General features: G+C 42.3%; 169 protein-coding genes and 3 tRNA genes (1 of these 172 cut by a window edge). 74 read left to right on the forward strand and 98 right to left on the reverse strand.

Going from position 1 to position 193,069, the window contains the following annotated elements:
* Together EPB74_RS06330 and EPB74_RS06335 are read left to right on the forward strand one after the other, a co-directional pair.
* A protein-coding gene (locus EPB74_RS06330) for a TIGR03364 family FAD-dependent oxidoreductase (protein WP_274903394.1) crosses the window boundary here: on the forward strand, positions 1–978 show its 3' portion. Its footprint begins 165 nt before the window's first position; only the last 978 of its 1,143 coding nucleotides appear in the window; its start codon lies beyond the left edge, outside the window; its stop codon occupies positions 976–978.
* Positions 978–1,724 carry an HAD family hydrolase gene (locus EPB74_RS06335; RefSeq protein ID WP_274903396.1) on the forward strand — a complete coding sequence of 249 codons (747 nt, stop codon included), beginning with the start codon at positions 978–980 and terminating at the stop codon, positions 1,722–1,724. Before EPB74_RS06330 ends, EPB74_RS06335 begins: the two co-directional genes overlap by 1 nt.
* A gap of 398 nt (positions 1,725–2,122) precedes the next feature.
* Here EPB74_RS06335 and EPB74_RS06340 read toward each other — a convergent pair whose 3' ends face one another.
* Positions 2,123–2,929, reverse strand: coding sequence for a siderophore-interacting protein (locus EPB74_RS06340; RefSeq protein ID WP_274903397.1), 807 nt, complete (start codon positions 2,927–2,929; stop codon positions 2,123–2,125).
* On the reverse strand, positions 2,926–3,375 hold the full coding sequence (locus EPB74_RS06345) for a MarR family winged helix-turn-helix transcriptional regulator (RefSeq protein ID WP_274903398.1): 450 nt from the start codon (positions 3,373–3,375) through the stop codon (positions 2,926–2,928). Before EPB74_RS06345 ends, EPB74_RS06340 begins: the two co-directional genes overlap by 4 nt.
* A 290-nt stretch (positions 3,376–3,665) precedes the next feature.
* Between EPB74_RS06345 and EPB74_RS06350 the strand changes: the two genes are divergently transcribed.
* Positions 3,666–4,028: a DUF3817 domain-containing protein gene (locus tag EPB74_RS06350; RefSeq protein WP_274903399.1), complete on the forward strand. Its 363-nt coding sequence runs from the start codon at positions 3,666–3,668 to the stop codon at positions 4,026–4,028.
* Positions 4,029–4,494: 466 nt separating this feature from the next.
* Here the strand turns inward: EPB74_RS06350 and EPB74_RS06355 are convergent, their stop codons facing one another.
* The 3 genes from EPB74_RS06355 to EPB74_RS06365 form a co-directional block, all read right to left on the reverse strand.
* The gene (locus tag EPB74_RS06355) at positions 4,495–4,989 is read right to left on the reverse strand and encodes a hypothetical protein (protein ID WP_079692323.1); all 495 of its coding nucleotides are present in this window, start codon (positions 4,987–4,989) and stop codon (positions 4,495–4,497) included.
* A gap of 306 nt (positions 4,990–5,295) precedes the next feature.
* Positions 5,296–6,240 (reverse strand): DMT family transporter, encoded by a 945-nt coding sequence (locus EPB74_RS06360; protein ID WP_274903400.1) that lies wholly within the window; start codon positions 6,238–6,240, stop codon positions 5,296–5,298.
* A gap of 47 nt (positions 6,241–6,287) precedes the next feature.
* Complete coding sequence (locus EPB74_RS06365) at positions 6,288–6,776, reverse strand: M48 metallopeptidase family protein (protein ID WP_274903402.1); 489 nt, start codon at positions 6,774–6,776, stop codon at positions 6,288–6,290.
* A gap of 412 nt (positions 6,777–7,188) precedes the next feature.
* Here EPB74_RS06365 and EPB74_RS06370 point away from each other — a divergent pair.
* The 3 genes from EPB74_RS06370 to EPB74_RS06380 all read left to right on the forward strand — a co-directional run bounded on the left by EPB74_RS06370 (position 7,189) and on the right by EPB74_RS06380 (position 8,851).
* Positions 7,189–7,264 (forward strand) — tRNA-Asn (locus EPB74_RS06370).
* A gap of 202 nt (positions 7,265–7,466) precedes the next feature.
* Complete coding sequence (locus EPB74_RS06375; protein WP_079692326.1) at positions 7,467–7,796, forward strand: CopG family transcriptional regulator; 330 nt, start codon at positions 7,467–7,469, stop codon at positions 7,794–7,796.
* A gap of 320 nt (positions 7,797–8,116) precedes the next feature.
* On the forward strand, positions 8,117–8,851 hold the full coding sequence (locus EPB74_RS06380) for a hypothetical protein (RefSeq protein WP_274903403.1): 735 nt from the start codon (positions 8,117–8,119) through the stop codon (positions 8,849–8,851).
* 76 nt (positions 8,852–8,927) lie between these two features.
* Here the strand turns inward: EPB74_RS06380 and EPB74_RS06385 are convergent.
* The 3 genes from EPB74_RS06385 to EPB74_RS06395 form a co-directional block, all read right to left on the reverse strand.
* A tRNA-Ser gene (locus EPB74_RS06385) sits at positions 8,928–9,018 on the reverse strand.
* Between the two features lie 92 nt (positions 9,019–9,110).
* Positions 9,111–10,286, reverse strand: a complete 1,176-nt coding sequence (locus EPB74_RS06390; RefSeq protein ID WP_274903405.1) for a type I glyceraldehyde-3-phosphate dehydrogenase — start codon at positions 10,284–10,286, stop codon at positions 9,111–9,113.
* A gap of 123 nt (positions 10,287–10,409) precedes the next feature.
* On the reverse strand, positions 10,410–12,335 hold the full coding sequence (locus EPB74_RS06395) for an AAA family ATPase (RefSeq protein ID WP_274903407.1): 1,926 nt from the start codon (positions 12,333–12,335) through the stop codon (positions 10,410–10,412).
* Between the two features lie 299 nt (positions 12,336–12,634).
* Between EPB74_RS06395 and exaC the strand changes: the two genes are divergently transcribed.
* The 4 genes from exaC (at position 12,635) to EPB74_RS06415 (ending at position 17,655) form a co-directional block, all read left to right on the forward strand.
* Complete coding sequence (exaC, locus tag EPB74_RS06400) at positions 12,635–14,161, forward strand: acetaldehyde dehydrogenase ExaC (protein WP_274903408.1); 1,527 nt, start codon at positions 12,635–12,637, stop codon at positions 14,159–14,161.
* A gap of 98 nt (positions 14,162–14,259) precedes the next feature.
* Complete coding sequence (adhP, locus tag EPB74_RS06405; RefSeq protein ID WP_274903409.1) at positions 14,260–15,288, forward strand: alcohol dehydrogenase AdhP; 1,029 nt, start codon at positions 14,260–14,262, stop codon at positions 15,286–15,288.
* A 211-nt stretch (positions 15,289–15,499) separates the two neighbouring features.
* Positions 15,500–15,826, forward strand: a complete 327-nt coding sequence (locus EPB74_RS06410; protein ID WP_079692331.1) for a DUF779 domain-containing protein — start codon at positions 15,500–15,502, stop codon at positions 15,824–15,826.
* Positions 15,827–16,011: 185 nt separating this feature from the next.
* Entirely contained in the window at positions 16,012–17,655 is a 1,644-nt protein-coding gene (locus EPB74_RS06415) for a GMC family oxidoreductase (protein ID WP_274903410.1), read from the forward strand.
* A 97-nt stretch (positions 17,656–17,752) separates the two neighbouring features.
* Here EPB74_RS06415 and EPB74_RS06420 read toward each other — a convergent pair whose 3' ends face one another.
* The gene (locus EPB74_RS06420; protein ID WP_274903412.1) at positions 17,753–18,775 is read right to left on the reverse strand and encodes an NERD domain-containing protein; all 1,023 of its coding nucleotides are present in this window, start codon (positions 18,773–18,775) and stop codon (positions 17,753–17,755) included.
* 265 nt (positions 18,776–19,040) lie between these two features.
* Here EPB74_RS06420 and EPB74_RS06425 point away from each other — a divergent pair, with 265 nt between their 5' ends.
* On the forward strand, positions 19,041–19,643 hold the full coding sequence (locus tag EPB74_RS06425) for a YceI family protein (protein ID WP_274903413.1): 603 nt from the start codon (positions 19,041–19,043) through the stop codon (positions 19,641–19,643).
* Between the two features lie 215 nt (positions 19,644–19,858).
* Positions 19,859–20,902: a Shedu anti-phage system protein SduA domain-containing protein gene (locus tag EPB74_RS06430; protein ID WP_274903414.1), complete on the forward strand. Its 1,044-nt coding sequence runs from the start codon at positions 19,859–19,861 to the stop codon at positions 20,900–20,902.
* 176 nt (positions 20,903–21,078) lie between these two features.
* Here EPB74_RS06430 and tkt read toward each other — a convergent pair whose 3' ends face one another.
* The gene (gene tkt, locus EPB74_RS06435) at positions 21,079–23,076 is read right to left on the reverse strand and encodes a transketolase (protein WP_274903415.1); all 1,998 of its coding nucleotides are present in this window, start codon (positions 23,074–23,076) and stop codon (positions 21,079–21,081) included.
* A gap of 275 nt (positions 23,077–23,351) precedes the next feature.
* Positions 23,352–24,641: a serine--tRNA ligase gene (serS, locus tag EPB74_RS06440; protein WP_274903416.1), complete on the reverse strand. Its 1,290-nt coding sequence runs from the start codon at positions 24,639–24,641 to the stop codon at positions 23,352–23,354.
* Between the two features lie 436 nt (positions 24,642–25,077).
* Here serS and EPB74_RS06445 point away from each other — a divergent pair, with 436 nt between their 5' ends.
* Positions 25,078–25,737 (forward strand): YcxB family protein, encoded by a 660-nt coding sequence (locus tag EPB74_RS06445; RefSeq protein WP_079692339.1) that lies wholly within the window; start codon positions 25,078–25,080, stop codon positions 25,735–25,737.
* Between the two features lie 352 nt (positions 25,738–26,089).
* Entirely contained in the window at positions 26,090–26,575 is a 486-nt protein-coding gene (locus EPB74_RS06450; protein WP_079692340.1) for a Dps family protein, read from the forward strand.
* Between the two features lie 98 nt (positions 26,576–26,673).
* Here EPB74_RS06450 and EPB74_RS06455 read toward each other — a convergent pair whose 3' ends face one another.
* From EPB74_RS06455 to EPB74_RS06465, 3 genes are all read right to left on the reverse strand, one after another.
* A complete protein-coding gene (locus EPB74_RS06455; RefSeq protein WP_274903418.1) occupies positions 26,674–27,381 on the reverse strand; it encodes a DUF2057 family protein in 708 nt (235 codons plus the stop codon).
* Positions 27,382–27,436: 55 nt separating this feature from the next.
* Positions 27,437–28,249 (reverse strand): DnaA regulatory inactivator Hda, encoded by an 813-nt coding sequence (gene hda, locus EPB74_RS06460; RefSeq protein WP_089554098.1) that lies wholly within the window; start codon positions 28,247–28,249, stop codon positions 27,437–27,439.
* A gap of 293 nt (positions 28,250–28,542) precedes the next feature.
* Complete coding sequence (locus EPB74_RS06465; RefSeq protein WP_274903419.1) at positions 28,543–29,649, reverse strand: AI-2E family transporter; 1,107 nt, start codon at positions 29,647–29,649, stop codon at positions 28,543–28,545.
* A gap of 383 nt (positions 29,650–30,032) precedes the next feature.
* Here EPB74_RS06465 and purM point away from each other — a divergent pair, with 383 nt between their 5' ends.
* Positions 30,033–31,082 carry a phosphoribosylformylglycinamidine cyclo-ligase gene (purM, locus tag EPB74_RS06470; RefSeq protein WP_274903420.1) on the forward strand — a complete coding sequence of 350 codons (1,050 nt, stop codon included), beginning with the start codon at positions 30,033–30,035 and terminating at the stop codon, positions 31,080–31,082.
* Positions 31,082–31,783, forward strand: a complete 702-nt coding sequence (purN, locus tag EPB74_RS06475) for a phosphoribosylglycinamide formyltransferase (RefSeq protein ID WP_274903422.1) — start codon at positions 31,082–31,084, stop codon at positions 31,781–31,783. Before purM ends, purN begins: the two co-directional genes overlap by 1 nt.
* Before the next feature lie 156 nt (positions 31,784–31,939).
* Here purN and EPB74_RS06480 read toward each other — a convergent pair whose 3' ends face one another.
* Both EPB74_RS06480 and EPB74_RS06485 read right to left on the reverse strand, forming a co-directional pair.
* Positions 31,940–33,328: an NAD-dependent succinate-semialdehyde dehydrogenase gene (locus tag EPB74_RS06480; RefSeq protein ID WP_274903423.1), complete on the reverse strand. Its 1,389-nt coding sequence runs from the start codon at positions 33,326–33,328 to the stop codon at positions 31,940–31,942.
* A 371-nt stretch (positions 33,329–33,699) separates the two neighbouring features.
* Entirely contained in the window at positions 33,700–34,689 is a 990-nt protein-coding gene (locus tag EPB74_RS06485) for a LysR family transcriptional regulator (protein ID WP_079692346.1), read from the reverse strand.
* Positions 34,690–35,392: 703 nt separating this feature from the next.
* On the opposite strand from EPB74_RS06485, the gene EPB74_RS06490 reads away from it, so the two are divergent.
* On the forward strand, positions 35,393–36,982 hold the full coding sequence (locus EPB74_RS06490) for an isocitrate lyase (RefSeq protein WP_079692347.1): 1,590 nt from the start codon (positions 35,393–35,395) through the stop codon (positions 36,980–36,982).
* A 109-nt stretch (positions 36,983–37,091) separates the two neighbouring features.
* Here EPB74_RS06490 and EPB74_RS06495 read toward each other — a convergent pair whose 3' ends face one another.
* Complete coding sequence (locus EPB74_RS06495) at positions 37,092–38,435, reverse strand: DUF4349 domain-containing protein (RefSeq protein ID WP_274903424.1); 1,344 nt, start codon at positions 38,433–38,435, stop codon at positions 37,092–37,094.
* Between the two features lie 182 nt (positions 38,436–38,617).
* On the opposite strand from EPB74_RS06495, the gene EPB74_RS06500 reads away from it, so the two are divergent.
* Positions 38,618–40,240: a CYTH and CHAD domain-containing protein gene (locus EPB74_RS06500; protein ID WP_274903429.1), complete on the forward strand. Its 1,623-nt coding sequence runs from the start codon at positions 38,618–38,620 to the stop codon at positions 40,238–40,240.
* A 129-nt stretch (positions 40,241–40,369) separates the two neighbouring features.
* Here EPB74_RS06500 and EPB74_RS06505 read toward each other — a convergent pair whose 3' ends face one another.
* Together EPB74_RS06505 and EPB74_RS06510 are read right to left on the reverse strand one after the other, a co-directional pair.
* On the reverse strand, positions 40,370–40,990 hold the full coding sequence (locus tag EPB74_RS06505) for a nitroreductase family protein (protein WP_089554105.1): 621 nt from the start codon (positions 40,988–40,990) through the stop codon (positions 40,370–40,372).
* A 260-nt stretch (positions 40,991–41,250) separates the two neighbouring features.
* Complete coding sequence (locus tag EPB74_RS06510) at positions 41,251–41,820, reverse strand: L,D-transpeptidase (RefSeq protein ID WP_274903431.1); 570 nt, start codon at positions 41,818–41,820, stop codon at positions 41,251–41,253.
* A 144-nt stretch (positions 41,821–41,964) separates the two neighbouring features.
* On the opposite strand from EPB74_RS06510, the gene EPB74_RS06515 reads away from it, so the two are divergent.
* On the forward strand, positions 41,965–43,236 hold the full coding sequence (locus tag EPB74_RS06515) for a hypothetical protein (RefSeq protein WP_274903432.1): 1,272 nt from the start codon (positions 41,965–41,967) through the stop codon (positions 43,234–43,236).
* Positions 43,237–43,374: 138 nt separating this feature from the next.
* On the opposite strand, the gene EPB74_RS06520 is transcribed toward EPB74_RS06515, so the two are convergent.
* Positions 43,375–44,613, reverse strand: coding sequence for an argininosuccinate synthase (locus tag EPB74_RS06520; protein ID WP_079692353.1), 1,239 nt, complete (start codon positions 44,611–44,613; stop codon positions 43,375–43,377).
* 366 nt (positions 44,614–44,979) lie between these two features.
* Here EPB74_RS06520 and pyrC point away from each other — a divergent pair, with 366 nt between their 5' ends.
* The 3 genes from pyrC (at position 44,980) to EPB74_RS06535 (ending at position 47,658) form a co-directional block, all read left to right on the forward strand.
* Positions 44,980–46,050: a dihydroorotase gene (gene pyrC / locus EPB74_RS06525; protein ID WP_079692354.1), complete on the forward strand. Its 1,071-nt coding sequence runs from the start codon at positions 44,980–44,982 to the stop codon at positions 46,048–46,050.
* 183 nt (positions 46,051–46,233) lie between these two features.
* Positions 46,234–47,019, forward strand: coding sequence for a ribonuclease T (gene rnt / locus EPB74_RS06530; RefSeq protein ID WP_274903434.1), 786 nt, complete (start codon positions 46,234–46,236; stop codon positions 47,017–47,019).
* Between the two features lie 563 nt (positions 47,020–47,582).
* Positions 47,583–47,658 (forward strand) — tRNA-Glu (locus tag EPB74_RS06535).
* Positions 47,659–48,098: 440 nt separating this feature from the next.
* Here EPB74_RS06535 and EPB74_RS06540 read toward each other — a convergent pair.
* The 11 genes from EPB74_RS06540 to EPB74_RS06590 all read right to left on the reverse strand — a co-directional run bounded on the left by EPB74_RS06540 (position 48,099) and on the right by EPB74_RS06590 (position 62,383).
* Positions 48,099–48,731 (reverse strand): BLUF domain-containing protein, encoded by a 633-nt coding sequence (locus tag EPB74_RS06540; protein ID WP_079692356.1) that lies wholly within the window; start codon positions 48,729–48,731, stop codon positions 48,099–48,101.
* A 507-nt stretch (positions 48,732–49,238) separates the two neighbouring features.
* A complete protein-coding gene (locus EPB74_RS06545; protein WP_274903435.1) occupies positions 49,239–50,063 on the reverse strand; it encodes an IspD/TarI family cytidylyltransferase in 825 nt (274 codons plus the stop codon).
* 114 nt (positions 50,064–50,177) lie between these two features.
* The gene (locus EPB74_RS06550; protein ID WP_079692357.1) at positions 50,178–50,486 is read right to left on the reverse strand and encodes an FtsB family cell division protein; all 309 of its coding nucleotides are present in this window, start codon (positions 50,484–50,486) and stop codon (positions 50,178–50,180) included.
* Positions 50,487–50,597: 111 nt separating this feature from the next.
* Positions 50,598–51,914, reverse strand: a complete 1,317-nt coding sequence (eno, locus tag EPB74_RS06555; protein ID WP_079692358.1) for a phosphopyruvate hydratase — start codon at positions 51,912–51,914, stop codon at positions 50,598–50,600.
* Between the two features lie 388 nt (positions 51,915–52,302).
* Positions 52,303–54,663, reverse strand: a complete 2,361-nt coding sequence (locus EPB74_RS06560; RefSeq protein WP_274903438.1) for a heavy metal translocating P-type ATPase — start codon at positions 54,661–54,663, stop codon at positions 52,303–52,305.
* A 334-nt stretch (positions 54,664–54,997) separates the two neighbouring features.
* Positions 54,998–55,222, reverse strand: a complete 225-nt coding sequence (locus tag EPB74_RS06565) for a heavy-metal-associated domain-containing protein (RefSeq protein ID WP_011280902.1) — start codon at positions 55,220–55,222, stop codon at positions 54,998–55,000.
* A gap of 140 nt (positions 55,223–55,362) precedes the next feature.
* Positions 55,363–55,617 carry a cation transporter gene (locus tag EPB74_RS06570; RefSeq protein ID WP_089554112.1) on the reverse strand — a complete coding sequence of 85 codons (255 nt, stop codon included), beginning with the start codon at positions 55,615–55,617 and terminating at the stop codon, positions 55,363–55,365.
* Between the two features lie 27 nt (positions 55,618–55,644).
* A complete protein-coding gene (gene kdsA / locus EPB74_RS06575; protein WP_274903443.1) occupies positions 55,645–56,520 on the reverse strand; it encodes a 3-deoxy-8-phosphooctulonate synthase in 876 nt (291 codons plus the stop codon).
* A 222-nt stretch (positions 56,521–56,742) separates the two neighbouring features.
* Positions 56,743–58,377, reverse strand: a complete 1,635-nt coding sequence (locus EPB74_RS06580) for a CTP synthase (protein ID WP_274903445.1) — start codon at positions 58,375–58,377, stop codon at positions 56,743–56,745.
* Positions 58,378–58,571: 194 nt separating this feature from the next.
* Positions 58,572–59,636: a porin gene (locus tag EPB74_RS06585; protein WP_274903446.1), complete on the reverse strand. Its 1,065-nt coding sequence runs from the start codon at positions 59,634–59,636 to the stop codon at positions 58,572–58,574.
* 542 nt (positions 59,637–60,178) lie between these two features.
* On the reverse strand, positions 60,179–62,383 hold the full coding sequence (locus EPB74_RS06590) for a malate synthase G (protein ID WP_274903447.1): 2,205 nt from the start codon (positions 62,381–62,383) through the stop codon (positions 60,179–60,181).
* Positions 62,384–63,185: 802 nt separating this feature from the next.
* Here EPB74_RS06590 and miaE point away from each other — a divergent pair.
* A complete protein-coding gene (gene miaE / locus EPB74_RS06595) occupies positions 63,186–63,938 on the forward strand; it encodes a tRNA-(ms[2]io[6]A)-hydroxylase (RefSeq protein ID WP_274903448.1) in 753 nt (250 codons plus the stop codon).
* Between the two features lie 121 nt (positions 63,939–64,059).
* Here the strand turns inward: miaE and EPB74_RS06600 are convergent, their stop codons facing one another.
* The 6 genes from EPB74_RS06600 to mtgA form a co-directional block, all read right to left on the reverse strand.
* Positions 64,060–64,266, reverse strand: a complete 207-nt coding sequence (locus EPB74_RS06600) for a hypothetical protein (protein WP_274903449.1) — start codon at positions 64,264–64,266, stop codon at positions 64,060–64,062.
* Positions 64,267–64,359: 93 nt separating this feature from the next.
* On the reverse strand, positions 64,360–64,908 hold the full coding sequence (locus tag EPB74_RS06605) for a hypothetical protein (protein ID WP_254423043.1): 549 nt from the start codon (positions 64,906–64,908) through the stop codon (positions 64,360–64,362).
* A gap of 113 nt (positions 64,909–65,021) precedes the next feature.
* On the reverse strand, positions 65,022–65,303 hold the full coding sequence (locus tag EPB74_RS06610) for a hypothetical protein (protein WP_274903451.1): 282 nt from the start codon (positions 65,301–65,303) through the stop codon (positions 65,022–65,024).
* Positions 65,304–65,387: 84 nt separating this feature from the next.
* On the reverse strand, positions 65,388–65,555 hold the full coding sequence (locus EPB74_RS06615) for a hypothetical protein (protein WP_274903453.1): 168 nt from the start codon (positions 65,553–65,555) through the stop codon (positions 65,388–65,390).
* Between the two features lie 328 nt (positions 65,556–65,883).
* A complete protein-coding gene (gene ppk1 / locus EPB74_RS06620; RefSeq protein WP_446740025.1) occupies positions 65,884–68,139 on the reverse strand; it encodes a polyphosphate kinase 1 in 2,256 nt (751 codons plus the stop codon).
* Positions 68,140–68,298: 159 nt separating this feature from the next.
* Positions 68,299–68,985, reverse strand: a complete 687-nt coding sequence (gene mtgA, locus EPB74_RS06625; protein WP_274903457.1) for a monofunctional biosynthetic peptidoglycan transglycosylase — start codon at positions 68,983–68,985, stop codon at positions 68,299–68,301.
* Between the two features lie 269 nt (positions 68,986–69,254).
* Between mtgA and EPB74_RS06630 the strand changes: the two genes are divergently transcribed.
* From EPB74_RS06630 to EPB74_RS06645, 4 genes are all read left to right on the forward strand, one after another.
* Positions 69,255–69,566, forward strand: a complete 312-nt coding sequence (locus EPB74_RS06630; RefSeq protein ID WP_274903459.1) for a glutaredoxin family protein — start codon at positions 69,255–69,257, stop codon at positions 69,564–69,566.
* Positions 69,567–69,669: 103 nt separating this feature from the next.
* Entirely contained in the window at positions 69,670–70,878 is a 1,209-nt protein-coding gene (locus tag EPB74_RS06635; protein WP_274903460.1) for an alpha-hydroxy acid oxidase, read from the forward strand.
* Between the two features lie 98 nt (positions 70,879–70,976).
* Complete coding sequence (locus EPB74_RS06640; RefSeq protein ID WP_274903461.1) at positions 70,977–71,990, forward strand: rhomboid family intramembrane serine protease; 1,014 nt, start codon at positions 70,977–70,979, stop codon at positions 71,988–71,990.
* Positions 71,991–72,118: 128 nt separating this feature from the next.
* Positions 72,119–72,931, forward strand: coding sequence for a MipA/OmpV family protein (locus EPB74_RS06645; protein ID WP_274903462.1), 813 nt, complete (start codon positions 72,119–72,121; stop codon positions 72,929–72,931).
* 112 nt (positions 72,932–73,043) lie between these two features.
* On the opposite strand, the gene EPB74_RS06650 is transcribed toward EPB74_RS06645, so the two are convergent.
* The 3 genes from EPB74_RS06650 to fumC form a co-directional block, all read right to left on the reverse strand.
* On the reverse strand, positions 73,044–73,517 hold the full coding sequence (locus EPB74_RS06650) for a hypothetical protein (RefSeq protein ID WP_274903463.1): 474 nt from the start codon (positions 73,515–73,517) through the stop codon (positions 73,044–73,046).
* Complete coding sequence (locus EPB74_RS06655) at positions 73,514–73,747, reverse strand: ECs_2282 family putative zinc-binding protein (protein WP_274903464.1); 234 nt, start codon at positions 73,745–73,747, stop codon at positions 73,514–73,516. The genes EPB74_RS06650 and EPB74_RS06655 overlap by 4 nt, the downstream gene beginning before the upstream one ends.
* 242 nt (positions 73,748–73,989) lie before the next feature.
* Complete coding sequence (gene fumC / locus EPB74_RS06660) at positions 73,990–75,393, reverse strand: class II fumarate hydratase (protein WP_274903465.1); 1,404 nt, start codon at positions 75,391–75,393, stop codon at positions 73,990–73,992.
* A 197-nt stretch (positions 75,394–75,590) separates the two neighbouring features.
* Between fumC and EPB74_RS06665 the strand changes: the two genes are divergently transcribed.
* On the forward strand, positions 75,591–76,229 hold the full coding sequence (locus EPB74_RS06665; protein ID WP_274903467.1) for a 5-formyltetrahydrofolate cyclo-ligase: 639 nt from the start codon (positions 75,591–75,593) through the stop codon (positions 76,227–76,229).
* On the forward strand, positions 76,226–76,459 hold the full coding sequence (locus EPB74_RS06670) for a hypothetical protein (protein ID WP_274903468.1): 234 nt from the start codon (positions 76,226–76,228) through the stop codon (positions 76,457–76,459). Before EPB74_RS06665 ends, EPB74_RS06670 begins: the two co-directional genes overlap by 4 nt.
* A gap of 1 nt (position 76,460) precedes the next feature.
* Here EPB74_RS06670 and EPB74_RS06675 read toward each other — a convergent pair whose 3' ends face one another.
* Both EPB74_RS06675 and EPB74_RS06680 read right to left on the reverse strand, forming a co-directional pair.
* The gene (locus tag EPB74_RS06675; RefSeq protein WP_274903469.1) at positions 76,461–76,757 is read right to left on the reverse strand and encodes a hypothetical protein; all 297 of its coding nucleotides are present in this window, start codon (positions 76,755–76,757) and stop codon (positions 76,461–76,463) included.
* Positions 76,758–76,863: 106 nt separating this feature from the next.
* The gene (locus EPB74_RS06680; protein ID WP_079692380.1) at positions 76,864–78,225 is read right to left on the reverse strand and encodes a Na+/H+ antiporter family protein; all 1,362 of its coding nucleotides are present in this window, start codon (positions 78,223–78,225) and stop codon (positions 76,864–76,866) included.
* A 535-nt stretch (positions 78,226–78,760) separates the two neighbouring features.
* Between EPB74_RS06680 and lon the strand changes: the two genes are divergently transcribed.
* The 3 genes from lon to EPB74_RS06695 all read left to right on the forward strand — a co-directional run bounded on the left by lon (position 78,761) and on the right by EPB74_RS06695 (position 83,653).
* Positions 78,761–81,157, forward strand: coding sequence for an endopeptidase La (gene lon / locus EPB74_RS06685; protein WP_446740026.1), 2,397 nt, complete (start codon positions 78,761–78,763; stop codon positions 81,155–81,157).
* A gap of 137 nt (positions 81,158–81,294) precedes the next feature.
* The gene (locus EPB74_RS06690) at positions 81,295–82,431 is read left to right on the forward strand and encodes a hypothetical protein (RefSeq protein WP_274903471.1); all 1,137 of its coding nucleotides are present in this window, start codon (positions 81,295–81,297) and stop codon (positions 82,429–82,431) included.
* Between the two features lie 55 nt (positions 82,432–82,486).
* Positions 82,487–83,653, forward strand: coding sequence for an META domain-containing protein (locus tag EPB74_RS06695; RefSeq protein ID WP_274903472.1), 1,167 nt, complete (start codon positions 82,487–82,489; stop codon positions 83,651–83,653).
* Positions 83,654–83,737: 84 nt separating this feature from the next.
* On the opposite strand, the gene EPB74_RS06700 is transcribed toward EPB74_RS06695, so the two are convergent.
* Positions 83,738–84,160 carry a hypothetical protein gene (locus tag EPB74_RS06700; RefSeq protein ID WP_274903473.1) on the reverse strand — a complete coding sequence of 141 codons (423 nt, stop codon included), beginning with the start codon at positions 84,158–84,160 and terminating at the stop codon, positions 83,738–83,740.
* Positions 84,161–84,456: 296 nt separating this feature from the next.
* Here EPB74_RS06700 and EPB74_RS06705 point away from each other — a divergent pair, with 296 nt between their 5' ends.
* Positions 84,457–85,014 (forward strand): superoxide dismutase family protein, encoded by a 558-nt coding sequence (locus EPB74_RS06705; protein ID WP_274903474.1) that lies wholly within the window; start codon positions 84,457–84,459, stop codon positions 85,012–85,014.
* Between the two features lie 102 nt (positions 85,015–85,116).
* Here EPB74_RS06705 and topA read toward each other — a convergent pair whose 3' ends face one another.
* Together topA and EPB74_RS06715 are read right to left on the reverse strand one after the other, a co-directional pair.
* Complete coding sequence (topA, locus tag EPB74_RS06710) at positions 85,117–87,795, reverse strand: type I DNA topoisomerase (protein ID WP_274903475.1); 2,679 nt, start codon at positions 87,793–87,795, stop codon at positions 85,117–85,119.
* Positions 87,796–88,074: 279 nt separating this feature from the next.
* Positions 88,075–88,671 carry a hypothetical protein gene (locus EPB74_RS06715; RefSeq protein WP_274903476.1) on the reverse strand — a complete coding sequence of 199 codons (597 nt, stop codon included), beginning with the start codon at positions 88,669–88,671 and terminating at the stop codon, positions 88,075–88,077.
* A gap of 314 nt (positions 88,672–88,985) precedes the next feature.
* On the opposite strand from EPB74_RS06715, the gene EPB74_RS06720 reads away from it, so the two are divergent.
* A complete protein-coding gene (locus tag EPB74_RS06720; RefSeq protein WP_274903477.1) occupies positions 88,986–89,525 on the forward strand; it encodes a DUF2799 domain-containing protein in 540 nt (179 codons plus the stop codon).
* 240 nt (positions 89,526–89,765) lie between these two features.
* Here EPB74_RS06720 and EPB74_RS06725 read toward each other — a convergent pair whose 3' ends face one another.
* The 3 genes from EPB74_RS06725 to EPB74_RS06735 all read right to left on the reverse strand — a co-directional run bounded on the left by EPB74_RS06725 (position 89,766) and on the right by EPB74_RS06735 (position 91,928).
* Positions 89,766–90,167: an ExbD/TolR family protein gene (locus EPB74_RS06725; protein WP_274903478.1), complete on the reverse strand. Its 402-nt coding sequence runs from the start codon at positions 90,165–90,167 to the stop codon at positions 89,766–89,768.
* Positions 90,168–90,275: 108 nt separating this feature from the next.
* On the reverse strand, positions 90,276–90,965 hold the full coding sequence (locus EPB74_RS06730; protein ID WP_274903479.1) for a MotA/TolQ/ExbB proton channel family protein: 690 nt from the start codon (positions 90,963–90,965) through the stop codon (positions 90,276–90,278).
* An 84-nt stretch (positions 90,966–91,049) separates the two neighbouring features.
* Complete coding sequence (locus EPB74_RS06735) at positions 91,050–91,928, reverse strand: energy transducer TonB (protein ID WP_274903481.1); 879 nt, start codon at positions 91,926–91,928, stop codon at positions 91,050–91,052.
* 444 nt (positions 91,929–92,372) lie between these two features.
* On the opposite strand from EPB74_RS06735, the gene EPB74_RS06740 reads away from it, so the two are divergent.
* The 4 genes from EPB74_RS06740 (at position 92,373) to EPB74_RS06755 (ending at position 96,588) form a co-directional block, all read left to right on the forward strand.
* The gene (locus EPB74_RS06740) at positions 92,373–93,425 is read left to right on the forward strand and encodes a siderophore ABC transporter substrate-binding protein (RefSeq protein ID WP_274903482.1); all 1,053 of its coding nucleotides are present in this window, start codon (positions 92,373–92,375) and stop codon (positions 93,423–93,425) included.
* Between the two features lie 70 nt (positions 93,426–93,495).
* On the forward strand, positions 93,496–94,581 hold the full coding sequence (locus EPB74_RS06745) for an ABC transporter permease (protein ID WP_274903483.1): 1,086 nt from the start codon (positions 93,496–93,498) through the stop codon (positions 94,579–94,581).
* Between the two features lie 97 nt (positions 94,582–94,678).
* Positions 94,679–95,734: an iron chelate uptake ABC transporter family permease subunit gene (locus tag EPB74_RS06750; RefSeq protein ID WP_274903484.1), complete on the forward strand. Its 1,056-nt coding sequence runs from the start codon at positions 94,679–94,681 to the stop codon at positions 95,732–95,734.
* A 95-nt stretch (positions 95,735–95,829) separates the two neighbouring features.
* Complete coding sequence (locus EPB74_RS06755) at positions 95,830–96,588, forward strand: iron ABC transporter ATP-binding protein (RefSeq protein ID WP_274903485.1); 759 nt, start codon at positions 95,830–95,832, stop codon at positions 96,586–96,588.
* A 24-nt stretch (positions 96,589–96,612) separates the two neighbouring features.
* Here the strand turns inward: EPB74_RS06755 and EPB74_RS06760 are convergent, their stop codons facing one another.
* On the reverse strand, positions 96,613–97,983 hold the full coding sequence (locus tag EPB74_RS06760; protein ID WP_274903486.1) for a PepSY-associated TM helix domain-containing protein: 1,371 nt from the start codon (positions 97,981–97,983) through the stop codon (positions 96,613–96,615).
* A 154-nt stretch (positions 97,984–98,137) separates the two neighbouring features.
* A complete protein-coding gene (locus tag EPB74_RS06765; RefSeq protein WP_274903487.1) occupies positions 98,138–100,204 on the reverse strand; it encodes a TonB-dependent receptor domain-containing protein in 2,067 nt (688 codons plus the stop codon).
* Positions 100,205–100,883: 679 nt separating this feature from the next.
* On the opposite strand from EPB74_RS06765, the gene EPB74_RS06770 reads away from it, so the two are divergent.
* Entirely contained in the window at positions 100,884–102,296 is a 1,413-nt protein-coding gene (locus tag EPB74_RS06770) for a uracil-xanthine permease family protein (RefSeq protein WP_274903489.1), read from the forward strand.
* 145 nt (positions 102,297–102,441) lie between these two features.
* Here EPB74_RS06770 and EPB74_RS06775 read toward each other — a convergent pair whose 3' ends face one another.
* On the reverse strand, positions 102,442–103,107 hold the full coding sequence (locus EPB74_RS06775; protein WP_274903491.1) for a TetR/AcrR family transcriptional regulator: 666 nt from the start codon (positions 103,105–103,107) through the stop codon (positions 102,442–102,444).
* A 313-nt stretch (positions 103,108–103,420) separates the two neighbouring features.
* Between EPB74_RS06775 and uraD the strand changes: the two genes are divergently transcribed.
* From uraD to EPB74_RS06825, 10 genes are all read left to right on the forward strand, one after another.
* Entirely contained in the window at positions 103,421–103,942 is a 522-nt protein-coding gene (gene uraD / locus EPB74_RS06780; protein ID WP_089554151.1) for a 2-oxo-4-hydroxy-4-carboxy-5-ureidoimidazoline decarboxylase, read from the forward strand.
* Between the two features lie 40 nt (positions 103,943–103,982).
* The gene (uraH, locus tag EPB74_RS06785) at positions 103,983–104,351 is read left to right on the forward strand and encodes a hydroxyisourate hydrolase (protein WP_079692398.1); all 369 of its coding nucleotides are present in this window, start codon (positions 103,983–103,985) and stop codon (positions 104,349–104,351) included.
* A gap of 206 nt (positions 104,352–104,557) precedes the next feature.
* Positions 104,558–105,892, forward strand: a complete 1,335-nt coding sequence (locus EPB74_RS06790; RefSeq protein ID WP_274903492.1) for a urate hydroxylase PuuD — start codon at positions 104,558–104,560, stop codon at positions 105,890–105,892.
* A gap of 218 nt (positions 105,893–106,110) precedes the next feature.
* Positions 106,111–107,091, forward strand: a complete 981-nt coding sequence (gene puuE / locus EPB74_RS06795) for an allantoinase PuuE (RefSeq protein ID WP_274903493.1) — start codon at positions 106,111–106,113, stop codon at positions 107,089–107,091.
* Positions 107,092–107,509: 418 nt separating this feature from the next.
* Positions 107,510–108,070: an ureidoglycolate lyase gene (locus EPB74_RS06800; protein ID WP_274903494.1), complete on the forward strand. Its 561-nt coding sequence runs from the start codon at positions 107,510–107,512 to the stop codon at positions 108,068–108,070.
* Between the two features lie 280 nt (positions 108,071–108,350).
* Positions 108,351–109,187, forward strand: coding sequence for a bifunctional allantoicase/(S)-ureidoglycine aminohydrolase (locus EPB74_RS06805; protein ID WP_274903495.1), 837 nt, complete (start codon positions 108,351–108,353; stop codon positions 109,185–109,187).
* Between the two features lie 272 nt (positions 109,188–109,459).
* Complete coding sequence (locus tag EPB74_RS06810) at positions 109,460–109,738, forward strand: Trp family transcriptional regulator (protein WP_274903496.1); 279 nt, start codon at positions 109,460–109,462, stop codon at positions 109,736–109,738.
* Between the two features lie 54 nt (positions 109,739–109,792).
* Positions 109,793–110,704: an NADP-dependent oxidoreductase gene (locus tag EPB74_RS06815; RefSeq protein WP_274903497.1), complete on the forward strand. Its 912-nt coding sequence runs from the start codon at positions 109,793–109,795 to the stop codon at positions 110,702–110,704.
* Between the two features lie 96 nt (positions 110,705–110,800).
* The gene (locus EPB74_RS06820; RefSeq protein WP_274903499.1) at positions 110,801–112,219 is read left to right on the forward strand and encodes an anthranilate synthase component I family protein; all 1,419 of its coding nucleotides are present in this window, start codon (positions 110,801–110,803) and stop codon (positions 112,217–112,219) included.
* 32 nt (positions 112,220–112,251) lie between these two features.
* Positions 112,252–112,899 (forward strand): anthranilate synthase component II, encoded by a 648-nt coding sequence (locus tag EPB74_RS06825; protein WP_274903501.1) that lies wholly within the window; start codon positions 112,252–112,254, stop codon positions 112,897–112,899.
* Positions 112,900–112,975: 76 nt separating this feature from the next.
* On the opposite strand, the gene EPB74_RS06830 is transcribed toward EPB74_RS06825, so the two are convergent.
* The 4 genes from EPB74_RS06830 to EPB74_RS06845 form a co-directional block, all read right to left on the reverse strand.
* Positions 112,976–113,719, reverse strand: a complete 744-nt coding sequence (locus tag EPB74_RS06830) for an amino acid ABC transporter ATP-binding protein (RefSeq protein ID WP_089554160.1) — start codon at positions 113,717–113,719, stop codon at positions 112,976–112,978.
* A 73-nt stretch (positions 113,720–113,792) separates the two neighbouring features.
* On the reverse strand, positions 113,793–114,530 hold the full coding sequence (locus EPB74_RS06835; RefSeq protein ID WP_274903502.1) for an amino acid ABC transporter permease: 738 nt from the start codon (positions 114,528–114,530) through the stop codon (positions 113,793–113,795).
* The gene (locus EPB74_RS06840; RefSeq protein WP_274903503.1) at positions 114,530–115,366 is read right to left on the reverse strand and encodes an amino acid ABC transporter substrate-binding protein; all 837 of its coding nucleotides are present in this window, start codon (positions 115,364–115,366) and stop codon (positions 114,530–114,532) included. Before EPB74_RS06840 ends, EPB74_RS06835 begins: the two co-directional genes overlap by 1 nt.
* A gap of 357 nt (positions 115,367–115,723) precedes the next feature.
* Positions 115,724–116,470 carry a UTRA domain-containing protein gene (locus EPB74_RS06845; RefSeq protein ID WP_274903504.1) on the reverse strand — a complete coding sequence of 249 codons (747 nt, stop codon included), beginning with the start codon at positions 116,468–116,470 and terminating at the stop codon, positions 115,724–115,726.
* 363 nt (positions 116,471–116,833) lie between these two features.
* Between EPB74_RS06845 and hutU the strand changes: the two genes are divergently transcribed.
* The 5 genes from hutU to hutI all read left to right on the forward strand — a co-directional run bounded on the left by hutU (position 116,834) and on the right by hutI (position 124,324).
* The gene (gene hutU / locus EPB74_RS06850) at positions 116,834–118,552 is read left to right on the forward strand and encodes a urocanate hydratase (protein ID WP_274903505.1); all 1,719 of its coding nucleotides are present in this window, start codon (positions 116,834–116,836) and stop codon (positions 118,550–118,552) included.
* Positions 118,553–118,836: 284 nt separating this feature from the next.
* The gene (locus EPB74_RS06855) at positions 118,837–120,189 is read left to right on the forward strand and encodes a YjiH family protein (RefSeq protein WP_274903506.1); all 1,353 of its coding nucleotides are present in this window, start codon (positions 118,837–118,839) and stop codon (positions 120,187–120,189) included.
* Positions 120,190–120,261: 72 nt separating this feature from the next.
* Positions 120,262–121,824: a histidine ammonia-lyase gene (gene hutH, locus EPB74_RS06860; protein WP_274903508.1), complete on the forward strand. Its 1,563-nt coding sequence runs from the start codon at positions 120,262–120,264 to the stop codon at positions 121,822–121,824.
* Between the two features lie 70 nt (positions 121,825–121,894).
* Positions 121,895–122,947: a formimidoylglutamase gene (gene hutG / locus EPB74_RS06865; RefSeq protein WP_274903509.1), complete on the forward strand. Its 1,053-nt coding sequence runs from the start codon at positions 121,895–121,897 to the stop codon at positions 122,945–122,947.
* Between the two features lie 120 nt (positions 122,948–123,067).
* Complete coding sequence (gene hutI / locus EPB74_RS06870) at positions 123,068–124,324, forward strand: imidazolonepropionase (protein WP_274903573.1); 1,257 nt, start codon at positions 123,068–123,070, stop codon at positions 124,322–124,324.
* Between the two features lie 127 nt (positions 124,325–124,451).
* On the opposite strand, the gene metE is transcribed toward hutI, so the two are convergent.
* Both metE and gdhA read right to left on the reverse strand, forming a co-directional pair.
* Complete coding sequence (gene metE, locus EPB74_RS06875; protein WP_274903510.1) at positions 124,452–126,866, reverse strand: 5-methyltetrahydropteroyltriglutamate--homocysteine S-methyltransferase; 2,415 nt, start codon at positions 126,864–126,866, stop codon at positions 124,452–124,454.
* Positions 126,867–127,162: 296 nt separating this feature from the next.
* On the reverse strand, positions 127,163–128,509 hold the full coding sequence (gene gdhA / locus EPB74_RS06880; RefSeq protein WP_274903511.1) for an NADP-specific glutamate dehydrogenase: 1,347 nt from the start codon (positions 128,507–128,509) through the stop codon (positions 127,163–127,165).
* A 717-nt stretch (positions 128,510–129,226) separates the two neighbouring features.
* Between gdhA and EPB74_RS06885 the strand changes: the two genes are divergently transcribed.
* The 5 genes from EPB74_RS06885 (at position 129,227) to EPB74_RS06905 (ending at position 132,503) form a co-directional block, all read left to right on the forward strand.
* Positions 129,227–129,589 (forward strand): roadblock/LC7 domain-containing protein, encoded by a 363-nt coding sequence (locus tag EPB74_RS06885; protein WP_079692420.1) that lies wholly within the window; start codon positions 129,227–129,229, stop codon positions 129,587–129,589.
* Positions 129,590–129,895: 306 nt separating this feature from the next.
* Positions 129,896–130,390 carry a PAS domain-containing protein gene (locus EPB74_RS06890; protein ID WP_274903512.1) on the forward strand — a complete coding sequence of 165 codons (495 nt, stop codon included), beginning with the start codon at positions 129,896–129,898 and terminating at the stop codon, positions 130,388–130,390.
* Between the two features lie 3 nt (positions 130,391–130,393).
* Positions 130,394–131,143, forward strand: a complete 750-nt coding sequence (locus EPB74_RS06895) for a PhnD/SsuA/transferrin family substrate-binding protein (RefSeq protein ID WP_274903513.1) — start codon at positions 130,394–130,396, stop codon at positions 131,141–131,143.
* A gap of 74 nt (positions 131,144–131,217) precedes the next feature.
* Positions 131,218–131,835: a hypothetical protein gene (locus tag EPB74_RS06900; protein ID WP_274903514.1), complete on the forward strand. Its 618-nt coding sequence runs from the start codon at positions 131,218–131,220 to the stop codon at positions 131,833–131,835.
* Between the two features lie 53 nt (positions 131,836–131,888).
* Entirely contained in the window at positions 131,889–132,503 is a 615-nt protein-coding gene (locus EPB74_RS06905) for a hypothetical protein (RefSeq protein ID WP_089554172.1), read from the forward strand.
* Positions 132,504–132,862: 359 nt separating this feature from the next.
* Here EPB74_RS06905 and EPB74_RS06910 read toward each other — a convergent pair whose 3' ends face one another.
* The 7 genes from EPB74_RS06910 to EPB74_RS06940 all read right to left on the reverse strand — a co-directional run bounded on the left by EPB74_RS06910 (position 132,863) and on the right by EPB74_RS06940 (position 140,396).
* Complete coding sequence (locus EPB74_RS06910) at positions 132,863–133,384, reverse strand: HdeD family acid-resistance protein (protein ID WP_274903515.1); 522 nt, start codon at positions 133,382–133,384, stop codon at positions 132,863–132,865.
* A 268-nt stretch (positions 133,385–133,652) separates the two neighbouring features.
* Positions 133,653–134,225: a GNAT family N-acetyltransferase gene (locus EPB74_RS06915; RefSeq protein ID WP_274903516.1), complete on the reverse strand. Its 573-nt coding sequence runs from the start codon at positions 134,223–134,225 to the stop codon at positions 133,653–133,655.
* Positions 134,226–134,263: 38 nt separating this feature from the next.
* Positions 134,264–135,022 (reverse strand): nucleotidyltransferase family protein, encoded by a 759-nt coding sequence (locus EPB74_RS06920; RefSeq protein WP_274903517.1) that lies wholly within the window; start codon positions 135,020–135,022, stop codon positions 134,264–134,266.
* Entirely contained in the window at positions 135,019–136,278 is a 1,260-nt protein-coding gene (locus EPB74_RS06925; protein ID WP_274903518.1) for an XdhC family protein, read from the reverse strand. Before EPB74_RS06925 ends, EPB74_RS06920 begins: the two co-directional genes overlap by 4 nt.
* Positions 136,279–136,333: 55 nt before the next feature.
* The gene (locus tag EPB74_RS06930) at positions 136,334–138,754 is read right to left on the reverse strand and encodes a xanthine dehydrogenase family protein molybdopterin-binding subunit (protein ID WP_274903519.1); all 2,421 of its coding nucleotides are present in this window, start codon (positions 138,752–138,754) and stop codon (positions 136,334–136,336) included.
* Between the two features lie 2 nt (positions 138,755–138,756).
* Complete coding sequence (locus tag EPB74_RS06935; RefSeq protein ID WP_274903520.1) at positions 138,757–139,749, reverse strand: FAD binding domain-containing protein; 993 nt, start codon at positions 139,747–139,749, stop codon at positions 138,757–138,759.
* On the reverse strand, positions 139,746–140,396 hold the full coding sequence (locus tag EPB74_RS06940; protein ID WP_274903521.1) for a 2Fe-2S iron-sulfur cluster-binding protein: 651 nt from the start codon (positions 140,394–140,396) through the stop codon (positions 139,746–139,748). Before EPB74_RS06940 ends, EPB74_RS06935 begins: the two co-directional genes overlap by 4 nt.
* A gap of 343 nt (positions 140,397–140,739) precedes the next feature.
* Here EPB74_RS06940 and EPB74_RS06945 point away from each other — a divergent pair, with 343 nt between their 5' ends.
* Positions 140,740–141,408, forward strand: a complete 669-nt coding sequence (locus EPB74_RS06945) for a DsbA family oxidoreductase (protein WP_274903522.1) — start codon at positions 140,740–140,742, stop codon at positions 141,406–141,408.
* Between the two features lie 129 nt (positions 141,409–141,537).
* Positions 141,538–141,786 (forward strand): DUF2164 domain-containing protein, encoded by a 249-nt coding sequence (locus tag EPB74_RS06950; RefSeq protein ID WP_274903523.1) that lies wholly within the window; start codon positions 141,538–141,540, stop codon positions 141,784–141,786.
* 164 nt (positions 141,787–141,950) lie between these two features.
* On the opposite strand, the gene EPB74_RS06955 is transcribed toward EPB74_RS06950, so the two are convergent.
* The gene (locus EPB74_RS06955; protein ID WP_446740027.1) at positions 141,951–143,066 is read right to left on the reverse strand and encodes an S-(hydroxymethyl)glutathione dehydrogenase/class III alcohol dehydrogenase; all 1,116 of its coding nucleotides are present in this window, start codon (positions 143,064–143,066) and stop codon (positions 141,951–141,953) included.
* Positions 143,067–143,278: 212 nt separating this feature from the next.
* Here EPB74_RS06955 and EPB74_RS06960 point away from each other — a divergent pair, with 212 nt between their 5' ends.
* Positions 143,279–144,193, forward strand: a complete 915-nt coding sequence (locus EPB74_RS06960; protein WP_089554183.1) for a LysR family transcriptional regulator — start codon at positions 143,279–143,281, stop codon at positions 144,191–144,193.
* Positions 144,194–144,234: 41 nt separating this feature from the next.
* Here the strand turns inward: EPB74_RS06960 and EPB74_RS06965 are convergent, their stop codons facing one another.
* The 9 genes from EPB74_RS06965 to epmB form a co-directional block, all read right to left on the reverse strand.
* Positions 144,235–144,525: a DUF4031 domain-containing protein gene (locus EPB74_RS06965; RefSeq protein ID WP_089554184.1), complete on the reverse strand. Its 291-nt coding sequence runs from the start codon at positions 144,523–144,525 to the stop codon at positions 144,235–144,237.
* Positions 144,526–144,692: 167 nt separating this feature from the next.
* A complete protein-coding gene (locus EPB74_RS06970) occupies positions 144,693–145,112 on the reverse strand; it encodes a PACE efflux transporter (RefSeq protein WP_079692437.1) in 420 nt (139 codons plus the stop codon).
* A 120-nt stretch (positions 145,113–145,232) separates the two neighbouring features.
* Positions 145,233–147,413: a transglutaminase family protein gene (locus tag EPB74_RS06975; RefSeq protein ID WP_274903525.1), complete on the reverse strand. Its 2,181-nt coding sequence runs from the start codon at positions 147,411–147,413 to the stop codon at positions 145,233–145,235.
* Positions 147,410–148,459, reverse strand: a complete 1,050-nt coding sequence (locus EPB74_RS06980) for a hypothetical protein (RefSeq protein ID WP_274903527.1) — start codon at positions 148,457–148,459, stop codon at positions 147,410–147,412. Before EPB74_RS06980 ends, EPB74_RS06975 begins: the two co-directional genes overlap by 4 nt.
* Before the next feature lie 33 nt (positions 148,460–148,492).
* Positions 148,493–149,452 carry an AAA family ATPase gene (locus EPB74_RS06985; RefSeq protein WP_274903528.1) on the reverse strand — a complete coding sequence of 320 codons (960 nt, stop codon included), beginning with the start codon at positions 149,450–149,452 and terminating at the stop codon, positions 148,493–148,495.
* Between the two features lie 44 nt (positions 149,453–149,496).
* Entirely contained in the window at positions 149,497–149,955 is a 459-nt protein-coding gene (locus EPB74_RS06990; protein WP_274903530.1) for a c-type cytochrome, read from the reverse strand.
* A gap of 223 nt (positions 149,956–150,178) precedes the next feature.
* On the reverse strand, positions 150,179–152,272 hold the full coding sequence (locus tag EPB74_RS06995) for an EAL domain-containing protein (protein WP_274903531.1): 2,094 nt from the start codon (positions 152,270–152,272) through the stop codon (positions 150,179–150,181).
* Positions 152,273–152,509: 237 nt separating this feature from the next.
* Positions 152,510–154,312, reverse strand: a complete 1,803-nt coding sequence (locus EPB74_RS07000) for a hypothetical protein (protein WP_274903532.1) — start codon at positions 154,310–154,312, stop codon at positions 152,510–152,512.
* Between the two features lie 184 nt (positions 154,313–154,496).
* Complete coding sequence (gene epmB, locus EPB74_RS07005) at positions 154,497–155,504, reverse strand: EF-P beta-lysylation protein EpmB (RefSeq protein WP_274903533.1); 1,008 nt, start codon at positions 155,502–155,504, stop codon at positions 154,497–154,499.
* A gap of 206 nt (positions 155,505–155,710) precedes the next feature.
* Here epmB and efp point away from each other — a divergent pair, with 206 nt between their 5' ends.
* Positions 155,711–156,283: an elongation factor P gene (efp, locus tag EPB74_RS07010; RefSeq protein ID WP_079692445.1), complete on the forward strand. Its 573-nt coding sequence runs from the start codon at positions 155,711–155,713 to the stop codon at positions 156,281–156,283.
* 98 nt (positions 156,284–156,381) lie between these two features.
* Here the strand turns inward: efp and EPB74_RS07015 are convergent, their stop codons facing one another.
* The 10 genes from EPB74_RS07015 to EPB74_RS07060 all read right to left on the reverse strand — a co-directional run bounded on the left by EPB74_RS07015 (position 156,382) and on the right by EPB74_RS07060 (position 168,147).
* Positions 156,382–158,205 carry a GAF domain-containing hybrid sensor histidine kinase/response regulator gene (locus EPB74_RS07015; protein WP_274903534.1) on the reverse strand — a complete coding sequence of 608 codons (1,824 nt, stop codon included), beginning with the start codon at positions 158,203–158,205 and terminating at the stop codon, positions 156,382–156,384.
* Positions 158,206–158,226: 21 nt separating this feature from the next.
* Positions 158,227–159,117, reverse strand: coding sequence for a tRNA threonylcarbamoyladenosine dehydratase (locus EPB74_RS07020; RefSeq protein ID WP_274903535.1), 891 nt, complete (start codon positions 159,115–159,117; stop codon positions 158,227–158,229).
* 73 nt (positions 159,118–159,190) lie between these two features.
* Positions 159,191–160,219, reverse strand: coding sequence for a TatD family hydrolase (locus tag EPB74_RS07025; RefSeq protein ID WP_274903536.1), 1,029 nt, complete (start codon positions 160,217–160,219; stop codon positions 159,191–159,193).
* A 172-nt stretch (positions 160,220–160,391) separates the two neighbouring features.
* The gene (locus EPB74_RS07030) at positions 160,392–160,529 is read right to left on the reverse strand and encodes a hypothetical protein (RefSeq protein ID WP_171996352.1); all 138 of its coding nucleotides are present in this window, start codon (positions 160,527–160,529) and stop codon (positions 160,392–160,394) included.
* Positions 160,530–160,810: 281 nt separating this feature from the next.
* Positions 160,811–163,066, reverse strand: a complete 2,256-nt coding sequence (gene gspD, locus EPB74_RS07035) for a type II secretion system secretin GspD (protein WP_274903537.1) — start codon at positions 163,064–163,066, stop codon at positions 160,811–160,813.
* Between the two features lie 139 nt (positions 163,067–163,205).
* Positions 163,206–164,108 (reverse strand): type II secretion system protein N, encoded by a 903-nt coding sequence (locus EPB74_RS07040; RefSeq protein WP_274903538.1) that lies wholly within the window; start codon positions 164,106–164,108, stop codon positions 163,206–163,208.
* Positions 164,109–164,933 (reverse strand): type II secretion system protein N, encoded by an 825-nt coding sequence (gspN, locus tag EPB74_RS07045; protein WP_274903539.1) that lies wholly within the window; start codon positions 164,931–164,933, stop codon positions 164,109–164,111.
* A 253-nt stretch (positions 164,934–165,186) separates the two neighbouring features.
* Positions 165,187–165,510 carry an H-NS histone family protein gene (locus EPB74_RS07050; protein ID WP_089554199.1) on the reverse strand — a complete coding sequence of 108 codons (324 nt, stop codon included), beginning with the start codon at positions 165,508–165,510 and terminating at the stop codon, positions 165,187–165,189.
* A 495-nt stretch (positions 165,511–166,005) separates the two neighbouring features.
* Positions 166,006–166,674: a single-stranded DNA-binding protein gene (gene ssb / locus EPB74_RS07055; RefSeq protein WP_274903542.1), complete on the reverse strand. Its 669-nt coding sequence runs from the start codon at positions 166,672–166,674 to the stop codon at positions 166,006–166,008.
* A 108-nt stretch (positions 166,675–166,782) separates the two neighbouring features.
* The gene (locus tag EPB74_RS07060) at positions 166,783–168,147 is read right to left on the reverse strand and encodes an MFS transporter (RefSeq protein WP_274903543.1); all 1,365 of its coding nucleotides are present in this window, start codon (positions 168,145–168,147) and stop codon (positions 166,783–166,785) included.
* A gap of 597 nt (positions 168,148–168,744) precedes the next feature.
* Here EPB74_RS07060 and uvrA point away from each other — a divergent pair.
* From uvrA to EPB74_RS07075, 3 genes are all read left to right on the forward strand, one after another.
* A complete protein-coding gene (gene uvrA / locus EPB74_RS07065; protein ID WP_274903545.1) occupies positions 168,745–171,651 on the forward strand; it encodes an excinuclease ABC subunit UvrA in 2,907 nt (968 codons plus the stop codon).
* Between the two features lie 123 nt (positions 171,652–171,774).
* Positions 171,775–173,652 (forward strand): P-loop NTPase fold protein, encoded by a 1,878-nt coding sequence (locus EPB74_RS07070; RefSeq protein WP_274903546.1) that lies wholly within the window; start codon positions 171,775–171,777, stop codon positions 173,650–173,652.
* A gap of 75 nt (positions 173,653–173,727) precedes the next feature.
* Positions 173,728–174,090, forward strand: coding sequence for a hypothetical protein (locus EPB74_RS07075; RefSeq protein ID WP_274903547.1), 363 nt, complete (start codon positions 173,728–173,730; stop codon positions 174,088–174,090).
* 91 nt (positions 174,091–174,181) lie between these two features.
* On the opposite strand, the gene EPB74_RS07080 is transcribed toward EPB74_RS07075, so the two are convergent.
* A complete protein-coding gene (locus EPB74_RS07080) occupies positions 174,182–174,463 on the reverse strand; it encodes a DUF503 domain-containing protein (protein WP_274903549.1) in 282 nt (93 codons plus the stop codon).
* A gap of 94 nt (positions 174,464–174,557) precedes the next feature.
* Positions 174,558–174,926, reverse strand: coding sequence for a hypothetical protein (locus EPB74_RS07085; protein WP_274903551.1), 369 nt, complete (start codon positions 174,924–174,926; stop codon positions 174,558–174,560).
* A 252-nt stretch (positions 174,927–175,178) separates the two neighbouring features.
* Here EPB74_RS07085 and EPB74_RS07090 point away from each other — a divergent pair, with 252 nt between their 5' ends.
* Entirely contained in the window at positions 175,179–175,388 is a 210-nt protein-coding gene (locus EPB74_RS07090; RefSeq protein WP_165767596.1) for a hypothetical protein, read from the forward strand.
* 9 nt (positions 175,389–175,397) lie between these two features.
* On the opposite strand, the gene EPB74_RS07095 is transcribed toward EPB74_RS07090, so the two are convergent.
* The gene (locus tag EPB74_RS07095) at positions 175,398–176,024 is read right to left on the reverse strand and encodes a GNAT family N-acetyltransferase (RefSeq protein ID WP_274903553.1); all 627 of its coding nucleotides are present in this window, start codon (positions 176,022–176,024) and stop codon (positions 175,398–175,400) included.
* A gap of 92 nt (positions 176,025–176,116) precedes the next feature.
* Positions 176,117–177,805, reverse strand: a complete 1,689-nt coding sequence (locus tag EPB74_RS07100) for an FAD-dependent oxidoreductase (RefSeq protein ID WP_274903554.1) — start codon at positions 177,803–177,805, stop codon at positions 176,117–176,119.
* A 398-nt stretch (positions 177,806–178,203) separates the two neighbouring features.
* Here EPB74_RS07100 and truD point away from each other — a divergent pair, with 398 nt between their 5' ends.
* Complete coding sequence (gene truD, locus EPB74_RS07105) at positions 178,204–179,340, forward strand: tRNA pseudouridine(13) synthase TruD (RefSeq protein ID WP_446740028.1); 1,137 nt, start codon at positions 178,204–178,206, stop codon at positions 179,338–179,340.
* A gap of 48 nt (positions 179,341–179,388) precedes the next feature.
* On the opposite strand, the gene EPB74_RS07110 is transcribed toward truD, so the two are convergent.
* Together EPB74_RS07110 and EPB74_RS07115 are read right to left on the reverse strand one after the other, a co-directional pair.
* On the reverse strand, positions 179,389–180,921 hold the full coding sequence (locus tag EPB74_RS07110; RefSeq protein ID WP_274903556.1) for a GGDEF domain-containing protein: 1,533 nt from the start codon (positions 180,919–180,921) through the stop codon (positions 179,389–179,391).
* Positions 180,922–181,173: 252 nt separating this feature from the next.
* Positions 181,174–182,055: a PHP domain-containing protein gene (locus EPB74_RS07115; protein WP_079692466.1), complete on the reverse strand. Its 882-nt coding sequence runs from the start codon at positions 182,053–182,055 to the stop codon at positions 181,174–181,176.
* Between the two features lie 190 nt (positions 182,056–182,245).
* On the opposite strand from EPB74_RS07115, the gene ispZ reads away from it, so the two are divergent.
* The 4 genes from ispZ to mnmD all read left to right on the forward strand — a co-directional run bounded on the left by ispZ (position 182,246) and on the right by mnmD (position 185,921).
* Positions 182,246–182,797: a septation protein IspZ gene (gene ispZ, locus EPB74_RS07120; protein ID WP_079692467.1), complete on the forward strand. Its 552-nt coding sequence runs from the start codon at positions 182,246–182,248 to the stop codon at positions 182,795–182,797.
* 175 nt (positions 182,798–182,972) lie between these two features.
* Positions 182,973–183,314 (forward strand): YciI family protein, encoded by a 342-nt coding sequence (locus EPB74_RS07125; RefSeq protein ID WP_274903557.1) that lies wholly within the window; start codon positions 182,973–182,975, stop codon positions 183,312–183,314.
* Entirely contained in the window at positions 183,311–183,775 is a 465-nt protein-coding gene (locus EPB74_RS07130; protein ID WP_274903558.1) for a hypothetical protein, read from the forward strand. The genes EPB74_RS07125 and EPB74_RS07130 overlap by 4 nt, the downstream gene beginning before the upstream one ends.
* Positions 183,776–183,845: 70 nt before the next feature.
* Positions 183,846–185,921, forward strand: coding sequence for a tRNA (5-methylaminomethyl-2-thiouridine)(34)-methyltransferase MnmD (mnmD, locus tag EPB74_RS07135; protein ID WP_274903559.1), 2,076 nt, complete (start codon positions 183,846–183,848; stop codon positions 185,919–185,921).
* A 16-nt stretch (positions 185,922–185,937) separates the two neighbouring features.
* Here mnmD and yiaA read toward each other — a convergent pair whose 3' ends face one another.
* Positions 185,938–186,498 (reverse strand): inner membrane protein YiaA, encoded by a 561-nt coding sequence (gene yiaA, locus EPB74_RS07140; RefSeq protein ID WP_274903560.1) that lies wholly within the window; start codon positions 186,496–186,498, stop codon positions 185,938–185,940.
* Between the two features lie 149 nt (positions 186,499–186,647).
* Here yiaA and EPB74_RS07145 point away from each other — a divergent pair, with 149 nt between their 5' ends.
* Both EPB74_RS07145 and EPB74_RS07150 read left to right on the forward strand, forming a co-directional pair.
* Positions 186,648–187,280 (forward strand): hypothetical protein, encoded by a 633-nt coding sequence (locus EPB74_RS07145; RefSeq protein ID WP_274903561.1) that lies wholly within the window; start codon positions 186,648–186,650, stop codon positions 187,278–187,280.
* A 165-nt stretch (positions 187,281–187,445) separates the two neighbouring features.
* Entirely contained in the window at positions 187,446–188,069 is a 624-nt protein-coding gene (locus EPB74_RS07150) for a hypothetical protein (RefSeq protein ID WP_274903562.1), read from the forward strand.
* Between the two features lie 117 nt (positions 188,070–188,186).
* On the opposite strand, the gene EPB74_RS07155 is transcribed toward EPB74_RS07150, so the two are convergent.
* The 7 genes from EPB74_RS07155 to EPB74_RS07185 form a co-directional block, all read right to left on the reverse strand.
* Complete coding sequence (locus EPB74_RS07155; protein ID WP_274903563.1) at positions 188,187–188,858, reverse strand: DUF4112 domain-containing protein; 672 nt, start codon at positions 188,856–188,858, stop codon at positions 188,187–188,189.
* Positions 188,851–189,768, reverse strand: a complete 918-nt coding sequence (gene ubiA, locus EPB74_RS07160; RefSeq protein WP_274903564.1) for a 4-hydroxybenzoate octaprenyltransferase — start codon at positions 189,766–189,768, stop codon at positions 188,851–188,853. The genes EPB74_RS07155 and ubiA overlap by 8 nt, the downstream gene beginning before the upstream one ends.
* A 104-nt stretch (positions 189,769–189,872) precedes the next feature.
* Positions 189,873–190,112 (reverse strand): hypothetical protein, encoded by a 240-nt coding sequence (locus EPB74_RS07165; RefSeq protein ID WP_089554219.1) that lies wholly within the window; start codon positions 190,110–190,112, stop codon positions 189,873–189,875.
* A gap of 40 nt (positions 190,113–190,152) precedes the next feature.
* Positions 190,153–191,043, reverse strand: a complete 891-nt coding sequence (locus tag EPB74_RS07170) for a class I SAM-dependent methyltransferase (RefSeq protein WP_274903565.1) — start codon at positions 191,041–191,043, stop codon at positions 190,153–190,155.
* 67 nt (positions 191,044–191,110) lie between these two features.
* Positions 191,111–191,953, reverse strand: a complete 843-nt coding sequence (locus tag EPB74_RS07175) for an undecaprenyl-diphosphate phosphatase (protein ID WP_274903566.1) — start codon at positions 191,951–191,953, stop codon at positions 191,111–191,113.
* Between the two features lie 117 nt (positions 191,954–192,070).
* Positions 192,071–192,754 (reverse strand): tRNA (adenosine(37)-N6)-threonylcarbamoyltransferase complex dimerization subunit type 1 TsaB, encoded by a 684-nt coding sequence (gene tsaB / locus EPB74_RS07180; RefSeq protein ID WP_274903574.1) that lies wholly within the window; start codon positions 192,752–192,754, stop codon positions 192,071–192,073.
* Positions 192,755–192,974: 220 nt separating this feature from the next.
* On the reverse strand, positions 192,975–193,069 hold a 95-nt coding region (locus EPB74_RS07185), incomplete at its 5' end, for an IS3 family transposase (RefSeq protein WP_274903576.1).

Consider the following 193,069-nt stretch of genomic DNA (forward strand, 5'->3'; position numbering starts at 1 on the left):
TTTGTCACCGTCAGTGGTCAACGCCGTGGCGAGCATTGGCAACGGGCAATGCACTCACGTAATATCTGGGCAGAGATTGCCCCACAAGCAGGTATCGAGGTTGAGCATAGCGGTCTGCATATGCTTATCCAGCGCCCTGAAGCAATGAGCGTCGCTGAAGCATTTTTAAAGACGGAAATGGGCGAATCGTGTCACCTATTGAGTCAAGCTGAAATAAATGAGCAAGCCCCTTATCTCAAAGAGGGTTTGGGTGTTCTGTATAGTCCTCACGAGCTTAGAGTCGAGTCAAATACTGCTATTGGTAAATTAGCCCACTGGTTAAATCAATCGCAGGGTGTTGATTTTTACAATAAAACAGCGGTTCATTCTATTGAGTTACCCGTGGTTCATACCAGTCGCGGTACGCTGCATGCTAGGTATTGCGTCGTTTGCCCTGGATCTGATTTACATAGCTTATATCCGGATACCTTAGCGCAGGCCAACGCCACACTCTGTACCCTAAATATGCTGCGCGTCATGCCTAAGACCTCCTTTAAATTAAACGCTGCAGTCATGTCAGATTTAAGTTTTGCTCGTTATGATGGCTTTGCACAATTACTTGAAGCCAAAGGATTGATTCATTTGTTAGATGATATCCAGCCAGCTGAACGCAAAGCTGGCGTGCACTTAATCGTCGTCCAATCACTGGATGGATCACTTATCATTGGTGACAGCCATGACTATAGCGACAAAGAATTGCCGTTTAGAGATAGTTATCAGGACGATTTGATTCTCAAAGAATTTCATCAAATAATGAATGTTGGTGAGGTAGACATTATTCAACATTGGTCAGGGGTTTACCCTAGTGCAGAAAATGTGGTATTTAAAGCCTCTCCGGAAAAAGGCGTCGTCGTCGGTAGCATCACTAGCGGCACAGGTGCATCGACAGGATTCGCCTTTGGTGAAGAGTTAATCAACTTAGTATTGGAGTCAAAATAATGGGTACAAATATCAATAATATTAAAGCGCAATTCGACACTATTAAGCTATGTGTCTTTGATATGGCAGGCACTACCGTTAATGAAGATAATTTAGTCTATAAAACCGTACGTGATGCCATTAATCACACCTTACAAGAGGCTGGGCAGACTGATACGCAAGTCAATTTGGCTATGTGTCTAGAGTTCGGGGCAGGCAAAGAAAAGCGTCAAGCGATTAGCGATATACTTAACGAGCGGTTAAAAAATGATAATACGCTTGCTGTTGATATAGAAAAATGGACAGATGTGGCTTTTAATACATTTAAAGCAGCCTTAGCACCAGCCTATACTCAAGAGACGGTGAAGACCTTCGATGGTATGCTTGATTTGTTTGACAGTTTAAAAAATTCAGGCAGAAAAGTCGTTCTTAATACCGGCTATGATTCTACAACCGCCAATAAGATTTTGACTATCTTAGGATGGTCAGTAGGTCACGAGATCGATGCTTTAATTACAGCAGATGATGTGGAGAATGGCCGTCCTGCGCCAGATATGATTACCCTTGCAATGGACAAGTGTGGCATTGCAGATCCACAGCAAGTTTTGAAAGCTGGTGATAGCGGTATTGATATTGAAGAAGGAAAGAATGCTAACTGTGGTCTATGTATCGGGGTGTTAACCGGCGCGCAAACTAAAGGGCAGCTTGAGAAATATGCACCTGATATTGTGTTGAATAAACTTACAGATTTGGCTGAATTAATATAAAAGTAGCAAGTTTTCTTTTATTTAACTCACTATATCCTGCTTTAGAAAACTCTAATTAAAGAGAACGCCCCAGTGAGACTGGTTATCAAGATTTAGGCGCTTGAAGACTCATGACAATTACAGTAATTATAACAATTTCATTGTTTCGCAATCGGTGTATAGTCGATTCACTTTAAAAATAATACAGTATTGCTGGTATGAATTTTTTGAAGCCTCTGTCTGGCGCAGTGCACAGCAAGCGAGAAAAACTTATACCAGCACAGTGTTGTGACAATCGTAGGTATTTTATTTTGAACTGACTATGTTAGATAGCGCATCACTATAAATAAGCTGATATTGGACATTCAATAATCTTAAAAGATTATTTTATTATTTACAGAACAGTAAAGCAGTACTCTTTATTCTGCCTCTTTTTCTGCGAGTCTATCACTCGCAGATTTGTCTTCAGCAACGCCCGCTTTCCAATAGGAAAAAGCATATAACTCATCTTTCGACCACTTTTTCTCGCCTTTCAGATAGTGGCGGATGGCTTTAACTGACGAAAATTCGCCAGCGACATAAGCAAATCGGCTTAGCTCAGCACTTGGTAGGGTGAGAGACTTGAGCGTATCAGCTAATTGACTGCCTTGCATAGGATGTGAATTGTGTAGCCATGTCATCTCAATATTGGCCGAGGTTGGCAAATCCTGTTCATCTTCTTTACTGTGAACCTCGATGACGCATTGCCCTGTCGCAGTGTCAGGCAGACTTTCCAGTATTGACCCAAGTACCGGTATAGCGGTAGCATCACCAACGAGTAGAAAGTGATCTGCTGCCGGATAAAGTGATTTCTTTTTCGGGTTCATAAGCACACCGAGCTCATCGCCAACTTGAGCATGTGTTACCCATCCTGAGGCAGGCGCCTCATCACCATGGGCAACAAAGTCAATCCAGATGTGTTGTTTTTCGATGTCCACACCACGGTGCGTATAAGTACGTTTAGTAAAATTAGCTTGGTCATCTAGATCAAGTGCTTGGGTTTTATCTACAGGTATGAGTAGTTTGTTATTTGCGCCAACGGTCATGGTGGCAATGTTGGTAATAGTATCTGGCTGCCCTGTGAGATAGACGCGAATGTAATGCGGGGTAAGCACTTGCTTATCTGTAACCGTCATTACTTCTCGTACTGGTTTTTGATTTATTATATTAATTGAAGTGTTATTCATATATTTTTTCCACTAGTTTGACTATTCTTAACATTGTCGATCATGTTACGGCTGACACGAAAAAATAATGTCAGCTCGGCGGTCGTTAAATTTTGAGTAAGTTGCTTTCTAGCCCAATCTTCTGCTGCATCAAGCTTTACCATCACACCTTTACCTTTAGCGGTCGGCTGTAGCAACTGGCTACGACCATCTAATGGATTATCTGTCTTAAAGATTAAATCAGCTGCCAAAAGATCATTCAGCGCACGGGTAATTTGGGCTTTATCACGCTCTATTCGTTTAGCAATAGACTGTGTGGTACTTTGTAAATCATGACAGACGCATTTCAAGGTTCTAATGTGGGTGACTGATAATTCAAGTTCTTGACGCCTGATACCTTCACGCAGTAGATTGGTATAGATGTGCATCAATTGGTGTAATGTTTCACTTAATAAATTATCCGGCATAGAAATCTCTTTATTTAGTTGACACCAGCAACTATATAAAAGATGATTGACTGTGTCAACTAGGTAGTTGAATTGTTGGTAAGTAGCGACCTACGATTACTGCTAAATAAAAAAATATAAGAGGATTGAGGCGGTTTTTCATCGTCTTCAAGAACTTAAATACGATAGACTGGCTTTTTTAAGAATAGCAGCTGACACAAACTAACGCTTCAAAGCACTGAGCAGAGCCAGTATCATAGCGACATTAAATGACCCTAAATTATTTATTGATACCATAAAAGGAAAATACAGTGTCTCAAGCTCAGCCAAATATCAAGCAAGTGCTCAACCTTAGAAAAGAACAAAACACCACGTTAAAAAACCTCACGATCATGGGTTACCTAGAAGGCACTTCTTTTTTATTATTGATCGGCATCGCTATGCCTCTAAAATACATGATGGGCATCCCAGAAGGGGTGAAATACCTCGGTATGGCACACGGTATATTATTCATCGCCTACATCGTAGTACTTATTGGCGCTGCTATGAGAATAAAAATGCCTCTTTGGGCCATACCAGCGGGCGTACTTGGCTCATTCTTACCGTTTGGCCCGTTTATATTTGACCATTTTTTGAAAAAAAGCTTAAAGAAAAGCGTGAAGAAAGAAGCCTAAAACAAGCTCTGCTGCCGATGATATAAGCACACCTAATATAGGTGTGCTTACCTTGTTTAAAAAGCCGTGTCCATTAATCTGCTTGGTCAGTTTCATGCATATAAAAGCCTAACGTATTCATCAGGTTGGTTTTTTAAGATAAAATACCCCCACTACTTTTTTATTGTCATAATTTTAAATGATAGGAACAATCGAAGTTTTTTAGAGCATACCCCAAAAATGACAATAAAAAATCCAACTCTAAACGCTTAATTTTAACGTCTAGAATTGGATCGATAACACAATGATATTTACTGGTTAAGCTAATAATCAGATTTCTGATTGGTCTATCATGCGTTGGTAACTCTTCTTTATTGTCAGCGGTATTATTGCCGTTTTCTTTTACATTAGCTTCCAGCTCTTTAGGGTTTTATCATCCAAGAACCTAATAAACATTACAATAATAGCTTTTTCACAGACTTCAGACTCATTTTTCATTCTTCTTTTTAGCTTGTTTTTTCTTATCAGACTTATCTTTCTTATCAGACTTATCTTTCTTATCAGACTTATCTTTCTTATCAGACTTATCTTTCTTATCAGACTTGTCCTTCTTATCAGACTTGTCCTTCTTATCAGACTTGTCCTTCTTATCAGACTTGTCCTTCTTATCAGACTTGTCCTTCTTATCAGACTTGTCCTTCTTATCAGACTTGTCCTTCTTGTCAGACTTATCCTTCTTGTCAGACTTATCCTTCTTGTCAGACTTATCCTTCTTGTCAGACTTATCCTTCTTGTCAGACTTATCCTTCTTGTCAGACTTATCCTTCTTGTCAGACTTATCCTTCTTGTCAGACTTGTCCTTCTTGTCAGACTTGTCCTTCTTGTCAGACTTGTCCTTCTTGTCAGAATCTAGAGTATTTTTCTTAGAAGATTCTAATAGATCACTATCCATATCTTTGTTATTTAAAGAATTATTTGACATAATTTTCACCCTTATTTATAACACTATGTAGAATATCTTGATACTCGATACTATGTCAGTGCTCTTATCTAGTCAATGTATCGATACAAATATACATCTTAAAGCGCTACTCTATTAACGTGATTTTTTATCTAACAAATAGACTTATGGTCAATCGACTGCTGTTAAATAGCTTATTTCAAAGTAGTTTTTTCAACCAGATCCCATTAAAAAGATTAACGATATTTAATTACCAAATATTCAACAATATATGACATCGTCCATATTTTGCCGAGTAGATTATTATTAAGCGTCTCTATCATTATCTTATATTTCCTCTGTCGGTGATTCCGTCATTTTCACTCCACCATAGGTGACCAATATCACACCGAGCGCTATCAATGAAGCACCTAAAAACAGCCCTTCTGGTGGGGTTTCGCCTTGTAAGAAAATAGCGACAGGTACACCGACAACTGCTCCTACCGAGCCTAATAAGCTCAACAACACTGGACCACCCGTTTTTTGTAGTAAGAACAGTAGTAAAAACTGACCAGCAAAGACGAACGCTTGCACGATGATTAAACAAAGCGGTAAAAGCTCGGCTATCGGAACAGTAAGTGAGTAACTAGGAATGATACTGACTAGGCCAAGTAACCCTGAAGCGGCTATCAGCATACCGGGAGCGAGCGCGGGGGCAGAGAGGTTGTTTGGCCAATACAACGTTCGATAGATATTGCCAATGGCCAATAAAACAGGACCACAAAGAGTTAAAACAATCCAAAACACACTCGCATCTGGTGCAGAAAACTTACGGGCCGCCAATACCCCTGCCCCAGCAAGAGCCGCGACCACGCCAAGCGCGCGAAGCTTGGTAAATTGCTCTATCCGAAGTACGATTGCTGCAAGATAAGTAAGGAGCGGCGGCAAGGAGATAATTAAAGCAACAAAACCTGCACCGACATGCGGAATCGCTGAGAAAAATATTAAGTTGGAAGCTGCAATACTTACCAATGCTGCAATCGAATAATACCTGAGAATAGGCTTATTTAAAGGTGGTAACTCGTGACGTAGAAGCGCATAAGTGAACAAAATGAATGCAGCACCCGTGATCGACCAAAAGAGAAATGCCAGTGGCGTCAAACCAATCTCGCCTGCATATTTTGCTAAATTGGTAGAAATGCCGATTAAGGCGCCGCCTGCCAATAAACAAAGCAAAGGAATAATCCATGCTTTCTTACTGCCAAAAACCTCTTGCTGTGCTGACGCACTCATAGCTTATCCTACTTTTAAAACCGTCTTATTATGATAAATAAGCTAAATTACTGCTCACGCCAATGTAACCACAAACGCGTATCCAGCTCCAACTGATGATAGTCCGGTTCCATATGACAGCACAGCTGATAAAAAGCCTTGTTATGCTCTTGCTCTTTAAAATGTGCCAACTCATGCACGACAATCATACGCAAAAACTCAGGCGGCGCTTCTTTGAACAAGCTTGCCACCGTGATGCTATTATGCGATTTGAGTTTACTGCCTTGCACGCGAGACTGATAAGTATGAATACCCAGTGCATGTTTGAGCACGGTAAGCTTACTATTATAAGTCACTTGGGTCAGCGAGTTACTTTTACGCATATACTGACTTTTTATATCATTGATATACTGGTATAGCGCTTTGTCGCTTTGTATCTGGTGTTTATCTGGATAATTTTTATTCAAATAATCGCCTAATCTGCCACTACTAATGAGCATGGCGGCTTGGCTTTGAATTTGCTCAGAATAATGAGCAATATATTTTAATGTGGTCACTTTTTTATCCTTAATATCTTACCTTTTACATTGTACGTTATTAATATTTTTTTGCTCTGATAGATAATGCCCGTTCTATTATGCAGCGATGGTTTTTATTTTCAAATAAACGATATAGTCGATACACTCTCAAAAGGATAGCAGTAGCAGGTGATTATCGGCATATTAATTTTATTTTGTATTGTCTGTCTCTGGCATTGCTGGCGCATTTCATAAAACCATGCAATAGGATACCGACTTTCAACGCCATAACCGCTGATTTTGGATGGATTACGACTATATTTATAATTAATCTCATAATAAGGTTGACAGCCTGTAGCTACTTGGCTAAAATGTGCCCCACATAACGCAAACAAGACAAGCAATTGTGCTTATTAAAGCCTTTGTAAAACTTGTCGTTATGACCATCTATTCTCCAATAGCTCAGTTGGTAGAGCAACGGACTGTTAATCCGTGTGTCCCTGGTTCGAGCCCAGGTTGGAGAGCCATATACTAAAAACCTTCATCATTCATTTGATGGAGGTTTTTTTATGGTTGACGTTTTTGGCTTTTACTGTTGCACGATTAATATGGTTATTAATGCGGCTACGGTGTCCTTTTAGCTACTTTTGTTGTATGGTAAAGGCAGATGTAACCAAGTCGGCTTTGCTTGAGTGCTTTATCCCTACTCACTAATAGTAATGGTTTATTATGATACCTGTACGTATAAAAAATAAGTTTTCTGATCATCCGCAAAAAATCATGCGCCCTGTCAGCATTCGCCTATCTGAAGAGATGATTGAGCTTTTAACAGCAACTGCATCAGAGCTCGGCTTTAAGCGTATTCAAGGTTTGATTCGACTGTATATTCGTCAAGGTCTCGATCGCGATCATCAAGATTATACGCTCGCACATGATGAGGTTTTTATTGAGACATTGCGCAAAAAAGGTGTGAGCCAACGCATTATTGATGAGGCGATTGTCGTCACCCATAATAACAATATCACCCATCCATTGTCTGAGCTACAAGACAATAAGTAGCTTTTAAACGTTTAAGCAATCAATGCTGTCAATATTAATAAAGACTAAGTTAGCCTAACGGCGCTTGGTCTTTTTTTTGCAACCTGCAATAATATCTTGGACTTGATTCACTTGCGAAACCCGCTGCTCTTTTTTAAAGTAAGCTCCTTTATTGCTATCTTAAAAAATCCAACTTCAAAACCACTTACTCTTACCTCACAAAGCCTCATCTCAAAAACCTAATATTGTATTTATCGATAAATAAACATACACAACCCTTAGACGCGATAGATTAAGATAGCAGACATTACTATCTATACAGGTTTACAAGGAGGTATCAGATGATTGGTTTATATAAACGTTTAAATAAAGCTATATTCTTGACGCTAACTTTAGCGATGCTGCCTGTCATCAATGGCTGCTCACAGCCGCAAACTGACCCCACTAAGCAGACCATACCGACCAACTCTGATCAATGGCAACAGAAACTGGGAAATACTTTTGAGCGTTTACCTGAAGGTGATAGGCAGCTTTTAAGCCGCTATATGCTGCGTATGAAACTCAGCGGTGCTTATGAATCAGGTGCTATGCCGCGTATCACCATTAAGCAAGCCTTGGTACAACAGCGCGAATATGAGCGCCGACATCCAAACAATCCAACGGGTAAAAAAAGTTCGATTGTGACCAGTCAACATGCTGAAAGTGCTAATGTCCAAAATTATCCGATCGCCCTACTGCCGGTCAAAACTAGCGATAGCGATAGCTTAAACCAAGTGAAGCTCCACTTTATGCTTTCAAATCATGGCAAAGTGGCTATCGAAAGCTTCAAAGGCACACTGACTATGAAAGAAGAGCGGCTGACCAAAAGTAAAAGTTTTAATGTGCCATTGACGCAGTTCGAGCCACCTATTGAGCCTGAACAATCGGGCAAAATAATAATCGACAGCAGTATTGAAGATATCAATGTCATGCGTGCCATTAAAAACAACACAGGGATAAGTATTGATATTAGTGAAGGTAAACTGGTTTTAGTAGATGGACAGGAAATTGAGTTTGATGAGTCGTTAATAAAATAAGAGGTATGATTCAGATAATTTATAAAAAGCATCATAAAAAAAGCCCCAATCATTGCTGATTGGGGCTTTTCGAATTTGGCGGAGACGGAGAGATTCGAACTCTCGAAGGGCTATGAACCCTTGTCGGTTTTCAAGACCGGTGCATTCAACCGCTCTGCCACGTCTCCATTTGTGCATCATTATAGCGATCTGAAATGAGAATGCAAGCAGTAATCTTAAAAAAGTTAAATTAATTTATTAATAGCTTTTAATTTCTTGTCTAAGACTTGCTTGAGGCAAGATGCAAGCACATATCTAGCATGCGATTAGCGTAGCCCCATTCATTGTCATACCAAGCAAAAACCTTATGCTGCTCACCTACTTGCATCAGCTGTTGACCATCAATGATGAGCGATTCAGTCTGATGAATAAAGTCACTTGAAACCAATGGCTCATCGGTATAAGCCATAATATTTATCAAACTACCCTCACTGGCAGTTTTCAGTGCGTCTCGAATAGCCTCAATACTAACGTTTGGCGTATCGAACACGAAAGTCACATCAATGGCCGCCACATCAATGGTTGGCACGCGGATAGAGTGACCATTTATCTTACCTACCATATTAGGCAGCACGCGCTCCGTAGCAGCGATACTGCTTGAAGTCGTCGGAATAATATTATAACCAGAAGCTCGCGCACGCCTTAAGTCACGATGCGCTTGATCAAGTACGGTTTGATCGGCAGTCACTGCATGAATCTCGGTCATCATAGCCGATTCAACACCAAATGCCTTATCAAGGGTATCAATCAGCGGTACCAATGCTTGCGTGGTACAAGAGACGCTCGATATAATCGGCAAATCACGCGTTAAGGTGTCGCTATTGACGCCCATCACGATACAAGCATCGACATGGTCAAAGGGAGCAGCACCGATAATTACTTGTTTAGCACCCGCCTCTATATGCAAGCTTGCCTGCTCGTATGAGCGATAATTTCCAGTACACTCAAGCACCACATCGACCTGCAAATCTTTCCATGGCAGTGTTGTCGGGTTTTCTCTTGATAATAAACGGATGCAGTAAGTGAGACTGTTTTTGGTTAAGCACAGCTGAATGTCGTTTTCTGCCGCTGCACAAGGTTTTTGCTGACGATCGGTGATGCCATCTTGTACGATATCAGCAGTAACGCCCAATCGACTCAAGCGTCCATGCGTGCTATCGAACCTGAGTAGATGCAATAACGTCTCAGCCGGTGCTAAATCATTAATCGCCACCACATGAATGGCGCGTCCTAGTACCTCAAAGCGTTCTAGTAGCGCGCGCAGCACATTGCGACCAATGCGACCAAAACCATTGATAGCCACTCGTAAAGGCTGAGTCTGGTCACTGGTCGTATGAAACCCTGCTGTAGCAGGGTTAGATGTCAAACGGTAAGTAGCACTAGAAAAATCAGGCATAACAAATTATCGCTATAAGATATAAAAAAGAATTGAGCGCTGCAAGTTCAACGCTAAAATGGAGTACAACCAATAGAATACTAACGGAACTTAAGACTTCTTATACAAATGATTTGTTAAATGCTATGGCGTAATAAAAATCAGTGCCAAGCGAATCGTATTATAGTCAATACTCTGCTTTAGATGATCATATATCGGACGTAGCTTAATACTGCCATCATCATTAAAATCGTTTGGATTATTAGCGACTTTAATCGCTACATAGGCATTGCCAACCGCCGTCATCACCTCGTCCTCTGGACGCAGATGATCACAAGCCAAGCTTGGATCTTGAGATTTTAAGTCACCAATATGGCGCATAATCGTTGATTGTGAAAGCTGCCGTGCTTGAGAAATTTCCGCAATAGACAAGCTTTCCTCTAATAACAGCCGCGTCGCTAATAATGTACTGTCCGACTTATCAGAAACTTGATTGCCCAATTTCTGTTTTTTATCTATTTGAGCTTGCTGCTGTTCGCGGCGCTTTTTTTGTAGGTTAGCGTAGGCATCAATTATTGACTTGCTTAATGTACCGCCTGATTTAAGAATGAATTTCTCATGCGCCTGCGTCATACTCTCTTCATCAAGCATAGCATAGTTGGCATCTGCTTCATCAGACAACACTAAAAACCGCTTATCTGCACCGCGTGCTAGTGGATCAAGCTGCAAGCTCATGTCATTCATACCTAGCAGCTGCAAACCTGCTAGCGACTTAAGTCGTGATAGTGCCACATAACCCTGCCCAAGCTCAAAGGTACGTGACAAGTCAATTTCAGCGGCATCAAGCGTCATACCTTGCGACTTATGTATGGTAATTGCCCAAGCCAGACATAATGGCACTTGCTCATAGCTCGCCAGCACATCACCCGTTTCATCTTCGATGATCCACTCTTCAGGCTCAGCAATGACCTCGCGTCCTGAATTGAGCCTAACCACTGGCATTTTTTGTGTCGTTGGCTGTTTAGCTTTTGGCTTCTCTTTACCTTTTTTGGCTTTTTCTTTTGCGCTTTTATTATCTTTAACTGTATCAGTACTGTCATCATCCTCTGCTATCAAGGCATCACTATTGTCTTTACTATCATCAACTTTGACAGCTGCAAAGCCAATCAGCTCGCCCATGGTGCCATTGGACACACCAAGTTCGGTATTGTTTTTAATAAACATCACCTTTGAGCCAACTTTGAGAGTCAAGTCATCTTGAGTACGTACGGTCTTTTTTAGTGTCTCAACCAGCTTACTGTCACCAACAGACGTGGCTTCAAAGCGCATCATCTCACCAGATAACGCAGTCAACTCTTTATCATTAATTTTATTAACGTTGAGATTATGCGTATATAGCCGTGTGCGTTTGATATCAACATCTTGATCGTAAGTAGCTTCTAGAGCAGCTATCGCCTCAAAAGTCACTTCTTGACGACGGATTTGATTCAGAATATCGTCCAAATCAAGCCCGCCATTGGCCGCTTCGCTCACTTGACGATGTTGCTCCGATAAATAGCAAATATGAAACTTAGCATCGAGCCAAGCTTCCGACATAAAGGCAAACTTCTCACGATTGCTCTCGCCCTTACTACCAATCGGTGGTAACTGAAAAAAGTCCCCTGCCACCACCACTTGAATCCCACCAAAGGCTTTGTCATTCTTACGCACATGCTTAAGCACTTGGCTGACCAGATTAATCTGCTTGGCATGCAGCATTGATATCTCATCGATGATAAGTACTGCCGTATCTTTTAATCGGTCTGCCAAAAACTGCTTACGTGATAAATTGCTCAAATCACGATCAGACAGCTCATCTTTGATACCGATACCCGACCAGCTATGAATGGTGGTGCCGTTCATATGCGTCGCGGCGATTCCAGTACTGGCGGTGACGGCAACAGGCACACGGCGTGCGCGCAGGTAATCAATATATTGGTTGAGAGTATAAGTCTTACCTGAACCTGCTGAGCCAGTCAAAAATACATTTTGACCTGTTTTTAAGATATCAAGAGCAGAAGATTGACGCATATATCCAAACCAACCAATAGTATAAGAAAAGAAAGCTGCCATGATTAAAGGGTTAACCATAACGAGCTAAAAGTATTTGACCACAATTATAGCAGCTACATCCGTTTTGCAAACCACTTTAACCACAACAGCTCACATAACTTTAAGTTATGTGATACAAAATATATCATTATAAAAAGTCATTATCACTCTGCCTTAAAGCTCAGTACGATAGAGTGGTAGCTTGGTCAGGACGACCAGACATTTATTCTTAAGTCATTTATTCTTAAATAGCCATAATACACAACAAGGAGTCGTTAATGTTATACGCCTATCCCAATACTGAAAACAGTCCCGTCCAATTCCGCAAAAAATATGATAACTTTATCAATGGTGAGTGGGTTGCGCCAATCGATGGTGAGTACTTTGATAACTCGAGTCCAATCGACGGTAAAGTATTCTGTCAAGTTGCGCGCTCTAAAGCTGCTGATATCGAAGCAGCGCTAGATGCCGCTCATGCCGCCAAAGACGCTTGGGGCAAAACCAGTGTCGCCGAACGCTCCAAGATGTTGCTCAAGCTTGCCGATGGTATCGAAGCCAACCTTGAAAAAATCGCTATCGCCGAGAGCTATGAAAACGGTAAACCCGTACGTGAAACCCTCGCCGCTGACATTCCAATCGCCATTGACCATTTACGTTACTTCGCTGGCGTTATCCGCGCGCAAGAAGGCGGTATCAGCCAAATTGATGAAGATACGGTTGCCTATCATTTTCATGAACCTCTAGGTGTCGTCGGTCAAATCATTCCTTGGAACTTCCCTATTTTAATGGCAATTTGGAAAATTGCTCCTGCCCTTGCAGCTGGTAACTGTGTCGTCCTCAAGCCAGCCGAGCAAACCCCTGCTTCTATTTTGTACATGCTTGACTTAATAGGCACCGCGGACATTCTACCGAAAGGCGTACTTAACGTCGTTAACGGCTTCGGTGTTGAAGCCGGCAAGCCAATTGCTTCCAACCCGCGTATCGACAAAGTTTCCTTTACTGGTGAGACCACCACTGGTCGCTTAATCATGCAATACGCCAGTGAAAATATCATTCCAGTAACGCTAGAGCTGGGTGGCAAAAGTCCAAACATTTTCTTTGCCGACATCATGGATGAAGACGATGACTTCTTAGATAAAGCGGTTGAAGGCTTGGTTATGTTTGCGCTGAACCAAGGTGAAGTCTGTACTTGCCCATCACGCGCGCTCGTGCACGAAAGCATCTATGATGAATTTATGAAACGCTGTATCGCCCGCGTTAAAGCCATCAAAATGGGTAATCCGCTCGACACAGAAACCATGATCGGCGCCCAAGCCAGCTCAGATCAGTTAGAAAAAATTCTTTCTTATCTTGATATTGGTAAAAAAGAAGGTGCAAAAGTCCTAGTAGGTGGTGAGCTCGCCAAACATGATGGCGACATGGCAAACGGTTACTATGTACAGCCAACCATCTTTGAAGGCACCAATGATATGCGCGTGTTTCAAGAAGAAATCTTTGGACCTGTGCTTGCCGTCACTACTTTTAAAGACGATGAAGAAGCAATGGCTATCGCCAATGACACCTTGTATGGTCTTGGTGCTGGCGTATGGACACGTAACGGCACTCGCGCTTATCGTTTCGGTCGTGGCATTAAAGCCGGTCGTGTTTGGACCAACTGCTATCACCTCTATCCTGCCCATTCGGCATTTGGCGGTTATAAGCAGTCTGGTATTGGTCGCGAGAACCATCTAATGATGCTCGATCATTATCAGCAAACCAAAAACATGCTGGTCTCTTATAGTCCTAAAGCGATGGGGTTCTTTTAAACCTCTCTTTCAAAGCACTTTATGGCAAGACTATAAAGTGCTCAATTGGTGTTTGCATAGCATTATAACTTAAGCAACAGTAATGAGGAAAAAGTAAAATGAGTGATAAAATGAAAGCGGCCGTTTTACATGAGTTCGGACAACCATTACAGATTGAAGAAGTAGATATTCCGACACCAGGTGCTGGTGAAATTGTGGTCAAGATGCAAGCATCAGGCGTTTGTCATACTGACTTACATGCCATTGAAGGAGACTGGCCAGTAAAACCTAGCCCACCATTTATTCCTGGACATGAAGGCGTAGGCTTGATAACAGCTGTTGGCGAAGGCGTTACCCACGTCAAAGAAGGCGACCGCGTCGGGGTTCCTTGGTTGTACTCTGCCTGTGGCCACTGTACGCATTGTCTAGGCGGCTGGGAAACCTTATGCGAGAAGCAGCAAAATTCTGGCTATTCGATTAACGGTAGTTTTGCAGAATATGTTCTAGCCAATGCAAACTATGTCGGCATTATCCCTGAAAGCGTTGACTCTGTTGAGATTGCACCCGTTTTATGTGCAGGTGTCACTGTCTATAAAGGTCTTAAAATGACCGACACCAAGCCAGGCGATTGGGTCGTCATTTCCGGTATCGGCGGACTAGGTCATATGGCAGTTCAATATGCCATCGCGATGGGTCTCAATGTGGCTGCGGTCGATATTGATGATGATAAACTTGCATTTGCTAAAAAGCTGGGCGCAAAAGTCACTGTTAATGCAAAAAATACTGACCCTGCTGAGTATATACAACAAGAAATCGGCGGTGCTCATGGTGCACTAGTGACAGCAGTATCGGCAAAAGCTTTTGATCAAGCGCTTGGTATGTTACGACGCGGCGGTACTTTGGTTTGTAATGGTCTACCAACCGGTGAGTTCCCAGTATCAATTTTTGATACTGTTTTGAACGGTATTACCATTCGTGGCTCAATCGTTGGTACTCGTCTCGACTTACAAGAGTCGCTAGATATGGCGGCGGCAGGCAAGGTAAAAGCCACCGTTGCCGCTGAACCACTTGAGAATATCAATGATATCTTTGAACGTATGCGTAATGGTAAAATCGAAGGTCGCATCGTCATTGACTATAGCATGTAGTTTTTTCTTATGACCTTGGCTTAAGCCAACATTGTCTTAGACCACACTAAGTACAAACCATAAGTCGTATCGTTTTCACTCACATGTTATAAATGATGTGAATGAAAATTATACGGCTTTTTCTATTCTTATTTAGTGTAGTCGTAAGCTATGCTAATTATTTTAAGTGAAAAACCTTCTACAGCTATATTTTAATGATAAGGAAATCATTATGAAAGTCACGGCGACAGAATCTTGTAAAGAACTGATCGAACTATTGAAATCTAAGCATGGCGAGTTGATGTTTCATCTATCAGGTGGCTGTTGTGATGGCAGCTCGCCGATGTGTTATCCATTAGGCGAGTTTAAAGTGGGCGGTCAAGACGTGCTCATTGGTGAGCTCGCTGGCTGTCCGTTTTATATGGGCAAGCCGCAGTATAAGCTATGGCAACATACTGATTTAACCATCGATGTAGTCAACGGACGCGGTGCAAGCTTTTCGCTAGAAATACCCGAAGGTAAACGCTTTATAGTACGCTCAGAAGTTTGTGCGGTATAACGTCATATTAAATAACGACAAACGTAAACCTAGCTTCGCCGCACTGTTCTGCTATATTATGTTTTGATAAAGACACGCTCTAGTCATTTTTATTTTGTTATTTCAGCAAAATAATAGATACTGTAGAGCGTAACCTATTTTAACAAGCGCCTTTTAATAAGCATGGATGCTACAAGGAATATAAAATGGAATTTGAAGCAAGTTTTGATTACGTCATCGTTGGCGGTGGTTCTGCAGGTTGTGTACTTGCCAGCCGCCTTACAGAAAACCCAGATATCAGCGTTTGTTTATTAGAATACGGTGGCGACGGTAAAGATCTTGCTATACGTGTACCTGCCGGACTGATTTTGATGGTACCGGGAAAACCGCTTAAATTAAACAATTGGTGTTTTCATACCACGCCGCAAACGCATCTTAATAACCGCCGCGGCTTTCAACCACGTGGGCAATGCTTGGGCGGCTCATCCGCCATTAACGCGATGATTTATACGCGCGGCAGTGCGCTAGACTATGAACACTGGGTTGAACAAGGCTGTAGCGGTTGGGGTTTTGATGATGTGCTACCCTATTTTATCAAATCAGAAAACAATATTCATGGTGGCGATGATCTGCATGGTGATAGCGGACCCCTACATGTCAGTGATTTACTCAGTCCACGCGACATCTCAAAAGCATTTGTAGAAGCGGCCGTTGCCAATGGTCTTGACCGTAATGAGGATTTTAATGGCAAAAAGCAAGACGGTGCAGGACTGTATCAAGTCACGCACTTTCATGGTGAAAAACAAGGTCAACGCTGCTCTGCCGCTGCCGCTTACCTGCATCCGGTACAAAGCCGACCAAATCTAACCGTTATTACCCATGCGCAAGCTAACCGCGTTATCATTGAAGACAAACAAGCGACTGGTGTCGTCTATGAAAAAGATGGCGTTGAACATACCATTATGGCGCGTCATGAAGTAATATTATCAGGCGGTGCTTTTGGCTCGCCTAAAGTCCTAATGTTATCAGGTATTGGACCTGCTGAGCATTTGCAGTCTCACGGCATCGATGTGGTGGTAGATGCGCCCGAAGTTGGGGGTAATCTACAAGATCATCTGGACGTCGTATTTGATTACGAGGTGAATACCACCGATGTCATCGGGGTCGGCATGGCGACTATTCCAACCCTAACCAAAAGTATTCGACAGTGGAGAAAGGATGGTACAGGCCTCTTGTCTACTAACTATGCGGAAGCGGGCGCATTCTATAGCGTCGGTGATGATCCAAAAGAATGGCCAAATACTCAGCTACACTTTGTCATCTCTCGTGTCATTAATCATGGTCGTGATATCAAACGCGGCTTCGCTGTTTCTTGTCACACCTGTTACCTACGCCCTGAAAGTCGCGGCACGGTCAGGCTTGACTCTGCCAATCCCTCTGACGCCGTATTGATAGATCCAAACTATCTCTCTGACCCCAAAGATGTAGAGTATATGGTAGCAGGCGCGGAGCGTGCGCGAGCAATCATGCAAGAATCGCCAATGGCCAAATATATTACCGAAGACTACCCTGCTCCTTATATCGAAAAAGACGGCATGCTGGGTTATATTCGTAATAGATCAGATACTATCTATCATCCTGTCGGAACTTGCCGTATGGGTTCAGATAACGATTCAGTGGTCGATTTAGAATTAAAGGTGCGAGGCGTCAGTGGATTACGAGTGATTGATGCGTCAATAATGCCGACATTAATCAGTGCCAATACCAATGCACCAACGATTATGATTGCCGAAAAAATAGCAGACCTTATCAAGGCAAACCACATGAATAAAGAGCCAGTGTTTGCTTAGAACCCGTTGCTTCCAAGATTAAGGTTGCTTACATTGTTAAAATGCGCGGTTAATGAAAAAAAACTCAGCTAATATAGCTGAACATGATGATTTAGTGTTAATCGATGCTCATCACACCGCGACATTTTGGAAATTGACGACAACCATAAAAGCGCTGACCGTGGCGCTGACCTTTTTTCGTGACGCGTTTTACCATCTCACCGCTACATTTTGGGCAAGCAGGTGTCTCAGGCGATACAGCGGGATTATCAACCTGCTTAATGACAGAGTGTTCAGTAATTTTAGGCTCAGGTTCTAAAACAGCGAACGGTGTGAGAAAAATCATATCCTCATTGGTCAGCTGAATGTTGGCAAGATTAGTAGAATTAATAGGCTGATCATGGCTAGCCGAAACAATCGCTGCATCAACGTGCTCAACCGCCGTTTGACCAGACCATCGAAATACTCCTCTACTTTTAACAATTTCTGTGTTTGTTGGCTCAGGTGTAGGCTTAGTAACTGACTTATTACTTGAATTAGTATTTGGGTTCTTACTTGAAGTCTTATTTGAATGGCTATGCTTGTCTTTTAGATAGGCCTTATGCTGCCTATTGGTTTTCCAAGATTTGTTAAATCTATTGCTTTCAATCTGCTCAACGATAGCCTCGACTGCTTCGTCGGTTAATAACTTATCTTGTTTTTTCTTCACATAAGATGCTATGCCGCTCGTCAATACGTGCTCAGGTAACTCATCACGAGTCTTAAGCTCACACTCACCAATGAAAGCAATCATCGAATGGAAGTAGTTTAACTCCAGCTCTAGCAAATCTGCTAGCGTCTTAATATGTAAATAATTCTGGTGTAATGGGTTTTGGAATTTATACTTACGACCCATAATAACTTGAGTCCACTGCCTCTGCTTCTCATTGCCAAATATCCAGCCTTTATAGTTTTTGGTTTCAATCACAAAAATACCATACACGGAGACGATGACATGATCAATCTGGGTACTACCGCCATTAGCTAATGGTAAGGTAATATTGTTTAGGCGATGATAGACGTCTTTTTCAAGCTTTAGCCACATGGCAACATTGATAACTGTTTCGCCTAAAACGCCTTTAAAGCTGGACATAAGGGACATGATTTTTTCCAATTTACAGGGGATAAAAACACCTATTCTAAGCGGTAAATAACTATTGATGCTTACTTATTTAATGACTTATAACTTTAATAATACATTGCAACAGCCTAGTTGTAGTACGCTATCGAATTATTACTAATCACATAAACCACCAAGAATTACATACATTAGCGCAAAGCTTCATAAAGTATCTTAATTAAAAAGTATCTTTAGCAAAATTATCTTAAGTAACGATAATTTTTATATTACCCTCTGGATTATATCTATGAATATACGTGTCACTTCTTTGCTGAAAATCACACTAAGCACCTGTCTATTAGTATCATTACCAGCAATGGCGCTGGCCGCGACCATTCCACAAAAATGGAAACTGGATGTACCAAAAACCAATGTGGACTTTGAGGTTAAGTATTTGGGTAAGGCAACCACCGATGGTAAGTTTAATAAAGTGAATGGCGCTATTAATTATGATGTAAAAAACCCAACAAGTACGACTATTAATTTTACCGTTTATACCGACAGTATTGACACGGATCGCGGTTTTAGAGATTCATTTTTACGTCGAAAAGAGCTTCTTAATACTCAGAAATACCCTACGATGACTTTTGTTTCAAAAAAAGTGAGTATGATTAATCCTAAAGAAGCGAATGTGACCGGTGACTTTACTGTTTTGGGTCAAACCAAACCTTTGACTGTAAGAGTGACCTTGTCAGATATTGAAAACGATCCTATTACCTCTAAACCTACCTTAAAATTTTGCGCTACGGGTTTGGTAGATCGTTATAGCTACGGGGTCACCGCTTTTCCAAAAATGATTAGTAATATCATCCCGCTTGAGATATCAGGAAAATTGATTGCTGCTAATTAATGTTAAAAAAAGGCGTAAGAAAGAGTGACTAGGATTTTTTTCTAGTCACTCTTTTTTTGGTTCGATGTTTGGTTATGTCGTAAGGTTAGCCACAAAATACAATGTACTACGTAGACTTTTATATCAAACAAAACATACTCCAGTAAATATATGCTTTTCTAAAAAATTGTCTGCTATTATGCTTTTTAACTTAAGAGACTTTAGACGGACTTAATATGCTACCTATAAATAACACTACTGAAGAAAAGGTAATTTTAAATTCCCTTCCTAACAAACTATATCAGCATAAACTTAGCCACGGAAGTTTCTTTTATATCGTGCATGAAGATCTACAAGAAAATAGTACTGGTTATACAATTCAACTAGCCCCAAAGACCCAAATAAAAGTTTTCTATAGTCATAATAGTGGTGAAGCTAGAAAGCTTGATATAACCAAGACTACAAATGGCAAAGTAAAGGATAAGATTAGTTTAAGCATTAGTTGCCTTGAACAGCTTAAAGCTTTTCTAACATTGATGTGTGAAATTGATATAAACCATTATCCAGAAAATAAATCTAGACACCCTTTTAACATTGTTTTTGCAAATAATGCAGAAAGATTAGAAACGATTAAAAGTATTCTTGATATTGAAGAAGGCGAAGATGTTTTAAAGGAAATATTAGCATCTGAAAATATTACCTCTCATGATATTGTCAGTACTGGCTACAGGAAATCTCAGCTAGAAATATTTAGAATGCTATTAGACGAAGATTATATAGCTGACTATAAGACAAATATTCTAAATAAACATTTAACAAAAGATGAAACAGCTTGGCAAGAGTTTTTCACTTTAAACCAATGGATATTTGGTTACGGATTAGACTACCGATTTCAAGGTATATTACAGAAAGAATTTCATGCTTCTGATACGGATGCCGCGGGTAAAGACGGGGTAATATCAGATTTTTTACTTGGTGATAAAAGATTTACATCCTTCGTAGAAATCAAACTTCCTACTACTCCTTTGTTCAAGAACTCTCAAAATCGAGCAGGCTGCTGGAAGTTATCTCCTGAGTTACTTGACTCTTACTCACAAATTCTTGAGCAAAAAGCTTGTGGTGAGATAAAAGTAGAACAAAAAGAACTGTTTGACGAAGATGGAAAAACAATCACACAACGTGCCTGCGACTCTAAAACTTTCTTAATAATTGGTTCGTTGACAGATTTAGAAGAGAGTAAAGGCTCTGACAAAGAAAAAAAGATAAAACTTAAAACTTAAAACTTTTGAGTTATTTCGTAGAGACTCTCGAAACGTTGAAATTATTACCTATGACGAGTTATACGAAAGAGCCAAGTTTATTGTTGAACACAAATCGTAATCCTTAATGTAAAATATAAAAAGCCCCAAACTAATTAAATTAGCTTGGGGCTTTTACATAGTTCTAAAAAGACTGATTAAACCAAACTATTCACCGCATCAACCACAGCATCAGCAGTAATACCGAACTCTTTATATAGCTCTTCAGCAGGAGCGGATTCGCCATAAGTGGTCATGCCGATGACTTTGCCATCAAGGCCAACGAACTTAAACCAGTAGTCTACATGCGCCGCTTCTACCGCCACACGAGCACGGATATTGGCAGGTAATACCGCTTCACGGTAGTTGGCATCTTGCTCACTAAAGATTTCAGCACATGGCATAGAGACTACACGAACGCCAACGCCATTTGTGCTCAATGTTTCGTACGCTTGCATCGCAAGACCAACTTCTGAACCAGTAGCAATGATAATTGCTTGTAGCTCGCTCTGCTCTTTCGCCAGCACATAACCGCCTTTGGTAATATTAACCACTTGCTCGCTGTCACGTTCTTGATGTGGCAAACTTTGACGGCTAAAGATAAGTGCAGATGGATTGTGTTCAGATTTGATTGCTTCAACCCAAGCGCTGGCAGATTCCGTCGCATCACAAGGACGCCATGTACGTAGATTAGGTGTGGTACGTAAGCTAGTCAATTGCTCAACGGGCTGATGGGTTGGACCATCCTCACCAAGACCAATCGAGTCATGGGTATAAACGTGGATGACACGTTGCTTCATCAATGCGCCCATACGGACGGCGTTACGCGCGTATTCCATAAACATCAGGAAGGTTGCGACGTAAGGGATAAAGCCGCCATGTAGTGCGATACCATTGGCAATCGCGGTCATACCAAACTCACGTACACCATAATAAATATAGTTGCCAGCAGCGTCTTCTTGGATACCTTTGGCATCTTTAAATAACGTGAGGTTTGAGCCAGCAAGGTCCGCTGAACCGCCCATGAGTTCTGGTAATAATGGTTGCAAGGTATTAATTGCGTTTTGACTGGCTTTACGGCTAGCAACATCACCGCCCTGCTCTTGAGTTTGCTGAATATAGGCTTGCGCTTGCTTGTCAAAATCAGCTGGTAATTCGCCATTTAAACGACGTAATAACTCAGTAGCAAGCTCTGGATAAGCTCTTTTATAAGCTGCAAAATTCGCATCCCAGTTCTTTTGCAACACATCACCTTTGACTTTACCATCCCATGCTTCGTAGATTTCGTCATCTAACTCAAACGGTGCATGTTTCCAAGATAGCGCATCACGGGTTAAAGCGATTTCATCATCACCAAGCGGTGCACCATGACTAGACGCTAAGCCTTGTTTGTTCGGGCTACCTGCACCAATAGTGGTTTTACAAATGATTAGACTTGGTTTTGCAGTTTCTTTAATCGCTTGATCAGTCGCTTTAGTAATCGCATCGGTATCATGACCGTCGACCTTGATAACGTGCCAGCCATACGCTTCAAAGCGCGCTTGCGTATCATCCGTAAACCAGCCGTCGACATTGCCATCGATTGAGATACCGTTGTCATCATAGAAAAATACTAGCTTGCCTAATGCTAACGTGCCAGCCAGTGAACAAACTTCATGGCTAATACCTTCCATCAAGCAACCATCACCCAAGAAAGCATAAGTATGATGATCGACGACGTTATGTCCGTCACGGTTAAACTGTGCCGCTAGTGTCTTTTCTGCAATTGCAAAACCAACGGCATTAGCAATACCTTGTCCTAGTGGACCAGTCGTGGTTTCAATACCAGGGGTATAACCTAGCTCAGGGTGGCCAGGGGTTTTTGAATGTAGTTGGCGGAAGCCTTTTAGGTCATCAACGCTAACGTCATAACCTGATAAATGTAGGAGCGAGTAAATCAACATTGAGCCATGACCGTTTGACAATACAAAACGATCACGGTTGTGCCAGCTTGGGTCAGCAGGATTGTGCTTTAAAAATTTGCGCCACAAAACTTCGGCAATATCAGCCATGCCCATTGGCGCGCCCGGATGTCCGGAGTTGGCTTTTTGAACTGCATCAAACGACAGTACACGGATGGCATTGGCTAATTTACGTTCGCTAATTGGAGCTGGCATAGAGTGTCCTAATATTCGGATAAGAAGTATGGAGGATAAGAGGAAAACCAATTGAACAATAGAATAAGAGCGCGATAAACGCTCTTGGAAATAAGGTATTTAATTAAACGGCAATATTAACATATTTGCTATCAGCCAAGCCAAAAATGCGTTGGTAGGATGGTTTGTATTTAACAATCACTGATATCAGTTTTGTTAAATAATCAACAATAATAGATTGCTAATAATAAGCTGCGAGCCAGCATAGTGACTTACAGCTCATGCGGTAAATTTTGTTATTGAGCTAAAATCAACTCAGCACCGCCCATAAAGGGACGCAATACTTCTGGAATAGTAATGCTACCATCCGCATTTTGGTGATTTTCCATGACTGCAAGTAGGGTGCGGCCTACCGCTAATCCAGAACCATTTAACGTATGCGCCAAACTAGTTTGCTTACCATCTTTTACCCGCGTGCCCATACGGCGTGCTTGGAAGTCGCCGCAGTTTGAGCAGCTTGAGATTTCACGATAAGTATCTTGGCTTGGTAACCATACTTCGATATCGTAAGTTTTTTGTGCGGCAAAACCCATATCGCCGGTGCATAATTGCACCACACGATACGGTAGACTTAACTGCTGCAATATATATTCGGCTTGCCCAGTCATAGCTTCTAGCAAATCATCTGACTGCTCAGCGCTGGCAATATTGACCATCTCAACTTTTTCAAACTGGTGCTGACGAATCAGACCGCGAGTATCACGACCGTGCGAACCGGCTTCACTACGGAAACATGGGGTATGGGCAGTGAACTTCAATGGCAGCTCTTTGATATCTAAGCGCTCGCCGCGTACCAAGTTAGTCATCGGTACTTCAGCTGTCGGAATCAGATAAAAATCTGTGCCATCATTATTGGTATGATTGGTTAATTTAAACAAATCATCTTCAAACTTTGGCAATTGACCCGTACCTTTTAAACTTTCAGAATTAACGATATAAGGAACATAGGTTTCTGTATAGCCATATTTGATGGTATGGGTATTCAGCATAAATTGAATCAAGGCGCGGTGCATCTGCGCGAGTTGCCCTTTTAAGACATTAAATCGACTACCCGTCAGCTTGGCAGCGGCTTCAAAGTCAAGCATCCCCAGCGTTTCACCAATATGAGTATGATCTTGAATCTCAAAGTCAAACTCACGTGGCGTACCCCATTTGCGCATCTCTACATTATCGTCTTCTGAAGTGCCGACTGGCGTGTCTGCTGCGGGGATATTTGGTATCTGTAATGCCGCTTGAGTAATATGCCCTTGTAAACTGCGCAGCTCGTCTTCGGCTGTTTTAATCTCACCGCTGACACTTTGCATTTCAGTAAGCAGCTCACTGGCATCTTCACCAGATTTTTTTAGTGCGCCCACTTGTTTAGCACCTGCGTTACGGCGCGACTGTAATTCTTCGGTTTTGACCTGCAGAGACTTACGGTCGGATTCAATACTTTGCCAGAACTCAATATCAAGCGCATAACCACGGCTGGCCAATTGCTGCTGTAAATCTGTCAAATCACCGCGTAAGAGTTTTGGGTCAATCATAATAGGTGCCTGTAGCGCTAAAAGTGGATAAAAGGTTTAAAAAGAAAACAATAAATTGGCTATGACGCCGTGTTGTTCGTAAAAATATAGGATAGCCACTATGATACCAAGACCCAGCAGATTTAACCATGTTTTGGCTGTTTTTTAGTTGTTTTTTGGATGGGTTTTCACCCATTAATCATGATTTATAATCGGTTAGTTTTAGCTTAATGATAGGCTTTAAGGTTCATAAACCCTCATAAGCGGCACCTATCTTTATTAATACCCTTAATATGGCGTCTATTAGTGAACAGACAGCCATATATGTTTCATTTAAGAGCAGTTTTCGGTAAGATAAGCGCATATCTTTATTCTATTTCCAGCCAAGTATTGCATCGCTGTTTACATTTGGCGCTTTTAATCCAACGCTTTTAATATAAGTATTTGAGAAACCTTTATGGCCCTGTACCCCTACACGCTACAACCTGTCGCCTTAAATATAACCGAGGCTGAATTTCACCAAGCACAGTATGAGCTATTTGCCAGTGCCAGTCCCTCATTTGGTCTGTCGAGTATTAAGACTAAAGAATGGGTTATTATGGCAGTTGTTGTGGTATTAGCCATTGCTGGTCTGGTTTTTTTGACCGGTTATTCGACCATTATTTTTTGGCTTATGCTAGCGTCTGTCGTTATTTATCTATTGGTTCGCACCCTTGGTTTCAAGTGGTATGTCAAAAGAGAATTTGAAAAACAAGTCGCTGACCAAGAAATGCCAGATGAGATGCGCCAGATGAAACTGGGGGTGCAAAAGCACGGTCTAGTGATGGCAATGCCGGTCAACCAGCCAGATATGTTTAAAAGCAATCAGATGCGTGGCATGCAAATGCGTGCAGGTAACATGCAACAAGCCGTGATTCCTTGGAGCGCCGTTAAAAGTTGGGATGAAACAGATGACTATATCTTTATGATGTTTGAGATGAAGGGTCAGCAAGGTAGCCAAATCATCCCTAAGCGCCTACAAGCTCAAAAATTTCCCATCGATACCGTACGTCAGCATTTACAAGAAGTCGTTCCAGCGAAAGGTTTGAACCCTGAAAGCCTACAACCACCAGCATAAATTTGATAGCTTAGATATGAGTAGTTTTGATAAATAAATCATAGAATTAAATTTATCGAATTTAACTTATTAATAATACTTTGCTATTATAATGAGCATCAACAGATAAAGTATTGAGTACTGAAGATACAAGGCAATTAAAACAAAAAGCACTGAAATAAAAGCAGAGTGTGTAGAAATTAAGCCTATTTTAAGCATCATCAATTTATTTATAATTTTATAATGCTTAAAGACCCCTTTATACCAATTTACATAGTAATGAAGGATATGACTTGCTACACTCATAATCTTCTATATTTAGTCTTCCGTACTTATTTTATTAAATCAACACTCACATTATAAGGATAATATTATGAGTAATACTAATAATACTACTAACCAAATCGGTCTAGAAAAAGCAGATATGAGCGAAGTTATTGCCAAGCTCAATAGCTTATTATCAAGCTACCATATGTTCTATATTAACGTCCGTGGTTATCATTGGAACGTAAAAGGCGAGCATTTTTTTACCTTACATCCAAAGTTTGAAGAGCTATATACAGCCCTGCAATTACAAATTGATGAAATTGCTGAACGTATCCTAACTTTAGGCGGCACGCCATTGCATGCCTATAGCGACTTTGCTCAGCATACGAGCATTAGCGAAGACAAAAACGTTAAAGACGGCACGACTTGCGTCAACGGTGTGGTTAGTGGTCTGCAAGCGCTGATCGCAGAGCAGCGTCAAGTATCAGCGCTCGCGGTAGAAAGCGACGACCAAGGTACCGCTGATTTGGTTGATGCCTATGTGCAAGAGCAAGAAAAGCTTATTTGGATGTATAATGCCTTTTTGGGCTAATGATTCTATTGAAATCCAATAAGAATAATGATATTTAAAGCAATAAAAAAGCACCTAATATAGGTGCTTTTTTATTGGGCTTTTATAAAAAAAAGCCTCTATTTTTGCATCCATTGACGCATTTTTTCACGCTCAGCAGGCGTTGCTTGTAGCCAAATTTGCATAAATTGATCCAGCGTATTGGTCGACGAACTAACGCTTGTGGTTTGAGTAGTTGTGGATACTACCCCAGTATTGACATTGCTTTGAGTAGTGACAGTCGGTTGATCTAGTGCTGCAATCGCACGCTGGTTTTGTAGTTCAGCATCACCGCTACCGCCAAATACTCCGCCCAGTGCTTTACCCAACCCTGAGAATAAGCTACCGTTATTGCCGCTGACACTTTGTTGACTGGCAACAACAGTATTGTTCTGTTGTATTGCCAACGTTGGACGCTCAGCATATTTCTTGGCCGCTGCATAGTCTTCTGGTTGGTTTGGCATGGTTAAGCGATAGGTTTGATTGTCTGCCATTTCGGCTGCGACACTGATATTCCCTGAGCGCAAATAGTCATGCTCATCGCGGCGCAAGTTATATAGTCGATCATACTTAGCCGTAATCACGTGTTTACCAGGCTGCAATGTGAATGATTTAGTTAAAGGCTGAAAGACGCTCTGTGTGAGTTCTTGGCCGTTAATCGCAGTCACTTTGATATTGTCATCAACCAGCAAAGTCACTTCTGCTTGTGACAACATCGAGACAGAGCCAGCCCCAATAAGTAAAGCGCTGATAGACAGTTTTTTGAGCAAAGACGCATTTGATTTCATAAGTTTTCCAGTAATAGTAAAAGCGTTTTGGATAGAAAGATTTGTATTCTTCGTGCTAGAAATCAAGTGGCATTGTATGCTGGGTATGCTGATCTTGATCGGCGGCATCGTTATCTACTTGCGTCTCCTGCGCGATATCGGCAAGCTCTGCGGCTAGCGTCTGCTCATCAATAGTACGTAGTGCATCACTGATGACCGCTTTGGATATATTACTACGGCCAAGATTAGAGAACATGGGCTGAATGTAGTTTAGCACCTCCATCATTGCTCCGATACGATGCGGTCCTTCGGTAAGCAGATGATGGATAATACGCTCATCAAACTGCCAACCACGCCGACGTAAGATAGACTGCAATAATGCTTGACGGTCTGCCAAGTCATGACCAGTAGGTACTTTAAAAGCAGGCGCTTGTGCTAAACGGGTGAGCAGATCTCTCAACTGAAAAGGCAATTCAGTCGCCGGTTTATTGGAGGCAAATAGTAGCTGACGCTGTCCTTCACGGCTGCGATTGATCAGATGAAATAAGGCTTCTTGCCATTGGCTACTTTGTTCAAGCACTTCTAAATCATCAATAGCAATCAGTGAAAAGTTCTCTAGTGATGACAACACATTGACATCGGTATGAATCAATTCATTCAATGACAAACAAATCGCTGACTTGTCCATCTCGATAAATGACTCACAAATAGCGGATAATAAGTGCGATTTGCCAGTAGCAGGACTGCCAAATAGGTACAGCTGACCAATCAGGCCAACATGTAGCTGCCGCACTGCATCGATAATAGACATCCAACCCGGACCGGCAAAGTCGCTAAGACTTGCATCGTGCTTAATGTCCAGATTGAGACTTAGCTGCGCTTCTGCCATGAATCATCAACTCGGTTTGCGTAGCACAATCAATAAAAAGGCTAAACGACTAATATTTTTTAAACTGGCTTTAGTAAAATTCACTTTAACCAAAGCCAACCTAGTAACGGCTAATACCGTTAACACTGCGCCTATATATAACATATTTGCAAAATGACTGACAAGTCTTTTACTCATTAAGCACAATCAATCGTCATTTATCAAATTTACAACTGCCTTTGACAGGTTATGCAACCTATTGGCTTTGGATCGATTTTAAATTAACTGTAAACTAACTTTAAATATAGCGTCGCTCATTTTCTGTCAAATAAAGCCAATTGCTTGCGTCCTTTATAAAAATCAGTCGATTGATAATAACCATATAAATGACGGAATAAAACATTAAGAACAGCAGACACAGGCAGTGCTATCAGCATACCGACGAAGCCTAATAAACTTGCGCCCGCCAATACGGCAAAGATAACCCATAATGGTGATAGACCAATTTTGTCACCTAATAGCAGAGGCTGCAAGATGTAGCCCTCCGCAGCTTGCCCGACCAAAAATGCACCAACAATCAATGATAGATACGTCCAATTTAAGCCAAACTGGAACAGACAGGCGATAATCGCCGCAATAAAGCCGATACCAAAGCCCAAATACGGCACAAAGCTGGCAACACCGGCAACCATACCAATAATCAGTCCAAGCTCAAGCCCGATAAGCTGCAGCTGCACGGCATAAATGGCGCCTAGTAACACCATCACCAACAGCTGACCTTTAATAAAAGCCATCAGCGCACGATCACACTCTTGCGCAATCTGAATGACTGCTTTGCTATAATTAGCGGGGATTGCCATCTTCCACGTCTGTAAGCGCTGATCCCAATTAAATAAGAAATAAAAGGTCAAAATCGGTACCAATACTATGAGTCCCGCATTATTAATAAAGTTCATACTTGAGGCGAGTATTTGACTCATCATGGTACTGGCATCTTCAAACTTATAATTGGTTTGCATGTATTCAACCAATGTCTCAGAGAAACCTTTGGATTCCAACTCTGGCAAGCGTATGCGACCATGGCTAGCGAACCATTCACGTACCACTTCATTATACCAAGTTAAAACCTTGGGCAAATACTCCCATGCTGCTTGCAGCTGATGCCACAATGTCGGTATCAACCACCAAAGCAGCAGCACCATTCCCAAAGTAATCGTAGAATAAACAATAATAATCGCAATCCAGCGTTTGATATATTTTGATAAACGCTTTACCAGCGGATTAAATAAGTAAGCCAGCACAAAAGCAAAGATAAACGGTACGATGACCGGCATCATCAAATACAATAAAACCACCGCCACAACAATAGCTACGACAATAAATAAGCGTCGAAAAAAAGGGTCTATTGGTTGGTTTATCATGAAAGGTAATCCTAAGATTGGCTGATTTAAGTTAGTGGCTTGATTAAGATTGATTAAGATTGATTATATCTCTTATTAAACAATAACACCCTAATAGCAAACAGTTATTGACAATAAATTTAGCGTTCTATTATCGCAGAGTACAGTAAAAAAGCAGTCTTTTTTTGTTTCTTAGTTTTTATGTTAGTTTTTATGCCAGCCTTATTATCAGTCTTTATTAAATAATAGCCAAATTCAGTCAAATATAGGTCAAATAAAAGCAAGTTGCTTTGCGAGTAAGGGTCATTTTTGGGTATAATGCGCGCATTATCTACAAAATTCACACGATCGACTCGCTTTGCTACTGACTGACCTTCATTCCCTATAAAATTTGTGAGATGACCATGAGTAATAAGCCTTCTTTAAGCTACAAAGATGCTGGCGTTGATATTGATGCTGGCGATGCGTTGGTTCAACGTATTAAATCCGTGGCAAAAGCCACCTCACGCCCTGAAGTTGTGGGCGGACTTGGCGGTTTTGGAGCGCTTTGTCGTATTCCGACTGGTTATACCTCACCTTTATTGGTCTCAGGTACTGACGGCGTGGGTACCAAGCTCAAACTGGCATTACAGCTTAATCGTCATGACACGATCGGTATCGACTTGGTCGCCATGTGTGTCAATGACTTATTGGTTTGTGGTGCTGAGCCGTTATTCTTTTTAGATTACTATGCAACGGGCAAGCTTGATGTCGATGTCGCGGCTACTGTCGTCACTGGTATTGGCGAAGGCTGTAAGCTGTCAAATTGCGCGCTTATCGGTGGTGAGACCGCTGAGATGCCAGGCATGTATCAAGATGATGACTATGACTTGGCTGGATTCTGTGTGGGCGTGGTTGAAGAAGCAGAAGTTATCACTGGTAAAAATGTCGCCGAAGGTGATGTGCTAATCGCCCTTGCTTCAAGTGGTGCGCATTCGAACGGTTATTCATTGGTACGTAAAGTTATCGAAGTCAGCGGTATTGACGTGACGAGCAGCGACGAGCAGCTAGATGGTCAGTCTATCCAAGACGCGCTGATGGCCCCTACTCGCATCTATGTTAAAGCGATTAAAGCCTTACAAGATACCCTTGGTAGCTCAGCTCTACATGCAATGTCACATATCACTGGTGGCGGCTTAACGGATAACTTACCACGTGTATTGCCGGATGATTTAGCGGCTAGCATTGATACCAATAGCTGGCAGTTCTCAGAGCTGTTTACTTGGTTACAAACCCAAGGCAATATCGCGCAAAGTGAGATGTACCGTACCTTTAACTGCGGCGTTGGTTTCGTCATCGTGGTTCCTAAAGACAAAGCTGAAGCGGCTATCAAAACTTTAAACGATGCTGGTGAAAATGCTTGGCAAATCGGTGAAATGGTTAGCCGTGAAGCGGATGCCGTGGTGTACCGTTAATGTCAGATAGTCATGCAACTAGTCACGTAATAGTTAATAACAAGCCTTTGCGCATTGCCGTTTTGTTGTCTGGTAGTGGTAGCAACCTGCAAGTATTAATCAATGCGATGCAAGCAGCTGAATTACCGATTGAGATTGTTGGCGTCATCAGCAATCGTGAAGATGCTTATGCTATCACACGCGCTAAAGATGCCTCTATTCCTGTGGCGGTGCTATCTCACGTGGCAAGTGGCAAACGCATGGGGATCAAAACCTTTGAAAGTCATGCTAGTGAACAACTAAACGCTTGGCAGCCTGATTTGATTGTCTTAGCGGGGTTTATGCGCGTATTAAGTGGTTCATTTATCGATAGCGCGCCAGCGCCGATGATCAATTTGCACCCTGCTCTGCTACCTGCTTATAAAGGTCTTGATACGCACCAGCGTGCTATACAAGCTGGTGAACGTCATCATGGTTGTAGTATTCATGTGGTCACTGCTGAGCTCGATGCTGGCGCTGTTTTAACCCAAGCTCTGCTAGAAGTAAACCAGAAAGATAGTGCCGATAGTTTACAAGCACGTGTGCAAAAGCTTGAGCATCAATTGTTACCGTGGACGATATTGCTTATCGCTAAAGATGTCATCAATTTAAGCAATCAAGGTAATGAGAATAAGGCCACTTATTTACCAGCCTTACCTTTAAAACTATGGTTAGATAAGTAGACATTAAATACGGTTAATCGATTTATTAAAAAAGCAGAACAATGATTAATTGTTCTGCTTTTTTATGTCTGCTTTAATCGCTATTTTTTATAGAAAAAAACACCCCGCTACTCAGTAACGGGGTATTTAAAATGCCATAGCTAAAGAGATTTAAAATTAAGCAGGTTTTTTACCAACCACATGGACTGCTTTGATATTTACAAACTCTTTTATACCAAAGCCACCATGTTCACGACCATAACCTGAGTCCTTAACACCGCCAAATGGCAGTCCTGGATTGACCAAATCGTAGCCATTGATATAAACCATACCGGTATCGAAGTGTTTCTTAGCCAATTCAATCGCTTTTTCTTCATCTTTAGAGAAAATAGCGCCACCTAACCCATAACGGCTATCGTTAGCAATTCGGAACGCATCGTCTTGATCTTTAGCACGAATCAGCGCCGCAACGGGACCAAATAGCTCATCTTTATAAGCGGGCTGTTCTGGGGTGATGTTCTCCAGAATAGTTGGTGGATAAAAAGCACCTGCCTTATCAGAGACTTCCCCACCTAGAGTAATGGTTGCGCCTCTTTTTACACTCTCTTGAACTTGTTTATGCAAGTTATCACGCTGCTTACTACTTGACATTGGACCCACATCAGTAGAGTCCTCCATTGGGTCGCCTACCTTGTAGCTATTGAATTTTTCAATAACAAGGTCGCGGAACTTATCATAAACACTATCGACGACGACAAAACGTTTGGCGGCGATACAAGTTTCACCATTATTGTATAAGCGTGCATGAGCACAGGTTGCCGCGGCTAAATCTAAATCGGCATCTTCTAATACAATAAATGCATCATTAGAACCAAGCTCCATGACGGTCTTTTTCAGTACTTTAGCCGCTTGTTGTGCCACAACACGACCCGCTACGTCACTACCCGTTAATGTGACACCGCGTACTTTCTCATGTTCAATCACTTTTCCAGATTGATCATGACTGATAATTAATGCTCGGAACAAATCATTTGGTAGATCAGATTCATGCATGATTTTTTCAATTAATAAGCCTGAACCTGTGACGTTAGAGGCATGTTTAAGTAAAATACTGTTACCTGCCATTAGATTGGCAATGGTATAGCGGAATACTTGGTAGGCTGGAAAGTTCCAGGGCTGGATACCATAGATAATACCGATAGGATCATAGCTAATTAAACCCTGCTTAAGGCCTTCGATATCACGCTCATCATCGGCTAGAGCGGCTGCACCTTCACTGGCGGTAAAATCACAAATACCTTTACATAAATCAACTTCGCCTAAGCTGGCTGCTAATGTTTTGCCACGCTCTTCGGTCATCAGTTTCGCTAATTCTTCTTTATACTTCATCAACGTATCGCCAATGGAATTAATCACTTTGGCACGCTCTTCATGGCTAACCAAACGCCATTGTGTAAATGCCTTATGAGACGCATCGATGATTTTATTTACTTCATCATCGCTCATATAAGTATAGTCTTTAATGTCTTTACCCGTCGTCGGGTTCACAGTGGTAATATCTGCCATGATAATTATCCTTATTTATTTGTTTGTTCTAACATAGTTAAAATCATATTAACTAAGCACTGTTTATTAAGGTTAATAAAAATCTCGATATTGTTGCTTACCTTAATAATGACTGCTCTGCTTATCTTTTTTCTTAATAGACAATTATCATAACAAAGCATAGGGGTTGAAATTTTACAATTTATGAAGAAGTGTGCGTAAGATGTTAAGAATGTGACTGTACTAGTATTCATCACGATGAGATGTCGAGCAAAAAATCAGACAAATAAAAAACCAGCACAATGGCTGGTTTAAGAAATAACGTGGATAGATTATGGATAAAAGCTACTTAAGCTTGTGCTAAGTTATTTAATAACTTAGCAGCAGCACCACTAAAATAAGTGGTTAATAATAGGGATTTCTTGTGGTGGATTCTCTTCATCATCGACGATTTGACGTGCTACATGCATGATAAGCTGGCGCAACCAGCGATGCGCCGGATGATGCTGTAATAACGGTGACCACGCCATGGTCAGCTCAAATTCAGGGATAAAAAATGGTGGCTCGACCATCATAATGCTGTCGTTATTGGCCTGCATTTTTGCCACTCGAGTGGGTAAGGTTGCAACCAAATCTTTATTTGCCGCGAGCATTGCTGGCATTTGATAGTGACGGGTAAAAACGCTAATTTGACGCTTTTGTCCCAAACGCTGCAGCGCTTGGTCGATAGACCCTAAGCCACCAGATTTCTCTGGATTGACACCGAATCCCACGCCCATACCAGTTTTAGAGACCCAAACGTGCTGCGCTTTAAGATAGTTTTTAAGATTAAAGCGATGAGCATAAGGACTGTCAGAGGACAGTAGGCAGCTAAAGGTATCGCGCCATACCAACACTTGATGAAAACTTTGCGGGATTTCATTAAAACGGTTAATGGCCAAATCGACTCGCCCCTGCTCCATATCACGATATGAGACGTCCGATGGTGTCAAGAAATCCAAAATGACATTGGGTGCCTCTGAGCGTAGCGCTTTCACCAATTTTGGCACCAAGGTCGCCTCAGCATAATCTGAGGTCATGATACGGAAAACGCGTGAGGTGCTATAAGGACGGAATTCGGTGCGCGGCTCTAACACTTGTGTCAAATCAGCCAATATCTCACGGATACGTGGCTGCAGCTCAAGGGCGCGTTCGGTCGGCGTCATACCTTCAGATGAGCGTACCAACAATGGATCATTAAACAGTTTTCGCAGACGCCGCAAAATATTACTCATAGCAGGCTGGGTAATACCAAGCTGCTCAGCGGCGCGCGTTACGTTTTTTTCTCGCAATAACACATCCAAATGTACCAGTAAATTTAAATCAACCCGCTGCAAATTCATATATTTGTCTCTTTACCTTAGAATAGATACCATTATAAACGCGGCAGATTTTGCCCTGTTATGTGGCAAAAAATTCTCTATAACAGTATGATTTAAGGATATTTTTATGTTAATTATTTTGGAATATGCTTATTATAACTGAATTTACCCATCACAAGCCATTGTTTTACCTATACTATAACTAAATAAAATACCCAAGATAATAATCATAAACTAGATAAATCAAGGTAACCTAGCTATAGTGGCTAGCAAGCGCTTAGGGGGCAGTTGCTAAAAGTTAGACAGTTAGCCTGCGTTTTAATGAATAAGCTACCAACTATATTTTATCGTATTTTTATGCAGAAATACGGATATAAAATTTACTATATAACCTTACGCAAACTTAATTTTGTGCTCTGATTTGTCTTTAAGCTTGAATCAACACCTTATATCGTTTAGGGTAATAAGCACTTTGGTAGACGAATAAGTCTTATAAAATAACCATTTACGTCTGAAATAACAGTCCAAACAATACGCCAAATAATAAAAGCTGACCAGAGCGACAGGTTTTTATTGCTTTTATGACGATTTTCTTATAGTTTAGTAGAGATTGCTAACGTAAGAGGTTTAAATTCTTACCTCTGCCAGCATCTTTATATATATACGGAAGTTATTTAAATTATTTTAATTTACTAATTTATACACCACCAATGGAGAAGTTTAGATGTCAACTGCATATAAATCAGCGATCGATTTAGTACGTGAACTAAAACAAAAGCACGGTAACTGGCAGAATATCAGTGAAGTCGATGCGGCACGTATGATGTCACAAAACCGTTTCAAAACGGGCTTAGATATCGCAAAATATACTGCAAAAATCATGCGTCAAGACATGGAAGAGTATGATAACGATAGCTCACAGTACACCCAGTCTTTAGGTGCTTGGCATGGTTTTGTTGCACAGCAAACGATGTACGCTAAGAAAAAATACTTCGGTACGACGTCTAAAACTTACATCTACCTATCAGGTTGGATGGTTGCAGCACTTCGCTCTGAGTTTGGTCCATTACCTGACCAATCTATGCATGAGAAAACTTCAGTTGCTAAGCTAGTTGAAGAAATCTACACTTTCTTACGTCAAGCTGATGCAAAAGTATTGAACGATTACTTCCGTGAGCTAAACGCTGCTGAAGAAGCGGGTCAAGATACTGCTGCTATTTTAGAAAAAATCGAGAACTTTGATTCACACGTTGTGCCAATCATTGCTGATATCGATGCCGGTTTTGGTAACGAAGAAGCGACTTATTTACTAGCTAAACAGATCATCGAAGCGGGTGCTTGTGCACTACAAATCGAAAACCAAGTATCTGACGCTAAGCAATGTGGTCACCAAGCGGGTAAAGTTACTGTACCGCATGAAGACTATATCGCGAAAATCAACGCACTTCGTTATGCATTCCTAGAGCTTGGTGTTGAAGACGGCGTGATCGTTGCCCGTACTGACTCTGAAGGCGCATCACTAACACAAAAAATCCCAGTATCAAATGAACCAGGTGATTTGGCTTCTAAATACATCGATTTTATCGAAATGGAAGAAGTAACACTAGAAAATGCAAAAGAGAACGACAGCTTGCTTAAGCATAACGGCAAACTAGTACGTCCAGTGCGCCTACCTAACGGTCTTTACTCTTTCCGTGAAGAAACCAATATCGACCGTGTTGTACTTGACTGCGTAACTGCTCTAGAGAACGGTGCTGATCTACTATGGATCGAGACACCAACGCCAAACGTTGAACACATCAAAATGATGGTTGATCGTATTAAAGAGCAACAGCCAAAAGCCAAGCTTGTTTATAACAACAGCCCATCATTCAACTGGACGCTTAACTTCCGTAAGCAAATCATCGCTGAGTGGGAAAAAGCAGGTAAAGATATCTCTGCCTACAACAAAGATGACTTGATGAGTGCGGATTACGACGGTACTGAGCTTGATACCGCAGCTGACGAAGCAGCTAGAAACTTCCAACGTGATGCGTCACGTGAAGCTGGTGTATTCCATCACTTAATCACCCTACCGACTTATCACACTACTGCACTTAGCGTGCATGAGCTTGCTAAAGGCTACTTCGGTGAAGACGGTATGCTTGCTTATGCTGCTGGCGTACAACGTAAAGAAATCCGTGAAGGCATCGCTTGTGTCAAGCACCAAGCAATGGCTGGTTCTGACATCGGTGATGATCACAAAGAAATCTTCTCTGGTGACAACGCGCTAAAAGCTGGCGGCGGTAAAAACACAATGGATCAGTTCAAATAAGAACTAATCTATAAGCACTTTATAGCAGTAACATAAAAAGCCGCTCTACATTATGTAGGTCGGCTTTTTTATTTGTGTTCATTAGGAATTTAAATTAGGGATTTAGGTTTTAGTTAGAAGGCTTATCATCGCTACTGTCGGTGCTATCAATATTGTTAATGTTATCGGCATCATCTACCCGATTTTCCTTTAACTCTGCTGAGTATTTACGTACATGGTTTTTATCCATCAACTCACGCTTCAGATTTGTTAGGTGTGCATCATTTTTGAATAATTTACGATAGAGGGCTTTTACCATTCTATAAATTAAATACAGAACACCAGCAAGTACGACTAACCACCACAATTGTATTAAGCCCAGTACAAAAGATCTCAGCATCTCCCAGCCATGTTTAAATGCTTGCTTCACTTGTGCGCCAAAACTTGGACGCTCAGCATCTAATAGCACATCTAGATTTTGCGTGATTTCTTTATAACTGATATCCGGCTGCATAAAGGTCAAGCGGATGGTGCTGTATTTAACTTTGTCAATGATATCCATCTGCTCAAGCTTAGCCAGATCTTGCTGACGACGCGCGGCATAAGTGGCAGTGATAGCATCGACATTACTGCTTTGATCTTTATTATTCTTACTATCTAGTCGCTCTTGGCTGAGCTCACTTGCCATATCACTACCCAGCTGACTTGCCAGCTTTTCGCGATAAATATCTAAGGTGACGTCCTCAGCAGTAAATTCCTGTCCATTTAAAAAAGCCACTTGCGGTTGTAGTTGTGCTAAAAACTTATTGATGTTGACACGCGGAACCCGAACCGTCATTTCAGCTTGACGAGTATAAGTGGTGATCGTAATGTTTTTATCATCTTGTACAAAGGTACGGCTATCATTTGGATGGTTGCTAATATTACTGAGCGCCACATAGCCACCCTGTTGCCGCGTCAAGTTCTCAATGGCAGCGCTACTCTTGACGACGTCTTTGACCTTAAAATTTGCACTTGCCGTTATCAGTAGCTCTTTGCCAGCGATTTGAATATCCGCCACTTGGCTGCCAAGTGTTTGTTCACTGTCACCTGATAGATTATCAATACTTAAATCGTTAGAAGTAGGCTTAGCATTTGATGTATTATCAGCTGAATCAGATGAATCAGATGAATCAGATGAATCAGCTGCCACATCGGACATAATGCCATTTATCTCACTATTATCAGTAGCCTCCTCCGTTGCAGACTGAACCGATTCCATATCAGCACTGCTCTCTGCATATTCAGAAGAGTCACTACAACCGCCTATGAATATCAGTGAGCCTAATATTGTCGGCAGCACTATTGGTAATACCAAGGTTTTAAAACTCACTACTTTGTAAGAGTCACTGGCGTCACACTTATTTTGTTCACATGGCTTTATTGTTTTAACATCCAAACCAGTTTTGGATATATCAGCTGTAGGTTTTATCATTTGATCAATCGCCTATAATCTACTTTTGTTTAATAATTAACTTTGATTATAATGATTACTTATTAAAAGTATATCTTTAATGTTTGGACTTTCTACTTATACAAAAATCTTTACTTGTCATTAATGGATAGCTTTCATACGATGGTAGTTACTTAAACTTATTAGAGTCATTAGGAGCCGTCATGCAAGAGATAGAGCTGAAGTTTTTGGTGCCAGAGTTGCGATTAAAAGGTTTGATGCGTCAAGCGAAAGTCAAATCTTCACAGGTGACGCAAATGGCTGCTCATTATTATGATACACCTGATCAGCAACTTGCACAGGCCGGTATTGGCTTGCGTATTCGTCTTGAGGGTAACACTTGGGTACAGACCATCAAAGCTGGCGGTGACGGTATTGCGGCGCGTTTAGAGCACAATTCGACGTTGGACAATGAGCAGGTACAAGCGATGCTCGACAATAACGACCTAATGCCTGATTTAAGCATTTATAAAGACACCGCTATTGCCCCAGCGTTGGCAGATTTTAAGCTCAAAAAACTGGCTAAAAAATTGACACGGCTTTATGTAACTGATGTAGAGCGCACCACTAGATTACTCATAGAAGCTGGCAGCAATGAAATTGATGTTAGCGATAATAGCATTGAAGTGGCATATGACCATGGAGAAATCATCCATGGTGGTGACGATACTCAGCGAGACGCCATTCAAGAGATAGAGTTTGAGTTCGTATCAGGAGATTTGGATTTTTTATTTGCGACAGCTAAAACTTGGTGTAAGCGCTATAAATTATGCTTATCCACTGTGACCAAAGCCGAACGTGGGGGCTTACTTATCAAAGGACAACACCACAGCCCTGCTATTAGCGCTAACCTTAGTGAGCTTAATATAAATAAAGACAGTAGTATGCCCGCTTTTTTACGCGCAGTCGTCCATAACTGTCTATTACAAATACTACCGAACAGCAGTGCTATCGTGGGTGGCAGCACTTACCATGAACACGTTTTGCAACTGTACATCGGTATTTGCCGCTTACGTACTGCGCTAAGCGCATTTGCCAGCTTCTCTGATGAAGTCAATCCTGATTGGTTGCTCATAATCAAACAAACAGCGACTTTACTCAGCGACTATTACGATCTTAGCTATCTTGCTACCCATATTGAGCCAATGCTACAGGAACATGGCGCACCAATGGTAGATTGGACCGCAGATGTTGAAGCTATAAAAATAACACCTATCGATGCGGTCAGCGCCAATGACTTTCAGCTGACTTTACTGGAGCTGATTGCTTTTACCATGAGCGACCCTAGCCTTGAACCACAAGCAGATAAGATTGCTTTAGATCATCTCACAAAAATACTGTCTAAACAGCAGGCAAAGTTTCTTAAAACCGAGGAAAGACTGAATGATGTAATCAATGCTAAGCCTGACAGTGACAGCCTTGATTCAACTAGATCTGATTCAACCAGTGCTGATTCAAAAAATATTGGCTTGAAAAACAATGATAAATATCAAGCGCAGCAGCAATTACACTATCAGCTTAACAACCTACGTTATATTGGTGAGCTTGCCGCACCTTTATATGGCAAAAAGAAAACCAAACGCTGGCTGAAACGCGTGGTAAAAGCACAAAAATCACTCGGTAAACAAGTCGATATGACTTATTATCAGCAGTGCTATCAACATAAAGCACTCACTGATCTTAATGCCTTATACGGCGTGGGATGGTTTGCTGCTATTTTAAAAGATGACTCCAAACGCTTACAAAAGCAGTTAGACCGTATTGAAGGTTGTGCAACGTTTTGGTAAAAATGAATAGTATAACTTTGGCTTGCTCGTATTAACCTTATGAGCTATTAAATTGGTATAAACATAAAAAAGACAGCATCATGAATATGAGCTGTCTTTTTTATGTTTTTTTACTTTATTAATAACTGATCAATCATTTAATCCAAATACTTTCATACGCTCATTAAGCGGCTGATAAGTTTTTTTACCAGCAGGTTCAAGGATATTGCCAAATGGCATTTGCGCGATTAGATCCCAATTTTTAGGAACTGAAAATGCCACTGCGACATCCTCATCAATCAGCGGATTGTAGTGCTGGAGACTCGCACCAACATCTAGCGTACGTAATTCTGTCCACATAGCATACTGATGCATTGCTGAGGTCTGATGCGCCCACAGAGGGAACTTATCAGCATATAAGGCAAAATTATCTTGCAACGATTTTGTGACTTCTTTGTCTTCATAAAACAGAACCGTGCCTGCCCCTGCTCGAAAGCTGTCCATCTTTTGTTTGCTACTTACAAAATCACCATCGCCTATTTCTTGACGCAACTTACCTTCGGCAATATCCCACACCTGTTTATGTTGCTCGCCAAATAACACGATTAGCCTAGATGACTGAGAGTTAAAGGCAGATGGTGTATGTAGCAGCACGCGCTCGGCAATATTAACAATCGCTCTTGGATCTACTGGTAAATCGTTACCTAAAGCATAGATAGTACGACGTTCATCAAAAGCTTGTTGTAGACTTACTAGACTGGATGTAGTCATTATTATTTTCCTCGTAATTATTATTAATATACTTAAGAGAGTAGGATTATATATTCTTGATAGTTAGCAACTATTTTCAAAGATTCACCATCTAGGTAAATATTGTAGCAAATAACTTAATATCGGTACGTTATTGTTAATTTTATTTTATAAATAACCTTGTAAGTGACTGTTGTAAACTCGTCTGCTATAAAGTCATCTTCTATAGCGGTAAGAATATTAGTAAATTTTATGACGCCGCATATGATTACTGTTTTAGACTATTCATAAATATTAGTGATGTGAGCAATGCCACTAACGTCATCGATATCATAAACATCATTAATAATAGAAACGGGCGTGCCTTCATCTACCTGCGCGAACAATTCAATAATATCCTGATTGCGCATACGTATACAGCCATGTGAAAGCGGTACACCCATAGGCTCACTGTCTGGTGTGCCATGAATATAAATATAGCGCTGATAAGTATCGCAACTGCCTTCGCTATTGCTACCTTTATTAAATCCTTCCTCAATACCGCTTAACCATAAAATGCGGCTCAATATCCAATCGCGTTCAGGATATAACGCACCAAAAGCTTCATCATATATCTCGCCAGTAGCTACACGACCAATAAATACGGCATTACTAGGCGCGCTTAAACCTATTTTTTCTGCGATCACATGTTTGCCGAGTGGCGTACAGCCACTGTCTTGTTGGCTGCCTATGCCGTTTTTAGCGGTAGATACGGTGTATTGAGCAACAACTTTTTGCTGTTTGTATAGCGTCAAAGTTTGCTGAGCAATGTTAATGACTAGCTGCGTCAAAAGGTTTTCGTTATTTATCATAGCTGTATTCCATCTGTCATGCAGTTCATATATATCATTACTGACAGCGTTATAAAAAATGAATGAAGTTTTCTATTATTAAGGGATTGTATCAAGACATTTGGCACCGTAATATAGGGGCACACTTTTTGATGCTAGCAGATTATGACGACTATTTCACCGGCACGTGTGTCGATGTATGATTTTCTATATCAAGATACCAAGCCTATGGTGTCATTATTGGCAGATGCCGCTCAGCTTTCACTACCGCAAGCGCGTTTAGCCATGGACGCCAGTTTACAAGCGATTGTCAGTGCCCTTCTCGCTTATCAGCAGCGGCACACAGGACAAATTGTTAGCAAAAAACTGTTTGGGCGTCATGCGGTCAAAGAGCTACGGCAGTATAACTCTATGAACTTTGCGACCCTCAATGCAACGTTATATCATCGTCATGATGCAGCCGATGCGATATTCAATGATAATGCGCGTGTGATCAAAGCCAGCGCTCATATTGCCGCACAGATTGACGCGACAACGCCACAAGTGCAAATTTTACTTACCTCTCTATGCGTTATCGTGCTGCGTGAGCTGGCTATTTTAGTGGAATATAGCCAACTTGATAATGATGAAATTAATAAATGGTTTGCTTTACAACCACAGTTTTTATCCGCAGCACGTTTTGCGGCCAGCCAGCCAAAGCCAGCATCTGTCGCATTAGCTGATACTAACGATGACAAAGCACTTATTTTACCAGCAAAAAACTCTTTAGAAGTAGAGTCAGAAGGTAGCTCAGAGCGGCGTTTATTAAACGCTGAGCAGCTGTCAGGTAAACCGCCACCTTTTGATCCTTACTGGTACGAGCTGACAGCATTCCAACCCGAGCATTATGAGCCTGTGCAAGACATGCAACTGGCCACAGGGAATTATTTAAAAGTGATTGGCCGCTCATCTGAAAACATCCAGCAAGGCAAGCATAATGATTTATTGGTGTTTGCAAAGATGACTGCTATCACCTTGCCACACCAGCGCTGGTTGCTACAATTGGCCAAGATTTCAGAAATATACTTGCAGCGCAATCGTTTAAGGATAACATCTGAACCTGCCAACCCACCAAAGCCGCCGCTGGTCAGCTTAGGATTAATCGGTGGCAATAATGACAATACGCCGACAACAACCAGCGAAAAGCCGATTGAGTACGAGGCATCAATACCCCTCTGGAAAAACCCTGTTATTTTGATTATCATTCTTGTTATCGGTTTGCTTAGTGGACTAGCAACCCTCAAATACTACAAGCAAAAATCTGACAGTATCAGGCTTGCCAAAGAACAGCTGTTAGAGCAGAAGCCTAGTGCGGAAGAGCGTCAGCAGCAAGATGTGGCTATCGTAATGGTAGACGAAGATGAGCCTAATGATGAAAAAGTAGAAAAAACTAAGTAGAAAAACCGCTATCAAAAACTAGTATTTAAAAAGTGTATTAATAAAAACATATCAGCAATAAAAAAACAGAGGCGCTATATAAATAGCGCCTCTGTTTTTTATGTGTGATTTAACTGAAAAGCTTTCAGCTAAAAAAAATTATTTAGATAAATCGCGACCACGGCTGGCTTCAATCGCCAAACGTAGACCATTTAAACGAATGAAGCCTTCTGCGTCTTTTTGATCATAAGCGCCTGCATCATCTTCGAAAGTCGCAATTTTTTCATCAAATAATGAATCATCTGATTTACGACCCACGACGCTAACAGCACCTTTATATAACTTTAAGCGTACCGTACCATTGACATATTCTTGTGATTTATCAATCAAGGCCTGTAGCATCATACGCTCAGGGCTGAACCAATAGCCGTTATAGATAATCTTAGCGTAACGTGGCATCAGCTCATCTTTTAGATGCGCCGCTTCACGGTCAAGCGTCAATGATTCAATACCGCGATGCGCTTTTAGCATAATAGTACCAGCTGGCGTTTCGTAACAGCCACGTGACTTCATACCAACATAACGGTTTTCAACGATATCTAAGCGTCCAATACCATGCTTACCACCAATATCATTAAGCTTAATCATAATCTCGTATGGCTTAAGCTTTTCGCCATCGATAGCAACGATGTCGCCTTTTTCATACTCTAACTCTAGATATTGCGGCACGTCCGGTGCTTCTTCAGGGCTGACTGACCAGCGCCACATATCGTCTTCTGCTTCAGCATACGGATCTTCTAAGATGCCGCCTTCATAAGAGATATGTAATAAGTTAGCGTCCATTGAGTAAGGAGATTTGGTCTTATTACCGGCATAATCAATGGCAATATTATGCTCTTTCGCATATTCCATCAAGCTTTCACGGCTAGACAAATCCCATTCACGCCACGGCGCAATGGTGACCACATCAGGAGACAAAGCAACAGCACCGAGCTCAAACCGGACTTGGTCATTACCTTTACCGGTCGCACCATGACTGATCGCATCAGCGTTATGTTCTTTTGCAATTTCAACCAAACGCTTGGCGATTAGTGGACGCGCAATAGAAGTACCGAGTAAATACTCACCTTCATAGATAGCATTGGCACGGAACATTGGGAACACATAATCACGGGCAAACTCTTCGCGCAAGTCTTCAATATGGATATGTTTGATACCCATTGCTTCAGCTTTGGCACGTGCAGGCTCAACTTCTTCACCTTGACCAATGTCAGCGGTGAAAGTAATCACTTCCGCATCATAGGTTTCTTGTAGCCATCTGGCGATGATTGAGGTGTCAAGACCACCTGAATATGCCAACACGATTTTATTAATAGTTTTCGGATCAAGCTGAGCCATGAATAACTCCTAATATAAGAATTTATTGTCGAATAAATTTAATGGGAAGTAAAAATACTAATGATAAGTCGAAATTAAAGAAAAATAGGTTGCCTGCTCAGTGTACATCATATTTACTATCGGCAAAAGTGGCACTGCCATTAGCTACGAGGTTTTCGCTTATATTTAGAAGCTACTTAATCAATAATTACACTTTTTACAGTAGACTTAACACACTATCAAACCCTGATATATTAAAAAATCGCCGATAATTTATGTATAGATATCTAGCCACATATTTAGTCAAGTAGGCAAATCTGTTATGATAGCAGCACAGCAAGACTCCCTTTTACTCCCATATATGACGATATAGAGCGCGATGTTACTATGACTGATTCGATTAGAGAATTAACCATCCTTCAGCCAGATGATTGGCATATTCATTTGCGTGACGATAAAGCGTTGGCAACCACAGTCCCTCATGCAGCAGAGAGCTTTAACCGCGTTATCTGTATGCCAAATCTGGTGCCGCCTGTTAAGAATGTCGATGATGCTCATGCCTACCGTGCGCGTATCATGCAACATCTAGAAGCCAGTGATTTGACTGCTGAGCGTAAGGCTGCTTTTGACCCGCGCATGACTTTGTATCTCACCGATACAACCACCGCGCAAGATATCGAGATGGCCGCAAAATCAGGTATTGTACAAGCGGTCAAACTTTATCCTGCTGGTGCCACCACCAACTCTGCTGATGGCGTCACCGACATCAACGCCTGCGTGGATATATTTGAGGCATTAGAAAAATATAATCTTCCACTGCTGCTACATGGTGAAGTGACTCACGATCATGTCGATATTTTTGACCGTGAAAAGCGCTTTTTAGACGAGGTGTTGGCACAAATTATCACAAAATTCCCCACCATGAAAATTGTGATGGAGCATATCACCACCAGTGATGCAGCTGACTTTGTCTTGTCACAAGGTAACCAAATTGCCGCCACTATTACGCCGCAGCATTTGATGTTTAACCGCAATCATTTATTGCTTGGTGGTATCAAACCACACTTTTATTGCTTGCCTATTTTAAAGCGTGAAAGCCATCAAAAAGTATTATTAGATGTGGCGACCAGTGGCAATCCAAAATTCTTTTTAGGCACTGACTCTGCTCCCCATGCGACCGATAAAAAAGAAGCTGCTTGTGGCTGTGCTGGCTGTTATAGCTCAGCGACTGCGCTACCGCTATACGCTACAGCGTTCGATAGCGTTGGTAAAATCGACAAATTAGAAGGGTTTACTAGCCGATTTGGCGCGCAATTCTACGGTCTACCCATCAATGAGAGCACTATTACTCTCATCAACGTACCTATGCAAGTGCCGACAGCCTACCCTTATTTTGATGGTAGCTCATTAACACCGCTGATGGCAGGCGAAACCTTACCTTGGTCTATTAAAGGCTAACGTTTACTAAGTATGGCCTAGCGCACTCTATTTTTATAGATTAGAGTTACCTCTATTTTATCCTACAATATCAATGCCGCCCTTATATTAAAAGGGTACATTTATATCGTAGGATGTTTGTTTTTTAACTCAACTCTTTCATTAAATACCACAGCTCGACTGATAAAAGCGATTTAACCTGATATGACCACTCAAAATGATGCCGCCTTACCTAAAAATAATTTATCCAACAATGTAGAAGACCACCTCGATGTTGCGCCAAGTATTTCTACTGAAAACACCGCAACAAAAGAACCAGCGCCCATGAGCTTAAAAGATCGTTTTCGTAAGTTTCTACCTGTCGTCGTTGATGTTGAAACCGCAGGCTTTAACGCGCAAACCGATGCGTTATTAGAAATTGCTTGTATTCCTGTGCTACTTAATGAGCAAGGCGTATTTTATCCAGGTGAGGCTTTCAATGCGCATATCGAACCTTTTGAAGGCGCAAATCTTGAGCCAAGCGCGCTGGCTTTTACCGGTATAGATCCAAACAATCCGCTACGTAAAGCGATTGCTGAAGATGAGAAAACAGCTCTACGCCGTATTTTTAAAGGTTTAAAAGAAGTACGCCGTGCTGAAGACTGCCGTCAATGTGTTTTAATTGGACATAATGCGCACTTCGATTTGGCGTTCTTAAATGCCGCGGTCTTACGTACCAATAATAAAAGCCACAATCCTTTTCATAACTTCTCAGTCTTTGATACCGTGACCTTATCAGCACTCGCATTTGGACAGACGGTGCTTGCACGCGCCTGTAAAGCGGCAGGGCTTGATTTTGATGGCAATGACGCTCACTCAGCGCTATATGACACACAAAAGACTGCTGAGCTGTTTTGCCACATCCTTAACTCTTATCCTATGCTAAGCAATGCTTTACACGCACCGGCCGTTGAAGAAGCATCGAATGAAGACACATCAAACAATAACTAAACAATAGGGAGCTATTTTTAAATTATACTTATTATTAAGTATTAGAAAAAAATAATACTTACTTGTTAACTTTATGACTTATTAAATTTATAACTTTGTTATCTAGATTTTTTAATTAATATGGATATGGTTAATGCAATAATAAGTAGGTCAACTGTCAGCCCAGCTGGTCATTGTGTATTATCTAAGTGGAATTGATAGCTCACTTATTGTTTTTGTCTTTGAGGACACCCTAATATCCTATAAATGGTTTAAGTAGTTCACACTAACTTGATAGCAATTGTTATCAGGGCTTAATAGGAGGGACTTTATTATGGATCCACAACTCAAGTTATGGGGCACCATTATCGGTTATATGCTGCTTGCTTTAACCATTAGCGCATGTACCTCCTTATGGATTCGCTATCATTTAAAGCGTAATGACCTACATCCGCGCCGAGCCCTCAAAAAAAGATATTTAATTTTAAAAAGACGAAGAAAAAGGCTTGACAGAAAACGCAGAGGCTATTAGAATACGCACCACTTCAACATAAATGGTGAAAGCAGTTGAAGCGTTGTTACTAGTCCCCATCGTCTAGAGGCCTAGGACACCGCCCTTTCACGGCGGTAACGGGGGTTCGAATCCCCCTGGGGACGCCACTAACTGGCGTCACTTGTTAGCAAGTTTGCTGCAAAGCATTCAATAAGACTGATAAGCGTACCACCGAAAAGCCCCCTCATAATTTATTATGAGGGGGCTTTTTTTATGTCTATTGCTTTCTTTAAAGCTGATGCAGCTATCGTTAATTCACTTTAAAAACGAGAACGTGTTGCTGAGATTGGTTTTTCACAGTCTCTGCCACGCTTGTAAGTAGCAAGATAAAATAATTTATAGCAGTAATACATGGTTATCAAAGCACCGATTCATAGTATCGATTTTACCTTGATAGCTATGCTATTCCACTTCTCAACTACTCGTAATTATCTATGCGCTGTGATTTTACTTCTAACCGTTAATTTAGCTTTCATATTTTTAGGAAAATAAAAAGCCAGCAATTTATGCTGGCTTATTACTTAATGAGCGAATGAACGCTGTATATCTAGAAACCCCACCAAATTTTATCTGCTAATATCAACCATAATAGTGCCAATACAATTAGCCCACCCAATACGGTCTGAATTAAGAAGAAGGCTTGGTGCTGCCCCACTACTTTTCCTAACGTCAAACCTAAGGTACTATACTTTATAGGATGGGTATCAATATCGACGTTTTCTTGCTGCTCTTCGTAGTGCTGTTGCAAAATATTTAAAAACTGCTGCCATTCATTAGGCTGCCAGCTATCGGGCTTAAATGGCATAAAGGCTTTAAGCTTGGGCTCATTAACCATCCAGCGCTCAAGCGTAATAGAGCGTAATGACCAATTAGAAAAATGGCGCTCAGAGAGTACTGAAAAATCCAATATTTTTAGGTCTTTGTGGCGATCATCTACCAATAAGCGATTTTTGAGATTGGTCAATGCTTGCTCAGAACCTTCTACATATTGGAAAAAGTAGCCGTTGCCGTAGCAAAGAATACCTGTAATATTATCGACTTTGTTGTGCTTAATCGCGATTTCTGCAATGTCGTTAAGCGTGCTGGCATTTGAAAGCCCAGTTGCAGTAATATGGCTCAGATATACAAGCTGGCAGAGATCTGGCGTTACTGGATTGGTCGAATCATTGACCGTTGACAATCAGCTTCTCCCTATTATTAGGTAAATATAGCTAAGACAACCATACTCATTTTAGAAAAAACATAGAGACAAGACCTTAAAAAACAATCATTCGGCTTGGTATATTATTGATTTTATAAATGTTTATATTAATTGTATTAAGTTGGTTACATCATAGGTTAGTTTAGTCATCAAAGCAATATATCTTTATCTTGGGTAACAACTTATTAACTTCCAACAATGTTTTAGAAATATTCTTATTAGGGTTTTTAAATATGTTTTTAGAGAAGTTATAGAATAAAGGACTAATACTTTATCGTAGGAAGGAAAAATTTGTAGGGTTACTTAGACAATATCGAACTGACTTTGGTTAGCTATAATCGATAAATTTTAAAAGAATAGAGTGGTGATGAGATGAATTTCTCAAGACCTCTAAGATGCAAAGAGCACAGCACGCGAAAGAGCCTCATGTTAGCAAAAGGCTATTGGGGGTGTATTTCTTATGTACTAAGTTGACTATAGTGATGATTATTGTGATTGAGCAGTAAGAATCGCTGCGAGCAATATCGCATCGTCAGGATAAGTTAGCTTAATATTTTGGCGACTGCCTGTGACTAGACGAATCGGCAATTTCAAGTATTCAAAAGCACTGGCTTCATCGGTGATAGCAAGCTTATGCTCAGAGACATAGGCTAATACTTGTTTCAATTGACCGAGTCGAAATACTTGCGGCGTTTGTGCTTGCCACATATTACTGCGATCAATCGTTTTTTGGGCATAAGCGTGCGGGATATGATGGTCGCTACAGCCATTGATAAGCTCAGCTTTAGCGCTAAGCTCCTTGCAGAGTAATGCTGTGTCAGACGATGAGTACGCCTGCTTTAGAGTGTCAGTAACCGGTGTCGCTAAGATAGCACCGTAAGGCTCTAGCATCGCCGCCTTAATGACTTGATCGATATCATGGCTGGGCACAGCGGGACGCGCCGCATCATGGATTACAACTAAATCCGTTGTAGCAGCGCCTGCATTGATAACCGCCTCTACTCCTGCCTGTACCGATTGCCAACGTTCAGCACCGCCAATAGCATAATAAATAGGAAGCGCAAAATTTAGTGTCTGTGCAGTGCTGTCATCTGCTGCCACGACCAATAAGCAGCTATCGATATAAGCACTATCAGCAAGTCGCGCCACACTGTGCTGTAGCAATGTTTGCCCTTGAAGCATCGTATATTGCTTGGCAATAGAGGCGCCAAAACGACTACCACGACCAGCAGCGACAATCATAGCGTGTATATTAGGGGTGGTATTCATAAGACGGGGTTCATAAGGCGGGGTTCGTAAAATAGTATTCATGGGTTGATTCCATGACTATATGATTGGAGCTGAATAAATACTGATAAGAACAGAGGCTTAAAGTTGCGCGAAACCATCATTATTAATAACGGCTCATTGCGATGGGTGCAAAAATTAATAACGACTGTGTGTGGTTGGTGCCGTTGATACTTGTACAAAGGTTTCATTTGGCTTAATCAAGCCTAAATCTAAACGAGCATGTTCTTCTACAGCCTCAAGACCTGTCTTTAAATCATTTACGTCCGTACGTAATAAGTTATTTGCTAATACTTGGTTGTCATTTAAGCGTTGCTGCTCTTCAACCTGAGTCAGGAGCTTATTATGCTCAAATCGACCATTTTCACCCAGCCAATATTGATATTGCAGTCCTAACAGCACGGCAACGGCTAAAGCAAGTAGTATAAATTGGCTAAAGTATTTCATAAGCTGATAACGCCAAACGATATAGAGATAATAGAATAAAAACTGGCTAATCTTGCTAAGCGATATATAAACAATTATATATCGCCCAGCGTTAGCTATAAGTTCAGCTCATTAGCCACGTAGACCGATAAACTCTTCACGGCCACGATAGCTGGCACGTACTTGCTGCTCGATACGTAGCAGCTGATTGTATTTTGCGACACGGTCTGAGCGGCATAATGAACCAGTTTTGATCTGACCAGCAGCAGTACCAACCGCTAAATCAGCAATGGTGCTGTCTTCGGTTTCACCTGAACGATGTGAAATGATGGTTGCATAGCCATTTTTCTTCGCCAGATAAATAGCATCTAGGGTTTCTGATAACGTACCGATTTGGTTAAATTTAATCAAAATGGCATTGGCAATATGTTTATCAATACCTTCTTGCAAAATAGCGGGATTGGTCACAAATAAATCATCACCGACCAATTGAACTTTATCGCCAATCTGCTCAGTCAAATATTTCCAGCCATCCCAATCTGACTCATCAAGACCATCTTCGATGGAAATAATAGGATATTGACGTGCTAATCCTACTAGATAGTCTGAGAATCCTTGGCTATCAAAGGCTTTATTACCTTCGCCTGCCAAGATATATTTACCATCTTTGTAGAACTCAGTAGCTGCGCAATCTAAGGCTAGATGAATGTCTTCACCTGCTTTATAACCGACTTGCTCAATCGCTTGCATGATAACCGTAATAGCTTCTTCATTGCTACGAAGATTTGGTGCAAAGCCGCCTTCGTCACCCACTGAAGTACTTAAACCTTGTGATTTTAGAACAGACTTTAAGCTGTGAAAAATCTCAGTACCAGCACGTAGCGCTTCTGAAAAGCTGGTAAAACCAACTGGCTCAATCATAAACTCTTGAATATCAACCGTGTTATCCGCATGCTCGCCACCGTTTAAAATGTTCATCATTGGCACAGGCATCGTCAACGAAGTCTGATTACGCAAATTGGCAATATATTGATGCAGCGGTAAGCTTTGCGACTGCGCGGCAGCTTTTGCGGCAGCAAGTGAGACCGCAAGTATAGCATTGGCGCCAAGGTTGTCTTTGTTGTCTGTACCATCCAACGCAATCATAGTGTCATCGATGTTCTGCTGCTCACTAACGTCCTTATCCATTAAAGCGCTACGGATTTGGCTATTGACATTGGCAACCGCTTTTCTGACGCCTTTACCCATATAGCGATCTTTGTCACCATCGCGTATCTCAACGGCTTCACGTGAGCCAGTTGATGCGCCACTTGGTACTGCGGCGCGTCCGATAGTGCCATCCGCTAAGATAACATCGGCTTCAATCGTTGGGTTACCGCGCGAGTCTAAAATCTCACGAGCGCGAATGTCTTTAATTGCGGTGACGTTGTTGGTTTCTTCAGCGTACATAATGTCTGTTAATTCCTTTGGTCATGCCAAGTTTGTGGGATAAATAACGGCAACTAGAATACAAAAAAGATAAAGCAAAATATCGTATAGCATATGCGCCCAAAACAGCTTTGCATATTGTTACAATCGGCTGATTTTAAGCACTATTTTTTAGCTATATTAAAGGTCTATTTAGTGTATTAATAGCCGACTATAATGTTTGGCATCATAGCATATATTTTGCCAAACTTCCTTTATCTTACCCCAACTTGCGGTCATAAAATAAAACATAAATAGCAAGATTGGCAATTATCGATTTGCTCAAGCCAGGGTGATATCGCAAATACTAGATCTTTATAATCATCAAATTTTTGTAATCATCAAACAAAAACTCGTTATCAAAAAAAACCTAAACTTTCACTGGACGTTTTATATTCTTATTAGAAACAGATACCGTATTGTCTAGCTCAACCTCGGTTTTAAACCGCGTTAAGCGTAGCGCATTCATCAATACCGAAATGGAGCTGAGCGCCATAGCAGCAGCCGCAATCATAGGATTTAAAAAACCAAAAGCGGCAAGTGGAATACCAATGCAATTATAGATAAAGGCAAAAAACAGGTTTTGCTTGATATTGCGTAGCGTTGCTTGGGCAATTTTTTGTGCCGCATCGATATGCATGAGCGACTCACCCATCAAGCGTGCAGAGGCGCTATGCTGTGCGACATCGGTACCTTCAAACATCGCAAAGCTAGCATCAGCGGTCGCCATCGCTGGCGCATCGTTAACACCATCCCCTGCCATAGCAACCTTATGTCCAGCCGTTTGCAATAAAGCAATTTGGCTGGCTTTGTCACGCGGGCTCATCTTACCATAAGCTTGTTCTATACCCAGTTGTCCTGCCACATGGTCGACGACAGATTGTTTATCACCGCTCATCAAAATCACATTGATGCCAGCATCTTGTAGCGCAGTAATTGCTCGTGGCGTATCCGCTTTTAAATCATCAGCTAAGGCAAAAGCACCCAGCGGTTCATCGTTAATACTAATCGCAACGGTACTAGCAATTTGCCATACTTTTGGCATCAGTTTTGGCAATACAAGATTTGCAAACTCTGCGGTACCGACCTTTATAACCCCAAGCCCTTCAATTTGTGCCTGTATACCCGCACCCTTTACTACGCTAATGTCATTAACAGTTAATAGTGGCAAATGACGCTCTGCGGCAGCATTGATCAGCGCAGTAGCGAGCGGATGACTGGCATGCGCTTCAACGCTCGCTGCTATTTGTAATACATCATCAACAGCAAGTGACTTATCAACCATCACTTCATCAACGATAGTAGGCTTACCAATGGTCAATGTACCTGTCTTATCCAAGACAACGGTATCAATACTACCTGCAGCCTCAAGACTTTGCGCATCTTTAAACCAAACACCATGCCGAGCAGCGACACCCATTCCAGCCATGATAGCCGCTGGCGTGGCCAAACCAAGCGCACACGGACAGGCAATCACCAATACTGATACTGCATGCATCAAGGCGGTATCGACCATACCTGTCAGCCACCACGTCACCCCAAAGGTAACCAAGGCAATGGTCACAACAACTGGCACAAAAACTGCCGTTACTCTATCGGCAAGACGAGCCAAATTGGCTTTTGAGCCTTGTGCGTCGCTGAGCGCTTGTACCATATCACCGAGCTTAGTATCGCTACCTTTGGCACGTACGCGGTATAGCAAGCTGCCATTCTCAACCAAGGCACCTGCCAGCAGCTCGCTACCAGCTTCTTTTTTAAGGGGTACGGACTCTCCCGTTAAATGACTCTCCACACACCAACCACTACCATCGATGACCGTACCATCGGTTGCGACTCGGCTGCCTTGCTTAGCGCGCAAGATATCACCCACTTGTACCTCTTTAAGAGCCACATTATGGAAATCGCCATTTGGCTGTTGCTGCTCGACTTCGTCTGGTGTCAGCGATAATAGTAAATCAATGCTGTTTAAACTGTGCTTTTTGGTACGCTCTTCGAGATATTTACCTGTCCGTACAAAAGCGATGACCATCACGCCTGCTTCAAAATAAACGGCAGGGCCATTATGAACGCCATGACCGCCAGCGTGACTACTCTGCAATAGGCTGTTCAAAGTGCCATCGCCATGCGTCAGCCATAGATAAGTCGAATACGCCCAAATAGTCACCGTGCCGATGACGACTAGGACGTCCATATTGGCAAGACCGCCTTTGATTGACGCCCAAGCACTCTTATAAAACGGTAATGCGAAACCAAATTGCACAATCGTCGCTAGTATGAACTGAATCCAAACCGGTGGCATCCATGCCATACCTTGACCAACAAGCATGCCTGCCATACCCACCAAAAATGGCAGCAAACAAACCCACAATCCAATCAAGCGCCACGGATACTGAGTTGCTGTATCCTCATCCGTCTGTGAAAACAAACTATCGGCTGCCTGCAAATTAGCGACAAAACCCGTTTTGTTCACCCACTCCGTCACCTGCTCTGGCGTTGTCTGCGTCGGATCATAATCTACATTGGCGGTCTCGCCTGCAAAGTTCACACTGACTTCATATACCGAAGGCTTTTTATTAAGTGCCTTCTCGATTCGTGAGGCACAGGCCTGACACGTCATTCCCTCAATTGCCAGTTGCAAATGCGCACGATGCGGCGCAAGCGTCGTATTGGACTGAATATCAGTCTCAACATCGTAAGAACTATGGGTATCGGTACGGGTATAATCATTCATAAATAGAACTCGTCATGGCGTTTATAAATTTGTATAAGCTATAAAAGTATATCAATGGAAGAATAAAAATCTAAATCAAACAAGCAGTGCTCTCTAAAGGCAAATATCAGACTGCCTTTCAGAGCATTTGAATAGCAACCTTCTTACTATCGCAACATATATATTAAATGGTCATGACTAGCACCAATTCAACTATTTCAGCTGAACAACTATCTCAGCTTAAGCACACGTGTTACAGAAATAGGAAAGCTTATAGCTCTACTTTAATATTAATAGTTTTTAACCATTAAAAAACCAGCCATGATAGCTGGTTCGTTTATAACAACGAATAAAATTAAGCGTTGGCAACGGTGGCATCGAAGCCCGCATCATCAATAGCAGCTGCAATCGTCTCTACACTGGTCTTGCTATCATCAAAGGTTACTGTTGCTTGATTATCAGCAAGCTCGATACTGATATCGTCTAAACCATCGATATCTGCGGTTGCGTTATGGACACTTGCCACACAGCCGCCACAAGTCATGCCGTCAATTTTAATAATACGTGTTTGGTTTGCCATGTTAGGCTCCTTATTTTTATCTGTGAATGAATGGTTTTTATACTTTAATTGTATAAGGCTTTATGAAAATACCCAAGACCAGCATAAGAGGTATTGGCGTTGACCACAAGTCAGTTTGGTTATCCTCTTATAAACCAAACCTAATCATGATAACGCGGATTTTGCGGGGCATCGATAGGAAATGGCTGTGTGACATAATCGACCATGCTGATTGCCGCTGTAAACGCATGGATACTGGTTTCTGTATCATCGTAACGCACAAACGCAGTATGGCTATCAGTATCCAGCTCAATCGCCGTTACGCCGGTGATGTTCTTTAACGCCGTCATCACGCTATCTAAGCCTTCGGCGTCATCGATATTTTCGATACTTACCTGTGCAACTTTAATCGCCATTGTCTTGTCCTCTTATGATCTACTTTATTAATGAGTATCTAATACCTCAAAGCCTTTGACCAAATCATCAATCTGTTTAAGCTGACGTAAAAACGGCTCTAGTTGGCTCATACGTAGCGCACAAGGACCATCACATTTTGCCGTTTCTGGAGTGGGATGTGCTTCTAAAAATAGCCCTGCCAATCCTGTTGCCATACCTGCGCGGGCAAGCGTTGTGATCTGCTCACGGCGTCCGCCAGCACTGTCGCTACGTGCGCCCGGCTGCTGCAAGCTGTGCGTCACATCAAAAAATACCGGAATATCCATTTGCTTCATGGTATCAAAACCCAGCATATCGACCACCAGATTATTATAACCAAAGGCGCTACCACGCTCACAGAGGATAAGCTTATCGTTACCGCCCTCAAGACACTTATTAACGATATGACGCATCTCGTGCGGTGCTAAAAACTGGGCTTTTTTGATATTAATAATCGCATCTGTCTTCGCCATCGCGTGTACCAAATCAGTCTGACGCGATAAAAACGCAGGCAGCTGAATAATATCAGCAACTTCAGCGACTGGTGCCGCTTGATAAGGTTCATGCACATCGGTAATAATAGGCACTTGGTATTTTTCTTTGATTTGCCCAAGCCAGTCGATACCCTTCTCTAGTCCAGGGCCACGATACGAATGCAGGCTAGAGCGATTAGCCTTATCAAAGCTGGCTTTAAAGACATAGCCAATCCCTAAGCGCTGGCATATCTCAACATACTGCTCAGCAATCTCAAATGCCAATTCTTTAGACTCTAAGACATTCATACCACCAAATAAGACAAACGGCTGATCATTACCGATGTTGATAGTATTGTTATTAGGGGTATTAAGTTGAATATGTGATTGTGCGGTTAATAAATTTTCCATAAATTATTGTCCTCTTTATTATTATCAGAATTTCTATTCCATATTGTAACCGATAGACCAATTAAAAAAAGTGTACAAGCGTAATTACATGCAATAGATCATAAGAAACATAAAATTCGGGGAGATATAAATCATAACCGCTATCATTAAAATCAGGCTCAAAAAAAAGACCGATCCGAAGACCAGTCTTTTAAGTTATTTTATAATGGTAATGCCTGAAGCTTATTTATTATCGCTATAAGTTCTTGCTGCTTTGACAAAGCTATTGAACAATGGATGACCACCACGCGGCGAGCTGGTAAATTCAGGATGGAACTGTACCGCGATAAACCAAGGATGATCCGCCAATTCGACCGACTCTACCAGGTGCTGTTTAGCAGAATAACCCGATACCGTCATACCTGCTTGTTCTAATGGTTCGATGTAGCGGTTATTCATCTCATAACGATGGCGATGACGCTCAGTGATGTTGGTTGAGCCATAGATCTGGGCAAGCTTACTACCAGCAACCAACTCGGCTTGCTGAGCGCCTAAACGCATCGTACCGCCAAGGTCGGAGTCATCACTACGAATCTGCAATTCGCCACGCTCATCTAACCATTCAGTAATCAAGCCAATGATAGGCTCAGCCGCCGTGCGATGGAACTCAGAAGAGTTGGCATCGATATGTAGCACATTACGGGCGTATTCAATCACTGCCAGCTGCATACCAAGACAGATGCCTAGATATGGCACTTTATTTTCGCGCGCATAAGTAATGGCTTTCATTTTGCCCAGCGTACCGCGCTCACCGAAACCGCCTGGCACCAAAATAGCATCGGCATCATTAAGACGGGCAAATAAATTATCATCAGTTTCTAAAAGTTCAGCATCGATATAGTCTATTTTAACATCGGCTTTATGTGTAATACCGGCATGTAGCAAGGCTTCGTTGATAGACTTATACGCATCAGGTAGCTCGACGTATTTACCTACCATCGCAACCGTCACGGTCGCTTCAGGATTCAACTGCGCTTCAACGACTTTATCCCAATCGCTTAAATCAGCTTCTGGCAAATCAAGACCAAAACGCTCACAGATTAAATCATCAAGATCTTGCTCATGCAAGGTACGCGGTATCTGATAGATGCTTTGAGCATCTTCACACATAATGACTGCACGCTCTTCGACGTTGGTAAATAGCGCAATCTTACGACGGTTGTCTTGTGAGATATGATGATCAGAGCGGCAAATTAAGATATCAGGCTGCAAGCCGATAGAACGCAGCTCTTTCACTGAGTGCTGGGTAGGCTTAGTTTTTGTTTCACCCGCACTAGCGATATAAGGCACTAGCGTTAAATGCATCAGCATCGCTCTATTACGACCTAGCTCCACTTGCATTTGACGTACCGCTTCCATAAATGGTAACGACTCGATATCACCTACCGTACCACCAATCTCGATAATGGCAACATCATAGCCTTCGCCACTGGCAAGAATTTTGCTTTTAATTTCATCAGTGATATGCGGAATTACCTGCACCGTACCACCAAGATATTCGCCGCGACGCTCTTTATTCAAGACGTTCTGATAGATACGACCACTGGTGAAATTGTTACTCTTACTCATCTTTGAATGGCGTAAAAAACGCTCATAATAACCCAAATCTAAATCGGTCTCCGCCCCATCTTCGGTCACGAATACTTCACCATGTTGAAATGGGCTCATCGTACCTGGATCGACGTTGATATACGGATCCATTTTGGTCATCGTCACGTTTACGCCACGTGCTTCTAAAACGGCAGCAAGAGAAGCAGCGGTGATACCTTTTCCTAGTGAGGACACTACCCCACCGGTCACAAATATAAACTTGGTCATAGTACTCTGTCGGTAATTGGTAAAGAAGGATTTTACTAAAAATACGCCACAAAATATAGGGCAAAAGCATAAACTTGCTTAAACTCTTAGTTTTTAGCGTTTTCAATAACAAATTTTCAGAAATTAAAAATCTTCACAACAAAAAAACTCACCCCGAAGGATGAGTTTTTTATAATCAAATTCTAATATTTAAATTAGAATTTGTATTCGATACCACCACCAAGACCAAAGCCATCAAACTCGTTCTCAACTTTTACACGAGTTGCAGTTACTGTAGACTCTGAGCTTAAATAGGCACCGTATAGATGACCAGTCGTTGCTTTGTTGATAGCGTATTTGCCACCTACAACAGCACGGAAAGCTTCAGCGTCGTCAGCACCACCAACGTTGTTTACGAAATCACCTTGGGCATAAGCAGTCCAAGGAGTAGCAGTTGCCATTTCACCGCTGATAGTAAATGCATTTTCGTTATCATCACTATCAAAGTCAGTGTTTTGATACAAAGCACCTAATGTGATAGCTGGGTTAATTGCATAGTTACCACTTACACGAGCCACTTTAAAGTCACCAGCTTGGATATATGTAGCACCAACATTCATTGGACCTGTTTCGTATTTACCACCAAGACCGAATGCATCACGACCTAGTGTATCAGTACCGTTATCTTCGTCCATTGCGTACATTGCCATGAACTGCATGCCATTGATGCTAGGAGTAAAGTAGTTGAAAGTATTGTTAGTACGTGGGCCGTCAAAGCTAGCAAGTACAGCATCGCCACCTAGTACGCCACCTTGGGTAACGTTAGCAAAGTTAACGTAGTCATCAATCGCAGTCAAACGACCAGCAAGTAAAGTACCATATTGTGCATTTTTCACACCAAGGTAAGTATCACGAGAATAAAACTGATCTGATTTTTCCATACGGCCGCCACCGGCTGCATCTACAAAACGATCGCCAGCATCTATATCGATACCATATTCAAGTTGATAAAGAAGATCGGTATTAGCGGTTAAAGCTTCTGAGCCTTTTAAGCCAATACGTGAAGCATTTGAGTTTAACTGGCTACGACCGTCTGCGTCTTCTGAACTTTTGACAACAGTATCAACACTTCCATCAATGTTATAAGTCGTTGTCGTTGTATCAACGTCGCCAGTATTCAAATCTAAAGTTAAAAAACCTTTACCATAAATAGTAGGAGCTGCGTTGGCTGCAGATACAGATAGAGCAGCAATTGCTGTAGCTAGAAGTAGTTTTTTCATGGGTATATCTCCACTTTACAATTTTAGTAATGAACGAGCTATGATTAGCTGGTGCTCACAATGGTATCGTCACAAATCCTCAAAGATATAATGTGTAACTGGCTACCGATATTAGTCAGAAACAAGTGTGGCGATTTTTTGTTACCGTAAGATGAAAAAGCTATGGCTTACATAATTAGGATTAAAAAGTAACTGCCATGTAAACTTAGGTCTTTTGCACTCTCTTGTGTAACATCCGTTACCAAACTCATACTTCAGCTACAAGCATAACAACTTTGACATAATTTGCAACATATTTTTCTATTTTTAATTACAATGATTGCTGAAGACCTTAGCTAATATAAGATTCAACCTGACTTTAAGTATAGACAAAAAAACACCCCTACTTACCATAGGCAAATAAGGGTGAGCTTATAAATATAAGTAATGGAATTTCAAATATTCCGTCATAAGGCGCGCTAAGCTTATAGATAATGCGTTGCTGATCAATCAGCAACGCCAATCACCGTCAACGCTCGATTAGCACCGAATATAAGCATTATTTAGCAAGTAGTACTGGCTTTAAGATCTAAGCGTGCTTGATGTAGTAATGGCTCAGTGTAACCATTTGGTTGTTCGCGACCTTTAAACACCAAGTCACAAGCCGCTTTGAAGGCATAGGAGTTATCGAAGTCATTAGCCATTGGCTGATAGCTAGCATCACCCGCATTTTGCTCATCGACGACTTTTGCCATACGTTTCATAGTATCCATCACTTGCTGTTCGCTCACTACATCATGATGTAACCAGTTAGCGATATGTTGACTTGAGATACGTAAAGTTGCACGGTCTTCCATCAAGCCAACATCATTGATGTCAGGTACTTTAGAACAACCAACGCCTTGGTTTACCCAGCGTACGACATAACCTAAGATGCCCTGAGCATTATTATCAAGCTCTTGCTGCTTCTCTTCATCTGTCCAATTGGTATCTTTTGCCAATGGAATGGTCAAAATATCGTCTAAGCTTGCACGCTCACGTGATTTTAGGCTGTTTTGAACCTCAACGACATTCACTTGATGATAGTGCATGCTGTGCAAGGTCGCGCCAGTCGGTGATGGAACCCATGCGGTGTTGGCGCCTGCTTGTGGATGGGCAGCCTTGGTATCCATCATCTCTTTCATCTCGTCAGGCTTCGCCCACATGCCTTTACCAATCTGAGCGTGACCTTGTAGACCAGTCTCAAGACCGATATCAACGTTCCATTGCTCGTAAGCTGGCTGCCACACTTGTGATTTCATATCACCTTTACGCACAAATGGTCCGGCGTTCATGCTGGTGTGCATCTCATCGCCTGTACGATCCAAGAAGCCAGTATTAATAAAGATAACGCGCTCTTTGGCTTGGCGAATCGCTTCTTTTAGATTGACCGTCATGCGACGCTCTTCATCCATAATACCGATTTTTAGGGTATTACGCTCTAAGCCCAATAAATCTTCTGAGGCATTAAACAAGTCATTCGCCATTTTGACTTCTTCAGGACTGTGCATTTTTGGCTTAACGATATACATCGAACCTTTACGTGAGTTCGATAGCTCAGTTTTACCGTTAAGGTCATTTAAAGATAATAGCGGCGTAATCAAACCATCCATTAAACCTTCGAATATTTCTTCTTGACCGTTACCCAAATCGACTAAGATTGCAGGGTTTTGCATCAGATGACCGACGTTACGAATTAGTAATAGCGAACGACCTGGTAAGATTAGCGTACCGCCATCTGGGGTAGTGTATTCACGGTCTGGGTTTTGTTTACGCGTACGGGTTTTACCCCCTTTTTCAAAGGTCTCTTGCAAGTCGCCATTCATCAAACCAAACCAGTTACGATAGACTTCGACTTTTTCTTCCGCATCGACAGCAGCAATCGAATCTTCACAATCTTGAATAGCAGTAATCGCTGATTCTAATAAAACGTCTTTAATATTTGCTGGGTCATCTTTACCAACGGGATGATTGCCATCGATTTGAATCTCAGCATGCAAGTTATTGTTCTTTAACAGTATACCCGTTGGGCTTTCTGCGTCACCAACGAAACCTGCAAACTGAGCAGAATCTTTTAGTTGTGTGCTGTTATCGCCTTGAGCAACTTCAAGCTTACCATCGACCACTTTAAAGCCAGTCGCATCATTGTACGAGCCTGATGCTAGCGCAAAGTTTTCATCTAAGAATTTTTTGGCGTAAGCGACGACAGCTGCGCCACGCGTTGGGTTATAGCCACCTTTTGCTTCTTGACCATTTTCATCACTGATCACGTCTGTGCCATATAAAGCGTCGTACAAGCTGCCCCAGCGAGCGTTGGTCGCGTTTAATGCATAGCGAGCGTTACGTACAGGTACGACCAACTGCGGTCCGGCAATCTTTGCAATTTCATCATCGACATTTTCTGTACTTACTTTGAAATCATCACCTTCTGGTAATAAATAGCCAATTTCTTGCAAAAATGCTTTATAAGCTGGGTAATCAATATCGCCATTGTTGGCAGGGTGGTCCAAATGCCACTGGTCAATTTGCGCTTGGAGTTTGTCACGGGTCGCAAGCAGCGCTTTATTACGCGGGGTAAATTCTTTGACGATCTTTTCAAAACCTGACCAATAACTGTCTGAATCAACACCGACTTTCGGCAGCACTTCGTTTTCAATAAAATCGAACATCTGCTGATCGATAGCAAGAATGCCTTTCTGAATACGATTGGCGTTAGAAGACTGGCTCATATTGTTATCCTTATCTATTGGTGAGGTTTGTTGATGCTGGGCTGCCAAAAAACATAGTAGCCATGTAAACGGGTATGTAAAGCAGGCATGCAAAGTAATAAATACTGGATCTTAAAAGACAATTCAAGTGAATCTATTAGTACATTACATTGGCTGTTATGCCTTTAGCTGTTATTAGTCATTTATTGAACATTTTACTATCAGATAGTATCTAGACTGGTTTTAAGCAAAGATTACTTATAAACCTTAAATTTTGAGACGGCATTGATAGTTGATATAATGCTAGCCATCCACTATTAACTGACCATCAATAGTAAGACAAAATATCCCAAAAGCAAAATATCATCCTACTATCAAATAATGAAATAAACAAGAAAAGCTCATTCAGCAAGTAAATACTTAGGCTGTATATAAATGATACCCTATAAGCCATATGATCTAGAAGCTTTAAAACCTCAGTTTAAGTGTGCTGACCTAAAGGTAAGTATAAACTGTAAGTAATCATTACAGTACTAATTTATACGTAATGGTTATCTATCACACCAAGATGTGTAAGAAGGTTTGAATATATTCAGCTTATGATATGTCATTTAGTTAATATCGCTAAAAGCTCAAAATAGAGGCGTAATATGACAGCGTCGCACGCTTATTTACTCTTATTGTAGAGTCAGCTCAATCTAAAGAAGATAGACTCGTAGCACGTGTAGCTAATATTGTTTTTACATTGAAGCGCTTATATGTCTTATTCTTTAGTTTAAATATCACTCTAAACATTCACTCGCAAATAAAGCCTAACTAAACTATGACCATAAATTCGAAAAACACTTCAATAATGCAGTCGCCAATAGCTAGTATCAAAGAGGACATCTTTGAAGAAAACGAAACGCAAGAAGACAATACCAAAGAAGACAGTATTGATATCGCACAGTTACGATCGCCTCTAAAGGTAGACCTATCCCCTATTTATAATTTTTTGGGTGCGCGAACCACGCAAGCTTGGGTTAATGCAGCCATTGTTGACTTGCCATTAATTATTCAAGATCATGCCAATTGCGAAAAAAAGGCCGCTGGTACGGCGATGAACTTAATATTTCGCTATGAATTTTCTTATGATTTGCAGCGTAAATTGGCACAGTTAATACGTGAGGAAATGCTGCATTATGAGCAAGTGCTCGGCATTATGCATGAGCGTGGGCAAGAGTGGAAATACCTAAGTGCGGGGCGTTATGCTAAAGGTATGCTCAAACATAAGCGTACCTATGAGCCAGCAGCGATGGTAGATGTGTTGATAATAGGCGCATTTATTGAGGCTCGCTCTTGCGAACGCTTTGCTGCGCTTGCTGAAGTCATCGACGATGAGCGTTTGGCAAAATACTATCGCTACTTACTAAAGTCAGAAAGTCGCCATTTCCAAGACTATTTGGCATTGGCACAATCTTTATCGGATGAAAACATCGATGAGCGGGTCGCATTATTTAAAGAGGTGGAAGCAGAGTTGATAGTTAGCCCAGATCCTGAGCTACGCTTCCATAGTGGCACCCCCTGCTTCACATAATCTATTAGATTTTGTCTTAGATAAAATAAAAAAGTGCTGCAAACAATCTATTTAGCATAGCTGTTTACAGCACTTTTTTTGTCCAAGCCTAGTCATTCAAAATTCGTTTTTATGACAGTGGTTATTTATCATCTACCATTAATGCACTATCATACTGTTTATGATCTTTTGCTACGTGATTCGGATCATGGTCAGGTGTTAATTCTTCTGCGGCGGCTGGATTGACTTTCTGCAGTGCATCATCGGGAACAATACCATCGTTATCATCTGCGTCTTTGAGCTTATAATTTTTCTTGTCGTCTACTGCTTCATCATCTGGCGTATTCATAGCGATTCCTTATGCTCGATACTTAATGCTTAGAACTTATTATTTCTTAAGTATTTAGTAAATGACTTTTATCAACTGACCATTCAAAAACTATTAATCTTTTTCATCAGGATTTAATACACGTGTTTGAGCATTATCGACGTTTGCATAGCGGTTCAAATCGTTTATAGCTGCGCTTTTAGAAGCGTCGCTAACAGTAGTATGCTCATTGATACCTTCATCAAACGCACTTCCTTCTTGGTCACGGCGATCTGGCTGACGCGCGGCGTTATCACCAGTATTAACATGCTCTGAATTTACCACTCTCTCTTGATTTACAATGCTCTCTTGAAAGGTATCAGTGCCTTTATTGGTAGTGGTGTGATTTTCAATGTCATCATCAGTAGACATCACGTTATAATTATTGTGATGAATGTCTTCATGCGTATGTTTACCATGGTCTACATCATCACTGACATATCTTGTGCCAATCACTGTTTCTTGAAACGTCTCTGTACCTTTAGGTATATCGTCAGGATCTGCAATATTGTTGGCAATCGTATCATGACTGCTAGCATGAGTATCGTCATTATCAATGCCAGTACCATCAATACGAGATTTAGTTAATTGAGGATCTTTGGTTTGCATGTCTTTGTTTTGCATAGTGATATCCTTATTTTTTTAACTTGTTATATTTTTAACTTATCTTTCTTTTTTTTGTTAGCCATCAGATGGCTATCGACTATCTAAGATAGAACGTTCACTCATATTGAAAGCTATTCATTACCTTTTTGGCTGAGGTCATAAGCATTCAGATCGCCGACATTTTTGCCACCATCGGGTAAATTCTCTTCCTTGCGCGGATCAGAGTAAATTTCATCGGTTTCCTGCGATTCTTGCTGCGGTCCATCGATTTCTGGATCGTGCTTGCGTCCCTCATAACTGTCTCTGGTATTATCCGGCTCTAATGCTGCTGGATCATCAATAAATACGGGTTCTTCATTATTTGGATGGGTATTGTTTGGGTGGGTACTGTTTGGATGAGTATTATTTGACATGGCCTTTTCCTCACGTTTGGTAGTCTTGTATTTATTTAAATAGTAAGTAACTCAAATGATTATGGCCGTTAGCCAAAACAATTACTATTTATCTGTACGCAAGTCATCATCAATAAAAGAAGTTTGTTCTGCTTCGCTCAATTTTACTGGCGCATCGACTTGTTTTTTATTTTCTAAGTTTTGCTCAATTTGCTGACTATCCGCTTGCTCTGCTGCTTTTTTAATATCTGAGGTATCGTTATTATTACTCATGATGACGTTCCTGTTTTTATCATTTATTAATGGTTGCTTAGTACTTATATGTTCAGTACTTATCAGCCGTCCCTAACTTATTGAGCTTATATTTACCCAACAACGATAAGACTGACTTTGATTATAAGTAGAAGTTTCGGTATCTCACCAGTGTACTGCGGTATCAATATGTGAATAAGTGTGAGGTTACAAGCCGGTTTGTAACTTATTGGCTGCATTTATCAGCATAAAAAAACCAAGCGTAGAGTGACATCTACGCTTGGCTTTTATTTTAACTGGACATTTTGATGCGATTAATAGGTCTCTGAGAGAGTATTAACCAAGTTAACTAGACAGGCTCACCCACTCCATTAATCATTTTTAACAAATGCTCTTGGGCAATATGTGGCAGCTTACCTGCTGCTGGCGCATTCTGTTTCCAAACACCATCACCGCTGAGCGTCCACGCTTGCGTGTTGTCTTGAAGATAATTTAATAAGCCATCTTGATAAATCTGCTTAGACAGTTTTTTATCTTCAATCGGAAACGCAACCTCTACGCGATGGAATAAGTTACGATCCATCCAGTCGGCACTGCCGCAATACAGACGCTCATCACCATCATTATGAAAATAGTAAATGCGGGTGTGCTCCAAAAAGCGACCGATGACCGAGCGCACCGTGATGTTTTCAGACAGACCTTTTACTTGCGGACGTAGACAGCACATCGAGCGTAAAATCAGCTCGATTTTGACCCCCGCTTGTGAGGCGTCATATAGCTTATCAATCAAACGACGTTCGGTTAAGGCGTTCACTTTTATAATAATATGGGCGCGCTTGCCAGCTTTGGCATGAGCAATTTCATCATCAATAAAGCCCATCAATTTATCATGCAAAGTAAATGGCGCATGTAAGAGCTTCTTGAGGTTAGCAGGTTTACCCATACCGGTAAGCTCATTAAAAATCTTATGAACGTCTTCAGAGATATCAGGATCAGCGCTGAATAACCCATAGTCAGTATAAACCTTGGCATTGGCTGCATGATAGTTACCGGTACCTAGGTGTACGTAACGGCGGATTTTATCATTCTCACGACGCACGATGAGCATGAGCTTGGCATGGGTCTTATAACCGACAATACCGTATACCACGACCGCGCCCGCTTCTTGCAGATAATTGGCCACTGCGATGTTTGAGGCCTCATCAAAGCGCGCACGTAACTCGATGACGGCAGTGACTTCTTTGCCATTCCGAGCTGCTGCTGCAAGCGCTTGAACAATCTCTGAATTTGTCCCTGAGCGATATAGTGTTTGCTTGATAGCCAAAACTTTTGGGTCGTTGGCAGCTTGCCATAGTAGATTTACTACTGGTGAAAAGGCATGAAAAGGATGATGAACTAGGACATCGCCTTTACGCATGGCGGCGAACATACTGGTGGTTTTATCAAGCTTATCAAAATCACGGCGAAAGGGCTTAGGAACGATATGAGTAAACGGCTTATAGCGCAGCGCTGGAATATTAAAATCAAATAGCAGTCGCGTTAAGTTCACGGGTCCATTAACACGGTAGAGCTGGTTATCATGTAGATCAAACTCATCGAGTAGATAATCACTAATAGGCGTCGGACATTCTGTAGTGACCTCAAGGCGTACCTTGTCACCAAAGCGGCGGTTTTCAAGCTCGCCTTCCAGTGCCTTGGCGATATCTTCAACATCATCTGCCAAGTCTAAATCAGCATTACGTGTGAGCCTAAATTGATGACAGCCGGTAACATTGACTCCCGGGAACAGCTCACCAACGTGCTCATGAATCACTGCCGACAGCATAATATGATGCTCTTTGCCACCAGTCAGCTCATCAGGTAGGCGAATCACACGCGGCAAACTACGCGGTGCAGGGACGATAGCCAGATTGATATCACGACCAAAGGCATCTTTACCGTCTAAAGTGGCGATAAAGTTTAAGCTTTTATTCACCAGACGCGGAAAGGGATGCGCCGGATCGATGCTAATTGGGGTCAATACTGGGGATACTTGCTCAATAAAATAACGCTTCATCCATGCTGATTGCTTGGCATTAAGCTCATCACGTTTTAAATAACGAATGTCTTCAAGCGCCAGCGCTGGCAAAATATCTTCATTTAGAATACGGTATTGCTCATCAATGGCATCATGGGTCACCGCTGAAATTTCATTAAGAATTTCACTGGGGCGCATACCGTGAACACTGGTCGATACATCGCCCAGATTTAGTTTTTGCATGATGCCTGCAACGCGAATCTCAAAAAACTCATCTAGATTCGATGAAAAAATCATCAAAAAGAATAGACGTTCAAGTAAAGGATGGCGGGGATCTGCCGCTTGTGCTAAAACGCGCAGATGAAACTGCAATAAAGACAAGTCGCGATTGATATAACTGCTAGGTGAATAGCTACCATCCTCCGAGCGTTGCCACTCAACCTCAGTTAAGTTAGGGCTACTATCGATAAGAAGATTGTTTATTTTCCCAGCACTGTTGGTGCGGCTCTCTGTATTGATATCATGGACGTCAGGATTGGTCTCAATAATGTCATCAATCTTATGACTCGTATTGTGCTTATTATTCATCTCTGCCACGTTATTACTCCTTTATCATTATCGATATGCCATCATCTTTTATATTTGTCTTTATACTAAACGTCTCTTCTACCTTATCATTGTTATTTTTTATAAAACTGACTGCTACGCCTCAAACCTACTGCCATTTGATTGCATTCAATTAGCGCTCTAAGCAGATTGTGGCAATACGGCATTTTTCATGCGTTTTTTAATGATACGTTGTTTATTACGCAGGCGTTTGTCGCCTTGATTGTCTTCATAATATTTTGGATTGGTCAGCATTGCGATCAGTAAGGCTGATTCATCACGGTTCAGGTTGGCAGCTGATTTATCAAAATAATGCTGCGCTGCTGCCTCGACACCATAAACACCATTACCAAACTCTGCCACATTTAAATAAGCGGTCAAGATACGCTGCTTATCCCACAAGGTTTCAATCATCAATGTGATAATAGCTTCTTCGGCTTTACGCGTATAAGAGCGATGCGAGGTTAAAAACAGGTTTTTAGCCAATTGTTGGGTGATGGTTGAGCCACCTGCTGACATTTTACCAGTCGCTTCATTCTTCTTTTGCGCCGCTTTAATGCCCTTAAAATCAAACCCATCATGTTGGCTAAACGTTGAGTCTTCACTCACAATCGCCGCTTGCTTGGCAGACTTGGCAATCTGATCATATTTAACCCAAGTCTGGCTAACATCACCACCCGTCAAACGATGGGTCAGCATAAACATGCTGTTATTAATCGGCTGGGTTTTCCAAATTAACAGTAGCCCGGCGACTAACACATGGAATGCGATGACCAATACCATGAATGCCAAAATCAGTCGTTTGATAAATTTGCCAAAACTTGCCATGCGTGATATCCAAGTGATTGAAAAGATAATAAGATGAAGTAAGGAGCTGTCAGTAAAAAGCTATCAGCCAGTAGTTATGAACCGATAGTTATAAATCGATAATTTTGAATCAGCAATGATAAATAGCAGCTCATCTTACCTAATCTCACAATCGCTGTCATTATTTACCCCACTTCTTTATCATGTCATAAAGGTTGAGCGATATTGACGTTTTTGATTGAAGTCTGAAAACAGGCACTTTGCAACAAGTATTAAATAAGAGAATCAATATGCAGGATGATAATAATATAACATTACGGGCACGTATGATTGAAGCACAGCCTCAGCTCGGCACTGCTATAAATCTTGATAAATGGTGGTTACTTGGGACTTCTGGCTGCCACTTATGTGACATCGCTGAGCAACTCATCATACAGTTTCAAGCGGTACAGCCTATTATTTATCAACATGTCGATATCGCCGATTTTGATGAGCTTCTCATGATGGAATTTGCGACTACTATCCCCGTGATACTGACGCCGTCCAAACGTTTAAATTATCCATTTTCTGTTCTGGATTTGCAGCAACTGCTAACGACCTAATATGGATAATAACCCCATAGTAGCAATAACCGCTGCTGGCATGCCCATCGTAAACATTTAGCTGCTGGCATGCCCATCGTAAACATTTAATAGCGAGAAACTCATGAAAAATTTGAGCAAAATTACTGAAATTGAAGATTTACGCCGTGTCGCCGAGCGAAAGATACCACGCATGTTTTATGATTATGTCGACTCAGGCTCATGGACCGAGACCACCTATCGTAATAATGAAACTGACTTTGACCGTATCAAACTGCGTCAGCGGGTATTGGTCAATATGGAAGGACGCTCGCTTGCCACCGAGATGCTGGGCACGCCAGTAAAAATGCCGGTTGCGATTGCGCCAACAGGCTTTACTGGCATGATGTGGGCAGACGGAGAAATCCTCGCGGCACAGGCAGCAGAAAAATTTGGCGTACCGTTTTCACTATCGACTATGAGTATTTGCTCTATTGAAGATGTAGCAGAACATACTAGCCAGCCGTTTTGGTTTCAGCTATATATGATGCGCGATATGGACTTTATAGCCAATTTGATTCACCGTGCAAAAGAAGCCAATTGCTCAGCGTTAATCCTGACCGCCGACTTACAAGTACTCGGCCAACGTCATAAAGACATCAAAAACGGTCTATCTGCGCCACCAAAACCAACGCTTGCCAATATCTTAAATTTGATGACCAAGCCGGAATGGTGTATGAATATGCTGGGTACCAAGCGTCGCACCTTTGGTAATATCGTTGGTCATGCCAAGAATGTCGAAGATATCTCATCGCTATCAGCATGGACAGCTGAGCAGTTCGATCCTGCGCTGAGCTGGGATGATGTCGCTCGTATTAAAGACATGTGGGGTGGCAAGCTAATTATCAAAGGTATTATGGAGCCAGAAGACGCCGTACTGGCAGCTCGTAGCGGTGCCGATGCGCTAGTGGTCTCCAATCATGGTGGACGCCAATTAGATGGTGCGCCCTCTTCCATTTCATCCCTAGCCGATATCGTACAAGCCGTGCGTGCTGAGGACAGTCAGATTGAGATTTGGCTCGATAGTGGTATTCGCTCCGGTCAGGATGTACTTAAAGCGATGGCGCTTGGGGCAAATGGCACGATGATTGGCCGCGCCTTTTTATATGGTCTTGGCGCGTATGGCGAAGATGGTGTCCGCCGAGCGCTTGAGCTGATTTATAACGAATGTGATATCAGCATGGCGTTTTGTGGTCATACCGATATCAATGAAGTGCGCGATGATATCTTAGTCAAAGGTACCTACGAGCATCTTAAAACTGCCTTGCCTTACGTAGCGCCGATGCGCTGGTAAGTGTAGACAAGATAGGCGCTTAGACTGGTTGATAGCTTTCTTTATACTATCCATACCCTTTATACTCTACCTATACTCTTTGATTGATATCTCGTTTTATGACTATCCAGCAGCTGTTTAAAACCGCACCGGTCACTACTTTACTATTAATCAGCTTTATCGGACTGTATATCGTACAAGTACTGACTGGCGTCGATGCCAATAATCCATCGACTGAGGCGCTGATAAAGTGGGGTGCCAATGCGCTGCCCTACACCATGGACAGTGAGCCGTGGCGCTTGGTCAGTAGCGCGTTTTTGCACATTGGTTTGATGCACTTATTGTTCAATGGTTTTGCCATGTATTTCTTTGGCCAGATTGCCGAGCCCATGTTTGGTTCTGCTAAGTTTTTAGCATTATTTTTACTGGCGGCAATCGGTGGCAGCTTACTTAATAACTACGTCACGTGGCAGGGTATTTTGGATGGTACTGGACAACCCGGTATATCGGCGGGTGCGTCTGGCGGCATCATGGGTATTGGTGCGGCACTATTGATCGCCGCGCTGTTTAAGATATCGGTCAATGGCATGGTGCTCAATTTAAAAAGCCTGATATTGATCATGGGCATCAACCTTGTGTATGGTTTTGCCGTACCGGGTATCGATAATGCTGGACATATTGGTGGCGCGATTACCGGACTCATCATTGCACTGGCTTTCGCAATTGCTTACCGTCAGCGCATGGCAGCTGTTATACAGAATACTGCCATTAATCAAAGTAATTATTTACCGCATTATCAAAGTGAGCAACAAGACGAATACCACACCACTTATATTAATATGCCAGTGAATAACGAGACTGGTTTTAATAACGATTCTAATTTGAATGATGCGCGTTTAAATAATGCCAGTTTGTATAATGAGAGTCATGTTGATAATAATATTGGTGTAAACTCAAACATCAATATCATCCCTAATTATCCGATTCTAAGCGCAGAAAAAGCCCCGCCTAAATCTATGCTTATTTGGCAATTGCTGCCATGGCTAGTGATGCTACTTCTTAGTATCGGCTTTATTTGGTGGTGGCAAGATATTCATCAGCAGATATTACAAGTACTAGCAGCCATTGAGTAAGGTGGCTGAGTAAAGCATCACCGTTATTTATTATGGTTAAAAGGTTCGATCGCTCACACAAATTAATTTTGGCTTTCCTTACTCGACTATTTTTACCTATCTATTCTACCCACTTATGAGAGCAAATCATGTTTAAATCATCAGCGCTATCCAATTCCGCTACGCGCACTTTGCTTGGCGCACTAACGGCTACTGCCTTATTTAGTGTCTCCAGCCTATCGAATGCTGCTCTATTTAATAAAAACCTGCCGACTGATCCAGACGCTCAGCTAAGCGTCGGCGTCAACGTCCTAGCAGTAAATTCAGCCTATGACTTGGAAGATAGTACTGATGTGCTGGTATTACCGGGTGTGTTTTATGATAATAATAGAATATATGCGCGCGGTGCCCAAGCTGGTGCTTATATCATTAATGATGGCACCAATCAGTTAGCTGCTTACGCTCAGCTGGCTGGTAGCGAGTTTGACCCTGATGATGCCAATGGTGCACTTCAAGGTCTTGATAAGCGTAAAGCATCTGCTGCAGCAGGTTTAAGTTATCAGCGCCGTACTCCGATTGGTGCCTTTCGCGTCCAATATGCGACTGATATTTTAGATAATAGTGGTGGAAATACTGCTCGCTTGTCTTATCTTGCCAAAATCACCAAAAACAAGCTAACGGTCTATCCAAGCGTTGGATTTGAGTATCATGATAACGACTACAATCAATATTATTACGGCGTGAGCGATACAGAATCAACGAAAACAGGCGTTGCAGCTTATACTGCCAATTCAAGCCTAAATCCATATATCAATATTAGTGCCAACTATGACTTTAATGAGCGCTTTGCAGGATTCTTTAATCAAAGCTTAAGCTACCTGCCAAACGAGCAATATGACAGTCCAATGGTTGACTCACGTACTGACTCAACGACGACGCTTGGTTTGTTGTATAAGTTTTAGAGTTTGAGATGATTAATATGATGTGAAAAAGCTGAGCATTTTGCTTGGCTTTTTATTGCGTAAAACTGAGATGCAAAAAAAATAATTTTAAAGAAATACCTGACTATATTTATTACAAGGACGTCCAAAATACCTCTTCATGCTTATTGCCACTTTCATCCTCCCAAGTTATCCTAGATTGGTATTTGCTAGGGCTATTCATATGTAGGGATGCTAAGAGCTTGATTCTTGAGCTCGGTTTCATCTCTTGATAAGGAAATATATCTATTAACTCAGAAGTAAATAGAGGACTGTCCTCGCAATCAATCAACTCAAAATTAACATTGTATGCACTACCTTGTCCTGTGTTAGATATATAAAAATTATACGCCTTTCCTAATTTTGTCAGACTCACATTGAATTTAGGCTTAGTTTTATCCGTTTTTTGCTCAGTGATATTTTCTATTTGAAGCTTAGATAGCTCTGCTGTGACCTTTTCAAGCTCTAGTTGCTCCTTAGCTAACTCTCTTGTGCGAACTAAGGAAATAGTAGAAACCACTACTGCTAGAATAGAGATACCTAGGCTTAAGACTTCAAATTTGCTCATTTGAAGCCTTTGAATAAATTTTTAAATATTTTCTCAGCTTCTGCTTTCGCTTCAGGAATGATTACATCTTTCGCTTGCTCCATACCTACTTCTTTTAAATCAGCTAACATGATTTCAAAATGACAATTATTGCACTTAATAAAGTCATTATCTTTTAATTTCTCTGGATGCTCAAATTCATTATGCCCACATTGAGGGCATTGAATTTCTATGCGATCAGTTTTAATCATACTTTTACCTTTTTAGTGTAATGAATCTTATTTTTTAACACTAGCATTCAAATTATAGTTTTAAAAACAAGCACACCCATTAAATACATTCGAGAAACCCTGCAAAAGTTTATTGTATCATAAGCTATTCTTTGTACATTGATATCAGAGCTAAATTCAAAAACTGATAAAAACATAACCAAAAAAAAGACCTTGCCACATTACATGACAAGATCTTTTAGTTATCTAGAACAAAATCTAAATTAAGAAGGATGCACCATATCAGCAGGTGTTACCCACTCATCAAACTGAGCTTCAGTTAATAGCTCCAATTCAACCGCAACTTGCTTTAACGTTTTGTTTTCTTTATAAGCAGTCTTAGCAATTTTGGCTGCGTTTTCATAACCAACATGACGGTTCAATGCGGTTACTAGCATCAATGAGTTGTGCAAGAAATCATCGATTTTGTCTTTGACTGGCTCGATACCAACGGCACAGTTTTCGTTGAAGCTATTGCACGCATCACCAAGTAGCTTGATAGATTGCAATAAGTTAAAGGCGATTACTGGCTTATAAACGTTTAGCTCAAAGTTACCTGACGCGCCTGCCATGCTGATAGTGACATCGTTACCCATGACTTGCGCCACAACCATCGTCATTGCTTCTGACTGGGTTGGGTTTACTTTACCCGGCATGATAGAAGAGCCTGGCTCATTTTCAGGAATCGTCAATTCGCCCAAACCACAACGAGGACCTGATGCTAACCAGCGTACGTCGTTAGCGATTTTATTTAAGCTGCCTGCTAAGGTCTTTAACGCGCCTGAAGCAAATACTTCGGCATCACGAGCGGCTAGTGCTTCAAATTTATTCGGTGACGTCACAAATGGTAGACCAGACAATGTCGCCAATTGCTCAGCTGATTTTACCGCATAATCAGGATGGGCGTTTAGACCTGTACCTACCGCAGTACCGCCTAGTGGCAATTCATACAAACCTTGTAGCGCATTATCAATACGTACCAGTGAGTGATCAAGTTGGCTAACATAGCCGCTAAACTCTTGACCTAATGTCAAAGGCGTGGCGTCTTGCAAATGCGTACGACCGATTTTAACGATGCTATCAAATTCTTTCGCTTTAGCATCCAAGGTATCACGTAGCGCTTTTACCGCTGGAATCAATAAGCCATTGATTTCACGCGCTGCTGCCACACGAATAGCTGTTGGGAAGCTGTCGTTAGTAGACTGTGCATGGTTGACATGGTCATTTGGGTGAATCGGCGTGTAGCTACCGCGCTCATTACCAGCGATTTCGTTGGCACGATTGGCCAGTACTTCGTTCATATTCATGTTTGACTGGGTGCCAGAACCGGTCTGCCATACGACTAATGGAAACTGATCGGTTAGCCCACCGTTGATAACTTCATCAGCAGCTTGAACGATTAAGTCGCGCTTGTCCGCATCGATACGCTCAAGGCTGGCATTGGTAATCGCAGCAGCTTTTTTGACCAGTGCCATCGCTTCAATCATTGGACGTGGCAAGGTCTCGCCACCGATTTTGAAGTTTTCGCGGCTACGCTGGGTTTGCGCGCCCCAATAAGCATCAGCTGGGACTTCCACATTGCCCATGGTGTCTTTTTCGGTACGAGTTGCCTGATTCTGTGTCGACATAACTACCCTCTTCGATGGTTTGTTGGTAAATGCTTTATCATAAAAAGTGCAACGCCTGCTGCACATAAAGAAAAATACGATATAAAGTGGCGTTATGATAGCATGACTAGGGCGTGTTGAATATTGACAAATAGACATTACTGACGCCTAAAAGTGCCAGCCATCATCAATTTGCTACATTATCGGATAGTCTATCTATGCATCCTGAGCTAAAAAACATTGAGACAATTGAACTTAAAATTAGCAATCCGCCTAGACGCCATTTTACTCACCAGCGTCGCCAATTAAGTGCGGGCGCACGCCGGCAATTTGCGCGTCAAGCAAGCTTGCATTTGTTTAAGCTGCAGCAGCGTTTGCCGCCGCGTGCGCGTATTGGCTTATATTATGATGGCTTTGGCGAGCTACCCACTCAGCCAATTTTAGACTGGTGCCAACGCTTAGGCTATCTGCCGTATTTACCTGTGGTCGGCTCATTGGGAAATGATGATAAACGTCTGCGCTTTGTACCTATTTACCATGCAAAATTATTAAATATACCGACGCGCATTCACAGTTTAGGGATGAAACAAAATCATCATCGCAGATTATTGTGGGCGCGCGAGTTGGATATGATTATCTGTCCATTAACGGCAGTTGATAAAAATGGTAACCGTATGGGTATGGGTGGCGGATTTTATGATACGACGCTTGCCAAAAGCTATCAATCAGGGGCAAAAAAACCGCTAAAAATTGGCTGGTGCTATGATTTTCAAGTGATTGAGCAACTAGAGCGTCAGCCTTGGGATGTGCCGTTAGATGGTTTGATTACGCCAAGTGGTGTGAGGTGGTTTCGATGAAAGGTAATAAAAAATCTATGGATACTAACTCTAGCGCAGAGCATGTCGAACGACATTTGCAAGAGTTAGAAAAAGCGGATTATGAGCTGCTATATTATAGTCAAGAGCAGATTTTTAGCGCTGATGAGTTGGCACGGCTTATTAATGAGCGACACTTAAATGAGCTGATGGCGCAAAGTAATGAGTTTTTAAAAAGCTTGAATAGTGAGATTGAGGATTTTGATAAATAATTTAGTATTTAAAGATTTTTTTGCCAAACCTCTCAAAATCATGCATTGAATCTAAACAAGGTTTTCCCCAGTCGCTATCTGTCTCTAAAAAAGCTCGTGATAAAGATGACAACCTATGAAATCTCAGTTTTAACTTTTCTACATCATTATTATTAAAGTTATCCAAAAAACTTTCATACAATAAAGCATACTCTTTTAAAACATCTGACTGTTGATAATTTGGCTCGCTTTTTATGGACTTAACTGCCATAGAAGCTAGATCTATTAAGTGCTGTAACTCGTTATTATTAACATTCATAGATGTAGCCTCGCGTTAAAAGTATGATTTAAACTTCAAAAAGGCGAGCATACTTTATAACTATACTCGCCTTTTCTATATTAACTTTAAGAGTCTATATGACTAATTAAAGCACCATCGCTGCAATCCAACCAAATATCAATAACGGAATGTTGTAATGAATAAAGGTTGGTACTACGCTGTCTTTGATATGGTCATGCTGTCCATCAACGTTGAGACCAGAAGTGGGTCCAAGCGTCGAATCTGACGCTGGAGAACCGGCATCACCAAGTGCGCCAGCCGTTCCGATAATCGCCACCGTAGCGAGTGGCGAAAAGCCTAGCGAAATACATAACGGCACATAAATAGCGGCAATAATTGGGATGGTTGAGAATGATGAACCAATGCCCATCGTAACTACTAGACCTATGCTTAACATGACTAAAGCAGCAATGGCTTTATTACCAGCAAACAAGTTCGTCGCCCCGTCGATAAGTGGTGCAATCTCACCAGTCGCTTTCATTACCTCGGCAAAGCCCTGCGCCGTAATCATAATAAAGCCAATCATCGCCATCAGCTTGATACCATCGTTAAACACCGTATCAGCTTCACGCCACTTAACCACACCCGTCGCCATAAAAACGCCAAAGCCAAACATCGAGCCAAGCAATAGCGAGTCAGTATAAAGCTGCACTACAAAGGCTGTCACAATCGCAGCAATCGCCACCAGTGTTTTGAGCTTACTTTGCGTTTGTGCATCAGCCGCGGTTTTGCTCAAGGCATCACCTTCTACAACCACATCATGCGCTTCTCTATCGATTGCAAGCTGCTGATATTGACGAGGTTTACGATAGCTGATAAATACTGCGATCAGTAAGCCCACGAACATACCCAAGGCTGGAATCGCCATCGCTTTGGTGACCGAAATATTGCTAATATCAATGCCCGCTTCACCAACGTTTTTGAGCATAATTTGATTGAGATAAATATCGCCAAAGCCATAGGGAATAAACATATAAGTGGTGACCAGTCCAAAAGTAATCAGACAAGCAATCAGGCGTCTATCAATCTGCATGCGGTTAAAGGCGAGTAATAATGGTGGTACCAGCAAGGGAATAAAGGCGATATGAATAGGGATTAAGTTTTGGCTAAAGCAGCTCATGGCGACCAAGCCTGCAAACAGCATATACTTAATCATGCCACTGGTGCCACCAGCATCGATACGTTTGATGACTGCACCTGCTAAAGACTGTGGCAATCCAGAATGTGCAATCGCGACCGCAAACGCACCTAGCAGCGCATAAGATAACGCAATTTGTGCACCGTTTTTAATCCCTTCTTGAAAGGCGTTCAAGGTATCGGTCATACCGAGACCAGCGATGAGTCCACCTGCCAGCGCACCGATTAATAAGCTGAGCACCACGTGTACTCGCGCTAGTGACAACCCCAGCATGATGACAACTGCCAGTAGCACCGCATTGATAGCCATATTCTTGCCCCTTACCCTATATTTTGTAGCCCGTTATCGACCCATTTTGACCTGCTGCCAATCTACTTATTTCACCCTAGCCTCTTAATTCACGCAGCCGTTATTTAGACCGAGTGGTTAAGACGCGCGTCAGTTTACCTGATTTTGCACATAAAACCCACGCGCAGAACCGAGTAGATATGAGAGAAAGCGCAAATAAACCCGCAATATTCTCTCTCCTGCTAGTGAGTAAGCCTTGCAATTTTATATAGCAGCACCATTTATCTAAACATGAACCACGAACTTGACTTTACAAGTCTGGTGAACGAGGAAAGAATATATGAGTGAACATAAAATTGACCAAGACAATATCGACATCGATGTCGACGTTTCATCTACCGTTGCTGATGATAGTACGTTAGATAATAGTGCTGTAGATAATGTTGCTTTAGATAATGTCGCTTTAGATAATGCCAGTGCTCAAAATGATGAGCATTCAGCAGACAATAAAAAAGAGCAGGCAAAAGATAATGCTGCTGAAAACTATCTACCGTTATTGGCACTGCGTGACGTTGTCGTTTATCCGCATATGCAAATTGCCTTGTTTGTCGGGCGTGAACCTTCAGTCAAAGCTGTCGAATTGGCACAAGCCGAGTACGGCAACAAAGTACTGGTTCTTGCCCAAAAAGACTCGCTCACCGAAGATATTGATCACGACAACTTGTATCAATACGGCACGGTATGTCGCATCGTCAGTACCATGCCGCATGATAGCGATGAGAATTGCATCAAAGTATTGATTGAAGGGCAATATCGAGCGCGCGTAGATTCAATAGAGAGTCATGACGAGCTATTGATGGCAAGCTTTGAGCGTGCTGATCTTGACGTCAGTATGGATGAGAGCCAGCAGAAAAACACCATTCAAGCTTTGACCACGCTGTTTGAAAGCTATGCGGATGCGCGTCTGCGCAATGCGCGTGAGCTAACGCGCGTCGCAAAGCGTATCGATGACTTGCTTGAGTTGGTCTATTTTATCTCAACTCGTGTGTCGATGGATCTTGATATCAAACAGTCATTTTTAGAAAAAAATGATATCAAAACCCATATCAATACTTTGACCGAATATTTGGTCAAGCAAAGTGCTGAGCAAAACATCGAGCAAGATATCCAAGAAGCTGTCCGTCAGCAAATGGAAGACAATCAGCGCGAATACTTCTTAAACGAGAAGATGAAAGCCATTAAAAATGAGCTGTCAGATATGAATGACGGCGCGTTCGATGGTGATGATGATGTGGCTGAGCTTGAACAACGTTTAGATGAAGCTGACCTGCCGGAAGATGTGCGCAAAAAAGCCGAGCAAGAGATGAAAAAGCTCAAAATGATGCCGCCAGCGTCCTCTGAGTCTTCAGTAGTCCGTAACTATATTGAATGGATTTTGGATACGCCGTGGAATGCGACGACCAAAGTTTCTATCAATTTAGATAAAGCTAAAACGGTTTTAGACGAAGACCATTATGGCTTGCAAGATGTGAAAGATCGCATCTTAGAGTACCTCGCCGTGCAATCACGGGTGAAAAAACTTCGTGGTCCGATTCTATGTCTTGTCGGTCCTCCTGGTGTTGGTAAAACCTCATTAGGCGAATCGATTGCTCGTGCCACCGGTCGTAAGTTCGTACGTATGGCACTTGGCGGCGTCCGTGATGAAGCGGAGATTCGTGGTCATCGCCGTACTTATATCGGTGCGATGCCGGGTAAAATTGTTCAGTCATTGGCAAAAGTCGAAGTCAAGAACCCACTATTCTTATTAGATGAAATCGATAAGATGGCACAAGACTTCCGCGGTGATCCAGCATCAGCGTTGCTTGAAGTATTAGATCCATCACAGAACGATACTTTTAACGACCATTATTTAGATATAGATTTAGACTTATCGCAAGTGATGTTTATCTGTACCGCTAACAGCATGGATATTCCAGCAGCGCTGCTTGACCGTATGGAAGTCATTCGTCTACCGGGTTATACCGAAGCAGAAAAGGTTAATATCGCGCAGAAGTATCTCGTGCCAAAAGCCATTAAGAATAATGGTCTCAAAGAAGGTGAGATTGAGATTGTTGAGGCGGCATTGCATAGCATCGTCCGTAGCTATACCCGTGAAGCAGGTGTACGTAACCTTGAGCGTGAAGTCAATAAGATCTGCCGCAAAGTGGTGCGCGGTTCGGTTGAAACGCATGGCGCTCGCGCTCCGAAAAAAGCAGAACGTCAGCTGGTTGTAGTCGATGACAAAAATATCGATGACTATCTGGGCGTCCATCAATATGACTATGGTCTCGCGGAAGAAGAGCCTGAGATAGGTCGTATTACTGGTCTAGCATGGACACAAGTCGGTGGCGAGCTACTCACTATCGAAGCAGTAGCCATGAAAGGCAAAGGTGAGCTTATCTTTACCGGCTCATTGGGCGATGTGATGAAAGAGTCTATTCGCGCTGCCATGAGTGTGGTACGTGCTCGCGGCGATAGCTTAGGGATTGACTACGAGACCTTTAAAACGACTGACGTCCACGTACATATGCCAGAAGGTGCGACACCAAAAGATGGTCCCTCTGCTGGTGGTGCACTGACCACAGCACTGGTCTCTGCTTTAACGGGTATTGCTATTCGTCCCGATATTGCCATGACAGGTGAGATTACGTTACGCGGTAAAATCCTACGTATCGGTGGTCTTAAAGAGAAGCTGCTAGCTGCTCATCGTGGCGGTATCAAGCATGTCTTGATTCCAGATACCAACGAGCGAGACTTGGCGGATATTCCTGATAACGTCAAAGAAGGCTTAACCATTCAGCCAGTCGCGACGATTGATGAGATATTAAAAGTAGCATTGGTCAGAATGCCAGTGCCACTAAAACCCGCTAAAGTGACGGTTGATAAGACCAAAGGTAAAGCGCTACATAACTAAGTGTAACCGCTGACAGTCATTATTAAATAAAAAAGCCGCTTACAGCAATGTAGGCGGCTTTTTTTTGGCAATAATAAGCAACAATCTAAATAAAACCTTGTGCTATATTTTAGACAAATGTTTATTTAGTGATTATCATGATTTTAAACCGCTTAACTTTATCCTTATTGCTCGCTATCTCGCTTCCGGCAGCGTTAGTAGGCTGTCATTCTAGTCTTGCAAAAGATAATTCTATACCTACTAACTCAATGGTGAACAGCTCTAGCACTTCTGCCCCAATAACATCTCAGCTCATCATAAAAACTGAAAAGCTAGAAGAAGAAATTGTAGTGGTAGCTAATGAAACAGCTACTGAAGCTACGACGTTGCAATGGGCAAGTAATTATCATTGGCAGTTAACACAAGTTAAAGACAAGAAAAATAACGCCATTAATATCGATACTGATACACCGATTACTTTAGAAATCGCACCCAGTTCATTGAGTTTATCTCAAGGCTGTCAGCATTTTTCAATCGACTTTGGATGGATGGATGCGCCACCTTTTGAGTATGGTAGCGATCTTAGGAAAAAACCCTCTGACTGTAAAAACATCCCTAACGATAAAATGGGTAAAGGCGATATAGAAGCGCTATTTCCTAAAAACGGCATATTAAAATTAGGCATTACGCTGTCAGCAGTAGCAAAAAATGAACCCGATAATACTCAAATGGCACCGAAAAATTTGATGGTCAAAATCGAGAATGGCAATACATTAATATTCACGGGCAAGCCTATAGCCTTTAGAAAACCAACGGGATTACCAATTGATAATGCATTACTAGAGCGTTATGACTGGCAGCTAAAGAGCGCTGTTCGTAATACTTTTGATGAGAATGGAAAAATCATATCGCGGCAGTCTATTGGTCATTTTTACCATCCAGAGTTTCCAGCATCGTTGATATTTAGAGGATATGACGACAGTCAATATGCGTCATTTAACTCAAACTGTAATGGCGTCGGTGGTCCATATATCTTGATGACCGACCATATATTGTTAGTTGGCTCAGGAATGCAAACCGTCATGGGCTGCGGCGTTACTGGTAATAGGATTGAAAACGAGCTTTCTAAGCTGGTTAGTAACAGTAAAAGCACCCTTAGCTTAAGTTTACAGCCTTCCTCTCTATCAGAAGCTCAGTCAAAAAACCAAAACGATTTTCCGCGCTATGACCTATTGCAAACTTTTGATTCAGGCGAAACCTTGGTTTGGCAAAACGAAATAAAAGATACGCCTTAGCGATATCTAGAATATTTATATGGATATAAATTTAATATAAAGACGGACAAGTGTTATGACCTTTTCATGCCATTTATTAATACCAGCTCGTACGCTTACTTTTATAAGCATGTTGGGCGTGACAGGCTTAGTCAGTTGTCAAAGCATAGACAGTAATACCTTTATACCGATAACCGCTAAAGCTCCAAAACCAGTAGATACCGATGAAAAAATCATCACATTTCCACAAAGCGAAGATAATGAATATATTGGCTCATGGAAGCTACCTGAGCTGCCAGTTGAAAGTCTGAATCGCTTTGATTGGAAATTGGTGCGCTGGATAGATAATCAAGATATTGTCACTTATATTGATTCTGATGTTTATGCTGGGGGCAATACGGTGCCACCATTGATGCTTGATGTGCGCCCTAGTAATCTAGTATTTAAATACGACTGTCAACGTTATAGCCTGCATCATGATGGCTACCATGATTATACGTATAGCTCCTATGGCGTAACGACGACCACACCAGCATCTTGCTTAATAAATGATACACAAGCGGCTAGCGATGTCTCAGATTATTTGACTCAGCTGTTTCCTAAATATGGCAGAGGACGCTTTAACCTTAAAGTCATCTCAACGCCAAAACAACCGCCATCAAAACAACAATCACCAAAACTATCATCTTCCTTAAATAAAACTACTTCAAAACAATCAATCCCTTATGAATTGGCATTAAACGCCCAAGATAAACAGTTTATCTTTGAAGGTACGCCTAAAAAATTGCAGTCAATATCTGGGCTTCCGATTAGCTATGAGTTTTTAAAGACCTATCAATGGCGACTTGTCAGTGCTGTTGATAGTAATAATAAAGCCATTATTGAAGTCAGTCGCCCAGGATTTCCCGTCAGCGCCTATTTTGGTTATCCTATATATAATGAAGAACATCATGTTGGCTTTAGCTCAGACTGTAATGGCGTTGGTGGCCCTTACATTTTGACCGCTGATAACATACTATTAATCGGCTCGGGGGCACAAACAATGATGGGCTGTGGTCCGAAACGCGAGGCCGCCGAAGATAAAATCCGTGAGCTTGAACAATTGAGCAAAAGCCAATTGACCTTACAACAACTCTCAAATACCAATGTCGATAACCCAAGCTTGCCTTATTATCTGCTCACCCAAAAGCTTGATACAGGCGAAACGTTGATTTGGAAAAACGAGAAAACAGTCACACGTTAATCTAAACTCAAGGCACAAAAAAGCCAAGCATCACTCGCTTGGCTTTTTGTTTTCAACTTAAATCTTTCTAATTATAGATAGCGCTTATTTAATCGTAACCGTCATATAATATGGCTTTGGCGTATTACCTTCGCGGGCTTGATTGCGCGGTTGTAGTACACGAATGGTATGCTCACCAGTTTTATCCAATGTCACCGTTTCAGTGCTGATATCTGGCGAATTAGTGCCATAAAGTACCGGGTATAAGTCATTACTACCAACAATAGTTGCGCTTACCTTTTGACCCTTTTTAGCATAAAACTGATATTCGCAGAAGCTGCTGCCTTTAACCGCACCAGCACGATTCACATCGTAGCTGCCTTTTGCCATGCGCAGCTCTTTAACACCACAATCGGCATTATAGTGTAAGTCGCCCGTTTTCGATGCTGCTTGCGCCGTCATCGTGCCCGCGCTCATGATACCTAAAACAAGGGCTGTAGCCCCAGCCAACTTAGACAATGTTTTCATATAAAAACCTCACATAAATTATTATTAAAAATCTAATTATTGAAATCGATATTTCTTACCGCTGCTATTTTGCATTACCGCTCATCGATTGACCGTTTCATTTCGTCATCTTATTTTATCATCTCGTTATGTTAACTTAAGCGAATGTTAAGCCCGTCTAATTATATGTTCTATATAGGACTTACATATATTAACGCTTTGTTGCGCTTTTAATGGATATCTGCCGACGAGGCTTAGCTATACTAAGGACAGGATTAACAAAACTCGATAAATTTTAAATATAAATGGAGATAATAATGAATAAGACGATGATTGCCAGTGCCCTATTATGTGGTTCAGCCTTAGCGATGACAGGTTGTCAGACGGTAGAAGGTCAAATGCAAACGGGCAACCCTTTAAACCAGCCTGTTTTGAAGTCGACAATCAACGCGGTTGCTGGCAACAAAAATGAAATTGGACAAGTTTTCTTACGTCCAGTTGATGGCGGTGTACAAGTTTACGGTAAGCTCATGAATTTGCAGCCAGGTAAAACAGTATCTTTGCATATTCATGAAACGGGCAGCTGTGGTGATATGGGTAAAGCAGCAGGTGGACACTTTAATCCAGACAATAAACCACACTCTAACCCAGATGACATGAATGGTCATGCCGGTGATTTGCCAAACTTAACTGCCAATGCAAATGGTGTTGCTACTATCAATTATGTAAATAAGAAAATCTCTGCTGCTGAAGCGGGTAAATATAGCGTTAACCGTTTAGCCTTTATCGTTCATGGCGGCGTTGACGACTACACCAGCCAACCAGCAGGTAACGCAGGGGATCGTGTCGCTTGTGGTATTATCGAAAAGAACTAATAGCATTTAATACAAAGCTTTGTTTTTGATATAAAAAAAGCGATATAAAAAAACCTCTTAGATTATCTAAGAGGTTTTTTTTGGCTTAAAGGTAAAGGAATTTTACTCCTCTACCCACTTGCCGTTACGCCAGTACACACCCCAACGTGTGGCTTTACCATTTTTCTCAGAGCCAATATACTGCTCTTTTTTCTTACGCGACCAACGCAGAATAGTCGGATTACCATCAGGATCTTCATCTGGTCCTTCAAACAGATACTGGAATTTATCTTCCATCTTATCTTTGATTTCGCGTAGCTCAGCAAGCTTTGGCGGACGCGTTTCCCGCACTTTAGGAAACTTAGAAGCTGCTAAGAACATACCAGCAGCACCTTCACGTAAGATAAAATAATCCTCATGCTTAACTGATTTTAGCTCCGGCAGATGGATGGGGTCCATACGTGGTGGCGCAGCCTCACCCGTTTTAAGCACTTTACGTGTGTTGTCGCATTTTTGACAAGCAAAGTAAGGACCAAAGCGTCCGGTCTTAAGCTCCATTTGTCCATCGCACTTATTACAGTCAATGGTTGGAGAATCAGAGCCAGGCACTTCAAACTTACCTTCTTCTAAAATATAACCATCACAATCAGGATTATTACCACAAACATGCAGCTTAAGACCGCCATCGACGATATAACCATTCATTGCCGTACTACATTTCGGGCAACGCTTTTTCTCCATCAAATCTCGGACTTCTGCCGCTTCATCATCGCCTTCCGCCTCATCAAGATTAGCAAAAGCTTCGACTGGCATTAAGTTCTTGGTGCCTTTACAGCGCTCTTTCGGTGGTAAGTTATAGCCTGTACAACCTAAGAAAACACCCGTTGAACCGGTACGCAGTTGCATCGGACGATCACAAAGATCGCAATGTACGTCTGGTACATCGGTCGGGTCATTCGGACGCATGCCGTCTTTTTCTTTGGCACGATCGAGGGTAGTTTTAAACTCGCCATAGAAGTCATCAAGCACATCTTTCCAATCTTGCTCGCCTTCTGCAACATGGTCAAGCTTGTCCTCTAAGGCGGCAGTAAAGGTATAATCCATCAAATCTGGGAAACTTGCCGTCAGTCTGTCGGTGACGATATCACCCATCTTTTCAGCAAATAGACGTTTGTTTTCAAGCTTCACATAACCACGATCTTGAATGGTCGAGATGATAGAAGCATACGTCGATGGACGACCGATGCCTTTTTTCTCAAGCTCTTTAACTAGGCTGGCCTCAGTATAACGTGGTGGCGGCTTGGTAAAGTGTTGGCTCGGATCAAGCTTATCTACGGTTAACTTATCGCCTTTTTTGACATCAGGTAATAAGGTATCGTCGGTCTTGGCTGGTGGCATAACTTTAGTATAGCCATCAAATACCAAAGTACGACCGCGCGCTTTGAGCTCGACATCATCAGCAGCCACAAATAAGTTCACTGACAAATATTTTGCTGGCAGCATCTGACAAGCCACAAACTGACGCCAAATCAGCTCATACAAGCGTATCGCATCACGCTCAACAGCTTTAAGCTGGGTTGACTTCATATTGACATTAGACGGACGAATGGCTTCATGCGCCTCTTGTGCGCCTTGTTTATTACCGTAGAAATTCGGCTTTTCTGGCACATATTTTGCGCCATAGCTGTCTTCGATGTAGCCACGTACAGCAGCAAGCGCATCACCAGATAAAAAGGTCGAATCGGTACGCATATAGGTGATATGACCCGCTTCGTACAAACGCTGCGCCAAAATCATGGTTTTCTTAACCGAAAACCCCAATCGTGTACTGGCTGCTTGTTGTAGGGTCGAGGTAATAAATGGCGCGCTTGGACGTGATTGCGTTGGTTTCTCTTCGCGTTCTTTAACGATAAAGTCGCTTGCTTTAAGAACCTCTAATACTTTATCGGTCTGCTCTTTATTAACGAGCTTTAGCGTTTTTCCGTCTTGCTTGGTGGCTTCTAAACGAATAGCAATTTGCTCAGCGTCTGTGGCTTTTTTGTCTTTGCTATCAGCAATATGGGTATCTGCATGAATCTGCCAATACTCTTCTGGTATAAAGGCGCGAATCTCATGCTCACGCTCAACGACCAAGCGCATGGCAACGGATTGCACACGACCTGCAGACAAGCCGCGAGCGACTTTTTGCCACAGTAGCGGCGATACCATAAAACCAACCACACGGTCTAAAAAGCGCCGTGCTTGCTGAGCATTAACGCGATCGATATCGAGTTTAGATGGTTGTTTAAAGGCATTTTGAATGGCGGACTTGGTAATCTCGTTAAAGACCACGCGCTCGTATTTACTATCTGCGCCGCCGATAACTTCTTTAAGATGCCAAGCAATCGCCTCTCCTTCTCTATCCATATCCGTTGCGAGATAGATTTTGTCAGCGTCTTTGGCTAAGGCTTTAAGCTCTTTAATGACCTTGGTTTTATTTGGCAGTACTTCATAAACTGCTGCCCAATTATGCTCAGGATCAACGCCCATGCGCCGTACCAATGCTTGCTGAGTTTTTTCTTCTTTGCTTAGACTGTCATCTTTTTTAGTCGTTGTCGGTTTCTTTGCGCTTTTGCTCGCGCCAACGGGCAAATCTCGGATATGACCGATACTTGAGCGTACGATAAAGTCATCACCCAAGTATTTATTGATGGTTTTTGCTTTGGCGGGTGATTCGACAATTACCAAAGACTTACCTTTTGGGCTGCCTTTGGGTTTGTCAGCAGCGGGCGCTGCGCTTTTTTTAGTTGTGGGTTTTGTCATATGTGACGACACCATAATAAGTAAATTAAAATAAAAGTTGTCTAGCAGCATGCCATTTATAGGTTTGGTTATAAGGGCGTGGCAAATTATTGTAGTAATGGCTGCTAGTAAAATTGGTTATAAAACGAACGATAACTATAACGAAAGAATTCAGTTATAAAGACGTTACACTGCTAAGGCTTAAACTGTCAACTGAAAATGACTGACCGTATGTCAAAAGCACTTGCATATCGTCCGTTTATGGAGACGAAAAAACAATTTGCTACCTTGTAGCGATATTTATAGGCTCTTCTGCATCTGTAGCGCCCATTGCTCAAGCTTTTGCTTAAGTGCCAATAAATCGCTCTCAATCAATTTCTGCTGATACGCAGGATTGGTCGATGGGCGCACATAAGCAATATCTTCCCAATAAATAACAATGCTATTAGCCTTAGTCAATAAGCCCTTTACATGTGGCTCAATACTGACTGGCAAATCCAGTGCTACCTTGTCCAAACTGAAATTGGTCTTCTTAACAGTCGTATTATGAGTGCTTTGACTAGACCGGATGGCACTTGGAATACTAAGCTTAGTAGCATCTGTAGTGGTATCGACAAAGTTGCTATCTGGGCGCCATTGCCCATCAATCACTTGATAGCGTGTATATGGCAGCTGCGTATCTTCTAATACTAAGCAATATTGCCCCATCATCCCGCGACCATACTCGTTGTCTTTACCCTTTATCCAGTCAGGACAGCTAATGAGCTTTGGATTCAACTGTAAGCGGCGCGCAGTCATGCGCAGCTTATCTAAACGCTGATCGATACCGTTAGGTTTGAGCGCCATCATACTCCCTAATACGAATAGTACAATGAGAATTGCAATCCACATACCCATGACAATCTGACCTTTTAGCTAATAAGTTCGCTCATAGCAGCGCTAATTTTTATATATGACTGACTTTGATTATCGTATTTATAATGCGTGTGAGCTCTCAAAAATCAAGAAGAATAGAGAGCATGTATATAAATTATCGCTTGGTAGAATATCTATTATCGTAAGACAAGCAAACAGACAAAGCCGCTAATATTTATAGTGACATATCAGATACTTAGTACAGAAAGCTACTCGTTCAATAACAAGATACAAAAAGTTGTACGTATAAAAAAGTGCTATGATAAACCATAATTTTAAACGCGCGCAGGTTTATTATGAATAATATTATTAAGCGAAACTCATCGACCGTTATTTTTGCTACTCAATTGGTCAGTAAAGTTATGAGTAAATCCAGTATTACCCTATCGCTGATGGGCGCGGCTTTGTTCACTTTATCGGGCTGTGCAACGACCCAGAGCTTAACGCCGCAGCAGTGTCAAAGTAGCAACTGGCAAGAAGTGGGCTATGCTGACGGTATCCGTGGACGCTCAGGCGCTTACTTTGGTCATTATGCCGATAGCTGCGCAAAGGTAGGCGGTCCAATGCCTAATCGTATCCAGTGGGAACAAGGACGCCAGCAAGGACTGAAAAAATACTGCACTGAGCTCAATGCCTATAAGCTTGGTCGCGAAGGTTATGACTGGCAGCCTGTTTGCCCACTTGAGGGTATCGAAAAGCTGGAAGAAGCCTACGCACAAGGGCGCTACTACTATATCCGCCAACGCGACCTTGATTACTTGCGTTCGCCTTATCCCTTCGGTTATGGTCCTAGACCCTTCGGTTATGGTTATCGTCCATTTGGTTATGGTTGGTAATGACTTAGGCAGGATAATACCTTATATAAATGTGATTAATTTTGACTGAGTTTGAGAGCAGTTATTGTAAGCATTAAGTCGGCGATAAAATAAAGGAATCTTACATAAAGGAAACCTCACAAGGTTACCCATGCGAGGCCGGAGGAAAAATTTATTATTTTAATTATTCTTCTTATTATCTTGGTTGTTTTTTTATTGATAAGCGTGCTGGTATTTTTAGCAGGCTTGTGGCTTTAACGATTATTCATTAACAAAAGCTATTTTAGTCAATCCTACTTGACTGGCAGCCGCTAATACTTGCGCCACGGTATCGTATTTACCTTCTTTATCCGCGCGCAGTTGTACCGAAGGATCTTTACCCGCTGCACTTTGTTGTTGCAAGCGCATCTCCAGCTCTTCCATACTAATGGGATCACTGTCCCAAAATATTCCTGCATCTTTATCGATACTGATTTGAATAGCCTCTGGCGGTGTCTCATTTAACTCAGCGCTGGTCTTTGGTAAATCTAATGGCACGGTCGGGTTTAGCACGGTCGCCGTCAATAAAAAGATAATCATCAATACCAACATGACATCGATTAGCGGAATGAGGTTCATCTCATTCATGCTTTGAACATCATCATCACCCAATTGAAATGCCATAATTATTCTCAATACGTTTTTTTATCATCATTGCAGCTATTAATTTCTAGCTTATCTATAGCTTTGTTTTGTTTTCTTTTAACTTACTGCCCTATCAGTGAATAAGGGTTACAGCTGCGATGGCGCTGATTTATGATAATGTTCTGTTTGTTGAGTGGCTTGTGTATCTGCATTAATACCTTTCGCTAACTGAGCTTGAATAGCGGTAGATTTACTGTCTATTGACGGTTGTTGTATGGCTGCTAGCTCAGTAGATTGCGCCAATAAATCATGCGCTCTATCATTGGCATGGTACATGACGCGGCGATTGATACGCACTGCAAGGTTATAAAACACCACTGCTGGAATCGCAACTGCGATCCCCAAGCCTGTCATAATAAGCGCTTCGCCAACGGGTCCTGCAACTTGTCCCAATCCCGCCTGTCCACTCACACCAATATTATGCAGGGCATGAAAAATGCCCCATACCGTTCCAAACAATCCTATAAATGGCGCAATCGCTGCCGTCGTACCGAGGACAGGTAATCCACGCTCACTGGCAAAACGGTAACGACCGATATGTTTAAGTAATGTCTGCTCAGTAATCAATCGGCGAGTAGCGGCGTCAGAATCTATCAAATAAGCTTGTTTGCTCTGTATCTGTTGACTCAAATCGTTGGCAACATTGGCAGCCAATTTGCGGCTTTGTAGTATCCGTATGATACCGGTTACCCAAGAGATAATAGATAAAGCAAGTAGCAAAAAGAACAAGGTTCTGGTCACCATATCGCTATATTGCCAGTAGGTTGTAAAGTCCATGTCAGACTCCTTAAGGTGTTATTGCATTACTTGCTATTTTGTTATTGATGACAGTAGCGCGAGTTAATATATTATGCCGTATGTCTACGGGACGGTATAAGCGATGGGCAACGTGACATTACCGACGACCGCTGCACCATTTTTCATAAAGGGTTTAAATTTGCCAGAGCGTACTTGACGCTGTGCTTCTTTATCCAATGCCGCATTTCCAGAAGACTGGGCGACACGCACACTATCAATGCCGCCCTGTTTATTGACTCTCAATACCAGCACAACGTTGAGAGTATCACCTGAATGAGCTCGACGGGCTGCGCGATCGGGAAAGCTAAAGTTCGGTGCAGATGACCAATTGGCAGCGCTGGCGGTAAAGTTTACAGGTGTATCACTTGCGGCAGCCGCAGCGGCTTTGGCAGCGGCGTCTGCTTCTTTAGACGCTCTTACTTCTGCCGCTTCTTTAGCATCCGCTAATCTTTTAGCTTCTTGAGCAGCTTTGGCATGAGCTTGCTGTGCTGCTTTTTCAGCTTGTGCTGCCAATATTTTACGTTCGTTATCAGCGGCTAAAGCATCCGCTTGAACTGTTGATATTGACTCTTGCGGTTTTACTTTATGTTTAAAAGGTTCGTTTTCTACAGCCTTGGTTGTATCAGGTTGCGTCTTCGTTTTAGGATTTTCTGATGTTGCCGCTGGTTTGACAGCTGGCTTAGTCTTCGCTAGCGGCTGAGATTCTTTCGCTATTTTAGGTTTAGTGGTAGCGACAGATTTAGGCTGTGGCTGTATAGGTTTTACAGGCTCAGCTGTATCCATCGCAACCTCTGGCTCTTTAATCTCGGCAGGCAGCGTCACCATTTGTATCTCAATAGGTGGCGTTTCTTTTGGTAACGCCACTTTAGGTGCCGATGGTTTCATCGCCACTAGCGCGACCGCCGTGAGCACGTGTAGTCCCACCACTATAATAATAGCCATGAGTACTGATCTAAGTGGTGGCGCGTCTAAATCCGTTGAACTCATAACACCCTAACATTTAACCGTCATAGAATGATGGTGATAATAATGCAAACGATAACTATTATCAATAGTAAATTTCTAATATTTCAGCAATTGCATACGATTTCTCGGACTAAAACTAAGTTTGGCATAGGTTTTTATAGTGAGACTTAGCCTTGATAACGATCACTGTTAATAAAAATCATTATCATTAATATTGATAATAAGTCTCAATTACTTTATTATGGTTGCTCGTTTGTCATTCCAATTACAAATGAATCGTCGAAAAAATTAAGACTATAAAATATCCAACCATCGATGAAAGTCAGCATAAAAAAACACTTTATTAACGTCAAACAAACCATTTTTTATCTAGCAGATTTTATAAAAAACTGCTCAAACCCATGATATACCGAGTTATTTATGTCTACTACCCTCTCTTCTAGCCACAAAGCTACCCCTGTTTTTAAACGTCCCTTATTGGCTGCCATGATGACAGCACTCGTTGCTACTATCAGTTTGGCAGGTTGTAGCTCACCTGAGTCAAACGACTCTGAGCCAGCAGATGCCAAGACTGAAAACCAAACGGCTGATAATGCCTCGAATGTCGCCAATAATGACGCTGTTTCTGTGGCAACTATCGCCGTCGATACGGTGAAAGGAGATGTCGAATTAGCAATGAATCCATCACCGCTGGTGGTCTATGACATGACGTTAATGCAGGACTTAGCAGCACTTGATGTCGCTGTCGATGGCATGCCAAGTGGTCTAAAATTAGATAACTTACATTCTAAGACACAGCCTGAACCAAAAGATGTCGGTACGGTATTTGAGCCAAATCTTGAAGCGTTAAATGCGATGCAGCCACAAGCTATCTTGGTCGGCTCGCGTATGGCAGAAAAATACGATGCGCTATCAAGCATCGCGCCGACGCTTGATATGAGTATTGATACTGCAAATATTTATGCATCAAGCAAGCAGCGCTTACATGATTTGGGCGCATTATTTGGTAAAAGCGATCAAGCGGCTAAGCTGCAAGAAAATATCGACGGTCTCATTGATGAGACTAAAACCTTGACTAAAGAAAAGGGTACAGGCTTAGTCGTCATGGTCAATGGCAACAAGCTATCCACCTACGGTGACAAGTCGCGCTATGGCTTTATTCATACGGTACTCAATATCCCAATGGCAGATGACCAAATCTCAGATGCGCGTCACGGTCAGCCCATCTCTTTTGAGTATATCCAAAAAACCAATCCAGACTGGCTATTTGTCATCGATCGCAGCGCAGCAATTGGTGAAGATGGTGCCGGTGCCAAAGCAGTATTGGATAATCCATTAGTCGCACAAACCAATGCATGGAGTAAAGATCAAGTGGTTTACCTTAGCCCAGACTCTTATCTTGCCTTTGGTGGCTATTATCAGTGGATGCAGGATTTAACCACGATTAAAAACGCCTTTGCTAGCGCTAAATAAACGCTATTACTTTTCGGGCAGCTACTATTAATGTCAGTTGCCACTCCTTATTTTTAAGCCAGTAGCCGTTATGTCGTTATTTTCACCTCGTGCTCACGCCAGCGCTGCTTTACCAGCCGCTTCGTCAAGTTGGCAAAGCACCAGCAATAGCATTAATCCCAAACATCGACGTGCCGCAATACCGCCGTGGCTGATAAATACCGCTAGCTTCATTATTATGGGGCTATTGGTGTTATTAAGTTTATCAATTGGCGTGGCGGACTTTTCATGGTCGGGTATATGGCAAAGTCTTATCAACCATAGCGCCAACTCCGACAGCTCACTGCTGCTGGTCAGCCGACTACCACGTACTATTGCGATCATTTTGACCGGTGTTTCCATGGCGGTTGCTGGGATGATTATTCAAGTGGTGCTAAAAAACCGCTTCGTTGAGCCATCAATGGTCGGTGCTACTCAAAGTGCAGCGCTAGGATTATTAGTGGTCAGCTTGCTGTTTCCAGCCAGTGCGCTCATTGTCAAAATGGGCGTGGCAACCATTACTGCGGTATTTGGCATGATGCTATTTATGCTGTTAATCCACCGCATTCCGCCGACTGATTTTTTGATGATTCCACTGATTGGCATTGTTTTTGGCGGCATTATTGAGGCGGTGACGACGTTTATCGCCTATCAAACTGAATCGTTACAGATGCTAAGCGTTTGGCAATTTGGTGACTTCTCTGGTGTATTAGCCGGTCGTTATGAGCTGTTATGGCTAACAGGTGGGCTGTGTGTCATCGCTTATATTATTGCCGACAAACTGACCATCGTCGGTTTGGGCGATAATATAGCGCTCAATTTAGGCATTAGTAAACGGCAAGTCACGTGGATGGGCGTTGGGATGGTGGCGATGATGAGCGCTGTCGTCGTCGTGACGGTTGGCATGATTCCCTTTATTGGTTTGGTCGTGCCCAATATTGTCAGCCGATTGATGGGTGATAAGTTGCGGCGTAGCTTGCCAGCAGTCGCGCTATTGGGTGCCTCAGCTGTACTGCTCTGCGATATTATCGGGCGCTCCATCCGCTATCCATTTGAAGTGCCTGTTGCTACTGTTTTTGGGGTGGTCGGCACGGTATTGTTTTTATGGCTATTATTACGTGCTCCTGCGGAGTCATGACATTTATAACAGGCTCATTATAACGGACTCATAGTTTTTGCCATAACTATGACACTTTGATCATCTTACTTGCCATTCTCTTTTATAAGATTAGCGTATGCTTTTACATTCTGCCTCCACCACCACAGATACGGATACTCATAGTGAGTCATCAGGGCATGCCGAATTATCATTTTTAGCAAGGCTGTGGTTACGACTTTGGACAACAGTCACTCAACATCCAAAATCCATTGCTACCATTATCTTACTCATCTCAGCTATTTTATTTTTGACCATTAACGTCAATGGCTATTGGGATTTTGCTTTGCCGCTACGGGGTAAAAAACTGCTGGCATTAATGGTGGTTGGTTATGCAATTGGCGTCTCAACCTTATTGTTTCAAACCTTGACCCATAACCCTATCCTCACGCCCTCTTTATTAGGTTTTGACTCGCTATATGTCTTGCTACAAAGCTTATTGGTGTTTTTCTTAGGCGCAATTAACTTTACCAGTATCAACCCAATCGTCAAATTTACGCTTGAAATCATCTTAATGTTTGGCGCGTCATTATTGCTATTTCGACTGCTGTTTTCAAAAAGCAGTCAGGATTTGACGCGGCTGATATTAGTGGGTGTTATCTTTGGGGTATTGTTTCGCAGCCTATCCGCACTAATTGCACGGTTGATTAATCCTGATGACTTTGTGGTGGTGCAATCTGCCAGTTACGCACAATTTAATACGGTCAATCCGCAGCTACTGGGTATTAGTATTTCTATTTGTGTTATTAGTGCGCTGTTTATCTGGCGCTGGCGCTATCAATGCGATGTATTGATGCTTGGCAAGGCACAAGCGATTAATTTGGGTATTAATTATCAACGCCTAGCATTTGGGCTATTAACCGTCATTGCAGTATTGGTTGCCACTGCCACCGCATTGGTGGGTCCAGTGACTTTTTTCGGCCTATTGGTCTGCGCGTTAACCAATCGCATCGCTCGTCATATGTATCACAGCGAGCGGCTGATATTGGTCAGCTTGGTGGCGATGATTTGCTTGGTACTTGGTCAGACCATATTTGAGCAAATACTGGGCATGGCAGGCGTATTATCGGTCGTCATTGAATTGGCAGGCGGCTTGGTATTTTTATTATTAATTTTTATGACCCAACGTCGTTAATGGTTAATCATCAACAGTCAGAATAAAAATAACAAATTTGACCTTTTCTAAAGACGGAAACTCTAAAGACAGAAATCCTAAAGACAGAAACCACTATGATTAAACTAGATAATATCTCGCATCACATTGGTAAGCAGCAGATTCTACATGATATCAGCCTATCGTTAGCAAGCGCACAAGTGATTGCCCTTATTGGCCCTAATGGCGCTGGTAAATCCACCTTGTTTTCACTGATGGCACGCCTGCAACCATTGCAGTCTGGACAAGTGAGTTTTGCTGAACATGATATCGTCAGCTGTCATGCACGAACCTTGTCTAAAACGGTGGCAATGCTTGGGCAAGACAATCAAGTGCAAGGGCGACTGCGCGTGCATGAGCTGCTGATGTTTGGGCGCTATCCATATCATCAAGGGCAGCCAACAGCGAACGATCAGCAAAAAGTGCAAGAAATAATCGAACGCTTTGAGCTTGAGCCACTTGCCGAGCGCTTTTTATCGTCCTTATCAGGTGGACAACGGCAACGGGTGTTGATTGCGATGATTGTCTGCCAAGATACGCCGTATTTATTGCTCGACGAGCCGTTGAACAATTTGGATATGTATCATGCTGGACGCTTGATGCGCGAGCTGCATGAGTTAAGTCATCACCAGCAAAAAACGGTAGTGATCGTCTTACATGATATCAATCAAGCCGCCCAATTCGCCGATACGGTAGTAACAATGAAAGAAGGTAAAGTGATGGCAGTCGGTCGACCGGTTGATGTCATCACGCAAGCAACGATGAAAGAACTATACAATGTTGACGTTACGGTGCTGAATCATCAGGGTCGTCCAGTGATTGTTGATAGTTTTTGATGAACAGCTAGGTGTTGAATAACGCTATACGTCAGTAATGTTTATTATACTTTTCTTTATATCTCGCGACATTTTTAAGCGTTGTTGTCGTCCTTTCCACCACAAATAAACCCCAGTGGCTGACAATATAATGACGGCTAGACCAATTACTGCTAAGAAAATCTGATATAGCAGATGTCCCAAGCCATAACTGATATGACCCATATGCAATGTTGACAGCCATTGGTCGACTTTACTGCCAAACGAGCTTTGATAACCAAAATTAACGCGCTCGACGCTGCCTGTTTTTGCATGGACCGTGATCGATGACGCCCCGCCTTTTTTGCCGATGTCTTTGTTGGTTTTAAAGCGCATTTGCCATTGATTGTCCTCTTCTACCCAGCGAATACCCAATAGCTGTTGTATTTCTACGCCATTTTTTTGGGCAGCAATATCTGCTTGCCTGCTTAAATAGGCAATACTATTGGCTTTAGTAACCATATCGGCTGCGTTAGCCGCATCATTAAATGGCTTAGCATCTGATACAGACTGTGCGCTTGGTTTACTGAACTTGCTGGACTTCTCCTCTCGCCCCTCAAGTCCCACCACTGCTTGCATGACTGGCTGATAGACTTGCTTTAAATTAAAGCCAACACTCGACCATGCAATGACCAATAATATCAGCCAAAGCCACAAGCCAAACGCATGATGCAAATCATAATTGAGCTTAAATATATTACTCTTGGTACGAATTTTCCAAGCAGGAAGCCAGCGTTTAAAAAAAGAGGCGCGTTTTTTATTGGTCTGCTTATTCTTAGCTTTATTATTCTTATTGCTATTTTTAACGGCTCTTGGAAAAGTTAAATAAAAGCCAATAAAGCAATTAATCGTCCAAACTAACGCCACAATGCCTAATATTAACTTACCGATATCACCTAGCAGTAAATCTCGATGCAGCCAAAATACCTTATACATGGTATTACGCCACGCCCATTCATCCTTATCGCGGGTACCAACGATATGACCATTGTAAGGATTAACATAGACTTCTTGAAACTCTGATAGTGGCTGATTTTTTGACTGGGCTTTGGGCTGTTTTTTCGCCCCTTTATCTCGTACTCTATCAACTGTAAAGACTGCCGATCTATCAGGCTCAATGGAGGTCGGCATACTCGAAAAATCATGTTTTGGATAAGCGCTAATAACGGCGTCATGAAGGACGGCAATCGGTAGTTGCGGTGTGTCTTGGTTGTCTATATAAGCCAGTTGATGATTAAACACCTCATCAAGCTCATGATGAAATGCCAATAGCGTACCGGTAACTCCAGCAATAATTAAAAAACCTGCCATCGCAAGTCCAGTATAACGATGAACCCATAGGCAGGTATGACGCAAATTAAATGGGGATGAAATCATTGATATTGGTTCTTTATTATTTGTTATTTTGATTGGCGGTTAAAAATGGTTTGTTATTGCTGTTAGCACAGATTTGGAAACTCACTGGCAATAAAAAAGCCAGCGCTCATATAAAGACAGCTGGCTTTTTACATACAATCAAACTTTAATGTGCTTAGAATTGATACGTTAAAGACGCTTTGATATTGCGACCCATGTCAAAGTCAGTACTCTCATCTTTAATAGCGTTGTAGCGAGATGAGTGACTTGCATAAGTTTCATCAAACAGGTTGTATACTCCAACTGTTGCTTTTACGCCCTCAAGCTGACGTGGTGAATAGTTCATATACACATCGTGCACATCATAATTTGGCTTAGTATCTCCATTATTATCTGTAATTGATGCTACGTAAGTACTGCGCCAGCCTAGACCAACGACATCACTTGGCTCATAATTTAAGTTCACCATGTAACGATCGCCCGAGTCAGCACTACCGCCACTCACTGATGGAATGCTATTGCCTGTTTCACTGCCTTCACTACGCGCTCGCGAATAGCTTAGACCCATACCAAAGTTACGAGTGCTATAGTCGGCTGCTAGCTCAACCCCTTTAATCTCATAATCTTCAGCGCTATTATATATACCTTGGCAATCACCGCCTATTGCACCGGTCTCACAATCAAGCCCTTCTCTACCCGGTCGATTACCTGTGCGCATAAACTGCTGAAAGTTTTCAATATTCGACTTAAAGTATTTTGCGCTTAACTGCAGAGCATCATCAGCTATAGTTAACCCTCGCAGTGTCGTCGCAACACCCACTTCAGAGTTATAGCCTTCTTCTGGCTTTAGGTCATTATTGACATAAATACCATCACCATTGCTATTAAATGTAGCTTGTCCTAAGTCTGGGCCATTAAACAACTGCGTATAGCTAGCGAAAACCTGTGTACTCGGTGCAATCTCATAACTGGCCGCTAAGGCACCAACCACATTATCATAGGTCTTACCACCAGCCACATATTCAGGTGACTCGTAACGATCATAGCGAACGCCTGGCGTTAAGCTAAACTTACCCATCTGCCACTGATCTTCTAGATATACTGACGTATTTTTTGCACTGTCGCTACCTTGACTCTGATTATCTCGTGACATATCAGATTCTTTTTTATAATGCTCCGCACCTGCAATTAGCTTATGACGGCCCGTAGCAGTATCAACAACGCTGGTATTTTCAACTTTGGCGCCCGTGGTTTTTACTTTAGCGTTCCAGTCGTAACCTGGCGATATTTTGGGTTTGTTATCACGTGAAATTTCTGTTTCAGTTTTGTAGATATCTACATCTACATCTACCAGCGAACTTGACGGGTTAAAGTTGTAATCAAGCGTATAAGTATCTCGATTTACCTTTTGCGGTATTGGGTCATCGGTTAAGCTCGGAAAGTCTGGACGAAAGGGAAAGATACCTTCTTTATCAGTACGACTGAAGCTTGCGCCTACGCGGTGATCATCGGCAATATAAGCGCCAGCTTTTAGCAAAATATTTTCGCCTTCGCTGTCTTCAAAAAGCTCACGACCTTCACCGTCTTCGCCAGAATTTGCATCACGCTTACCATAATAAGCAAGCAAATCGATATTATCAGTTGGTGCGGCATAGACGGTTGCAGAAGTTAATAACTCATCATTATTGCTGGCATAACCTGCGTGTAGTTTGGCACCGATTTTTTGACCTGGTTTCAAAAGATCAGCAGCATCCACCGTCTCAAAGGCGACAGCACCGCCTAAAGCGTCATTACCTAGCGTCACTGAGTTATTACCGACTGATACTTTTGCCGCTTTTAGCAAGTCAGGATCGATAGTGACATCGCCCATATGGTAGAACAATGCGCCTTCTTGACGCGCACCATCAATCGTTACTTTTAGGTTGGTATCATCAAGGCCGCGTACACGTATACGCTGATTGATTGACGAGGTACCACCCACAGTGACCCCTGGCACAACATCCAAAAAGTCGTTCAAGTGACTCGCTTGTGCAGCTGGCGTATAGTCATCTATATAAACAGAATCCGCTTGCACGCTATCACGTACCGAGCGATTGGCTGTCACCGTGATGGTTTGTAATGTGGTACTAGGCATATCTTCTACAGCGGCTGCACTCGCCGCTTGCGAGCCTTGTGACCATAGTACCGCTGCCACGCCCATGGACAATACGCTCAATCGACTAGAAAACTTTACTTCACGCATAACACACTCACTTTATCTACTATCAAAAATTAGGATTTTAAGAACGACGTTTGAAAATTAATTTCAAAACCAGCTATCAATGGTCTGTACCAAAACAACCTTTTAAAAGGTTGGTGTTTGAATAAAAACTAAGCTTGGTATTTAAATAATAGCCAAGGCAATACGCGAATAACATTATTAATGTTAATGATAATGATTAGCGTTTAATAATGAGAGGCATAATAACGAAGTATTAACAATTTGGCAATAATTAATGTCAGAAATTTATATCGATAAATTATGTATGCTTTTTACTTTGTCTCTGCTAGATATGTAAACCTTTAAGATACGGCTCTCTCAGTGATTTTAGCCACCAACAAGTTGTGCTAATCCATCAGTCAATTTCGATCAATAAACCTTTTATATAAAAAAATCATTGCAATATGCGGTCGTTTGCCTATACCCTTAGATAGTTGACTAATTAGTCAGGTTTAAAATTACGACTATTAGTCAGATTAAAAAACAATAGCTATCTGCTTATATTTATTAACATCAAGATAAGTGCAACGCTTTGGTAGATGGATTAGCAATGTGTATCTTTAGAGAGCTAGCAATTTGCCTATCTCATTTGTTTATTCGAAATTTTGCTTAATTATCTGCACAGAGTTTGGACTAAAACTCACTTTACAAGGAAGTTAAGATGAGTGAACATACTCAAGGGAACCCCGATTTACTGTATGGACTGCATGACCGTCCTGCCCCCGCCAAAGCATTTTTGGGTGCTATACAGCACGTACTTGCCGCTTTTGTCGGTATTATTACCCCTTCTTTAATCATTGGCGGTGCCTTAGGCTTAGGGGAACACATTCCCTACCTGATCAGTATGTCTTTGATGGTATCTGGGGTTGCGACCTTTATTCAGACACGTAAGGTTGGTCCGGTAGGTTCCGGCCTTATGGCACTACAAGGCACCAGCTTTGGTTTCTTAGCCGCCGTGCTTGCCGCTGGTTTTGTGGTAAAAAATAAAGGTGGTAGTCCAGAAGAGATTCTCTCTGTCATCTTTGGGGTCTCATTCCTTGGCGCATTCATTGAGATATTCTTAAGTCAGTTCATTACTAAGCTTAAATCGTTGATGAGCCCTATCGTGACCGGTTGTGTCATTGTCACTATTGGTCTGTCATTGACCAAGACTGGTTTGACCGATTTGGCAGGTGGCGTTGGTGCTGAGAACTTCGGTAGTATGGAGAACCTATTACTAGGCGGTGGTGTACTGGTGAGTGTGGTACTAATCAGTATTATCGATAACAAAGTCATTCGCTCTAGTGCTATCTTTATTGGTCTGATGCTAGGCTTAATCGCGGCAATGTTTATGGGACGTATTGACTTCTCGTTAGTCTCTGAAGCACCTTTACTTACTATACCAGTCCCTTTTAAATTTGGTTTTGGCTTTGACTGGCAGGCGTTTATTCCTATCGCCTTTATGTATGTCATCACTAGTATTGAGACCTCAGGTGACTTAACCGCGACCTCAATGATTTCAGGCGAACCTATTAAAGGTCCGGTATACGAAAAACGTATTAAAGGCGGCGTATTAGGTGATGGTGTTAACTCTTTGATTGCTGCCGTATTTAACACTTTCCCAGTGACGACCTTTAGCCAGAATAACGGCGTGATTCAAATGACTGGTATTGCCAGTCGCTATGTTGGTCTTTATGTCGCTGCTATCATCTTCACGATGGGTCTGTTCCCTGTCCTTGGTGCTATCTTTACCCAACTACCAAAACCAGTGGTTGGCGGTGTCACGCTATTAATGTTTGCCACCGTAGCCACTGCTGGTATTCGCATTTTATCAACGGTTGATTTTACCCATCGTAATATCTTGATTATTGCAACCACACTAGGTCTAGCAATGGGTATTGCCTTTGTCCCTGATGTATTCGCCCAAACACCGCAGTTGTTCCGTAATATCTTTGGTTCAGCCGTAACGATGGCGGGTGTAGTCGCTATCACCCTTGATATGATTTTACCGAAGAACTATGGCTCTGAATACGACACACCAGAGCAAAATGCTAAAGTTGAAGAACAGATAAATATTCTCAAAAAAGCCTCTTAAGATAGCAATGTTATTGATGAGATAAAATAAAGACTCAGCAGAATATTCTGCTGAGTCTTAAGCTCTACTTTAATGATATCAATCTTAATAAAGCTTGTATCATTAAAGGGGTTTTAGGATAATTATATATAATAAGCTTATAAACTTATTCGATGCCACAACCGCGTAAGATAAACGGTACTAAAAAGTCAGCAGCACGGGCTTCATCTTGCTCATCGTAAGCCTCTTTTTGCATCAAGCCGACGATTTCTGTTTCAAACTCTGCATATCGCTGTGTTGTTGCCCAAATTAAAATCAATAGTTGAAGCGGATCAGCAATAGCGATTCTGCCTTGCTCGTGCCATGTTTTCATTACCTGTGTTTTATCAAGCGCCCAGTCTTTCATCACCGTTGACATGAAATCATGTAAATGCGGTGCCCCTCCGATGACCTCAAGGGCAAACAGCTTATGGCGATTTGGATTGGCAAACGCTTGATGTAATTTGGTACGGACGAACTTTTCAATAACCGTTTTTGGATCACTATCCACCGTCATCGTCACCAACCCCTCATTCCATTCTTGAATAATAGAACGCAAGACCACTTTGTATAGATTTTTCTTATTTTTAAAGTAATAATGAATATTGGCTTTTGGTAGCCCTGCTCGATCCGCGATACCTTGCATAGTGGCACCGCGATAACTTTGCAGCACGAACTCTTCTTCAGCGGCGGTCAAAATCACCGCTTGATTTTGTGCACGAATATCCTGCTGATTACGATGAACGGTATTCTCAGAGGAACTAGGTGGGTTTTCTTTGCAATTTTGAGTCATGGAATAAACCGTTAGACATTATGGTGAATAAACGACCATATTCCAGTATATTATTAGGACAGACAGTAAATTATCGTCTTAATTTTATGAAATATAGCCAATAACAGAAAATATTTTGCATAAAGTAGTTGACCATTTGGTCAGGTTTAAGCAGAATGGTTAATATTAAACCAATTACAACTGAATCGATACTACTTTAGCATGGGTTTCTCCCCTCATTTATATAATCAAGAGACATCACCTTCTCTTTGTAAATTCATACTAAGCAATTCATACTAAGCAAAATGCTTTATCAAAAAACAAGGATGTTACCGTGAGCTTATCACTATCGCAGTTTAATGCCCTCTCGCAAGCCGATGCGACCTCACAATTATTGACCTGTTGTACCAGCACCAGCTGGGCAAATACTTTAGCAGATGCACGTCCGTTTGCAGATCTAGACGCTTTGCTTACCTCTAGCGATGCGGCATGGCAGCAGGCGCAAACAGAAGAAGGCAATTTGCTAGAAGCCTTTGATGGTCATCCACAGATTGGTAATGTCGATTCATTAAAAGAAAAATATCGCAATACGCAAGACAGCGCGGCACATGAGCAATCAGGTGCCAATGACGCTGATGACGCTGTGATTGAAGCATTGGCGCAAGGCAATCAGGATTATCTCGATAAATTCGGCTTTATCTTTATCGTCTTTGCAACAGGTAAGAGCGCACAGCAAATGCTGGATTTATTGCAAGCACGTTTGCCAAACGATCGCGATACTGAACTATTAAATGCAGCCACTGAACAAAACAAAATTACGCGTTTGCGTTTACAAAAACTGCTGAGCGACGCTTAAATCTTGCCCAATTAGACCAACATATATAAAAGGAATTATCATGTCAGGTACTCTCTCATCACATATTTTAGATACCCATCTTGGCAAACCTGCCGCTGATATCGCAGTGACGCTACATCGCGTGAGCGCCAGTGGCGAGCCGTCACTATTAGCAAATGGTGTTACCAACGCTGATGGTCGCGTGACTACCGACGGTTGGGTATTTAACCCAGAAATTGATATTGCCGAGTATCATTTAGATATCGGTCGTTATACGCTGACCTTTGATACCCAAGCGTATTTTGATGCACAAAAACTAACGGTATTTTATCCGCAGGTGGTCATCGATTTTATGATACAAGATAACGGTCACTACCATGTGCCGCTACTGCTTAGCGCACACGGCTACGGTACTTATCGCGGATCATAACTTTATAGCTTTATTACTCGAAGCCTTATAAAAATAAGGCTAAACGAGCGCTGGAAAATTAAACGTCTGACAGTAAGGTCAGTGGTTTAAGACCAAATAAATAATGCTGGTATCGCTACGTTGTATCACAATCTTTTATAATAACGAAGGTGAGCAAAAGTCGTTACGAGTTACCAAGATATAATAATATAAAGGACATTGACAACATGGGTGCATATCTTCTCGATTGGCTAAGTTTATTCTTCCGCTGGTTTCATGTTATCGCTGGTGTGGCGTGGATTGGCGCATCATTTTACTTCGTATGGCTAGACATGAGTCTTCAGAAGCCACCAGAATGGAAAGCCAAAAAAGGTATTTCAGGTGATCTTTGGGCAGTTCATGGTGGTGGTTTTTATGAAATTGCCAAATACAAGCTCGAACCTGAAGAGATGCCAAAAACCCTGCATTGGTTTAAGTGGGAAGCCTACACTACTTGGCTGACCGGTATGGCGATGCTCATTATCGTCTACTACATCAATGCGACGGCTTACTTGATTGATCCGAGCAAAGTTGATTTTGGTAGCAACGTTGGTGCTATATCGACCAGTCTACTGTTTTTATTTGGTAGTTACTTTATTTATGAAGTCATTGTACGCAGCAATGTCGGCAAAAATAAACTGGCGTTTAGTATCACTATCTTTATACTAATGATTATTGCCACTTGGGGTTCTTATCAGCTGTTTAGTGATCGTGCTTCCTTTATCCATGTCGGTGCCATTTTAGGTACAATCATGGCAGGTAACGTTTTCTTTGGGATTATGCCTGCTCAGCGCGCCTTGGTAGATTGTGTACGTCGTGGCGTAAAACCAGGTCCAGATGTAGCAGCTTTAGCATTGATGGCTAGAAACCGCTCATTGATGAATAACTACTTTACCCTACCGCTAATTTTTATCATGATTAGTAATCACTATCCAATGATGTATTCACATGCGCATGGTTGGTTGGTATTGGTATTCGTCGGTATCATCACTGCAACGGCTCGTCATTACTTCAACGAAAAACACTTGGGTCGCCAAAAACCAAAATTCTTAGTAATTCCTGCGATAGCAACCGTATTATTGATTATTTGGATGCGTCCAGAACCTATTAAGCCATTGCCAGTTCCTGTGATACCTGTGGCATCTGCAACAGAAACTGCTGCTCCAGCACCGACAGATACGCCACCTGCTGTAGCCGGAGACACAGCTGCCGTAGCACCTGCTGCCGGTACTGCTTCTAGTACAGATACGACTGCCGCAGTGGTACCTGTTGCATCATCAGCTGACGACGCTATCATGGAAATTGTACATACAAAATGTAGCGTTTGTCATGCTGCGCAGCCTACCCAACCCGGATTTTCAGCGCCACCACTCGGTTTTATTGTACAAACGCCAGAAGATATGAAAATCAATAAGGCAAAAATAGTCACTGCATTGCAAACTAACTATATGCCACTGGGTAATATCACTCAGCTAAGCGATGAAGAGCGTCAGCAGCTTATCGCTTACACCTCAGGTTTATAGTAAATACTGTATCCATGCTTAAGGCAGTGATTGTAAAAACGATGTTTATAAAGACAATGTTCTAATGATTGGTAACGCTGATTTTTAAAAGTCAGCGTTACCAACAGCCATTTTATCGATATGTATCATTCAATGATTACTGCCCAAGCAACAACGGTATCCCCTGCCCCTGCTTTACCTTATTTCGTTTCAGCTTTCGTTTATCTAGGATAATGACAATGACAAAAAAAATAACCAGCGACTTTGATCAAGCGAGCTATCCGCGTGATTTAAAAGGCTATGGCGACAATCCACCAAACGCCAAATGGCCAGGCGGCGCTAAGATTGCCGTACAGTTTGTGCTAAATATCGAAGAAGGCGCAGAGAACAGTGTCTTGCATGGCGATGGTCAATCAGAGCGCTTCTTATCAGACGTTTTAGGTACGCCAGAATTTAACAACCGTCACCAATCAATCGAATCAGCCTTTGAATACGGTAGCCGTGTCGGTGTTTGGCGTGTCTTAGACACCTTTAAAGAGTATGGTTTGCCGATCACTACCTTTACTTGTGCTGCTGCTGCTGAAAAAACACCGCATATCGTTGAACGCGTCTTAGAAGATGGTCATGAAATTGCCAGTCATGGACTACGCTGGATTACTTATCAGGACATGTATCGCGAGACAGAACGCGAACATGTACGCCGCGCCACTGAAATATTCGAGAATATGCTTGGTAAGCAGCCACTTGGCTGGTATACCGGTCGTGATAGCCCTAATACCCGTGAGCTGGTCGCTGAACAAGGTGGCTATATTTATGACTCAGATTCTTATGCTGATGAACTCCCCTACTGGCTCAATGTCAAAGTAGAAGAAGGCAGTAAAATTGCTCGTAAACCGCATTTGGTTATTCCTTATACGTTAGAGACCAATGACATGCGTTTTTCTTCTAGCCCTGGTTTTACCAACGCCGAACCTTTTTATCAGTACTTAAAAGATAGCTTTGATACTTTATATGAAGAAGGTCAAGACACGCCCAAAATGCTAACGATTGGCTTGCATTGCCGTATCATCGGTCGCGCTGGTCGTATCACTGCGCTCAAACAATTTTTAAAATACATCACCAGTAAACCCGATGTTTGGGTATGCCGCCGCGATGAAATAGCCAAACACTGGTATGAAAACCATCCAGCCACGGCTGATAATACTGCAGATTGGATGTAGCTACTAACTATAAGACGTATCATCATATCAATAAGCACGTAAATAGTAGTAACCACATAAGTTAACTGATGATACGCTCAAGCCAGTTTATTACCTCAGCTATTTCATTGCGCCAAAATCATATCTTGTGTCCTGTATTTGCCTCGTTTAAATAAGTAAGTACTGGCCATACTTGGTCTGGTTGTTTGTTACTATAAATATCAAACTGCGGATAAACTGCCTACCTAACTAACGATAACAATCGTGAAGCGCTGCCTACCTAACTAACGATAACAATCGTGAAGCGCTAGAAAAATCTCACGAATAAAAGCCACGAATAAAAACATAGTACCGTTAGCGACCACTGACAGCCTACAACTTAATAAGTTGCTAAAAAAACCAAATAAATGACATTGCTAACTAACCTAAAGGCGAACTTATGAAAACCACGATAATTGCCCAACCTTTAACTAAAGCTGCTTTTGCTCCTTATGGCTCAGTTATTGAGCCTTATGATGATCAAGAAAAGTGTCCTGAAAACAGCTGGGATATCAATCGTGGCTTTGCCTGTCGCCATGATTCTATCTCAAAAGTCACTCATGATGGCGGAGAGGTGGGTTTTAGTATTTTCCGTACCAAAAGACGCGATTGTCCGATTACCTTATCGGTTATGGAATACCATCCGTTTGGGACGCAAGCCTTCTTTTCTATGAATTCTACAGACTATCTAGTCGTTGTGGCCAAAGCTGGCGACGCACCTAAATCAGCTGATGATTTAGAAGTATTTTATGCCCAATCGCATCAAGGCGTACAGTATGACGCCAATGTTTGGCATCATCCGTTGCTGGCGCTAAAAGCTGATTGTGATTTCTTAGTAGTCGATCGCATCAATGGTGATGGTAATAACTGCCATGAATTCGAGATTGACGATTGGGAAGTTTGCATTGATGTAGCTGCTGAACAGGCTAAGTCAGACAGAGCAAAGGCTAATGCTGTTTAGAAGTTATTAATTAGTGTTAAAGTCAGCTGATATAAATTAGCTGACATCATACATAATTGATATAAAATAACACTAAGACAAACGCTCTAAAAAGGTTATTAATATTTTTAAAAAGTAAAGAACGATTTTGACCATAGCTTCGACTTTCAAGCTGCAAATGAGTTAGCGTTTAAAGGGAAATCCCAGCCAAACGGGTATGCCTCTCCTTTGCTCCACGATTCAAGCTCAAAGGTTCAGACACAAATTTATCGCAGCACAAAACCACTAAGGAACATTAACCATGTCAACAAAAAGTACTTATTACGCACCAACTGGCGGATTGCCTCCACAAACACAGTTACTATCAGATCGCGCTATCTTTACCGAAGCTTATGCGATTATTCCTAAACGTGTATTAACGGATATTGTTATCAGCTATCTGCCATTTTGGACAGGTATGCGCATGTGGGTGCTGGCACGCCCACTTTCAGGTTTCTCTGAAACATTCTCACAGTATATCGTCGAAGTCGAGCCTAATGGCGGTTCAGAAAAACCTGAGCTAGATGCAAATGCTGAAGGTGTGGTATTCATCGTTGAAGGCGAAATGGATATGACTATTGAAGGTGAGACGCATCATCTTGAAGCGGGTGGTTATGCATTCTTACCACCTGGCTGCAAATGGACGCTGAAAAACAATAGCGACAAGCACGTTAAATTCCATTGGATCCGCAAAGCTTATCAACATTGTGAAGGCATCGATGTGCCTGAAGCGTTTGTAACCAGCGATCATGATGTTGAAGCTATCGAAATGCCGGGTACTGATGGTGTATGGACAACGACTCGATTTACCGAGCAGTCTGATATGCGTCACGACATGCATGTAAACATTGTGACTTTCCAACCAGGTGGCGTGATTCCATTTGATGAAACTCATGTTATGGAACATGGTTTGTATGTACTAGAAGGTAAAGCTGTCTATCACTTAAACGGTGAATGGGTAGAAGTTGAAGCAGGTGACTTTATGTGGCTGCGCGCATTCTGCCCACAATCTTGTTACGCTGGCGGACCTGGTCCATTTAGATACTTACTATATAAAGACGTGAATCGTCATATGCCGTTTATTCGTCCAGTAAAATAAGCAATCTAGAATAATGACCAGAACAATAATAAATAGTATAGAAGCATAATCGTTAATTCGAAAACGTCATTTATAATTTTTAATAGTAAAGCCAGCTAATTATGATTAGCTGGCTTTTTATTTTTATGCCGAATTGAAAATTTTTAAACGAAGCTTTAATAACGTAATGCTAATAAAACATCTATCACTTTACTTGTTTTTTACGTACTATTGTACTAGAATACTGAAACAAGACAGCTACTAATCTTCCTTTTTTATTAAGATTAAATATTATGAGTACTGACCCTTATCACAGCTTATTAAACCATTTAGCCAGCTGTAATGACAGCACCGCTATCGAAATGCTGCTCAATGCACTGCTAACCGATAAAGAGCAATTTGAGATTGCCAACCGTATTCGTATTTTTGACTTATTAGAGCGCGGCGTTACCCAACGTGAAATATCTGAACAGTTAGGCGTCGGTATTGCAACGGTCTCTCGCGGTGCTAAAGCGATGCAAATTCACGATGTTAGTGCTTTATTAGCGACGCATCGAGAAGTTAATGGCTAATTAATAAATAGCATGTTGGTAAAAAATTGAATTTAAAAGATGGAGTGTAGGCAAATGAAAGCTTATGTGAGAACAAATGCACAATCCATGGAAGTAGAGTTACAAAACGTCGCGGTGCCTGAGGTTGCTGAGCAAGAAGTACTCGTCGAGATGAGTGCCTTTGGTGTTGGCATTCATGACCGCTACTTCATACCGAGCGATGCTAGCTTTCCTTATACGATTGGTTTAGAGGGGTCAGGTGTCATCAAAAAAATCGGAAATGGTGTCAGAGATTTTGTTATCGGCGACCGTGTTATATTGAACAGCAGCAGTCTTCCTAAAGGAGGATGCTGGGCTGAATATACCGTCGTGCCAAGCGATATGCTCATATTCCTACCTGAATCGATGGACTTTAATGAAGGGGCTACCATCTCTGTCGCAGGAAAAACAGCGATGGAATGCATAGGCGCACTTAATTTGAACGAAGGAGATACCCTATTTATTGCTGGCGCTTCAGGAGCAATCGGCAGCTTGGTCATTCAGCTTGCTACCGATAAAGGGGTACGCGTTATCGCTTCTGCGTCCAAAAAAAATCATGCTTATATGCATGCGCTTGGCGCCGACATAACGGTTGATTATAAGGATGCTGATTGGAAAGAATCTTTATTAAAAATCCTACCAAACGGTGTCGATATCGCGCTTGCCATTCAACCTAATACCGCGAAGGATAGTATGGACGTTGTAAAAAACAGCGGCACGGTTATTACGGTTTCTGGCGATTCAATAGCTGCAGAACGCGGCATTACAGTATCTCAATTTGAACACCTCCTCAGCTGGCAAGAAGCCCTTAATGGTTTAATTGGTAATATTACTGCTGGAAAAGTAAAAATTATTATCGAAAAAATTTATCGTTTTGATCAAGCACTTGAGGCACTTGCAAAAACAGAAACCAGACATGCACGTGGCAAAATCGTTGTGAGTATTTAACATTTATTAGATACAAACGCAGGCAGCGTATGTCGTCTGTTTTCGCCTTATTCATATTTTCACTTTATTAATAATTGAACCAATTCGGATATTGTTATGACCTCTTCGACACCCCAGCAACATCAACCTACTGCTATTGATATTCCTAGCAAGCCGCAACGCATAAAACTCACGCAGGATATTGATTTTCTTGCTTTATTCAAACGCATTGAGCGTGCTTTTGACACTTGCTATTTGCTCGAGTCCTTGGGCGAAGATAGCCATATGTCACGCCATCATGCTATTGGTTTTGATCCGATTATGACCATTGCTGCTATTGACCGCACTACCCTTGCGATTACCGATAATAAAACTGCTAAAACTGACCATTATCAGACTGACAATCCATATCAATTACTACGCAAAATTACTCCACAGCATGTCATCGCCCGTGAGCAAAGCGGCGGTTTGGTGGGTTATTTGGGCTATGACAGTGTCAATTTCTTTGAGCCAAGCTTGAATGCTAAGCCGAGCGAAGACTTTGAGCCATTTAAATTTGGCGTCTATCTAGACGGCTTAACGCTCGATAAGATGACCGGTGAAATTTTCTATTTTTATTACCCTACTGCACAGCAAGAAAACCGCATCGAGCAAATCAAAGCCTTGCTTGATACATCAATTCCAAGTTACCAACCACCCACAGTTGAGTTTTTGGGTGATGGTATGAGTCAAGATGAACATGCCAAAGTAGTGATGCAAGTGAAAGAAGACATCATTTCTGGGCGTATCTTTCAGTGTGAAGTCGGCTTTAAATCCAAGTATCGCATTGCGGGCGATAAGATGCCGATTTATGAAAAGCTGCGTGCGGTCAATCCATCACCGCACATGTACTTTATGAAATTTGCTCAGCAGTGCATCATAGGTGCCTCGCCTGAATTGCTGTTTCGCTTGCGTCAAGGCGAAATGGAGACTTATCCACTTGCTGGTACAGCGAAGCGCGGCATCGATGTAGCCGAAGACCGTCAGCTTGCAAGAGCATTACTGAATGATGCCAAAGAGATTGCTGAGCACAATATGCTAGTCGATCTGCATCGCAATGATATTGGGCGCGTCGCACGATTTGGTACGGTAAAAGTGCGCAATTTGATGGATATAAAACGTTTCTCACATGTGCAGCATATCTCCTCTGAAATCGTCGGTATTTTGCATCCTAATGAGGATATGTTTAGTGCGCTTGCCAGCAATTTTCCTGCTGGTACGTTGTCAGGTGCGCCAAAAGTTGAAGCAATCAAAGTGATTAATGAACTAGAGCCAGATGGTCGCGGTGCTTATGGCGGCGCGCTTGGGTCGTTTAACTTTAACGGCGATTGTATCTTTGCTATCCCTATCCGCAGCTTATTTATCAATGGCGAGTCTGCCTACGCCCAAACCTGCGGTGGCAACGTCTACGACTCTAATCCAGCAGATGAATACTTAGAAATCCAGCGTAAGCTTTCTGCGATGAAAGTGGTATTAGATAGCTTTATGCAGCCGTAATTAAATATACTTTATCAAAGAGTTTATGCCCCATGAATGTTTTAATTATCGATAACTACGACTCGTTTACCTTTAATCTTTATCAATATATTGGCGAGATTTTGCAAACGATGGACGGTGCTAAAGAAGCGAATGTCATCGTTAAACGCAATAATGAGATTACCTTGGCAGATGTGCAGGCGATGAATCTTGACCGCATTATCATCTCACCCGGTCCAGGTGCACCCAATGACCCGGCTTACTTCGGTATTTGTGCTGAAGTCATTGAAGTGATGGGCAAGACGACGCCGCTATTGGGTGTCTGCTTAGGCATGCAGGGTATCGCGCATGTATTTGGCGGTGACGTGGTACGTGCCAGTGTGCCGATGCATGGCAAGGTGTCAGCGATTTGCCATGATAGGGCCGGTGTTTATGAAGGCTTGCCGCAGGAGATAGAAATCATGCGCTATCACTCGTTAATGGTAAAAGCAGATACGCTGCCAAATTGCCTAACTGTCACGTCCGTCGTTAGTAATGACGACAATGCGCATTTAAGCTTAACTGAGTCGGCACTAGCAGGTGATGAAATTATGGGTGTTCAACACAAAGACTATCCCATTCAGGGCGTACAGTTTCATCCTGAATCGTTTGCGACCGAAGGTGCTAAGCGTTTATTAACGAATTTTTTACTGCAGGTGTAATCAGAAAAAAATTATGGATTATTGATAGGGTAATAAAAAAGGCTGACTTTTGAATAAAAAGTCAGCCTTTTGCAAGTTACTGTTCAATACGCTGCAAAAACGCCTGCGTACGTGGATGCGTCGATAACTCAAACATCTGCTCAGCGCTACCCTCTTCTACTACTTGACCATCTTCAATTAACACCACATGGTCAGCGACATCTCGCGCAAATTTAATCTCATGAGTCACGACCACCATCGTCCAACCTTCCGATGCCAGTTGCTTCATGGTCTCTAACACATCTTGTACCAGTTCTGGATCAAGCGCTGACGTCGGCTCATCGAATAACAATAATGACGGCTCAATAGCCAGTGCACGAGCAATACCAATACGCTGCTGTTGACCACCAGACAATTGAAATGGGTATAAGTCCGCCTTATCTGAAAGACCTACTTTATCGAGTAACGCCAATGCTTGCGTACGTGCTGCTGCCTTGCTAGTACCTTGGACAACGACAGGCCCAAGCATTAAGTTCTCGAGTGCAGTCTTGTGCGGAAACAAATTATAAGACTGAAATACCATCCCTGACTTACGCTGCAAGGCTAGTAAAGTTTTTTTATTAGGTTTGGCCGCAAAGTCTACCGTCAAGCTCCCATCATCAAAAGCAATGATGCCTTGATCGGGAATTTCAAGCGCATTAATACAACGTAAGAACGTCGTTTTACCCGAACCTGATGGTCCTAATATCACCACCACCTGACCTTTATGAATGGTCAAATCAATGCCTTTGAGCACCTGATTGCTGCCAAAGGCTTTATGAATATTGGTGACTTGAATCATAAGACGTCCACTTGCAAATTAAAAAACACACGGGCTAAAAGGATGAGGAATGTAGCATGGATTGATAGCAATATCATTTGGCAACATAGCGATCAAGTCGCGTTTCAAGCCTACCTTGGATAAAAGTCAAAAACAGACAAATACCCCAATAGATAACGGCCGCTTCTATATAGACCAACATAAACTCATAGTTCCGCGCGGTAATAATCTGCGCCTGTTTAAACAGCTCAGTCACCAACACAAGCGATGCTAACGAGGTATCTTTTACCAAACTAATAAAGGTGTTAGATAGCGGCGGTACGGACACACGCAATGCCTGCGGCAAAATAACATGGCGAAAGGTCTGCAAATACGTTAAACCAACGGTAGCACCGGCTTCCCACTGTCCTTTTGCAATAGACAAGATAGAAGCGCGCACCGTCTCCGACGCATAAGCACCAATATTTAGCGAAAAAGCAATAATCGCTGAGGGAAAAGGGTCAAGCTTGACCCCAACGCTCGGTAACCCATAAAAGATAATAAACAGCTGTACCAGCATCGGCGTACCGCGAATGGCAGACACATAGATACGAGCAAGCCGGTAAACAATCTCATGAATCCAACCAGCACGTGGCACGATACGAATCAGCGCCACAGTCAGCGCAATAGCCATACCGATTGCAAACGAGATCAATGCTAGCGGTATCGAATAATAGATACCGCCTTTGAGCATCGGCCAAAAGGACGAGATAACAATCTGCGCCCGCTCAGGACTCATAAATGGCAATAATGCCAATAAATTTGCTAACACTGACGTTATAGAAGCCAGCATTATTTTTGTTGACTTATATCAGCACCAAAGAACTCTTGGCTCAGTTTAGTGAGCGTTCCATCAGCTGCCAATGCTGCCATAGCTTCGTCTAATTTTGCTAACACAGCATCATCACCTTTTATCAACACTATTCCCGAACCTGTTTGCTCACTGACAGGGGCCGTCAGTTTAATCTCAAGCGCCGCATCTGGGAATTTCTTTAGATAATCCAATATCGCAAGATTGTCATTCATCGTAAAGTCAGCGCGGTCTTGTTTAACCAGCTGGATAGCTTGCGCCATACCATCAACAGGGACGATTTCAGCTTGATAACGCTCGGCAAGCTCACCATAGTTACTGGTCAATGACTGAGCGCTACGTAGACCTTTTAAAGCTTCCCATGAGCTATAACGGTTATCATCCTTTGGCGCCAAAACGACTGCGCCTGACCAGCTATAAGCCGTGGCTTTATCATATTTTGCTAAACGCTCAGGCGTGGTCAAGCTAACTTGATTCGCAACCATATCAAAACGTTTTGAATCGAGACCAGCTAGCATCGCATCCCACTGAGTTTCTTTAAAATCTACTTTAACGCCCAGTTTGTCAGCAACGGCACGGGTCACTTCAACATCATAGCCGGTCAATTTACCGCTTTCGTCATGATAAGTGAACGGCGGATACGTACCTTCAGTACCGACATTAATAGTGCCACCATTATTGATACGCTGTAGCAAATCAGAACCACTGCTTGCAGCGGTGTCGGTTGCCTTGGTTTCAGTATCATTGGTATTAGACTGTCCACAAGCGGCAAGTAATATGGTGCTTGCGGCAAGGGCTAAAAGCGTGCGACGTTTCATACGACGTCCTTATAAGAGTGAGTAAATGAAAGTGGCTGAATCAAATAAAGCAAAATATGTTGTGCTAATTATGTTGTACTAATAAAACTGTACTGAAAAAATAAAACAATACTGAGAAATACGCAGATATCATAATAAATATCTGCTTTAAACTATTTGGCTTTGACTGCTCAATTTGAGGATACGCAGTATATTTTTCAATACTGGTTGTATTTTATTCTTAAATTTTAGAGGCATTGTATGGCATTTCATGAAAAATACTTATTTTAAAGCTGCCGATTAAACACCTGCTCATTCATATACTAACGCAGTTGAGTAAGAATAAACGTACAAAAACAGTGAGCATGCGTAAGAATATTATAGCTCGCCTGAAAACTGATACCGATCCCCTGCATGCCACATCTTAACAAAGGTCAATACCTTCCCTGCCGAATAAGTCTGACGACGCAGCACTAACGTTGGTGACTGCACCTCAATCTGTAGGGCATTAGCAACCTCATCCGGTGCTGCTAATGCGCGAATGGTATAGCTACCGCGCTCAAGCGGAATCTTGGCAATCAAATAATCACTGGTATTAACAACACTAAAATCCTGTTCGATAAACTTCGGAAGCTTTATGGCATCTACCCAACGTTCTTCAAACTGAATCGGTTGACCATCGGCAAAGTGAATAATCTTTACTTCGTAGAGCACAGTCGCATCCTCGTCATCTAGCTGACTTTCAACTGCTTGCTCAATATCAAACTTCCGGCGCAGAAGCTCATCCAGCATGCCAGCCGTGATACAACGCTTACTCACCACCTGTGCTTGATAATCGCGATTGGCCGACTTTAAATCTTGCGCGATGTTACGGACTTCAACGAAAGTATGATTGAATTGCTGCTGTGCAACAAAGGTTCCAGATCCTTGGCGGCGCTCTAATACACGCTCCTCGCTTAGCTCTTTTAAGGCACGGTTCACTGTCATTCGTGAAACTCCGAACTCCTCAGCTAGTGCCATTTCTGTAGAGATAGCCTCGCCTGCTTGCCACTTACCACGATGAATATTATCTAAAATTGCATTTTTGATGCGTTGATACACAGGAGTTTTCTTTGTCATGTCCATCTTTACCTTTGTTATTTTCACTGTCAACTATTTGCGTTAACCGTCAACTTCAACAGGCCAATTTAACCGTCAGCTTCAGTTAGAGTAATGCCGCCATAATATCATGGCATCATCAGAATCATGAATCTGTTGCCAATCCTTTGCACATAATTAAGCAATTAATTAAGCAATTAATTAAAAAAGTACTTGCAACAGGAAATAATCCCTGATAATTTGTATATACAACTTATGGAGCAATACTGACACGTTAGTGGCTTTATTAACACCATTAACTGCGCCTTATTAATAATGAGGCTATGTTAAATACTTTATATTAATTGCCTTTTCTGGCACGAATAAGACAATCACAAGGAAGGAATGACAATGGCTATCAGTAATGGAACGACCAATGACAATGGATTTACTCGCCGTGATGAGACCCGTAATATTGCAGCGCCTACTGGTAGTACTTTACATTGTAAAAGCTGGCTGACCGAAGCCCCTTATCGCATGCTACAAAACAACCTACATCCTGATGTCGCTGAAAACCCAAAAAGCTTGGTGGTCTACGGTGGTATCGGACGAGCAGCACGTAACTGGGAAAGTTACGATCAAATCCTAGAGTCGCTAAAAGAGTTGGAAGACGATGAAACTTTATTAGTGCAATCTGGCAAACCGGTTGGTGTCTTTCAAACTCATGAAAATGCGCCGCGCGTATTAATTGCCAACTCTAACCTGGTGCCGCGCTGGGCGACGTGGGAGCATTTCAACGAGCTTGATCGTAAAGATCTATTTATGTATGGGCAGATGACAGCAGGTAGCTGGATTTATATCGGTACCCAAGGCATCGTCCAAGGTACTTATGAGACATTTGTTGAAGCCGGTCGTCAGCATTATGACGGCAGTTGGGCTGGACGTTGGATATTGACCGCTGGGCTTGGTGGTATGGGCGGCGCGCAGCCATTGGCCGCAACCTTTGCCGGAGCGACTTCTCTAAATATCGAATGCCAACAGTCTAGTATCGATTTTCGCTTGCGTACCGGTTATGTCGATAAGCAGGCTGATAATTTAGACCACGCTTACGAGCTTATCAAGCAGCATACGGACGCTGGTGAAGCAGTGTCTATTGCCCTACTTGGCAATGCTGCAGATATCTTGCCTGAGATGGTCAAACGCGCTAATGCAGGTGGCATGAAGCCTGATTTGGTCACTGACCAAACTTCAGCGCATGATTTAATTAATGGCTATCTACCAAGTGGCTGGACCGTTGAAGAATGGAAAGCGGCCCAAGAAAATCCAGACCAACATGCAGCGCTAACCAAAGCCGCTGCTCAGTCTTGTGCCATACACGTACAGGCGATGCTAGATCTACAAGAGATGGACATCCCTACGACCGATTATGGTAATAATATTCGTCAGGTGGCTTTTGATGAAGGGGTTAAAGACGCCTTTAATTTCCCAGGTTTTGTTCCTGCTTATATTCGTCCGCTATTTTGCCAAGGTAAAGGTCCATTTCGCTGGGTCGCATTATCAGGTGATCCAGAAGATATCTATAAAACCGATCAAAAGATTAAAGAGCTATTCCCAGAAAACCAACATATCCATCGCTGGCTTGATATGGCAAAAGAGCGTATTCAGTTTCAAGGATTACCTGCGCGTATTTGCTGGCTAGGTTTGGGTGAACGTGATAAAGCGGGTCTTGCCTTTAATGAGATGGTCAAAAACGGCGAGCTAAAAGGTCCTATCGTTATCGGTCGTGACCATTTAGATACCGGTTCTGTTGCCAGCCCAAACCGCGAAACTGAAAGTATGAAAGATGGCTCAGATGCGGTATCAGATTGGGCGCTATTGAACGGTATGCTCAACGTTGCAGGCGGCGCTACTTGGGTATCATTACATCATGGCGGCGGTGTTGGTATGGGTTACTCGCAACATTCTGGCATGGTCATCGTGGCAGACGGTACTGATGCGGCAGCCAAACGCTTAGCACGCGTACTGGTCAATGATTGTGGTTCAGGTGTTATGCGCCATGCCGATGCAGGCTATGAGTTGGCAATTAAAACTGCTAAAGAGTATGGTCTGAATTTACCGATGATTAAGTAGCTATTGCTGATTAAACAGCTATTGCTATGGTTTTTCATAACACTGATTTATTAGCTAGCGCGGTACTGAAAGCACCGCGCTACAAAGTATTAAAATTAACAGCAGTTTACCAATTGGCATATTCTTTAATTGGTTAGTTGCTTAAGCATATAGTTACTCACCCATCGTACGCAAGCGCTGTAGACGGTCAGTAGCATTTATTATCATTATTATTTATTAACAGTCGCTACTTAATGACCGCCATTCCTAGACACAGTGGCTTATAAATTATCAAGGAGGATAAGATGGCTGAGCAAGACCGCAACGTTGTACCCGATATGACGCCACCTGAGGAACTACTGTCCAAACCTATTGCCCTATTACAGTTAATCGTATTTAGTGCCATTGGTTTGGTGATGTTTTTTGTGCCATTTACCATTGGTGACAAAAGCACCATTTTATTTGATCATGGCGCAACCTATTTGGTAAATCAGCAGCATACCCTAGCGGTTACATTGTTATTCTTCCTGATGATCTATGGCGTGGGCAAACCTTTTTATGATGGTTCGTGGCGTAAAGATATTACCAATACCATACTTACTGTATTTAAGGTTATTGGTCTGGTACTCGCGGTTATGTACATTAGCGGTGCTGCGCCTGACTTTATGATGGAAAAAGACATGCTGCCGTTTTTATTCGAAAAACTGGCACTTCCGGTTGGTATGATTGTACCTCTTGGCGCTTTAATCTTAGCGTTTTTAGTCGGATTCGGCTTGTTAGAAATGGTTGGCGTACTTATGCAACCTATCATGAAACCCATCTGGAAAACCCCAGGCGCGTCAGCTATTGATGCCGTTGCTTCTTTTGTGGGTAGTTATTCTATTGGTCTGTTAATCACCAACCGCGTTTATCTACAGAAACAATACTCTGCTCGTGAAGCCATCATTATCGCGACCGGATTTTCAACCGTGTCAGCAGCATTTATGGTGATTGTCGCCAAAACATTAGGGCTGATGGAATTTTGGAATGTGTTCTTTTGGTCGACGCTAGTGATTACCTTTATCGTCACCGCTATTACTGCTCGTATTCCACCGATTAGTCGTGCTGATAACGAAGTCGATCGTCCAGAATTAACTTATAAAAAAGGCACTCGTCTGGCCGCAGCAGTGGATTTAGGGCTTGCTACTTCACGTCAAGCTACCGATTTAAAGCATATCTTATGGTCTAACTTTAGAGACGGTATTACTATGGCAGCCGCTATCGTACCCTCTATTATTGCTGTTGGTTTAACAGGATTATTATTAGCCAAATACACCCCCGTATTTGATATGCTTGGTCTACTACTCTATCCATTCACTTGGCTAGGCGGACTGCCAGACCCATTAGTCGCTGCAAAAGGAATGTCAGCAGGACTTGCTGAGATGTTCTTGCCAGCATTATTATTGAGCGATGCTGAGATTTTGACACGCTATGTCGCCGGTGTGATTTCAATTAGTAGCGTACTGTTCTTTTCAGCGATGATTCCTTGTGTACTCGCGACCGAAATCCCTATTTCAGTGGGGAAAATGGTCATTATTTGGTTCCAACGCGTGGTGCTTAGTATTTTACTTGCCGCAGCTTTTGGACATTTAGCCATGTACTTTGGTTGGATTGCTTAACTACTTTTAATCAAATTTTTTAATCGTATAAATAAAATTAACTATATAAGCAATATAAATAAGGACATTGCTATGACCGATATTAAGCACCTAACATTGAACCCACGCCAGTTAAGCTTTGAGATGCTGCGTGGTATTTATGATCAGCCCGTCTCATTAACCTTACCTGATAGCGCGTATAAGGCAATCGATGCCTCACATGAAGATGTACGTACGATTATTGCTCGCGATAAAAGCGCTTATGGTATAAATACCGGTTTTGGTCTATTAGCAAAGACGCGAATCAGCGATGACCAGCTTGAATTGCTACAGCGCAATCTTATCGTATCGCATTCTGTTGGTACTGGTGAACCCTTACCAGCCGGCGTGGTTCGACTGATTATGGTTATGAAGGTTGCCAGCCTAGCACAAGGTGTCTCTGGCGTGCGCCGCGTCGTGGTCGATGGTTTATTGGCATTGATTAATAATCAAATTACCCCGCTTATTCCAGTTAAAGGCTCCGTCGGTGCATCTGGCGATTTAGCGCCTCTATCGCATATGACGCTAGCGTTAATGGGCGAAGGGGATGTCTATGTCGATGGTAAATGTATGCCAGCTGCTGACGCTTTAGAACAGCTTGGTCTTGAGCCAATCATCCTCGCCGCTAAAGAAGGGCTAGCATTAATTAACGGCACGCAGGTCTCAACTGCCCTTGCACTACGAGGCTATTTCTTAGCGCGTGACTTATTAGAGTCAGCCACTATCGTCGGCTCACTGTCTATCGATGCGGCAAAAGGCTCGGATGCGCCATTCGATGCTCGTATCCATGAAGTTCGCGGGCATCATGGACAAATTGAAATCGCCAAAGCCCATCGCCAACTGATTAAAGGTAGTGACATTCGCGCCTCTCATAATGGCGAACAAGATGACAGAGTCCAAGACCCTTACTGCTTACGTTGCCAGCCGCAGGTTATGGGTGCTTGCCTTGATATTATTAATCAAGCAGGAAAGACGCTATTGATTGAATCAAATGCCGTCACGGATAACCCACTTATCTTTAACAATGAAGATGGGCCTGTCGCTATCTCTGGCGGTAACTTTCACGCTGAGCCAGTAGCTTTTGCTGCCGATATTTTAGCTCTAGCCATTGCTGAGATTGGTTCTATGTCTGAGCGCCGTATCGCTTTGCTGATCGATGCTACTTTGTCCGGTGGCTTACCGCCATTCTTGGTTGACAATGCTGGCTTGAACTCCGGCTTTATGATTGCTCATGTCACTGCAGCGGCACTAGCATCAGAGAACAAGTCCATTGCACATCCAGGTAGTGTTGACAGCATTCCAACTTCTGCCAATCAAGAAGACCATGTATCAATGGCAACTTATTGTGCGCGCCGCTTATATGAAATGGCGCAAAATACGGCGACCATTATCGGGATTGAGCTGTTGGCAGCTGGTCAAGGTATTGATTTTCATCGTGGGCTTGAAACATCAGAGCCATTAATAGCCGCTCATAAGCTTTTACGCGCGCAAGTTACTTTTTATGATAAAGATCGCTACTTGGCTCCTGATATCGAGGCGGCAAAGCAATTAATACTAAGTCGCACTTTAACTAAACATTGGCAGGAAATACGCAGTGACTGGTACCTTTCTAAATAAAGGTTTTTTAAAATAAAAATTCTTTCTAAATAAGTAAATAGCTTGAAATTCATTTTAAAGGAGATCAGCGATGACCATCACAACCGTTAATCACACTGCTGCTGATATGAGTCAATGGACTGGTCGCGCTGAGCAATTTGAGAGCGAGCGCGCTTGCTATTGGTATCAGCTAGCGCAGCCTTATGAGCAGCAGCATGTTGGGCTAGTCGGCTTTGACTGCGATCAAGGCGTTAGACGCAATCAAGGACGCGTTGGCGCCAGAGCAGCACCGCCACTGATTCGCAGTACTTTTGCTAAACTGCCGGTTATCGCTGAGCTCCAAAAACGTTTCGATGGTAAATTGGCGACCTTGCTAGGGGATGCCGGTGATATTCACTGTCAAGATAACGATGATTTTGCCGAGCAACTGCTTGAACAAGCACAGCAGCAGTATGCCGATGTTATTAGTAACGTTATTCAAAAAAGTAGTTTGGCTATTGGCCTTGGCGGTGGTCATGCGATGGCTTATGGTAGTTTTTTAGGGTTATGGCAAGCGCTTCAGCAGGCTGATAATAGTGATATTGGTGAAAAAAATACAGCCGATATACTGACTATCCCCACTATTGGTATCATTAACTTTGACGCGCATCTTGATATTCGTCAATCTGATGTTGCGACGTCTGGTACACCCTTTCGCCAAATTGCTGAGTATCTAACCGAGTATCAGCAGCCTTTTCACTATTGCTGTATTGGGGTCAGTCGTTTCTCTAATACCGCAGCGCTTTTTGATCGTGCTGACGAACTAGGTGTCCACGTTATTAGTGACGAGGACTGTTACTATCAATCGTGGGCAACGCTTGCTGCTCAGATTGATCATTTTATTAATCAGGTTGATGTACTTTATTTAACGATTGATATGGACTGCTTTCCCTCTAGTGTGGTACCTGGTGTCAGCGCACCTGCTGCCTACGGTATCGAACTGAGCTTCGTTGAGCGTGCTGTCAAAACTATTATGGCATCCGGCAAAGTAAAAATAGCGGATATTGCTGAGATTAATCCGACCTATGATAGCGATCAACGCAGCTGTAAAGTGGCTGCTCGACTTTTAGCCATAATTATAGAGCAGCACTTATTAATTATATAAGCACGGATTTACCCTATCACGGATATATAAATAGCTACTAACTAGCAGGAGTATATTATGACTAATTCTACAGATTCTATTTCGCAAACCAACTTGCAAAGACCTATCGATGCCGCAACGATGGCATCGTTTGACAACATTGTTATCAATACCAATTTGGCTACATTTTCAGCCCATTATGGCTTTGATAGCAAAAATAAAGATAATGTTCATTATGGGCAGCTAGCAGATGCAGCTATCGGTATCAAAGATGGCAAGATTGCTTGGATTGGCTCGAACGAACAGATGACGCCATACCTTTCTCATTACCAAATAGCTCAAATTAAAGATGCTATGGGTAGCTGGATAACCCCAGGCTTAATCGACTGTCATACGCATTTAGTCTATGCCGGTAATCGCAGCAATGAGTTTGAAGCACGGCTGCATGGTGCCAGTTATCAAGATATTGCAGCGCAAGGTGGTGGTATTGTTGCGACCGTTAGTGCGACTCGCGCAGCCAGTCAGGAAGAAATCTTTGCGCAAAGTGAAAAACGTCTGTTAGCACTGCTCAAAGAAGGTGTAACCAGTATCGAAATCAAGTCCGGCTATGGTTTGGATTTCGATACTGAACGCAAAATGCTTACTGTCGCGCGTCAATTGGGTGACAAATACGACGTCCATGTCAGCACTACCTACTTAGCCGCCCATGCTTTGCCACCCGAATATAAAGACCGTGCAGACGACTATATTGAGCAAGTCTGCGAGTGGCTGCCAATTTTACATGCAGAAGGCTTGGTAGATGCAGTCGATGGGTTTTGTGAAAATATTGCTTTTAGTTCGGAGCAAATTAGACGCGTCTTTGAAGTGGCCAGCTCATTAGATTTGCCCGTCAAGCTCCATTCTGAGCAGCTGTCTGATATAGGCGGCAGTGCTTTAGTTGCTGAATATCAAGGGTTATCAAGCGATCACTTAGAGCATTTATCAGAAACAGATATTGAAAAAATGGCAGTCAGCAATACCGTTGCGGTACTATTGCCCGGCGCATTTTATACGTTGCGTGATACCAAGTTACCTCCAATAGCTGCGTTACGTAAACATCAAGTTGCTATTGCTATTTCGACCGACTGTAATCCAGGCACTTCACCACTAACTTCGCTATTACTGGCGATGAATATGGGCTGTACGCTGTTTTATTTAACGCCAGAAGAAGTACTAGCCGGTGCGACTGTTAACGCAGCAAAAGCATTAGGATTATCACATAAAGGTAAAATAGAAATCGGTTGTGATGCTGATTTAGCACTGTGGGATATCACTCGCCCTGCGGATCTGTGCTATCAAATTGGACTTAATCCTATTACTGGTATTATGCGTCAAGGTCAGTGGCGCAAGACTTTATAGCCTTAACATTATTTCTAAAAAAGCTAAATGATTAAAAGCAGCTAGAAAGTGTTAAATAAAAAAAGCCCCAGCCATGACAGTCATGGTTGGGGCTTTTACATTTATAAGTGCAAGTTTGATTTAGGATTTATGCTACATATTTTTTACGTACAATTTTTGTCATCTCGACCATGTTACGCAGTTGTTGGCGCACTTCTTCCCAGTTACGCGTTTTTAGACCACAGTCTGGGTTAATCCATAAGCGCTCAATTGGAATATATTTTTGCGCTTCATCAATCACAATCTGAATAGCGTCGCTATCAGGGGCGCGCGGGCTATGAATGTCATAGACGCCTGGGCCAATGGCATTTTGATAGCCACCTTTATAGCTACCTTTATAGCCAGCTTGATTGCCTCCGTTAGAATCATCAGCGCCATTAACATTGTCGTCAACTTTAAAGGCGTCTAATAGCTGCAAGCCAGAACGTGCCGTTTCAATCGTGATGACGTCAGCGTCCATGGCAGAGATATGATGCAAACAATCATGGAAGCTTGAATAACACATGTGCGTATGAATCTGAGTTTCAGGCTGGGCAGAACTGGCAGAATGCTTAAAGCTATCAACTGCTTGCTTCCAGTAACTTGCGTGCTCAGCTTCTTTTAATGGCAAGCCTTCACGGAAGGCTGGTTCATCAATCTGAATAATACCAATGCCTGCATCTTGTAAATCACTGACTTCTTGATTAATCGCTTCGGCAATTTGTAAGCGCAAGATATCACGGGTAGCGCTATCGCTTGGCGCAAACGACCAATTTAAAATGGTCACTGGCCCTGTCAACATACCTTTCATCGGCTTATTTGTTAGACTTTGCGCATAGCTAATCCAGTCGACGGTCATGGCTTTTGGACGGCTGATATCACCAACCACGATTGGTGGACGGACACAGCGTGTACCGTAGCTTTGTACCCAGCCGTTTTTTGCCAACCAAAAGCCATCTAAGTACTGAGCAAAGTATTCAACCATGTCGGTACGTTCGGCTTCACCGTGGACTAATACATCAAGACCCAACTCTTCTTGGTCAGTCACACACTGCCGAATCTCAGCTTTCATGGCATCCTGATAATCGCTATCGCTCAGCTCACCATTATTCCATTGGCGGCGTGCTTTACGAATTTCAGCCGTTTGCGGGAATGAACCGATAGTCGTGGTCGGTAATAATGGTAAATTAAGCTTGGCTTCTTGCTTAGCATAACGGTCGCTAAACACACCATCACGGACTTGGGCATCTGACTGAGCTGGGGTAAGACGAATATTCGTGGCAGTGACATCAGCTTGTCGTTCACCTGTGGCTAGTTTGGCACAAATAACCACTTCGCTTAATTTTTGCTTGGCAAAGGCCAACTTACCCTTCAAATTTTCAGGAACCTCTTCTGAGGTCAAATCAACGGGTAAATGTAGTAATGACGAACCGCTACCAACCCATAGACGTTGATTGTCTTTGCCATCAGCAGACTTAGGCTGATTATGATAAGTCTGGCTGTGAGGAGAGTTGAGGCGCTCATTGGCATCAAGTAAGATTTCTTGCGCCTTTGCTTGATCTGTCGCCCAAACACTACGGCCATCAACCACCCCAATAGATAGTAGCTTATGGCTCGGGAGATGATCAATCACTTGCGCCACATATTGCTTAGGCTGACTCGAGCGCGTGATGTCGATATGAATACCACTAACTGGTAAGTTACAGGCGATATTGCAGTTATTACCCAATGAATCAAAATAGTTAGCAACGATAATTTGTGGTGGCGTTTGTTGTAGACCATTATAAGCACGCTCAAACGCTTGTTGCCAGCAACTATCTAAGTCCAATGATAAAATAGGCTCATCCATCTGTACCCAATCAACGCCCCGCTCGCCCAACTGATTTAATAAATCAGCATAAACTGGCAGTAATCTATCAAGATAATCTAGTTTATCTTCTACTTTTGAAGTGGCTAAATATAAAAAACTTACTGGACCGACTAAGACGACTTTTAGCTTTTTATCCGTTTTACCTTTTTGCACATTTTTTTCAATAATGGCTTGAGCGTCGCTTACTTGTTTAAATACTTGGGTAAAATCAGTATTGCTGAAGTCTTCACCCGCTTCTAATTCAGGCACCAAGTAATGATAGTTGGTATCAAACCACTTGGTCATTTGCCAAGCAGCATTGTCTTCATACTGACCGGTATGGTCGCGACCACGGGCAAAATAAAACTGACGATCAAAGGTATCTAATGTTTCGGCACCAGCAAAACGTGGTGGCTGCACACCGAAGGAAACTGCTTGGCTGAGCACTAAATCATAATGAGCAAAGTCGCCAGTGGTGATGATATCAAGACCCGCATCAATTTGATCTTGGATATTGGTGGTAAATACTTCTAGCAAAGCGGCTTGAGTTACTTCCTTATCTTTTTTACCTTTCCAGTAATGCTCTAAGGCAAATTTGGTTTGGCGCTTATCACCAATACGTAGGTAGCCTAGGATATGGCTAGGTACTCTAGATCGTGGGATTGTGGTAGTCATGTGTTACTCCATTAATCGTATTCATTATTTTATAATTAAGATAAATAATTTTGATGAAGTAATCATAGCTGATTATATTAATGAATAAAAATCAATTTATTTAACTTAAGATGAATTTTACTAATATTGTAATAGTTTTAACAAGCAGCGTTTTTATCTTGCACGGACTATATTGATTAAGCAGTTTTTTATGTGGCATAAAAAACGCGCCTACTATGTAAGTAGGCGCGTTGTATATCAATCATGTCAGTTATTATTTTAATCTGGTGCTATCGTAAATAGCCATAATGAAAAATTTAGTTCAGGATACCATAGGCAACCAGCGCATCAGCAACACGCTTAAAGCCAACGATATTTGCGCCTGTCATATAATCGATGTAGCCTTTGTCAGTCTGATGGTATTTTTCTGAGGCTTCAGCAGCACAGTCATGAATATTTTTCATAATGCATTTGAGACGCTCATCAACTTCCTCAAAGGTTTTGTACTGGCGTACTGAGTTTTGTGACATCTCAAGTCCAGATACCGCCACTCCACCAGCATTTGCCGCTTTGCCCGGTGCATAATGCACACGATGCAAACGAATATGATCAATCGCTTCAGCAGTCAATGGCATATTGGCGCCTTCGACGACATATTTGATGCCATTTTCAACCATAAGCTTAGCGTCCTCTTCATCCACTTCGTTTTGCGTGGCTGATGGGATAGCGATGTCACCTTTGATATGCCAAGGTTTTTGCTTAGCAAGCCACTCACCACCATAGACATCAACGTAATCGGCCAAAGGTTTACTTTTTGCTTTTTGTGCTTTTAACCAGTTGATTTTTTCTTGATTCAGACCTGCTTCATCATACAAGGTACCTTGTGAGTCTGACACCGTGACTACAACGCCGCCCAGCATATGAGCTTTTTCAGCAGCATGGAGTGAGACGTTACCAGCGCCTGAAACCAGTACTCTTTTACCGTCTATGTGTTCGTTTTGAGCCGCTAGCATATTTTCTAAAAAATAAACCGCGCCATAACCAGTGGCTTCTGTACGCATCAAACTACCACCAAAACCCACCCCTTTACCGGTCAATACACCACCGTATTCACGTGTAAGGTTTTTATACATGGCAAACATATAGCTGATTTCGCGTCCACCAACACCGATATCACCAGCGGGTACGTCAATATCCTTATTTATATAAGGATGCAGCTCACGCATAAAAGCGTAGCAAAAACGGCGGATTTCATTGTCTGTTTTGCCCTTTGGATCAAAATCAGAACCGCCTTTAGCACCGCCCATCGGCAAACCGGTCAACGCATTTTTAAATATCTGCTCAAAGCCTAAAAACTTCAAAACAGACTGATTTACCGTTGGGTGAAATCTAATACCACCTTTATAAGGACCTAGCGCATTACTAAACTGAACGCGCCAGCCGCGATTCACCTGCACTTCACCTTGATCGTTTTCCCAGTTGATACGAAAAGCCACAACGCGGTCAGGCTCAACAAGGCGCTCAAAAATTTGGAACGTATCATATTCGGGATGAGTGTCGTATAGCGGAGCAATCGTGATTGCAACTTCTTTTACCGCCTGAATAAATTCAGGTTGGTGAGCGTAACGTGCTTCAATTTTTTTGATTGCCTGACTGATACTCATATAGATTCCTTAGGGTAAAGATTGTAATCGTGCTGATTTACATCGACATTTTATCGCATAATCACAAACGATAGGATGGCAAACGTTGATGTGGGATTGAGGTCGCCCCTATACGCTGTTTGTGTTTGGTATAGAAACTGATGGGATTAGAAGCCAACTGATTGTGTCTCTAAATCTTAAACCCAGAAGCACAAACAATTTTTATCTCATATCTATATATCATTTTTTTGGTGTATAAGTCTAGTAAATATCGCCATCATCAAAAGTTATGGGCAAGTTTTTTCTAATGATAATCTATACATGACCCTGTAATGAAAGCTCGACAGTCAAAAATCCATATCTACTTTTTAACTGTTTTTGCACTACCTTACGATGAAAAACTCACTTTCACCTTATTTTTATTTATTTTAATAACTTATTTTTATGAAAAAATAATCGAAACAAAATATAAAGTAATAATAAAGAAAATCAGAATAAACTTTTATTTACTATTAGAAATAATTTAATGATGGAAGGTTATAAAATAGAGATAAAAGGTTAAAAAAATCAATATTTAGCCTTTCATTCATATCCTGCCATATCATTATTAATTGTAAGGGTTTATAATATCGCCCATTAATTAGTCAAAAACTATTTTAAATATTATTAACCGTTATTTTTTAAAATACTATCAACCGTTATTCTATTAATTTAATAACCCGTCATAGAGAAATCGATATGCGTACTGATTCATTTCAGCAAATCTTGGAAGACCTAAATAGCTCATCAGCCGATGTTGAAGCATCTGCTCTCATTTCTAACGATGGTCTTATGATTGCATCTGCGTTACCAGCAGGCGTTGATGAAGACCGCGTTGGCGCTATGTCAGCAGCTTTATTATCACTAGGTGATCGTGCAGGTCGCGAATTGGCTCGTGGTAGCATTGACCGTATCATGATTCAAGGTGAAAAGGGCTACGTGATCATGACTTCATCGGGTGATGAAGCAGTACTAACCATTATGGCAAAACCGAATGCCAAACTTGGCTTAATATTCTTAGATATTAAACGTGCCTCTGAAGCGCTTTCGAAACTTATCTAATAATTGGTTTTAAAGTGCTAACGCTACGGTTCTATACCGCGCCTACAATACAAATGCCTTCTGTGTATAATACTTTAAATGAAAACGGACGCACTGTCTTATAAAAATTATTTAAGGTATTGCACACTGTTTAGATTGAATGAGTGATTATTGAATAAGTGATTAAAGCTTCTAAATATCTATGAATTCTAATCCTAGCGAATCACATATCCATACTTATTAAAAAATAAGCGCGTTAAAAAACAAACGTAAATCAAATAAGTTTTTTAATGACTATCCATACAACAATAAATAAAGGAGATTACGATGGGTTCTCCACTACCTGACGCAATGAAGCCTGACCTGCCAGCCGAGCAGATCACTCTGACTTATCATGACGGTGCATCGCGTACTGTTTATGATACTGGTATCGAACGCCCTTATCCTGATGGCAAGCTGATTGTTTCGCGTACCGATTTAGACGGTATTTTGACTCACGTTAATGATGCCTTTGTTGAGATTAGTGGCTACGAGGTCGACGAATTAATCGGTAAGCAGCATTATATTTTACGTCATCCTGATATGCCAAAAGCTGCCTATAAAGATTTATGGTCAACCGCAGAAGCTGGACAAAAATGGCATGGCTACGTTAAAAACTTATGTAAAGATGGCAGCCATTATTGGGTTTACGCGACTGTCGTGCCCAACGTTCGTCGCGGCGAAACCGTTGGCTATACTTCTGTACGCCGTAAGCCATCGCGCAGCAAAATTGATGCGGCTATCGCTCAGTATGCCCAAATGAAACAAAACGAGGAAGGTTAAATCATGACGACACATAATATGTTAATCGCCCCTGATTTTTCGCCTGAGCGTTTTGCAGGCTGGCATATGTTTAATATCTTAATTCAAAAACGTGCCAATCTAAACATGCACCTAAATATGCCTGCCTCACATGCTGAGCAAGAAGCGCTTATCGACGCAGGCGACATGCAAGTTATTTATGCCAATCCTTTTGATGCAGCAACGCTCATCCGTGAGCAAGGCTACCGTGCAGTTGCACGCCCTATCGGTAAATCTGATGAGATGGTCATTGCAGCTTCAGCAAATAACGACATCAATACTCTAGAGGACTTGGCTAATGGTGCGACCATTGCTATGGCAAATAACCGTGATGTTAAGCTGATTGGTTTACGCCTACTAGAAGCGGTCGATTTAGAAGAAACAGACCTAAATTGGTCAGTGACTGAAACCTATCAAGCAGCAGCGCGCCAAGTCATCAAAGGCGATGCTCAAGCAGCATTCTTTTTAGCTGAAATTTTCCACAGCTTTTCACGCTTAACCAAAGCTCAGTTAACTGTATTAATCGAAAGTGATTTGGCGGATATTAGCCATGTATTGCTGATTAAAGAGGGTTTTCCTGATACAGACATTTTGATGAATGCCATTCTGAATTTGCATAACGATGATGATGGCAAAGAAGCGTTGGCTGAACTTGGTATGCCTCAAGGTTTTGAAGCTATGGACGAAGAAGATGCTGAGTTTATGATCGACTTGATGGAAACTTTAATTGACTAGCAGGTTCACTGGCATCTGACTTAGGTCATAGCCTATTGCGCTACCATATTGGCTATGACTGACAGGACACTATTATGTCTGATTTAGACCTTATCAAAGAAAGTGAAATGGCCGCGCGTGGCGTATATCGTCTCTACTCGCGTAAGATATTTTTGGCACCAAACAATCGCCATTTTCACGAACAACGTATCAACGCAGCACTGTTATTAAACGAAAAAGAGCCGCTGCAAGGTGCCATCGCGGATTTCTTTTATGGTTGCTGGTATGACATCCCTTACGATGTCACCAACATGTTTACGCGCTTGCAAGGTCGTCTACTGCCCCATATCGAACAAGGCTTTCGCGACTGTATCGATAAAAAAAGCTATATTCAGAAAAATAGTATGCTGGCGACCCGCTGGAGCGTACTGGTATCGCCTTCACTGAACGAACAAACACAGCGTTTACGCATCAGTAGTGATGATGCCAAAGAAATCGCCAAAGAAATCACTGCCGAGCTTATGCTAGCACGCGACAATCAAGACTGGGATACGATAGAACAAATCGAAAGTGAGTTCTTCGCCCATTGTATTGCTCGTAACGACCGTCTGGCATTTTCCTTGGTTTGGTTTCGCTTAGGCAAAAGTGACTGGCAATTTGATGATCGCTGGAATAACTGTCAACAAAAACTTGATCAAACTACTAAAGCTTAGATTTGCTCTTTTATTAAAACGACTCATAAAACTTCATTTGAATGGTAGCTGTTATGTCCTCTTATTTAAACGCTGATAAAACGTATCTGACCTTGACTCCAGCCGGTATTTTTGAGGCATTTTCACAGAGTGAGCCGACTGCTGAGCAGCTATCATTACAAGATTTATTATCCTATAGCGAAACTTTGCTAGCCGCTGACTGGCTTGAACGTTATTCTGATGAGTGGTTAGATAGCTTTTTAGAACACGGCTGGATCGAGAAGCTGTCGCTATTCTTGCCAGCTCCCAACTTGCCATTAGATCAATTTTTACCTTATGTAGTATCAAGCTTGTCCGGTAAGCGCCGTGCAGCAATCGGCTCCGATGAAGGGTTTTGCCTAGCGCGGATAGGCTATAGCCAAGAAGAAGCAGACATGCTTAGTGTGGCTGCTGCTGACTTTTCGGGCTTTATGCTACGCCAAAAACAACGTGGCTGGGCCGTAGAAAGTCAAGCTATCTCATTCTTTCAACAAGTTGATTTACTGATTCCTGAGACCAGCTTTGTGTTCTTATGGATTGATGGTTCAGGCTACGTGCTTATCATTGATGGCGAACCTTTGACCAATAATCGCGCCTTTGTTGAGCTGGTCTGGGCATTAAAAACTTCTGGGCTTAGATTTCTGAGTTAGAACTCATAACTTAATACTCCCGAATGAAGTCAACTGCATTAAAAAAGCCCGAAAATCTAAGCTATTAAGTGCGCATTATTATAAATAATATAATAGGCGCATTTTTTATGGGATTAAAAAACATATTAATGAAATTGAAGCCTTTATTAATAACGTACAAGCAAAAAAAAGACCCCATTTTAAGGAGTCTTTTAATATTTTTTATATAGTCGATTCAATTTAAAAAGAATACAGTGCTACTGGAATAAATTTTTCGAAGCCTTTGGAGTGCGAAGCACACAGCAAGCGAGGAAAATTTAGCCCAGTATAACGCTATTTTTAACGCACCTCTTTTATATTGAATTGGCTATCACTGAAGCCTACATGTTCCGAACCAAAGGCGGTTGTACACGTGAATACATGATGAGTGATATGCCGTTAGAGATTAGCTCGACTGCCAATAGCACACCAAGGATATAGGTTGCTGACTGCGGATAGCCGCTAAATATCATGATAGCTAAAGCAATCGAGATAAGTCCTGAGATTAATAAGGGTATAAAAGCCACTGTCTTGCGTAGCCCAAAAGCGACAACGACTCTAACAATACCTGTTACCATAAACAAAATAGCAATCACCATCGTCAAAGTTAATACGCCTTGCAACGGGTTTTGTAGTAGCTCAACACCTATCAATATACCCAATACACCACCGATGGCAGCAAGTACTTTGCCAGTCGTACTATGCGCACGAAATAGTGCGATGAACTGTAAAATACCGACGAGAAGGAAGGTAAACCCTGCTAACTGTTCAGCGGCGAAAGTGGCGCTAAGAGGATTAAAAAACGCAAATATACCGCCAAGAATACTGATAATACCAACCACCAGCCACAATGTACGACTCATAAAACGACCTTACTTTATGTTTAATAAAAAGCAGATTATATCGTAGCGTATTTTCTATCTTGTATGACACTAGTAGTATATTCAAGTAGTCCTGTTAATATAATAGCTTAGGCGTTGTATTGTATTGATAAGCCTGCTAACTATTTATTTAGCTTCAAGCTCGCTCTGCTATGATGTCTAATTATTCACTTGTTTATTTGAGTTTGAGATTACCTATCATTTTTATTGTTCTTATTACTTATATTGATTATCTATAAACCGCATTACTCTACTCTTTATTAATACTATTCCACTGCTGCTGAGTAATTTTATACAAGACATGCTCAGCAAGTGGATGATCTGGATTAAGCGCAGGATGGTAAAAATTGTCCTGCGTATCAGTCATGCCGATACGCTCCATAATAAGTTGTGAGCGCTGATTAATCACAGCTGTAAATGCAACCACCTCGACAAGTGCCAGCTCAGCAAAGGCGAAATCCAAAGACGCACGAGCGGCTTCAGTAGCATAGCCTCGCCCCCAAAACTCTTTGCGCAGTCGCCAAGCAATCTCGACACAAGGTGCAAAAGACATATCAGCATGTGTCTGATTCAAGCCGACAAAACCGATAAAGGCATCACTCTTTTCTGAACAGTCTTTTAAACTTAGCGCCCAAAATCCCCAACCATTATCTTTAATCAGCTGCTGGCATTTAGTCGCAATGATATCACTCACGGTAGCTGATAATAATTTGGGGAAATACTTCATCACTTCTGGATCGGCGTTCATCTCAGCAAATATTGCAAAATCGCTTGGCTGCCACTGTCTAAGATAAAGACGCTCTGTTTCTATATAGCCTGTCATTTAGTACTCGATAACGCTCATTAAAGTGTTCATTACTATTATTTATCAAGCCAGCCCTGTTGTTGAGCATAAGCAAGTTGTTCAGGCGTATCGATATCATAATTGAGCTGATGATTGATAACTACCTGTATTTGCTTAGGTGACAATCCTCGAATGAGATGACGCAGTCCCTTATCACCAACTAATTCTGACTGCCATTGTTTAAGTAGCTCATAATTAATCACCAAAGGCACGCCGATGATATTTTTTTTAGGCGAATCATTGAGTGCCGTGTTATCTATTGGCATTTTATCTAGTGGCAACTTATCAAAGTGCTGCCAGTCATTATCGCCACTATAGCTGCTTGCCACCACAGCTTGCTTACCTGCTAGTAATGCGGTTAAATGCTGCTGATCTAAGAGTACTTGGTCAATCCCCATAATTAATACTTGGTTTAAAAGACGATTATCAAGGTCAGTTAATGCATCGATACCTAAATGCAAGCTCTGCGCCATACCTGTTTCAGGCGTAGGATTGATGACCGTATGAATCACTGTATTCTGAGCAGCCAATGGTTCAATCGCATTAGCAATGCACAGATTTTCTCTAGGAATGACAACGATGATAGTTTGTGGCTGAGTGCTCAATGCCAATTTAAGCATATGACTGATTAAAGGTTCGCTATTTTTGCAAAGTAGTTGCTTAGCTTTACCAAGGCGACTACTGAGTCCACTTGCTAGAATAATAATGGCGTGGCGTGGCTGCTTTACATCGTTTCGCTGTTGCATGTTAGCTTCAATTACCAACGATTTATTCATACGCAGCTCAGCGTTGCAGTATTGCTCATGGTTGCTGTATCTGAAAGTTCATCAGCTGAAAACTCTGCTGGCGATGTTTTATGATGCATGACTGCATTTATTTCTGCCATGATCCCAAGTGCCAATGCTTCAGGTCCGTCTCCGCCTAACTTATAACCAATCGGATAATGTAGTTTATTAATGCCATCCTTTAAGGCAGTAGGATTTTTTTTGACGGCATTAATTTCATTAATGAGACGCTCGGTACGATAACGTGGACCTAATTGACCAAGGTATTTATAATGAGTCGAATGCGCTAATAACACCGTGAGTCGAGCACGGTCTTGGGTAAGGCTATGTGACATCAAAGCGACCGCTGCATTATCACTCAGTTTAAGCAGTTGTTCGTAGTCATCTAATGACAGTGGCATGACGATATCAGCTTGAGGAAAGCGCAGACGAGAGGCATATTGCGCGCGGCTATCGATGATAGTGACATGCCAGTCTTGCAGCTTTGCCATCGTCACAAGCGGCATCACATCGTTACCTGCACCGCAAATAAGCAAACGTACTTGTGGTTGTAAACGTTGTAGCAACCACTCTGTCGTTAAACCACCATTTTTCAAGATAACGTATTCAGTGTTTTTATCAGAAACCTCATACGTTGATAGCGCTTCAACCGTCTCTCTAAGCACATCAGTAACCGTACTTGAAGCCTCCATCAAAGCTTGATTAGAAATACTATTGCCATCAATAATAGTTAATTTTTCGCTATCAATATAAGCTTCAATATCAACTCGCATACCGATTGCTAACGATCCAAGATTATTGCTGTCTGCGCGGATTAAAGTCGCTATCATTGCTGGTTGGTGGGTACGACGAACGTGGCGAATAATATCTAACATGGGCAACGCTGTCGATAAGCGCTCAAACAACACATGTACACGTCCGTTACAGCCCAAACCAAAATTTAGCTCATTGTCTAAATAACTATTACCACTAAGTTCATGGTCTTCATCCGACTGTTCATCACCCGTCTGGTAAACCTGCACATTGGCACCGTTGCGAGTCAACCAAAAGGCACGTTTAATAATATGCGGCTCAAGACAGCCACCGCTAATCATGCCAACGGAGCGTCCGTCTGCGCAGATGAGCATCATAGCGCCCGCACGCCGATAAGCGGAGCCTTCAGTACACACTACCGTTGCCAGCACCGCATCAATATTTTGTTGCTGCGCCTCGCCTGCCAGCTTAAGAATGTCAGCAACCTGATTCATAACCCCTCTTATATGCTATATATTTTTTATAGCCATTATTAACAGTTTATAAAACCTACTCTGGCAGCTCATATAACAGCTTATCAAGTGTGATGGGGAAATCATAAACACGAACCCCAACTGCATTATAGATAGCATTGGCGATAGCCGCCGCCGCGCCTGATATTGCAGTCTCGCCTATTCCTTTGATATGCATTGGGTTGGTATAAGGGTCGTCTTCTTCAACTAATATCACTTTTAATTGGGGTACATCAGCATTAACTGGAATATGATATTCAGCAAGGTCATGATTACATAAGCGACCGTCACGCTTATCATGGATGACCTCTTCCATCAAAGCTGAACCAATGCCAAACACCATACCGCCGTAGCACTGTGAGGTGGCCGTTTTATGATTAAGAATACGCCCAGCGGCGAATACGCCGGTCATTCGTTTGACTCGAATCTCACCGGTGACTCTATGCACTGCTACTTCTGCGAAGTTAGCACCAAAAGATGCTTGGCGATGGCTTTTGGCATTTTTACCAGGTTTTATTTGTCCTTTAGCGCTAATTTTTTGCTCATCATAATCAGCGACGACGTCGGCTAAGGCATAAGAGTGAAAATTGGTAAAATCGTACTTTTTATCTGTTGCTGTTGGTAAGGGTAAACCAGTTTTTTCAGCGACTTTATCTTTTAAGTCTTCAGCTTTATTTTTAACGCTCTCAATAGCAGCTTCTGTCACGCTAGGATTGTGCTCGCCTGCTTGCTTGATTTGCCCATTATCAAGCTGAATGGTATCGGGATAAAGACCGACTTTGTCTGCCAGCATTTCACGCAGTTGCTCACAAGCTAAATAAACACCACTACCAGCACTTGCTGCGCCCACACTACCACCCGAACCTGAAGCAGGCGGCAGTTCACTATCGCCCAACTTCATCTCGATATGATCTATCGGTAAACCTAACAAATCAGCCGCTACCTGAGAAAACACCGTATAAGAGCCAGTACCAATATCTGTCATATCGGTTTCGATAATGGCTTTGACGCCCAGCTCTTTTGATCCATCTACTTGCAGGGTTGCCCGTGCTTCCGAAGGTTTTAACTGGTTACCACGAGCAGATGCCGCCATTCCTATGCCAATCCACCAATCCCCCTCCAATTGACTAGCAGGTTTGGCATTGCGCTTATCCCAACCGAACTGCTCTGCCCCTTGTTCCATACAAGCAATGAGCTGGCGCGTTGAAAACGGAATATCTTGGCTCGGGTCTTGCTCAGGCTCATTGCGGCGGCGCAGCTCAATGGGATCGATATCCAATTGCGAGGCTAATTCATCCATTGCACATTCAACCGCAATCATGCCCACTGCTTCACCAGGCGCGCGCATTGAGCCTGATAGTACTTGGTTCATATCTACTTTTTTATAATTTACCCGACGATTTTCACCGCGGTATAAATACTTAGTAGACAAAGCGGTGGGTTCAAAAAATGCCTCTCCGGGTAAATTACTGGTAACGGTATCATGAATCATGGTATTGATGACACCGTCTTTATCACAGCCAATAGCGATACGCTGACGGGTGTTTGAGCGTCTTACTGTCGCTTCCATGACTTGCGGGCGCGTCATACTAATTAGCACAGGGCGACCCAACTCTTTTGCAGAAATAGCGGCCGCAATTGATTCAGGGGCAATACCGAGCTTACTGCCAAAGCCGCCACCGACATAATAAGAAATAAGTTGTACTTGGTCCTTATTCAAGTCTAAGGCGTCCATAACTTGCTGTTTGCAAGGAGCAATCATTTGGTTTGATGTGTACATGATGAGCTTATCATCTTCCCAATAAGCCAAAGTAGCATGTGGTTCCATAGGAGAATTACTTTGGCTTGGGGTATGATAAAAGCGATCAAGGGTGACGGCTGAATCAGCCAGTCCTTGCTCTGGGTCACCGTTTATCGCATTTTTATCTGAGCCTTTTTTCTCATCAATATCATGAGCATTAGTAAGCTCTTTGGTAAAATTTAAGGCCGCTTGCTCAGTCTCGTTTTTATAACTGACCTTAAGAGCATTCGCGCCTTCTGTCGCTGCTTCAAAGGTTTCAGCAACTACCACGGCAATCGGCTGACCATGATAAAAAACCTCACTAACGCCCTGTGTTGGGGCTTTGGTTTCGCCGCCTTGCTGAGCATTACGCAAAAAGTGCTTGGGATCAGTAACCACTTTGATAATGCCAGGAATATCGTCTAAAGCGCTACTATCGATATTCTCAATCCAACCTTTGGCAATCTTGGCACTGACTAACACACCATAAACTTGATTTTCTCGATAAATCTCTGCCGAATAAGGCGCTTGTCCGCTGACCTTTAACGAACCGTCGACACGGTTAATGGGTTTACCAACCAAATTACTTGCCGTTTTGTTAAACAAGGTTTCGACAGGCTCATTCATCATCATTTTTTTGGTAGGTTCTGATGGAAGTACTGAGTCCAATAATGACATGATTATGCTCCCTCGCCCGCTAAGGCGCGCTGAATAACTTGTTTTAATAAACGGCGTGTCAGTGGTATTTTGAAGTCGTTTTGCCCATGACCTTTGGCTTCTTTTAGTAATAAATCTGCCGCCTGCTCAATAGTATCGTTATCGCCTTTAGTATCCGTCAATAAGGCTTCAACCGCTTCGTTACGCCACGGCTGAGTGCCAATACCGCCAAACGCCAAACGTACTGTTTCTAAATCACCTTTATCATTAACATTTATCACGGCAGCGCACGATAGCAATGCAAAAGCATAAGAGGCGCGGTCGCGAACTTTGTCATAAGTGTGGCTGCCTTTTATAGGCGCTGGCAGGACTACATGCGTAATAAGCTCGCCAGACTCTAAAACAGTTTCGATATTAGGCGTGTCTTTTGGCAGGCAATAAAAGTCTTTGATCGCAATGTTGCGTTTACTACCATCCGCTTTAATCGTTTCAATTGTCGCATCGAGTAAACGCATCGCAACAGCCATATCGGAGGGGTGCTGAGCAATACAAGCGTCGCTCGTACCCAATATGGCAAGGGTGCGGTTCTCGCCATTGATAGCCGGACAACCAGTACCAGGATTGCGCTTATTACAAGGACTGTCAGTCTGATAAAAGTAATAGCAACGGGTACGCTGTAAAAAATTGCCGCCCGTGGTGGCTTTATTACGCAGTTGCCCAGTCGCGCCAGCCAGTATTGCTCGTGATAATATCGGATAATTGGCAATCACTTGCGGATGCGCTGCCAAATCGCTATTGGTTACCAGCGTACCGATACGTAGCCCACCGTCATTAGTCGTTTCTACTTGCTGTAGTTCTAAGCGAGTCACATCGACCAGCTTGATAGGGGTTTCAATCTCTAACTTCATCAAATCTAATAAATTGGTACCGCCTGCAATAAACGAAGCTTCCTTTGGACTGGCCGAAATCGCGGCTTGCTCGAGTGCATCAGCACGGATATATTCAAAGCGTTTCATGAGCAATCTCCTGCTACAGTCATACTGGCTTTATGTTGCGACGGCTTGCTGAGCTGCGCTTCACTAGGCGGTGGTGACCAAATACCGCTGACATCCGAGCCTTTCGTTATCGTCGCTTTCGAAGCAGTTTTACCTTTTATCTCATTCTCCAAAACCTGCGAGATAGCATTAATAATATTTGGATAGGCAGAACAGCGACAAATATTACCGCTCATACGCTCAGAGATTTCTTGTACCAACAGACCATCAGGATTTTGCAAATCGGTCGTCACATAGCTTGGCCAGTTTTGTTTAATCTCCTCTATCAAAGCAGTCGCCGAACATATTTGCCCAGGCGTACAGTAACCACATTGGAAAGCATCGTGGTCTTTAAAGGCCTGTTGCAATTCTGAAAGCGATTCCGGCAAGCCAATCCCTTCGATCGTCGTAATCTCATCACCGTCATGCATGACCGCAAGTGTCAGACAAGAATTAACCCGTCGCCCATTAATGAGCATGGTACAAGCACCGCATTGACCGTGATCGCAGCCTTTTTTGGGGCCAGTAATTTGTAAGTGCTGACGACAGACATCGAGTAAGGTGGTGCGCGGATCGAGATTATCGAGCTGATAATCCTGCTTATTAATTGATAACGTCAAAGTAGACATGCTGGCTTCTCGCTGGCAGAAAAACATAAAAGAGATAAAACAAACGCCCTTTAAAATAGCGCTAACCGATTTATTATGTCTTATTAAAAATGTCGATTTGTTTTTACTTTGTAGTCATTGCATGGTAGTTTTTTAACCAGACCTAGGTTTACAAAAATTTCTGTTGAGTCATATTGATAATAATTAAAGGCACAGTGCATTGGTAACTTAGCGCACATTGTAATCGCTGCATCTTTAACCTAGTATTAATGAACTTAGCGTTTATCAAAGAAGCGTTAATAACTATTTAGACAATAAACGCCAAAAAAATGTGTAAACATAAATAATAAATTAGGCAAAAAATATGGAAAATTCAAAGCAGTTGTCATCAGAGCAGCCACTCCGCATAGACATTGTCTCAGATGTCGTTTGTCCTTGGTGTGTTGTCGGCTATCGCCAACTGGCAGCAGCACTAGAGCAGACCAATACTGCCCATGAGATACACTGGCATCCGTTTGAGCTAAACCCTAATATGCCAAGCGACGGTCAAAACATGCGTGAACATATCACAGAAAAATATGGCTCAAGTAAAGCAGAGTCAGACGCTAGCCGCGCCCAAATAACGAAGGTAGGTTCTGATGTCGGCTTTGAGTTTAATTTTACTGATGAGCTGCGTATGCACAATACCTTTAATCTGCATCAGCTTTTGCACTGGGCTGAGCAGCAAGGGCGCATGCATGAGTTAAAGCAGGCGTTATTTACCGCGCACTTTACCGATAATAGGAATATCTCTGATATCGAAGTGCTTGCTGATATTGCCGCAGAGATTGGACTGAATCGTGATGAAGCACTGGCAGTTTTAGAAGACCAACGCTTTGCCAATGACGTACGTGAGGTAGAACAGCATTGGCAGCGGCAAGGTATTCAAAGCGTCCCTGCAATCATTTTTAATGAACAGCACTTGGTTAGCGGCGCGCAAGGCGTAGACAATTATGTCAATATTTTAGAGCAATTAGCCAATATGCAAGACTAAGCATTTGATATAAAAGCAAGCCTCTAATTCATATCCACTCTTTTTTGTTAGCGAAATAGGGTTAGTCAATGCTTCTTATTTAAAGATTAGACATCGTAATACCGAATAGATCTATGAGGACAGTTTTATATGAGTAAAGACAAACTTCTGACATTGTCAGATGAAGCAGAAGCCCTCGTTTTAGACGAATTGAGGGTTTATATGAGTGATGAATTCGATGTCGATATCGGTAATCTACCAGCTAAGTTCTTATTGGATTTTATCATCGAAAAGATAGGCCCGCATTTATACAATCAAATGATTGATGACAATGAACCTTGGTTGTACGATAGGTTTACGGCTATCTTAGAAGATATGCATAGCTTTAAAAAAGACTAGAACATATTGCTAAGGTGATTTCCTCAAAATTTTGGCATCATAATAAATATATTAAAGCTGCCTTTTCAGCTCAACTTTTAAAATGACTCTGCTAAAATACAAAATGCTGCGTCCATTAGGCGCAGCATTTTTATATTTAAAAGACTAATAATGAGTATTATAGCTTAAGCATCAAAGTGAATAACCGTACGGATACTTTCGCCTTTGTGCATTAAGTCGAAAGCTTCGTTGATATCTTCTAATGGCATAGTGTGGGTAATAAAGTCTTGTAGTGGAATTTCACCAGCAAGATAACGCTCAACATAGCCTGGCAGCTCGCTGCGACCTTTAACACCGCCAAATGCCGAACCGCGCCAGACGCGACCGGTCACTAGCTGGAATGGACGGGTAGAAATCTCTTGTCCAGCACCCGCCACACCGATGATGACCGACTCGCCCCAACCTTTATGGCAGCACTCAAGCGCTGAACGCATGACATCGACGTTACCGATACATTCAAAAGAATAATCAACACCGCCATCGGTCAATTCAACGATGACATCTTGAATGGGTTTGTCATAATCTTTTGGATTGATGCAATCAGTCGCGCCAAGCTTTTTGGCTAGCTCAAACTTACTCTCATTGATATCAATGGCAATGATACGGCTGGCTTTTGCCATTGCTGCACCGATGACTGCTGATAAACCAATGCCGCCTAAACCAAAGATAGCGACTGTTGCGCCCTCTTCGACTTTTGCGGTATTCATGACCGCGCCCATTCCAGTGGTAACACCGCAACCAAGCAGGCAAACTTCTTCTAATGGCGCCGCCTTATTAACTTTGGCTAAAGAAATTTCTGGCAAAACGGTATATTCAGAGAAGGTTGAGCAGCCCATATAATGGTAAATTGGCTGACCATCTTTATAAAAACGGGTGGTACCATCTGGCATTAAGCCTTTTCCTTGGGTCTCGCGTACGGCAGAGCACAAGTTGGTTTTGCCTGAAGTACACATTTTACAGACGCCACATTCTGCCGTATATAAAGGGATGACATGATCACCGACTTGTACACTGGTGACGCCTTCGCCGATTTGTTCAACGATACCACCACCTTCATGACCCAAAATTGCTGGGAACACCCCTTCTGGATCTTCACCGGATAACGTAAAAGCATCGGTATGACAGACACCACTGGCTATAATTTTTACCAATACTTCGCCTTTACGTGGCAACATAACATCCACTTCTTCGATAGACAGTGGCTGGTTTGGACCCCAAGCAATGGCGGCTTTAGATTTAATAAATTTATCTGACATCGTTATCTCTCTTTTTTAATGTATTTTATGGGTTATTAAGCACAGACCTCTTTAGCTTATCTTGCTTGCCGAATGGAGGCAAGCAGCAGTTGTAGCAGTCTGTAAAATGTTAGATTTTATACTGACTATTATAGTTTTTTCTATAAGGATAACTATATGCTATATTTACAAATATCTTTTACACACTGGTAATAATCATGCGCTGGGATGGAATTAGCGAGTTCGTTTACGTGGCAGAATATGAGAGCTTTACGCGCGCCGCAAAAGAATTGGGCATTTCTACCGCACAAGTCAGTCGTCAAATTAGCGCTTTAGAGAAGCGACTTAATATTAAACTACTCTATCGCACAACGCGCAAAGTATCGCTCACCGAAGAAGGATGTGTGTTTTATCAGCATTGTCGCGGGGTGCTCGATGGCTTAGATGCCGCCGAACAAGCTGTCAGCAATTTACAATCAAAACCGCAAGGTAGGATTAAACTGACCGCGCCTGTGACTTATGGCGAGCAGCAATTGTTGCCGCTGATCAATGATTTTATGGTGCAATATAGCGATATCGAAGTGACGGCTTTTTTAAGCAATCAAAAGATTGACTTGATTGAAGGTGGTTATGATTTAGCAATTCGTATTGGTAAATTAAGCGACTCAACGATGATGGCAAAAAAACTCAGCCATCGCACCAACTTTGTCTGTGCAGCGCCTGCTTATTTGAATAAATACGGCATACCTCATTCTTTGAGCGAACTGAGTCAACATAACTGCTTACTTGGCACGCGTGATTATTGGCACTTTATCGAAACTGATAAAGAAGCGAGTAAAAACGTTACTAGGAAATATGCTCAAAGAGCGTCTAAAGAAAGAAACCTGCGAGTTTCGGGGACGGTGCAATATAACAGTGGTTATAGCCTAGTCGATGCGGCTTTAAAAGGTCTAGGTATTGTGCAGTTACCGGATTATTATGTCAAAAAACACTTAGAATCCGGTCAGCTCATTAGCTTATTGGACAAATATAGAGAACCCGAAGAAGGTATTTGGGCTATCTATCCGCATAACCGTCATTTATCGCCAAAGATTAGACTGCTTGTCGATTATCTAGCAGAGCGTTTGGATTAATGCAGTACGAACAAAGCGTTTTTATCCGTTAATTTAAGTCTTTACTTAGAAAAGTCGGACAGCGCTATTTGTTCATATAACTCTACTTTCAACTTCTTTGCACACTCGATAATCTTTTTACGATTGGCAGGAATAGCACCGTGTTCGATCGCTGTTTCGCGCATTTGTACCGTGACGTCATAGTGAGGATAGCTGGCGTTTCGATGGAATAAGCGCTCATCTACATCAATCAACGCCGCAAACTCATGTAACTCTTGCAAAGTATCCGCCAGCATGTGGCACCACTTATAGCCTTTAAATTCTATCTGCATAAAATCTACATATATCGCCATATAGCAGCTCCTTTTATTCCTTCTGTAAAACATTTTAAATCTTTTTTTTTACTCTAGTACATTTGCTATTAGCTAATCTATTTAGCATTGGTAAATGAGTCTTAGTAAATAAACGGTGCTGAATGAGAATTTACTATCAAACACAACTCATTTTCTTATGGCAAATTTTAACTGTTTGTAGGGATAGGAAATACTTTGTCATAAACCCAGTTGTAGATAAAGGCATAGATGAGATAAAAAGTCGCCATCGCGATATCCATCTTAAACGCTTCCCAAAGGCTGATATTTAAATACCAGGCGATGACGGGTAGAAACAATAATAACAATCCACCTTCAAATAACAACGCATGTAGCACGCGTATCAGAACTGTTTTTTGCACCGCACCGCGTAACCTGAGCATGGCACGGTCAAACAAAATATTATAAAAGTAGTTCCAAAATGTGGCGACGATAGAGCCGACCAACGCCATAACTCCCATCAGATGTAGCTCAAAACCAAATACTAAGCTTGCTAGGGGGGCAAAGATAAGCAGACCTATAATCTCAAACCCTAAGGCGTGGCGAATCCGGTCTTTTTTGTTACGCATGAAACTTCCTAATTGATTTGTTTATCGACTTACTTTATTTCTTGAATACTCTATATCACTCACATTATTTACGTGCCATTATGTTCTGTTTTTACTGGCTAAGACTTTCAATAACTGCCATTAAAGTAATTCACGCACATTTTTCTTTAGCTGTTTGAGCAATTTTTGGTACTCACTATCACGAGTTTCAAGTGTGCTTAAGCGTCCATAGCGTAGCTGGCGATAGTCTTGTTGAATTTGCACAATTTTTGCTTGAGCAACTTTCGAATCGATAGCTTCTGCCAAGCGCTCAAGCCATGCTAACTGTCCTTCATTTTCTGTGCGCGCTAATGATTTATCACTTTTGCCAATACACTTTGATAATTGCGCAAGTGGCAAGTCTGCTGGATGCCAGCGTTTGCGGCGACGTTGCCAAATAATAAATACTAAAATAGCCATGACCGTAATAGCACTTATCGCTAACCAAGTAATTTGCTGCATGATTGATCGGATATTAAACCACTTTAATAGCGAGGCTGCTTGCTTGTCCTGATCGTAGCCGACGACGTCTTTTTGCCAATAATAACTGGCTTGGTCTGATAAGCGCCGTAAGGTTTGTAACATTTGATACTGCTGATAGCTGATTTGTGCACTAGTGCCATTACCAAACATGGCTGCCCCTTGCGCTTGTGTCAGTGCATCCATGCCTTGTTCTACCCGCTCAGGCGCTACAAACGCAGTCGGGTCAACACGCACCCAACCTTGACCCTCAAGCCAAACTTCCGTCCAAGCGTGCGCATCCATCTGTCGTACTTCCCAGACATTACCGCTACGACTCAGCTCGCCGCCTTGATAGCCCGCCACTACTCGCGCAGGAATACCCGCTGCCCGTAGCATAAAGGTAAAGCTTGAAGAATAATGCTCACAAAACCCTGCTTTGGTCTTAAATAGAAACTCGTCAATACGGTTAGTATTCAACCGTGGCGGCGACAATGTATAGCGAAAGTCCGTTTGATTAATCCAGCGCTCGATAGCCACCATATAACGAACTGGGTCTGAGCCTGATTGTGCAAAAAGCTGCTGAGCCAGCGCTCGTGCTTGGGGGTTGCCATCTTTGGGCAATTCAAGATTTAGACGCCGCGACTCATCATTCAAAATAGGGTCGATATACATGGGCGCAAATTGCAATACATCGTAGCGCAGCTGCTGGGTAACAGGCTGATCTTTTAATAAGGTAAAGTCTGAGGTAATACTGACATCTTGCTGCTGGGCAAAAGGGTAATCAAGTCCAAATAGCCAGTTTTGCTGCGTAGGCTCTAAGATAATCTGATAGCTATTAGGGGTAGCTTTCGCCTCATCAGGAACAGTGGCAAATGCATTTTCGATCCAAACCGGCGTTTGTAGTTCAGGTCGCCATTGTCGTTGCTGAGGGCTAGGACGCCAAGTAACCCCATCGAAGTCACTAAACACTAAGCCACGCCAATACAGTTGCTGCTGCGGTGGTCGATTGTCTTTAAACTCTACGCGAAAAGCCAGTTCGGTTGACTGTCCCAAATTAGCAAAGTCGCCGGGGGACATGCTGTCAGAAACACCAGTGGTCGCTTGCTGCCCAGATAACTGTACTGACCATAGCGGTGGCAAGCGCGGGAAGAATAAAAACAGCACTACCAACAACGGCAACGCTCCAATACCTAACATCCCTAAGGTACGCAGACGGCCATCACCGCGAGTATTGCCATCGTCATTTAGCGCAATAAACGCCAATAATACAATGACCACCCCCACCATTACCTCTAGCGTTGTGACAATACCTTGATCCATCAGGAACAGCGCCGCCAGTACAAACAACGATAAGTTGAGTACCACATACGCATCACGGCGTTTGTACAATTCCCACAGCTTACTAACAAGACATAGTACTAAAAACGCCACGCCCATATCGAGTCCAAACGCCGTATTATAAGTCAGCCACAGACCTGCTAGCCCTAATAAGAAACCAAGCATTTGCATGCCTTGATAAACACGTTTTAAATGACGACCTTTTTTGAACTTCGCTTTAATACGCGGCAGCTGAGCAGTAATACTAACAACAGCAAAACCCATTAACCATAATGGCAAATGCGCAGCATGAGGTAAAATAACGATAATTTGAGTGATTAACACCCAATAATAGGCTGGCAGTGCCAATAGCTTACGATACCATTTATTATCGGCATCCATACCCGTATGAGCATTGACATTTTGACCCAATGCTAAGCGCTCAAAGCTTGCGGTAGATGCTTCTATAGATAAGTTTTTAATTGAGCGTTGAGAGTCGTTCATGGTGCTTTTGCCAACCTTAATAAGCAAGCTTGTGCAAAGCCATCGCCTTCACCCATCGCTGCAGTAGATAGCCAGTCATTAGCTAAGCGCATTTTAAATGGTACGCCTAACTGACCCAGTGTCATCGCACCATACGCTAATTGCGCAAGCTTCTGCTCGTGATGTGCCGCTGGCATATCGGCATAATCCAAGGTTTGCTCATGACCGACAGGATCCGCAAAATGCTTGGTAAGCATTCCCTGACCTCGCGCTACATGACCCCAAGATACCCGTGCCAGCGACTCACCTTCGATATAATTATCGAGCCGTTCAAAGTCATCTTGACCTTGACGATACTGACCGCCTAATGGCAAATCTTCCAAGCTTACGGTTGAATACTGATCTTGCCAGTCAAATACTTCAGGCTTAGGATAGACCCACGCGGTACGCGAAAAATAGACATATGACCATGCGCGCATGATACCTAAAGGATAAACCGTTTTTATCTTTAATCGCGGTAATTCAAGCTGACCGCGATTAAAGGTTTGAACGGGAAGGTGAATAACATGCTCACCTTGTAGCCGTGTCACCAGCACTGGATACTGATCATCAACGCTAGTTTTGATTTTTTTATTAGCTTTCTTATTCGTTTTTTGGTCAACTTTTTTGTCAGGCTGCTCAAAGCTAAACAACAGCTGCCGCCTTGGTTGTCGGCTGTCACTACGTAGTTGTAAGGTGACCCAAACAGGAGCGCCCGCTTCTGCCATCGTCACTTCCAGCAGGCGTACTTGTAGCCCTGAGATATGGGCAAAGGTCACATGAAAACTGATGAGCCAAATACTGATAAGATAAAAACATAAGCCCAATACCAAGTTATTGCCATAGTTGATACCTGCAATAAAAGTAATGACTAATAGCACCGCAAACAGCATACCCTCACGGCTAAAAAAGATATAAATATTACGTAAATTGAGTTTGGCGCTGTCACTTTTGGGCGCGCGCGAAGCAAACCAACGGCTAACTGCTGAGGTGATTGGGTCGGTAAAGGCTTTTGGTAAAAGGTTCATGATTACCCTATCCTCACCATAGAATCGAAAATATCATTGGTATACCGCCACTTCAGCCAAGATACGTTGTGCGATAGTCTGCGTTGCTTGTCCACCAGTTATATGCGCGGGTACAAAGCGCTGACCAAGACGGTGATCGGTGACCGCGGCAAATACTGCTTGGACATCTTCAGGAGTCATCTCCATGTGCCCCGATACATAAGCATAAGCCTGTGCGGCACGCTGTAACGACAATACACCACGCGGTGATAGACCATGGTACTCGTGGCTTGCTCGTGTTTTTGCGACCAGTCTTTGCAGATAGTCCAAAACCACATCCGCGACATAAACTTGCTTGACCCCTTGCTGGGCTAATAAAACCGCCTCTGTATCAAGCACCGTATCCAACTCTTTTAGCAGTTCGCGACGATCCTGACCTTTTAATAGTTCGCGCTCTGCCGCAGGCGATGGATAACCGAGCGACAAACATAATAAGAATCGATCTAACTGCGACTCAGGAAGGGGATATACACCTGCTTGCTGCAATGGATTTTGGGTTGCTATCACAAAGAACGGCTGCGGTAATGGGTAGGTTTGCCCATCTTGAGTCACCTGCCGCTCCTCCATTGCTTCGAGTAAAGCACTTTGCGTCTTAGGACTAGAGCGATTGATCTCATCGGCAAGCAACAGCTGAGTGAAAATAGGACCGCGACGAAACTCAAACTGCAGCTTGCTTTGATCGTAGATACTCATACCTAAAATATCTGCAGGCAGCATATCATTGGTAAATTGTATTCGGCTAAAGCTTAGCCCCAATAACTGTGCCAATCCTTGCGCCAAGGTGGTTTTACCCATACCCGGCAAATCTTGTAACAGTAAATGCCCACCAGCGAAGATGCCACTGAGCGCAAGCTTGACCACCTGTGGTTTATCCAGCACGATTTGATTTAATTGTGCCATTAACTGGGCGATTTTTTGCTGATTATGCCGATAGTCGGTAGCTGCATGGGTCATGGTAAATTACTGGCTCATTTTTTTAGAGGGAGAATGATGGGAAGTTAATTTGCATTATCTTCAACTATCGGCGCAGCAGCCCGAAGGGTGGACAAATAAGCAATCACATCAGCACGCTCTTTAGCATCCGGCATGGGATCTGCTAGCATCTTTGAATCTGGCATGGTTTTTTCAGCATCGGCGATATACGGGTCAAGCGTCTTAGCATCCCATACCCAACCTGAGGTTTGCAAGCCTTCACTATAAGTATAATCTGCTAGCTCCGCCGCTTGTGCACCATAAATATTCATCAACTGTGGGCCTTTTTTATTCAGACCTGGATTCAGCTGATGACATTGACTACAAGCGTCTTTATATATTAGAGCGCCGTTATCAGCATCACCTTCTGTATATAGTGGCAGCGTAACAGGCGCACGATAATCAGGAGGCGTACGCTCACAAGCAGCAAGCGATAAAACAGCAGCAAATATGCCGCCCAGTTGATATTTATTAATCATAGACATGTTGTTGTAATCTTTAATTGAGGGGCATTGGCTATGTATGCGTCCACATCAACTATAATGCAATGCAAATAGTGATGGACATACATAGTCGTACGTAGACAATAAACGAATTATTGCTGATGAGAATAAAATAAGATAAAAAAACGGTTTATTAATATTTAAAAAGCGACAGTCAATTCACTTTAAAAGCGAAGCTGTGCTGCTGGTATAAATGGTCTTAAGCTTAAGTCTCGCTAGATACTTTTATGGTATTACTAGGCATTTCTAGATAATAGCCTTGCAGGTAGCGCGCACCCACACTCCATGCAACGGACATGGTCGCAGCATCCTCAATATAAGGCATTAATACATCAACTTTAATCTCATTGGTGCGGACGATAAGCGATTTGACTGTTTCTAGATTGTCTGCTGCATCAATTCCTTCTATATAGCTACGGGCTAAGCGCACCATATCTGGCTGCACAAAATTGGCAAGCTCAATCGACTTCGCAGATGAGCCAAAATTATTGATACCAAGTTGACAGCTCACTTGGTTGAGCGCTGAAAACTGAGATTTCGCCATCGTTAAATGATCGGCGATATCTTTTTCATTGAACTGTAACGTCAAGGCGCCAGCTTTACCACCGACTGCATTGATCAACTGGCTGGCGACACTGGGTAGCTTTTTATCAATCAAGGAAGCACTGGTCAACTGTACTAGCAACCGCGCTTCAGGGTGCGATTTACGTACTTCATTGATTTTTTTACAGGCGTTAATCAGTATCCAGCGGTCAATTTTTTCAAGCAGTTCGTGGGATTTGGCAACCGCCATAAACTGATCGGGCGTCAATACGGTATTGTCCGTATCGGCTAGTGGTAGCTGTAGATACACTTCAAATAAGTCGCTACGATCATTATTAATGTCATATATTGGCTGGAATAACAATTCAAAGCGATTATTGGTGATCGCATCGACCAGAGATTCTGCAAGCGCATGATCGTCACTATTGGCATGTTCGCTAGCATCATACAGATGATACTTGCCACCATGATTGGAGGTCTCAATCATAATTTGACTGATGGCATCCATCGCACGCTCAAGCAACACTCTTGGCTCAGGGGTGTTTTTTTCAATTTTAACGATAGCAATACTTGCCGTAGTATTGGTTGTACGCTTATCAACTTCGATAAACATCTTGCTGATATTCAAACCAATTTGTTCAGCCAGCTGTTCAAGCTCTACCGTTGTTCGATTTTCTACTAAGACGGTAAATGCGGTATCACTAAAACGGCTCACATGACCATCTGCCACGAGCTCGTCTAACGCTTGAGCGACTTGTTTAACCGTGCTATCAATGCCTTGAAGACCCAGACTGCTTCTAATTTTACCAATATTATCGAGCTGAACATATAAAAGACCCGCCGTCAAAGAGCCCAGTCTTGCTTGCTGATATAATTCTGTCAACTGCTCTTCAAAGCCGCGGCGGTTATCAATACCTGTTAAGCTGTCTTTACGCTCAGCCTCAGCCAAACGTTTGGCAACGTCAGCGCTGTTACTGTGATTTTGTTGAATGATAATTTGGGTAACCGGTTCGCCATCTAGTGTCGCGACGGCCAACTGTAGCTTTGCCTCAAACGTACTACCGTCAGTACGCCGACTCTCAAAATTAAACTCTACGTCTTTACGGCTGCCTTTATCAAATTGACGTAAAAACTGTTTAAAGCCTTTGACGTTGTCGCCACCTGCAATCAAATCAATAATAGGTATGCCAATGATGTCGTTCATTGCCTCAAAACCAAATAACTGCAGATACGTATCATTGGCGAAAATATGAATACCTTGATCGATATAAGCGACTGCACTTTTGGAATTTTTAATCAGTACATTTGCCCGTTGTTCTGCCTCAGACAGCACATGACGCAAGGCTTTAAGTTGGCGGCGACTACGTAAATTATCATGCTGCAAACAAATTGCCATGACGACAGGCATCTCTTGGTCAACGCAAAGTGCTTTGACCATCGTGCCACTCACGACAGCAGGAAGCCCTTCTTCATTATGCGCGGTGGCTGCCGTGTCTTTGTTTATCAAACAAACCGATGGCAAATCAATATCTTGCTCTTGAATGATAGCAACCGCATCGGTAAAATTCATATCATAAGCTTGACCAAAAACCAATACGTCCCAAGACTGTCGTAGCGACTTTAATAACTCGTCTTTATCGTCCAAAAAACCTAAGTTCACGCTATCATAGTACGAACCTAACAAGTGTACAAGTCGCTCAGCATAAAGCTGGTCGTCATCGATAACCAATAAGTTTAAGATGGACTGAGTACGCATAGAAAGCCTTTTTAATCTGATAAAATGATTTAATGGGTCGTCGCATGGCAGCAGCCAATACACAAAAGAACAATAGCATTGCCATTATAAACAATAATTTAACCGACTGCTGCTTAACTTACAATGGCAATTATTAAATAATATGAATCAATGATGATGCTTTAAAGCACCAGTTAAATTTATATGGTCGCGCCTATACCTATACCTATACATTGGTAGCGATGAAATTTATATCAATTAAGCTTGCACCACTTCATATTGACTAAACTCATCAGTCGTCATTAAGCGACGTATTAAGCGCAAAGATTTTTGTTTATCATTGATACGCATCGTCACTTTATCACCTGTTTGGAAATGAGAGGTTGGTAATAATAAACTATCAGTAGTTTGTAGATGCTCATCGCCACCGACGACGAACGCTGGCACAAAATGCCGACTGCGAGCCCCTCTATCCTGTAGACGAATCCCGCAGGCGATGAGCTTGTGCCCAAGGACTTGCCATTCCAGCTCGGGTTTTTCGGTATCCAAAGTGAGCCAGCGCACAACCCCAACTGACCAATTAGGAGAGTTAGAGATATCAGGACGACATAATAGAAAAAGACTCATTAGTCGTAATGGTGGCGGTGTGATAGAAACAAGCATGTCATTTTCATCAACCATCACCGTAGTAATTGCTTTTTCAGTGCCTGCTTTAACGCTTGGTATTGGCGCTGCACTGCTTAGTAAAGACTGGTTTTTTTCGCTAGAGATTGGCTCATCTGAATCAAATAGCAGGCGTAGCGTACGAAAGTGCGACAACGCATTATCACGATCAAAAATTTCGACCGCCACCTCTTTACTGGCAGATTGCTTTTTCGGTAAGGTATCATAGCGAGGCTGCTGGTGTTTTGGCAGCGTTTTGGCTTCGATAAGACTTATTAAACTTTGGCCTTTACTAATATGATAATGAATGTCATTAAATCCCGTCATGACTTGCGCATTTTGTTTTGCACTATATTTAATAGGTAGTGTGAGCTTTGGTTGAATATAACGATAGCTTAACGCCATCGAGATATGATTAGTTAAACAATACTTCACTCCCACTCTACCTACATCGCTTAATTCTTCAATACACGATTTTAAATAGCTAATCATAGGCGCAAGTTCTATAAACAAGCACGCATGATGCGCATCGTAAGGATTAATACTAGAATGGGCAGTCAAACAAGTAGGGGGTTCTTTACTATGCAGATTAACGAATACTCGTGTTGCTGTGCGCGGCTCTATGGTCGCAACTATATGCTCAGCCCACTGCGGCAGTAAACGCTGAACCAGTAAAATAGTAGGTCGACGCATCGCACGTACATTCAATAAGCTATGCAAGCATATTTGACAGTATAATTGATGAATAGTATCAGCGCGGTGAGTAGCAATATATGCACTCAAATTGATATCAGATGCTTGTTGCTCACAAGCCATATGGTACAGCTGATTGATGTTAGACCATATATAAGGCAGTGGTTTTTGATAGCAAAGTGCGTCTTCAAACAGCAATTTTTGATACATCAGCAGCGTTTGGTAAATGGCAATCGCTAAGGTGATAGGCGACGATCTTTCGCTGGTAAAATAGCGCTGCCAAAGACTGCTTGAAGGTTGCTGCTGCTTGTTATTTAAAAAAGCAGTTTCGCGATGTATGACACCGTTGAACGCCATAACTATTAAATAATACAGCGACTTTACTTGAGCAACATAACCAAGTTGAGCGACATTAAAAGCTTTTGTCTCATAGATATAATACTGGCGTAACGTTGCAATCAATTGATTGGCAGCGTCAATCACAATACTGGTTAAGGTAAAACGTTGCCGATCATCTATATTAGCCACACGCAACTCGGCCAGCACTCGTTCTATTTGCTCTGCTTGCTGAATTTCTGTTTGCGCGGGCAGTAGTGCCGCCCATTTACGCAGGTGCGGCTCATTGCTGCTCACAGAATTATTTAACGTCTGTACTAAGGGTGTATCAGCTGCTAAAAATGCTTGGAACGTCGATAAATTTACCATTACTATCCTTAGTAATTGCACAAGTTATCCATAGGTATGTACGGACTCATTCTTAAATATGAATATTAATCTCATACATGACCATTCACTGACCTACTTATGCTTGGTTAATTAGGCATTATTGATTATATTCTTTTAGTCGTTCTTTGTTTACTAAAATTCTCAATACACTATATTGCCCACTTTACATAGCGTTGTAAATATTAATCGGCACCTTAAAAGGTTTGTTTGGCAACTCTATGACCAATTTAGGCACTAGATAGCCCGGCAATTCTGCCAGTAATGACCAATAAAGCTCAATTGCTGAGCGCTCGTCATTATCAAAATGGGCGGCACCGGCAACTTTATCTAGCAAATGTAAATAATAAGGCAGTACGCCCGCCGTAAATAAGCGTTGACTTAACATCGTTTGCGCAGCAACGCTATCATTAATATCCTTTAAAAGTACTGCTTGATTTAATAAGGTAATTCCAGCAGCTCGAGCACGTTGTAAATACTCTGCGGTGAGCGCATCTATCTCATTGGCATGGTTACAATGAATCACCATCACAATTTGACAGCGGCTTTGTGACAAACGCTCTAATAGCGCATCGTCCAGCCTTGCTGGAATCACCAAGGGTAGACGGGTATGTATCCGAATGGTTGTCAGTTGCGCAATAGCCTCCAAAGTCTCTAGCCAAGCAAATAGACGTCTATTGGTCACATTTAACGGGTCGCCACCACTCAAGATAATCTCATTAATCTCAGGATGGTTACTGATATAATCGATGATGCTTTGTTTTGCACTAGCCGTTGGCATATTGGCACTATAGTCAAAATGCTGACGAAAGCAGTAACGACAATGAATCGCACAAGCGCCAGTAATCGTTAACAACACTCTTGATTGATACTTATGCAGTAAGCCTTTGACCGGATTATGGGCGTTTTCCGCTAACGGATCTGCCACATAGCCGGTGACTGCAATTTGCTCTTTTTGATTGGGCAATACTTGTCTTAACAAAGGGTCATTACGATCACCGACTGTCATTTTTGCCACAAAAGCACGCGGCACTCGTAGCTCAAAGTGTTCAGGTACATAGACCTCTGCGCGCAGTGATTCAAGCTTTAATATGTCAAGCAGCTCATCAATAGAGGTGATGGCTTCGGATAATTGCGTTTGCCAGTTTTTTTGTGTGATTAAATGGTTTATCATGACAACCTAATACCTGTAGCCAAAAGTCGATATTATACGCTCTTAGTGCGTAGCCTATCAAAGCATACGACCTATCCTTTAAACACTGAGGGAGATAATAACTTTTAGCACTACTTTATCACTACAAGTTTAATATCCAATTCTCGTTGACAATATTTATAATCCTTACTCATAAACCTTTATTCATAAACACTTAGGAGTCTTCCGTGGCAAGTTTTTCTACCAATGAATTTAAAGCTGGTCTCAAAGTCATGCTTGATGGCAATCCTTATTCCATCCTCGAAAATGAATTCGTCAAACCAGGTAAAGGACAAGCCTTTAACCGCGTCAAAATGCGCAATCTACGTAGTGGTAGACAGCTCGAGCAGACTTTTAAATCAGGCGAGAGCTTAGAGGCGGCAGATGTTATAGATACTGAGATGAACTATCTGTACAACGATGGTGAGTTTTGGCACTTTATGCACCCTGAGAGTTTTGAGCAGCTGCAAGCAGACAAAACGGCTGTTAGTGATGCGGTAAAATGGTTAAAAGACAACAGTAACGCCCTATGTGTGATTACTTTGTTTAATGGTGTACCGTTATCAATTACTCCGCCGAACTTCGTTGAGTTGCAAATTACCGAAACGGATCCTGGCTTACGCGGCGATACCTCAGGTGGCGGCGGCAAACCTGCAACATTAGAAACGGGTGCCGTGGTTCGTGTACCATTATTTGTACAACAAGGTGAAATAGTCCGTGTCGATACCCGTACCGGTGATTACCAAACGCGCGTCAGCTGATAGCTTTTATTCGTTATCAGATTAGTAAAAAAGCTTAACCACTCATAGAATGGTTAAGCTTTTTTAATGACTTATGATTGGCTATTTTAAACGGCAATCTACTCTTCTGACGATCGCTTATGCATCAGCCAATACTGTACCAACGCATTAAGTTGCTCTTGCTTAAATGGCTTGGTGCAATAATCTTGCATACCAACATCGAGGTATTTTTTGCGTTCGCCATCCATCGCATTGGCGGTTAAAGCGATAATTGGTGGTAATGTTTGCGGATCATAAAGCTCATGCAGTTTAATAGTCGCCTGTACGCCATCCATAATTGGCATATGATGATCCATCAAAATGACATCATAAAGCTCAGGATGCAAGGCAAAAATTTCGATCGCTTGTTGCCCATCAGTCACATGAGTGACGGTATGACCGCTATTATTGAGTGCTTTTTTGGCAATCATGGCGTTGACACTATCATCTTCGACCAATAGGATATGACCGATAAGCTCGTCACTAGGTATTGTTATGGTAAAGTCATTGGACTCTTGCCATGTCTCATAGCTTTCCTCATCAATAGGTGGCAATGGTAATAATACCCTAAAAGTAGTACCGAAACCGACCGTACTATCTACTTCAATATAGCCACCCATTAAACCAACCAAAGATTTACAAACAGACAATCCGAGTCCTGTACCACCATAAAGGCGATGGGTAGATTTATCTGCTTGATCATAAGCATCAAATATCGCATCCAATGACTCCGGCTTAATACCTACACCCGTATCTGTGACCTCAATACACAGCGTCATATCTTTATGAGCAACAAAATTAACATCATCAGCCACGCCATAAATGCCGTGCTCTACGCTACTAATTTGACCTTCCATAGCATTGTGACCCATTGCATTGTAGCAATCATCGCTATCTTCACAAGGATTGTTTCGCATATGCTTAACATCAATCGTCACGCGACCGCCTTCACGGGTAAATTTAATGGCATTATTAACCAAATTTACCATGACTTGTTTGAGCCGTACTGGATCCCCTTTGACATAAGGCGATAATGATTCGGTATAATGATAATCTAGAATTAAGCTACGCTGACGGGCTTTGATCGCAAATAAGCTCACCACCTCATTACATAAACTCGATAAGTTCATCGGAATAGAATCGATGGTCATTTTGCCCGCTTCGACTTTCGATAAATCTAAAATACCATTGATAATGGCGAGCAAATGCTCGTTTGAGACTTTTATATTATGGACATACTCTTGTTGTTCAGCGCTAAGCTCAGTTTCACTCAACATCTCAACCATACCAATAATGCCATTCATTGGCGTCCGTATTTCATGGCTCATATTGGCCAAAAACTCTGATTTCATCTCATTGGCGTGCTTAGCATTACGTTGCTGATCTTGTAGTTGTAAAGCATCGGCAGCCATCACCGCAAACTGCGTTAATATTTTTGCTTGCTCGTCACTAAAGTCATGATGAGGTTGCATATCCATCAAACACAGAGAGCCCAAACGATAGGTTTTACCATCTTCTTGCATGATGATGGGTGCACCGGCATAAAACCGCAGATGAGGCGACTCTGTAATCAATGGGTTTTGGCTAAAACGGCTGTCTTTTGTTAAATCTGGTACCACAAAAATCTCATCAGAGAGCACCGTATAATTACAAATAGCAACTTTGCGCACCGTCGTACAAACACCGCCAAGCCCATGGACAGATTTTAGATATTGAGTTTCCTCATCCATAAAGGTAATGGCAACCACAGGCATATTAAAAAACAGTTTCGCCAGCTGTGTTAAGCGCGCAAAAGCAGGCTCTTCATTAGTATTGAGCACCTGATATTTTTTAAGCTTATTGATACGCTCAACTTCATCTATTGCGATGGGATAACTATTCTCTAGCAAGTTGGATATAGACAAGATGGACTCCATTAATTCATATCAGACGCTTGGCTTAACAGCCGCCTGCTTGAGCAATAATTGTAATGCTTCACTCACCATAAGCATTGCTACTACCGAGGTGACGACTACGGCTGAACCATAACCACCACAGTGTAAACCACCTGTCTGAGCGCTTTTGTCTACCCGCGGTGGTTCTATCGAATAGACACACTTGATACCAAATTTTTCTTTTAAAGCACTATTAATGCCTTTTTCATGGCGTAACTTATTACGTAGTTTAGCAAGTAGTGGATCTTGATAGCTATCGCGTAAATCGCCGATTCTAATTTGGCTCGGATCTATCTTACCGCCCGCCCCACCTGCACAGACCAGTTTTAATTTGTTAAACCGGCAATGCAGCGCAATGGCAAGTTTGGCATTCATATCATCAACACAATCTAAAATTACAATCGGACTGTTTTGCGCAGCCGCCTTGGCTTCCTCACGACTGGGTAATAGTGTGGCTACATTTTCAACGGTCAAAAAGTCATCAATCAAATGCAGCGTTACTTTTGGATTGATCTCACGAATACGCGTCGCCATCGCCGCAATCTTACTTTGCCCAAAAGTGCTATCTAAAGCAGGCAACTGTCGATTGACGTTAGAGGCAACCAATACATCCAAATCAATTAACGTAATGCTACCCACTGCCGTTCGAGCCAAGGCTTCTGCTGCCCAAGAACCTACCCCGCCAACACCAATCACATAAACATGCGCTGCGGCAAATGTATCCACTGCTGAAACGCCATACAGCGTCTTTGTGCCTTTAAAACGGCGCTCATATTGCTCATCTGCATCATCAGCAATCTGTGATTCTTCAATATCAGATGTCTGATGTGCAGTAGCATTCGGCTGGTTAATGGTTTGCTGCCATCGCATATCTTCAGTCATAACAGGTTAAAGGCTCTTTTAAAGAATTTCATTGTTTATTCATCAACTTATTAATGAGTATGAGCTAATTTTTTTAGGTTGGATAATGCCATTTCATTTGTAGAGCTGTGCAACTATTGTGCCACAATTGCTGAGCAAGAGTAGATGGCTGCACCTCAAGTAACTCACTCAGAGTTAGTAACACATAAGATAAATTAGCAGGGACGTTTCTATTATGAGCAGGCGTATCACCCCATTCATTATCTGGGCTTTGTCCGAGTGCTGACGCATTACCGTATAAAGTGCTGTCTAAGGTATTATCTGATGTCTGGCACATAATAGGCGTCATATCTGGACAGTCAGTTTCAATGACTAAGCATCCAATACCATAATTATCAACAGCTGCTTGAATAGCAAGGCGGAGTTTTTTCGCATTGGGATTGGTTATTTGCCCAGTAACACCAAGCTTGAATCCTAATTTCACAAACGCTTTGGCTTCTTGCACACCGCCACTGAAGCTATGCGCAATACCCCCAAGCTTATGTGCATCGTAATCATGCATTTTTAGGATGGCTAAGGCTTCAGCATGGGCCTTACGGATATGAAGCATGACCGGTAGTTGATGAGCCACTGCCATATCCAGCTGAGCATTAAAAAAACGCTGTTGTTTGGCAATCATTTCAGGCTGCTTCATGGCATCCGTAAAACTATCTAAACCGATTTCACCGATAGCCAGCGGACGCTTTTTATTGAGCATTTGCGCCATCTTCTCTAAATGCGCTTCAGTATGCTGCTCGATATAAAAAGGATGCAAGCCTAGCGCAATATGTGCCTTAGGAAGTGACTGTTTTTGGCTATCGTTCTTCCCTATAATGGCTGGCAGCTCTTCATTTAGGAGTAATCCCTTATTTAATAATTTCTCAGTTTCGTAGAGCCGATTAAAATGTCGGTGCAAATAGCCGACTAATACCAGATGACGTATCCCCTGATCATAAGCAAGATGTGCCTGCTCGCTTCTATCAGAATCAAACACAGGTGCGTCGAAATGAGTATGTGTGTCAATTAGAGGGAAAATAGAAGGTAGCGTCTCATCATCGATAAAGGATACCCTAATAGCAGTCATCAATAGACTCCAAAATTAATAATTGGTATAGAAATTTTTCTTTTTAAATAATAAGCTTTAAACCGTTAGTTTTAAAAACCATCTTTAAACGATGAGCTTTCATAATCTCTAAACGGATAGATTCTCTACTTTAACGCGCATTTATTTTGGCTATTAATTTTAATCGCCCGCTTTAACCGCTATCTTTATTCTTAGCTTTATTCGACAACGCTCTATCTGCCTTTTTACTACTGCGCCGCGGAACAAGTAATAGAATAATGCCAGCTGCGCTTAAGGTAAGCCACTTTTTTTTATTGGTAGATACTGTCATTGTGTTTGCCTTTTTAAATGAGTAGGCTGTGACTTTATATTTATGATTATATCAATATTTATGCATTGCTATAAGCAGTGCTGCAATTAAAAGCCTGATAAACATATGTTATCTGTTTTTATTGTACTCGTATACGAAACGCACTGTGTTTATCTGTGTTATGAACACGCAAGCTAATGTACAGTATATTTATTACACCGTACATTTGGCTATGATAACCACTTAGAATTCGTATTTTACGGTATGCTTTGACAGGCTTTTAACAAAGTGAATAAAAGCCATTAACGATTTAATGGATAGGTAGTGATACCACTGCTTGGACTATCGACTCTCGTAAAACCTTGCGACGTCGATTTCGGTGTTTGATCGCGCTTAGGAATAAGGGGATTGAGTGGCATCAATTCATAATCTGCACTGACGCTACCATTCCAACCTTCCGTCCCGCTTAATGGCAGCTGTTTAATCGTACCGTTTTTATCGATGACCAGCTGGAGCACACGCATTTGGTTATATTTACGCTCTGTAACGCTGGCTACTGCGCCGCCATCACGTAAAATAGTCGGTTGTAAAAATATGATCAAGTTACTCTTTTGGGTGTTGTCATTGTCCGAGCGGAACAATCGACCGATAAAGGGCACATTACCCAGACCTGGGACTTTTTGTTGGCGAGTGGTAGAGTTGTCACGCATCAATCCACCTAAAGCAATGGTCTGCTGATCATCTGCCAGAATGGTCGTATTAATCAGGCTTTTGTTGGTAATCAGACCACTGGCGTTTCCAGTACTGCCTGGTACAACAGACGAAACCTCTTGTGAGACTTCCAACCGTACAGTGCCATTTTCACCAATATGTGGGATGACGTTTAGATTAATACCAATATCTTGGCGATCAATCGTCTGAAATGGATTAGTCGAAGAGTCACTACCAGTGGTATAAGAACCTGTGACAAAAGGCACGTTCTGACCCACTAAAATACTGGCCTTTTCGTTGTCCAACGTCAAAATCGAGGGCATAGACAGTAGATTGGCACTGGTCGAAGAATCAAGCGCCTGTAAGATAGCCCCATAAAACTGTGCATTACCTTGGCTGTCTTTACTACTACTGCCAATACCAACCAAAGCACCAACGATAGAGCTGGCAGCAGCACTAATAGCTCCTCCTCCTCCTAACGCTGCTGCTGCCAGACTGGTTGCACTCGCGCCGACATTATTAAAGTTGACCACGCCATAGCCACTATTGGCATTACCTAGCGCCCATTGCACCCCAAGCTGAGTGGCATCATCGCCTGAAACCTCGACAATTGCAGCTTGAATCAATACCTGAGCGCGGCGACTATCCAACTGATTGACGGCATCTTCAATCTCAAACATTAGCTCAGGTGCCGCATTGACGATGACGGCGTTCTGAGTTTCATCAGCGATGATACTAAAGGGTCGACCACCGACACCTGTACTTGCACCACCTGAACTACTATTCGGTAAAGCTGCGGTACTTGTATTACCCACACTGTTACTACCAACACTACCGTTAGCACCGCTATTTAGCGTCGATCCTGTCGTGGCGGCATCGTTCAATGACGCAGATTCTAATGTTGACGAAGCGCCGGCGCTATTGATAGATTGGCTAGCAAGTAGGCCGCGAAGCATTTCTGCAATATGACCGGCGCTGGCATATTTTAAGCGGAAGACACGTAGACCACTCAAACGCCTTGTAGGTGTAGTATCCAACTGATTGACCATCTCTAGAACTTTAGCAATCATCTCAGGACTGCCTTTAACCAGCAGTCTATCGCTAGCCGTGTCAGCGATGACCTTAAGCTGATTGTTGCCGCCTTGGGCTTGCCCGCTACCAGCGCTCGTAACCAGTGCGCTAATCAACTCCATCATACGCTCGGCATCGACATGACGCAGTGGAATCACTTGCAAACTGTCATTCACATTGCTGTCTAAATCACGGATGAGCGCTGTCAACTGGTTTAGGCTATCAGCACGATCAGACAATACCAAGGCATTGACCCCAGGCACAGCCGCGGCATGTGCGGACGGCGGCATCAGCGGTCGGATAACTCCTAACACTTCTGCCGCTTGGGTATTGGTCAAATAAATCACGCGCGTTGCTAAGGCTTCGCCGACACTATCACCGCGTAAATCCACAGCGACACCGGTTTGTTTGGCGACATTATCTGGTACCAGTTTAATCGTTGTTCCTGAATCGATAGCAGCAATACCATTGACCTGCATCACACTTAAAAATAGCTGATAAATCTCATCACGCGACAATGGTTTATTAGAAATAACGGTCACATTACCGTTGATGCGCGGATCAAGAACGAAGTTTTGATTGGTAATGGTCGCCACTTCATTAATAAACGCTTTGATATCAGCATCTTGTAAATTGACCTTCCAGCTCTCAGCACTGACCAGTCCGGTACTAGCCGCCCATAGTGGCACTGCTAAACAAAGAGGACGACACAGCCGCATCAAACGCTGCAAGATATGATGCAAAGGCGTGACTGAAAAATTATAAAGACTTACCATATTGATAATTACCTACAGTGATGGCGCTTGGTATGTACTGAGTTTAATGTGTACTGAATATTGTTGGTTATCATATTGCTAACGATAGCATTCATCAAATAACCATGGAAAAGAATGCCTTTAAGCCACCCTATTTTACCTAAAACTGCTGACGAATCGTAATCACTTGATCGCCACGTTGTACCTCTATCTGTGCCTCACCTGCTTGTTTGACTTGTTGCAATACATTAGCATCCTGTCCAGGATTACTGCCGACACTTTGCCCATTGACCGTCAGCACCCGATCACCGGGTTCAAGTCCTAAGCGATTACGCAGATTGGCGGGCATGGCTGCCGTGACTTGATAGCTGTCACCACCAGCCATAACGCCCATTCTACTCAAATAACTGGCAGGATTTTCTTGCAATTCAGTGACCGCCTCATCAATGGCAGATTGGGGAGCACTTTCGCCAGTCGCTTCGGTAGCTGGTTGACTATCGGTATTGGTTTGGTCAGGCAAAGGCGCCGTAGGTAACATGTTACCATCTTGCAAACGCTGATTACTGACGGCACCAGCCATCATAGCACTTTGGTCAAGTGGCATTGCTTCTGGCATTCTAATTACCGTTTCTTTATCAGTGGCATCCGCAATGATAACCTCATTCCAAGCGACAGCGACTAGGGTATAATCACTGTCTTTTAGAGTATCACCAATTCGGTAGTTTTTAACCTCACCATTGACGTCTAATAATGCTGAAGACAGACTCTCTGGTATGGCGAGTAAGACGCCTTTTAGCACAATATTAGGCGGCGGCTGTACGGCAGCAGCGACTGGGTCAGGGTCGGCAAAAATAGCGAATAGACTGCTATAATCTGTGCTGGATGTGGCATTATTCTGTAAAGGCACGAGCGGTAATGTCGGTGCTAAAGGGGGCGCGAGCAGCAACCATAGTAGCCGCGCTGCTGTCCAGCATAACCAAGCAATCACCAATAACAGCAACCAAGTTGAAAATCGATTCAAAATATTAAGCACAGGTTTTAAACTTGTGGAGACAGTCATCATCTAGCGTGCCCCTAACCCATTCATCAGCGGCTGACGCACACTAACGACTGGCGTATCTTGCGGCGCTTGTCCTTTATATTCTGGCATATTTTCTAACAGACGCTGCGTCAAGCTCACATCTAGCATATTGTCGCCATCGATATATAAGTCGCCTAAACGCTTATCCTGATTGTTTACTAGATTAATATGCAGCAGCTTTTTATTATTCTTCTGCTCCGCACTTAGCTCGGCACGCAGCGCTGGTATGGTGATATAAAAAACCTTACCGCCGCTAGGATAGCCTACTTCACCGCCAACCCATGTCAACTGTCCATCCGCTTGACTAAAACCAGATAAATTTTTACCTGAATCCTTGTCTGCGGCACTTGAGTCAGACTGACGTTTTAACGATACGTTGTTGACCTGAATCGGTGTATTCGGCAATTGCCAATCGACCACACTGGCCAAAGTTTCAGGCGCAATCTTACCACTCATGTCATTCACCTCCCATGAGCCTAGGCCTACTTTTACTTGGCCATTGAGGCGTGTTGGCTCGGAATTGATACTGACCTCTGCACCAAGCTTGCCTAATAACAAATACCATGGCTGCCAAGACCATTCAGCAGCACCTGTCAACGGTGTCGATGATAAAGGTATTTGCCAAATCGCTGAACCTTGCCACAAATTACCTGACACGTGCTGGACATAAGGCGATTCTGGTGCATATTTTTCAAGTAACCACGCCGCTGGCATTTGCAAGACGGCAAATAGCGCAAATAATATAAGCCCAATCAGCCACCACAGCTTACGGGGACGCTTATGAGACGACGCAGATACTTGGGGCACGGTTGCATAACTCTTATATAAGACAAAAACGTCATTATCATAGCAAACAATAGCATACAGATGACAGAAAAAAAGCCAGTATCTTTTCGCCAAAATACTGGCAATAAAGATAATGGCTTCGGTGTACTTATAAGCTTTCGATCTAATTAATGATTAAACGCACTATAAAGCTTAATCATATCGATAAGTCAGGCAACGTAGACAGAGCATTAGTTACGTTGCCAAATTAGACTTATGTTATTAGATAAAAAAACTAGATAGCAAAATCTTCGAGTTTACGACCTGCGCCTAACGCGTCTACCAACCATGTTGGTTTACGACCACGGCCAGTCCAAGTTTCTTCGTTATTATCGGTGTTACGATACTTAATGCTACGCTTTTTTTCTAGTTTCTCGCCCGCTTGTAAAATCTCTTCAATACTGGCAGCACTTTCTTCCGCAATTTTCTCAAACTGCGTATAAGCATCATACAAACGCTGGTGTTGCTTTTGCGCAATAAGTTGCTGCGCATTTTCAGTAATGGCGCGTAGCTCATCAACATTTAAATCATTTAAATCAATAACGTTATTTTTATTCATAGTATTTTCCATATTAAAATAAGGGATATAAAGTAAATAGAATCTCTATTAATAGCTGATTACTAAAAACTGAGTGATTCTCAAATAACTAATCTTGTGAACGTTAATAATCAATTGATTGGTTAATGATTAATCTTCTATTAACATTTAAAACCGCAAGTAGCGACAATATAAACAAAAACATTATCTATAACAATGACTGATTACTGTTAACAATGACTGGCTGGTGTTTCTATCCACAATAATAGGTAAGAGAATTAAATAAACAACTATTTTTATAGCTCATTATAAATAAAACCACATATGTGATAATGCATTAAAATAAAAATAGCTATCTTCACCATATAACAAGTATTCAAAATACAACATTTAGACATCTTTCTTTGTATACATTTTACGTCATTTCATTAATGTAAATAAAGGAAACCCCGCTAATGGCGAGGTTTCAGATTGAATTCTTTACAAACTATCTTTACACTTCCTTTCTTATATGATTTAGAAAGGGATATCATCATCTACAGGACCGTCAGGCATGGCGGTAGGCTTAGACTGCGCCGGTGCTTGAGTCGGTTTATTAAACTGGTTCTGCTGAGCGGGTGCATTCTGATTATTAAAGCTGTTTTGATTGCTACCTTGTGACATACCTTGAGCTGCACCACCTTGGTTATAACCGCCTTGTTGAGCTGGCTGATTGTTTGCTGGTTGACCATAACTGTTCTGGCCACCTTGACCTTGGCTTTGACCACCGAACCCGCCGCTCTGATTGCCATAGCTACTTTGACCTTGGTTCTGACCGCCACCAAATCCGCCACCATCATTACTACCGCCAGTTGCACCGTCTAGCATTTGCATTTGTTCAGCGCGAATCTCAGTGATATAACGGTCTTGTCCATTTGGATCCTGATATTTACGCGTACGCAAGCTACCTTCGATATAAACTTTACTGCCTTTACGAAGATACTGCGCGGCGATTTCGCCTAAACGATTGAACAATGAAATACGATGCCATTCAGTTGCTTCTCTTTTTTCACCGCTCTGCTTGTCTGTCCACTGCTCAGAAGTGGCGACCGAAATATTGGTCACGCCACCGCCATTATTGAATTGACGTGCCTCAGGGTCTGCACCGAGGTTACCGATGATGATAACTTTATTTACACCGCGCATAATACCGTCCTTTTACTTATGAATAATGTGATTACCAGCTTTAATCGAGTATTTAATATAAACTATTAATTCTAGCAGTAATATGGTTTTACTTTAACTATTTTTCTGTTAAATATCTAGAGGGCTTTGGGCTAAATGCGACAGCTCCTGTCGCGAAGTATCTGTGAGCTGTGTCTTGTCCAATTTTAAATAAGCCACTTGTTCTTTTGCCATGACCACCAACTCATCAACACCATCGACTGCCAGCATTTGCCGTGACCAGTCCTGAATATTGATATTTTTAGGTATGGTAACAGTAGTACTTGCTAAATACGGTGGATCGGCAATAGGAATAATAATGAGTAACGCTACACCCATGATGGCAGCCAATATTCCCCAGGCCAAAAGATTGGGCTGACTTAATAATAATCCGCCCATTGCCCCGCCGACAAAAGCACCAAAGAACTGGCTGGAGGAATTCAATCCCATCGCGGTGGCTTTATTGGCGACTGGGGCGCGCTTAGATATCCACGAAGGAATCGTTGCCTCAAGCAAATTAAAGCCCATAAAATATAATAATAAGCCTAATATAATACCGACACCGACCTGACTACCTAATGCCAATATGGCTAAAGCGGCGGTCATTAATGCAATCGCTGCCAAGAATACTTGGCGCATTTTACGTTTCTTTTCTGCGATGATAATAAATGGTATTGCGACGGCAAAGCCAATAAACAATAAAGGCAAATACACCAAACCTTGCTGGCGTACCGACAGACCCATTACCTCACTAAGCTGGTGCGGCAAAATGACAAAAATGGCGGTCATGGTCAGATGTAGGGCGAAAATACCAATGTGCAAACGGTTTAAATCACCAATTTTTAGGACTGTTGCTAACTGCTGACCAATCGATTTATTGTCTAAATTATGCTTAAGCACGCGCATGGGCGAAGGTACGACAAGCAGCAGTAGCATTGCCAATACGGCAAATCCGGCAGTCAACCAAAACAGCCCAGAAATACCAAGCGAGCCAACTAATAAGGGACCAAAGGCAAAAGCGAGCATGATGGAGGTCGCAATGGTCAAACCCATCGTCGCCATCGCTTTGGTGCGCATCTCTTCACGAGTGACATCTGCTAGTAACGCCATCAATACCGCAGAGACTGCCCCACTACCTGCCAGCGCCCGACCAATAATCACCTCATAAATATCCGTTGCATTTGCTGCGATGATACCGCCGACGGCAAATAAGATAAGACCTAAAAATATAATAGGCTTACGCGGAAATTTATCCGCCGCCAAACTCATTGGAATTTGAAATATCGCCTGCCCTAGCCCATAAATACCGACCGCCAAACCAATCAGAAACGGTGTCGCATGCGCATAATTATCACCATACACAGAAAATACTGGCACAATCATAAACAAACCAATCATCCGCAAGGCAAATATGCCACCTACCCCGAGGATTGCCCGTTTTTCTACGCTATTCATACTTGCCTCACTGGTTCATCATTGCTGGTTTAACACAGCTGCACTCTGTTTTATCAAGGCGTTGACCACAAATTAAGCTCACTAGTATAAGACATTCGCCGTTTGCTTGCCGAGACTTTTACCCTGCTGCTTCACCATCATAGCGGACACTGACTTAAGCTATTCATTTTACGCGATAATTTTGTTACTAAGTGCATTTCATGCGTTATAGCACCTTGAATAATGCCGCTATCATGACAATAAAGTAAGACGTCGGAAATGTTATTGTCCGAAAATATTGTATGACAAATATTTTTATAAAAAGACGTTGTTCGACTAAATCTATAACAAACTGCTCATATTACTTACCCTTTATTTAGATTACCTTTATCCATTTCAAGTGCTAAATGCATAATATAAAAGAGAGAATCATTACTATCGCTTTGTGAAAACTGCACGTTTTTATAAAGCCATATTAATTTAAATAGTATTTTTAAACACATCCACGCTTTTGATTCATCATTGCTTTTAATTAAGCATTTAACTCAACTTTATTTAGCCCTTTAAATTTTAAACATTTTTTATATACCCTTTTATCAAATAGGAAATCTATCAACGATGGCACACGAGTATATTAAGGTTCGCGGCGCACGCACTCATAATCTAAAAAATATCGACTTAGACATTCCACGCGATAAATTTGTGGTGATTACGGGTTTATCAGGCTCTGGTAAATCGTCATTGGCATTCGATACCCTTTATGCCGAAGGGCAACGCCGTTATGTCGAGAGCTTGTCGGCGTATGCGCGTCAGTTCCTCTCACAGATGGAAAAACCTGACGTCGATAGTATCGAAGGTTTATCGCCAGCGATTGCTATCGAGCAAAAATCCACCAACCATAACCCACGCTCAACGGTCGGTACGATTACCGAGATTTATGACTATCTGCGTCTGCTCTATGCGCGTATTGGTACGCCTTATTGCCCAGAGCATGGCGAACCAATGGTCGCGCAGTCGGTCACTGAAATGGTCGATCAAGTGATGGCATTGCCCGATGATACGAAAATCATGATTCTTGCGCCAGTCATCCGTGAACGTAAAGGTGAGCATACGGTATTGCTAGAGCAGCTGATTGGGCAAGGCTTTGTGCGCGTACGCGTCGATGGTGATGTTTATGATACCGACGAGCTACCGACATTGGACAAGAAGAAAAAGCATACCATTGAAGTCGTAGTCGATCGCTTTAAAGTCCGTGATGACTTGGGTAACCGTGTTGCTGAAAGCTTAGAGACGGCACTACGTTTAGGTCAAGGACTAGTTACGCTGCACTTTATGGATGGCAATCCAAAAGAAGGCGGCGATGAAAACCAAGTGATGTCAGCCAAGCACTCATGCCCTGTTTGTGATCGTGCAGTGTCTGAGCTTGAGCCGCGTATGTTCAGTTTTAACAATCCATATGGCGCTTGCCCAAGTTGTGACGGCCTCGGTAAACGTCAGTATTTCTCTGCTGAAAAGCTAATTACCCATCATGAAAAATCGCTCAATCAAGGCGCGATTAATGGTTGGGATAAGCGTCATGCTTATTACTTTGGTTTGCTATCTACCGTTTGCAATCATTTTAAAATAGACATGGATGCACCGTGGCAAGATCTGCCAAAGGCGCAGCAAGACTTAATCATGCAAGGCTCAGGTAAAGAGAAACTCACTTTTAATTTTACCGATGAGCGCGGTCGTAAAACCAATAAGACTGTGCCGTTTGAAGGCGTATTACCTTATTTAGAGCGCCGTTATGCCAAAACCCAAAGCAATCTCGTGCGTGACGAGCTGGCGAAATATTTGGCTGATACCACTTGTAACGTCTGTGATGGCGCGCGTTTGAATGAGATCTCACGTAATGTCCGTGTTGAGGATCACACCATCGCCGAAATCGTCAAGCTCTCTATCGGTGACGCGGCTGACTATTATAAAACCCTGAAAATTGGCGGGCATAAAGGTGAAGTCGCGGAAAAAATCTTTAAAGAGATTAATGAGCGCTTAAACTTCCTAGTAAGCGTTGGGCTTGATTATCTATCCCTTGCCCGATCTGCTGAAACGCTATCAGGCGGTGAAGCGCAGCGTATTCGTTTAGCCAGCCAAATCGGTGCTGGTCTGATGGGCGTGATGTATGTGCTTGATGAGCCTTCAATCGGTCTACATCAACGTGATAATGATCGCTTGCTAAAAACCCTAACGCGCTTGCGTGATTTAGGTAATACGGTACTGGTCGTCGAGCATGATGAAGATGCGATTCGCCAAGCGGATCACGTCATCGATATCGGTGTCGGCGCAGGCGTACATGGTGGACACATCATCGCTCAGGGTACGGTCGATGACATCATGGCGAATAAAGAATCGCTGACTGGACAATATATGTCTGGTAAGAAAAGAATCGAGATTCCAAGTATTCGTCATAAAGCCAAAACTATCGAGTTGGAAGTCAAAGGTAAAGCCAAGCCTAAACAAGTACCGATGACCATTGAGCTCAAAGGCGCATCCGGCAACAACTTACATGATGTAGATTTGTCTTTACCAATCGGTATTATGACTTGCATCACTGGCGTTTCTGGCTCAGGTAAATCAACGCTGATTAACCGTACCTTAATGCCACTTGCCGCGACGCAATTGAACAATGCCTCAACGCTCATCGCGGATAAACATGACAGTATCAGTGGTCTTGAGCATTTGGATAAAATGGTCGATATCGATCAAAGCCCAATTGGTCGTACACCGCGCTCAAACCCAGCGACTTATACTGGCGTATTTACCCCAGTACGTGAGATGTTTGCACAAACGCAAGAAGCGCGCGCCCGTGGTTATAAAGCCGGCCGCTTTAGCTTTAACGTCAAAGGTGGACGCTGTGAGATGTGTCAGGGCGATGGTCTCATCAAAGTCGAAATGCACTTTTTGCCTGATATGTATGTGCCGTGTGATACCTGTGAAGGCAAGCGCTATAACCGCGAGACCTTGGAGATTCACTATAAAGGTAAAAATATCGCCGATGTCCTAGATATGACCGTTGAAGATGCCACTGAGTTCTTCTCAGCCATTCCAGCGATTTATCGTCGTCTGCAAGCATTGATGGATGTTGGTCTTAGCTATATTCGCTTGGGTCAATCTGCACCGACGCTATCAGGCGGTGAAGCACAACGTGTCAAACTGGCGCGTGAGCTTGCCAAGCGTGATACCGGACAGACGCTCTATATCTTAGATGAGCCAACCACTGGTTTGCATTTCCATGATATCGATAAGCTGCTACATATCCTGCATACCTTACGCGATAAAGGTAATACCATCGTCGTCATCGAGCATAACTTGGATGTCATCAAAACGGCGGATTGGGTGATTGATTTGGGTCCTGAAGGCGGTAAAGGTGGTGGACTGATTATCGCGGAAGGTACGCCTGAAGAAGTGGCAGAAGTCAAAGGCTCATATACTGGTGAATTTTTAAAGCCAATGCTTAAGCAGGCGATGAAAGAAGTGAGTTAATAGAAATTAGTTAATTATTGATAAAAAGGCTACTCTTTAGGGGGTGGCCTTTTTTGTTGGGTTTAATTCAGATTCAGTGCTAATATCATCATTAATATACGAACATCTGTAAGGTAGTTAGCAATGGCAAATGTAGTAAATATTGAAAAGAAGCTTTTGAAGCTTATCAATAATAAAGACTCTTTTGCTATTGCTCTGACTGGTGAATGGGGTATTGGTAAGACGCGCTTTTGGAATAATTTCTACGAGGAAAACCATACAGATTTAGGTGTTAATAAATACTCCTATGTCTCTCTTTTCGGTATAGATTCAATAGAAGCATTGAAATTTGAAATTGCCCTTAGCACCCATGAGACCACTCAGAAAAAAGACTATCTCTCTGGTCTCAAAGGTATCTTCAAAAAGAGCTTGGATGTCATAGATTTGCCAAAGCTTGAAGGTACAGGCGTCACGTTATCTCTTGGTAAAGGCTTGATTAGCAGTGCTATCACTAGTCTTATCGGAGACACTTTGATTTGTATTGATGATATTGAAAGGCTATCTAAGAATATAGATATCAAAGACATAATGGGGTTAGTTAATCATTTAAGCTTAGAAAAAAACTGTAAAGTAGTAGTGATATTACACGAAGATAAAGCAGATAAAGATTTTAGAGAATATAAGGAAAAAGTGTTTGATGAAGTTTTAACTTTAGATAACTCATTGTCTATCATCAAAAAGATAGTTGTCAATAATGAGCTTTTTTCTATATATGAATTTTTTTATCAAACTATGGACATCAAAAATATAAGATTTTACCAGCGAGTTGAAAGAACTTTAAAAGCTATACTAGATAATTCAGATGATGACTTGTCCTTCATTAGTAAAAAGCAAATTTTGGAAGCTCTTTTAATTATACGTATGGCACATGATATGCCTTCTACTTTTGATGATACTATCGATTTCGATTTCTTTGTGAAGTCATTCAGCTCACCTAGAGTCGATGAGCTGCGTGGTTACGACCTTGATCTTGCATTCAAATCAGATGAAGACAGATTAGATGATAAAGAAAAAGTTGAAGTAGCAAGAAAATTCAAATTGATGGATGATACTATTTCTCAGTTTTATAGCTACTTTGAGCTTTCAGGCTGGAGTAAAATAATAACAAGCTTACTTATTGATTTAGACACAGAAAGTGAAATTATCGAAGAATTAAGCCGATCCGATAAACTCACAGAAACTCAATTAGAAAACGATAGAGAAAAGCAAGAGTTGATGACTGAGTATCATAGCTTAAGCCCAGAACATGGGTTTAACCAAAGAATTTTTGATAATATCGAACATAGAATAGATAGGGAAATGCTTCCTAACTTAAGCTTCTACTATAATATATTAAGGAAAAATGGAGCTTCTGATCTATCTAACCAACTTAAAGAGTTGGTAGAGAAGTATATTGAAGTAAGAGTTGTAGAAGGTTCAGAGCAAGGTCTTATGGAAAGCTATTATTTAAATCATTCAAATACAAATGATATTTTTTATAATTTTCTCCAGCAAACTATAAAAAAACATAAGAGAGAGCTTACTTTAAATAACAACGCTGATACTATGTCTAAAATTTTTATGCGATTTTGCAAACATGGAAATCATAGTGAGGATTTTTTTAAAGCTATACAAAATATTAATAAAGAAATTTTTAGTCATGTCATTTGGCAGCCACTTGTTGATGGGTCAAGTAGAATGCTATATATTCGAGAATTATTAAAACACCCTGCCTTTAGAGTTGATATTGCTAAATTTAAGAACGCAGATAGGATTGATACAGCAATTTGGGATTATCAAGAGCTTGTAAATGCTCAAAAGCCATCTCCTTTTATCCATCAACCAGTTATTATTCAAAGCAAGTTAAATGAAGTTAAGCAATGGACTCTAGAGCTACTTCAAGAGAGAATCGTAGAAAAACCGAACAGTAAAGCAGCTATCGATCATCTCTTAGAGCTTACGAATAACTTAGAAAATATTTAATAGCTAAGTACAGATATTTTTGTTTCGTGTTAGGTGTCACATAGTTCACTCAACATACAAACTAAAGAGGTTAGAATGGGTCCTGATCCAAGTGATGGCATCATTACTAATATAGATAGAACATTAGGTATCGCCTACATTCAAGATACGTACGAAAATACTTTATTCCATTACGACTTGTCCACATACGCAGGTAAGGATATCTTATTAACAGGTACTCAAGTCGCGTACTATAAACTTTATAACGATACCCCAATAGCAGTTGCGTTATTTACTATAAAAGAAACAGATAATTCTGAACTGCTTAGGAGCCATGATGAAAAATACCATCATGGCTCTCATTTTAAACAGAAATTCGAAGTACCCAAGTATAAATTTTTTTTCTTCGGAATATGTTTTTCATTAGGTGTTATTGCAGGACTGCTCGGATTGTTTTAATTTTTATTGTTAAGCTTATGCTGAGTGAATAAGCAAATATAGGTGAATTGAGATAGCCAATTAACAATAATATGAGTCTAAAATCTATTAGCTAAATAAACTCTCTCTCAACATTCATCATCCGCGCATCTACCGTCCGTTCTATTTTGTCTTCGATTTGACTGCACTGCGACTCAACCTCACGTTTAGATAACCCGACTATCACAAACGTCCACTCGCTGGCGTCATGCCGATCACGCTCGCCACTCTCACATACCGCGACGCTTGGCATATTACCAAAGCGTGCATGCAAGCCGCCCATGCGTTGGCGCTTCTCTTTTAACGAGCCACATCCGGACAAGGAAAAAGTCAGAGTTAGGATGCCGATATGCATTTTATCCTCCTTATTAAAGTACCATGTCTACGTTATCTGGTTATGTACGTTTAATACACCGTTCCCAAAACCAAATAAACTGACGGTCTGGCTTCTAATTACCCAACACCCACTCATCATTGACCTGATAAACTTTAAAATTCGTCTTATTGGTACGACTAGTACCCGCAATCGTCTGCGTGATATCAGCGGTACACATATACGTATTATCGCCTTCCGTAGTAACACAGTTGATATTCTCGACGCTTTCAAGCTTTGGCATCATGCCTTCCATCATGCCGCTCATGGCTTTTGCCATCTCATCATTGCCTGCATTCGCCATCGCATCATCCATCATGCTGTTGGCTTGCTCATATTGCGCTTCGATTAGCCCTTCAACTGTACTTTCAGAAGGCGCATTTGAGCAGGCAACAAATAGTGGGGTTAACAATGCTATCGCAGCCAATTTCTTTAAATGATTCATATCACGCTCGCTGTATTTATAAAATTAATGTGGCTATTTTTTGTGTCTAAAAGGTTACTTGAACTATACAGAATTATTTCATTTAGCCCAACTGAATTCACGTTATTTGCTTAAGTTTATTTAATAACACTTATTATGATGTTCAAATAGCTTATGTTAAATAACGTTAGAGTATTTGAATTTGAGCTGATACAGACAGTGCCATCAAGATACTGCTATGATGCGATTAACAATGACCGTTGAGGGATAACCATGTGGCAGGTGTATTTTTTTATTTTACCGATTGGTCTAGGTATCATGACCTTGGCAGCAAGCTTGTTGTTTTTGTTCGCCTACCTGATGTCCAATGACAATGCCACGCGCTTGCCAGCGTTTAACTGGTTTAAGCGCTTAATCATTGTGGCATTCATCTTACTGAGTGTTGGTCTGTTTATGACTTTTGGACATTTTTGGGGTCAATAAAAGCAGACTTTATGTGTTAACTATTTTTTCTAACTCTAATAACTCTAAATCCTGACGTTTTGGCTCACCATTATTACCATCCATTGGAAACGGCATTTTATTACCGTTTAGCTGATAGCCACGGCGCTGATAATACGCCAATAGCTCAGGGCGGTGGCTTAGAATAGACATAGTAAGACGCGCAGGTTTTTCATCAGTTGCCTCTATATCTGATTGTAAATGCCGCTGGGCAAAAGTTTCTGCGGCCTGCAATATCTGGTGACCAACCCCATGTCCTTGCAGCTCTGGATGTACCGCAAACATACCGATATAAGCTTTTTTATTACCGTCATTTTTATTAGCAGCAGCATCGACTTTTATATCGACAGCGATACAACCTAACAATTCGCCCGTTTCTTCGCCATCGCGTTCACCAGTGGTGGTTTTTGGGTAAACAAAAAGATAGTGTTTTGGATTAGCGATGGTATTAGCCAGCTCATCTTGAGTGATACGAATACCACCAACCAAATCTGCTTCATTGGTCCAGCCTTCTGTCTGCCGGTAGCAGCGGTTTAATAACTGTTCAAGCGCGTCAATATCACTTGCTTCAGCTTGACGTAAAAATACCAATTCTGTATTCATATGGTCTTTCTTCATATTGTCGGTTATCCCTTTCTTATAAACATATTATTAAGGCTGACCTAATTGAATAGACCAGCCTTAATAATAATACGTATCAGTTTTGACTACTAGCGCGATAATGCCAGCGCTTGTTCGATAATATCAAATCCTGCGTTAATCTGTGCTCGTGTTGGGGCATGACCACGGCGCAATAGTTCAGAGAATGCAACCAACTCTTTGTCGCGACCAAGCGAGCTTGCTGCACGAGCGCGCGTGTCTTCACCCTCGTCATCGAAGTAATATTCGATATAATCAAAGCTGTCTGGTGTACCAAGTAGAATGCCATAGTCTGGCGTCGCAGCATGTCCGCTATAGCGTAGGCTTTTACCGTATTGCATCGTCCAAAAGAAAGGAATACGCTCCGCCAGCGAGTTGATGTTATCTTCATTTAAGATAGCAGCCGCCGTTACTATGCCATGCTGCAAGGCGACGCGCCAATGCTCGATACGCATACGCCCCATTTGATTGGTCGCTTTGGCGATATCGCCAAGTGCATAGACACCATCGCGCAGTTGTAGATGTTCATCGACTTGTACGCCATCTGGATGATTTGTGTCATTCAATAATTCGATACGCGGTGCGACGCCTGTCCCCAAAATCACGATATCAGCGTCTATCTGCTCACCATTTGCTAATTTAACGCCACCAACTTGCGAGAAATTCGCCTCTTTTAAGCTCTCATCACTCGCATTGTTGTCACTCGCACTATTGTCATTGGCGCTGTCATCAGTAGCTTTTTCGGTTTCTGTAATTTCAGCGACGCTGGCATTAAAGATAAACTTAACGCCGCTATCTTCATGCAACTTAATAAGCGCATTACTGACGGTTTCAGAAACAATATTACCCATCACGCGATGGTCTTGTCCGATGATGGTAATAGAAGCAGTCGTGCCTGCTTGTGCTAATGCTGAAGCGACTTCCATACCGATAAAACCTGTACCAACAATCACCACACGCTGGTCATGACTGGCAGCTTTAATCAATTTGGCATCATCCATACTGCGTAAGGTGTAGACACCATCAAGCTTAGCACCTTTAAAAGGTGGTATTTTTGGCTCAGCGCCTGTTGCCACGACTAAGAAATCGGCTGTTTGTTTATCACTATTACCATCTTTATCTTTAATGACAATCGTACGTTCATTGGGCAATACTTCGCTAACGGTTTGGTTTAAGCGTAAGTCAATATCGTTTTTACTCGCCCAATCTGCGCCGCCAAGTAAGAGCTTTTCTTCAGGCATATTCCCTGCCAAAAACGCTTTAGACAATAAAGGACGATTATAAGGAGCTTTGTCATCAGCACTAATCAAGGTAATCTTGCCGCCGTAGCCCGTATGACGGAGCTGATTGGCCGTCATAAATCCTGCACCGCCTCCGCCTACAATAATAGTATGAGTGTCAGTCATTTTGTCGTTTTTGATCTGTTTGTCTATTTTAGCGGCTGTATTAACGGTCAAATTATCGCCATTATCGACGATTTCGTATTGAGTCAATCCTGTCATAGCAACTGGTTCTAATAGCGAGCCGTCGCTGCTATCAAAAGTACCATGATGCCACGGGCAGATGACTCGATTGCCACAACGTAAACCATTACCCAAATCTGCCCCTGCGTGCGGGCATTTACCATCGAACGCATGAAATGTACTGTCGTCGCGGGTAATTAAAATGATACTATTATCATCCTGTTTATAGGATTTCATACCGCCATTTGGAATATCGTCTTTGCTAATGGTGACGGTGTTAATTGTTGTGTTGCTCATAAGTTTTCCTTAACGATTATGATTATTTCCTGATGAAAACGGGGTGATATGACTTTATCAAATCAGTCATATCTCATAAAAAATTCTATATTTAAAAAAACAGATTAATTGATAGTAGCAAGCCCACTCAGCTCGCGATGTTTCTTTGTATATTCGCTGCGTTGCAAAACGTAATTTCATGGCTTTTTATCTGGGCATTTGCTACTTCAAACCACCGCTTTTAAACAAAAAAAGACCCCCTTATGACTTCTCAAGATGACCACTTAAACGTTACCACGACTTCTGAGTCTGCTTTGAAGAATACTGCATTCGATAACGAAACATTTGCCAACGAGCAGCCCAATCTCTCAAATATCGATATTACCGCAGCGGCTGATACTGCCAAATTACCACAGCCTATGCAGCCACCTTTAAAGCGCGCAACTTACAAAGCCCAAACAACCGACTTTATCGTTAATGAGTTGTTGCCATTAGACTTTACAGGCGAAGGTGAGCATTTATGGCTGCATATAGAGAAGTCAGGAATGAACACCGCTTATCTTGCCAAACTACTCTCCGAATGGGCAGAAATACCATTACGCGACGTCGGTTATTCTGGGCTTAAAGACCGCCATGCGCTGACGACACAATGGTTTAGCCTGCGGATACCAAAAAAGCAATTGCCAGAATCAGAATTTGCGCCAGTAGATATCGGCGTCGATGAGTCAGTCAGTATTCTCGCCCAGCAGTGGCACAATAAAAAGCTCAATCGCGGTACGCATCGCGCCAATCAATTTATCATTACCTTGCGTGATATTCAGTTTGCAAGTTTAGAAAGTGAAACACCTGAGCAGGATTTATCTGCTAAGCAAAGTGCCAAGAGCAGCATCGAGCGACATTTAGCAAATATCAGTCACAGTGGCGTGCCCAATTATTTTGGTCCACAGCGTTTTGGACGTAACGGCAATAATATTAGAACTGCTTTGGCATTATTTGATCGTCCAGCACAGCAAAGTCGACCACAACCCAAAAAGAGCAAACGTAAAAGCGCACCGCGAGAGCAAAACACTATGGAGCTGTCTGCTGCGCGTAGCTTGATATTTAATGAGATATTGGCAGCACGCGTACGTGATGGCAGTTGGGATACAGGACTGGCAGGTGAAGTGTTTAACTTAGATGGTTCAGGCTCGATATTTGCCAGCGAAGAAATAGACGACACTTTACAGGCGCGAGTTAAAACCGGTGACATTCATCCAACAGGCGTTTTGTGGGGCGTGGGTAATGATAAAGTCAGCGGCATAGCGGCAGCAATTGAAACTGATATCGTAGATCAAAGCCCACTATTAAATCAGCTAGCGGCAGGTTTAGAGCAGCGCGATATTAAGGCGCAAAGACGAGCGCTGCGCTTACCTATTGAAGCATTGAGCTGGGAATGGCATGATAAAGATGATGAACAAGCGCTAGTATTAAACTTTACTTTGACGACAGGTAGCTTTGCCACCAGCGTATTGGCAAGTTTGGTGCAAGAATTAAGTACATCGCCATTATCTATGTAGCAACTAATTGAATGCTCAAAATGCTCAAAAGGTTAGAGTGCTGAGTTGCTAGATGATGGCATAAAGTGAGATAGCCTTACTACTTTCTGCAGCTAACATATCATTGGCACTGACAACTTGATTGCGACCACGATCCTTGGCCTCATATAAGGCTTTATCGGCAATACAGATTAAACGCTGGCAAATATCAATGGGCAATTGTGCCTTTGCGATTTCTGTGGCGACTCGTTTTCTTCTATGCGCAACTCTTTTTTGCGAGCTACTTTGCTTCGAGCTGGATTGCTCCGAACCATTGTCTTGCGAGTCTTTGATATTTGCGTTTTGCTTTTGTGAGCTTGTTAACGGCGGTGTGCTCTCTTTTAGCGCTACCGCTTTATACTCACTTTGGATTCGAGCGCGCTCATCGTGAGTCAAGGTATAAACCCCTAAACTGGCAGTGACGTTAAAATCTGCATTGTCATCACTACTGATGACATGCTGAGCAATATCTCGACGCAGCTGCTCAGCAATGCTCATCGCCCTATCATGCTGAGTATCAGGCAGCACAATCAAAAATTCTTCTCCGCCATAGCGACTTACAATCGCATCTTCTGTTAACGACTTTGATAGCGTTTGTGCAACTTCGGACAATACTTGATCGCCAACATCATGACCATAATTGTCATTAATATTTTTAAACCAGTCTAAGTCTAATAAAATAACACTGAAATCCTGCTTATCTCCCATTGCCAACAGCGCCTGCTGCATTTGCGTCAAGCCGTAGCGGCGACTTTTTAGCTGAGTCAACTCATCTTGATTGGCATACTGCATTATCTCAGCTTTACTATTATCTAATATCAATAACAGTGTACGAAATATATAGATGATAAAAATAGCTTTTGGCAGCGCCATATAAATATGGGTGCTGCGCCAAAAAAATGCTGAGGAAAAGCGTAGTTGATTGAAGGTATCCCAACTTAGCGTACCATTTTTGAAAATAGAGGCGGAGATGGCATTTTCGATAGCTGTCGTTTCGCTATAGGTCAGATAGCTATAAGTATCTAAGGGAAAAGAAGTCATGGTCATCTGGCGCAGATTGGGTATGGTAAAGCCAAAATAGGGAATCAACGTGACCAAAAAAATTAATACGATGTGCCCTAAAAAGGCTTTCCATACATAGCGTCGCCGTATGAGCATCATTCCTAGCATTGCTCCACCGACTAGCGAGATCCCAGCGACCAAACTACTGTGCCCCATAACCAAAATAACCACAGCAATATAAACGCTATAAAGCGCCACTAAAATGGCCTGCCACTTATATAGTGAGCCATTGTCTTTTCTCATCGGTGATAAACGGCTGACCATCCATATAAAGAAGATACCCAGCAGGGTAACCCCAATCCACAAGGGGTAAAACAATTCCATATCTACGTAGGAACCACAAGTATCTTGGCGCCACCAGACAAATAAACACCAAAACCAATGTGATGTGATTTCCATCAAAACAAACAATGCCAGCAGTAATGCCCTATCAGCAGCTTGCCACTCAAAAATCACTCGAGAGAGTTTTTTGTAGCCTAGATGAGATATCGATAAAGCCATAATGGGCTACCGCAAATAATGAAAGTTATTGAGCTAAAACCAGAACAGTCAACCAAGCGTCATGACTTATAGTAAACCTAAACTTACTCCTTGAGTGTGGCAATTTTTATCTTATTTATCAATCCGTTTAAGTGATTTATGCGTCATCAAATGACACCCTGATTTAGCAAGCATTTAACCAACATTTTAATGAATACTGGCATTCATGCGACGTTTGCGACTTAGCAATATTTAATGATGAAAATTTTGAGGCTACGATAAGGCTGCAAAAGACTGCCAAATACCTTGCTGCTCAGGATGCAAGTTTGGCACATCGCCTATACGGCGCCACGGCATATTACTGCCATGGAAGTCACTACCTATCGATGTGACAAGATTGTGCTCAGCGATACTACGATCAACCATTCTACGAGTGCTTACAGGTTCACTATTGGCAGGTAGCTCACAGGCATCGCCGCCAAGCTGGGCAAACTCTTCGATAAGCTTACGTACTCGTGTCGCTGAAAGCTGATAGCGCGTGGGGTGTGCTAGCACAGCCTTACCACCGCAAGCATGTATCAGCTCAATACCGTGCTGCATCGTCAGCGCTTCAATGGCCACATAAGCGGGCTTATTGTCAGCCAGATATTTATCAAAGGCTTTTTGTACGGTCTTAACCTCACCGCGCTCAAATAATACTTGTCCAATATGCGCGCGCCCGACCGCTTGCGGATTGTTACCCGCTTTATAAAGAACGGCTTGCCATAGTTCATCATAATCAATGTCAAGCAACTCACTGAGTTTTTCAGTGATGCGTTGACCACGAGTGGCACGACTGTCTTGCAACTGTTGTAAGGTCGCATGCATTTTTTCGCGATCGGTAAAATCCAACCCAAGTACATGAATGATTTTATTAGTAGATTTATTTTTACCGTAGCCGCCGCTGAGCGTGTGCTCACAGCTGATTTCAACACCATTAATTAATTGTATATTGCAAGCTTCAGCCGCCGCGCGTGCCTCATCGATACCCAATAAGGTATCATGATCGGTCAAAGCCAACACATTAATTCCCGCACTATGGGCGCGTTGTACCACTTCTGCAGGCGCATAAGTACCGTCAGAACAGGTGCTGTGGCAATGTAAGTCGATTTTCATAAAGCTGGCCTTAAGGTTTTGAATGTGTTGTCAATTTAAATGTGTCTTCGATAATGAATATGGTAGCAGTAAAATGAGGTAAAAATGGCTAAGGCGTGCCATATAAGACGATTATCGTGTTGATTGCTTTTTTTTGGCGCAGTAGACGTGTAAACTACCCCATACGTTTTTGTTGGACACCCTATTTGCTATGAAAGCCTTATTAGACTTCATTCCCTTAATCGCGTTTTTTATTGCCGCTCGTTACAATGGTATTTTAGCAGCAGCAGGCGCATTGCTCGTTGCCACTATCATCATCTATGCTATCCACTTTGTGCGTCAAAAAGGCAAGTTTGATAAACAACAATGGGTCGTTCTATTATTAACCATCGTCTTTTGCGGTGGCACACTGCTATTGCGTGACGACATCTACCTACGTTGGAAGTCACCGATTATTAACGGTATCTTTGCTATAACGCTTTTGGTGAGTGCTGCTATTAATAAGCCACTGATGCAATTGGCTATGAAAGATGTTTTTTCGCTGACGATGAGTGGCTGGAAGAAGTTAACTGTCGCTTGGGCATTGTTTTTTGCCTTTATGGGCGTGCTGCATTATATCACGGCATTTACGATGTCAGATGAAGCTTGGATTAACTTTAAAACCTATGGCTGGATTCCAATTATGCTGGTATTTGTGGTCGCCCAATTTTTAGTGTTAAAAAAGCACCTCAATCCCGCACTAACCGACAAAGCAGCTAAGTAAAAGACCATCAAATAGAAAGCCATCACATAATATTTATTACTTTATAATAAACAACCACTTATTTCTAAATTCCAATTGTGACAATGATTAATCATATAGTCTAATTAGGTAGAGTGATTAAAAGTATTGTTATTGATTATAGCGCTTTATTCTTACTATTAATTGAGGAAGCAATATGTCCTTATTTGCCATTATTGGTTACGATGTTGCGGGTAGCAGCGCCCAACGTCAGATGACGCGCGCTGAACATCTTGAACGCTTACAAGTATTGAGTCGTGAGCAGCGACTGATTATCGCCGGTCCAACGCCTATTGAGCACGGCAAAAGCGAGATGTCTGGCAGCCTTATTATTGCTGACTTTGACTCTCTTGAGACGGCTCAAGCTTGGGCAAGCGCTGATCCATACTTGCGTGACGGTGTATACAGTCATGTAGATATCAAGCCTTTTATTCAAGCATTACCAGCAGCTACTGACCGTTCGGCAAATAAGCCATCAGACAAGGTAGCAGCATCGTGATTCAGCAGTTATTTTCATTAAATAGTCATATCTATAAAACTGGCTTTACTAGTATTGTATTACTCGCTGCCATATCGGTACAAGCTGCGCCAACGGTTACCAATGCCGATCCAGCAGCAGTGGCTATAACAACGCCCAACGATGTTGCCCCAACAACGACTGCGACCACCGCTACAAATACCGCGCCAGCGACGAATATTAACGATACCTTAAAGTTTAACGATACCTTGGCGGCACAGCTGCAACCATCCAATAAAGCATTATCGGCAGCCAATCAGGAATTACTTAGCCGCAATGCCCAGCTGCAGCGCCAAGTCAACGATTTGCAGACTCAAGCAAACGTTTTGGTGTACGAGAGTAAAGGTCAAATATTTTTATATGGGGCATTTACCGTCTTGATTAGCTTGTTGGTCGGTATTTTTATCTCATGGTTGGTTTTTGTGCGCCGTGAACGTTGGTAGCACCATTTTTCATCGACTTGCTCTATCTGTTTACCTGATGCCTATTTGATCACTAATTGAGGACTTATCTATGCCCAAGCCCTCTTCTGCCACTATTAATGTACCTCTTACCGCTACTAACGCTCTTAAACATGCTGAACGACCAAACGTTATTGTGCCTGCTCAGATTGAATGGCAAACGGATGATGCTGGTAACAAAGTGCCGGTATCAGGCGAATTTGGCGATGTCTATTTCTCGCATGCAGATGGTTTAGCAGAGTCACGTCATGTATTTTTGGCGCATAACCAATTGCCGGAGCGACTGGCAAACCTTGCACCGAAGCAATGCTTTACTGTCGCTGAATTGGGTTTTGGCACTGGTTTGAATTTTTTGGCGACGTGGCAACTTTGGCGCCAACTTCGCGCTGATCAGCCTCATTTAGCAACGGCACGCTTACACTTTATTACCACCGAAAAACATCCCATACCACTGACAGACTTAACACAGATACTGGCACGATGGGCACAGCGTGCGCCTGAACTAGCAGAATTGATTGAGGAGCTTTTAGCCAACTATCCACCGCTGATTGCCGGTTGTCATCGGTTGAATTTCTTTGCGGACAATATAACGCTTGATATCTGGTTAGGCGATGCTGGTGACAGCTTAGCAAGTTTAGGCTTTGAGACAGTTATTCAACGCCCTTATATTGATGCATGGTTTTTAGATGGCTTTGCCCCTTCTTGTAATGAGACATTATGGGCAGACAGTATATTTACGCAAATGCAGCGACTATCACGCGCTGGTACGACTGCTGCTACTTATAGCTGTGCCGGTATCGTCAAACGCGGACTACAAGCTCATGGCTTTGCCATTAAAAAAGTCAAAGGCTTTGGGCGCAAGCGCGAGATGCTCACCGCTGTCATGACTGAGCCCTTACAACTGGATGACCAACCCACCTTATATACCTATCCGAGTCACACAGTCGTTATTGGTGCCGGTATTGCAGGACTACTTACTGCTTGGACGCTGGCCAATCGCGGTATCAATGTCACTATTTTAGACAAAGGCGCACCGCTATCTGGCGCATCCGGTAATCCACGTGCCCTCCTCGCCCCTAACATGACGCCTATTCATCATGTCTATGAGCACCTGCATTCTATTGGCTATTTATATAGTGGCAGATTATATCGTGACTTTAATAAGCAAGCCGCGATCCAAAAGACGCCGTTGATACTTGAGCAGACCGGCACTCTAGATTTATTAGTAAAAACCAATATTGGTACTGAGCAGATTGCAGACTATCCAAATGCGATGGCAACTACGATTACTACTGAAGAAGCGCGGCGGTTAAGCGGCTTAAAAGCTAAAAACTTAGCAGACAATTTATATTTACCGCAATCTGGTTTGGTCAATCCACAAGCTTTAAAAACTGTCATCCTTGCGCATTCGAATATCAATTATCAGCAGTTTAGTGTTACCGATATTAAAGAAACAGAAGATAAAGTTGCGGTGAGTGGTAATAATAGCCAAAGCCCTATCACTATAATCGCTGACAATGTCGTGATTTGCGCAGCCTATGAAAGCCATCAACTAGATAAACGTATCGTGAAATGCCGTACCATCCGTGGGCAACTGTCTTGGTTCACGCCAACTGCTGAACAAATAGCCAAGCTGCCTAAATTACCGCTCAAATACAGTGGTTATTGTGCGCCCTTTATCGGGCAGAGCGGTGATACTGAGTTGAACACGATTAGTGAAAATCAGCCGCAGTTTTTACTTGGTGCAAGCTTTGTCGATGGCGATGCCAATATCGATATTCGCAGTGAGGAAAACCAGCAAAATTACGATAAATTGCTTGAAGATTTACCTGAATTGAGTAGTGTATTGCCAAATGATATCAGCACATGGCAAGCGCGTGCCGGCATTCGCACCCAAACGATTGATTATCATCCACTGGTCGGTCTACTCGCGCAAAGCAAGCGCCTATGGACACTGTCAGCGATGGGTGCAAAAGGTTATGCGTTAGCACCGATATGTGCTGAGGCGTTAGCGGATATGATGTTAGGCTGTTTTACGCCCTTATCTGCTGTGATGTTAGCGCGCTTATCGCCCAATCGAGCGCGGCTACATAAAGCGCGTAATAAAGTGAGTAAATTATCGAGCTAACCTTTCAAACGGTATTTTAATTCGCAGTATCGTCATGACTCTCTATACGAGATTTAACCGAACCAAACAATGATTTGCCTGAGTCTGATTTTTGAGTGGGTATTCTTGTCACACCCTCCTCATTTATACTCGTCGTTGGCGCAATTAAGGTTTGAATTTGCGCTTCATCGCGGGTATTTTTTTGAATGGTCACCGCAGCAAACAGACTCATGGTAAATGCCATCATATAAAAACCTTTTTCGCTGAGGTTTAAACTTCCCGCATTCATCAAACCAATAGCAATAAGCGCAACAGATAATCCTAAAGCCGCCCAACTAATTAAGTAATACATATTCGTCGTTGGTATACCTTCGCTACGATCACGCAGGGTTTTCTGCAAACTAATCGCTGAATAAAGACCGAGCGCCAACACCGCGATATAATAGCCTTTCTCATTCAACAACATACTTTTTGCATTCCATAATCCAAACAAATATGCCAGTACACCAACCAACATGACGGCCCAAGAAGTCCCGACATAAGCGGTCGTTGGTTTATAAGCGGCTAGCTGACTCTTAGTAATCGTGTCATTATTCATCATCGTCCTTAATTAGAAATAGGCAAATACTTGATAGTCATATAAACTTTTATCGACCTCTGTTTTGCCTTAACATAACACAAGCATGTTATATTGTAATCTAAAATTATTTTTAAAATAAATAGCATTCTTAATGACAGAGTCCTAACATGTCTTTTTTTACCTTACTCATTCTACTTAGCCTTATTATTATCGTACCCATCGTTTTTGTGATGAGAGAAAAGTCTAAGCGCACGCAAACGGCCTCTATACAACGTCATCAAGAGTATTTAGCATCTGCAAGTCGTATAGCCGCGCAATCTCAAGCAAATATGGCATTAAGAGGAAAGGTAAATAATGAACAAAGTAATGAGCTTACTGTCATTGATTTTTCAGCGCAGCATCCCTTTATTAGACTACTTTATAACGAGCAAGTGCCTAAAACGTTTCGAGCAACTATGGATGATATCGGGCAGCAATATGAGTCTACTCATCACGATCAAATCACTGAATCACAATTATTTACCTTCAATAAACTCATCAGCACACGTGTCCCAGAACTGATTACTGACTATCTTAGCCTCGATCAAAATTATGCAAAAACCGTTATTATTGATAACGATAAACAAAATACCAGCTATGACATGGTGCTAGGTCAACTAAACTTGATTTTAGATTTCTCGCAAAAACTTAATACCCAAAGCCAAAGTGGTGTCGTTGATAAATTACTTGCCAGCCGCCGATATCTAGATGACGTCTATAAAGAAAGTGGCATGGCAGCCGATAATCTAAAGTTAAAGTAAATAATACATGCGAACAACGAATAAAAAATTGATGGTAATCGCAAATAACTGTGAAAGACTATATTTAATATAGGTATTACTGTAATTAGTGATTCTTAGTAAGAGATAGTTATACGTGGTTCACTATGTTTAAATAAAACCCTATTAATGGATAGCCATCTTATTATGAAAAACCTTCCCGCTACCTTTGCCAAACCAAAGCGCGACTTTGAAACTGTTTCTGCCGTTCTTTTGAGTATATTACTACTGAGTGCTTGCCAAAAAGCACCAGAGCCTGAGACAGCTAACGAGACCACCACTGAAGCGGCATCTCAAACGACACCCGTGACTTCTAACATCAATACGCCTACAGTCACTAATGAAGAGGCAAATGCCGCTGAGCATACTACTAGCCCAGAGCAAGATATGAGCTTAGCTGAGCTGGAAAACGATCTTGGCGCAACGGATACATCAGCAAATAATACTGCCCCAGCGCCCAATCCAGAGCAAGCCATTAAAGGCGCTCAAATCACTGATGTTAAATACAAAAGTGCAGCAGGTGAAGCATTATCTGTCATCTTTGAAACGTCGGCAGCAGGTATGCTCAACGCTGTTGTAACCTTGCCTAACAAACCCAAAATGACCTTGAGTGCGCCTGAAGGTCAAGGGAATAATCCCACCTATCGCTCAAGCGATGGCAGTATGCAGCTGGTCAGTCATGCTGGCGGTGGTACAATCGATTTTATTCAAAACAATAAAATGACAAGCTTTGATGCCATTAGTGCCGATGCAGAAGTGATTACCGAGTAAGCTTTATAATCATAAAACCATGTAGTAAAGGTAGTAAAAAATGACAATAAAAAAGGCAGCAAACGTTGATATCGTTGCCGCCTTTTTTGCTATTAATTTAACTTATTTTAATTTTATCTAACCAAAGCCTGTTGTTTTTCCAAACAAACTCACCAGCCAGCTTATTACTGTCCATAAGCCCCAACCGATAATGATAATAACCATTAATCCCAATATATCAGGTATATGCAAATATAGCCAAGCGACCACCGGGTTACGCCAAAAGAAACCAAAGCGACTTTGTTGTTGCTTGTCTTCTAATGACTGATGTAAAAATGGTCGATCCATATGCATGGTTTCGGTGATGCCATACTCGTCTTTTAGATGTTCATGCACGATGCCCAAGGTCTTACGACTGGGACGAATAAAGATATCGAGCAACGTTCCAATACCAGGTACGATCCCGACTATCATATCGATGAGCGCCAGTCTGACGGCTGGTGTCATTTTATGCGCTGGTACTCCCAGCTGACGACCCAATATAAACGCATAGCTGGTTAACGCCAATCCCGCCAAATCACCCGCCAGTGGAATGGTTGAAAGTGCCGCATCAGCACCCATGCCTTGCTTAGTAAAAGGAATGCGAACCAGAGAATCCATGGTATTAGCAAACTTTGCTAATTTACGCTCAGTCTCGATGACTTGCTCTCGGGTTAGCCCTTGCGCAGCCAATCTTGCCTGATAATCTATGACAGGCGCATTAGATGGTTTACTCGCTTTTAATCTCGAAAATTTATTTAATTTATCCATTAAAAGTCGTCCATATACAAGCGATGGCTATGAGAGCAAAGACATAACGCCCTACCCAGATATTGGCTAAAAACGCCTTAAAACAAGCTAAAGCATTGCGACTAGCACAGGCGCTGTTTTGCTTGGCAAACATCATGGCGACTAAAGCCAGTCCAAATAAGGGCATAATGCCCAAGCTGGTTGGCGCAAAATAATGCCACATAACCGCGCCCATGATGAGTAGAAATAAAGTTTGTAGCACTGAAATAATAATCACATCATAGCGGCCAAATAATATCGCTGTTGATTTGACCCCTATCTTTAAATCATCTTCACGATCAGCCATGGCGTACTGGGTATCATAAGCCACAGTCCAGCACATGTAAGCTAAAAACAATAGCCAGCACCAGATATCAGGTGTGTCTTGAATCGCTACATATGCCATCGGTATCGCCCAACCAAAAGCGGCTGCCAAAAATACTTGCGGTAAATGCGTATAGCGTTTCATAAACGGATAAATAAATGCCAATATAACGGCACCAAACGACCAATAGAACACCTCAATGGGCAAAAAGAATAACAGACTGGCACTTAATAACACCAACACTAAAAAAGCCGCAATGGCTTCTTTACCCGATAAGCGCCCATCGGCTAGCGGTCGACCTTTAGTACGGCTAATATGACCATCGACTTTACGATCAGCAAAGTCATTAATCGCACAGCCTGCTGCCCGCATCAATATCGCACCAAGGGCAAATATCGCAAACACCTTAAGACTTGGCAGACCCGCCGTCGCACCCTGCTGCTGTGCCTGCCCCATTGCGGCTAATAATACGCCCCATAAAGTTGGCCAAAGCAGCAGTTCAATACCGACGGGTTTATCAAAGCGCGTCAGCTGGATGTAGGCTTGTAGTTTGTTATTAAATGTCATGGCGTTTTAATTATCATCGATAGAAAGTATTAAGTAATAATTTGGGTGCATAGCAATTTAGGTTATAGAACTTGGCGTACGCTGCTTTGATACTATCAATGCCACTAAACGTGTTGCCACATCTTATTGGCTTCAATGAGTGATAGCTCAGGGTATTGCTTGCGTAAGGCTTTAATTGCAGCAACTTTCTCTTTTTGTGCGGCTTGCTGACGTAAAAACGCCAATTGCTCTTTAGGATTACTTAACTCTTTTAGACGTGCTTCAAGTCGCAAAATTCTGGTACGCAGCATAATATTGATTAACAATAACGCCGCACCCATCACCCAAACGATTAATACAGACATTCCCTGCTCCTAAATTTATAAGCTGTCTTATTTGATATCATTAAACAAAATAACCGTCAAATCGTACCGCTTCGTTATGCCAGCTCTCACTTGGCTGTTGATGAGCAAGTAACGGCGCAGATTGTGGACGCTTAACAATGACGCGGCCTTGTTTTTGACCATTTTGACTGACCACTGCTTGCGCAGATTGTAGCAATTGCCGTTCTTCGTCTAATGTTGGTGGGCTGGCCAATTGGTGCAATGCTTGCATATGCTTACCCACTTTAGCGCCTTTACCCGTTTTACTATCTTGGTAGCTATCCTCTGGAAACATAGGATCTAGATACACCATGTCGACGATTTTACTATTATCAGCGACTGATTCATTGTTAATGCTTTCAAAATAACTAAGTGCATCAGTATTAATGATATGCAAACGTGACATCAATTTTTGCCAATTTGCTAGTGCACTCATGCGCTGCTGTTCTGCTAGTAATAGCAGCGCCATCAAAGGCTGCTGCTCAAGCATTGTTACTTGTGCCCCAGTACTAGCCAAGATTAAGCTATCATGACCAAAACCAGCAGTGGCATCAATAACTCTGCTATCCGCTGTGATTTTTGCCGCTTGCAATAATAATTCAGACTTGCGTCCCGCACTCACCACACGCCGCTGTAACTTATCCCATTCAGGGGCAACGCCTAAGCCATCACTCAGCCATGAGAGCTTATCTTTTTCATCTAACAATAAGATAGGTTGAGTGGCTGTATGGCATAATTGCTGGCGACGTTTTTGATTTAATTTCTCTGTCACCAGTTCAATATTTAAAATAATGGGTAGCGCATGCTCAGCTATCAACGCCTGTAAGCTCTCGACTTGACTTGCCTGCGTCTGACTAACATAAAGTAGTTGGCAGTTTATAGCAGCGGTCGGTACATGCTTTACATTGGTCATGACTGCCATTCCTTTCTCATACTTACAACATCATGAATTGCTATCAAAAACCATTCCATTATAAAGTTTAGCCTGCCATTTGATAACCAAAACCCCAAGCGGCTATTAAAACCAACACACCAGTGATAATACGCAACCATGCAAACACCTTAAAGTCACGACGACTGACCCAAGCCACCAATAAGCGAATACAAAGTAAGGCAACGATAAATGACACGACGGTACCAATGCCTAGCACTAACCAATCTTCACTACTGGTCAATACGTCATGATGTTTCAGCAAATCCAATAATGCCGCACCTACGATGACCGGAATACCCAAAAAGAAGGAAAACTCAGCGGAAGCTTTACGTGAGACGCCAAGCCACAGTGCACCGATGATAGTCGCCCCTGAACGCGAGGTACCAGGTATCAATGCCAAACATTGCAGCAAACCAATCATCAATGCCGTCTTTAGGCTAACGTCTTCTGCTTCTTGCGCAATAATTGGCTTAGGACGATTTTCGACATAAAATATCAGCAAACCGCCGATAATTAACATAATCGCAACGACAATAGGATTAAATAAATAAGCTTTAATCTCATCGGCAAAGGTAAAACCAACAATCATCACCGGAATAGTGGCAACAATTAAGCTCAACCCAAGCTGCCTTGGGTTACTCATGCCCTCTGCTTTACCCGTCAGCAGACCCATTAGTGCTTGCCATAGTCTACCCCAGTAGTCATAAATGACCGCTAAAATAGCGCCAAACTGTATCACCACCACAAACAAATCGACTTTTTCTTTGGTCCAAAAACCCATCAAATCGGCTGATAAAATTAAATATCCTGTGCTAGAGATAGGTAAAAACTCAGTGATACCTTCAACGATACCCATGATGACAGCTTGAATTAATAAGAGTATATCCACAATTATTTTCCTAAAAACAGACCTACAGGCTGTCTTATATTATTGTTGCTTTTATAACAGTTGATAGCTACGACATATTTAGTCATTATCAATAACTTCTATCTTAATAGAGCAAAACTACGCTTTCCCTTGCTCTTTGAGCGTTTTCCACGCTTGATTGCGCAGATACTGTGGTAGCGCATGCGCGGCATCTGTACCACCTAACGTCATAAACTGGGCGATGCCTAACTGCCCTATTACTACTGCATCAGGCCAAACCTCATCATGGCTTATTTGTTCATCATGCAGGCTCAATAGACCAGCACCATTGCCGACGATAGCAATGTTAAGCGCTGTTTCACTGTCATAATCTAGCAACTGCTCAGTGCTTTCATTGTTTTCGATATATACCGGCTGCATGATAGTATTTTCTAATTGATATTGCCCAAAATAAACCTGCTGCATACGCGCATCGAGGGCACTATATACGTGCGTCAAGCCATACTTCTGGTAGGCAGTTTGGGCAATCGCTTGCAAGCTTGAAACACCGACGCAAGGAATGTCATGCGCCACGGATAACGCCTGCACTACCGCTGTATTAATCCGAATACCACTAAATGCGCCGGGGCCACGATTAAATATTAATGCTTTTATATCAGCGAGGCGCAACTGAGCCTCAGATAAAGCGGCATCAATCATCGGTAGAATTTGCTGCGTCTGCTGGCGCTTACCCGTTTCGGTATGACTCGATAGCACTTGACCGCTGGTATCTAAAATTGCGATCGAGCACTGATCAAACACGGTATCCATTGCTAAAAACATCATAACCTCGGCTTATAGTCTTGGCGCTCTAAATTGGCTTGATAACTTAGTACGGTAAAAAGCACCAGCTTCATAAAACAGCGCCTATCATAGCATTTAGGGCAGACTAATTTTATTACTTTCTATGTTTTTCATACTTTATCCATGAGAATATATCTAAATAGGATAAACGTAAAAAACCTCGCCAATGAACTGACCCCCAAATGTTGGACGGTTTAGTTTACCCCAAGGACTGAGTTCTGTACTGCACAGGACTCAGTCCTTTCAGTTTCATCTGAATACGCTCATTGTTGTAATAATGAATATACTCGTGAA

Source organism: Psychrobacter sp. DAB_AL62B (genome assembly GCF_028895345.1).
Lineage (GTDB): Bacteria > Pseudomonadota > Gammaproteobacteria > Pseudomonadales > Moraxellaceae > Psychrobacter.

Bases quoted from the DNA above. Each gene is read 5' to 3' on its own strand.
- EPB74_RS06895 (WP_274903513.1), top strand. From the start codon at position 130,394: ATGACGACACATAATATGTTAATCGCCCCTGATTTTTCGCCTGAGCGT.
- EPB74_RS06885 (WP_079692420.1), top strand. From the start codon at position 129,227: ATGCGTACTGATTCATTTCAGCAAATCTTGGAAGACCTAAATAGCTCA.
- rnt (WP_274903434.1), top strand. From the start codon at position 46,234: ATGACCACTCAAAATGATGCCGCCTTACCTAAAAATAATTTATCCAAC.
- EPB74_RS06770 (WP_274903489.1), top strand. From the start codon at position 100,884: ATGAGTGAACATACTCAAGGGAACCCCGATTTACTGTATGGACTGCAT.
- EPB74_RS06925 (WP_274903518.1), bottom strand. From the start codon at position 136,278: ATGAATCAGGTTGCTGACATTCTTAAGCTGGCAGGCGAGGCGCAGCAA.
- EPB74_RS06915 (WP_274903516.1), bottom strand. From the start codon at position 134,225: ATGACAGGCTATATAGAAACAGAGCGTCTTTATCTTAGACAGTGGCAG.
- EPB74_RS07025 (WP_274903536.1), bottom strand. From the start codon at position 160,219: ATGACTGCTATTAGGGTATCCTTTATCGATGATGAGACGCTACCTTCT.
- metE (WP_274903510.1), bottom strand. From the start codon at position 126,866: ATGACTACCACAATCCCACGATCTAGAGTACCTAGCCATATCCTAGGC.
- hutH (WP_274903508.1), top strand. From the start codon at position 120,262: ATGACCGATATTAAGCACCTAACATTGAACCCACGCCAGTTAAGCTTT.
- tkt (WP_274903415.1), bottom strand. From the start codon at position 23,076: ATGCCAGCTCCAATTAGCGAACGTAAATTAGCCAATGCCATCCGTGTA.
- truD (WP_446740028.1), top strand. From the start codon at position 178,204: ATGCAGCCACCTTTAAAGCGCGCAACTTACAAAGCCCAAACAACCGAC.
- EPB74_RS07100 (WP_274903554.1), bottom strand. From the start codon at position 177,805: ATGAGCAACACAACAATTAACACCGTCACCATTAGCAAAGACGATATT.
- serS (WP_274903416.1), bottom strand. From the start codon at position 24,641: ATGATTGACCCAAAACTCTTACGCGGTGATTTGACAGATTTACAGCAG.
- EPB74_RS07170 (WP_274903565.1), bottom strand. From the start codon at position 191,043: ATGACCAATGTAAAGCATGTACCGACCGCTGCTATAAACTGCCAACTA.
- ubiA (WP_274903564.1), bottom strand. From the start codon at position 189,768: ATGACATTTAATAACAAACTACAAGCCTACATCCAGCTGACGCGCTTT.
- EPB74_RS06640 (WP_274903461.1), top strand. From the start codon at position 70,977: ATGACTATCCAGCAGCTGTTTAAAACCGCACCGGTCACTACTTTACTA.
- EPB74_RS06995 (WP_274903531.1), bottom strand. From the start codon at position 152,272: ATGCGTACTCAGTCCATCTTAAACTTATTGGTTATCGATGACGACCAG.
- EPB74_RS06760 (WP_274903486.1), bottom strand. From the start codon at position 97,983: ATGATTTCATCCCCATTTAATTTGCGTCATACCTGCCTATGGGTTCAT.
- EPB74_RS07155 (WP_274903563.1), bottom strand. From the start codon at position 188,858: ATGGATAAATTAAATAAATTTTCGAGATTAAAAGCGAGTAAACCATCT.
- EPB74_RS06375 (WP_079692326.1), top strand. From the start codon at position 7,467: ATGATACCTGTACGTATAAAAAATAAGTTTTCTGATCATCCGCAAAAA.
- EPB74_RS06740 (WP_274903482.1), top strand. From the start codon at position 92,373: ATGTCTACTACCCTCTCTTCTAGCCACAAAGCTACCCCTGTTTTTAAA.
- EPB74_RS06720 (WP_274903477.1), top strand. From the start codon at position 88,986: ATGAATAATATTATTAAGCGAAACTCATCGACCGTTATTTTTGCTACT.
- kdsA (WP_274903443.1), bottom strand. From the start codon at position 56,520: ATGGAAAATTTATTAACCGCACAATCACATATTCAACTTAATACCCCT.
- EPB74_RS06750 (WP_274903484.1), top strand. From the start codon at position 94,679: ATGCTTTTACATTCTGCCTCCACCACCACAGATACGGATACTCATAGT.
- EPB74_RS06615 (WP_274903453.1), bottom strand. From the start codon at position 65,555: ATGAGTAATAATAACGATACCTCAGATATTAAAAAAGCAGCAGAGCAA.
- purN (WP_274903422.1), top strand. From the start codon at position 31,082: ATGTCAGATAGTCATGCAACTAGTCACGTAATAGTTAATAACAAGCCT.
- EPB74_RS06495 (WP_274903424.1), bottom strand. From the start codon at position 38,435: ATGATAAAACCTACAGCTGATATATCCAAAACTGGTTTGGATGTTAAA.
- hutU (WP_274903505.1), top strand. From the start codon at position 116,834: ATGGCTATCAGTAATGGAACGACCAATGACAATGGATTTACTCGCCGT.
- EPB74_RS06745 (WP_274903483.1), top strand. From the start codon at position 93,496: ATGTCGTTATTTTCACCTCGTGCTCACGCCAGCGCTGCTTTACCAGCC.
- miaE (WP_274903448.1), top strand. From the start codon at position 63,186: ATGACCATAAATTCGAAAAACACTTCAATAATGCAGTCGCCAATAGCT.
- EPB74_RS06825 (WP_274903501.1), top strand. From the start codon at position 112,252: ATGAATGTTTTAATTATCGATAACTACGACTCGTTTACCTTTAATCTT.
- fumC (WP_274903465.1), bottom strand. From the start codon at position 75,393: ATGTCGACACAGAATCAGGCAACTCGTACCGAAAAAGACACCATGGGC.
- EPB74_RS06415 (WP_274903410.1), top strand. From the start codon at position 16,012: ATGGAATTTGAAGCAAGTTTTGATTACGTCATCGTTGGCGGTGGTTCT.
- EPB74_RS06755 (WP_274903485.1), top strand. From the start codon at position 95,830: ATGATTAAACTAGATAATATCTCGCATCACATTGGTAAGCAGCAGATT.
- EPB74_RS07110 (WP_274903556.1), bottom strand. From the start codon at position 180,921: ATGGCTTTATCGATATCTCATCTAGGCTACAAAAAACTCTCTCGAGTG.
- EPB74_RS06935 (WP_274903520.1), bottom strand. From the start codon at position 139,749: ATGAAACGCTTTGAATATATCCGTGCTGATGCACTCGAGCAAGCCGCG.
- pyrC (WP_079692354.1), top strand. From the start codon at position 44,980: ATGACTGATTCGATTAGAGAATTAACCATCCTTCAGCCAGATGATTGG.
- EPB74_RS06910 (WP_274903515.1), bottom strand. From the start codon at position 133,384: ATGAGTCGTACATTGTGGCTGGTGGTTGGTATTATCAGTATTCTTGGC.
- EPB74_RS06970 (WP_079692437.1), bottom strand. From the start codon at position 145,112: ATGCGTAACAAAAAAGACCGGATTCGCCACGCCTTAGGGTTTGAGATT.
- EPB74_RS06695 (WP_274903472.1), top strand. From the start codon at position 82,487: ATGACCTTTTCATGCCATTTATTAATACCAGCTCGTACGCTTACTTTT.
- uvrA (WP_274903545.1), top strand. From the start codon at position 168,745: ATGGCACACGAGTATATTAAGGTTCGCGGCGCACGCACTCATAATCTA.
- adhP (WP_274903409.1), top strand. From the start codon at position 14,260: ATGAGTGATAAAATGAAAGCGGCCGTTTTACATGAGTTCGGACAACCA.
- EPB74_RS06490 (WP_079692347.1), top strand. From the start codon at position 35,393: ATGTCAACTGCATATAAATCAGCGATCGATTTAGTACGTGAACTAAAA.
- EPB74_RS06645 (WP_274903462.1), top strand. From the start codon at position 72,119: ATGTTTAAATCATCAGCGCTATCCAATTCCGCTACGCGCACTTTGCTT.
- EPB74_RS07030 (WP_171996352.1), bottom strand. From the start codon at position 160,529: ATGACAGTATCTACCAATAAAAAAAAGTGGCTTACCTTAAGCGCAGCT.
- EPB74_RS06815 (WP_274903497.1), top strand. From the start codon at position 109,793: ATGAAAGCTTATGTGAGAACAAATGCACAATCCATGGAAGTAGAGTTA.
- EPB74_RS07080 (WP_274903549.1), bottom strand. From the start codon at position 174,463: ATGCATATCGGCATCCTAACTCTGACTTTTTCCTTGTCCGGATGTGGC.
- mtgA (WP_274903457.1), bottom strand. From the start codon at position 68,985: ATGGCAAGTTTTGGCAAATTTATCAAACGACTGATTTTGGCATTCATG.
- EPB74_RS06855 (WP_274903506.1), top strand. From the start codon at position 118,837: ATGGCTGAGCAAGACCGCAACGTTGTACCCGATATGACGCCACCTGAG.
- EPB74_RS06730 (WP_274903479.1), bottom strand. From the start codon at position 90,965: ATGGACTTTACAACCTACTGGCAATATAGCGATATGGTGACCAGAACC.
- EPB74_RS06520 (WP_079692353.1), bottom strand. From the start codon at position 44,613: ATGGCTCAGCTTGATCCGAAAACTATTAATAAAATCGTGTTGGCATAT.
- EPB74_RS07115 (WP_079692466.1), bottom strand. From the start codon at position 182,055: ATGAAAATCGACTTACATTGCCACAGCACCTGTTCTGACGGTACTTAT.
- ispZ (WP_079692467.1), top strand. From the start codon at position 182,246: ATGAAAGCCTTATTAGACTTCATTCCCTTAATCGCGTTTTTTATTGCC.
- EPB74_RS07145 (WP_274903561.1), top strand. From the start codon at position 186,648: ATGTCTTTTTTTACCTTACTCATTCTACTTAGCCTTATTATTATCGTA.
- EPB74_RS06900 (WP_274903514.1), top strand. From the start codon at position 131,218: ATGTCTGATTTAGACCTTATCAAAGAAAGTGAAATGGCCGCGCGTGGC.
- EPB74_RS06585 (WP_274903446.1), bottom strand. From the start codon at position 59,636: ATGAAAAAACTACTTCTAGCTACAGCAATTGCTGCTCTATCTGTATCT.
- EPB74_RS06835 (WP_274903502.1), bottom strand. From the start codon at position 114,530: ATGCTGGCTTCTATAACGTCAGTGTTAGCAAATTTATTGGCATTATTG.
- EPB74_RS06775 (WP_274903491.1), bottom strand. From the start codon at position 103,107: ATGACTCAAAATTGCAAAGAAAACCCACCTAGTTCCTCTGAGAATACC.
- EPB74_RS06940 (WP_274903521.1), bottom strand. From the start codon at position 140,396: ATGTCTACTTTGACGTTATCAATTAATAAGCAGGATTATCAGCTCGAT.
- EPB74_RS06820 (WP_274903499.1), top strand. From the start codon at position 110,801: ATGACCTCTTCGACACCCCAGCAACATCAACCTACTGCTATTGATATT.
- EPB74_RS07075 (WP_274903547.1), top strand. From the start codon at position 173,728: ATGGGTCCTGATCCAAGTGATGGCATCATTACTAATATAGATAGAACA.
- EPB74_RS06510 (WP_274903431.1), bottom strand. From the start codon at position 41,820: ATGATAAATAACGAAAACCTTTTGACGCAGCTAGTCATTAACATTGCT.
- EPB74_RS07085 (WP_274903551.1), bottom strand. From the start codon at position 174,926: ATGAATCATTTAAAGAAATTGGCTGCGATAGCATTGTTAACCCCACTA.
- EPB74_RS06980 (WP_274903527.1), bottom strand. From the start codon at position 148,459: ATGAACCTTTTACCAAAAGCCTTTACCGACCCAATCACCTCAGCAGTT.
- EPB74_RS07040 (WP_274903538.1), bottom strand. From the start codon at position 164,108: ATGATGACTGTCTCCACAAGTTTAAAACCTGTGCTTAATATTTTGAAT.
- EPB74_RS07095 (WP_274903553.1), bottom strand. From the start codon at position 176,024: ATGAAGAAAGACCATATGAATACAGAATTGGTATTTTTACGTCAAGCT.
- gspD (WP_274903537.1), bottom strand. From the start codon at position 163,066: ATGGTAAGTCTTTATAATTTTTCAGTCACGCCTTTGCATCATATCTTG.
- EPB74_RS07125 (WP_274903557.1), top strand. From the start codon at position 182,973: ATGTCCTTATTTGCCATTATTGGTTACGATGTTGCGGGTAGCAGCGCC.
- EPB74_RS06610 (WP_274903451.1), bottom strand. From the start codon at position 65,303: ATGTCAAATAATACTCATCCAAACAGTACCCACCCAAACAATACCCAT.
- EPB74_RS07090 (WP_165767596.1), top strand. From the start codon at position 175,179: ATGTGGCAGGTGTATTTTTTTATTTTACCGATTGGTCTAGGTATCATG.
- yiaA (WP_274903560.1), bottom strand. From the start codon at position 186,498: ATGAATAATGACACGATTACTAAGAGTCAGCTAGCCGCTTATAAACCA.
- EPB74_RS06445 (WP_079692339.1), top strand. From the start codon at position 25,078: ATGGCCCTGTACCCCTACACGCTACAACCTGTCGCCTTAAATATAACC.
- EPB74_RS06635 (WP_274903460.1), top strand. From the start codon at position 69,670: ATGAAAAATTTGAGCAAAATTACTGAAATTGAAGATTTACGCCGTGTC.
- EPB74_RS06455 (WP_274903418.1), bottom strand. From the start codon at position 27,381: ATGAAATCAAATGCGTCTTTGCTCAAAAAACTGTCTATCAGCGCTTTA.
- epmB (WP_274903533.1), bottom strand. From the start codon at position 155,504: ATGATAAACCATTTAATCACACAAAAAAACTGGCAAACGCAATTATCC.
- EPB74_RS06600 (WP_274903449.1), bottom strand. From the start codon at position 64,266: ATGAATACGCCAGATGATGAAGCAGTAGACGACAAGAAAAATTATAAG.
- EPB74_RS06810 (WP_274903496.1), top strand. From the start codon at position 109,460: ATGAGTACTGACCCTTATCACAGCTTATTAAACCATTTAGCCAGCTGT.
- EPB74_RS06725 (WP_274903478.1), bottom strand. From the start codon at position 90,167: ATGGCATTTCAATTGGGTGATGATGATGTTCAAAGCATGAATGAGATG.
- EPB74_RS06965 (WP_089554184.1), bottom strand. From the start codon at position 144,525: ATGGCGATATATGTAGATTTTATGCAGATAGAATTTAAAGGCTATAAG.
- EPB74_RS06690 (WP_274903471.1), top strand. From the start codon at position 81,295: ATGATTTTAAACCGCTTAACTTTATCCTTATTGCTCGCTATCTCGCTT.
- mnmD (WP_274903559.1), top strand. From the start codon at position 183,846: ATGCCCAAGCCCTCTTCTGCCACTATTAATGTACCTCTTACCGCTACT.
- EPB74_RS06950 (WP_274903523.1), top strand. From the start codon at position 141,538: ATGAGTAAAGACAAACTTCTGACATTGTCAGATGAAGCAGAAGCCCTC.
- EPB74_RS06430 (WP_274903414.1), top strand. From the start codon at position 19,859: ATGCTACCTATAAATAACACTACTGAAGAAAAGGTAATTTTAAATTCC.
- EPB74_RS06565 (WP_011280902.1), bottom strand. From the start codon at position 55,222: ATGGCAAACCAAACACGTATTATTAAAATTGACGGCATGACTTGTGGC.
- EPB74_RS06655 (WP_274903464.1), bottom strand. From the start codon at position 73,747: ATGATTAAAACTGATCGCATAGAAATTCAATGCCCTCAATGTGGGCAT.
- EPB74_RS06630 (WP_274903459.1), top strand. From the start codon at position 69,255: ATGCAGGATGATAATAATATAACATTACGGGCACGTATGATTGAAGCA.
- EPB74_RS07070 (WP_274903546.1), top strand. From the start codon at position 171,775: ATGGCAAATGTAGTAAATATTGAAAAGAAGCTTTTGAAGCTTATCAAT.
- EPB74_RS06985 (WP_274903528.1), bottom strand. From the start codon at position 149,452: ATGACCCATGCAGCTACCGACTATCGGCATAATCAGCAAAAAATCGCC.
- EPB74_RS06960 (WP_089554183.1), top strand. From the start codon at position 143,279: ATGCGCTGGGATGGAATTAGCGAGTTCGTTTACGTGGCAGAATATGAG.
- topA (WP_274903475.1), bottom strand. From the start codon at position 87,795: ATGACAAAACCCACAACTAAAAAAAGCGCAGCGCCCGCTGCTGACAAA.
- ssb (WP_274903542.1), bottom strand. From the start codon at position 166,674: ATGCGCGGTGTAAATAAAGTTATCATCATCGGTAACCTCGGTGCAGAC.
- EPB74_RS06665 (WP_274903467.1), top strand. From the start codon at position 75,591: ATGCATCCTGAGCTAAAAAACATTGAGACAATTGAACTTAAAATTAGC.
- EPB74_RS06805 (WP_274903495.1), top strand. From the start codon at position 108,351: ATGTCAACAAAAAGTACTTATTACGCACCAACTGGCGGATTGCCTCCA.
- EPB74_RS06790 (WP_274903492.1), top strand. From the start codon at position 104,558: ATGGGTGCATATCTTCTCGATTGGCTAAGTTTATTCTTCCGCTGGTTT.
- EPB74_RS06395 (WP_274903407.1), bottom strand. From the start codon at position 12,335: ATGCGTCAATCTTCTGCTCTTGATATCTTAAAAACAGGTCAAAATGTA.
- eno (WP_079692358.1), bottom strand. From the start codon at position 51,914: ATGTACGCTGAAGAAACCAACAACGTCACCGCAATTAAAGACATTCGC.
- EPB74_RS06945 (WP_274903522.1), top strand. From the start codon at position 140,740: ATGGAAAATTCAAAGCAGTTGTCATCAGAGCAGCCACTCCGCATAGAC.
- EPB74_RS06580 (WP_274903445.1), bottom strand. From the start codon at position 58,377: ATGACCAAGTTTATATTTGTGACCGGTGGGGTAGTGTCCTCACTAGGA.
- EPB74_RS06410 (WP_079692331.1), top strand. From the start codon at position 15,500: ATGAAAGTCACGGCGACAGAATCTTGTAAAGAACTGATCGAACTATTG.
- EPB74_RS06335 (WP_274903396.1), top strand. From the start codon at position 978: ATGGGTACAAATATCAATAATATTAAAGCGCAATTCGACACTATTAAG.
- EPB74_RS06650 (WP_274903463.1), bottom strand. From the start codon at position 73,517: ATGAGCAAATTTGAAGTCTTAAGCCTAGGTATCTCTATTCTAGCAGTA.
- EPB74_RS06570 (WP_089554112.1), bottom strand. From the start codon at position 55,617: ATGGCGATTAAAGTTGCACAGGTAAGTATCGAAAATATCGATGACGCC.
- EPB74_RS06675 (WP_274903469.1), bottom strand. From the start codon at position 76,757: ATGAATGTTAATAATAACGAGTTACAGCACTTAATAGATCTAGCTTCT.
- EPB74_RS06340 (WP_274903397.1), bottom strand. From the start codon at position 2,929: ATGAATAACACTTCAATTAATATAATAAATCAAAAACCAGTACGAGAA.
- EPB74_RS06930 (WP_274903519.1), bottom strand. From the start codon at position 138,754: ATGTCATTATTGGACTCAGTACTTCCATCAGAACCTACCAAAAAAATG.
- tsaB (WP_274903574.1), bottom strand. From the start codon at position 192,754: ATGTTTTTAGCAATGGATACCGTGTTTGATCAGTGCTCGATCGCAATT.
- EPB74_RS06480 (WP_274903423.1), bottom strand. From the start codon at position 33,328: ATGGCAGATATTACCACTGTGAACCCGACGACGGGTAAAGACATTAAA.
- EPB74_RS07060 (WP_274903543.1), bottom strand. From the start codon at position 168,147: ATGAATAGCGTAGAAAAACGGGCAATCCTCGGGGTAGGTGGCATATTT.
- EPB74_RS06765 (WP_274903487.1), bottom strand. From the start codon at position 100,204: ATGCGTGAAGTAAAGTTTTCTAGTCGATTGAGCGTATTGTCCATGGGC.
- EPB74_RS06360 (WP_274903400.1), bottom strand. From the start codon at position 6,240: ATGAGTGCGTCAGCACAGCAAGAGGTTTTTGGCAGTAAGAAAGCATGG.
- EPB74_RS06670 (WP_274903468.1), top strand. From the start codon at position 76,226: ATGAAAGGTAATAAAAAATCTATGGATACTAACTCTAGCGCAGAGCAT.
- EPB74_RS06605 (WP_254423043.1), bottom strand. From the start codon at position 64,908: ATGCAAAACAAAGACATGCAAACCAAAGATCCTCAATTAACTAAATCT.
- EPB74_RS06550 (WP_079692357.1), bottom strand. From the start codon at position 50,486: ATGAAATACTTTAGCCAATTTATACTACTTGCTTTAGCCGTTGCCGTG.
- EPB74_RS06545 (WP_274903435.1), bottom strand. From the start codon at position 50,063: ATGAATACTATTTTACGAACCCCGCCTTATGAACCCCGTCTTATGAAT.
- EPB74_RS06355 (WP_079692323.1), bottom strand. From the start codon at position 4,989: ATGTCAAATAATTCTTTAAATAACAAAGATATGGATAGTGATCTATTA.
- EPB74_RS06845 (WP_274903504.1), bottom strand. From the start codon at position 116,470: ATGGACATGACAAAGAAAACTCCTGTGTATCAACGCATCAAAAATGCA.
- hutG (WP_274903509.1), top strand. From the start codon at position 121,895: ATGACCATCACAACCGTTAATCACACTGCTGCTGATATGAGTCAATGG.
- hda (WP_089554098.1), bottom strand. From the start codon at position 28,249: ATGGCAGAAGCGCAGCTAAGTCTCAATCTGGACATTAAGCACGATGCA.
- EPB74_RS06920 (WP_274903517.1), bottom strand. From the start codon at position 135,022: ATGAATAAATCGTTGGTAATTGAAGCTAACATGCAACAGCGAAACGAT.
- EPB74_RS06500 (WP_274903429.1), top strand. From the start codon at position 38,618: ATGCAAGAGATAGAGCTGAAGTTTTTGGTGCCAGAGTTGCGATTAAAA.
- hutI (WP_274903573.1), top strand. From the start codon at position 123,068: ATGGCATCGTTTGACAACATTGTTATCAATACCAATTTGGCTACATTT.
- puuE (WP_274903493.1), top strand. From the start codon at position 106,111: ATGACAAAAAAAATAACCAGCGACTTTGATCAAGCGAGCTATCCGCGT.
- EPB74_RS07165 (WP_089554219.1), bottom strand. From the start codon at position 190,112: ATGTCTGTATTAATCGTTTGGGTGATGGGTGCGGCGTTATTGTTAATC.
- EPB74_RS06465 (WP_274903419.1), bottom strand. From the start codon at position 29,649: ATGATAAACCAACCAATAGACCCTTTTTTTCGACGCTTATTTATTGTC.
- EPB74_RS06990 (WP_274903530.1), bottom strand. From the start codon at position 149,955: ATGTCTATGATTAATAAATATCAACTGGGCGGCATATTTGCTGCTGTT.
- EPB74_RS06485 (WP_079692346.1), bottom strand. From the start codon at position 34,689: ATGAATTTGCAGCGGGTTGATTTAAATTTACTGGTACATTTGGATGTG.
- EPB74_RS06890 (WP_274903512.1), top strand. From the start codon at position 129,896: ATGGGTTCTCCACTACCTGACGCAATGAAGCCTGACCTGCCAGCCGAG.
- EPB74_RS06505 (WP_089554105.1), bottom strand. From the start codon at position 40,990: ATGACTACATCCAGTCTAGTAAGTCTACAACAAGCTTTTGATGAACGT.
- EPB74_RS06840 (WP_274903503.1), bottom strand. From the start codon at position 115,366: ATGAAACGTCGCACGCTTTTAGCCCTTGCCGCAAGCACCATATTACTT.
- purM (WP_274903420.1), top strand. From the start codon at position 30,033: ATGAGTAATAAGCCTTCTTTAAGCTACAAAGATGCTGGCGTTGATATT.
- gdhA (WP_274903511.1), bottom strand. From the start codon at position 128,509: ATGAGTATCAGTCAGGCAATCAAAAAAATTGAAGCACGTTACGCTCAC.
- EPB74_RS06560 (WP_274903438.1), bottom strand. From the start codon at position 54,663: ATGAATGATTATACCCGTACCGATACCCATAGTTCTTACGATGTTGAG.
- EPB74_RS06450 (WP_079692340.1), top strand. From the start codon at position 26,090: ATGAGTAATACTAATAATACTACTAACCAAATCGGTCTAGAAAAAGCA.
- EPB74_RS06715 (WP_274903476.1), bottom strand. From the start codon at position 88,671: ATGGGTATGTGGATTGCAATTCTCATTGTACTATTCGTATTAGGGAGT.
- EPB74_RS06420 (WP_274903412.1), bottom strand. From the start codon at position 18,775: ATGTCCCTTATGTCCAGCTTTAAAGGCGTTTTAGGCGAAACAGTTATC.
- EPB74_RS06380 (WP_274903403.1), top strand. From the start codon at position 8,117: ATGATTGGTTTATATAAACGTTTAAATAAAGCTATATTCTTGACGCTA.
- EPB74_RS06515 (WP_274903432.1), top strand. From the start codon at position 41,965: ATGACGACTATTTCACCGGCACGTGTGTCGATGTATGATTTTCTATAT.
- EPB74_RS07020 (WP_274903535.1), bottom strand. From the start codon at position 159,117: ATGACTGAAGATATGCGATGGCAGCAAACCATTAACCAGCCGAATGCT.
- EPB74_RS06975 (WP_274903525.1), bottom strand. From the start codon at position 147,413: ATGAACGACTCTCAACGCTCAATTAAAAACTTATCTATAGAAGCATCT.
- EPB74_RS06680 (WP_079692380.1), bottom strand. From the start codon at position 78,225: ATGGCTATCAATGCGGTGCTACTGGCAGTTGTCATCATGCTGGGGTTG.
- EPB74_RS06345 (WP_274903398.1), bottom strand. From the start codon at position 3,375: ATGCCGGATAATTTATTAAGTGAAACATTACACCAATTGATGCACATC.
- EPB74_RS06700 (WP_274903473.1), bottom strand. From the start codon at position 84,160: ATGAAAACATTGTCTAAGTTGGCTGGGGCTACAGCCCTTGTTTTAGGT.
- exaC (WP_274903408.1), top strand. From the start codon at position 12,635: ATGTTATACGCCTATCCCAATACTGAAAACAGTCCCGTCCAATTCCGC.
- EPB74_RS06425 (WP_274903413.1), top strand. From the start codon at position 19,041: ATGAATATACGTGTCACTTCTTTGCTGAAAATCACACTAAGCACCTGT.
- EPB74_RS06830 (WP_089554160.1), bottom strand. From the start codon at position 113,719: ATGATTCAAGTCACCAATATTCATAAAGCCTTTGGCAGCAATCAGGTG.
- uraH (WP_079692398.1), top strand. From the start codon at position 103,983: ATGTCAGGTACTCTCTCATCACATATTTTAGATACCCATCTTGGCAAA.
- EPB74_RS07050 (WP_089554199.1), bottom strand. From the start codon at position 165,510: ATGAATAAAAATAACGTTATTGATTTAAATGATTTAAATGTTGATGAG.
- EPB74_RS06800 (WP_274903494.1), top strand. From the start codon at position 107,510: ATGAAAACCACGATAATTGCCCAACCTTTAACTAAAGCTGCTTTTGCT.
- EPB74_RS06705 (WP_274903474.1), top strand. From the start codon at position 84,457: ATGAATAAGACGATGATTGCCAGTGCCCTATTATGTGGTTCAGCCTTA.
- EPB74_RS06590 (WP_274903447.1), bottom strand. From the start codon at position 62,383: ATGAGCCAGTCTTCTAACGCCAATCGTATTCAGAAAGGCATTCTTGCT.
- EPB74_RS06735 (WP_274903481.1), bottom strand. From the start codon at position 91,928: ATGGCTATTATTATAGTGGTGGGACTACACGTGCTCACGGCGGTCGCG.
- EPB74_RS07150 (WP_274903562.1), top strand. From the start codon at position 187,446: ATGAAAAACCTTCCCGCTACCTTTGCCAAACCAAAGCGCGACTTTGAA.
- EPB74_RS06390 (WP_274903405.1), bottom strand. From the start codon at position 10,286: ATGCCTGATTTTTCTAGTGCTACTTACCGTTTGACATCTAACCCTGCT.
- EPB74_RS06905 (WP_089554172.1), top strand. From the start codon at position 131,889: ATGTCCTCTTATTTAAACGCTGATAAAACGTATCTGACCTTGACTCCA.
- ppk1 (WP_446740025.1), bottom strand. From the start codon at position 68,139: ATGAATAATAAGCACAATACGAGTCATAAGATTGATGACATTATTGAG.
- EPB74_RS07000 (WP_274903532.1), bottom strand. From the start codon at position 154,312: ATGGTAAATTTATCGACGTTCCAAGCATTTTTAGCAGCTGATACACCC.